This window comes from Dryocola boscaweniae (genome assembly GCF_025215095.1).
GTDB lineage: Bacteria > Pseudomonadota > Gammaproteobacteria > Enterobacterales > Enterobacteriaceae > Dryocola > Dryocola boscaweniae.
On record NZ_JALHAP010000082.1, the window covers coordinates 624,496 to 787,040 of the forward strand.

Genomic DNA, 162,545 nt, shown 5'->3' on the forward strand with positions numbered 1-162,545 from the left:
CGCTGCCGCCGGAAGTACAGCAGATGATGCAGTTGACTATCGAAAACGGCTACAAACGCTTTATCGATCTGGTTGCCCAATCCCGCAAGAAAACGCCGGAGCAAATCGATCAAATCGCGCAGGGCCATGTGTGGACCGGCCAGGATGCGAAAGCTAACGGCCTGGTGGATAGCCTCGGTGATTTCGACGATGCGGTGGCAAAAGCCGCCGAACTTGCGAAGCTTTCCAGCTGGCATCTTGACTTCTGGCAGGACGATCCGAGCTTCGTCGACATGGTGTTTAACAGCATGAGCGGTTCTGTACGTGCCATTCTGCCGCAGGCGCTTCAGGCTTATCTGCCTGCCCCGCTTGCTGACGCGGCGCTTGCCGTAAAGGCGCAGAACGATAAGTTTGGCACCATGAACGATCCGCAAAACCGTTACGCCTTCTGCCTGACGTGCGGCGACGTGCGATAACTCAGCCTTCAGCCCGGTGTCGCCGCCGGGCTGATTTTTTTCCCTCACGCCTCTATACTGCGCCCCATAACGTAAAACGTCCCGAGCTCTCTCATGCAAAAAAAATCCATCTACGTTGCCTATACCGGCGGCACCATCGGTATGCAACGTTCTGAACATGGCTATATTCCCGTTTCCGGCCACCTGCAACGCCAGTTGGCGCTGATGCCTGAGTTCCATCGCCAGGAGATGCCGGACTTCACTATTCACGAATACCAGCCGCTGATGGACTCGTCGGACATGACGCCAGAAGACTGGCAGCACATCGCCGATGACATCAAAGCGCATTACGATGAATACGACGGTTTTGTCATTCTGCACGGCACGGATACCATGGCGTTCACCGCCTCGGCGCTGTCGTTTATGCTGGAAAATCTCAGCAAACCGGTGATTGTGACAGGTTCGCAAATCCCACTTGCCGAACTGCGCTCTGATGGACAAATCAATCTGCTGAACTCGCTGTACGTGGCAGCGAATTTCCCCGTCAACGAAGTCACCTTGTTCTTCAACAATCGCCTGTATCGCGGCAACCGTACCACCAAAGCGCATGCCGATGGTTTTGACGCTTTCGCTTCTCCTAATCTGCCGCCGCTGCTCGAGGCGGGAATTCACATTCGTCGCCTGAATACGCCAGCCGCGCCGCACGGCGAAGGTGAACTGATCGTTCACCCAATTACGCCGCAGCCGATTGGCGTGGTGACTATTTATCCGGGCATCTCTGCGGATGTGGTTGGAAACTTTCTGCGTCAGCCGGTCAAAGCGCTGATTCTGCGCTCCTATGGCGTGGGTAACGCACCGCAGCACGGCGCGTTCCTGCGGGAGCTTCAGGAAGCCTGCTCACGCGGTATTGTGGTGGTGAATCTCACCCAATGCATGTCCGGAAAAGTAAATATGGGCGGCTACGCTACAGGTAATGCGCTTGCGCAGGCGGGCGTGATCGGCGGCTATGATATGACTGTTGAAGCGACGCTGACCAAACTGCATTATCTGCTAAGCCAGGGTCTGGATGCGCAGGCTATTCGCGATGCGATGTCGCGAAATCTGCGTGGTGAATTAACGCCTGATGAGTAAGGAGAGCCGATGACTAAGCGTGCATTACTACTGGTCGATTTGCAGAACGATTTCTGCGCTGGCGGCGCACTGGCGGTGCCAGAAGGCGACAGCACAATTGACGTGGCCAATGAGTTGATAAGCCGCTGTAAGGCGCGCGGCGACGCGATTGTTGCCTCGCAGGACTGGCATCCTGCTCATCACGGCAGCTTTGCCAGCGTACAGGTTACCGAGCCTTATACGCTGGGTGAACTAGACGGCCTGCCGCAGATCTGGTGGCCTTCTCACTGCGTGCAAAATACCGAGGGCGCGGCCTTTCACCCTTTGCTCAATACAAAGGATATTGATGCCGTATTTCCTAAAGGTGAAAACCCGGCTATCGACAGTTACAGCGCCTTTTTCGACAACGGACATCGTCAGAAAACGGAGCTGGACGCCTGGCTGCGTGAACGCGGGATAACCGAACTGATCGTGCTGGGTCTTGCCACCGATTACTGCGTGAAGTTTAGCGTGCTGGATGCGCTGAAGCTGGGTTATGAGGTTACGGTTATTACCGACGGCTGCCGCGGCGTTAACATCAATCCGCAAGACAGCCTGCTGGCTTTTCAGGATATGTCTGCGGCGGGCGCTCTGCTGATGACGCTTGCCGATTTTTCCTGCCAGTAATGCTTTGGGGTGCATCCGCGCCCCGCTCTCTTGTCCCGGTTCCGCTCACGTTCTGCACTTTTTTGCTCACCTTTTGTTGAGAGCGCTCTCATAGTAACCATATTTATTCGCTATCCGGGCCCTGTGGGGAACGGTAAACCCCTTCAGCCGCTACCTAAGTTAGCCATTTAATTAACTATTTCATTAAATGGCCTTTGTTCCCCCTTTGCTGACGCTGACTGAACCGATAGTGCTTACTGTATCAGTTGTCATTTGCCGCTGGTTGCCAGCAACCCGATACGCAAGCAAAAGGCAACACAGGAGAAAATGACAACCAATACGCCAGAACATAGCGCCCATACGCTGATTAATTTAGGACAAATACTTGTTCATTTTTCCTAAAAATTATATTCGCAGAGTTCCGTTTTAATTACCTCCTAGTGGGCGGTATATCATGATGTGCTTTATCAAGAGAATGGACATACGTTATGGATAATGCAAAAAAACTGGCAAAAAAAATGTTGAAAACCATGAATATGGAAGATGACTATTTTTTAGCATCGTATATAAAAGGTCTGCTATCATTTCCCGTTGGGGTTACATATATAGCATATGATTTCATTGATAGTTCAAATCGAACGGCAAACTTCAACGACAGGGTAAGAATAGCAGAAATGCTTAAAGGCGGCATATCGTTGAGAAATTCAATAGAAAAAATAGTTGATATTGTAGTTAATGATTTCGCTTCTTATGTAAATATTGAAAGGATCAGAAATACAGCGGTTATTCTTGCAGGAAGTACGGCAGGAAAAGTAACATTTTCTAACCTTACAGGAATTAGTTTAGGCCGAGCCATATCCTCCAGATTTACGACATCGCTGATAGTCGGTGGAACGATTGGCTCTATTCTCACGCTGGGATCTGAGACAACCAGAGCAATCTACACGGCAAGGAGGCTCGAAGAGAGATACCCGACGCTATATTATAAATTAAGGAGAACAAACTTAGATCTGTTTTACTTTTTGGTAGAAGACAGAATTAAAACTTTCGAGGAGGCTTGTTTATTGCACGACAGAAACCCAACTGAGTTTAATGCCGTTTGTGATTACTTCTTTAACGGAGAAGAAATGTAATATTTATTTTTTTGATTGTTTAAAAGAGAAAAAAGCCAAAATAAACATGACAACTGAGAACGTGATTTTTCCAGAAACATAAGCAATATCGCTTTTAAAAGGAACGTTTTCTGATATATAAAAATAGGCAACAAAAATATTTTCTACGGCAGAACTAATAGCCAAAATCCCGAACAGAACAGCTAATACTTTCCATATTGATATTTTCATTTGCTTCATCCGTGCTTTAATGTTTCCAAAATATTAAAGAAGTAAATAAAAAAAACAACCATCGCTGCATCTTATGTAATTGTTGGCCTGGAAGCTTGTTAGCAATAAAAGCCCGTAGGGCGGCATAACCCGCCGCCTCTTCATTTCACTGAATTTTCATCGTCACAATCGGCGCGGGTTCGATGCCGAATTCCGCTTTCAACTGCTGCTTACTCTTCATTACGATGTTGCCGTCGGTGCCGATGGTCATATGCTGCGCATCCACGTTATGACGCGTCTGCCACATCATCACCAGTTGCAGGCTGTTTTCTTTTTGCTCAGGCGTCAGCGCCACGCCGTCCGGCCATTTTCCTAATTCAACCGCGGTCACCAGACGCTGATAAATTTCAGGCGTCATCACGGCCAACATTTCATCCAGATTCATCATGCGGCTTGCTTCCTGTGGAATAATTTGCTGAATCGATTTTTCACCCTTTCGTTTGCTCGCCGTTTTCCTCATCGGTGAAGCTTAACGACGCGGAATTCACGCAGTAACGTTCGCCTGTAGGCTGCGGGCCGTCCGGAAAAACGTGTCCCAGATGCGCTTCGCAGTTGCCACAGCGGATCTCTACCCGTTCCATGCCGTGTGAGAAATCTTTTATGTAGCGGATGGCCGTGTCGCTTACCGGCTCGTAAAAGCTCGGCCAGCCGCAGCCGGAGTCATATTTGGTTTCAGACATAAACAGGGGGGCATCGCAGACCAGGCAGTGATAGACGCCGTCACGCTTGTGATGCAGCAGACGTCCCGAAAACGGCGGCTCGGTGCCGTGTTGCTGGGTAACGTAAAACTGCATCTCATTAAGATTTTTTTTTGCTGAATCAGGGGGTAATTGGTTAGCCATATGCGTACGTCTCGGGCAATAACTGCAGTGACTGATAACAGCATGATTCTAACAAAAAATTAACAACGTCGCGCAGCTTTTTGTTCTAAACTTAGCCCTGAATTTCTGGCGCGGCATTAATTGTGACTCATGTCACATTCTTGTTGAGTTTGCCCTTTAAAATTCCACGAACCATCCCCATATGGTCAAAAGCCAAAAGGGAAACGTGAAGCGGTTTTATCGTACGATTGATGTCCACAGGATTGATTTGTCGCAATGATTGACACGATTCCGCTTGACGCTGCGTAAGGTTTTTGTAATTTTACAGCCAACCTTTTATTCACTAACAAATAGCTGGTGGAATATATGACTATCAAAGTAGGTATCAACGGTTTTGGCCGTATCGGTCGCATTGTTTTCCGTGCTGCTCAGGAACGTTCTGACATTGAAATCGTTGGTATCAACGATCTGTTAGACGCAGAATACATGGCATACATGCTGAAGTATGACTCCACTCACGGTCGTTTCAACGGTACCGTTGAAGTGAAAGATGGCCACCTGGTTGTTAACGGCAAAACCATCCGTGTTACTGCTGAAAAAGATCCGGCTAACCTGAAATGGAACGAAATCGGCGTTGACGTTGTTGCTGAAGCTACCGGTATCTTCCTGACCGACGAAACCGCTCGTAAGCACATCACCGCTGGCGCGAAAAAAGTCGTTCTGACTGGTCCTTCCAAAGACAACACCCCAATGTTCGTTCGCGGTGCTAACTTTGAAAAATACGCAGGCCAGGACATCGTTTCTAACGCATCCTGCACCACCAACTGCCTGGCTCCGCTGGCTAAAGTTATCAACGACAACTTCGGTATCGTTGAAGGCCTGATGACCACCGTTCACGCTACCACCGCTACTCAGAAAACCGTTGATGGCCCGTCTCACAAAGACTGGCGCGGCGGCCGTGGCGCTGCTCAGAACATCATCCCTTCTTCTACCGGTGCTGCTAAAGCTGTAGGCATTGTACTGCCAGAGCTGAACGGCAAACTGACTGGTATGGCGTTCCGCGTTCCAACGCCAAACGTATCCGTTGTTGACCTGACTGTTCGTCTGGAAAAAGCAGCGTCTTACGAAGAAATCAAGAAAGCAATCAAAGCGGCTTCTGAAGGCGCAATGAAAGGCGTTCTGGGTTACACCGAAGACGACGTTGTATCTACCGATTTCAACGGCGAAGTTTGTACTTCCGTGTTCGATGCTAAAGCTGGTATCGCACTGAACGACAACTTCGTGAAACTGGTTTCCTGGTACGACAACGAAACTGGCTACTCAAATAAAGTACTGGACCTGATTGCACACATCTCCAAATAAGTTGAGATGAGCAGTTAATCCATAAGGGCGACCATGCGGTCGCCTTTTTTTTTCGCATTCATGCATTCGATAGAAAGGTTGAGTCAATGATTACTAAAATTTTTGCCCTTCCGGTTATTGAACAAATCACCCCCGTCATCTCCCGTCGTCAGCTTGATGAACTGGAAGTGATTGTCGTCGACCACCCGCAGGTTCGCGCGTCCCTGACCTTACAGGGCGCACATTTGCTTTCCTGGAAACCGGCTGGAGAAGATGAAGTCCTGTGGCTGAGCAACAACACGCCGTTTAAAGACGGCAAAGCGTTGCGTGGCGGCGTGCCAGTCTGCTGGCCATGGTTTGGCCCGGCTGAGGATAAAGATCTGCCCGCGCACGGCTTCGCACGTAATCTGCCGTGGACGCTAAGCGCTCATGACGAAGACGCTAACGGCGTTTCGCTGACGTTCGAACTGAAAAGCAGCGATGAAAGCCGTAAATTCTGGCCCCACGATTTCACTCTGTACGCGCGCTACAAGCTGGGTGAAACCTGTGAAATGGAGCTGGAAGCACACGGCGAATTTGAATGCACCAGCGCTCTGCATACCTATTTCAACGTGGGCGACATTGCCGATGTGAAAGTGAGCGGCCTTGGCAAAGCGTATATCGACAAAGTTCTCGGCGGCGAAAAAGGTGAATTAGCCGATGGCGTGCAAACCTTCCCGGACCGCACCGACCGTGTTTACCTGGCGGCGGAAGAGCGCAGCGTCATCCATGATGCCAACCTGAAGCGCACTATCGACGTGCTGCATCAGCATCACAGCAACGTGGTGGGCTGGAACCCGGGCCCGGCGCTGTCTGTATCAATGGCTGATATGCCGGATGACGGCTACAAAACCTTTGTTTGCGTGGAAACGGCTTGCGTGAGCGCGCCACAGAAAGCCAGCACTGACAAACCAGCGCGCCTGGCAGCAACCCTGCGCGTGGCTAAGAAAAACTAAACCATAGCTAAAGGCGTTTTGCGGCCAGGTGCCGGGAACGCCTTTTAATAAAGCTTAAATGACCACATTGACGTGAAAAGTCTTCAATTGAGTTGAAGCAGGCTCTTCAGTAAACTCCGCTCTTTCGGAGATAGAAAATGTCTGTCGCGGATTCACTTCTCGCTTATTCCCTCGCCGCAATACTTTAACCCTTACCCCAGGTCTTGATACCGCGCTTATTTTGCGTACAGCAACAGTTGAAGGTGGGAAAAAAGCTTTCCACGCCGCTCTCGGTATTGATGCCGGCTGCTTTATTTGGGGAGGGCTGGTTGCATTGGGTCTGGGCGCATTGCTGGCTGCTTCTGAAATGGCTTATAGCATCCTTAAGTGGTGCGGTGCGGGTTATTTGTGTTGGTTGGGAATTCAGTTAATTATCAGGCCACGTCAGGCATTTGATGTCACACAGACGAAGGGTCCATCAACAGGCAACTGGTTTTTAAGGGGAATGCTCGGCAATGTTTTAAATCCTAAAATGGGCGTATTTTACGTCTCTTTTCTGCCTCAGTTTATACCCGCCGGGCACTCACCGATATGCTGGACGTTCCTGCTTGTGTCTATCCATGTGTTTATCGGCACAGCCTGGTCTTTAACATTAATAACAGCCACCCGCTACACTGCCGGATTATTTAAAATCCCCACGTTTATAAAATGGATGGACCGTCTTACAGGCGGTTTTTTCATGATATTTGCTGCGAAGCTGGCATTAAGCCATCGATAAATAAAGGGGCGCAAGCGCCCCTTCTATGGATGCACAAATTGCGCCATTAGAAACTGTAGGTTACGCCAGTCAGCAAAACGCCAGTCCACTGTTTGTCGATCATCGGGCTGTCCGTTACTTCGTCCGCAAGGCGGACATAACGTCCCATGCCGAATACGCTCCAGTCATCGGTCAGTTTGTAGCTCACCGACAGTTCAACATACGGCGACCAGCTATCTTCCGGATCGTAAGAACTCAGGCCGCTGCGTGCAGACTCCTTCTTACTGATGCCGTAGTAGTACTCGTTTTGATTTTCGCTGTTCCAGACCACCCCGATACCCGGCGTCAGGGTCAGGCGGTCGGCGTTATAGCGATACAGCCATGCGGTGTCCCAGGTGATGCCGTCGCTGTTGCCCAGCATGTCGCCGGCAAGCACAGTACGCAGGAAACCGTAATCCGTGTTATGTACATAAGACAGACCGCCCATCAGCGTGGATTTACGGCTATCCAGCGAGCGCATGCTGCTGTAGTCGCTGTCCTTCGGTTTGAAGTGCAGGGGCGAATAGTAAATTACCGCAGAAAGCTTATCGGTTTTATCATTCCACAAGTAATAGCCCGCGTTGAAGCCACGCAGATAGAAATCGTCGCCCTCATAGCCAATCATCGGAATCGGGTAAACGCGGTCCTGATTACCCTTATACGGGTTGGGGGTGACCAGCGCTGCCGCTCCCAGCGACCAGGGGCCTTCGGCATGTGCTACCGGAAAAGATGAGGCAATTAACGCCCCTAATGCCAGAATTTTGAATTTGCTCACAATCCATTATGTCCTTTAACCAAATAATCAGCGGAGCAAGTGTAACCGCGCCACCCTTTTCTCCCAAATTTTTTACAAATCAAAAACACTTACCAATCAATCAGCCTGTCAGAAACGGATTTCACTCTCTTTTCACTTTCATGACGGCTTGATGATCCCGACGGCGGCGCTTTACGCCAAAAGAAGAAATATTTGGATGAGTTATTGATATGTCATTGAAATTGGCCTGCGGCCGTATGCAAGTTTTGCAAATGCCATCTACGCTTTATTTTAAGAAGGTGAATTACTCTGACGGCAGTACCGAAAGCACCACGACAGATAAGTTGGCATAAGGGTTGCTGTACTCAGAATACGTCTTCCGGGAGCCCCCCATTACTATTACCTTCGGCTCTCTAACCTGTGCTAAAAAAACGAAAGGACGGCATGCCATGAATATATTCGATCACTATCGCCAGCGCTATGAAGCTGCCAAGGACGAAGAGTTCACACTGCAGGAATTTCTTGCCATCTGTAAGCAAGATCGCAGTGCCTATGCCAATGCGGCAGAACGGCTATTGATGGCCATTGGTGAGCCAGTGATGGTGGATACTGCTACAGAGCCACGGCTGTCCCGTCTCTTTTCGAACCGGGTGATTTCCCGTTATCCGGCGTTTGAAGAGTTTTATGGTATGGAAGAAGCCATTGAGCAAATTGTTTCCTACCTGAAACATGCGGCTCAAGGCCTTGAAGAGAAGAAGCAAATTCTGTATTTGCTGGGGCCAGTCGGCGGCGGTAAATCCTCGCTGGCAGAGCGTCTGAAAGCGCTGATGCAACGCGTGCCGATTTATACCCTGAGCGCCAACGGCGAACGCAGCCCGGTAAACGATCATCCGCTGTGCCTGTTCAATCCTCAGGAAGACGCCTCAATTCTTGAAAAAGAGTACGGCGTTCCTAACCGTTATCTCGGTACGATTATGTCGCCGTGGGCGGCAAAACGTCTGCATGAGTTTGGCGGCGATATCACTAAATTCCGCGTGGTAAAAGTCTGGCCATCGATTCTGGCGCAGATTGCCATCGCCAAAACCGAACCGGGCGATGAGAACAACCAGGATATATCAGCGCTGGTCGGTAAAGTGGATATCCGCAAACTGGAAAACCACGCGCAAAACGATCCTGATGCCTATGGCTATTCCGGCGCGCTGTGCCGCGCAAACCAGGGCATCATGGAATTCGTTGAGATGTTTAAGGCGCCGATTAAAGTCCTCCACCCGTTGCTGACCGCAACCCAGGAAGGGAACTATAACGGCACAGAAGGCATCTCCGCCCTGCCGTTTAACGGCATAATTCTTGCGCACTCCAACGAATCTGAATGGGTGACCTTCCGTAATAACAAAAACAACGAGGCGTTCCTTGACCGTGTTTACATCGTCAAAGTGCCTTATTGCCTGCGGATTTCCGAAGAGATCAAAATCTACGAGAAGCTGCTTAATCACAGCGAGCTTTCTCACGCGCCTTGCGCACCGGGCACGCTGGAAACGCTTTCGCGCTTCTCGATCCTTTCGCGCCTGAAAGAGCCTGAAAACTCCAGCATTTATTCCAAAATGCGGGTGTACGATGGCGAGAGCCTGAAAGATACCGATCCGAAAGCGAAGTCGTATCAGGAATATCGCGACTACGCCGGGGTAGATGAAGGCATGAACGGCCTGTCGACGCGTTTTGCGTTCAAAATCCTCTCGCGGGTGTTCAACTTCGACCATGTCGAAGTGGCGGCAAACCCGGTACATCTGTTCTATGTGCTTGAGCAACAGATAGAACGCGAGCAGTTCCCGCAGGATCTGGCGGAGAAATATCTGGAACACCTGAAAGGCTACCTGATCCCGAAATACGCTGAATTTATCGGTAAAGAAATTCAGACGGCGTATCTCGAATCCTACTCAGAATACGGACAGAACATTTTCGACCGTTATGTCACCTATGCTGACTTCTGGATTCAGGATCAGGAATACCGCGACCCGGATACCGGCCAACTGTTTGACCGCGAATCCCTGAATGCGGAACTGGAAAAAATTGAAAAACCGGCAGGCATCAGCAACCCGAAAGATTTCCGTAATGAAATCGTCAACTTCGTACTGCGTGCCCGCGCTAACAATAACGGACGTAATCCTAACTGGACCAGCTACGAGAAGCTGCGCACGGTAATTGAGAAGAAAATGTTCTCGAATACCGAAGAGCTGCTGCCCGTTATCTCATTCAACGCCAAAACCTCGACCGACGAGCAGAAAAAACACGATGACTTTGTCGATCGCATGATGGAGAAAGGCTACACCCGCAAACAGGTTCGCCTGCTGTGCGAATGGTATCTGCGGGTGCGCAAATCTTCATAACGTCTGTACCCTGAAAAATTCGCGTTGTGGCCAGGCGGCAAGGAAGCTCATCGGTAGTTTAATCAGTAAGCGACTGGGATGAGTAAGCGCCGCCGACACCGCCACAGCCTGAAGTATGAGGGCATAAGTCACAAATGGGCGCCACAACCGTGCCGCCCTGCGCAGTTGGCAAAGAAGTTTGGGGGAACTATGGCCTATTTTATTGACAGGCGACTGAACGGCAAAAACAAGAGCGCGGTTAACCGCCAGCGCTTCTTGCGCCGTTATAAGGCTCAAATCAAACAGTCGATTTCCGAGGCCATCAACAAGCGTTCGGTAACCGATGTAGATAGCGGTGAGTCCGTCTCCATCCCAAGTGAAGATATCAGCGAACCGATGTTTCATCAGGGCCGCGGCGGCCTGCGCCATCGCGTGCATCCCGGAAACGATCATTTTGTGCAGAACGACCGCATCGAGCGCCCGCAGGGCGGCGGCGGTGGTTCTGGTGGCGGGCAAGGTCAGGCAAGCCCGGACGGTGAAGGTCAGGACGAATTCGTCTTCCAGATCTCCAAAGATGAATATCTCGATCTGCTGTTTGAAGACCTTGCGCTGCCGAATCTGAAGAAAAATCAGCAGCGGCAGCTCAACGAGTTTAAAACTCACCGCGCGGGTTATACCTCTAACGGCGTGCCTGCGAACATTGCCGTGGTGCGCTCGCTGCAAAACTCTCTGGCGCGACGTACGGCGATGACTGCCGGGAAACGCCGTCAGTTGCATGAGCTGGAAGACAGCCTTGAAACCGTCAGCAAAAGCGAACCTGCGCAACTGCTGGAGGAGGAACGTCTGCGCAAAGAGATAGCGGAGCTGCGCGAGAAAATCGCCCGCGTGCCGTTTATCGATACGTTCGATTTGCGCTACAAAAACTATGAAAAACGTGCCGAGCCTTCAAGCCAGGCCGTAATGTTCTGTCTGATGGATGTGTCCGGCTCTATGGACCAGGCCACCAAAGACATGGCGAAGCGTTTTTACATTCTGCTTTACCTCTTCCTGAGCAGAACCTATAAAAACGTGGAGGTCGTTTACATCCGCCATCACACCCAGGCGAAAGAAGTCGACGAGCATGAATTCTTCTATTCGCAGGAAACCGGCGGCACTATTGTGTCGAGCGCGTTGAAGCTGATGGACGAAGTCGTGAAAGAAAGGTACGACCCAACACAGTGGAACATCTACGCCGCACAGGCCTCGGACGGCGATAACTGGGCCGATGACTCGCCGCTGTGCCATGAGCTGCTGGCGAAAAAACTGCTGCCGGTGGTGCGTTATTACAGCTACATCGAAATTACCCGCCGCGCGCATCAAACGCTTTGGCGTGAATACGAAAACCTGCAGGCAACATTTGATAACTTCGCCATGCAACACATCCGCGATCAGGACGATATTTATCCTGTCTTCCGGGAGCTTTTCCATAAGCAAACCAGTGACTCTTACAATTAAATATTGAAAAACCCACCGAACGGTGGGTTTTTTATTTATTATTTCGGCACCCTCAGCACCTGTCCGGGATAGATTTTATCCGGGCTTTTGAGCATCGGCTTGTTGGCCTCGAAGATCTTGTTGTACTGGTTTGCATCGCCGTAAACCTGCTTAGAGATAGCGCTCAGGGTGTCGCCTGACTTCACGGTGTAATACTGGCTTTCTTCCGCCGCCTCTTTCACCTTCACGTTATCTTCAACGTCGGCAATACCCTCAACGTTACCCACGGCGATCAGGATTTTCTCTTTTGCTTCCTGACTTAGTCCTTCCCCGGTCACGACTGCTTTACCGTCTGCAACTTTCACATCGACTTTATCCGCATCCGGTATGCCGGTTTTCTTCAGGTGCTCTTTAAGGAGCTCATTTTGATCGGCTGCGTGCGCCGTGCCGGTAACCGCATGCAGTATTTTCTCGCCTGCTTCTTTAACAAAGCTGATCAAACCCATAGGTCCTCCTGCTGATAATTAATTACAGAGTAAAGAAAGCTAACAACAATCAAGTTTAGCAGAGGAATTGCCTGCCTGAATGCGTTCCGCCTCACCGGCGTTTTTGCAGGGGGCAAACTTTAGTGATAAACACAGGCAGGCGAATTTTCTAAAAAAGGTGTGATATGAGCGCGGAAGTAAACAAAGTTGAAAATGTTCATCATTAGCTTGTCGAGCTGTTATATCGTGGACAGGCTGTTGTCACCAGCGTCCGTCGAGGAATAACACCAGCACAACGAGCGCTGAGACAATCACCAGAAAGGTTCCGGTGATAGCTATCACTTCGTAAAACGTTGGATCGTCCATCTCACTCTCAGGTTATCGAGCGCAAATTTGCGGGCCTCAGCGCGTGATATTTATAAATACCAGCTTTATATTGCAGCATGATGATATCGGCTGTTTATCCAACAACTTTAAATTTGTATGCCACCCAACGCGGCGCTTTGGGCCGCCCGCATATAAAAAATCGGAAACGCTATGATCTTTGACTCAACGTTGCTTGTTCTGCTGGCGCTCGCCGGCCTGGGTTTTGTCAGCCATAACACCACCGTCGCGGTGTCGATACTGGTGCTTATCATTGTGCGGGTGACTCCGCTCAGCCAGTTCTTCCCGTGGATTGAAAAGCAAGGGCTGACGGTAGGCATCATTATCCTGACCATTGGCGTGATGGCCCCGATTGCCAGCGGCACCCTGCCCGCCAGCTCTCTGCTGCACTCCTTTACCAACTGGAAATCGCTGGTAGCGATTGCCGTGGGCGTTTTCGTCTCCTGGCTCGGCGGCCGTGGCGTAACGCTAATGAGCAGCCAGCCAGGCCTTGTGGCCGGTTTGCTGGTCGGCACCGTGCTCGGCGTGGCCCTGTTCCGCGGGGTGCCGGTAGGCCCGCTGATTGCCGCCGGGCTGGTGTCGCTGGTTATTGGTAAGCAGTAGCGCTACGTCCACGTCCGCGTGGCCTGCGCGTCACCAGCCAGCCCAGGCTGCTGCACAGCAGGTAATAAACCAGCCCGGTAAAGATAAAGATTGCCGTCGGATAAACCTGTACCCGGCTGTTCACCTGTCCTGCCACCGTGGTCAGTTCCGGTACGTTGACGATAAACGCCAGCGATGTGTCCTTAAGCAGCGCGATAAACAGCCCCACGTAGGAAGGCAACACGTTGCGCATCGCCTGCGGCAGCAGCACCAGGCGCAGCATTTGCCATGTGCTAAAACCCCCTGCCATGGCCGCCTCTCGTTGCCCGCCCGGCAACGCCTGTAAACCAGCATAGGTCGTGTGCAACACCGCAGCCGAAGTAAACCAGGCTAAAGCAAAGGTTACGGTCACAGCGCCTGGTAAATCGCGGCCGGTAATAATGGGCAGCAAAAAATAGAGCCAGAAAATAACGAAAATCAGCGGAATGCCGCGAATAAGCTCGGCCCAGATAAACAGCAGCCTGCGGACCGTTCCGCCATATCGCCAGGCGATGCCCGCCAGCAATACACCGCCCGCCAGCGCAAGCACCGCAGCCCCGGCCGCCATCAGCAGCGTAAGCAAAACGCCGCCCGGCTCGCCCTGCGCCATACGTCCCCAGAGCAGATAATCGAGGTTATCGGTGATCACCGTAACGTTATTTATCATGCTGCATCTCCGTTAGTGCGGCTTTTGCCGCCTTTCGCGTACGCTTTGACGGGCGTGGTCCAAACCAGGTAAACAGTGCGCCCATAATCAATCCCAGCAGTAAATAAAGCGCCGTGCCCACGGCAAAAGCTTCCAGCGCATGCGCATTGTAGCTTTCGATTTGTCTGACCTGACAGGTAAGCTCCGCAAGACCGATGCCGGTCGCAAGCGAGGAAAGCTTCATCAGATTGAGATACTGCCCCACCACCGGCTGCCAGGCGTTCACCAGCCCCTGCGGCAACATGATCCAGCGAAATATCGCCCATGCCGAAAAGCCCTGAGAAAGCGCCGCTTCCACCTGGCCTTCTGGCACCGCCTGCAACCCGCTGCGAATCTCTTCGAGCAAAAACGCCGAGGTAAACAGCCCCAGCCCCCAGGCCGCAGATAAAAACTCCGGCGTCAGCCACCAGACGTTACCGGGCAAAATCGACCAACTGTGTTCATCGTTGATAAACCAGCGCAGCGCCTGCGGCAGGAAATTCCAGGCGGCGAAATACCAGAACAGCAGTTGCACCAGCAGCGGAGTATTACGGAAAAGCGAGACCCAGACGGCGACCACTCCGCGCCCGACGCGCCCTCCAGCCAGTCTTAACCCAAGCAGCAAAAGCGTTAGCGCCGTCGCCAGCATCATGCCGGCAATTGTCACCCAAACGGTGGTCAGAAACCCGGAAATAAGCCACTGCAGCGGCTGGCCGTACAAAACCCCGGCCCAGTCGGTATGCCAGTTCATTGTTCGTCCTTAAGCCCGGCGTGCAGCGGGTCGAGCACTTTTTGCAGAAAGCGCCGCGCCCGGGGATGCTGCGGCGAACGGAAGAACTGCGCCGGGGCCGCCTGCTCCAGAATGTCCCCGCCGTCGATGAACACCACCCGGTCGGCAATTTCCCGGGCGAACTGCATCTCGTGCGTCACGACTATCATCGTAATGCCGCTGTGGGCAAGAGATTTCATGACCGTCAGCACTTCGCCAATCATTTCGGGGTCGAGCGCGGATGTTGGCTCGTCGAATAAAATTATCTGCGGCGAAGAGGCCAGCGCTCTGGCGATAGCCACGCGCTGCTGCTGCCCGCCGGAAAGCTGCGCCGGAAAATGCTGTGCTTTTTCGCCAAGCCCCACACGCGCAAGCAAAGCTGCCGCCTGCTGTTTAGCCTCATCAGGTTTCCAGCCGTGAACATGCGTCAGCGAAAGCGTGATGTTCTGTTCGGCGGTCAGGTGCGCATACAGGTTGAACTGCTGGAACACAAAGCCGATGCGGCTGCGCAAGGCGCGTAACGCTTTCCCCTGCAAATTCCGTGTAGGTTTGCCGTCAATAAGAATGTCGCCCGCGCTTAAGGGTTCAAGCTGGTTAATCAGGCGGATTAAGGTGGATTTGCCGGAGCCTGACGGCCCGCAGATAGCCACCACTTCCCCCGCGTTGACCTTCAGATCGACCGATTTCAGCACCTGGTTATCGCCGTAATTTTTACCGGCCTGACGAAACTCAACGCTGGCATCCCGTAAATGTGCAAAATCCGCAGCCTGGGCTGCGGATCGTTTTAATAAGCCGCTGACCATATTACTGAGCTTCTATCTTAAAGCCGCGCGGCTGTGGCGTTTTGCTGCCCGGACCAAACCAGCTAGCGTAGATTTTGGCCGCTTCGCCGCTTTGCTCAAGCTTCACCAGTTCGCCGTTTACCGCTTGCAGCAGCGTCGTTTCACCCTTTTTCACGCCGACGCCGATTTCTTCTTTGCTCAGCAAATCCGGCAGGATTTTGAATTTCGCTTTATCAGGCGCTTCGGCCAGCAACCCAGCCAGAATGGTGCTGTCCTGGGTGATGGCCTGAACGTTGCCGTTACGCAGCGCGGTTAACGCCAGCGGAATATCATCATAGGAAAGCACGCGCACGGACGGGAAGCGTTGATGCAGCGCCTGTTCACCCGTGGTGCCTTTCACCGCGCCTATGCGCCCATGCCCGTAATCCTCAAGTTTGTCCGGCGAGGCGGCGGACACAAGAAACTGCTGGCCGGTTACAAAGTAAGGCGTGGAGAAATCCACTACCTGCGCACGCTCCGGCGTAATAGTGATATCCGCCACGATCAAATCCACTTTTCCGGACTGTAAAAGCGGGATGCGGTTGGCAGGATTGGTAGCAACCAGCACAAGCTTAACGCCAAGCGATATTGCCAGCGCTTTCGCAAAATCAACGTCATAACCGACGATATCGTGTGTTTTAGCGTCTACAGAGCCAAAAGGCGGATTAGCGTCAAAAGTTGCCACTCTTACGACGCCCGCTTTCTGAATATCCGCAAGCTGGTCGGCCTGAGCCGCCGCTGCGCCCAAACCGGCAAGCGCCAGAAGAAGTAACGAAGCGATCTTATTTTTATGGGATGTCATTGCCTGTGCCATAGATTTTCCTTGTTATCCCCGCTTGTTAGCAGGCTCGGGCTTTACGCTCCCACAACCCGGGTTTCGCTTCCAATGCTTAAAAATCCTTTTCTTATGCGCAAAAAATCTTAGTTAGCGCGCTGTTAAAAGTTTTACTTATGGATATTGAAATAATTTCCATAACAAACTGTTTTTAAAAACAAAAAATGGAGAATTTTGGCAATAAAGTGTGATGCGTCCTTTGTTTTTAACATTGCGGCAAAAAGTTTCTTTTCGCCGGGGCCGATAACTTTGCCAGTTAACAGGAGAATAAAAATGAAATCACTGACCCACAATTTATTGTTGTTGATCTGCTGTTCGGTTCTGATGTCAGCGCTGGTTACCGCGATTTCGCTTTATGGCAGCCACCAAAGCGCGCAAAAAACGGCGAGCGGCATGCTGGCGAAGGATTTGGTGGCGGATATTCATCCTGCGCCGGTCTATCTTATCGAGATGCGCCTGGTGCTTTCCCGCGTGGTTGAAGGCACCCTGACCGTCGATCAGGCCGACGGCGAAATTAAGCGACTGAGCAAAATCTGGCATCAGCGAATCGATTACTGGAAAAGCGTTTTGCCTGTTGAGCTGCAGGAGAAATTGCTCGGCGCGCAGTACACGGCAGGCCTGGCGATGATCAAAGATGCGAACGAGCTGATTGAACTCATTCGCAGCGGGGCGCCAACGCCGCTGTTCGAGCGGCTCAAAGCGGCGGATAAAGATTTCTTCGCCCATGAGAAAGGGATTACTGCTTTTGTGCAGGATTCGTCGAACTACGCTCAAAACGCCGTCGAAGACGCACAGAACAGTTCCAGCAACACGGCAAAATGGCAGTTGATTGGTTCAGGCGCCGCGGTGTTATTGCTGCTGCTTATCGGGTACTGGGTGCATCGCAATATTTTCAGATCGCTTGGCGCCGAGCCTGCGCAGGTGGCGGACATCGCCAATGCCGTCGCTAACGGCGATCTGACCCGCCACGTTCCCGTTCGGGATGGCGATACGCAAAGCGTAATGGCCGCCATGAAAACCATGTGCGAAGAGCTGGTGATGATCATTAACATCGTCCATGAAAGCAGCAACCATATCACCAACAGCTCCGGTGAAATTGCCAGCGGCAATATGGACCTCGCCTCCCGTACCGAGGAGCAGGCAAGCGCCCTGGAGCAAACCGCGTCTTCAATGGAGCAGATGACGGCCACGGTGAAACAGAACGCCGAGAATGCGCAAACCGCCAGCCAGCTTGCGGCAACCGCTTCGCGTAGCGCCGAACAAGGCGGCGCAGTCGTGGCTCGCGTGGTGCAGACCATGGACGAGATCTCCGCTTCCGCCAGTAAAATCACCGATATCATCAGCGTAATTGACGGTATCGCTTTCCAGACGAATATTCTGGCGCTTAACGCCGCCGTGGAAGCGGCCCGTGCGGGCGATCAGGGGCGTGGCTTTGCGGTAGTCGCCGGAGAAGTTCGCAGCCTGGCAAGCCGGAGCGCAGGGGCGGCAAAAGAGATAAAAGTGCTGATTGAAAACTCCGTTTCGCAGGTCACGCACGGCAGCGAACTGGTGAACGAAGCGGGCAAAACTATCAATACCGCCGTGGCGGATGTAAAACGCGTGGCGTCGCTGATGGCTGAAATCACCCATGCCAGCGAAGAGCAAAGCAGCGGCATTGCGCAGGTGAGCACCGCCATCAGTCAAATGGACGCCACCACGCAGCAGAACGCGGCGATGGTAAATCAGGCTGCAGCGGCGGCGGAATCATTGCTCGACCAGACCCGCGGGCTGCGCGAAGTCGTTTCGCAGTTCCGTTTGAGCAACGCGGTTTAAGGAGTAAGCGACGCCAGGTAACGCCCAGGCGTCGTCCCCAGAGATTTCCTGAACATGGTAATAAACGCGTTGGTGGACTCATACCCCAGCGCGTCCGCCACCTTCTGCACCGCTTCGCCGTCTATTAATAATTGCAGGGCAATAATTAGCTGTAGCTGCTGCCGCCAGCGGCGGAAGTTAAGCCCCGTCTCCTTCACCACCAACCGCGCCAGGTTACGTTCGCTCATCGCCAACAGGGAAGCCCACTGAGCCAGCGTTCGCCGCTCTCGCGGATCTTGCGCCAGTTGCTCGGCAATCAAACGGATTTTAGGATGGCGGGACATCGGCAAACGCAGTTGCTCAACCGGCTGATGCGGCAGTTCGTCGAACAGAACCTGAACCAGCCTCTTGCGCGCGGGCGTGCCATCTTCGTCGTGGGGATGTTCGGCCAGGCGCAGAATCAATTCCCGCACCAGCGGAGAAATTTTTAGCGTGCAGCACTGCTCCGGCATCGCCACCGCACCGGGTTCGATAAATAAAAAGCAGATCCGCGCGTTGGTCGTGGCGCGGTTGCTATGCGGCATTGAGCCGGGGATCCAGACCGCATATTGCGTCGGCACCATCCACATCGCCTGCTCTACTTCGCAGGTTATCCCGCCGTGCAGGGCAACGATTAGCTGGCCTTTACGGTGCTGATGAAACGGAATTTCCTTTACGCTTTCCGCCACGCGTATGCGAAAAGCCAGAGCCTGCTGCAGGCTGCTGTCCGGGTCAAATCCTTCTAAGGCTAAACCGCGTTCCATTACTCTGTCCGAATTTAGGGATAAACTGTCATTTTACGTTGATTTGCTCACCGGCAGAAGCGTGTATCTTTAGGCCTCAATTTTAAGGGACACGAAACATGACGATTTCCTCTTCAGCGAGCGTAAAAAAGCACGGCCTGTTACTGCTCGGTATTCTGATGATTGCCACGACGCTGCGCGTCACTTTTACCGGCGCGGCCCCGCTGCTGGATATGGTGCGCGATACCTTCGGCTTAACCACGGCTCAGACCGGCGTGCTGACCACCTTGCCCCTTCTCGCCTTTGCAATTGTTTCGCCCATGGCGGCGGGTATCGCCCGGCGCTTCGGCACCGAGCGCAGTTTATTTGGCGCAATGCTTGTCATCTGCGCGGGGATCGCGCTTCGCTCGGCGGGCAGCGCTTCGCTGTTGTATATCGGCACCGCAATTATTGGCTGCGGTATCGCGATGGGCAACGTGCTGCTGCCGGGCCTTATCAAACGTGATTTCCCCGGCCAGGTTGCGCGCCTGACCGGTGCCTATTCGCTGACTATGGGCATTGCCGCCGCTATCGGTTCGGTTATGGTCGTACCTATCGCGCTGCACGGCTACGGCTGGCAGGGCGCGCTAATGGCGCTGATGATATTCCCTGTCGTCGCGCTGATGCTGTGGCTACCGCAGTTAGCGAACCATACCCCTGCGAATCTGAGCAACAGCGGCGCGCTGCACAGCCGGGGGATCTGGTCCTCGCCGCTCGCCTGGCAGGTTACGATGTATCTGGGCATTAATTCGCTGATTTATTATGTCGTCATCGGCTGGCTGCCCTCGATTTTGATAAGCCATGGCTACAGCGAAGCGCAGGCAGGTTCCCTGCACGGCTTGCTACAGTTGGCGACCGCCATTCCCGGCCTGGTTATTGGCCTGATGTTAAGCCGCCTGAAAGATCAGCGCGGCATCGCCGTATTAATGGCGATGTTATGGTGCCTGAGCACGATCGGCCTGTGGCTGCTGCCTGATTTCGCAAGCGTCTGGGTTTGTATTGGCGGATTCGGTTCAGGCGCGGCGATGATTCTGGGCCTGTCGTTTATCGGCCTGCGCACCGGTTCTGCGCATCAGGCGGCCGCCCTTTCCGGTATGGCCCAGTGCGTGGGCTATTTACTGGCGGCATTCGGCCCGCCGGTAATGGGAAAAATTCATGATGTTTCAGGCGACTGGAGCTTGCCTCTGCTGGGATGCGCGTTACTCTCTATAACCATGGCGGTATTTGGCGCCTGGGCTGGCCGCAACGCTGAAATTGGCTCCGCGGCTGACGCAAAGGCCTGATTGCCCTAAGCGGAACCTCATCATGGAGAGCGACAATGCAAAAAGAAGCTAAACCATCAGCACCGCAGAATATTTTTGACGACCCGATTTTTTTTGAGAATTATCGGCAGCTACGTGAGAACGATTCTGGCCTGAATGGCTTACTGGAACTGCCTGCGCTCTATTCTCTGCTGCCTGAACTGGGCGGCCTGTCGATTCTGGATCTCGGCTGCGGTTTCGGGGATTTTGCCCGCTACGCCCGCCGCCACGGCGCTGCTCATATTTATGGCGTGGATGTTTCGGAGAAAATGCTGGCTCAGGCCAGGGCCGATACCAATGATGAAAACATTGTTTATCAGCACCTCGCCATCGAACATTTTCAGGTTCAGGAGCAGCGGTTCGATCTGGCTGTCTCTTCGCTGGCGCTGCATTACATCGAAGATTTCAGCGCGCTGTGTAAAAAAGTTTTCGCATCATTAAAGCCCGGCGGCCAGTTTATATTTTCCGTCGAGCATCCGATGTGTACGGCATTTCAGGTTGGCTGGGTGCCGTATGACAAGGGCGATGTTTGGCCCGTGGACCATTATCAGGAACAAACGCTGCGGCATACCACCTGGTTTGTGGATGACGTGCAAAAATATCATCGTACGGTTGAGACTTATGTGAATACGCTGCTGGATAGCGGATTTGCAGTGACTCGTTTGCTGGAGCCAAAACCGCGTGACGAGGCCGTTGCTCTGCGACCGGACCTCGCGAATCAATGTCGCCGCCCGCCTTTCCTGCTGCTGCGAGCGGCTAAGCTCTGATTTACCGGCGGGTAACGTCACGCTTACCCGCCTTCTCACACTCCCTTAGCGTTGTGCCGCACGAAGCAGAGCCTCAACCAACGGCGCCGGTCGGCCTTTTAACGCGTTGCGTTCATGCTGGAACAGCGTGCCCACAAAGAAAGGATGATCGGTCAGCTCTACCGCGCGGATTTCTCCCTGGTTATCCCATCCCGTCGCTTTCAGCGGCTGGCGCTCAAGCTCTGCGGTAAACAGATCGGCAATGCCATAATTGCAGTGATAACCTTCCTCAATGTTTGTCGCGCCGTAAGCGCGGGCAATTTTTGAATCTTCCGCAAGTTTAATGGTGTCGGATTTTTCCACCAGCGAGCAGCTTAACGGCGCAATCACCAGCCGCCCTTCGCTGTCCGTTTCTGCATGTCCCGCGTCGTTCCAGCCCATAACATTGCGGGCATATTCAACGACTGAATACTGAAATCCTCCGCAGGTGCCGAGGAAGGGAACGCCGTTTTCACGCGCATAGCGTATCGCCAGAAACGCGCCGTCGTCGTTTTGATAGGGGCTTGCGGGAACGCACCAGATTGCGTCGTAACCGACTAAATCTTCCGGGCTGACAACTTCCGGAGTCGGCAGCCAGTCATAATCCGCGGTCACGCCGACTACAGCCGCCGCGTTATCTAAAGCCCGTGGAATGGCCTGATGCGCAATGACCGCCGGGTTAAAATCACCGACTAGCGCAATTCGAAGAGTGGATTTGAGGATGGAGGCTGGCATTTCTTTGATTATCCTTATGTTTACTTGCAGGGAACAACATAAGGAATCATAGAATAGTCACTTTAGGTTTGTCTGACAACGCCGAATATTGGCAGGGTAGAAACCGACAGCCGCCTTGTAGTACCGTAGTTTCCCAACTCGCAAAACCCTTACGCTATGAAAGCAAAAATTCTGGTCAGCGCCTGTTTGATGGGATTTAAAGTCCGCTATAACGGCAGCGATAAGCCACTGATTGCCGCAGCGCTTGACCGCTGGCAGCAAGAGCAACGGCTGGTCATCCACTGTCCGGAGCTTGCCGCAGGCCTGACTACCCCACGCTTACCTGCGGAGCTCGTCGGCGGCGACGGCGCCGACGCACTAACCGGCGCAGCACGCATTCAGGAAAGCGACGGCCGCGATGTTACCCAGCCTTATCTGCTGGCCGCCTGGCTTGCGCTTAAAACCGCTCAGGAAAACGGCTGTCAGTTTGCCCTGATGACCGACGGCAGCCCGACCTGCGGCAGCCAAAAGGTTTACGATGGACATTTCCGGGGCGTAACCCTGCCAGGCGCCGGGGTGGCCGCAGCACTGCTGCGTCAGCATGGCATCGAGGTTTATGCCGGGCACCAGCTTCCGGCGCTGATAAGTCGTATAGAAGAGTTCGAAAAGGAGCCGCAATGATTCGCTGCAAACGCGTTTATGATGAGGCCGCGCAGGATGATGGCTACCGGGTACTGGTGGATCGCCTGTGGCCGCGCGGCGTGAAGAAAACGGATTTACGCTACGATGAGTGGGCGAAAACTCTGGCGCCGTCAACTGAACTGCGCAAAGCCTTTCACGGTGAGGCCATTGATTTTGTCGAATTCAGCAAATGCTATCGTGAGGAATTAAAAGAAGCAGGCGGCGCGGCGCAAGCGCTGGCAAAACGTGCACAGAAAGAAACCGTTACTTTGCTTTATGGCGCAAAAAATACTGAACAAAACCATGCGCTGGTGCTGGCTGATTTTTTACGCCGTCTTGAAAACTAACGAACGGCCTGCTTTTCGTCTACCTGCGAGACGGAAGGTTTATCAAGCGGCATAAGATGTTCGGCACGAACAAAGGCATACCCTTCCCGCCCGTCAAATGCCACCACATCCCCGGTAACCAGCCAAAGGGGATAACTGGCCTCCAGCGGTAATTGCGTGATGACGCCCGTTACCGGATTCACAAAACGCTCCCCCGGCAGACACAAACCAAACAGCTCAACGGCTTTACCAACATTGACCCGGCCTCTGGCAGTTCGCGAGCCGATAATCATCGCCAGGGTGCCCGGCTTTAACTGAAACATATCACTTCTCTTGTTGTTCACATGCGCGAAATATCAGAACATTCTTAGCTGTGTTTGTAAACAGTAGCGAATCAGAAAAACAAAAAACCCGCCGTTGGGCGGGTTCTGGCGTACGAGCGATAAATTAGTCCCGGGTTTGTACCCAAAACGCGTGAATCAAACCTGGGATGTAGCCTAACAGCGTCAGAATAATGTTCAGAATAAACGCCCAGCCAAACCCTTTACCGATAAGTACGCCAAGGGGTGGGAGCAAAATCGTAATAACTACGCGCCAAAAACCCATAAACTCTCCTGTTTAAAAATATCCAACTGCTTGTAATGCAAATCAATTTTCACATTAAGCGTAGCCTGGAGGTTGGGTTTTCGCAAAAATCCCTGACGAATTATCGCCGCCCGGGAATGCAAAAACCCGCCATAAGCGGGTTTTTTAGTTCGCTGAAAACAGCGAGCGTCTTAAGACTTACAGAGCAACTACGTTAGCTGCCGCTGGGCCTTTAGCGCCGTTCTCGATTGAGAACTCAACTTTCTGACCTTCGTCCAGAGTTTTGAAATCGTTGCTCTGGATTGCAGAGAAATGTACGAATACATCTTTGCTGCCGTTGTCAGGAGTGATGAAGCCGAAGCCTTTCTCAGCGTTGAACCATTTTACTAAACCAGTCATTTTATTAGACATAGATACTTCCTCAATTATTTGGCCACATAACGTGGCGAACGTGGTCTGTATTGCAGATCGTTTCTTATTTAGGCGCTTAGGAGGAGACTCACGAAGAAGGGTATCTATTGTGAACTGCTTTACTAAAACTGCTTTCATAAGGTCTGTGTTCCAAACCGATGGCGCATTTACGCATGGTAACCCCGCCTAAGCAAGAATTATTTTCATTCTCGAGGGTTCTATGTCCTTGTAGCCGCTTCGTTTATCCCCCCCGGAGGCCTTGTCCCAGTAGGGCCGGGCATCACTTCTTTCATCAGATCAATAAATTTTCTCAGGCGAGCCGGGTAATAGCTGGCGTAAGGGTAAAGCAGATAAATTGGCAGCGGCGCGGCTTGCCGCCACGGGCGGCCTGGTTATCCGTTTATTGACGCGTTCTGGTAAATAACGCTGCTCCGGGAGCCGCCGGTTCCCGCTTTTTCTCAGGCGATACTTCTTGCTCTTGTACCTGAGATTTATTACTGTATATAAATACAGCCTTATGAAAGGTCTATGAATGTACATTGAACTGGTTTACGACAAACGAAACGTGGCGGGTCTGCCGGGTGCAAATGAGAAGATCCTTGCTGAGCTCACGCGCCGGATGCAAAATCTTTTCCCCGAGGCCGAAGTGCGGGTTAAGCCAATGCAGGCTAACGCCGTTAACAGCGACTGCACGAAAAGCGAAAAAGAAAGAATCAACCGTCTGGTTGAAGAGATGTTCGACGAAGCCGATTTCTGGCTGGTTACCGAGGAATAGCAATGAGAAAAACAACAATAGTTTTAATTGTGGTTGCAATCGTCGTCTGGTTAGCAAGTCAACAGGGCTGGATTTGAAGCGAAGAGAGAGGAAATGGTGCCGACTACCGGAATCGAACTGGTGACCTACTGATTACAAGTCAGTTGCTCTACCTACTGAGCTAAGTCGGCACTGGCGGGCATATTACACATCCCTTTTGTGCGTTGCAATTCCCCTTGATACCGTTCGGTTAAAAATTCAACCGCTTGATATAAATCACTTCTTATTGGTCATCTCTTCAACAGTCAGCCTTTCATTTCTCACATCCGCGGTGTCATGCTTTTTACCCCGCCCGAATTCCTTTTGAAAAACTAACCGAATACCCTATGGCTTATACCGATGGGCCGGGTCCGCACGGAGCAGAGAAAATCCTCCAGCGAATGGCGCTTCCATCGGTCGATTAGCGCACGGACGCCAGTGCGGTAGCACATAACCACGCCGTTCCGGTGCTTAGTGATGAAGAGAAAGCCGTTGGCCTGAGAAGGTTAAAACTTACGGGCTGCAAATTGAGGAACAATGAGGCCGGAAGTAAAGCGGGAGCGGAAGGCTCCCGTGCTGCAGCAATTTAGTCTCTGATCTACAAATAAGACTCGCCAATACGGGTTAACTCACTCGTCACCGAAACGCCATCGCAACGCTTAGCGTAAAGCTCTAAGTCATGAATAAGGCTGCGTGCCTTTTCTGGCGTTAAAGCAAAAAATTGTGAATCAAAAGTTGAAGCGTTAGTGCCATAGGGGGAAGTGCTGTAACCGAACTTGATAACCAGTGAGGAATTTTCCTCAGCAGGGCCAATTTGCCAGTCGGTCACCGGGAAAGCAGGAAAGACTTGATCACTGTTCATTTAATTTCCCTTATTTTCAATAAATAACAAAGCATTAACATCTACACCCTGCAGAAGAAGGTATGGATAAAAAGATTCATTAAATATAGGCAAAGAAATTTTAGTTAGGGTGTAATTAATTGCAGTTTTAATGGAAGTCAGACCAGTCGAACGATTCATAAGCAGAAAAAAACGGCAGCCTGAGGCTCCGTTATCCCACAATCAACATACTGATTATATATTTTCGATAATAACCTCCTGAAAGTCGCTAGATCTCAGCCAGTTCCCCCCTTCAAAGCTCTGCTCTCCTTTGCCCCCGCCCGCAGTATTCCTGAAAAGCAGCAAACGCTGGCGAATACCGTTATCAATGCCGGAACCAGCGCAGGCATAATATTGTCCGTCCTTGTCTTGCTTATTGTTCCCGGAGGATGGCGCGTAGCTTGCATAATTTTTGGCGTCATGGCGCTCATCTGCCTGGCCCCTGTTATTCGTTATCTGCCCGGCAGCGGCATGAATGGTCGCGCTGAGAAAAGTAGCTGGCGTGAAATTTTTCTGAGCAAACCGATGCAGCGCCTTGCCGTCATTTCATTCATCAGCGGAACGGCCAGCGCGGCATGGTGGAGCTTTGGCCCAGAAATATTGCATAACCATTCTGACGTGGATAGCTCAACCACCAGTATGTTGTGGATGGTAAGCGGGGGCGCCGGGATCCTTGCCGTGCTAACGGGCGCGGTGACGGCGTTCATCGGCATGAGCCAGCTCGCCGCCTGGCGCAATTTTTATGGCCGCACCGCTTGTTCTGTTCGCATTCAGTCACGGTTTCTCATGGTGGCTATTTCCGGCTGCGGAGCGGGCTACGTCATACTGTCCGGCATCCTGCTGGCCTGTGCGACCTCATCAGCGAAAAAATCCCCCTCCTCCGGAGTGGGTGTTGCTTTCTTCATGCTGGCCGCAGGCAGATTACGGGATCGATAGCCTTTGGTCAGCTTTATGCAACGGTGGGGGCAACCCTCGCTCTTACGGGATTTGCCTCGTTAACCCTGAAAGAATTATCGGTTTTGGGGGACTGAACATTCTCAGCTATGCCGACATCTCTATTATTAATCTGGGTTATTGTTTCGCCACAGAAGCATGGGGAAAAGGTTTGGCGACAGAATTTTCTGGATGCGCAGTTAAATATGGATTCGATGAGATTAAACTGCCTGAAATTTCTACCGTTGTTAGAGGAAACCATTTAGCGTCGCAAAAGGTTCTCCAAAAAGCCGGGCTGAAATACATCAGAGATATCCATGATGTTAAAGATGCGCCCCCTAGTCTGCTCTATTCTCTTACTTTGAATGAATGGGTAAGAAAATTGAAATAAACGCATTGCTCACCCGTTCATAAGGTCACTTCACCGCTTCACTTAAACCGTTGTGGCCAATTAAACCAATCGCCAACCTGGCGTTATTCCAGAATCAATATAACGCCCACTTCTGGCACCGAACTGACCGTCAAATCTGATTGGGTCCGGATTACAAAAGACCCCGGTTACGTATGAACTAAATAGCTTAGGATTCTTTGGAAAAGAGGTTTTGATAACTTATTTGATAAAATTTCGCTAACCATCCGAATACGAATAATAAAAAACGGGAACCCGCAGGCTCCCGTTATCACACAATCAGCAGGGCTGATTACATGTTTTCAATGATAGCGTCGCCAAACTCTGAACATTTCAGCAACTTAGCGCCGTCCATCAGACGTTCGAAATCGTAAGTGACGGTTTTGGCGTTAATCGCGCCTTCCATACCTTTGACGATCAGGTCTGCCGCTTCGAACCATTCCATATGACGCAGCATCATTTCTGCGGACAGGATGATAGAACCTGGGTTCACTTTATCCTGGCCTGCATATTTTGGTGCGGTGCCGTGGGTCGCTTCGAACAATGCGCATTCGTCACCGATGTTCGCACCTGGAGCAATACCGATACCGCCAACCTGCGCTGCCAGGGCGTCGGAGATATAGTCGCCGTTCAGGTTCATACAGGCGATAACGTCGTATTCCGCAGGGCGCAGCAGGATCTGCTGCAGGAACGCATCGGCGATAACGTCTTTAACAACGATTTCTTTGCCGGTATTTGGGTTTTTGATTTTCACCCACGGACCGCCGTCGATCAGCTCACCACCAAATTCTTCACGCGCTAACTGGTAACCCCAGTCTTTGAAAGCGCCTTCGGTGAACTTCATGATGTTGCCTTTGTGAACCAGGGTTACGGAATCACGGTCGTTGGTGATTGCGTATTCGATGGCTGCGCGAACCAGGCGTTTGGTGCCTTCTTCGGAGCAAGGCTTGATGCCGATACCGCAATGTTCAGGGAAACGAATCTTCGTGACATTCATCTCATCGCGCAGGAACTTGATGACTTTTTCAGCTTCGGCGCTGTCTGCTTTCCACTCGATGCCCGCGTAGATATCTTCTGAGTTCTCGCGGAAGATAACCATGTTGGTCAGTTCAGGGTGTTTTACCGGGCTTGGCGTGCCCGCGTAGTAACGCACCGGGCGCAGACACACGTACAGGTCGAGCTGCTGACGCAGCGCAACGTTCAGAGAACGAATACCGCCACCGACCGGGGTAGTCAGCGGGCCTTTGATGGCAACGCGGTAGTCACGAATCAGGTCCAGAGTTTCTTCTGGCAGCCAGACATCCTGGCCGTACAGTTGGGTAGATTTTTCGCCGGTATAGATTTCCATCCAGGAAATTTTCCGCTCGCCCTTGTAGGCTTTTTGCACGGCGGCATCTACCACTTTAATCATGGCTGGCGTCACATCCACACCGATACCATCACCTTCAATGAAAGGAATGATTGGGTTGTGAGGAACGTTCAGTTTGCCATCTTGCAGGGTGATCTTTTTACCTTCCGCCGGAACAACTACTTTGCTTTCCATTAACCTCTCCTTCGAGCGCTTCTGTTTGTTAATGATTTGTAATATGCGTGTCAATACTACTTGAATATCAGGCCCGCGCCAATCACTGGTGATTTCCGTTATAATGCGTGAATACCTGACGCCTGAAAACACTATGAATAAAACTTCTTTTAGAAATCACTCAGTTAAACGATTCAGCACCAGACAGCCAGCCAAAAAGCCGGTATCCAACGGCCCGAAGCGGCTGGTTATCTTCAATAAACCCTACGATGTCCTGCCGCAGTTTACCGACGAAGCGGGACGCAGCACGCTGAAAGATTACATCCCGTTACAAGGAATCTACGCCGCAGGCCGCCTTGACCGGGACAGCGAAGGCCTGCTGGTGCTTACCAACGATGGCGCTCTGCAGGCAAAACTAACACAGCCAGGCAAGCGAACCGGCAAGATTTATTATGTGCAGGTTGAAGGCGTGCCCGGTGAAGAAGCGCTGGACGCGCTGCGCAATGGCGTTACGCTCAACGACGGCCCCACTCTGCCTGCTGGCATTGAGCGGGTTAACGAACCGGATTGGCTGTGGCCGCGCAATCCCCCTATTCGTGAGCGCAAAAATATCCCTGTAAGCTGGCTGAAAATCACGCTTTATGAAGGCCGTAACCGCCAGGTTCGTCGTATGACGGCGCACGTGGGTTATCCTACGCTGCGTCTGATTCGTTATGCGATGGGAGCGTATACGCTCGACGGTCTCGATAACGGGCAATGGCGGGAGATCCCGCAGGAGAGCAGTAAATGAAAAGCCTCATTTTAACGCTCGCGTTACTGACCCCGCTTACCGCCGGCGCGGCAAGCTTTGACTGCCAGAAGGCCAACGCGGCGGATGAGAAAGCCATCTGCGCCCATCTTTCCCTGAATGATAAAGATGTGGAAATGAACACCAAATATCAGTTCCTGAAAGGGCTGTTTGCGATGGGAGGCCGCGGCGCTATTCAGGATGCCCAGCAGAGCTGGCTCAAAAATCGCCGCCAGTGCGGCGGCAACGTGACCTGCCTGACAAAAGCCTACGATCGGCGCCTGCAAGAGCTGGATGCGATGTACGACAACATTAACAAGCCGCTTTAACAAACCGCTTTAATAAGGATCCCTATGTTCAAACCGCACGTGACCGTGGCCTGCGTGGTGCAGGCGCAGGGAAAGTTTCTGGTTGTAGAAGAGACCATTAACGGCAAAGCCCTGTGGAATCAGCCTGCCGGGCATCTTGAAGCTGACGAAACGCTGCCTGAGGCCGCAAGCCGCGAGCTTTACGAAGAAACCGGCATACGCGCCCGGCCCCAGTCGTTTATCCGCATGCATCAATGGATAGCGCCGGATAAAACGCCTTTCTTGCGCTTTCTGTTTGCTATCGACCTGCCAGAGCAGCTTCCCACGCAGCCGCATGACAGCGATATCGACCGCTGCCTGTGGCTGGATGCGCAACAAATCATTAACGCCACGAATTTACGCTCGCCGCTGGTCGCCGAGAGTATCCGCTGCTATCAGCAAGCTGAACGTTATCCGCTCGGTATGCTCGGCGCATTTAACTGGCCCTTTACTTAAGGGTGCCAGGCCCGGGGATGCGTGATAGAATATGCCGCCTTTAAGTTCAATGTCGTGAGTAACTCCATGTCTGATAACAGCCAGAAAAAAGTGATCGTCGGGATGTCCGGCGGTGTTGATTCCTCCGTTTCTGCTTACCTGCTGCAACAGCAGGGTTACAAGGTAGAAGGCCTGTTCATGAAGAACTGGGAAGAGGATGATGGCGAGGAGTACTGTACCGCAGCCGCTGATTTAGCGGATGCGCAGGCCGTATGCGACAAGCTCGGCATTGAACTGCACACCGTTAACTTTGCTGCTGAATACTGGGATAACGTGTTTGAACACTTCCTGGAAGAGTATAAAGCCGGGCGCACGCCAAACCCCGATATTCTGTGCAACAAAGAAATCAAATTTAAAGCCTTCCTCGAATTCGCCGCAGAAGATTTGGGCGCGGATTACATCGCAACCGGCCATTACGTCAGGCGCGCGGATGTAAACGGCAAAAGCCAACTGCTGCGGGGGCTTGACGGCAACAAAGACCAGAGCTATTTCCTCTATACGCTCGGCCATGAGCAAATCGCTCAGAGCCTGTTCCCGGTCGGCGAATTAGAAAAACCCGAAGTGCGCCGCATTGCCGAAGAGCTTGATCTCATCACCGCGAAGAAAAAAGACTCCACCGGCATCTGTTTTATCGGCGAGCGCAAATTCCGTGAGTTCCTGGGCCGCTATCTCCCTGCTCAGCCGGGTAAAATCGTTACGGTTGACGGCGAAACCATTGGCGAACATCAGGGCCTGATGTATCACACCCTTGGTCAGCGTAAAGGTCTGGGCATCGGCGGCACCAAAGAAGGCAGCGAAGATCCGTGGTATGTCGTCGATAAAGATGTTGAGAACAACATTCTGGTTGTCGCGCAGGGACACGATCATCCGCGCCTGATGTCCGTTGGCCTGATTGCACAACAACTGCACTGGGTCGACCGCGAAACGCTCAGCAAGCCGCTTGCCTGCACGGTGAAAACGCGTTACCGCCAGACAGATATTCCCTGCACCATCACCCCAATCGATGCCGATCGCATTGAAGTGCGTTTCGAAGAGCCGGTTGCGGCAGTCACACCAGGCCAGTCCGCGGTATTTTACAGCGGCGAAGTCTGCCTGGGCGGCGGTATTATTGAGCAGCGTTTGCCGCTCATCGATTAATTTGCGGACAAGGACGAAACACTGTGGCTAAAAATTACTACGACATTACTCTCGCGCTGGCGGGGATTTGCCAGTCCGCTCGTCTGGTTCAGCAGCTTGCGCATCAGGGACATTGCGATACGGACGCGCTGCATGTCGCGCTTAATAGTGTTATCGATCTTAATCCTGGCTCTACGCTCGGCGTCTTTGGCGGCAGCGAAGCGAATCTGAAGTTAGGGCTGGAAACCTTGCTTGGCGTGTTAAACGCCAGTAACCGTCAGGGGCTGAACGCGGAGTTGACGCGTTATACCCTGAGCCTGATGGTGCTGGAGCGTAAACTGCATGCCAGCAAAGGCGCGATGGATACCCTCGGCTCACGCATCACCGGTCTGCAACGCCAGCTCGAACATTTCGATTTAGAATCCGACACGCTGCTTAGCGCGATGGCCGGTATTTATGTCGACGTCATTAGCCCGCTTGGGCCACGCATTCAGGTCACCGGTTCCCCTGCCGTGCTGCAAAGCCCGCAGGTGCAGAGCAAAGTTCGCGCCTCGCTGCTCGCCGGTATTCGTGCCGCCGTGCTGTGGCATCAGGTTGGCGGCGGCCGTCTGCAGTTAATGTTTTCCCGTAATCGCCTGTGTACGCAGGCAAAACAAATTCTTGCTCATTGTTAACCTCTTTCGGAGTTGTAACTTATGGAATTATCCTCACTGACCGCCGTTTCCCCCGTAGATGGACGCTACGGCGATAAAGTCAGCGCTCTGCGCGCTATTTTCAGCGAGTTTGGCCTGCTGAAATTTCGCGTACAGGTAGAAGTACGCTGGCTGCAAAAATTAGCCGCGCACACAGCGATCAAGGAAGTTCCTGCTTTTGACGCAGACGCAAACGGTTACCTTGATAAGATTGTCGCTGAGTTCAGCGAAGCAGATGCCGCGCGCATCAAAACCATTGAACGCACCACCAACCACGATGTAAAAGCCGTTGAGTATTTCCTGAAAGAGAAAGTAGCCTCCGTCCCTGCCCTGCACGCGGTATCTGAGTTCATTCACTTCGCCTGCACCTCAGAAGATATCAATAACCTTTCTCACGCGCTGATGCTGGAAACGGCACGCAAAGAAGTGGTGCTGCCGTACTGGCGTAAAATCATCGATGCGGTGAAAGACCTGTCGGTGCAATATCGCGATATCCCGCTGCTTTCCCGCACCCACGGTCAGCCCGCTACGCCGTCTACCATGGGTAAAGAGATGGCCAACGTGGCTTACCGCATGGAGCGCCAGTTCCGCCAGTTTGAAAAAGTAGAAATTCTCGGCAAAATCAACGGCGCGGTCGGCAACTATAACGCCCACATCGCCGCTTATCCTGAAGTGGACTGGCACCAGTTCAGCGAAGAGTTTGTCACTTCGCTGGGCATTCAGTGGAACCCTTACACCACGCAGATTGAGCCGCACGATTATATCGCCGAGCTGTTTGACTGCGTGGCGCGCTTCAACACGATTCTTATCGACTTCGATCGCGACGTGTGGGGCTACATTGCGCTGAACCACTTCAAGCAAAAAACTATCGCGGGCGAAATCGGCTCGTCCACCATGCCGCACAAAGTGAACCCAATCGACTTCGAAAACTCCGAAGGCAACCTGGGCCTGTCCAACGCCATGCTGCAACATCTGGCGAGCAAACTGCCTGTTTCCCGCTGGCAGCGCGACCTGACGGATTCTACCGTGCTGCGTAACCTGGGCGTCGGTATCGGCTATGCGCTGATTGCTTACCAGTCCACCCTGAAGGGCGTGAGCAAGCTGGAAGTGAACCGCGATCGCCTGCTGGACGAGCTGGATCATAACTGGGAAGTGCTCGCGGAGCCGATTCAGACCGTGATGCGCCGCTATGGCATCGAAAAACCATACGAGAAGCTTAAAGAGCTGACCCGCGGCAAGCGCGTGGATGCCGAAGGCATGAAGCAGTTTATCGACAGCCTTGAGCTGCCGGAAGACGAGAAAACCCGTCTGAAGCAAATGACGCCTGCCAACTACATCGGCCGCGCCATCACTATGGTTGACGAACTGAAGTAAGTTTTAACTGTCCGGCGGGTGGCGCTACGCTTACCCGCCCTACAAAGATTAACCCCTCCCGCCCCGAATAGCTGTTTATTCGTTGTTTACCCCTTCTCACCGATAATTAGCGTTAAACTACCGATGACATTTATAGATTGAGGAAATGCGATGCGCGTTCTGGTTGTGGAAGATAATGCCCTTTTACGTCACCACTTAACGGTGCAGTTGCGTGAAACAGGCCACCAGGTCGATGCCGCTGAGGATGCAAAAGAAGCGGATTACTTCTTAAATGAGCACACGCCAGATATCGCCATTGTCGATCTTGGTCTGCCCGATGAGGACGGCATGAGCCTGATCCGCCGCTGGCGAAGCCATGATGTCACCATCCCTGTTCTGGTCTTAACCGCCCGTGAAGGCTGGCAGGATAAAGTCGAGGTGCTTGGCGCGGGCGCCGATGACTACGTGACTAAACCCTTCCATCTCGAAGAGGTAATTGCGCGCATGCAGGCGTTGATGCGCCGCAACAGCGGGCTTGCCTCGCAGTTGATTTCCCTGCCGCCCTTCCAGGTGGATTTGTCTCGCCGTGAGCTGTCCATTAACGACACGCTTATTAAGCTCACCGCTTTTGAGTACACGATTATGGAAACCCTAATCCGCAACGCCGGGAAAGTGGTCAGCAAAGATTCGCTGATGCTGCAGCTCTACCCCGATGCGGAACTGCGTGAAAGCCACACGATTGACGTGCTGATGGGCCGCCTGCGTAAGAAAATCCAGGCTGAGCACGCTCAGGAGGTCATCACCACCGTGCGGGGCCAGGGTTACCGTTTCGACCTGCGCTAAAGATGACATTCTTACGCCACTTCTTCCCGCTCTCTCTGCGGGTACGCTTTTTACTCGCCACCGCCGCCGTGGTGATGGTGCTGTCGCTCGCCTATGGCCTGGTGGCGCTGGTGGGCTACAGCGTCAGCTTTGATAAAACCACCTTCCGTTTACTGCGCGGCGAAAGCAATCTGTTCTATACCCTCGCAACCCGGGTGGACGGAAAGATCAAAGTTGAAATTCCGGAAGACCTGAACCTGCAAAGCCCGACGATGGCGTTAATCTACGACGAGCACGGCAATTTACTGTGGGCGCAGCGGGACGTGCCGCAAATCAGGCAGCAGATAAAAAAGGAGTGGCTTAGCGCGAACGGTTTCCATGAGCTGGAAGCGAATTTCGACACCAGCCGCGCCCTGCTGGGCAATGACCACTCTTTGCAGGAACAGCTCAAAGATATTCACGAGGATGACGAAGATAACGAGATGACGCACTCGGTGGCGGTGAATCAGTACCCGGCCACCGCGCGAATGCCTGCGTTAACCATCGTGGTGGTCGATACCATTCCCATCGAACTGAAACGTTCTTATATGGTGTGGAGCTGGTTTATTTACGTGCTGCTCGCCAACCTGCTGCTGGTTATTCCGCTCCTGTGGGTCGCCGCCTGGTGGAGCCTGCGCCCTATCGAAGCGCTGGCAAAAGAAGTACGCGAGCTGGAAAAACACGATCGCGACAGCCTCAATCCGGAAACGGCTCGCGAGCTGTTAAGCCTGGTGCGCAACCTGAATCGCCTGCTGCGCACGGAACGCGATCGCTACGATAAGTACCGCACCACGCTGACTGACTTAACCCACAGCCTGAAAACGCCGCTGGCGGTGCTGCAAACCACTTTGCGCTCCCTGCGTACGCAAAAGCTGAACGTTGAAGAAGCAGAGCCGGTGATGCTTGAACAAATCAGCCGCATCTCGCAGCAAATCGGCTATTACCTGCATCGCGCCAGCATGCGCGGCAACAGCGCTTTGCTCAGCCGCGAGCTGCATTCGGTTGCCCCTTTGCTTGATAATCTTTGCTCGGCGCTCAACAAGGTTTACCAGCGTAAAGGCGTGAACATTACCCTCGATATTTCGCCTGAAATTACTTTTATCGGCGAGAAAAATGACTTTATGGAAGTAATGGGCAACGTGCTGGATAACGCCTGTAAATACTGCCTGGAGTTCGTGGAAATTTCCGCCAGTCAGTCGGATGACACGCTGCATTTATTCGTGGAAGACGACGGACCGGGTATTCCCGAAAGCAAACGAGCGATTGTTTTTGACCGTGGACAGCGCGTCGATACGCTGCGTCCGGGCCAGGGCGTCGGCCTGTCGGTGGCGCGTGAAATCGTCGGGCAGTATGACGGTGAAATCCTTCCCGGCACCAGCGAACTGGGCGGCGTTCGCATGGAAGTGATTTTTGCGCGCCAGCGTCCGGACAGCGAAGAAGATTGAAAATACTCCCGTAAACGGCTTCCCCATCCGTTATAATCCGGACAGGTTCCTCCACCTGCCGGATAACAAAAATGGAATATACCCTGGATTTAAACTGGCCCGATTTTATCGAACGCTACTGGCAAAAACGCCCGGTGGTGTTAAAACGCGGCTTTAAAAACTTTATCGACCCCATCTCCCCGGATGAACTGGCAGGCCTTGCCATGGAAAACGAGGTAGACAGCCGCCTGGTGAGCCATCAGGACGGCAAATGGCAAGTCAGCCACGGTCCATTCCAGAGCTACGATCACTTAAGCGAAAACAACTGGTCCCTGCTGGTGCAGGCGGTTAACCACTGGCACGAGCAAAGCGCCGGGTTGATGCGCCCGTTCCGCGCCCTGCCGGACTGGCGTATTGACGATCTGATGATCTCCTTCTCCGTTCCCGGCGGCGGCGTTGGCCCGCACCTGGATCAGTACGACGTCTTTATCATTCAGGGCGTTGGCCGCCGCCGCTGGCGCGTGGGCGAAAAAGTGCCGATGAAGCAGCACTGCCCGCATCCGGACCTGCTCCAGGTTGAGCCGTTCGAAGGCATCATTGATGAAGAGTTAGAGCCGGGCGACATCCTCTATATTCCGCCGGGCTTCCCGCATGAAGGCTACTCGCTGGAAAATTCGATGAACTATTCCGTCGGGTTCCGCGCGCCAAGCGGCCGCGAGCTGATCAGCGGTTTCGCCGATTATGTATTGCAGCGCGAACTGGGCAGCCACCGTTATACCGACCCGGACGTGCCGTCCCGTCAGCAGCCGGCGGATATCCTGCCGGAAGAGCTGGATAAGCTGCGCGGCATAATGCTGGAGCTGGTGAATCAGCCGGAGCATTTCAACGCCTGGTTTGGCGAGTTTATTACCCAGTCGCGCCACGAGCTGGACGTCGCCCCGCCTGAACCGCCGTATCAGCCGGATGAAATCTACGATGCCATCAAGCAGGGCGATTCACTGACGCGCCTTGGCGGCCTGCGCGTGCTGCGCGTGGCCGACGAGGTTTATGTCAACGGCGAGAAGATTGACAGCCCGCACCGCCCGGCCGTTGAGGCGCTGGCAAGCCATATCACGGTGAATGCCGGGATCTTAGGGGATGCGCTGGAAGATCCTTCCTTCCTTGCGATGCTCGCAGCTCTGGTGAACAGCGGATACTGGTATTTCGAGGATTAATGCCTCTCGCCCGCCTTCTCAGCAACATCATTCCCTGGCTGAGAAGGCGGGAAAACCAGAGGATTAATGAATACCTGGTACGACCTCGCCGTCTATCATTGCCAACCCGTTTGTGGTGCGGATAAAGCGCGGCGCTTTCAAATCCTCAGCCAGCATGGTCAGCATTTCATACAATACTTCGGTAATGTGTTCCTGCTGATCCAGCGAAACCTGCTGATTCAGTAATACGATGGTTAATGCGGAACAATATTCACAGGTTGTCTCTGAATCTGTTGAAAGTGGACTGCGGAATTCATTGGCATCACTCTCCTTTACGGTTAATTGCTCAATAAGGTGTTCTGGCAACGGCGCTTTTAAAACCGCCTTCAACACATTTAACCCGGCCAGTAACCGCCCGCACAGCGTTACTCCTTGTAAGTTACGTTGTGGTCAGCCCTCGTCTGGTGTTCCACCACCATTCGAGGACGCTTATTTTTACTACTTTGCTTAATTATTGGAAACTGAAAGTATTCGGCACATCTCACAATGCGATGAAAATTGACACCAGAATTGCAGGGGAATATTAATGTCTGTTTTAAATATTCTCGTTTTGTCAGGCACATTTCTACAAGCTAAACAAATAAATCAATGTAATAGCTATAGCGCAGAGAGCGCAGATAACGGCGCTACCCTCAGAATGAAAAAAGTGGATAGCATCGGCAGAACACCTTTCAGCGTGAATAACCATCTCATCGGCAGCAGCGGGTTAAACGCAGACAGATTAATTTTTCCCCGGCGGGCTTTACGTGTCTCAGGAAGAACAAACAGCGCCAGCAAAAAATTACAGCCATTGAGAATGGATGCGGCCATAAAAGGCAGGCGAACCCAATAATCACCCAATGTTCCCCCCAGTGCGGGCCCGACAATAAAACCGATACCGAACATAGCGCTGAAGACGCCAAATCGCCGCGCGCGCTTTTCAACGGGTGATATATCGGTGAGGTAAGCCATAGCCACCGAGAGGCTGGCGCCGGTCATGCCGGCAAAGGCTCGTCCCAGCAGTAACAGGGACAGCGTGGGGGAAAAAGATAGAAACAGGTAGTTAATGGCTGCACCACCTAAGGACAATAGCAGTACAGGCCTGCGCCCGATACGGTCACTTAGCGCGCCGAGTACCGGTGCAAAAACAAACTGCATGGCAGCATAGAGCGCAGTCATAATACCCAGATAGAGGGCGGCGTTGTCAGCGTGCGTAATGTCGTTGAGCAAAGCGGGAAGGATAGGGAAAACTATCCCGATGCCCATAGCATCAAGAATAACGGTGGCAAAAATTATAATGAGAGGTTTGTTCATACAGCGTTCCTGTCAAATCATGGAAACGCTGGCCGGAAGAGGTGTACTGGACACAACCGACGTCTGTGTTGACCATTCAGGCGGTCAATTTTTCGCGAGGTTAGTAGCTGCCTGCACGAGGCAGCGATGGGCAATTCTAAACATCCAGCGAGTTAAATACCAGAGGTTAAAAGCTACAGATTTTGCCTCCGGCAACCGAGCGTTTGACAAAGAAGCCGCCAGGTCCTTTCGCGAAGCTGACAGCAAATATTCCCGGCACAAAGCTGACCATTTTACCCGGAGTGAGTTATTTCGCACCCTTACAGCTAGCCGGCCTTTTCAATCAGGCCATGCTCATCCTTTACAGGCTCAGGCCGTAGTGGCCAGTAACGTTCTTACCAGCCATCACGTGTGCGTTTAACGGAAACTCCCTCTGGGCTATTCGCCGATGATTAAGTTAGCATTCATAGCGGCGCCCGCTTTTCAGGCGTTCGCTTTCTTCTGCCTGCTGCTCCATTCCTGCCGGATTTCTTCCAGACCCTCACAGTAAGTCGTGACGGAGAAATCCGGGAAACGATGCTTAAATTTTGCCGATTCGAACAGGTTGTCATGTTCATACCGCGGCAGCAGCTCACGCATCTCACGGGCTCCTTGCGAAAAAAGACCGGCGAAGGTCAAAGCCAGCTTGCTGACGACGCTGTACTCCACGTCTTTTCCGAACTCGTCACAGGCGAGAGAAACAAACTGCCTGTAGGTAAGGCGATCGTCGCAGCAGGGCAGATGCCAGCTCTGGCCGCAAGCATCCGCAGTATTACCGAGCACAGCAAGGGCACGGCTGGCGTCAGGCGTCCAGATGAGCGTACGAAGTTTATCGTCACGCACCGGGACACGCGGCCGTTTGTCAGCCTTCAGCCTGTCGATGATAAACGCGTTGGTGAAACTCTGCGTCTTCCCCGGCCCATAGAACTCCGGCGCGCGCCCGATAATGACCGGAATGGCCTCCCGCCTCATCTCTTCAAGCACCATGTTGGTCATCAGTTCGCGTACTTTTCCTTTCCGTCCCCGGGGAGCGAAGCGCGTTTCTTCCGTCTGTGGATTATCGTTCTGTGGATACATGTAAGTATTGTCAAAATAGACAAAGCGGGCTTGCGCCGTGCGGGCTGCATCGAGCGCATTTTTCAGCATCGTCGGAAACTGTTGCTCCCACAGCGCCGAATCCGCGGGCAACCCTGCGACAAAATAGACAATGCAGCTCCCTTTTACCGCATCTAGCGTTTGTTCCGCATCAAGCAGATTTGCCGCTACGGTAACATCGCTGTCGTTTACCTTTCGCGGGCGGCGGCTTACCAGTCTCAGGTCATCGGTGTATGAGTGTTTCAGCTCTCGGGCAAGCTCTTGGGCAATCTGACCGTTGGCCCCCAGAATCGTTTGCATTTTATTTCCTCGCTTTTATTCGATAATGCAAGAGGTACGCTGCGGCGTGCGTCGCAAACAGCGAGCGTCTGAAAAGTATAAGATTAAAGTTAACTTTAAGGTCAAGAGAGCGGGTAGAGGCTATGAGAATTGGAGAACTGGCAAAAGCCACGGGGATTACGCCCTCACGTATTCGCTTTTACGAAGCGGAGGACCTGATCCCCCCGGCTGCGCGTCAAACAAACGGTTACCGAAATTATTCTGCGGAAGCGGCAGGCCTGCTGAAAATCATCGATAACGCGCAGCGGGCGGGCTTTTCACTTGAGCAAATTCGCCGCTTTCTGCCGCAGCGACAGAAACACTGGGATCACGAAGGGCTAATTGAGTCGCTGAAAACGCGCGTCTCAGAGATCGAACTGATGCAAAAGCAGCTTGAGGAGAGCAAGACCGAGCTGCTGAATCTGATCGCCAGCATTGCAAACCGACCCGATGGGATTTCCTGCGCGGAAAATATACAGCGGCTGACAGAACAGCTGGCTGTACATAACCAGCCGTCAGAATGAATCGCAATGACCGTTATTCAGATATTACCGAGCGGCTTCGGCATGCAATGCAACCTGCACGGCAGGTCGCGCGTGAATACAGGTCATATAGGCCGACAACGCGGGCCAGTCATCAAGGTCAATGGAGAAAAATTTGCACCAGCCCAGCACGGTGAACAAGTAGGCATCAGCAACGCTGAAAGAAGCGCCCCCATCAGATACTCCCGTCCAGCAAGCGTAGCCTGAAGGAGGTCAAACCGCCTGAACAGCTTCTCACGAAAAATCGCTTTGACCTCCTCGGGCAGGGCGGCGTTGAACAACGGCGCCGAGCCTGCGTGTATTTCGCTGGCGATGAAGTTCAGCCATTCCTGCAGACGCACCCGCGCCCAGGTGTCCGCCTGCGGCGCCAGCCCGCTTTCCGGTTTGAGATCGGCCAGGTACTGCACAATGGCCGGCCCTTCGGTCAGGATTTGCCCGTCGTCCAGTTCCAGCGCAGCGACATAGCCCTTGGGGTTAATGGCGCGGAAGTCGCGTCCGTCGGCGGTCAGCCTGGACTTGTTGTCCACTTTGACCAGATCGAACTTCAGGTCGAGTTCGCGCAGCACGATGTGTGGCGACAGCGAGCAGGTATGAGGGGCGTAATACAGCTTCAAAAGTTCTCCGGGAAGTTGAAATTCAGTTGGGCGGCACCTTGTTGGGTGCCGTCATACACTGTGCTTACGTCGGAGTTATCTGTAAAATTAATGTTCTAAATAACAGGTATTAGCTGAGCTACTGATAATCATGATGAACCTTCTGCACTGGCGCTTGCTGGTAGCCGTAGCCGATGCCGGCAATATCTCGCGGGCCGCCGACGCCGTGGGCATTACTCAGTCTGGCGCGAGCCAAGCTATCGCCCAGATGGAAGCCTCACTTGGGTTTCAGGTATTAACCCATGAGCGGCGCCAAAGGCAAAGGCTTTCGCGCCGTTTAACATACCGCAGATGCTTCCCGTTCAAGCCATTCCAGAAACAGTTTGAATGCTGATGACTTGTCAACGTCAGGCGCGATTAAAGCCACGTATTTGCTTCCTTTAACCTCGACCGGCAAGGGGGCGAGAAGCCTTTTCTCTTTTAAATCATGCGCAAGGGTTGGCAGCCCGCCCATACCTACCCCGACACCGTCAATGACCGCCTGAAGACCTATATAATTGTGTTCAAAGCGCTGAAAGCGCAGCGGCCGCAAAGCTTCGATGCCAGCTTTTTTCATCCATCTTTCCCACTCTCCCACCCGCGTATGCGATGCAATAAACACCTGTGAGGCAAGATCTTCAGGCTTAACTAAAACCTGCCTATTACCCGGCGTGCCGGCGCCTGAAAAACAACCGATGGGCGCTTTCGATAAAGCAGTTGGGATTCTGTGGGGGATGCGTCGGTTTCCTGACCGGCCTGGTGCTGTCGACAGGCCCGGTGAGCGTGCCGATTTTTACGGCTTATGGGTTAAGCGGCGGAGCTTTTATTGGAACGGAAGCAGCGAGCGCTCTTCTTCTGTACGTGAGTAAAGCCGGTACATTTGCGATTCAGGATGCTCTTTCGGTGCCGGTCGCACTCACGGGAGTATTCGTCGGCGGCGGCATTTTGCTTGGAACCCTGAGCAGTAAGACTTTAGTAAGAAGATTATCCGCGACACATTTTTCAGTGCTGATTGACGTCATTCTGTTAATTTCCGGGGCAGGATTATTATATAGCGCCTGGGGTGAAAAATAATTCCGCCGCGGCCGGATAACGCTGCCCCTCTACGGGGCAAGCAATATAAATAAAGCGTGAAGCAATAACCGGACGCGGAGTTACGCTGAGAAAGATTTGCCTGCAATTATAATTATTAGCGTTTCGCCAGTTTTTGTACTTCAGCCCAAACTCCGTCATCAGCCGGAATACCCCTGGCGCTGAAATTAGCGCGATTACGCAGCGCCATTTCGCCGGGATAAAATACGTCTCGCTGGTCTTCCGCTGGGGTTGAGCCTTTAACATACTCAGCCACGCTTGCCGCCATCGCTTTGCTGAACTCTATTCCACCAAAATGCTTCGGATCGAACACCATAAATACCTGGCTTGCGCCGGTACAGCTGCCCTGCTGGATTTTATCGATTTCATTGGTTGGAGAGCCTGCCGTCAGGAACGCGGCCATTACGTCAAGCAGTATGGCCATCCCGGAACCTTTCCAGTAACCGGTCGGCAGAATGCGCATGGATTCTTCAATCGGCCCCGGCTCGTCCGTCAAATTGCCATCCTTGTCAAACCCGCCGGGGAAAGGCAGTTTTTCGCCTTTCAGGCGTGTTACCTGAAGCTTGCCGTAAGCGTACTGGGACATAGCCATATCCAGCACCAGCGCCCCTTCTGTCATGGGTACCGCCATCACGTAAGGATTATTGCCCAGGCGAGGATTTTTGGCGCCCCATGCCGGCATGCAGGATTCGGTATTGGTCCAGCAGATAGCGGCGTACCCTTTTTCAGCGGCTTTCCAGCCGTAAGTGCCGCCGCGCATCCAGTGGGTGGTATTACGCAGACCGACAATACCGACACCCTGTTCGCTTGCCAGCGTCATCGCCCTTTCAACAGCAAATAAAGCGTTAGTAATGCCAATACCGCGCTGGCCGTCGTAAATTTCGATACTGCCGATAGATTTCACTTTTTCAGGTTCAGCGTAAATATCTACCCAGCCTTTTTTCACGTAATCAACAAAACGCGCCACACGGTTAAGGCCATGCGAGAAAATACCGTCGCAGCTGGCTTCCGTGTGGATCTGAGCGCAAATATCAGCCTGTGATTCAGATAAGCCGGCGTTTAAAAATGCCTGTTTAACGGTTTGCTTCATTTCGTCAAATTTTACCACTGCCATCATATCTCCTTAGTATTAACCAGTTAAATATTTGATATTTGGGAAAGGCGACACGTTACAACAACTTCAGCCCTGGCGATTTTCACCTTCGTTCCTTTCAGTACGCTTTTTTTGTTGGAAATAAAGTTATGCCTCGCACAATTACCATACAAGTATGCTCGACGTGAAATATGCTCAGCTTCACAAAAAAGGCACAGAGGGCTGAAATAAAAGAGAGAGGATAAGTACGGCAAAAAGAGCCAACTGCATGCTATGCGCAGAGTTTTCCAAAGGGATATTAAGACTCGATATTGTTCAGAGAAGGTTATAAATCCTTGACCCGGCGTGACAAACTCATTTTCTCCTGATGAAAATCATTCGCATTCGCCAGCCTTTATGATAAGTTGCATTAAAAATGCAACTTATCATCGGAGACGCAGACATGAGCGCAAGTGAGAAAGCCGGACACACCTTCTTAGCAAGCCTTGGGAAAACCCGTTTGCGGCCCGGCGGCGTTGATGCGACCAAGTGGCTGTTCAACCAGTCGAATCTCACGCCGGAGAGCATAGTGCTGGAAGTCGCCTGCAATATGGGCACCACGTCCGTCGAACTGGCGCAGCGCTTCGGCTGCAGGATATACGCCATCGATATGGATAAAAACGCGTTGATGAAGGCGCGGCAAAACGTCGCTGCCGCCGGTCTGCAGGATAAAATCCAGGTGCTGGAAGCCAACGCCACCAAGCTGCCCTTCGCCAACGATGCCTTCGACGTAGTGATTAACGAAGCGATGCTGACCATGTATGTGGACAAGGCCAAAACCCGGCTGATCGATGAGTACTATCGGGTGCTCAAACCCGGCGGTCGCCTGCTGACGCACGACATCATGTTTACCAGCGAACGCCTGGAGGCGGGCGGGCAGACGCAGCTGGAAGAGATTGTGAAATCCAACGTCAGCCCGATGACCCACGCTTCGTGGAAAGAGCTGTTTATCGCCAGCGGTTTCCGGTCGGTCAATACCCACCACGGCGCGATGTCCCTGATGTCACCAATAGGGCTGATTCGCGACGAAGGCCTGGCGCGTACGGCGAAAATCCTGTTTAACGGCCTGCGTACCCGTGAGAACCGGACGCGCTTTTTGGGGATGTTCCGCTTCTTCCGCCGTAACCGCCATCAGCTGAACTATATCGCCTGCTGCTCGCGGAAATAGAGTACAGGTGCAAAGCTGCATCAGTGCTTACCGCGCCCACGCAAACCGTGACGAAGATGCCCTGCCAGGCTGTACTCCATATAAACAAAAAGGGGCTCCGGCCCTGAGGGATCCCCACAAACTGGAGCTAATAAACCAGCACCATATTGCGGTAGACCCGTGTTAAATGGATAAGAACATCACTCAGTGATATTCGTCTTAAAATTAGCGGGGAGTGTCGCAGGACATTCTCCGCTAACGTCAGGAATGAGATGACCCGTCTCGATTTAATGCTGTTGGCCTGATACCTCAGGTGCAATCCTTTACTTTCTGCGTAGTAGCCCAACAACCACAGAACTATCGTGCTCAGTGTCGCAAGCAGACTCAGGACCAGAATCCTCCCTTCAGTACGACTGTAGCTGGCCCGAAGACCAAATCCAAAGCGTTCACTTTTCTCATCTCGAAAGTTTTGCTCTATCTGCATACGGCGACTGTATAACTTCATAATTTCATAATTTCATAATTTCACGAGGCTTAAACCCGGCAGTACTGCTGAACAGCAACCAGGGCTCTTTCGCTGCTGAGCGACCACAGCGAACCTGCTTGCTCCTGCGTATACGGCAGCGGGCTCGTTTATGCTTCCGTCCTTTGTTTTGTCTTCTGAAGATAAAAATGACCGTCACATCGAGCATAAGCGGCCTGTGAAAGTGTTCCGGGCCCCAAATGTTCTGGCCTGCTGCTGGCTAAAATATCTCCGGGTCTTAACCAGGCATCGCCTTTACGTTCCAGTCTGAGCTGGGTATTACCGCGAATGCGATCAAGGAAATCCCATACCAGTGATTTTATATGCCTGAACCAGGCATTTTTGAATCCGACGTCAGTAATGATAATGACTTTTTTATCCGGGCTTATTGTTCTGGCGAGTGCGTTCAGGAACGCCTTCTGAACGTCACCGTTATTCTGTTTGCTCGACGGAGCAATATGGCTCAGCAAAGGAATAGAACGACCATCACAAATCAGACTTGCGCGGAGCACATGGTATTCCCGGGAAGGATAGCCGCTCCAGTCAACGGCAATAACGCACAATGACAACCTGTTGGTCAGCATTGAAATAATTTTGTTGAAAATCATGGGAACATCTTGCTGAAGAGATTCGTTGCCTGGCAGACGGTCAACGTGTTTAATCTTGTTTTTCACCTGAGTCCCGCCAGGCAGAAAGCGCCCAATGCTGGTCAGAGTAAGAGATGCGCCGGTAACCAGGGCTGTGGTTGCATCTATCAGGGCATTCTGGCGGTATTTGTGAAATGACCCCAGAGCATCTCTGAAAAAGTCCTGGCATAAGCGGCGGACAGGCACAGCAATGATCCTGTTGAATTTGTTGAATTTGTTGAATTTGTTGAAAAATCAGTAGATCACATTGGGCTAGGCCTGTCGCGTTTATCCTTCTTTTTTCTGGGGATCCCTCAGGGCTTCTCGCCCCCTTTCTTTTAACCTGATAAATAAAGCGCGAGCCAAAGCCGGCGCTAACCCCGCTGCGCAGTCAGTTCAGCAATACGCACAATCACCGCCACCGCTTTTTCCATGCCTTCCAGCGTCACAAACTCGTGTTTGCCGTGGTAGTTATAGCCGCCGGTAAACAGGTTCGGGCACGGTAAGCCTTTAAACGAAAGCTGCGCGCCGTCGGTGCCGCCGCGAATGGGTTTCATGATGGGTTCAATGTTGCAATCAAGCATGGCCTGGCGGGCCACGTCGACAATATAAGGATGCTCCGCCACTTTCTCGCGCATGTTGTAGTAGCTGTCTTCGATAATCAGCTCGATATAGCAGTCAGGATGCAGACCTTTGCCCACTTTTTTCGCGATTTCCATCATTTTGCGTTTGCGCGCTTCAAACTGCTGGCGGTCAAAGTCGCGAATAATGTAGTGCATTTCCGCTTTATCAACCGAGCCTTTAATGCCGTGCAGGTGATAAAAACCTTCGTAGCCTTCGGTGCATTCCGGGCTTTCATCGGCCGGAACCTCGGCGTGAATTCGTGCCGCAAGCGACAGTGCATTAACCATTACGCCTTTGGCCGTGCCTGGGTGGACGTTGTTACCGACGATTTTGATGGTTACCGACGCGGCATTGAAGTTTTCACATTCCAGTTCGCCCACGCCGCCGCCGTCCACCGTATAGGCCCAGCGGGCATCAAAGGCTTCCACGTCAAAAAACTTCGCGCCCTTCCCGACTTCTTCATCCGGCGTAAAGGCCACGCGAATATCCCCGTGTGGGATATTTTTTTCTTTCAGCACCGCCAGCGCCGTCATGATTTCCGCCACGCCCGCTTTATCGTCAGCGCCTAACAACGTCTTGCCGTCGGTAGTAATAAGCGTCTGCCCCAGCAACTGGTGCAGCACCGGAAACATTACCGGCGATAACACCTCATCACCGATGCCCAGCGCGATATCGCCGCCGCGATAATTCTCAACGATCTGCGGATTAACGTTTTTACCGGTGAAATCCGGTGCGGTATCGACATGAGAGATAAAGCCAATGGCCGGCGCCGGTTTATCGATGTTAGACGCAAGCGTGCCCATTACCGTGCCATGATCGCCTATAGTGACATTCACAAGGCCCATCTCTTCGAGCTGATCTTTTAGCAACCGTAAGAGGTTCCATTGTCCTTCGGTACTTGGCACCTGTTTGACACCGGGCTTAGACTGAGTATCCACGCAGACGTAATGCAAAAAACGCTCAAGTAATTTATCCATTTAGCCACCCTCATTTTTTGTGATGTCATTATCATTAAGCCGCTGAAGTTAAATATTGCGTCAGGTCACTTTTAACCCGGTACGCACGAAAATAGTCATATCCCGGGGCAATGGGTTAAACGTAGTTGAAATACAGGCACATCGGGACATCAAGGATTGGCGATTTTCGGTCTTTGCCGTAGAATGCCAGCCCTTATTGAATGTGCCAAACCTCAAGGTGGTTACTCACAAACCCCGCATCGATGAGCTATTTGATGCGTTATTTATGGGACAGCGTAAAAAATTGAATACACAGCCTCGTTCGCTCTCACCGCTGGTATGTCTTGCGGGAGTTGATAAGAGCTTTGATGGTAAAACCGTTATTTCTGATTTCTCGCTCACCATTAATCATGGTGAATTTCTGACGCTGCTCGGCCCTTCCGGCTGCGGCAAAACGACCGTTCTGCGCCTGATTGCCGGGCTGGAAAATGTCGATACTGGCACGATTTCGCTCGAAGACCAGGACATCACCCAGGTTCCGGCGGAACATCGCCACGTCAACACCGTCTTCCAGAGCTACGCCCTGTTTCCTCACATGACCGTTTTTGAGAACGTCGCTTTTGGCCTGAGAATGCAAAAAACGCCTGCCGCTGATATTACGCCGCGCGTCACCGAAGCATTGAAGATGGTGCAGCTTGAAGCGTTCGCGCAGCGTTTGCCGCACCAGCTTTCCGGCGGCCAGCAGCAACGCGTTGCAATCGCCCGCGCGGTGGTCAATAAACCGCGCCTGCTGCTGCTTGATGAATCCCTCTCCGCGCTGGATTACAAGCTGCGCAAGCAGATGCAGAATGAGTTAAAAGCGTTGCAGCGCAAGCTCGGCATTACCTTTGTGTTTGTCACGCACGATCAGGAAGAAGCGCTGACGATGTCAGACCGTATCGTAGTGATGCGCGACGGCCGTATCGAGCAGGACGGCACCCCACGTGAAATCTACGAAGAGCCAAAGAACCTGTTCGTGGCGAGCTTTATTGGCGAGATCAATATCTTCGATGCCACCGTTATCGAACGCATTGATGTGCATCGCGTACGCGCAAGCGTTGAAGGCCGCGAGTGCCATATTTTTGCCGACCTGCCGGTGAAGCCAGGGCAAAAACTGAACGTCCTGCTGCGCCCGGAAGATCTGCGCGTCGAAGAAATTAACGATACAAGCGTAGCCGACGGCCTGATTGGCTACGTGCGCGAGCGCAACTATAAAGGGATGACGCTTGAGTCAAGCGTTGAACTGGAAAACGGCAAGATGGTGATGGTGAGCGAATTCTTTAACGAAGACGATCCGGACTTCGATCACTCCCTCGATCAGAAAATGGCCGTGACCTGGGTTGAAAGCTGGGAGGTTGTACTGGCTGATGAAGAGCTCGCGTAAATTCCAGAATGTGGTGATCGCCACCATTGTAGGCTGGCTGGTGCTGTTTGTTTTCCTGCCCAACCTGATGATTATCGGCACCAGTTTCCTGACGCGTGACGATGCGAATTTTGTCAGCATGGTTTTCACGCTGGATAACTATGCGCGTCTGGCCGATCCGCTCTACGCTCAGGTGCTGCTGCACTCGCTAAATATGGCGCTGATAGCGACGTTCGCCTGCCTGGCGCTGGGCTATCCGTTTGCCTGGTTTCTGGCGCGACTGCCGGAACGCGTGCGTCCGCTGCTGCTGTTTGCGCTGATTGTGCCGTTCTGGACCAACTCGCTTATCCGCATCTACGGGCTGAAAATATTTCTCAGCACCAAAGGCTACCTCAACGCTTTCCTGCTGTGGCTTGGCGTTATCGATACGCCCATCCGCATTATGTATACCGAAAGCGCGGTTATCCTCGGGCTGGTCTATATCCTGCTGCCGTTTATGGTGATGCCGCTGTACTCCAGCATTGAGAAGCTCGACAAGCCGCTGCTGGAAGCGGCGCGCGACCTCGGGGCCAGCAAGCTGCAAACCTTCGTGCGCATCATTATTCCGCTGACCATGCCGGGGATTATCGCCGGCTGCCTGCTGGTGATGCTGCCCGCGATGGGGCTGTTTTACGTTTCCGATTTAATGGGCGGCGCGAAAAACCTGCTGATTGGCAACGTGATTAAGAGCCAGTTCCTGAATATTCGCGACTGGCCGTTTGGCGCGGCGACCAGCATCACGCTTACGCTGGTGATGGGCTTTATGCTGCTGATTTACTGGCGCGCGGCCAGATTGCTGAACAAAAAGGTGGAATTAGAATGACGGGTCGCCTGTTCCGTGGCGGCTTTATGACCGCCATTTATGCCTGGCTCTATATCCCGATAATCATTCTTATCGTGAACTCGTTTAACAGTTCGCGCTTCGGGATCAACTGGCAAGGCTTTACCACCAACTGGTACAGCCTGCTGATGAATAACGACAGCCTGCTGCAGGCCGCGCAGCACTCCCTGACGATGGCCGTGTTTTCCGCCACCTTCGCCACGCTGATTGGCTCGCTGACGGCGGTTGCGCTGTATCGCTATCGCTTTCGCGGCAAGCCTTTCGTTAGCGGTATGCTGTTCGTGGTGATGATGTCGCCGGATATCGTGATGGCCATTTCCCTGCTGGTACTGTTTATGCTGCTGGGGATTTCGCTCGGCTTCTGGTCGCTGCTGTTCTCGCATATCACCTTCTGCCTGCCGTTTGTGGTGGTCACCGTGTACTCGCGCCTGAAAGGTTTTGATGTGCGAATGCTGGAAGCGGCGAAAGATCTGGGCGCCAGCGAAATCACTATTCTGCGCAAGATCATCATGCCGCTGGCGATGCCAGCCGTCGCCGCCGGCTGGCTGCTTAGCTTTACCCTGTCGATGGATGACGTGGTCGTCTCCTCGTTTGTGACCGGGCCGAGCTATGAAATTTTACCGTTGAAGATTTATTCGATGGTGAAAGTCGGCGTGTCGCCCGAGGTGAACGCGCTGGCAACCATTTTATTAGTACTGTCGCTGGTTCTGGTTCTGGCCTCCCAGCTCATCCTTCGTGATAAAACTAAAATTCAGGGGACGTTTAAATGAAAAAATGGTCACGCCACCTGCTTGCTGCGGGTGCTCTGGCGCTTGGCGTCAGCTCCGCCACGGCCTCCGACAGCAAGACGCTGTATTTCTACAACTGGACCGAGTACGTGCCGCCAGGCCTGCTCGAACAGTTCACCAAAGAAACGGGCATCAAAGTTATCTATTCGACCTACGAGTCGAATGAAACCATGTACGCCAAGCTCAAAACATACAAAGACGGCGCCTACGATCTGGTCGTGCCCTCCACCTACTTTGTGGCGAAAATGCGCAAAGAAGGCATGATTCAGAAGATCGACAAAAGCAAGCTGACCAATTTTAAAAATCTCGACCCGGAGATGCTCAACAAGCCGTTCGATCCGAATAATGACTATTCCATTCCGTACATCTGGGGCGCAACCGCCATCGGCGTTAACAGCGAGGCTATCGATCCAAAGACGGTGACAAGCTGGGCGGACCTTTGGAAGCCGGAATACAAGCAAAGCCTGCTGCTGACCGACGATGCGCGTGAAGTCTTCCAGGTGGCGCTGCGCAAGCTCGGGCTTTCCGGTAACACCACCGATCCGAAAGAGATTGAGGCGGCCTATCACGAGCTGCAAAAACTGATGCCGAACGTTGCGGCGTTTAACTCCGATAACCCGGCAAACCCGTATATGGAAGGCGAAGTGAATCTGGGGATGGTGTGGAACGGCTCCGCCTACGTTGCGCGCCAGGCCGGCACGCCGCTGGAGATCGTCTGGCCGAAAGAAGGCGGCATTTTCTGGATGGATAACCTGTCTATTCCGGCGAATGCGAAAAACGTCGACGGCGCGCTGAAGCTGATTAACTTCCTGCTGCGCCCGGACGTGGCAAAACAGGTTGCCGAAACCATTGGCTACCCGACGCCAAACCTTGAAGCGCGCAAGCTATTGCCAAAAGAAGTAGCGGATGACAAGACGCTGTACCCGGATGAAGCGGTGCTGAAGAACGGGGAATGGCAGAACGACGTGGGCGACGCCAGCACGATTTATGAGTCTTACTATCAAAAACTGAAGGCTGGCAGATAGGGCTTTTCGGCGGATGACGCTGTGCTTATCCGCCCTACGTTCATTTTTGTGTAGGGCAGATAAGCGTCGGCGTCATCCGCTAGTATTTAAAGCCGTTTCACACGCCAGCGCCACGCTCAGCAATAAAGCTTCATCCCTCCTCCCTGACAAAATCTCCATCCCCACCGGTAATCCTCTGCTGCTTATGCCGCAGGGAAGCGTCAGCGCCGGTAATCCGCTGATGGCGGCCAGTTCTGGCGCACAGCCCGGCGGCATCTTTTCAAGGCTTATCGGGAGCTGGTTTACCGTTGGATAGAGTAAACCTTGCAGACCATTTTCCACCAGCACGTCGCCAAGTCTCTGCCGCAACCGACGGCGGAATCGGCGTCCCGCCAGCCATTCTGGGCTTTTCAGGGAATTTTCTTCCAGCAGTCGGGTGATAAACGGGGAAAACTCAGGCAGGAACTGCTCTGAAGCAAAAATAGCGGCCAGCCCTGCCGGGGCGTTAGCGTAGCCTTTTAACCAGGCATCAAAGGCAACCCGGAACTCATAGACGCTGAGACAGGTGGTTTGCCGAACGGTTTCCAGTTCGGGCAGCGTGACGGAAACGATCGCCGCCCCGGCCCGCTGCAAGGTGTCCAGCGCAGCATGCCATACTTTTCCCTGGGCCTCGTCGTTCCCTTCAAGACCAGATATCACGCCAAGACGAAGGCCTGACAGCGGTATTTGCTGTAAAGGCGCTGGCTTATGTCCATGGATAATGGCGTGCAGTAACGCGGCGTCGCGCACGGTATGCGCCATCGGCCCTACCGTGTCCTTGCTTAACGACAGGGGCGCCACGCCTTCGAGCATTTCCCGCCGGTATGCGGGCCTTAAACCAACCAGCCCGTTGTAGCTTGCTGGAATACGAATGGAACCGCCGGTATCCGTTCCTAGCGCACCGTCGGCCATACCGGCAGCTACCGCCGCCGCGCAGCCGCCGCTTGACCCACCGGCTGTTATCTCAGGTTGCAAGGGATTACGCACATCCCCGCCCAGCGAGCTGCGCGAGCGGACGTCGAAGGCAAATTCGGACATATTGGCGCGGGCAAAAATTATCGCCCCGGCATCACGCAGCCGCTGAACGGCCAGCGAATCACATGCGGCACGCAAAGAGGCCAGCCCCCGGCAGCCGAGCGTAATGGGCATACCAGCGCAGGCGATATTATCTTTGATGATGATGGGAAGGCCGTGCAGCGGGCCGAAAGTAATACCACGCCTGGCCGCCCGATAACAATGTTCAGCCAGGGCTATCGCATCCGGATTAACGCCAAGAATGGCATTGAGTGGGCTATTGGTTTCAATGGCATCTAACCGGCTGGCGATATCGTCGCGGCAGTCGGCGACCGGCTTCAGACACATAGCTTTCATTTGCTTTCCCGCAATGAATACGTATGCAAACAAGGTAGGCATAAAAGCAGAGATTGTAAATATTTTGTGATAGCACAGGAAGACAGGGCCTCCCGGTGGATGACGCTGGCACTTATCCGCCCTATGATCGATCCGATCCGGACGGATAAGCCTCGTCATCCATCCCGCAATCTTCTGTAGGGCGGATAAGCCTGCGCCATCCGCCTTATTTGCAAAGCCCTTTCAACAACCGCTCCACATACTCCGGCACCACTTCGCTCGCCAGCCCGTAATGCTTCTCTTCGAACTCGCTGCCGACCTGGCTTGGCTCAAGATTCAGCTCAACGGTATGCGCGCCCTGTAAGCGAGCCTCGTGCACAAATCCTGCTGCCGGGTAAACGTGGCCTGAGGTGCCGATAGCGATAAAGTAATCCGCCGTCGCCAGCGCCTGATAAATGTCGTCCATACCCAGCGGCATTTCGCCAAACCAGACCACGTGCGGGCGCAGCGGCGCGGAAAGCTGGCAGCAGTGGCAGCGGTCTTCCAGCGTCACGTCGCCCTTCCACTCCAGTATCTGACCGCTTTGCGCGCAGCGCACTTTCAGCAGCTCGCCGTGCATATGAATGATGTTTTTGTTTCCTGCGCGTTCGTGCAGGTTGTCGATATTTTGCGTCACCAGCGTGAAATGGTCGCCAAGCTCTTCTTCGAGCCTCGCCAGCGCCAGATGGGCGGCGTTTGGCTTGATTTCTGCCCGCTGGAGCTGCCGGCGGCGAGCGTTATAAAACGCCTGCACCAGTTCAGGGTCGCGGGCAAATCCTTCCGGCGTGGCCACATCTTCCACGCGGTGTTCTTCCCACAAACCATCCGTTGCCCGAAAGGTTCGGATCCCTGATTCTGCGGAGATCCCGGCGCCGGTCAGGACGACTACTCTTGGTTTTTCCATCGCTTCGGGTCCTGGTATATCTCTGAAAAAAGCACGCTGGCGCAAACGCTGGCGCAGCAGACGTTTATTTTTGCGAAACCGGCTCAGCCGGTGTTGACGACGCGATAGCATATTTTACTCCGTGAGATGGAGGAACGCGGCACCGCGCATGCCTCCGGCATCACCATGACGCGCGGGTTCAATACGCGGCACTTTGGCAACCGGCAATAAGTATTTTGGCAAACGTACAGGTAGCTGCTGATAGATCTCAGAAAAATTCGACAGTCCTCCGCCAATCACCACCAGATGCGCATCCACCGCGGTAAGCAAACTGCCCAGACACACGGCCAGCAGCTCCAGGAAGCGATCGGCGTGCGCGACCGCTTTTTCATCGCCTGCATAATATCGAGTGACGATCTCTTTTGATTCGAGAGATTCAGCGTAGAAGTGTTGGTACAACCATGCAAATCCGCGCCCGGAAAGATAGTTTTCGATGCAGCCGTGCTGGCCGCAACCGCAGCGCGTCAGAGGAATGTCGCGCCCCAGAACATCCAGCGCATCCACCGGCAGGCGGGTATGGCCGAATTCACCGGTTATGTAGTTGCGCCCGGTAATGGATTTGCCGTTCACAATAATTCCGCCGCCGACGCCGGTGCCGAGAATTAATCCCATCACTACCGGATAGCTGCGGAATTCGTCGTCCCAGGCTTCGGAGAGCGCAAAGCAGTTGGCATCGTTATCCAGGCGCACTTCGCGTTCCAGCAGCGCGGTAAGATCGGCTTTTAACGGTTTGCCGTTGGCGGCCGGGACGTTTGCCGCATAAAGCGTGCCGTCGTCCGTTACCGGCATGCCCGGAATACCAATGCCTACCGAGCCCTTGATAGCAAAACGGCTATCGGCTTCCTTTACCAGAGAGCCGATAGCCGCTAAAAAGTTTTCGTAACTGTCGTGCGGGGTGGGAATACGCGTTTCCCATTGCAGCCGACGTTCCTTGTCATAGACTCCAAGAGCTATTTTCGTGCCGCCAATGTCGAATCCGTAATACATTGCTGCTCCCCTCGGTTTTTTAGATTTTATTGCCCACTCAGTACGCGTGCCGGATCGATATTACTGGCGCGTCTTGCCGGATACCAACTGGCAAGGAGGCTCAGCAGCAGCGCGGTGACCAGCACGTAGAAGACGTCCAGCCAGTGCAGCTCCGACGGCAGGAAATCGATAAAGTAAATATCCCCTGACAGGAACTGGTGGCCGATCAGCTTTTCAATCACGTTGATGATGCTGGTCAACTGCCAGGAAGCCAGCACGCCGACAATCACTCCGCTCACGCTGCCAAACAGGCCCGCCAGCAGGCCGTACCAGACGAAAATAGCGCGAATCAGGCCGTCTTTTGCCCCAAGCGTACGCAGCACGGCGATGTCGCTGCTTTTATCTTTTACGGCCATCACAAGCGTTGAGACGATGTTGAAACAGGCTACGCCGATAACCAGCACCATCGCCAGATACATGATGGCGCGGATCATCTGGATATCGCGATACATGTAGCCGTAGGTGCCAATCCAGCTTTTGATGTAAACATACGCGTTGGTGACTTCACCCGCGTCGCGCACCAGCTTGTTGGCGTTGAACACGTCATTCACTTTAATAGCGATGCCAGTGACACTGTCACCCATATCCAGATAATCCTGCGCATCGCTCATCGGCACCATAGCAAAGCTGTGATCGAGCTGGCCGCTCAGCGCCAAAATACCGGCGACGTGCAGACGAACGCGCTTCGGCTGTGAAAGCTTCGTGCCGCCGTCGTTGTTCGGGATCATGATGGAAAGCCAGTCGCCCTGCTTGACCTTCAGCGCATCCGCCACGCCTTTACCGATGATGATTTGCTGCTGGCCCGCTTTGAAATCCTGCCAGGCGTTGTTCTGCACATATTTCGGCAGCGCGCTCAGGTGCGTTTCCTGCTCCGGATCAACCCCTTTGACCTGAATGGCGCGAAGATTGGCTCCGCTTTCCACCAGGCCTGTGAAGTTGATGTACGGCGCGGCGGCGGCGATGCCCTGCACCTTCTCAACGCGTTGCAGTACGCCGTTCCAGTCGTGGAAAGGCTGGTTAACCGGTTCGATTTCGCCATGCGGAACAACCGCCAGAATACGGTTATTCAGTTCGCGCTCGAAGCCGTTCATGGCGCTCAGGCCGACGATCAAAACCGCCACGCCTAGTGCGATGCCAATCGTCGAGATAACGGAAATCAGCGAAACCATGCCGCTGCGGCGGCGGCCGCGGCTAAAACGCAGGCCGATTAAAAGTGAAAGCGGCGAGGCCATCAATCAGCCCCCATCAGGGTTAATTCGTGAGTCAGGCGGCCATCGCGCATTTCAAGCTGGCGCGACATGCGCTTAGCCAGTTGCAGGTCGTGGGTTACTACCAGGAACGCGGTGCCCTGGCGCACGTTCAGCTCGCCCAGCAACTCAAAGATGCTGTCCGCGTTGCGGGCATCCAGGTTGCCGGTTGGCTCATCCGCCAGCACCAGGCGCGGATTGTTCACCAGCGCGCGGGCAATGGCCACGCGCTGACGTTCGCCGCCGGACAGCTCGGAAGGACGGTGGTTGCTGCGATGATCCAGACCGACGGCTTTAAGCATATCCAGCGCACGCTGTTTTGTTTCATCGGCATTCTTTTTGCCGATCAGCAGCGGCATGGCGACGTTTTCCATCGCAGTAAAGTCCGGCAGCAGATGGTGGAACTGGTAGATAAAGCCCAGCTCGCGGTTGCGCAGCTCCGCTTTTGCCGACGACGAGAGCGAGCTCATCGGCTGACCGTTGAAAATCACATCGCCTGACGTTGGGCTATCCAGGCCGCCAAGCAGGTGCAGCAGAGTACTTTTGCCGGAGCCGGAGCTGCCGACGATCGCCATTAATTCACCCGCGTTGATGCTGAAGCTGACATCGTGCAACACATCCGTTTGCACCTTGCCTTCCTGGTAGCGTTTGCACAGCTTGTCACACTGTAACAGGACAGAATTACTCATAACGTAAAGCCTCAGCGGGAAGAGTCGCGGCAGCGCGCCACGAAGGATAAAGCGTGGATAACAGCGCAACGGCCATAGCGACAATTGCGATGGCGATAACCTGCAAAGGTTCAATGGCGACAGGCAGCGTCGCGCCATCAAGCAAGGCGCCGATAATCGGCATCAGGTTATTAAGCTGGCTTGCGAGCAGCGCGCCAAGCAGCGCGCCGAGCAAGGCGCCGATCACCCCGGCGCTGGCGCCCTGCACCATAAATACCGCCATGATCTGGCGGCGGGTCAGGCCCTGGGTCTGCAAAATGGCGACTTCGCCCTGCTTTTCCATCACCAGCAGGCCAAGAGAAGTAATGATGTTAAACGCGGCGACCGCGACAATCAGGCTTAGCAGCAGGCCCATCATGTTTTTTTCCATGCGCACGGCCTGGAACAGTTCGCCTTTGCGTTCGCGCCAGTCTTTCCATTCGGTGCCCTGCGGCAGCGTTTGTTGGCTCAGCACGTCGACCTGGAGCGGTTCGGCAAGCCACAGACGCCAGCCGGTAATATTGCCCAGCGGGTAGCGCATCAGGCGTGAAGCGTCCTGCTGGTTAACCAGCATCTGGTAGCCGTCCACTTCGCTGTTAGCGGCAAAGGTGCCGATAACGGTAAACAGGCGCTGGCTGGGTACGCGCCCCATCGGCGTAAACTGGCTGGCGGAGGGCACCATAATGCGAATGCTGTCCCCACGTTTGATGCCAAGCTGCCCGGCAAGCTGCTCGCCGAGAATCACATTGTATTTTCCTGCTTCCAGATCGGTTTGTTTAACGTTCACCAGATAAGGCGACAGCGGATCTTTTTCCTGCGGTTGAATACCGAGCATTACGCCCACGGCCACGCTGCGCGCGCTTTGCAGCACCACATCACCGGTGGTTATCGGCGCAATACGCGTGACGCCCTGTAACTTGAGGCCGGATGCGGGAAGTTTTTCAGGATTGATTGAGCCGGTGGTCGAGGTGACCATCGCCTGCGGCATCAGGCCGAGAATGTTGTTGGTGAGCTCGCGCTCGAAGCCATTCATTACGGAAAGCACTGTCACCAGAGCCATCACGCCAAGCGTAATGCCGATGGTGGACAGCCAGGAGACAAAGCGACCGAAGCGGTCCGATGCTCGCCCGCGCATGTAGCGCAGGCCTATAAATAACGCGACAGGTTGATACATGAAGTCCGTCTTGTTGCAGTTGGCTTAAGCGAAGTAGGCGAGAAGTATAAACGAAGCGTGTCTAACGAACATAACAGATTGCTGACAAAGAAGAAAAAAGCGTGGTTTTTCCTTCTTTGTGGCCAGCAGCCGAAAATCAATAAGTTGATTTTCCAGTGAATTTTTGGATAACACCTTTTCCGAAACCCGCACGTCTTAAAAGTCATCATCAATCTTATAACTCCTTATAAACCTGCGGAATATCCGAAAACATTCCTGCTTGTGCCAGAAACAGATTAATCGAATTAAAAAGCCGCGGACCATCCTTCACCCTTTCAGGCCTCAGATTTCTTAATAAGGGACATTCCCCCTGGCATGAAAAACAAACAACTCTGGATCAACCACATCAAAGGGCTGTGCATCTGCCTTGTCGTCATTTACCACTCGGTGATCACTTTTTATCCGCACTTAACGACATTGCCGCCGGGCCTTACGCAATACGTCGCCAAAAGCTGGATATACCTGAATTTATATCTTGCGCCGTTCCGCATGCCGGTGTTCTTTTTTATTTCCGGCTATCTGATTCACCGCTATATCGAGCAGGTGAAATGGCAGGCGTGCATTGATAAGCGCATCTGGAATATTTTCTACGTGCTGGTGCTGTGGGGCGTTCTACAGTGGTTGGGGATTACGCTTATCAATCAATGGCTGGCCCCGGATATGGTGCGCAATCCCGCTTCGAATGCGGCCTATTCCGAAACGCTGATGCAGTTCGCCGCCAGCATGGCGAAAGCGAGCACCAGCCTGTGGTATCTGTACGCCCTCGTGGTCTACTTCCTCGTCTTTAAAGCGCTGCGCGCTTTTAAAGTGCCGGTGCTGATTGCCCTGCTTGGCATCAACGTGGCGATTAGTTTTATGCCGCTGCCGTGGTGGGGAATGAACAGCGTTGTGCGCAACATGTTCTATTACGGATTAGGCGCCTGGTTTGGGCCGCAATTGATGGCCTGGATGAAAGATTTCAGCTTCCGCCAGCATCCGTTGATTTGCGCGCTGGTGGTTATCGGCTCGCTCGCGCTGTATCTGGTTAACGTGCCGGTGGTCATCTCCGTTGTTTCGATTTTCGTCATTATGAAAATTTTCTATACGCTGGATAACTGGCGCGAAAGCCGCCCGGAGGCGTTTCTTAATATCGTGGGTTCTAACACCATCGCTATTTACACCACGCACCGCATTGTCATTGAAGCGCTGAGCCTGTTTACGATAGCCCGCATTAGCCAGGGGCAACTCTCAAGCCAGGTAGTTCTGGGGATTTTGCTGGTTTACCCGTTCGTCAGTCTCGCTATCTGTACGCTAATCGGCCTTGGCTTCAGAAAGCTTTCCACGACGCTGTTTGGCGATATGTTCTTCTCCCCGCCGGCGAAACTGGTTCCTGCGGCCCCAGCACGTTAATTTAACGCGCGTGACGCTTCGCTTAGTCGCCTGGCGCGCTCCCGGTAACTAAGCGAGGCAATTTATTGATTGGGTTGCTTATACAAAGTGATCGCGGATAATAATAACTATCTGAAGTTCATGGACCGATGCACACGGTGCAACCTGAGAGATTCCGATTCCGCTATGCCTGAACATTATCGCTATTCCTTACCTGTTAAAGCCGGCGATCAACGCCACCTCGGTGAGCTCACCGGTTCCGCCTGCGCGACAGAAGTGGCCGAGATTGTTGAACGCCACAGCGGCCCGGTGGTGTTAATCGCGCCCGATATGCAAAACGCCCTGCGTCTGCACGATGAGATAGCTCAGTTCACCGATAACCTGGTGATGAATCTCGCCGACTGGGAAACGCTGCCGTACGACAGTTTCTCGCCGCATCAGGAAATCATCTCTTCACGCCTGTCCACGCTTTATCAGTTGCCAACCATGCAGCGCGGCGTGCTGATCATGCCGGTCAATACGTTGATGCAGCGCGTTTGCCCGCACAGCTATCTGCACGGCCACGCGCTGGTGATGAAAAAGGGCCAGCAGCTCTCACGCGATAATTTGCGTAGCCAGCTTGAACAGGCCGGTTACCGCAGCGTGGATCAGGTGATGGAGCACGGCGAATTTGCCACGCGCGGCGCGCTGCTGGATTTGTACCCGATGGGCAGCAGCCAGCCGTACCGCATCGACTTTTTCGACGACGAAATTGACAGCCTGCGCGTTTTTGACGTGGACACCCAGCGCACGCTTGAAGAGGTGGAAGCGATTAATTTACTGCCCGCCCACGAATTCCCGACGGATAAAGCCGCCATCGAACTCTTCCGCAGCCAGTGGCGAGACCGATTCGATGTGAAACGCGAGGCGGAGCATATTTATCAGCAGGTGAGCAAAGGCACCCTGCCCGCCGGGATCGAATACTGGCAGCCGCTGTTCTTTAACGAACCGTTGCCGCCGCTGTTTAGCTATTTCCCGAAAAACACGCTTGTGGTGAATACCGGCGATCTGGAAACCAGCGCGGAACGCTTCTGGCTTGATGCGACTTCACGCTTTGAGAACCGCGGCGTGGATCCTATGCGTCCGCTCCTGCCGCCGGAAAGCCTGTGGCTGCGCGTTGACGAACTGTTCAGCGAGCTGAAAACCTGGCCGCGCATCCAGCTAAGAACAGACAAACTCGCCGATAAAGCAGCAAATACCAACCTGGGCTATCACTCCCTGCCCGATCTGGCGGTACAGGCGCAAAACAAAGCCCCGCTTGATAATTTACGCAAGTTCCTCGAATCCTTCGAAGGCCCGGTGGTTTTCTCGGTAGAAAGCGAAGGCCGCCGCGAAGCGCTGGGCGAATTACTTTCGCGTATTAAAGTTGCGCCGAAGCGCATTTACCGTCTGGATGAAGCATCGGACCGCGGCCGCTATCTGATGCTCGGCTCCAGCGAGCATGGCTTTATTGATACGTTGCGTAACCGCGCGCTGATTTGCGAAAGCGATCTGCTCGGCGAACGGGTCAGCCGACGTCGCCAGGATAAACGCCGCGCCATCAACCCGGATACGCTGATTCGCAACCTGGCAGAGCTTCATACCGGCCAGCCGGTTGTGCATCTTGAACACGGCGTTGGGCGCTACGCAGGATTGACCACTCTGGAAGCAGGCGGCATCACCGCTGAATACCTGATGCTGACCTACGCGGGCGATGCAAAACTGTATGTGCCGGTCTCGTCGCTGCATCTGATTAGCCGCTATGCGGGCGGCGCGGAAGAAAGCGCGCCGTTGCATAAACTAGGCAGCGACGCCTGGTCGCGCGCGCGCCAAAAAGCCGCTGAGAAAGTGCGTGATGTCGCAGCGGAACTGCTGGATATCTATGCCCAGCGAGCCGCGAAAGAAGGCTTCGCCTTTAAACACAATAAAGAACAATACCAGCTCTTCTGCGACAGCTTCCCGTTCGAAACCACGCCGGATCAGGCGCAGGCGATTAACGCCGTATTGAGCGATATGTGCCAGCCGCTGGCAATGGACAGGCTGGTTTGCGGCGACGTTGGCTTCGGCAAAACCGAAGTGGCGATGCGGGCCGCTTTCCTGGCCGTCGAAAACAACAAGCAGGTCGCAGTGCTTGTCCCGACCACGTTGCTTGCGCAGCAGCATCTGGATAACTTCCAGGACCGTTTTGCCAATTGGCCCGTGCGTGTGGAAATGCTGTCGCGTTTTCGCAGCGCCAAAGAGCAAACGCAGATCCTTGAAGAGGCCCGGGAAGGCAAAATTGATATTCTCATCGGCACGCACAAGCTGCTGCAAAATGATGTGAAGATGAAGGATCTCGGCCTGCTGATCGTTGATGAAGAGCACCGCTTTGGCGTTCGTCATAAGGAACGCATTAAGGCGATGCGTGCGGACGTGGATATCCTCACGCTTACCGCAACGCCTATTCCCCGCACGCTGAATATGGCGATGAGCGGAATGCGCGATCTGTCGATTATCGCCACGCCTCCGGCTCGCCGTCTGGCGGTAAAAACCTTTGTGCGCCAGTATGATGAGCTGGTCGTTCGCGAAGCGATTCTGCGTGAGGTGCTGCGCGGCGGACAGGTTTACTATCTCTATAACGACGTGGAAAACATTCAGAAAGCGGCGGAACGTCTGGCAACGTTGGTGCCAGAGGCACGCATTGCCATCGGCCACGGCCAGATGCGCGAGCGCGAGCTGGAACGCGTAATGAACGATTTCCACCACCAGCGTTTTAACGTGCTGGTCTGTACCACCATTATTGAAACCGGTATCGATATCCCGACGGCGAATACCATTATCATCGAGCGCGCGGATCACTTCGGGCTTGCGCAGCTACACCAGCTACGCGGCCGCGTCGGACGTTCGCACCATCAGGCCTATGCCTGGCTGCTGACGCCGCATCCGAAAGCGATGACCACGGATGCGCAAAAGCGTCTTGAAGCTATCGCCTCGCTGGAAGATTTAGGCGCAGGCTTTGCGTTAGCCACTCACGATCTGGAGATTCGCGGCGCGGGCGAACTGTTGGGCGAAGGCCAGAGCGGCTCAATGGAAACCATCGGCTTCTCGCTGTATATGGAGATGCTGGAAAATGCCGTCGACGCGCTCAAAGAGGGCCGCGAACCGTCGCTGGAAGATTTAACCAGCAGCCAGACGGAGGTGGAGCTGCGCATGCCAGCTCTGCTGCCGGAGGATTTCATTCCGGACGTGAATACGCGGCTGTCATTTTACAAGCGCATCGCCAGCGCGAAGACCGGGCACGAACTGGATGAGCTAAAAGTCGAGCTGATCGATCGCTTTGGCCTGCTGCCGGACGCCGCCCGCAACCTGCTGGATATCGCAGCGCTGCGCCAGCAGGCCCAAAAGCTCGGCGTGCGCAAGATAGAAGGCAATGAGAAAGGCGGCGTGATTGAGTTTGCCGAGAAGAATCATGTCGATCCTGTGTGGCTGATTGGCCTTCTGCAGAAGCAGCCGCAGCACTATCGTCTTGATGGCCCAACGCGCCTGAAATTTATGCAGGATCTGGCCGACCGCAAAGCAAGGATGGACTGGGTGCGCAGCTTTATGAGCCAGCTTGCGGAGAACGCTGCGGCGTAGTTTTGAGCAGTTTCGTTTTAAGCGCCTTACCAGCCGGTAGGGCGCCCGCTTCTGAAACATTTACACATTCTTTTCAGTACGCCAGGGTTTCCCGACACTGGCTCCCCGCATAATTCCTGATTAACTCTTTAATAACATTACTCTTAATAAGAACGGAGTTTAGCGTTATGCGCTCTTTGCGACTTTTTTCACTATCCGCACGCTGGCTGACGTCGTTAATGCTCGTCATGGCCGCCCTGGCATCCCTTCCGGCGAACGCCAATTCTTATCCGCTACCCGTTGCCGGCAGCCGGCTGATTGGTCAGAACATCTTTCACACGGTGGCTGATGACGGAGGTTCCCTTGAGGCCATCGCTAAAAAGTACAACGTCGGTTTTTTAGCGCTGTTGCAGGCCAATCCGGGGGTTGATCCTTACGTACCGCGTGCCGGAAGCATATTGACCGTTCCACGCCAGATGTTATTGCCCGATGCGCCGCGTGAGGGCCTGGTTGTTAACCTCGCCGAACTGCGCGTCTACTACTATCCAGCGGGTAAAAATAGCGTCACGGTTTATCCTATCGGCATTGGTCAGTTGGGCGGCGATACGATGACGCCAACCATGCAAACTACCGTCTCCGACAAACGTGCAAATCCTACCTGGACGCCTACCGCGAACATCCGTGCGCGCTATCTGGCTAACGGCATTAAATTGCCGGCGGTCGTTCCAGCAGGCCCGGATAATCCGATGGGCCATCATGCCATTCGCCTCGCCGCTTACGGCGGGGTTTATCTGCTGCACGGAACCAATGCGGATTTTGGCATCGGCATGCGCGTAAGCTCCGGCTGTATCCGCCTGCGCGATAACGATATCAAGGCGCTTTACAAAGAGATGCCGGTCGGCACGCCGGTGCGTATCATCAATACACCGATTAAATCGTCCGTTGAGCCGGACGGCCAACGTCTGGTTGAAGTGCACCAGCCGCTGTCGAAGTCTATTAACGACGATCCGAAAGTATTGCCGATAGTGCTCAACGAGCAGATGAAACAGTTCCGGGCCGCGCCGGAAACGGACGCGCAGATTATGGAACAGGCGATGCAGCATCGTTCAGGCATGCCGGTTGAGGTAAACGCTCACGCGGAAAACGCAAACACCATTTAAGGCTCTTCTTTTGCAAAAAAGCACCGGCGAGGCGCTCGTTCGGTGCTTTTTTATTGTCCTTATTTTTCGTTTATCGCGAGCGTTTTTTCACGACAAACGCTCAGTACGAGTTTTCTCAACCAGCGGTGAGCGGGATCGACTTCTGAGCGCGGGTGCCACATCTGCGAAACGGTGATTTCCCGCGTTTTTACCGGTAGCTCAAACGACCAGAGCGTCGCCGGAGAGCCGTTTTTTTCGTCAACGGGCTGGTTAATCAGAAAAGAGGCGGGCAGCAAAGCCACCAGATCCGAAGCCTGAGCCACCGCCAGCGCGGCAGGAAAACTCGGCACCCGGGCGACAATATTGCGTTGCAGCCCCAGGTCAGCCAACGCTTCGTCAACGGGGCCGGTTTTGTCTCCGCGACGGGAAGCGACGACATGTCCCTGAGCTGCGTAAAACTCTGCCGTTATTTCAGGGGCTTTCTCAAGCGTATGCCCCTTTCTGACCACGCCAACAAACCGATCCCTGAACAGCGCCTGGAGACGAATTTCCGGCCCCATGTTCCCCAGCACGCCAATTTCAAGGTCGACCAGTCCTTCACGCAAAGCGCCCGGCGCTTTTTCAGGCTTTGGCACAAAACACAGGCGCACCAGCGGGGCGGCTTTAGCGGCCGCGGCGATCAGGGAAGCGCCGAGCGCCACGACAAAACCATCGTTAGCGCGCAGAGTAAAAGTGCGTTCAAGGGTGGATAAATTAAGCGCTGACGATGGAGGACGCAGCACCGAACGCGCTACAAACACAGCTTTTTGCGTGCGCTCGCGAATTTCTTCGGCGTAGGGCGTCAGCACCATATTCCTCCCGGCCCGCACCAGCAGAGGATCGCCCGTAACGGCGCGAAGCCTGCCGAGCGTTCTGCTCATGGCCGAGGCGCTTAGCCCCAGCCGACGAGCGGCTCCGGCCACGCTTTGCTGCGCAAGCAGCGCATTGAGCGCGATCAGCAAATTTAAATCGGGTTCTGTCATCGGTCGTCTCTCCCGCTATATGCGGCGTTTGATGCACTTTATAAATGCAGATGCTGCGCCTTCCGCCTTATCGGTCGCATAAGTATATTCCCCGGACTGACTATATTCACTCACTGCAGGCTATCTTCTCCCGCCGGAGCGATGGCCGAGGACATCCTTTATGGAACTTTTCTCCAGCAAACCGGGCGATGACGGGCTTCCCGGCCGTGAACGAGGCTTTGCTATGGCAGCCGTAATGACCGTCACCACGATGGGCGTTTTCGACGGGTCCGTGGTTAATATCGCCTTGCCGCAGATCGCTCGTTCACTGAACGTTTCCCCTGCGGCGGCGGTCTGGGTTTCTAACGGCTATCTTTTATCCGCGGCGATGACGCTTGCGATATTTGCCGCGCTCGCCGCCCGGCTGGGCTTTCGAACGCTTTTTGCCCTCGGACTTGGCCTCTTCACGCTGTCTTCTCTCGGCTGCGCCCTGTCCTCTTCGCTAGCGGCCCTGACCGGCATGCGCCTGTTGCAGGGCATCGGCGGAGCGGCAACGCTGAGCATCGCTCCGGCGATTCTGCGCACGGTTTTCCCCAGCCGCCTGCTGGGCCGCATTCTGGGTCTGAACGCTCTGCTGATTGCCGCAAGCACCGCCATAGCGCCTGTCCTGGGCGGTGCTATGCTGTCCGCTTTAAGCTGGCAATGGTTATTTGTCATTAACGTTCCACTGGGCGCTATCGCTATGGCGCTCGCCCTGCGGGCCATTCCCGGCAGGTCTGAGGCGGTAAATAAACCTTTTGATTTTGTCGGCGCCATCTTATCGGCCGTTATGCTGGGTGGGCTGATTCTTGCCGCCAGTGCGTTTTCTCAGTCAGACGGCCAGGAAGTTACCTCTTCTACGCTGACAGCAGCCGTTGCTTATGGGCTCGTCGCGCTTATCGCCGGCGGAATGTTTATCCGCTGTCAGCGTCGCGCCGCAAATCCTCTTCTGCCGCTGGAAATATTCCGCTCTGCCCGTTTTTCTCTGGCGGCGTTAACTTCGCTGGCCTCTTTTATCAGCCAGGGAATGACCTTCGTGGCGCTGCCCTTCCTGTTCCAGAGCGTTTACGGGTACAGCGCCTTTGCCTCAGCGCTGCTGTTTCTGCCCTGGCCGGCAGGAATAGTGCTTGTCGCGCCGCACGCAGGTCGGCTGGCCGATCGCTATTCGCCGGCGATTATTTCATCCGTCGGGCTGTGCATATTCGCCTGCGGGCTGGTTTTGCTCGCGCTGCTTCCTGAACACGCGCAGCCATGGGACGTTGTCGCGCGGAGTCTGCTGTGCGGCATTGGATTTGGCTGTTTTCAAAGCCCAAACAACCGCGAAATGCTGTCAAACGTGGCCCGTGAACATAGCGGGTATGCTTCAGGCGTGCTGGCGATTGTGCGAACCTTCGGGCAATGCCTGGGCACGGCTTTCGTGGGGGTGATTTTATCGGCGACGGCGCAGCCCGCGTTGAAAAACGTCATTCAGCAGGATCTGGCGGTGCGATTAAGCCTCTGGGCAGCAGCGTTCGCAACCGTAATGGCTATAGTCTTCAGCATAAGCCGCTTGCGGGATAGAGCTAAACAACACAAACCCGTCTGATAAAAGAGGCTATAAAAAGCAAAAGCACCGAACGAGGATGTCGTTGGTGCTTTTGCTTTTTTAAGGTCTTGCCTTTCGATAAGACCTTTTTTGTGGCATGGCAATAAGGGTCAGGCGCGTTGAGGGTGACGCCCGGTCTGTTATTTGTAGATAACAGCGGTGCCGTGCAGCGTGTTAGGACCGGTTACCGAAGTGATACGGAACGATTTAGCGCCCAACGCATCAGCTTTTGCAGCCAGTTGATCTTCCAGTGAACCCAGGTTAGTCCCGGCGTTTGCACTGATGGTGCCGACTTTTTGTTGGTCAGCCGGAGTCGCCTGCACTTCTACAGCCGCAAGGCTTGCGAAAGAAACAGAACTAAGGAGAGCAGCCGCGATAAGAGTTTTTACGTTTTTCATGGTAGATGCCTTCAGCAGATGATTAGATGCCGTTAACTTAATTAGTTAACGATCGATACATAAATATTAAACGTGATCTGCGTCACGCGTCAACATTATTTATTAATGACCATTAATTAATTTATAAAAACACTATTTTTCAAAAATATAGGAAAAATTTATTTTCAGGCAGATGCTGCTGGCTACCGGGAGCGATAGTTTTTATAATGATCGCTCACTAAACAGACAAAGGTTAAACGGCAGACATGTCTACTGACGCAAGCATCATCAAAAAAAGCCGTGGCCGACCGAAGGTGTTCGACAGGGAAGCAGCACTCGACAAGGCCATGGCTTTGTTCTGGCAGCATGGCTATGAAGCGACTTCGATGGCGCATCTGGTGGAAGCAACCGGCGCGAAAGCCCCCACGCTCTATGCAGAATTCACCAATAAAGAGGGCTTATTCCGGGCCGTGCTCGACCACTACATCGCCCGCTTTGCGGAAAAACATGAAGCATGTTTGTTCTGCGAAGACCGCACGCTTGAAGAAGCGCTTGAGGATTATCTTTTTACGGTGGCGAAGCGCTTTACCGATAAAGATACCCCGTCAGGCTGCTTTATCATCTGTACTTCGTCGGTGCTGGCGGCCGCTTCTGATGATATTGCCGCTACCATCAAAGCGCGCCACGCCATGCAGGAAGAGACGCTGGTGCGCTTCCTGGAGCTAAGACAGCAAAAAGGCGAGCTCCCGGCTGACAGCGACGCGCGAGCGCTGGCAAAATACCTGTGCTGCATTATTCAGGGGATGTCGGTCAGTTCCCGGGAAAACGCCAGCTATGAGGATTTGCTGAGCATTGTGAAGACCACGCTCCGGCTATGGCCTGAACTTAAGAAAGGTTAAGTTTCGCAGATGGCGGATGGCGCAAGCTTATCCGCCCTGATTTTAACCGCTTATCTCGGGCGTCCTTTGCTCCAGTAAGCCATAAAGTTTATTGCGTCGTGGTTTACGCCGCGTTCACCAATCAGATGGCATCGCAGCGTTTTTACTACCGATGATTCCGCCGCTATCCAGCCATAAAATTCCCGCTCGTCGCCCTGTCCCACAATAATTCACCTTCCGCTTCTTCCTGAATATCTTCAGGGCTGCCGTCTGGCTGCGGGGTACGCGCCTGTTGCCAAACGGCAGGAATCAGACATTCTCCGTGCGTTGCATCGTGGGTTTTCGCGGCAACCAGTTGATTTCGGCAAAGCCGTAGGCGCTTAAATCTATACAATCGCCTTCTTCGGGGACTTCAAAAAACGCCTGTACCTGCGGTGGGTTTTGCTGCGTTGCAAGCCGCTCAAGGATGCCGCGGGCGGCCGGTAATGTTTGCTGGCCCGCACGTTTACCGCTGCATACATATTCATACTCGACCCATCTTCAATACTGCTTTAAAAGATAGGGCTACTCTTTTGTATTATTTATCGCAGGGTATTTATATGTTGGTTGGATTAATTGGCACCGGCGCCGTGGTGGAAACCGCTTATCTTCCCGCAATTTCCCGGCTGTCTCTTGCCGAAATTCAGTGCTACGGCTTCGATCCCGATCCCGCTCGCGAGCCGCAAGGCGTTACGCGCTGCGATTCACTTGCCGACCTGCTGGCGCTACCGCTGGATATCGTCTTTATTACCACCCCCTCGCTTCTCCATCTGCCCGTGCTTGAAACGGTGCTGAAAAGCAAGGCTACGCAAATTGTGGTAGAGAAACCCGTTGCAGCAACGCTTGAGCAGCTAACGACTTTAGGTCAATGGCTGGAAGATCCCGCTATCGCCTCACGCGTTCTGGCGCTGGATCACTGGATGGTTCGGACCGACGCCGCTCAGTTTATAAAAAGCATCGGTGAGATCGAGCGCATTGAAGGTTTTTTATTCGAACCAAGCGGGTTTAACGATGCAGGCGAACCTGCGGCGCTGAATTTTGCGACGGGCCAGGCGGATACCCGGCAGCTTCGTCACCCCGACGGCGTTATTGTCGATATTGGTACGCATGTGCTGGCGATGATGCGCGAAACCGTTCATAAGCTTGGCGGCAACGATAATTTAGCCATAGAACTGGTCTACGCCCGCGATCGTCTGGGAAACAGCATCCGGGCTGGAGATTTGACGACCGCAGAAGGTGATGCAATGCTGCGCGGCACCTTGAGCGATATTCCATTCACCCTCGCTCTTAATAAATATGCTGGCCCTGCGGGCGGGCAAAAAGGAATGAAAATCTATCTGCACGATGGCCGTATCGTGAACGTTGACCGTCGCGGCGCGGATGAAGTGACAGAAGTCCTCGGCGCTACCAGTTGCCGTCAGCAAAAAATCACCGGGCCGCTTTACGATCGGTGTTTAGGGGACGTGGTTTTCGGCGATGAGCGAATATTTATGCGTAACCCGCAAGCTGTTCCGGCTTTGACCCGCCGTCGAATGGCAGAAGTTAAAGCGCTGCTCGAAATACAGCAGGCGTTACGCGGGAAACATTGATATGCAGGCGGGTCGCTGGACCCGCCGTACATCAGGTAATTAGATTTTATTCAACACAAGCTGGCCGTTGCCATCCAGTGGGATCTGCGTGCCGGGATCTTTATCCATACGGATTTTCCCCTGCTGATCGCCAATGCGATAGGTCACATCGTAGCCCAACATTTTTTCTGATTTGTCGTAAACGGTTTTACAACGCTGCTGAGTCGTGGTGTAGGTATCACGATCCTGCATTGCGCCCTGCACCTGGTTACCGGCATAACCGCCGCCCAGCGCGCCAACTACTGTCGCGACATCTTTACCACGACCGCCGCCAAACTGATGACCGATAACGCCGCCCGCAACCGCGCCCAGCGCAGAGCCCACGATGCGGTTTTCATCCTGTACCGGAGCCCGGTGGGTTACGGCCACGTTGCGGCACTCTTTGCGCGGCGTTTTTACTGTTTCCTTGATAGGCGTCGCAGACACCACCTGTGCGTACTGAGGGCCTCGATCAAACACGTTCATGCTGGCGACCGCGGCAACTCCAAGTGCTGCGGCCACGCCAATACCTATACCCGCTAACATTGATTTATTCACAGGACATCCTCCTGACTGTGTAATTGCTAACAATTTTGCAACCAATTACGACCAGTGACAAATCAGACAACGGATGAAAAATGCTAATTCATTCTTTAAATCAATAAGTTTAAGAGAACTCTTAAGCACCGGAAGCTTATCGGCAATGTTTTATTCAAATCGCAGGCATAAAAAAACCCGGCACGGGCCGGGTTGTAGAGATTTAAGTCACTCAGTGCAGTTTCAGACGCGGACGAATCACGCGGTTGATGCTGCCAACCAGCATCATCAGGCCGGTTTTGAAATAGCCGTGCAGCGCGACCTGGTGCATACGGTACAGCGAGATATAAACAAAGCGAGCCATGCGCCCTTCTACCATCATTGAGCCGCGCATCAGGTTACCCATCAAGCTGCCGACGGTTGAGAATTTGGACAGGGAAACCAGCGAGCCGTGATCCTTATAAACATAGGCCTTCAGCGGGTTATCTTTCATCTGCGCAATGATGTTGGTCAGCGCAAGAGAAGCCATCTGGTGCGCAGCCTGCGCGCGAGGGGGCACGAAGCCGCCTTCCGGGCGAGCGCAGGAAGCGCAGTCGCCAATCGCATAAATGTCCGGATCGCGAGTGGTTTGCAGGGTTGGCTCCGTGACTAACTGGTTGATCCGGTTGGTTTCAAGCCCGCCGATATCTTTCATAAAGTCCGGCGCTTTGATGCCCGCAGCCCAGACCATCAGATCTGCGGCGATATATTCGCCATCTTTGGTGTTCAGACCACCCGCGTCAGCGGAAGTCACCATTGTCTGGGTTAATACGCGCACGCCAAGTTTGGTCAGTTCGCTATGGGCCGCAGCAGAAATACGCGGCGGCAGCGCAGGCAGAATACGTTCACCCGCTTCCACCAGCGTAACGTTCAGCGCTTCGTTGGTCAGCCCTTTGTAGCCGTAGCTATGGAGCTGTTTCACCGCGTTATGCAGCTCCGCGGACAGCTCAACGCCGGTTGCGCCGCCGCCGACGATTGCGATATTAACCTTGCCGCTGGCGCCCAGATTTGAGGAATATTTCAGAAACAGGTTCAGCATTTCTGAATGGAAACGACGCGCCTGATGCGGGTTGTCGAGGAAGATGCAGTTCTCTTTTACGCCCGGCGTGTTGAAGTCGTTAGAGGTGCTGCCCAGCGCCATCACCAGAGTGTCGTAGGGAATTTTACGCTCCGGGACCAGTAGTTCGCCTTTCTCGTCGCGCAGTTCCGCAAGCGTCAGAGTTTTGCCTTCACGATTGATATCAACTACCGAACCAAGCTGGAACTGGAAATGGTGATTGCGCGCGTGCGCCAGGTAGCTCAGCGCGTCCACGCCTTCATCCAGGGAGCCGGTCGCTACTTCGTGCAGCAGCGGTTTCCAGAGATGGCTATGGTTTCTGTCGACCAGGGTGATTTTAGCTTTCTTGCCACGGCCCAGTTTTTTACCTAACTGCGTAGCCAGTTCAAGTCCGCCCGCACCGCCGCCGACAATGACAATCTTTCTTAATGGCGTAGTCAAAGTGACCCCCTCAAAATATTAACCAATTGTTAATTAAAAGTTATTCAAATAACGTTTAATTAACAACAGTTTGCGAGCATCACTGCATTAATGTGACCAAAGAATAACATGAACGGTGCATTGGTCATACCAAATTTGATATGCATCAAATTTTTATGCCGAAAAGATAAGCAAAACGGGCCAGCAAACGCTGACCCGTGAATTTTTAAGCCCGTTACCGAAATGTTATCCCAGCGTTTTAAAGGCCTTAATACGCTGAAGATGCGGGGAAATATTTTTAAATTTGTGGGTCTGCTCATCGTCCCAGACGATTTCATAATAATGATGCAGCGCCTCGGCCGATCGCTTGTTATCCAGCGCCTCGTCGTTACGCGATAAAATAGCCAGACAGCGATCGCGGTTTTTTTCGCGGAAGTTCTGTACGCACTTGGTAGCAATATCCGTGTACTCTTCCGGGCGGTCGATTTTCCCTTCCATGTTCTCCTGCGGGTACAAGTTCGGATTAAAGACCACCTGGCGAATATCACACAGAAAACCGATGCGTTCAGCCCAGAACCCACCCAGCCCCACGCCGCAAATTAGCGGACGTTCGTCATCGCTAAGCTGCAGCATTTTGTCGACTTCTTTAAGCAGGTGTTGCATATCATGCTTCGGATGACGCGTGCTGTAACTGATAAGCCGCACATCGGGGTCGATAAACTGAAGTTGCAGCACCTTTTCATGGTTACCGGGACTGTTAGAGTCAAAACCGTGTAAATAGATAATCATTGCATCCTCACCGCGAAAACAGGCCTTGCGGCCTGAGGGGTTAAAGACCCGCCTTGTGGGCCTGCCACTGCTCGTGCAGCGCTTCAAGCTGCTGGTTAATCTGCTGCCAGCGCTTAGAAGATCTCAATTCCTGACGGGTAAATGAACCTTTATGATACAAACCCGTAACACGGTCTGCTTTGACCGGTGACAGGTTATCTAACACGCTTACGGCACCCTTACGATTATTGCAGACGAGGATCATATCGCAACCCGCGTCCAGCGACGCCTGGCCACGTTCGGCATAACTGCCCATAACCGCCGCGCCTTCCATAGACAGATCGTCCGAGAAAATTACGCCTTCAAAACCCAATTCGCCCCGTAATACGGTTTTCAACCAGTGCGGAGAACCGCTGGCCGGACGAGGGTCAACATCGGTGTAAATCACATGGGCGGGCATAATGGCATCAAGCTTGTTATCGGAAATCAGCGTGCGGAAAATTTGCATGTCATGCTGACGGATAACGGCCTCTTCACGATCGTCACGCGGGGTTTCTTTATGAGAATCCGCCGTGACAGCGCCGTGTCCCGGGAAATGTTTACCGGTCGTTTTCATCCCTGCGACATGCATACCGTCGATAAAGCGTGTCGCCATTGCCAGCGCTTTGTTCGGATCTTCATGGTAAGAGCGCTCGCCGATTGCCGCGCTGATATGACCGATATCCAGTACCGGAGCAAAGCTGATGTCGATATCCATGGCAATCATTTCGCTGGCCATCAGCCAGCCGGCGTCCTGCGCCAGCTCTCCGCCCTTTTCGAGACCATGAATAGCCGCAAAAGATTGCGCAGCAGGAAGACGAGTGAAACCGTCACGAAAACGCTGCACGCGTCCACCCTCCTGATCTACCGCCACTACGAGGCGATTGCGCGATGCTTCGCGGATCTGGCGAACCAGCTCGCGTAGCTGCTCGGGGTCATGATAGTTGCGGGTAAACAGTATCAGCCCGCCCACCAGCGGGTGCTGTAGAATTTCGCGCTCTTCGGCATCCAACTCAAAGCCTGCCACATCCAACATTACCGGGCCCACATCTACCTCTCTTTATTGGTTCGTCGCTCGCAGCAGGCTCCAGGCCTCATCTGCCAGCGTTAAAAATGTTCTGTCCTGCGTTTGCCGCCAGCGGCATTCGTACCACGAAGCCATCAGCATCATAACCCATGCCCGCCAGCGAGTGACCTGGCGCTGCAGCGTTTTGAGGTCGATTTTGCTAAAGCCTGCATAGGCGTGCAGCAGTTCATCGCCGTTAATATTATTGGCAGCAAGGGTTGCCGCCAGCTCCAGCGCGATATCTGCATCGCCTGCGTATTCCCAGTCGATAAGTTTGATTTCATTGTGCTGGTGAACAAGATTACCGGCATGAACATCCATATGCACAGGCGCAAGCCGCAACGGCTTTGGTTCGCCGCTGTGCTTCATGGATTTTAACCGGCGTAGCCAGTATGGGGTTCGTCGCGCCGGCGAGGCGTTTTGCCAGTAATACTCCAGCAGCGGTAACAAACAGATCCGCCAGCCAAAGCAATGCTGACGGTGCAAATGATACAACAAGGAGCCGAGCGCACGAGCGCAGGCCGGTTCCGATTTCACCTCTCCTGCAAGCCACTCTACGATTAGCCAGCCATCCGCAAGGCATACCGGCGTTGGGCCAATACCTGCAGACAGACGCGTCAGGGCTCGATAGTGGCGCTTTAACGAAACGCCAGGCAGGGGTGATGACAACTGGCGACGGGCAGTATATTCCCGTTCACCGATTTTGAAATGCAGACTGCCGCCGCTCAATCCTTCCAGCGCAGAAAAGCAACCGGCGGCCTGAGCCGCCGGAAGATAATGCGCAATCACTTTGTGCAGTGAATCGTTATTGGGTTTGCTGTACTGCACTGCTACCCGACCAGATAATCTCGCCGGTTTGCACCAGCATTAACTGCATTTTAATGGTTGGCGTACGTACATTGCCGCTGGCGTTGCTGTAAAGCACATACTGCGCGCTGACGTTACGCGCAATGCCGATAGCCTTACTGCGAGAGCCAAGGCTGTCCTGCGGGGATAATCCCAGTTGCTGCTTAGCCATTGAAAGCTGCTGAGCGGACACCAGCGTAAATTTGCCGTTGTTCGCAAGGGCGCCGCGCAGGGCTTCCGTTGCTTTGCTGGTATCAAGCGTTCCGTTTGTACGGTTGTTGACGCTATCTACCAGCAGCACGCCGCCCGGCGTTACGCCATCGGCCTGCAGCATTTGGCCGACCATTGGCTGCATCGCGCTGCCCCAGTCGTAGCTACGCACTTTCGGCGTGGCAGGAATGGTTGGCTCCGGCTGAGTAATTGGGCCTGGCTGTGTCGGTACGGTGGGCACTGACGGAACCGTTGGTTCAGGCTGCGCTGGTTGTGTGGTGCCCGGCTTAACTTCTTCGACCGGAGCCGGCTGCTCGCCGCCACGGTTAATACAGCCGGACAAAATCATCGCCGCTGCGACGACCACCAGGTATCGATGGATTCCCCTAATCAAAATTCACCCCTTATAAAGAGAGATAAAGACGCACTTTACGCGCATCCGGATAACCGGCCGTTGACGATACCGTTAGTGTAGATTTTGCCGGTATCGAGACTGAACGTGGTTTTTCGAGCGGGTGGATTTCCAGCCCCTTTGCGTCGTACCAGTAGAAACGATAGTTCACTGTGACCGGCACGCTTCGCTCATTATACAGCTCCGATTGAGAAACGGTGGCGCCATCAATGGATGAAATATCTGGTTTTTCAGCGCTGATCCCGGCGGCCAGCACCGACGATTCCATGACCAGCGTCTGCTGTTCATTAACGGGAATGGCGGGACGAGAACCACATCCCGTTATCAGCATAACCGGCAGCAGTAATAAGAGAAGGCTCCGTTTCATCGTATTATCCCCTGTGGGACAGCATCGGCCCGAGTACGCGGCCACCCAGCAGGTGCATGTGGATATGATAAACTTCCTGCCCGCCGTGGCGGTTACAGTTCATGATTAAACGATAACCGTCCTCTGCAATCCCTTCCTGCTCGGCAATCTTCGCAGCCACGGTCAACATGCGTCCTAACGCCTGCTCGTGTTCAGCGGTGACATGGTTTACCGTGGGAATCAATACGTTTGGGATAATAAGGATATGGGTAGGCGCCTGGGGAGAGATATCACGGAAGGCGGTGACCAGCTCGTCCTGATAAACGATGTCTGCCGGAATTTCGCGACGAATAATTTTACTGAAAATAGTTTCTTCGGCCATGACGTTTACCTTTTTTCATTAGTTTGTGGCGTAAATTGCTGGCATTGGGCGCAGCCCAACAATGCCCTGCTGCGCGTATAACCTAAGAGTATGAGCGAGTTACTCGTGCTCTTTCAACCTCAACTCTTTATTTCTTTACCGCACGCCCCGCCGGCTGCTGCTCTACTAATCAGCAAGGCGCCTCCTGCCCGTAACGCGGCACCTGAAATCATATTTCATTCACTGATGTAACATATATTTACACGACCAATTCGAATGCGTATATTTCTCATTTGCATTTTCATGCGCAATTTCCACGTAGAAAATAACAAAAACGCACCCGGCAAGCGGATTTTTTTTGGCGTCGGGGCGCAACCTCCAACACTTGATTAAGGGTTTATGATGTCTTCATCCGTTTCTGCCAGGGATGCTCTGCGGTCGGTCGCTACCGCCCCCTCTTTACTGGCTGTTTGTATCGCTTTTGCTCTGACACCAGCCGCAAGCTTAGCCGCAACCAATAACACCGAAGATACGCTTGTCGTCGAAGGAACCACTGGCGCTGACGCAAATTCCTCTGAAGAGCAGGACTACAGCGTAAAAACCACCGCCGCTGGCACCAAAATGAACATGGCCCAACGGGACATTCCGCAGTCCGTCAGTATCGTTAGCCAGCAGCGAATGGAAGATCAGCAGCTTCAGACGCTGGGCGATGTAATGGATAACACGCTTGGCATCAGCAAAAGCACTTCTGATTCCGATCGCAGCCTTTATTATTCACGTGGTTTTCAGATTGATAACTACATGATTGACGGCATTCCCACCTATTTTGAGTCTCGCTGGAACCTCGGTGACGCCCTGTCTGATACAGCGCTTTTCGAGCGTGTAGAAGTGGTGCGCGGCGCAAACGGATTAATGACCGGCGCGGGCAACCCTTCGGCGGCTATCAATATGGTTCGCAAGCACGCCACCAGCCGTGAATTTAAAGGTGACCTTTCCGCGGAATACGGTAGCTGGAATAAAGAGCGTTACGTCGCTGATTTACAAAGCCCGCTGACTGAAGATGGCAACGTGCGCGCCCGTATCGTGGCGGGTTATCAGAACAACGATTCATGGCTTGATCGTTATAACAGCGAGAAAACGTTCTTCTCGGGTATTCTCGATACCGATCTGGGCGAGACCACCAGCCTCTCCGCAGGCTATGAATATCAGCGTATCGACGTGAACAACCCTACATGGGGCGGCCTGCCGCGCTGGAACACCGACGGCAGCAAAAAGCATTACGACCGCGCCCACAGTACCGCGCCGGACTGGGCTTATAACGATAAAGAGTTCAATAAAGTCTTTATGACGCTTAAACAGCGCTTTGCCGAAACCTGGCAGGCAACCCTGAACGCGACCCATACCGAAGCTAAATTCGACAGTAAAACGATGTACCTGGACGCGCTGGTCAATAAAGATACCGGCATGCTGGTTGGCCCCTATAGCAACTATGGTCCAGGTTATGACTATATCGGCGGCACGGGCTGGAACACCGGCAAGCGTAAAGTGGACGCGCTGGATCTCTTCGCTGACGGCGGCTATGACCTTTTCGGCCGCCAGCATAATTTAATGGTCGGCACGAGCTACAGTAAGCAAACAAACCGTTATTTCAATACCTGGGCGAACGTCTTCCCTGACGAACTGGGAAGCTTCTATGACTACGACGGTAACTTCCCGGAAACTAACTGGGGCGAACAGACAGTCGCCCAGGATGATACAAAGCATATGAAGTCGCTTTACGCGGCGACCCGCATATCTCTGGCCGATCCTCTGCATTTGATTCTCGGCGCTCGTTATACCAACTGGCGTGTCGATACCCTGACCTACAGCATGGAGAAAAACCACACCACTCCTTATGCGGGTCTGGTCTATGACATCGACGACAACTGGTCTGCCTACGCCAGCTACACCTCTATTTTCCAGCCGCAGGAATACCGTGACAGCACGGGTAAATACCTCGCGCCGATTACCGGTAATAACTATGAGGTGGGGCTGAAATCCGACTGGATGAATAGCCGCCTGACCACCACATTATCCGTGTTCCGCATTGAGCAGGACAACGTGGCCCAAAGCACCGGTCAAATCATTTCCGGCTCGACCGATATTGCCTATAAAGGCGTGAATGGCACCGTAAGTAAAGGCGTTGAGTTTGAGATCAATGGCGCGCTGACCGACAACTGGCAGATGACTTTTGGCGCAACTCGCTACGTTGCGGAAGATGATGCCGGCAATGCGGTTAACCCGAATCTGCCTCGCACTACCGTTAAACTGTTCACCAGCTATCGTTTACCGGCCGTGCCTGAGTTGACCGTAGGCGGCGGTGTAAACTGGCAGAACCGTGTTTATAGCGATATTGCGACGCCGTACGGTACATGGCGCTCAGAGCAAGGCAGCTACGCGTTGGTTGATTTGTTCACTCGCTACCAGGTCACGAAGAACTTCTCTTTGCAGGGTAATATTAATAACCTGCTCGACAAGACCTATGACACAAACGTTGAGGGTTCGATTGTTTACGGCGAGCCACGCAATGTCAGCGTTACCGCCAGCTATAAGTTCTGATAGCCGCTAAAGCGTCAGGGGAGCCATCAGGCTCCCCTTTTTTATACGTAAGCGGCCGTTTTTCGGCATTAAAAAAGGGAGGCCGTTGGCCTCCCTTAGTCTCCCCAAATCACTGCTTAGCTGTTACGGATCCATTCATCCATTTCAGTTTTCAGGTTATCGGATTTAGTGCCGAAGATTGCCTGAACGCCTGAACCAGCTACCACAACACCTGCCGCGCCCAATTTCTTCAGGCCAGCCTGGTCAACTTTCGCAACGTCGGCCACGCTAACACGCAGACGGGTAATACATGCGTCCAGGTTAGTGATGTTTTCTTTACCGCCGAAGGCGTTAACCAGAGCCGGTGCCATTTCGCTTGTAGAAGTAGCGGTGGTCTCAGCGGTGGCGTCTTCACGACCCGGCGTTTTCAGGTCCAGCGCTTTGATAAGCACACGGAACACGGTGTAGTACACGGCCGCGTAGCACAGACCAACGATTGGGAACAGCCACAGTTTGCTGCTGTTACCGCTCAGCACGATGAAGTCGATCAGACCGTGTGAGAAGGAAGTCCCGTCACGCATACCCAGCAGGATACAAATCGGGAACGCCAGGCCTGCCAGCACCGCATGGATGATGTACAGGATTGGGGCCACGAACATGAAGGAGAATTCAATTGGCTCGGTGATACCGGTCAGGAACGAAGTCAGCGCAGCAGAGATCATGATGCCGCCAACTTTTGCACGGTTCTCAGGTTTCGCCGAGTGCCAGATTGCGATAGCAGCCGCAGGCAGACCGTACATTTTGAACAGGAAGCCGCCGGACAGTTTGCCCGCGGTTGGGTCGCCTGCCATGTAACGAGGGATATCGCCGTGGAATACCTGACCTGCAGCGTTGGTGTATTCACCAATCTGCATCTGGAATGGAACGTTCCAGATGTGGTGCAGACCAAACGGCACCAGGCAACGTTCTACGAAGCCGTAGATACCGAATGCCACAACCGGGTTCTGGTAAGCAGCCCACTGAGAGAAGGTCTGAATAGCCGTACCGATTGGCGGCCAGATAAAGGACAGCACAACGCCCATGAAGATCGCAGCCAGACCAGAGATAATCGGCACGAAACGTTTACCGGCGAAGAAGCCCAGATACTCAGGCAGCTTAATACGGTAGAAACGGTTAAACATGTAGGCTGCAATAGCACCGGAGATGATACCGCCCAGAACACCCGTATCAGCAAGGTGTTTGGCAGCGATTTCTTCAGCAGGCAAATGCAGGACCAGCGGTGCAACCACGGCCATGGTTTTCACCATAATGCCGTAAGCAACCACGGAGGCCAGCGCGGAAACGCCGTCGTTGTTGGTGAAGCCCAGCGCAACACCGATTGCGAAGATAAGCGGCATGTTGGCGAAAACTGAACCGCCCGCTTCCGCCATCACATGAGAAACCACTGCTGGCAGCCAGCCGAAGTTTGCAGAACCGACGCCCAGCAGGATACCTGCGATAGGCAGTACGGATACTGGCAACATCAGCGATTTACCCACCTTTTGCAGGTTAGCAAATGCATTCTTAAACATAATAGAGAGTGCTCCTGAGTATTTGTGCTTTTTTTACGCATTATGCGCATCGGATCGGGGGGAGAACCGGTCCATAAACAGGGCATCTAAGTGCCCTTTATTTATTACGCAGAGTAAAATAAATAAAGAAATCTTTGTTTGACGGCTATCACGTTTCCAGGAGAGCCAGTCTTAAAACTTTCGTTAATTTACATAACTCATGTCTGATTGTTTCAAAAACGGCATACTCCGCCCTTTTTGTGGCGGAGCACTGTACTCGCTTCCATGATTAATTACGAGCTTTAAAATAACTGATGCTTATCAGGATGATTGCAGGCGTGAAGGCGAAACGTGGAATAAATCAGCAAAGTTTTTTGTGGTCGCTACGGCCAGTTCTTCCACCGAAACACCTTTCAACACCGCCATGTATTCTGCTACATCGCGCGTCATCGCCGGTTGATTCTCCTTGCCACGATGCGGTACGGGCGCCAGATAAGGCGAATCCGTCTCAACTAACATGCGGTCCAGAGGAACGTAGCGCGCGGCTTCGCGCAACCGATCCGCATTGCGGAAAGTCACAATGCCGGAAAATGAGATATAAAAGCCCATGTCCAGCAGCTTTCCGGCTGTTTCCCTGTCTTCTGTAAAACAGTGTAGTACTCCGCCACATTCTGTCACTTTCTCATCATGCAGAATCGCCAGGGTATCGGCACGGGCATCGCGGGTATGCACAATCACCGGCTTATTAAGTTCACGGCCAATGCGGATGTGGTTACGGAAGGACTCCTGCTGGCGCGGTTTCGTTTCAGGCGTGTAGAAATAATCCAGCCCGGTTTCACCCATCGCCACAACCCCCGGCTCTGCGGCCAGGCGACGAAGCTCTTCGACGTCGTACTCTTTATCCTGATTAAGCGGATGAACGCCGCAGGAGAAAGCGACGTTTTCACGCTCGCCAACCAGTTCGCGCATTCCGCGATAGCCGTCAAGCGTGGTGGCGACGGCGAGGCAGAATTTCACGTCCCGCGCGGCGGCTTTTTCCAGAACGTCATCGACGTTTTTATGCAGGGATTGATAATCCAGGCCATCAAGATGGCAATGTGAGTCGACCAGAAACATACAGACACTCTTAAAGATGTGGAGAAGGAAGGATAGCACCCGGTTGCATGAGTCGCTCCCAGGTCAACAGTTGTTCAGTAATCAGTAATTCGCGATTGACGCCAACCACCGTCAGCAAAGACTCGCGGCAGGCGAACCAGTTTTGCAGCATCGCCTGTAAAACGGCTGGTTTCGCACTGTCGGCAAGATTGACGACCAGCGGCTGCATATCATCGTTTGCAAGCCACTGCCCGGCCCCCTGCTGCCACTTCAACGCATCGAGCAGCAATGAGCTAAGCCAGTGAATACGCCGGGCGGCATCTTCGTGGTTCAGCGCCGGTAGCAAGGCAAGCATGTCTTTTGATGCACAGGCCTGAGCCAGTTTTTCGCATAATAACTGGCGATGTTTCCAGTTTTCAGGCTGAAGAAGTTCCGCCGCCGCCGCCGGCGCGCCAGAACTCAGACGCAGGGCTGCACGCAACGGCTTGCTGTCCTGCGAGCTTTCGCGGGCAAGCCAGGCCAGAGCGAAGGTTTCATCAGGCACGGACAGATACCGGTAAAGGCAGCGGCTGCGTAGCGTAGCAGGCAGACGAGCAGGTTCGCGGCAGCCGAGGAAAAACCAGGTATTGGCGGGCGGTTCTTCGAGCGTTTTTAGCAGCGCGTTGGCTGCCGCTTCCGTCAGCAAGCCTGCTTCCGTAAGCCAGACAACTTTCGCCCCGCCCTGCTGGGCATGGCCATAGAGCTTTTCGGTAATTTCACGGATGCTGTCGATGCCTAAGCTGGTTTTGCCTTTTTCCGGAGCGATAACGTAGCTGTCCGGATGAGTGCCCGCCTGCATCAACTGACAGCTTCGGCAATGGCCGCAGCTTTTATTGCCCTGCGGCTGCTGGCACATCAGCCAGCGGCTCAGGGCATAAATTAGCGCGTCATCCCCCATTCCCGGCAGCGCATGAAGTAATAACGCATGGTGCCCGCGCCCAGCCTGGTGCTGGCTGAGGATTTGTTCAAACGGCCCGCGCAGCCATGGATACCATTTCATCAGATAATTCCTTTCGCCCATTCTATGACCGCGTTGCGCACGGCTGCCGAGACATCATCCAGCGATTGCGTCGCATCAATGGTTTTGATGCGCTCATCGGCCGCCGCAAGTTCCAGATAACGCGCGCGGGTGCGGTTGAAGAAATCGATGGACTCCTGTTCGATGCGATCCAGCTCGCCGCGCGCGCGCGCGCGGTTAAGGCCCACTTCCGGCGTGACATCCAGATAAATCGTCAGGTCGGGGTAGAAATCCCCAAGCACGGTGTTTCGCAACGCCATCAACAGTTGCCGATCGATACGACGGCCGCCGCCCTGATAAGCCTGCGTTGAAAGATCATGGCGATCGCCAATCACCCAGGCACCACGCGCCAGCGCTGGTTTGATAACCGTTTCAACGAGCTGAACTCGCGCGGCATAAAACATTAGCACTTCGGCCTTGTCGGTCACAATTTCATCGCCGATGCCTTTGTTATTGAGCGTAAGTTCACGCAGCCTTTCCGCCAGCGGCGTACCGCCCGGCTCACGCGTAAAGACCAGTTCGGTGACGCCCAGCTCTTTCAAGGTGGCGACCACGACGTTATGCGCGTTGGTTTTCCCTGCTCCTTCGAGCCCCTCAATAACGATAAATTTACTGACCATTCTTGTCCTTCAGTGCTTTGATATACACCTGCACCGCCTGATTGTGGCTGGCGAGGTTGGTATTAAAGGTATGACCGCCTTTACCGTCGGCAACAAAATAGAGATAAGGCGTTTTCGCCGGATGCGCCGCCGCCTGTAAAGACGCCGCGCTCGGTATGGCAATTGGCCCAGGCGGCATGCCGCTTATCACATAGGTATTGTAAGGCGTTGGCGTCTCAAGATCTTTGCGCGATAGCTTACCATTATAGTTCTCACCCATGCCGTAAATCACCGTCGGGTCCGTTTGTAAACGCATGCCGATTCGCAGACGGTTAATGAATACGGAAGAAACACGATCGCGCTCGCTTGCCACGGCAGTTTCTTTCTCAACGATGGACGCCATGGTGACTAAATCATTTAGCGTGTTGTAAGGCAGGCCTTCGGCTTTGCCATCCCACGCTGCCTGCACGGCTTTTTTCATCCGCTCATGAGCACGCTTAAGCAGCGCGACATCCGTGGTGTTGGCGGTATAAAGCCAGGTATCCGGGAAGAACCAGCCTTCCACCCAGTCCGGATGCTCAAGCTTAAGCGCTTCGGCCACGGTAGCGTAGCCGTCATCTTTAAGGGTGTGTTTGATGTACGGCGCTTCACGTAACTGTTTTAACCAGTCGCTAAGGCGCATGCCTTCCACAAAGCGGATGGGGAACTGGGCTTCTTTGCCGCTGGCGAGCAGTCTGAGCATATCGCGCACGGTCATCTGCGGGGTAAAGCGATAGGTGCCCGCTTTGAAATTAGCCAGCTCAGGCTTAATCTTCAGCAACCACTGAAATACGCGAGGACGATTAATCAGCTTCTCTTCATAAAGCTGCTTGCCCAGAGCAAGGCGGCCGGTTCCCGCTTTAAGGGTAAAAATTGTTTCCTGCTTGATGGTCAAATGGCTGTTAGCCAACTGGCGGACCTTCCATACGCCAACGCCTGCAGCAATCCCCAGAATCACCAGCAACAGCACAAAGAAAAGTAGCATTTTTTTCATCGGTAATCGTTTACTCACAAAGTGGCGCTAAAAAATGATAAAGCTCGCGCGAATTGTAATGCCAGGACTCTGCCTGCTTCACCGGAACGACCGGCATCAGCGCGTTACAGATAATTAATTCATCGGCATCCGCCAGGGTTTCAACCCGCTCGCGCACTTCCTGAAGTCGCCAGCCAGCCTCTTTCAGGCAGGCGATAACGTGTTGGCGCATGGTGCCGTTGACGCCCGCCCGGTCGACAAAAGGAGTGAACACCGCGTTCCCCTTGCGCCAGAATAAATTAGCCGCACAGCATTCCGTAAGCCACCCGTCACTGTCAAGGACCAGGGCTTCCTGAGCGGGCGTCTGTTCAAGATGCGTACGGATTAATACCTGTTCGAGTCGATTCAGATGTTTTATCCCGGCAAGATGCGGATTAACGCCCATGCAAACCGGGCTAAGCGCAAGGCTAATGCCGGACTTACGCCAGTCGTCATAAAATGTGGGGAATGGAGAAATGCTGAGAATACGGGTGGGTTGATTGCAGTTCGCTGCGCTGTACCCTCGCCCGCCGGCGCCTCGACTGATAATGACCTTCAGTACGGCCCGCTGTTCATTCATGGCAAGCTGTTGCATCTCACTGGCAAGCATTGACCACTCGGTGAAAGGAAGCTGGAGCTTTTCACAGGCAAGTCGTAAACGATGAAGATGCTGCTCGCTAAAACTTACCTTTCCCTTTCTGAGGGCCGCTGTTGTAAAGCAGCCATCGCCGAACTGCACTGCGCGATCGTTTGCCGGGAGCGTCGTTTGCCATTGTCCATTGATTAAGTACATAACGATTCCTCGAGGTTTAATGGCATTAGCGTGCCAGCGCGAAGAGAAAGCAGCAAGGGAGGAAATCTGAAGTGCGGAGTTGAAAAACATAAAGGGCCCGCAAGCGAGCCCTTTATGCGAACGGTTTAGATCTTCTTAAAAATCAGAGAACCGTTGGTGCCACCAAAACCGAAGGAATTACACAGCGTGTATTCCATTCCTGATACCTGGCGTGCAACGTGCGGAACAAAGTCCAAATCGCAGCCTTCATCAGGATTGTCGAGGTTGATGGTCGGCGGAACGGCCTGATCGCGCAGCGCCAGAATGGAGTAGATAGATTCTACCGCACCCGCAGCGCCTAACAGATGGCCGGTCATCGATTTGGTGGAGCTAACAAGCACCCGGCTTGCGTCGGCACCAAAGATAGATTTCACCGCCTGCGTTTCGGCTTTGTCACCCGCAGGCGTTGAAGTGCCGTGCGCGTTGACATAACCAATCTGGCCTGGAGTAACGCCCGCATCACGCAGCGCATTTTCCATCGCAAGTGCCGCTCCTGCACCGCTTTCCGGCGGAGAAGTCATGTGGTAAGCATCGCTGCTCATACCAAAACCGACGATTTCGGCATAAATTTTAGCGCCACGTTTTTTCGCATGTTCGTACTCTTCGAGCATGATCATGCCAGCCCCGTCGCCCAGCACAAAGCCGTCACGGTCTTTATCCCACGGGCGGCTTGCCGCTTGCGGGTTGTCATTGCGGGTGGAGAGCGCTCGCGCTGCACCAAAACCACCGACACCCAGCGGAGTACTGGCTTTTTCTGCACCACCTGCCAGCATTGCGTCAGCATCGCCATAAGCGATGATTCGCGCTGCATGACCGATGTTATGCACGCCAGAAGTACACGCCGTGGCGATGGAAATGCTAGGGCCGCGCAGACCGAACATAATGGTCAGATGACCTGCCACCATATTCACAATCGTAGACGGAACGAAGAACGGGCTGATCTTACGCGGACCACCGTTAACCAGCGAAGCGTGGTTTTCTTCGATAAGACCCAAACCACCGATACCAGAGCCGATAGCGGCGCCAATACGGGATGCGTTCTCTTCCGTTACTTCAAGCCCAGAATCCAGCATGGCTTGATGGCCAGCGACAATTCCATATTGAATGAAGGCATCCATCTTGCGCTGTTCTTTGCGCGAGATAATGTCATCACAGTTAAAATCCTTTACTAAGCCAGCAAATTTCGTTGCATAGGCGGTAGTATCGAAATGGTCGATCAGGCTGATGCCACTCTGACCGGCAAGGAGAGCTTTCCAGGTAGACTCTACGGTATTGCCGACAGGAGACAACATGCCCAGTCCGGTCACAACTACACGACGCTTAGACACGTTTGTCCTCCAGGGAGGGAAAAAATAACACTTGTGGGACAATTAGATAAAACTCAGGCGGTCGAGTGACCGCCTGGAGATGTTCACTTACGCCTGGTTACCGTTGATGTAATCAATGGCAGCCTGAACGGTGGTGATTTTCTCTGCTTCTTCGTCCGGAATCTCAGTATCAAACTCTTCTTCCAGAGCCATTACCAGCTCAACGGTGTCAAGAGAATCAGCGCCCAGGTCCTCAACGAAGGAAGCGGTGTTTACGACTTCTTCCTGCTTAACGCCCAGTTGTTCGCCAATGATTTTCTTAACGCGTTCTTCGATAGTGCTCATACTCTTAAATTTCCTATCAAAACTCGCTTTCGCGATGGTTTTCGTAGTGTATAAAATGTTGAAAAAGATGCAACTAAATCCCGGCAGGTCGTACCACGATTTTACGCTATTTTGCGGGCATTCGCCCAAATAACGCAAATAATTTTAATCGTGGTTAAACCATATACATTCCGCCGTTGACGTGCAGGGTCTCACCAGAGATGTACCCGGCCTCGTCAGAGGCTAAAAATGCTACTGCGCTGGCGATTTCTTTTGCGTCACCTAAGCGACCCGCTGGAACCTGCGCCAGAATACCCGCACGCTGATCGTCAGAGAGCGCACGCGTCATGTCCGTTTCAATAAAACCCGGAGCAACAACGTTTACAGTAATACCGCGAGACGCGACTTCACGCGCCAGCGATTTACTGAAACCAATCAGGCCTGCTTTCGCCGCAGCGTAGTTAGCCTGACCAGCATTTCCCATGGTGCCAACCACAGAACCGATAGTGATAATACGACCATGACGCTTTTTCATCATAGCTCGCATTACCGCTTTTGACAGACGGAATACTGATGACAGGTTGGTTTCGATAATATCGTTCCACTCGTCATCTTTCATGCGCATTAACAGATTATCACGAGTGATACCGGCATTATTTACCAGAATGTCCACTTCGCCAAATTCTGCGCGAATATTTCCTAATACCGACTCAATAGATGCCGGATCGGTCACATTCAGCATAAAACCTTTACCGTTCGCGCCTAAATAGTCGCTGATGGCCTGCGCACCGCTTTCGCTGGTTGCAGTACCGATAACTTTCGCACCGCGAGCCACTAAGGTCTCCGCGATGGCACGGCCGATACCACGGCTTGCGCCGGTTACCAGCGCAACTTTTCCTTCAAAACTCATGGTCTTCCTCGTTTTATTGCTCAAGCGCCGCTGACAGAGAAGCTGGCTCATTAATGGCCGCAGCGGTCAGGGTGTCAACAATACGTTTAGTCAGGCCAGTCAGGACTTTACCTGGGCCAACTTCCAGCAACTGGGTCACGCCCTGTGCTGCCATAAATTCTACTGACTTCGTCCACTGCACAGGACTGTAAAGCTGACGCACCAGCGCGCTACGAATCGCTTCAGGCGAGGTTTCGCACTTTACATCCACGTTATTCACAACCGGTACGGTTGGCGCATTGAAAGCGATGCCTTCCAGCGCCACGGCCAGCTTGTCGGCCGCAGGCTTCATCAGCGCGCAGTGAGACGGCACGCTTACCGGCAACGGCATAGCTCGTTTAGCACCTGCTGCTTTACATGCCGCGCCAGCACGTTCTACGGCGTCTTTGTTGCCAGCAATAACCACCTGGCCTGGCGAGTTGAAGTTCACAGGAGAGACGACTTGTCCCTGAGCTGCTTCTTCACAGGCTTTCGCGATAGAGGCATCATCCAGGCCGATAATAGCAGACATTGCGCCCGTGCCTTCCGGCACCGCTTCCTGCATCAATTTACCGCGTAACTCCACCAGACGAACAGCATCAGCGAAGTTGATTACGCCCGCGCAAACCAGCGCGGAGTACTCACCCAGACTGTGACCGGCCATCATCGCAGGGGTTTTACCGCCCTGCTGCTGCCAGACGCGATAAATGGCTACTGAAGCGGCCAACAACGCAGGCTGAGTCTGCCAGGTTTTATTCAGCTCTTCCGCCGGGCCCTGTTGAGTCAATGCCCAGAGATCATAGCCCAGTGCGTCTGAAGCTTCACGGAAGGTTTCTGCAACAATCGGCCAGGTCGCGGCTAAATCAGCCAGCATACCGACAGCTTGCGAACCCTGTCCCGGGAAAACAAAAGCGAATTGAGTCATTTCCTTATTCCTGTAATCAAAAACGAACCAGTGCTGAGCCCCAGGTAAAGCCGCCGCCGAACGCTTCGAGCAGTACCAGTTGGCCGCGTTCAATACGCCCGTCGCGAACGGCTTCATCCAGCGCCGCAGGCACAGAGGCCGCAGAGGTATTACCGTGCCTGTCCAGCGTGACGACGACATTGTCCATCGACATACCCAGCTTTTTCGCTGTCGCGCTGATAATGCGCAGGTTGGCCTGATGCGGCACCAACCAGTCGAGGTCAGAACGGTCCAGATTGTTTGCTGTCAGCGTTTCATCAACAATGTGCGCAAGTTCCGTGACCGCCACTTTGAAGACTTCGTTACCGGCCATCGTCAAATATGATGATTTAGAAGGATCGAGGCGATCCTGGTTCGGCAGCGTCAGCAGTTCGCCGTAGCTCCCGTCCGCATGCAGATGCGTGGAGATAATGCCCGGTTCTTCGCTCTTACCAAGAACGACTGCGCCTGCACCATCCCCAAACAGAATAATTGTTCCACGATCTTCAGGATCGAGGGTTCGAGCCAGCGCGTCTGAACCGATAACCAGCGCGTAATCTACCGCGCCGTTTTTCACGTATTGATCGGCGATGCTCAGCGCGTAGGTAAAGCCCGCGCAAGCGGCTGCAACGTCGAATGCAGGGCAACCTTTAATGCCCAACATACCCTGCACCTGGCAGGCGGCGCTAGGAAATGCGTGAGTCGATGACGTGGTTGCAACGATGATTAAGCCAATTTGCGACTTATCAACGCCGGCCATTTCCAGGGCGCGAGTTGCTGCAGCATAACCCATGGTTGCCACGGTTTCTTCGGGCGCTGCGATTCGGCGTTCACGAATACCTGTACGGGTGACAATCCACTCGTCAGAAGTATCCACCATTTTTTCCAGGTCGGCGTTAGTCCGCACGTGTTCGGGCAGATAGCTGCCCGTACCAATAATCTTCGTATACATGTACGCTTAATCACTCTTGGGTAATACAGATTCCAGGCGGGCAGAAATCCGGGTGGGGACTTGCCGCGCCACCGCCTGCACTGCCTGTTCAATCGCGACGGCAAATGCTCGCTGATTGGCCGCACCATGGCTCTTTATCACGGTACCGCGCAATCCTAACAGACAGGCGCCATTATACTGGTCGGGGTTGAGGTGACTGAATCGCCTGGTCAGATGCTTTTGCAACCAACGCTTCAATAAAATCAGCCACCACGACCTTTTTTTCCCTTCGCCCTGTGATTTGAGGAGCGAAAGGAACATTCTGACAACCCCTTCCATCGTCTTAAGTGTGACGTTACCAACAAAGCCATCACACACCAGTACATCCGTTTTTCCGGTCAACAATTCGTTGGCTTCAAGATAACCAATATAGTTGATAGAAGGCATTGTTTTTAATAATGCAGAGGCATCGCGAATACTGTCGAGGCCTTTAGTCTCTTCTTCACCGATATTCAGCAGCGCTACGCGAGGGTTAACCAGGCCCAGCACTTCTTCCGCCATCACGGAACCCATGATGGCGAACTGCACCAGCATATTACTGTCGCAGTCTACATTGGCGCCGAGATCCAGCACCACGGTTTTGCCTTTTTGCTGATGGGGTAAAACCGTCATCAACGCCGGGCGTTCAATCCCTTCAATGGGCTTAAGCAATAATTTTGCAAGCCCCATCAACGCACCTGTGTTTCCGGCGCTCACGCAAGCTTCAGCTCGCCCTTCTTTTACCAATTCAAGCGCCAAACGCATGGATGAACCGCGGCTATTGCGGATCGCATGCGACGGTCTGGCATCACTGGCAATAACCGATTCCGCAGGGATAATCTGCAGACGCGAACGTTTTTCGAAATCAGCTTTGGCAAGTAATGGCGTGATGGCGTCGGGGCAACCGACTAAAAGAAGGCTTAACTGGGAATTAGAGTCCAGTGCCTGCAATGCTGCAGGCACTGTCACGGAAGGACCGAAGTCCCCACCCATGGCATCTAACGCAAGGGTTAGACGTCTCAAGGTATCGCCAGATTACTTAGCGATAACCTTGCGGCCGCGGTAGTAACCGTCGGCGGTGATGTGGTGACGCAGATGAGTTTCGCCAGAAACTTTGTCCACGGACAGGGTGGTGGTGGTCAGCGCGTCATGGGAACGACGCATGCCACGTTTGGAACGGGTTGGTTTATTCTGTTGTACGGCCATGGACCTTACTCCTCAATTACTTACGCTTTAAACTGGCTAATACGGCAAATGGATTTGGTTTCTCCGCCTCTGCAGGCAGTTTGCCAAACACCATGTCCGCCTCGGACACTTCACAGTGTTCAGAATCGTGCACCGGAACCACTGGCAAGGAGAGGATAATTTCATCTTCAACCAACGCCAGAAGATCGATTTCGCCAAATTCGTTAACCTGAACCGGCTCATACGCTTCCGGGAGTGCTTCAGCCTGCTCGTCTTTGACGATCGGACTAAAACAATACTGTGTGTAGACCTGATGAGCAAACGGCTTCCCGCAACGCTGACATGCAAGTGTTACCGCAACCTTTGCATCACCGGTAAGAACCGCGAGGCGCTGGTCATCGATAGCAAAACGCATATCGCATTCCACATCACTGTCCACACTGACTACAGATTCGGCGACGCGCTCAACCTGTTCAGGTGTATAGACACCGGAGTAATCAAGGCGTTTTTGAGCCGTACGAACCGGATCAAGAGTCAGGGGTAATTTTACTTTTTGCATAGGGCGCGCATATTAACTTTGTAACGTCATAGAGTCAAAGAAAAAGGCCTGCAAACAGCGCCTTTCGCCATTTATTCGCACACATTGCGGTGGCACAGTTTAAAATGCCTTTATCCAATTCGCTATCTTTAATGAAAAAAATATGAAACCGATTGTACTGGCATCAACCTCTCCTTTCCGCCGCGCCCTGCTAGAAAAGCTTGACTTACCCTTTATAACCGCCTCGCCTCTTACAAATGAAACGCCCAAAACCGGCGAGAGCGCACGAGCGCTGGTTACTCGTCTGGCCCAGGCCAAAGCGCAGGCTTTAAGAAATGAATTCCCTTCGCATTTAATTATCGGCTCGGATCAGGTTTGTGTCATAAATAATCAGATTGCGGGTAAACCGCACACTGAAGAGAATGCGGTGCAGCAGCTTCTTCTCGCTCGCGGCAGCATAGTGACTTTTTACACCGGACTTGCGCTCTATAATTCGCAAAACGGTCACCTGCAGACGATGTGCGAGCTTTTTGATGTGCATTTCCGTCACCTGAGCGAAGACGAAATCCGCAATTATGTTCGCAAGGAACAACCGCTGCAGTGCGCAGGCAGTTTTAAAAGCGAAGGATTGGGCATTACGCTATTTGAAAGGCTGGACGGGCGCGATCCTAATACGCTGGTTGGGCTGCCGCTAATAGGTTTGTGCGAGATGTTAATAAAAGAGGGATGCAATCCGCTGCTTGCATAAAAAACGCTCCCGTCAGGGAGCGACATTTATCAGGTGGCGTTGCGCAGTATGGTAAGACAACGCTTTAGCTGCTCGTCTAGCGGTGCTTCGACACGCATAATCTCTCCCGTATTGGGATGCGTGAATCGCAGCGCGGCGGCATGCAAGAAAAGGCGGTTTAAGCCTGTGCCAGCCAGTTGCTTATCAAATTCTCGATCGCCATAGCGGTCGTCAAAAGCAATGGGATGACCAGCATGCAGAGTATGAACACGAATTTGATGAGTACGCCCTGTAACCGGGCTACAGCGCACCAGCGTCGCGAATGTGTAACGCTCCTCGACCTTAAAGCGAGTCTCTGAAGCTTTACCCTCGCTGTTCACACGCACAATGCGCTCACCGCTTTGCAGAATGTTTTTCAGCAGCGGAGCCTGCACAACCTTCACATGCGACTGCCATTGGCCGCGAACCAGCGCAAGGTAGTCCTTCTGCATACCCTTTTCACGAAGTTGTTCATGCAAAGAACGCAGCGCGGAACGCTTTTTGGCGACCAGCAGGATCCCCGAAGTATCGCGGTCCAGACGGTGAACCAGCTCAAGGAAACGCGCTTCAGGACGCAGCGCGCGCAGCCCTTCGATAACGCCAAAGCTCAACCCGCTCCCGCCGTGCACAGCCGTACCTGAAGGTTTATTAAGCACCAGTATATGGTCGTCTTCATAGAGAATGGCGTCAGCCAGCGCGGCCACTTTCTGCAGATGCGGCGATACAGGCGCATCTTCACGCTCGGCCACTCTGACCGGCGGAATTCTGATCTCATCACCGTCTTCTATTTTGTACTCGGGCTTGACGCGTTTTTTATTTACGCGCACTTCACCCTTACGCAAAATGCGATAAATCATGCTTTTCGGCACGCCCTTTAAACGGGAGAGCAGAAAATTGTCGATACGTTGCCCGGCCTCATCGGCGGAAATAGCAACGATTTGTACTGAAGGAGTCTGCGTTTTCATGGTCGGCGATTCTAAATAGCGTGCGCGCATAGCGCCACTCATTTTTATGTGCTTAACTGACTTCAGCCTGGTTTAAAGCCAGTTAACCCGCTTTTATTCATTTTCTGTACTGAAAGAAAAAAGCGAGTTAAAAAACTGTAAGAAACGAGGCACCAAAGGCAAAAGTCATCTTGCTATAATAAGGTTAGCAATGGAATAATGTTGCGGTTTTCCGTGTTGATACTTGTTAGTGCAAGGAATTTTGCGGAATTACCTTTTTTGTCTGAATGAACATCCACGCAGCAATGGCGTAAGACGTATTGTACTTTCAGGCAGTTAGCGGGCTGCGGGTTGCAGCCTGGCCGGTAAAATGGAATCAACTCTTAAGAAATATTCTAAGGTTATTCCCACGATAATTGCGCTGTATTTCCGTATGAAATACAGGCTACCGACACTTTGCGCCTCTCAGCAAGCGACAACCGTGAGGTTGGCGACTATGCGTTTAGTCACGAGGCCATCGGTTCATTCCCGGTCAGCGTCACCATGCCCGTAGCTAATCACCAATGTAAGAATAATGAGTAAGTTACGATGAAAAGAATGCTAATAAACGCGACTCAGCAAGAAGAGTTGCGTGTCGCCCTTGTAGATGGGCAGCGTCTGTACGATCTGGATATTGAAAGCCCAGGACACGAACAGAAAAAAGCCAACATCTATAAAGGAAAAATCACCCGCATTGAACCCAGTCTGGAAGCGGCATTTGTAGATTACGGCGCGGAACGTCATGGTTTCCTCCCTCTTAAAGAAATTGCCCGCGAGTACTTCCCGTCTAATTATTCATCACATGGCCGTCCGAACATTAAAGATGTTCTGCGCGAAGGCCAGGAAGTGATTGTCCAGATTGATAAAGAAGAGCGCGGTAATAAAGGTGCCGCCCTGACGACCTTTATCAGCCTGGCCGGCAGTTACCTGGTGCTGATGCCGAACAACCCACGTGCCGGCGGTATCTCTCGCCGCATTGAAGGTGACGACCGTACCGAACTGAAAGAAGCCCTTTCCTCCCTGGAACTGCCAGACGGCATGGGTCTGATTGTACGTACCGCAGGCGTGGGTAAGTCCGCTGAAGCGCTGCAATGGGATTTAAGCTTCCGTCTGAAGCACTGGGAAGCCATTCTGAAAGCCGCTGAGAGCCGCCCTGCGCCGTTCCTGATTCACCAGGAAAGCAACGTTATCGTGCGCGCGTTCCGCGATTACCTGCGCCAGGACATCGGCGAAATCCTTATCGATAACCCAAAAGTGCTTGAGCTGGCTCGCCAGCATATCGGCGCGCTGGGCCGTCCGGATTTCAGCAGCAAAATTAAGCTCTACACCGGTGAAATCCCGCTGTTCAGCCACTACCAGATTGAGTCGCAAATTGAATCCGCTTTCCAGCGTGAAGTCCGTCTGCCGTCCGGCGGTTCGATTGTTATCGACACCACAGAAGCGCTGACCGCTATCGACATCAACTCCGCTCGCGCAACCCGCGGTGGCGATATCGAAGAAACGGCGTTTAACACCAACCTTGAAGCCGCGGATGAAATCGCCCGCCAGCTTCGCCTGCGTGACCTTGGCGGCCTGATCGTTATCGACTTTATCGATATGACCCCGGTTCGCCACCAGCGCGCGGTTGAAAACCGCCTGCGTGAAGCGGTTCGTCAGGATCGCGCCCGTATCCAGATCAGCCATATTTCACGCTTCGGCCTGCTGGAAATGTCACGTCAGCGCCTCTCCCCTTCACTGGGCGAGTCAAGCCATCACGTCTGCCCGCGCTGTAGCGGTACCGGCACCATCCGCGATAACGAATCCCTGTCGCTCTCTATTCTGCGCCTGATTGAAGAAGAAGCGCTGAAAGAGAACACCCAGGAAGTTCACGCCATCGTTCCGGTACAGGTAGCTTCTTATCTGCTGAACGAAAAACGTGACGCGGTAAGCGCCATCGAAACCCGTCAGGGCGGTGTGAAAGCCATTATCGTGCCAAACGATCAGATGGAAACGCCACACTACTCCGTACTGCGCGTGCGCAAAGGCGAAGAAACCAAAACGCTGAGCTACATGCTGCCTAAGCTGCATGAAGAAGAAATGGCGATGCCTTCTGATGAAGAGTATGCCGAGCGTAAACGCCCTGAGCAGCCAGCGTTGGCAACCTTCGTGATGCCGGACGTGCCGCCTGCTCCGCAGGAAGCCGCTCCAGCAGCGAAACCTGTAGCCGCAGCGAAACCTGCCGCGCCTGTACAGCCTAAAGCGCCTGCGCAGCCAGGGCTCGTTAGCCGTATCTTAAGCGCGCTGAAAAACTTGTTTGCCGGTGAAGCTACCGTTGAGAGCAAAGAAGTAAAAGAAGAGAAGCCGGCTGAAGCTGAAACTCAACGTCAGGGCCAGGAGCGTCGCAACAACCGCCGCCAGAATAACCGTCGTGACCGGGGCGATCGCAACAACCGCGACCGTGATAATCGTAACGAAAACCGTGAAGGTCGTGAAAGTCGCGAACCGCGCGAGAACCGTGATGAAAACCGTCGCAACCGTCGCCAGGGCCAGCAGCAAAACGCGGAAGTTCGTGAAACGAGTCAGAACGTAGCGGAAGAAGTTGAAAAACCGAAAGTACGTGATGAGCAACAGCAGCCACGCCGCGAGCGCAACCGCCGTCGCAGCGATGACAAACGTCAGGCGCCGCAGGAAGTTAAAGTTCTGCAACGCGAAGAAACCGTCGAGGTCGAAGCCGAACAGGAAGAACGTGTTCAGGTTATGCCGCGCCGTAAACAGCGTCAGTTGACTCAGAAAGTTCGTTTCGAATCAGTTGAAGACATTGCTGCAGCTCAGGCAGCAGCAACAGCGGCGGCGCAAGAAGAAACACCGGCGCAAGCAGCCGAAACGTCGCACACCGAGCTGGCTACCATTCCGTTGCCAGCCGTGGTTGAAGCGCCGGTTAACGAGCAGGATGACAACGGCGATTCACGCAATGATTCTAACGGCATGCCACGTCGTTCACGTCGCTCTCCGCGTCATCTGCGCGTAAGCGGCCAGCGCCGTCGTCGCTATCGTGATGAACGCTACCCTGCCCAGTCGCCAATGCCGTTAACGGTGGCCTGCGCATCGCCTGAGCTGGCATCCGGTAAAGCCTGGATAAGCTACCCTATCGTCCGTCAGGACGAAGTAGCGCAAGAGGAAGCGCAGGACAATGCTGTTATTGCACAAGCACCGGTTGTAGAAGCGCCAGTCGCAGCAGCCGTTCAGCAGCCTGCAGAAGTGGCGGTGTCTGAACCTGTCGTTCAGGAAACGCCTGTGGCTGAGCCTGCAGTTGAAACCACGCATCCGGAAGTCATTGCCACACCGGTTACCGAGCAGCCGCATATCATTGCCGAGCAGGACGAAGTCGTCGCTGAACAGGTAATTGAAGAAGTGGCTCCTGCTGCGGATGAAACGTCTCAGGAAGAGGTTCAGGCTGCAGAAATTGCGCAAATAGCGCCTGTTATGGTGGAGCAAACTGCACCAGAAGCGCCGGTTGCAACGGCTGAAGAGAGCAAGCCTGTTCAACCGAAACCTGAAGCGGTAGCGGTTGTTGAAGCGACGCCTGCGCCTGCCGTAGAGCCTGAACCAACAGCGCCAGTGACAGCAGTACCAGTGGCTGCGCCTGTACCGGTTCCGCACGCGGTTAAGCATGCGACTGCGCCGATGACTCGCGCGCCTGCACCTGACTACTCGCCAGAGCCAGAGCGTCCAAGCAACTGGGTTCGACCAGCATTTGAGTTTACCGGTCGCGGTTCCGCTGGCGGTCATAGCGCAACGCACCAGGCAACAGCGCCAGCGACTCGTCCACAAAGCGCCGAGTAATAGCAGGCTCTAATGAAAAGCCGGTCAGGCAACTGACCGGCTTTTTTTATGTCGGTATCCATCCGGAATAACGGGCAAAAAAAAGCCCACTCCGGGGTGCGGAAGTGGGCACATGATGCGTGTCCAGTTTCAAGACACGCCCAAAATCAAAACTATTACTTATTCAACTGGAACAAAGACATGCCCTGCATGTCAGTAAACGCTTTATATGCCGCCTGAAGCGCGGCCTGCTGCATTGTGTAAGAGGAAATCGTTGAGTTCCAGTCAACGTCAACCAGGCTGCTCATCTGCGTCTTCTGATCCACCGCGCGGTCGTCGCCCAATGAGTCAAGAGCACTTAACTCATTTAGCTGAGTACCCAGCTCTGAACGTACGGTCAAAACGTTGTTGAGCGAGTTCTTAAGGCCACGGTTAGTTTTATCAATCACCGCGGTTAACTCGGCTTTCTTATCATCATCAAGATCTTCAGCCGGCGTGTTTAAGGCTGCAATGGCGGTATCCAGCATTTTGAATAGATCGGTTTCAGGATCTGTCTTATCCGGTTCAGCTAACGCATTACTGGTGATGGTGTTAAAAACTTGGGTCCCCGTATGGCCGATTGTCATCGTGCGGGAGGCGTCCACAGATTGTGTAATAGCCGTGTTACCGCCATCGTAGCTAACCCCGTCGGCGCCATCGGTAAAAGGAGCCGTTTCGGTTTTGTAACCGGCAAAAATATAGCGGCCGTTACCGTCAGTACTGTTTGCCAGATTCAGAAGCTGGTCGCGGATCCCGCTAAGCTCTGTTGCCAGAGAAGCACGGTCATCATCGCTCAACGTTCCGTTACCCGCATAAACAATCTTTTCCTGCGCGGTCTGAATCGCTGTCGTCACCTGCGACAGCACGTTTTCTTCCAGCGAAACTTTTTGTGTTGCAAAAGTTCGGGCCAGCGCGTACTGGCTGGTTTGCGACTGGGCCTGGGACAACACTACCGCCTGGGAAGCCGCAACCGGATCGTCAGAAGGCCTGTTGACTCGTAGACCGGTCGACATTTGTTCACCATAGCCCAGCCATGCGCTCTGGGCGTTAGTCACGCCGCGCATTGTCTGGTCGTACATCATCTGAGTGCTGATACGCATTCGCTATGACTCCTCAGTTATCGAATTGATGAGAGCAGCGCATCAAATATGCTTGATGCGGTTTGTAGAACCTGCGCGTTAGCCAGGTAATACTGCTGATAACGTTGCAGGTTGCCATACTCTTCATCCAGGTTAACCCCGGAGATGGATTGCTGCTGGTTGCTAAGCTGGGTTACCACATTGCTTTGGGTGGTGCTGGTCACTTTCAGGCTGGCCGTTTTATTGCCGATATCGCTGATAAGACCCGCGTAGGCATCGTTAAACGATTTAGTCCCGCCGACTTGTTTAGCATTCTGCAGATCGACTAAAGCCTGCGCGTTGCGGTTATCGCTGTCGCCCGAATCAGAGTCAGAAGCGAGCGCAAGTTTGCTTTCATCAGTGATCTTCACGCTCATGTTCACAATGGCGTTAGAGACCGGTTTCACGGTAAAGCTGTCGTTTGCTTTAGCCGCGCCACTGACGCTAATTGTCAGCCCATCAAATTCCAGGCCGGTAACATTCCCATCAGTATCTTTTGCAAGCGTAGGGTCAATTTTTGCATTATCAGATAAACGAGTGACTTCCCAACCTGAATCACCAAACACAACTTTATAATCGCTTGCCTGAACTTTTGAGCTATCGTCAACGGTCGCCGTCAGTTCGCCTGTACCTTTATTTTTAGTGTTACTGAGCACCGATGGACTGCCAATGCTGAACAGGTCGTCGCCCTCGTCGCCATTGGCGTCATAACCCTGGGTATGCTGTTTATTAATCGAATCAGCAAACGACAAAGCTAATTGCCCAAGGCTATTACGTGCTTTGTCGAGATCCTGACTCCGGAACGTTAACAGCCCACCCAACGAACCGGTGGTTAACTGGCTTTCAGGAATTTCAACCGTGCCTGCAACTTTATCTACATAGGCCACGGTGATTCGTGAAGGGTCGGCGCTGGACGGCACAGCCGCAAGCTGCTTCGCGGTGCTTCCCTGTACAAGAGAAATTCCGTTAGCGACGGAAACGTTGTAACTGCCGCCATCCTGCACGCTGACTTCTACGCCAACAATCTGATTCAGTTCGCTGACCAGTTGGTCACGCTGATCGAGCAGGTCGTTTGGCGCAGCGCCCCCGCTGATACCTTTCAGGCGGGAAATCTGATCGTTGAGGTTTGCAATCTGCGAAGCGTAGTTATTGATTTGTTCAACGCTGCTCTGGATGGAGCCGTTAATCTGCTTATCCTGGTCCCGCAGATACTGATCCATCACTTTAAACTGGTTTACCAGCCCTTCAGACTGGCCAAGCAGAGCCTGACGAGCCGCCGAATCTTCGGCGTTGCTGGTCAGCGTTTGCAGCCCGGTAAAGAAGCTTTGCATGGTCGTCGCCAGCGTATTAGTGGTGCCGGAGAACAGATCGTCAATTTTTGACATCTGCTGATACTGCGTACTCAGGCCGCTATTTTGGGTTTGCGCTGCGCGAAGCTGATTGGTGATAAACGCATCGTATTCACGTTGCACACCGCTTACATACACACCGTTTCCTGTATAGCCGCCGGCGCCCAGGGTGCTGTTGGTCTGAGACAGTAATGTCGTCTGGCGGGTATAGCCCGCTACGTTGTAGTTTGAAATATTATTACTGACGGTATTTAGCGCCGCCTGAGCAGCACTCAGGCCACTCATGGCACTGTTAATCAGGCTACTGGACATGGAGTTTCCTTAAGCACGTATTGTCACGGGTCCTGTCGAATAGTATCGGCAGCTTGCCGCGGGACTTGAGTTTAATCAGAACAAATTTGACAGATCGTTGTTGTAGGCTTTGGCAACTTTGTCACTCATGCCCTTAAGCTGCTGAATCATGCCCGTAAGCTTGCGCGCGTAGTTCGGATCGGTGGCGTATCCGGCGTTCTGCAACGCCTGAGCGCCCTGCTCTGGCGTGCTGGCATTGGTGACTGCGGCGTAGCGCGGATTGCGGGTCAACATCCCCACATAGTCGGAGAGCGCCTCAAGATACGAGCCGTACACGCGGAATTTGGCTTTAACTTTCTTCGCCTCACCGTTTTCAAATTCGGTGGTGGTAATTTCCGTTACCGGGCCCTTCCAACTGGAAGTCGCCTTCACGCCAAACAGGTTGAAGCTCGGCTCGCCGTTAGCGGTGAGAATTTGTCGCTGTCCCCAGCCGGACTCCAGCGCAGCCTGCGCCAGAATCAGGTGATGAGGAATACCGCTCTGCTCGCTCGCCAGCCGTGCCGGAAGCGAAAGCTGGGCGAGAAAGTCTTTACTGTCGCCGCTAAGCGGCTCTTCATTAGAAGGCGCTTTGGGAATGGCCTGACGCACCATTTGCGTCAGGGTTTGATTCTGGAAGCTGGTTACCGTCTGCAAATCAAACTTCATCGGCACCTTGCCCGCCTCTTCCGACGGGTCGGCGTTTTCACCCATTTGCTTAACCATCATGTCCGCAAGCCCCAGCCCTTTGGCGCTGAGCTGCTGTGCGATTTGCTGGTCATACATGCTGGTGTACATACGTGACTGTTCGCTGCTGAAAATGCCGTCTTTCGGCAGCGCCTCTCGCATGCTTTTCAACATCATCTGTACGAACATCCCTTCCACCTGGCGGGCAACCGACTTCATGTTGCCCTTTGGATCCTGCCCGGCCTTCGCTTTTAGCTCATTAAGGGAGCCTGCATCCCACGCGGCATTTGCCAGTGACTGGGTATCGTTGAGCATCAGATGATTTCCACTTTCGCACGCAGGCATCCTGCGCTTTGCATTGATTGCAGAATCGACATTAGCTCCATTGGCGTCGCGCCAAGGGTATTGAGCGCACGCACCACGTTGTTGAGGTTGGCGCTGGAGTTGACGCGCTGAAGCGCCCCGCCGCTCTGGCGTAAATCGATTTGCGTTTGCGGAGTGACAACGGTCTGTCCACCGCCAAATGGCGTATCCGGCTGGCTAACCTGTGCCTGACGGTTAACGGTGACAGAGAGATTGCCCTGAGCGATAGCGCAGCTATCCAGCGTCACTTCACGGTTCATAACCACCGAGCCGGTGCGCGAGTTAATGATGACTTTCGCATCCTGAGTCGTCACGTTAACTTCCAGATTCTGAATATCCGCCAGTAAACGCACCTGCGAGCTGTTGCCGCTTGGGACACGAACCTGAATCGTGCGAGCATCCAGCGCAGAAGCGCTGCCGTAACCACGAGAACGGTTAATGGTGTCGGTAATTTGCTGGGCGAGAGTGAAATCGTCGTCGTTTAACTGCAGGTTAATTACGTTGCCCTGGCCGAAGGTGCCCGGCAGTTCACGTTCGATAACCGCGCCGTTGGTGATGCGTCCGCCGTTAAGCTGGTTCACCTGCACGCTGCTTCCGCCCGCGGCCGCACCCGCGCCGCCGACCAGAATGTTACCCTGCGCCAGCGCGTAAACCTGGTTATCCACCCCTTTCATCGGGGTCATCAGCAGCGTACCGCCGCGCAGGCTTTTGGCGTTCCCCATAGAAGAAACGACAACGTCGATATTCTGTCCGGAGCGCGCAAACGCGGGATATTTCGCCGTCACCATAACTGCCGCTACGTTCTTAAGCTGCATGTTGGTGCCCGCCGGCACGGTGATTCCCATCTGCGAAAGCATGTTGTTCAGGCTTTGCGTGGTAAAAGGCGTTTGCGTTGTCTGATCGCCCGTCCCGTCAAGGCCCACCACCAAACCATAACCAATCAGGGAGTTTTCACGCACGCCCTGAACGCTTGTCAGGTCGCGAATACGCTCGGCCTGCGCGAGTGAAGACATCAGCATCAGCACCGCGAATAAATATTTGACCATGATACCCCTCGCTTACATCGGCGATAAATTAAGGAAGAAGCGCTGCAGCCAACCCATGTTCTGCGCTTCATTGATATAGCCGTTACCGACATATTCGATACGGGCATCGGCCACCTGAGTGGATGCCACGGTATTGCTGCCGCTGATCGTGCGCGGATTCACCACGCCTGAGAAGCGAATGAATTCGGTGCCCTGATTGATGGCGATTTGTTTTTCGCCCACCACGTGCAGGTTGCCGTTAGCCAGCACCTGATCAACCGTGACGGTTAATGTGCCGCTGAAGGTATTGCTGGCGTTCGCGCCGCCTTTACCGGTAAAGCTGTTGCCGCCTGAGCCATCAATGGATGCGCGATCGTTGCCAAACAGGCCTTCGAGATAGCGCGGCGTGACGTCCAGGCCGAAATTCGTTTTGCCATCGCGGCTGGCATTCGCCGAAGAACTTTTGCTGGCACTGACATTTTCCTGAAGCTGAATGGTCAACGTATCACCGACGTTACGCGGACGACGATCTTCAAACAGCGGTTGATAACCGTAATTCACAGGTTGCGCAGTCTGGAAAATAGAGCCGTTAATCACGGGCGCCGGGCCGGGTACCGGCTGGGCAGTCGTGGCCCCTTCAACCAGAGGTTTAGTAGGTATCAGAGCGCAGCCGCTTGTCGCCAGCACCAGGCACATCACGACAGGACGAAGAACCATAGGTTTTTGCATTGCTTTCATCTTCAGGTCTCAACAGCCGGCGCGCGCAAACGCACCGGCAAACATCTTACAGTTGCGTCAGTTTTTGCAGCATCTGGTCTGTGGTAGAGACCGCTTTACTGTTGATTTCATAAGCGCGCTGAACCTGGATCATATTCACCAGTTCCTCAGCGACGTTCACGTTAGAGGTTTCGACATACCCCTGATACAACAGCCCTGCTCCGTTTAACCCCGGCGTACTTTCATTCGGCGTACCGGAAGACTGGGTTTCGGCATAAAGGTTTTCGCCCAGGCTTTCCAGTCCGGTGTCGTTCATAAAAGTAGTCAGGTTAAGCTGACCTACCTGAACAGGCTGTGCCTGGCCTTGCTGGGTCACGCTTACGATGCCGTCACGCCCGATGGTTATCGTCAGGGCGTTAGCCGGAATAGTAATCGCAGGCTGAACCTGGAAACCGCCGGACGTCACCAGTTGGCCATTCTGATCGACCTGGAATGAACCATCACGGGTGTAGGCGCTTGAGCCATCCGGCAACTGGACCTGGAAGAAGCCCTGGCCTTTGATGGCCACATCTTTACTGTTGTTGGTCTCAGAAAGATTGCCCTGGCTGTGTAAACGCTCCGTTGCTACCGGACGCACGCCGGTACCAATTTGCAGACCAGACGGCAGCGTGGTTTGCTCAGAAGATTGCGCCCCCGGCTGACGAATAGTCTGATAGAGCAGATCTTCAAATACCGCGCGCTGACGCTTAAAACCATTGGTGGAGACGTTTGCCAGGTTGTTGGCAATCACATCCATATTGGTTTGCTGGGCGTCGAGGCCCGTTTTGGCGATCCATAACGAACTGATCATGTTGAATTCCTGTTATTTACGCGACGGCCGTTTAGCTCATCGACAGCAGTTGGTTAGCACGCTGCTCGTTTTCATCAACGCTTGAGATCATCTTCATTTGCATCTCAAAGCGACGGGCGTTGGCAATCATGTCAGCCATGGCTTCCACGGGCTTTACGTTGCTGCCTTCCAGCACGCCGGGCATTACCGTGATGCTCGGATCAGCCTGCAAGGTCGCGCCACGTGCGGCCTGCGCAGACGGGTTCAGGCGAAAGAAGCCATCATCGCCACGCATCACTTCCTGACCGGTCGCTTTGACTAATTTCAAACGGCCAATAGGCGCCACGGTATTCGGCGCGTCGCCCGCATTCAGAGACGAGATTGTCCCGTCAGCGGCAATGGTAATCTCAGCACCTTCGGGAACAGCAATCGGCCCGCCGTCGCCCATAACCGGCTGCCCGTTGATGGTCAACTGCCCGGCAGGACTGACCTGCATATTACCGTTGCGGGTATAAGCTTCTGTGCCGTCCGCGCTTTGTAACGCCAGCCAGCCATCCTGTTGCAGGGCGACGTCCAGCGGGCGCTGGGTGTAATCAAGCTGCCCCTGGCTCATATCCGCCCCGGGAGTCGAGGCGGTAACGAGCGTACGGGTTGGCATTGACAGCCCTTCTACCGGCACCGCACGCAGGGCATTGAGCTGCGCACGAAAACCCGGTGTGGAGGCGTTTGCCAGGTTGCTGGCCGTCACCGCCTGTTGGTTCAGCGTCTGACTTGCCGCGCCCATGGCGGTATAAATTGCGTGATCCATTAAGCCATCCCGTCAGATGATTAGCGCAGGTTAACCAGGGTGTTGAGGATCTGATCCTGGGTTTTGATGGTCTGCGCGTTGGACTGATAGTTACGCTGCGCGACAATCATGTTCACCAGTTCTTTACTCAGATCGACGTTTGAGGCCTCCAGCGCGCCGTTGGTCAGCGTACCGAAGTTGCCGGTGCCCGCTGTGCCCAGCAGCGCAACGCCAGATGCGTTGGTCGCAGCCCAGACGTTATCGCCCTGAGAGGCCAGGCCTTCCGGGTTTGCAAAGTTCGACAGTACGATCTGGCCCAGCACTTGGGTCTGTTCGTTGGAGTAGTTGCCGACAATGGTGCCGTCGTCGTTGATCTGATAGCTCACCAGGTCGCCTGGCTTGTAACCATTCTGGCTGGTTGCCACAATGTTGTTAGAGCCGGTGTTCTGCTGCATGGAGTTCAGGAAGCTCAGGGAGAAAGTTGCGGCTGTGGCGCCGTTTACCGCCTCGGTCGTGACAGAGATTTCTGTCGGCCAGGTAGAAGGGGAAGCAGGAACTTCTGTCGCCGTCGCACTGATACCTAAGTAAGAGCCGTTTGTATCAAAACGCATAAAGCCTTTTGACTCTACCGCAGCATCAGCAACGGAGGAGTCCTGGGTATAGATTTGCCATGTGTTATCCGAATTTTTGACATAAAAAATGTTCATGTCATGGGCGTTGCCCTGGCTGTCAAAAACGGTGACGGTGCCTTTCTTGTTGTACGTATCGGAATCTGTGGCATCAAAGGCTTTTGTCGGCACGGCATCCGTAGAGTTCAGGTTAATCTGCATCGCAGCGGTGGTGGTCGTTTTAGCGGCCATCAGCGTATTCGGTACAGACAACCCAACCGGGTTTGCACCCTGCTGGATGGTTGGCGGGGTGCCGGTTGCCGGATAGCCGGTCAACTGCATGCCCTGCATGTTCACCAGGTTGCGATTTTCATCCAGCTTGAACTGGCCGTTACGGCTGTAGTACACGGAACCGTTATCATCCACCAGACGGAAGAAACCGCTCTGGCTAATGGCAACGTCCAGGCCGCGCCCGGTGCTGGTGGTGGTGCCGTCGTTAAAGTCCTGGGTAATGCCCGCGACTTTCACGCCAAGACCTACTTTGGAACCGGCAAACATATCCGCAAAAGAAGCGGTACCGGCTTTAAAGCCGTAGGTGGCGGAGTTGGCAATGTTGTTGCCAATCACGTCCAGGTTAGTGGCCGCAGCATTCAGGCCGCTGACCGCTTGAGAAAAGGCCATGTCTTACTCCTGCAAAGGTTAAAGGCTTAAATAATCTGCCTGATTTCGTCGAGGGTGGTGGTCCCGTAGGTCCCGAGATCCAGCAAAGTTGAACCATCGGTATTGTTGGTCACGCCGTTGACCAGGGCGAAGTTGAGCGGCTGAGCCACCAGTTGGGTACTGCCGTTACTGGCAGCGATTGATACGTTATAGGCGCCGTCCGGCGCGGCGGTGCCATCGGTCGTGCTGCCGTCCCAGGTGAAGGTATGAACGCCTGCGGACAGGCTACCGATATCAATGGTACGTACAACCTGACCGCTGCTGTCTGTAATAGTGGCGGTGACTTTATCGGCGGCCTGCTGCAGCTCAACGCCAAACGGCGTGGTTGCCTCGCTGCCTGCCAGAATTTTTGTACCCGGGATCATAACGCCATGCCCAATCAGGGTCGTTGCCTGCACCTGCTGATTGCTGGTTAACTGGCCTGAGACCGCGCCAAGCGTGGTGTTGAGTTTTTCGATACCGCTAAGCGTACTGATCTGCGCAAGCTGCGAAGTCAGTTCGTTGTTTTCCAGCGGGTTCGTTGGATCCTGATTTTTTAGCTGCGCCACAAGCAGCGTCAGAAAGCTGCTTTGCAGATCCGAAGAGCTGCTTGTCGAGCTGGTTGAGATACTCGACGTGCTGCTGGCGCTGGTTGTGTCGTTCACATTAACGGCGATAGACATGTGTTACTCCTTTATTGACCGAGAGTCAGGGTTTTCAACATCATGCTTTTCACGGTGTTGAGCACTTCCACGTTGGCCTGATAGCTGCGCGAAGCGGACATGCTGTTCACCATCTCACCCACCACGTCCACATTCGGCATCCGTACATAACCCTTCGCATCCGCCAGCGGGTTACCTGGCTGATAAACCAATTTGTCAGGATCCTGGCTTTCCACCACCTCACTGACCTTTACGCCGCCCGTTTGCGCACCGGGCGCTGCGTCGACCTGAAAAACAACCTGTTTTGCGCGATACGGCTGGCCGTCTGGCCCGGTCACGCTGTCGGCGTTCGCCAGGTTACTGGCCGCGACGTTCAAACGTTTGGACTGCGCGGTCATTGCCGAACCGGCGATATCAAAAATGTTCAGTAATGCCATGATTAGTTACCCTGTTGCAGCACGGACATCATGCCTTTGATTTGCCCGCCCAGAACCTGCAAGTCGGACTGGTATTTCAAGCTGTTATCCGCAAATTGCGTACGTTCCCTGTCCATATCGACGGTGTTGCCGTCCATCGATGGCTGGTCAGGAATGCGGTAGAGAAGATCCATCTGCGGGACGGATTGGGTTTGTGCCGGAATATGACGGGAAGAGGTCAGCGCCAGAGCCACACCGCTGCCTTCTGCGCGCCCGCGATCCATCACTTTTTTCATTTCGCTGGCAAAATCGATATCGCGCGCCTGAAAGCCAGGCGTGTCCGCATTGGCGATATTCGCCGCCAGAATCTCCTGACGCTGGGCGCGCAAATTAAGCGCTTCTTGCTGAAATCGCAGCGCGGCGTCCAGTTTGTCGAGCATGTTCCCTCCGCATAATTAGGATTTGTCCGACAGCTTACGGCCCCTTACGCGTGCGTTATCGACGGAATAAACGCAAAATGCATCGCTATTTGTCGCCTTGATCAATTCCGCCTGCGGTTAAAATCACTGCAACCTGAACAAGGAGTAGCGTCATGAAGAGTCTGAAAATCTGGGGTGGCATCGCGGTATTGCTGGTTTCACAACTGGCAAGCGCAAGTCCGCTTGATGCGCCGCTAACCCAGTTTTTCCAACAGCGTCTGGCAGGCATAAGCGACGACGTATCAGTGACGGTGAAAACGCCTGAAGCCCAGTTGCCTGCCTGCCCGCAGCCCGACTTCGTGATGCCAAACAATGGCCGAATGTGGGGCAACGTCAGCATTCAGGCGCGCTGCGGGAACGACAAGCGCTACATTCAGGCCGTTGTCGCAGCCAGCGGAGATTACGTTGTCGCAGCCCAGGCTTTAGCCCGGGGAACGGCGCTTAACGAAAGTAACGTACAAATGAAACGCGGGCGTCTGGACCAGTTGCCGCCGCGTACGATGCTCAGTCTTGACCAGGCAAACAATGCGATAACGTTAAGAGACATCGCGCCAGGCCAGCCGATTATGCTGTCGATGGTGCGCCAGTCCTGGCGAGTGAAAGCCGGGCAGCGTGTTCAGGTGGTGGCGGCAGGTGACGGCTTTAGCGTGAATAGCGAAGGACAGGCATTAAATAACGCGGCTGTGGCGCAAAATGCCCGGGTGCGTATGTCCTCAGGGCAGATAGTGAGCGGCACGGTGGACCCGGATGGGAATATTCTTATTAATCTATAATCTTTTTAAAGATTCTGCGGCGGCTGCCGATAAATAATTAACAATGATTTTGACAGGCTCTCCGCCGTGAGCCCCCTCAATGAGGATAAAACAATGAGCATTGATCGCACGTCGCCTTTAAAACCGGTAAGCACCGTTCAGCCGCGCGAAACTACCGATACTCAGGCACAAAAAAATCGCCTGGTAAAAAGCACCACGGCTGAAAGCACTAACGTCACGTTAAGCGATGCACAAGCGAAGCTGATGCAGCCGGGCACTAGCGACATTAATATGGAACGCGTGGAAGCGCTTAAAACAGCCATCCGTAACGGTGAGCTGAAAATGGATACCGGCAAAATCGCCGATGCGCTGATCCAGGAAGCCCAAAGCTACTTACAGAGTAAATAATTGCATGAGTCGTCTGTTAGAAGTGCTGGATCAAATGACTGCGGTGCTCAATTCACTTAAAGAAGTGATGGACGCCGAGCAGCAACAACTGTCTGCAGGCCATGTAAATGGCAGCGCATTACAGCGCATTACTGAAGATAAAAGCTCGCTGCTTGCGACGCTTGATTATCTTGAACAGCAACGGCGCGAACTGCAAAACCAGGAGGCTGCTTCCAGCACGGATGTCAGCCTTCGCTGGCAGACGATTACGCAAAAAACGCAGCACTTGCGCGATATTAACCAACATAACGGCTGGCTGTTAGAAGATCAGCTAGCGCGTAATGAGCAGGCACTGGCCGTACTTAAGCCGCACCAGGAACCCGATCTTTATGGGGCCGATGGACAAGCCACGACGGTGAATCGTGGCAGTAATAAAAAAATAACGATATAACAAAAAACCGGCTCATTGGCCGGTTTTTTGTTTCTTAATCAGCGCATTCCAAAATTCTCTTAGCGAGGCAGCGCCTTGAGGATCTTCATGGTCGCCTCAACGTCAATTTCATCCTCAGAAAAAATGTGCGTGGTGCCCTGGAAGGTGGTGACCGCAAGCTTCTTAAGCTTGCGCATCTCATCGGCCTTCTTCTCCTGCTTCGGACGAATGCTGTTCATCAGCAACCCGACCGACAGCACCGCATTCTCTTTATCAATCTTCGCGTCCGCCGGCACTTCTTCGCTGTAAACCAGGAAGGATTTAATGGAGGTGATTTTAATACGCTCGCCGGCAATAAAGATGTATTTGCTTTCCGGCTCCACTTTCACCGCATAAGCCGACAGGCCTTTATTATTGGTGGTGGGTTCAAAGGTCACCGCAGCATCTTTTTTGATTAGCTCAGGATTGGCGACTTTAATCACATGGAAATAACGGTTATCGCCGTTTTCATCTTTGATAAAACCAAAACCTTTTTCTTCAAACCAGGTTGTGATTGTCCCGTTCATCGCTTTACCGCCTAATTAATCGTTCAACATGTCAAATTTTGCAGCGCGTAGTTTAAAGCACAACCCCTGCCTTCTCTACAATATTAGTAGCGTGGATGCGGATAAGCCGCATCCACCGCCTGAAAAACTTATATTGTCCTTCTGGCGAAGTCCTTAACCTTAAAGCCCAGCACCATAAGCGTTGCGAAATACGCCAGGATGCCGGCTACGACCACGGCCATCAAACGCGCTAAGCGGTATGCCATATTCCCCATGTCCCAGGCGGGCATGATGTACATCATGCCCAGCAGCACTGCGGACATCACAATCACCGCGGCGAACAAACGCCACAAGAAAGCGGCCCAGCCCGGCTGCGGCTGAAAGATATCCTGCTTGCGAAGCTGCCAGTACAGCAGGCTTGCGTTAATGCAGGCGGCCAGACCAATAGACAGCGCCAGGCCCGCATGTTTGAGCGGTCCGATAAACGCAAGGTTCATCAGTTGCGTGAGGATTAACGTGACAATCGCGATTTTGACCGGCGTTTTAATATCCTGGCGCGAGTAAAAACCCGGCGCCAGAACCTTCACCACTATTAGCCCCATCAGACCGACGGAATAGGCTACCAGCGCGCGTTGCGTCATGACGGCGTCAAAGGCGGTAAATTTGCCGTACTGGAATAAAGAGACGGTGAGCGGTTTTGCCAGGATGCCTAATGCCACCGCGCTCGGCAGCGCCAGCAGGAAGCACAGGCGTAAACCCCAGTCCATCAAACGCGAATATTCATCATGGTTGCCGCTGGCGAAACTTTTAGCGAGCGACGGCAGTAAAATCGTGCCCAGGGCCACGCCCAGCACGCCGGACGGAAACTCCATCAGACGATCGGCGTAATACATCCAGGACACCGAGCCGGAAGCAAGGAAGGAAGCAAAAATGGTATTGATGATAAGTGAAATCTGGCTGACGGATACGCCCAGGATCGCAGGCCCCATCTGCTTGATGACGCGCATTGCGCCTGCGTCTTTCAGATTGACGCGGGGCAGCACCAGCATGCCGATTTTCTTCAGATGCGGAAGCTGCCAGCCCAGTTGCAGCACGCCGCCCACGGTAACCGCCCAGGCAAGCGCAAGAATCGGCGGATTAAAGTGCGGCGCGGCAAACAGCGCAAAACCAATCATGCTGAGGTTAAGGAAAGTGGGTGCAAATGCCGGAACGGAAAAACGGTTCCAGGTGTTGAGAATCGCCCCCACCAGCGACGCCAGCGAGATAAGCAAAATATATGGGAAGGTGATGCGCAGCAGATCGGACGTCAGCGCAAATTTCTCCGCGGTGTCGGCAAATCCGGGAGCCGTAACCAGGATGACCCAGGGCGCGGCGATCATCCCGATAACGGTGACCACCGCCAGAGCAAGGGTCAGCAGTCCGGAAACGTAAGAGACAAACACGCGCGTGGCGTCTTCGCCCTGCTTACTTTTGTACTCGGCCAGAATAGGTACGAACGCCTGTGAAAATGCGCCTTCGGCAAAAATTCGACGCAGTAAGTTCGGTAGTTTGAATGCCACAAAAAAGGCATCCGTCGCCATCCCTGCCCCAAAAACCCTTGCCACAATGGCGTCGCGTGCAAATCCCAGCACGCGTGAAAACATGGTCATCGAGCTGACGGCAGCCAGCGATCTTAAAAGATTCATTTATTATGCTGTTCCACAAACATCGACGCCTGCGTTGCAGGCGTTTTCAGGGGCATCAAGATTCTGCAGCGTAGTCTACCGATACGCCGCCGAATTACTACCTTCAGTTGTTACAGGTTTATTCGCTCATCGCTTCGCGCCAGAGCTTTTCCACCACCCTTTGCGCCAGCAGCGCCTGCTCTCCGGAGGTTTCAGGAACTGTCTGATTTGCCACACTTTCAAGGAAGTGACGCGCGCAGCCTGCAAACCCGCGCTGTTCAAGCGTGCTTTGCCAGCCGGGCACCGGGCGATTAACAATCCCTGCTCCGCACTCTTCACGCCAGTCGCGCATGTCCGTTACCTCAAACAGCCCGCCGTCGGTGACGGCCTGCACCCACTCACGCTGGCTTCCCCCGCGGCGATGCATACTGGTGGTGATTTGCAGGTGTTCTTTGGCGAAATGATGTTCGGCAAACAGCATTTGCCCTTGCTCATTAGTCTGAAGGGTTCCGCTTTGCAGTTGCGCCTCGCCGCCGGCGAGCCACAGCGCGGTGTCCACTACGTGCAGATAATCATCAAGCAAGGTAAAGCGCAGATCGTTCGGCCCGACGCTATCGGCACGGTGTTTATCCATGCGCAGTGATGCGCCCGCCGTCAGTTTTGTTTTTAGCTCCTGATAGAGCGGTGAAAAGCGGCGATTGAAGCCCACCATTAAGGTGCGTTTTTTGCGTTCGGCAAGCTCTACCAGCCTTTCGGCATCCGCCAGATTTTCCGCCAGCGGTTTATCCACGCAGACGTTAACGCCCGCCTGCAACAGCTCGCTGACTACCGCGAAATGGCTACTGGTTGCGCTATGGACAAACACGGCATCACATTGAGCGGCAAGATCGGCAATAGATGAAACGTAGGGAATGCGATATGTATCGCAGATCTTCTGCGCTTTTTCCCTGGTCGGGGAAAAGGCTCCCAGCAGCGTCCAGTCACTTGCGGCGCTTAACACCGGCAGCCAGGCTTTTTGCGCAATCCCACCGAGACCGACTACGCCCACGCGAAGTTTAGCCATCGTTTAATCTCCCAGATGTGCGAGCAGTGAATCAAGGCGCTGTTTTAATTCCGCCACTTCGGTTTCAAGCTGTTCGACGCGCGCGGTCAGATCCCCGGCGGGTTCCGCCACAGCGCTTGCAGCCACGGCCTGTGCCTCCGCTTCTCCACTGAATAAATGCATATAGCGGCTTTCGCGTTTTCCCGGTTCGCGAGGAAGACGAACAACAAACGGGCCGTCTTCGCGGTTTGCCAGCGTTTCCAGGGTAGTTTCTACCTGCGCCATATCGCTAAATTCATACATTCTTCCGGCGCGGCTGCGCAGCTCGCCCGGCGTTTGCGCGCCACGCAGCAGCAGCGTGGTTACAACGGCGACTTCCGCTGGCGTGAGTTTGAGATCGCCAAATTCAGAGTTGCAAAAGCGTTGTTCGTATTTCGTCACGCGATTACCAAAGCCGCTCACCGTACGCAGAAAGTGGCGCTTGACCAGATTATCCAGCGTGTCCTGCACTTCGTGTTCTTTAAGATCCATAACCGGCTCGCGGTTGGTCTTCTGGTTGCAGGCCGCCGCCACGCCGTTAACGGACATTGGGTACTGTTCCGGTGTGGTGACCTGCTTTTCCAGCAGGCTGCCCACCACGCGCGCTTCTTGCGCAGTTAACTGATATTTCATCTCACATCCTCAACGGCCGGGGGTCCAAATTTTTGTCGTCAGCGCCGTCAGGACGTGGTCCCGCCAGACGCCATCAATGAGCAAATAATCTTTGGCATAGCCTTCTTTTTCAAAACCCAGGCGCGCCAGCAGGTCGCCGCTGCGCTTGTTATGCGGCATATAGTTCGCCATGATGCGGTGAATATGCTGGCTGCGCTGCATATAGCGAATCGCGGAGGTCAGGGCTTCAAACATCAGTCCCTGCCCCTGCCATTTTTCTCCCAGCGAATAGCCGAGATAGCAGGCGTGGAACGAGCCGCGCACGACGTTTGAGAAATTCGCCACGCCGCGGATCTCTTTTTCATCTTCATCAAGCAGGGCGAAGTACCAGGCGCTGCCGGTTTTATGCATTTCATTGATCATGCCGAGGCGGGCCTGCCAGCCTGAGGGATAGCAGTGACTGTCATCGCGGACGGGTTCCCAGGGTTTTAAAAACTGGCGGTTTTCAGAGTAATAATCTGCCAGTCGCCAGGCATCTCTGTCATAGACCAGACGCACCACCAGCCTGTCGGTTGTTAAACGCACTTTCGGCACGTTACTGCGGTAACCAAACATGTTCCCCTGCTCCTCACATCCCACAATTTTACAAGCCCAGGTTAATTACTATACCTGCGCCTGTGGGAGGAAGGAAAACAACAACATGCAGATTTCTTAACTCGTCATAATTTTTTTCGATGAAAGGGTTCAATCGAACCTGCAGAACGATAAGAAAATAATGATCGTCACCGGCATGCTGCCCATCGGCCTGACCAACAATTTGCAACGGTTGTTCACCTTAATCTGCGTGTTCTATATCGGCTCAATTATTGCTGAACCGGCACGCGAAACGCCTGGCGCGTCCCTTGCGGATTCCAGAGCGCGCGGAAGTTATAGGGAGTTCAGCCGTCTGGGACTGGCCATCGGCGGCGCGTTTGGTTACGCCTGCGGCGGCTGGCTTTTTGACGCCGGAAAAAGCCTGGATCAGCCCGAGTTGCCATGGGTGATGCTGGGCATTATCGGATTCATCACGCTACTCGCTTTGTGGTAGCAATTCAGCCCGAAACCCGCTGCGCCTTCAATACTGGAACCGGGCGCTTAGTTTGCGGGCTTAAGCGTTCTCTTCCATACTTGATTGTTAACGGATTTTGTCCGCCACCAGCAAATGGAGGAGAATGTGAAATTATATATTTACGATCACTGCCCGTTTTGCGTGAAAGCACGCATGATTTTTGGGCTGAAGAATATCCCCGTTGAACTCAACGTCCTGTTAAACGACGACGAAGCCACCCCAACGAAGATGGTTGGCCAGAAAATGGCGCCGATTCTGCAAAAAGACGATAGCCGCTATCTGCCCGAAAGCATGGATATCGTGCATTACGTCGATAAGCTTGACGGCAAACCGCTGCTGACTGGCTCAACCAATGCGGCTATCGGGGAATGGTTGCGGCAGGTCAATACTTACGTGCAGAACCTGCTGCTGCCGCGCATCGCAAAAGCGCCTTTTGATGAGTTCGCCACGCCTGAGGCACGTGCGTATTTCACCAAAAAGAAAGAAGGCATGATTGGCTCGTTTGAAGAACATCTTGCACATTCGCCGGGGCTTATTAAGAAAATCAGCGATGATTTGCGTAAGCTTGATAAGCTCATTGTTCAACCAAATGCCGTGAACGGCGAGCTGTCCGAAGACGATATTCAACTCTTCCCACTGCTGCGTAATCTGACGCTGGTTGCCGGGATTGAGTATCCAAGCCGCGTCAGGGACTACCGCGACAATATGGCGAAACAAACGCAGGTTAACTTGCTCTCCTCCATCGCCATTTAGTTTATTGCGGTATTTATAAAAACTAACGGTCAGCCCGAACAGGCTGACCGTTTTATTACTTACGGCTCACTACAGGCCTTTCTGGTCCATCAGAACCGCCAGATCGACCAGACGATTTGAGAAGGCCCATTCGTTGTCATACCAGGCGAGGATCTTCACCAGGTTGCCTCCGATGACCAGCGTGGAAAGCCCGTCGATAATGGATGAGCGCGCATCGCCCTGATAATCGCTCGACACCAGCGGCTCTTCGCTGTAGCCCAGAATGCCCTTCAGCGGCCCGGATTCCGACGCTTTACGGAAAGCAGCATTCACCTCATCCGCAGTGACCTCGCGCTTTAAGGTGACGGTCAAATCGACTATCGACACCACCGGCACCGGGACACGCAGAGAATACCCCGTCAGACGTCCCTCCAGTTCGGGAATAACTTTCCCCAGCGCTTTAGCGGCACCGCTTGAATAAGGCACGATAGACAGCGCAGCAGCGCGTGCGCCGCGCAGATCTTTTTCCGGCTGGTCATGCAACGCCTGGCTGTTGGTATAAGCGTGAGTGGTGTTCATCAAGCCATGCTCAATGCCAAAACTCTGATGTAATACCTGCGCAGCCGGCGCCAGACCGTTAGTGGTACAGCTACCGTTGCTGACAACTTTATGTAAAGCCGGATCGTACTTCTCATGATTGACGCCCATCACCACCGTGATGTCATCATTTTTACCAGGAGCCGAAAGAATCACGCGTTTCGCGCCGCCCTTAGTAATATGTACTTCTGCTTTAGCTTTATCCGTGAAGAACCCGGTGGCCTCGATGACCAGCTCAACGCCAACGCTGCTCCAGGGAATCGCGCCTGGATCTCTTTCGCTGAAGACCCGAATGGCTTTGCCATCAAGCAGCAACTGTCCTTCTGACGCTTCAACGCTTGCGGCAAGCGTCCCCTGCAGGGAGTCGTATTTCAGCAGATGTGCGAGCGTCTTGCTGTCGGTGAGGTCGTTAATAGCCACAACCTGGAAATCGTTGCGGCCCAATGCGGCGCGCAGCACGTTTCTGCCAATTCTGCCAAACCCGTTAATGCCTACTTTGACCATGACTTACTCCTTGGTTAGTTGTCTAACTTCAGAGTACGAGAAATATAATATGGCTAAAATGACAATAAAAGATCAATTTACGCCATATTGCGCGCGGCAAAACGTTCCCGATAATCGGATGGGGTGAGCTGGAGGTTACGTTCAAAGACGCGACGCAGATTAAGGCCGTTGCCAAAGCCGGTAACCACCGCTATTTGCTCAAGCTTGTCGGCACTTTGCTCAAGGTGCTGGCGGGCGGCGTTAAGGCGAACCTCTTCGACATATCTGGCCGGGCTGATGCCGGTTTCGCGAGTGAAAACGCGTGTGAAATTACGCGGGCTCATTGCCACACGCTCGGCCAACGCCTCGACCGACAGATCGCAGGACAGATTTTCAAGGATCCAGCATTGCAGATCGCGAATCGGGCCGGGCGTACTGGCCTGAGTAAGCAAAAAACGACTGAACTGCGACTGTCCGCCGGGCCTGCGCAGAAACATCACCAAATCCTGCGCCACTTCGCGGGCCACGGTAAATCCGAGGTCGTCTTCCACCAGCGCCAGCGTGAGATCAAAACCTGAACTGACGCCCGCCGAGGTCCAGATGTCGCCATCCTGAATGTAGATAGGTCCTTTCTCAACGTTGACCAGAGGAAACGCTTCCTGCAGTTCTTCAAGCAACCGCCAATGGCTGGTGGCGCGACGCCCGTCAAGCAAGCCCGCTTTAGCCAGCAACCAAGCGCCGCCGCAGACAGAGACAATACGACGAATATTTGGAGCCGCCCGGCGCATCCACTCCACCACAGCCTCTCTTTCTTCCTCGTTGTTTCCCCTGCCGGTGATCATAACCGTATCGCGCGGCAGGCTGGGATCCAACTCTTCCAGCCGGTAGTCTGCCAGCAGGTTCAAACCCGACCGACCGTGTACAACGCGATGCCGTTGAGTCGTAGCAATTGTCACCTGATAGAGTGGAATAAGGGAGTCCTTCTTACGCAGGCGGTTTGCCTGCGTAAGAATATCGGCGATGCCCGTAGGCTCGAATAGCATGCCCCCGTCAGGGACAATAATCAGAAATGTGTGCATGTCCTCAAAATACAAAAAAGACAAAATAAGTCAAGAAAAGCAGATCTGCGGCTTCCGACCTTTCATCTTTTTCCTGTAGCACGGCTTGCGCTGGTGCGTCATGCTGCTTTGTGTCAGGATTTGCCCCCAAAGCAGGATGTTGAGGAACGTCATGAAGAAAATTATTTTTGCAGCCGTGCTGGTACTTAGCGGCTTAGTCGTAGGCTGCAATCAACTCACGCAGTACACCGTCAGCGAGCAGGAAATTAACCAGGCGCTGGCTAAACGTAACAATTTTTCCAAAAATATTGGCCTGCCGGGCGTTGCCGACGCGCATATTGTGCTGACCAATCTCGCCTCGGAAATTGGCCGGGAAGAGCCGAATAAAGTGACGCTCACAGGCGATGCGAAGCTCGACATGACCTCCCTCTTCGGCAACCAGAAAGCAAATATCAAACTTAAGCTAAAAGCCCAGCCCGCCTTTAACAAAGAAGAAGGCGCAATCTATCTGCAAGAGATGGAAGTGGTGGATGCGACCATAGAGCCGGAAAAAATGCAGACTATTTTGCAGACCATTATTCCTTATCTGAACCAGTCGCTGCGCAGCTACTTCAACCAGCAGCCTGCTTATGTATTAAGCGAGGATAAAAGTTCCGGCGAATCGATGGCGAAGAAATACGCCAAGGGTATCGAAGTGAAGCCTGGCGAAATTATTATCCCTTTCATCAATTAATTTGTGCCTCTCAGGGCAGATTTCCTCTGCCCTGAGCATTCTTCTGGCAAAAGCCGCAACAAAGTCGTGCAAACGAAAACGTTTACGCCTATCCTTAGTGCCCGGCATAAAACCAGCCCAAAGTTGACTGATTTTCCCTTCTAGCCGGAGCACGTTCATGACCGTATTACCTCAGGTATTAAAAATTCGCCGCCCAGACGACTGGCACGTTCATCTTCGTGATGGAGAGATGCTGAAAACTGTGGTGCCTTTGACGTCTGAAACCTACGGTCGCGCGATTGTCATGCCTAATCTGGTGCCACCGATTACTACCGTGGATGCCGCTGTCGCTTACCGTCAGCGTATTCTGGATGCCGTGCCGCAGGGCCATAAATTTGAACCGCTGATGACCTGCTACTTAACGGATTCACTGGACCCGAACGAAGTCGAGCGTGGCTTCAACGAAGGCGTGTTTACCGCCGCCAAACTTTACCCGGCTAACGCCACCACCAACTCCAGCCATGGCGTAACCAGCACTGCGGCGATTATGCCCGTTCTGGAAAGAATGCAGAAAATCGGCATGCCTTTGCTGATTCACGGTGAAGTGACGCAGGCTGAGATTGATATTTTCGACCGTGAAGCGCTTTTCATCGAAACCGTTATGGAGCCGCTGCGCCAACAGTTGCCTGGGCTGAAGGTGGTATTCGAACACATCACCACTAAAGATGCGGCGCAGTACGTGCAGGAAGGTAATTCTTTGTTGGGCGCGACCATTACCCCCCAGCATCTGATGTTCAACCGCAACCATATGCTGGTTGGCGGCGTGCGTCCTCATCTGTACTGTCTGCCAATCCTGAAACGTAGCATTCACCAGGAAGCCTTACGTGCGCTTGTCGCGAGCGGCTGTGACCGGGTATTCCTGGGTACGGATTCCGCGCCTCACGCCCGGCATCGTAAAGAAGCAAGCTGCGGATGCGCAGGCTGCTTCAACGCCCCTTCTGCGCTTGGCGCGTATGCTACCGTGTTTGAAGAGCTCAATGCCTTTGAGCATTTCGAAGCCTTCGCTTCGCTTAACGGCCCGCGTTTCTACGGCCTGCCGGTGAACGAAGAAACTATCGAACTGGTGCGCGAGCCGGTACTGATCCCTGAAACTATCGCCGCCAGCGATGACTGCATTGTGCCGTTCCTTGCGGGCGAACAGGTCGCCTGGTCTGTAAAAGCATAATTTTTTTACACCCCCTGTTGCAGGATGCAAGTTAAGACTGTATAAATAAACAGTATATTGTACAGGGGGTTGTTATGCGTATCGAAGTGACTATTGCTAAAACCACGCAGTTACCGCCGGGAGCCGTCGACGCTCTGGCTCAGGAATTAACTCGCCGCATTACCCAGCATTTCCCGGAAACCAACAATCATGTCCAGGTGCGTTATGCCGCGGGCAACAATCTTACGGTGTTGGGGGGTGCTAAAGAAGATAAAGACCGCATCAGCGAAATCCTGCAGGAAACGTGGGAGAGCGCTGACGACTGGTTTTCCGCAGATTAAATAAAAATTATCCCTCGTAGTTCTTTTTTGCCGGGTGTCGCCATCCGGTTTTTTTCATTTCCCGCCCGTTTTGTCGATTAATTTTCAGGCAATGTTCTGATTGCTATTGCGATTCATCAAAAATATTCGATTCACCTGCGGCTTTATTGTTCAGTTGGCCTCATTAATATAAAAAAATTGTTGCAGGGTATTTATTTCTTCCGCGAAATCCCTTATTCATTGATATACTTAACTGGCTTCACATTTAACAAGCATTAAACCTCGCCAGCCGTTGTCTTAAACACACGCATATAAGGGGTTATGATGGAAAAAAATAGTGATGTAATCCAGACCCATCCCCTTGTCGGATGGGACATCAGTACCGTAGACAGCTACGATGCGCTGATGCTGCGCCTGCACTACCTGACATCTAATAAGCACAAGCAAGATGAAACTGAGATAGGTCAGACGCTATGGCTGACTACGGACGTTGCCCGGCAATTTATTTCTATTTTAGAGGCCGGGATCGCAAAAATTGAATCCAGTGAATACCAGGTAAACGATCACCGTAAGCATTGATTGTCAATGCAACAGTTAAGAATCCAAGGCACCCTCGAGGTGCCTTTTTTTATTTTTTACGTCACGTTTAATTGCCTGCCATTTGAGAATTAATTACCCTGCTAGTGGTATTTCCAGAAATTGAGAAAAGCGACATGCATTACGATCTTATCATTGTGGGCAGTGGATCCGTCGGGGCTGCGGCAGGCTGTTATGCCACCCACTCCGGCCTGAAGGTTTTAATGATCGATAGCGCCCATCCTCCGCACCAACAGGGCAGCCACCATGGCGACACCCGACTGATGCGTCACGCCTATGGAGAAGGCGAGAAATATGTTCCTCTGGTGCTGCGCGCGCAGAAACTGTGGGACGCGCTTGAGCAGATAAGCGGCGAAAAACTCTTTCACCGCACAGGGGTGATTAATCTTGGCCCTGAAAATTCGACGTTTATCTCTACCGTACAAAGCAGCGCGGAAAAATTCTCCTTAACGCTTGAGACGTTAGATGCCGGCGCGGTGATGGAACGCTGGCCGAATATTACCGTACCCGACGGTTACGTAGGTTTATTCGAGCCGAACTCCGGCGTGTTGCGCAGCGAGCTCGCCGTGGCCACCTACATTCGCCTGGCTAATCAGGGCGGCTGCGCCCAGCTTTTTAACTGCGCGGTGACAGACATTCGCCATACGGATGAAGGCGTCATCGTTGAAACTGCTGAAGGTGAATATACCGCCAGCAAGCTTCTGGTGAGCGCGGGGACCTGGGTGACGAAACTGCTGCCGACATTACCGGTTACGCCGGTACGCAAGATCTTCGCATGGCATCAGGCGGACGGTCGTTACAGCGAGGAAAACCATTTCCCTGCGTTTACCGGAGAAATGCCGGACGGCAGCCAGTATTACGGTTTCCCGGCCCAGGACAACGAGCTGAAAATCGGCAAGCACAACGGCGGCCAGGTTATTAGCGAGCCGGAACAGCGTAAACCTTTCGGTTCTGTAGCAAGCGACGGCAGCGAAGCCTTTGGCTTCCTGCGCAAATTCCTGCCGGGCGTGGGCGTCTGCCTGCACGGAGCAGCCTGCACTTACGATAACTCTCCGGATGAAGATTTTATCATCGACACTTTGCCCGGCCATGATAATACGCTGGTCATCACCGGCCTTAGCGGGCACGGCTTTAAATTTGCCTCCGTACTGGGTGAAATCGCCTGTCAGTTCGCCCTGGACAAAAGGCCTGATTTCGATCTTTCTCCTTTTTCCCTTTCTCGTTTTGGCTAACGTTTACAGGACTCCCTTTACCCGGTGAGTCCTGTTTTTGACTGGACTATTTATGCGCCGTCTTATTCACTTCTTAATCAATAACGTTCGTGAACATTTAATGCTGTACCTTATTTTGTGGTCGTTACTGGCGCTTATCGATATTGCATATCTTTATTTTTACTGAGCTTATTCATCGTCGGAATATTGACAATAATTGACAGTTAACTGAACTAAATATAGTTTTCATGCAAATAATTAGACTGACATAATGTATCACGCAGCAAAGAAAAGCCCCTTCGCATAACAACAAAACCAGGTCTTACGCTTTTTCATTCTCTCACCATGAATATACATCCTGCTTTTTAAGCAGTTTTTTTGATGAAGATTTTTATTATCTCCGCCATCCTTTATTTCTGTTGCAATAACGTTAACCAACGGTTTATGTTCTGATTTATCGATCTTTATATCAGGCGCATAATTATGCAATGGCGTAATTCCCCCGAACGTTATGGACATCTGTCAGTGCTTATTCACTGGCTTGTCGCACTCACCGTTTACGGTATGTTTGGCCTCGGCCTGTGGATGGTTACCCTCGGGTATTACGACGGCTGGTATCACAAGGCGCCGGAGTTACACAAAAGCATCGGCATGCTCGTTCTGCTGGTGATGGTTATTCGCGTGCTTTGGCGTTTTATCTCCCCGCCGCCGCCTCCGCTCGCAAGCTATACCCGCCTGACGCGCATCAGCGCGGTAGCCGCGCACATGCTGCTTTACGTGCTGCTTTTCGCCATTTTGTTTAGCGGCTATCTGATCTCTACGGCGGACGGAAAGCCCATCAGCGTGTTTGGCCTGTTCGACGTGCCTGCAACCATCAGCGATTTTGGCGCCCAGGCGGACCTCGCAGGAACGCTGCATCTTTGGCTGGCCTGGGGCGTGGTCATCCTCTCAGTTCTTCACGGTCTGGCCGCGCTAAAACACCACTTTATTGATAAAGACGTCACCCTCAAGCGGATGCTGGGGAAACCTTCTCGTTAACTATGGAGCGAATGATGATGAAAAAAAGCCTGCTGGGACTGGCCTTAGGCGCCCTGGTATTCACCACCGGGTCAGCGGTTGCCGCCGACTATAAAATTGACAAGCAAGGCCAGCACGCCTTCGTCAATTTCCGTATCCAGCACCTTGGCTATAGCTGGTTGTACGGGACTTTCCGCGATTTCGACGGTACTTTTACCTTCGATGAGAAAAACCCTGCCGCGGACAAAGTCAACGTCACCATCAATACCACAAGCGTTGACACCAACCACGCCGAGCGTGATAAGCACTTGCGCAGCGCTGAATTCCTCAACGTCACCAAATTCCCGCAGGCAACCTTTGTTTCGACCGCCGTGAAGAAGGACGGAGAAGAGCTTGATATCACAGGTAATCTGACGCTTAACGGCGTGACGAAGCCAGTTACCCTCGAAGCGAAACTGATTGGTCAGGGGGACGATCCGTGGGGCGGCGTGCGCGCAGGGTTTGAAGCGGAAGGCAAAATTCGTCTGAAAGACTTCAATATCACCACCGACCTGGGCCCTGCATCTCAGGAAGTGGATCTGATTATTTCTGTGGAAGGCGTTCGTCAGTAAGCGCAATAACTATCTCCCCTTGCGGGGAGATAGTTTTATCATTCCGGGTCAGGAATACCCAGCGTGGTATTGAGTGCGCCACGGGATTTATTGAAGATTTTATTGCCGTTTTCACGCCCGGCACGACGCCGGCGCTGCTCTTCAGGCGAAAGCGCCAGCTCCTCCTTGCATACTTCGCTGCAACAGCCGTGGAATATCTCAGCACAGCTCGGGCACTGAATAAACAGCAGATGACAGCCGTCGTTTTTGCAATTGGTGTGGCTGTCGCATACGGCGCCGCACTGATGACAATGCGCAATCACGTCATCCGAAATTCGCTCGCCCATTCGCTCGTCAAAGACAAAGTTTTTGCCCACGAAGCGCACAGGAATGCCCTGCTCACGAGCACGACGCGCATATTCGATGATCCCGCCTTCAATGTGATAAACATTTTTGAAGCCGTTATGACGCATCCAGGCGCTGGCTTTTTCACAGCGAATGCCGCCGGTGCAATACATAACGATTTTTTTGTCTTTATCGTCCCGCAGCATATCAACGGCTTTCGGAAGCTGTTCGCGGAAGGTATCCGCCGGGATTTCCATCGCGTTCTGGAAATGCCCCACTTCGTATTCGTAGTGGTTACGCATGTCGATAAACACGGCGTCAGGGTCGTCCAGCATACTGTTAACTTCGGCAGCCTTAAGGTAATCGCCCACATCGCTGGCATCAAAAGTTGGATCGTCAATACCATCCGCCACAATGCGATCGCGCACCTTCATACGCAACACCCAAAACGACTTGCCGTCATCATCCAGCGCCACGTTAAGACGCAGGTTATTCAGCGCGGGGTGGAAGGCATACAGCATTTCGCGGAACGCCTCCACGCGGCTTTGCGGCACGCTGATTTGGGCATTGATCCCTTCGCGGGCCAGATAAACACGGCCAAACACATCCAGCGAGACAAACGCTTTGTAAAGCTCATCGCGGGTGGTCTGTGGCTCATCAATGGTGAAATATTTATAGAATGAGAGGGTGGTACGCGGCTCGGTTTCGGCCAGCATGCGTTCACGCAGTTCCTCATTCGATATGCGGTTATGTAACACTGGCATGGTGTTCGCTCGTCTATCGCAGAGATGAAAAAAGTGGCCAGCATCATAAAGCAAATAACGTTAATTTACATCCCTGCGTTTTGCGCTACATTTTCCTCACCCATTGGCTTAAAGAACAACATTTGGTGAATTATCAGGCATTCTGCCGCCGTTAATTTTGGCTGGACATTAAAAAATGTCACAATAGCCCAATCAAGAAGATCCGGCATTTGCCGTCACAATAGGTTTTACATGACGAACTTACCGCAATTCTCGCGCGCATTACTTCATCCCCGCTATTGGGGAACCTGGTTTGGAATTGGATTGCTCTATTTAATTACCCTGCTTCCTTACCCTGTTATTTATCGGCTTGGGCGCGGTCTTGGTCATTTAGCCATGCGGTTTATGAAACGCCGCGCCAGAATTACTCGTCGCAATCTTGAGCTGGCTTTTCCGCAAAAGAGCCCTGAAGAACGCGAACAGATTCTGGCTAAAAACTTTGAATCCGTGGGCCTCGGTCTGATGGAAACCGGCATTGCCTGGTTCTGGCCAACCTGGCGTATTCAACGCTGGTGCGACGTCAGCGGTGTGGATCAGATTCATGCGGTGCAGGAAGCAAAGCGCGGCGTGTTGCTCATCGGCATCCATTTCCTGACGCTTGAACTGGGCGCCCGCATGTTCGGCATGAACACGCCCGGCATAGGCGTTTACCGTCCCAATGACAACGCCCTGCTCGACTGGCTGCAAACCTGGGGCCGCATGCGCTCGAATAAGAGCATGATCGATCGTAAAGACCTTAAAGGGATGATCCGTGCTCTGAAGCAGGGTGAAATTATCTGGTATGCCCCGGATCATGACTACGGCCCACGCGGCAGCGTTTTTGTTCCCTTCTTTGGCGTAGATGAAGCCGCTACGACTTCCGGAACTTACACGCTTGCGCGCATGTCCGGTGCGGCCATTGTTCCAATGGTGCCCCGCCGTAAGCCTGATGGTCAGGGGTATGAATTGATTATTCTGCCCGCCGAATTCTCCCCCCCGCTCCAAACGCCTGAAGGTACGGCGCTGTGGATGAACAAGATCATTGAACGGTGCATTTTAATGGCGCCAGAACAGTACATGTGGCTGCATCGTCGTTTTAAAACACGGCCTGAAGGCGTCCCTTCCCGCTATAAATAAAGCGCTCGGGTTTTCTCCTTCGTAGCGGGGAGAAAGCCCTGTCATTTGATTAAAAAAGCTTTCCGGTTTGCCTCTTTCCCTTTATCAGGCGCATACTTAGCAGGGTAATATTTTCTCTTTCTGGCCTTTACCTGCGCCAGTTTTCCCTGATTATCTGGAGCGTTATGACTCCCCCTGAGAGCACTATTAACTGGAAACGCAATCTCACCGTCGCCTGGCTGGGATGTTTTCTGACAGGCGCAGCCTTTAGTCTTGTGATGCCATTTCTGCCGCTGTATGTCGAAGCCCTCGGCGTAACCGGCCATAGCGCTTTGAATATGTGGTCCGGCCTGGTGTTTAGCATCACCTTCCTGTTTTCCGCTATCGCTTCGCCTTTCTGGGGCGGGCTTGCCGACCGCAAAGGGCGTAAAATTATGCTGCTGCGTTCAGCCCTGGGAATGGCTATCGTGATGGTGCTGATGGGATTTGCGCAAAATATCTGGCAGTTTCTCGCGTTGCGCGCGCTGCTGGGACTATTAGGCGGTTTTGTTCCCAACGCTAACGCGCTGATTGCAACCCAGGTGCCGCGTAATAAAAGCGGATGGGCGTTGGGTACGCTTTCAACCGGCGGCGTAAGCGGCGCATTGCTGGGCCCGCTTATCGGCGGCCTGCTGGCGGACACCTACGGCCTGCGCCCGGTATTTTTCATTACCGCAGCGGTGCTCTTTACCTGCTTCATTCTGACATTTTTCTATATCCGCGAAGCCTTCACGCCGGTCACTAAAAAAGACATGCTTCATGCGCGCCAGGTGCTCACCTCGTTGAAAAACCCTCGCCTGGTGCTGAGTCTTTTTGTGACCACGATGATTATCCAGGTCGCCACCGGCTCCATCGCCCCTATTCTGACGCTCTACGTACGAGACCTTGCCGGAAACGTCAGTAACCTGGCGTTTATCAGCGGGATGATTGCCTCGGTGCCGGGCGTGGCGGCGCTTATCAGCGCGCCGCGGCTGGGTAAACTTGGCGACCGTATCGGGCCGGAAAAAATCCTTATCTGCGCGCTGGCGGTTTCCGTCATGCTCCTCATCCCCATGTCTATGGTGCAAAATCCCTGGCAGCTTGGCATCCTGCGCTTTTTACTGGGTGCGGCAGACGGGGCGCTGTTGCCTGCGGTGCAAACGCTGCTGGTCTATAACTCCAGCAATCAGATAGCCGGACGAATCTTTAGCTATAACCAGTCCTTCCGGGATATCGGCAACGTCACAGGCCCGTTAATCGGCGCGGCGATTTCGGCCAGCTACGGCTTCAGAACCGTATTTATCGTTACGGCAAGCGTCGTTTTATTTAACGCCTTCTACTCCTGGATTAGCCTGCGCAGCCCGCCTGAAAGGATCCGTATTCCGGGCGAATAAGCGATAAATTTTTTCGTCTGGTAAATTCTCATACTTGCAACTTTGCGAACAGCGTCAACAATTAACATGAAATTGCTACGGAGCACCGCTCCCTGACCTCTGCCATAAGGAGATTTTCATGAGCATGTACGCAACGCTTGAAGAAGCCATTGATGCCGCACGAGAATTATTCCTCGCCGACCATCCCGAAGTGGATGAAGAGTCTGCCAACGTGCAGCAACTCAATATCCAGAAATATATCCTGCAGGACGGCGATATCATGTGGCAGGCGGAATTCTTTGCTGACGACAGCGAAGAAGGTGAATGTTTACCTATGCTGAGCGGGGAGGCTGCGCAAAGCGTTTTTGACGGCGAGTATGAAGATATCGAGCTTCGTCAGGAGTGGCTTGAGGAAAACACGCTGCACGAATGGGATGAAGGAGAATTTCAGCTTGAGCCGCCGCTGGATACCGAAGAAGGACAAGCCGCAGCCGATGAATGGGATGAACGGTAATCGTTATTCGTATGGTCCGTGGCTGGCATCAATAGGCAGCAACAGAGTGTCGAAGACCAGCGAAAACGGCAAATCCAGCACCGTGATATAACGCCACGCGCTATCACGCACGTCCCACTGCACGCCGGGGTAATACTGATTTCCATGTCCCTGCCCCGGCACCGCACGGCTAATGATACTTCCACAGCCGCTTAGCGCGCAGGCCACCAAAATAACCACCAATGCTTTTAACACTGCCTTCTCCTGTCTTAGAGGCAAAAAAATGCCGACCATCCGGTCGGCAGATTTCGTACGCTCCTGTCGGGTGGCGGTTCGCGCCTTAACCGACCTACAAATCCGGATGGTTTTTGTAGGGTGGATAAGCGTTACGTGCCATCCACCAAAGCCGTTTTTATATCAATCGCCTTTTACTTAACCGGCAACGCGGCCGGATTTAGCGTCAGCGTTTTGTAATTATCCACCCACGAAGAATAACGCTGCGGGTTAGACCAGACGCGGTAATGCAGACGAGACAGGGTCACCGGGTCGCTAAGCAGAACCAGGCGGCGGTCGCGATTGAGTTTATCCGGCGTTTCGTTAAGCGCCTGCTCAACGTGACGATCGCGGGCAATCTCAAGCACCTGACTTGCACGGTGACGCGCCGTTGCCATCGCGGTAGCCAGCGCGTTAAACGACGGATTAAACACCGCGTGCATAAACCCATCTTCCAGCGTACGGCTGCGATTGAGCTTCAGGTAATTGTCGGTATCCACCAGCACCTGCGGAGGAGAATACTCTTCCGGGATCAGGAACAGTTTCCAGCGCTTAGTGCGCAGGCCCACCGTGGCGCGGCTGGAAATCACCGAGACAAACGGAGACAGGATCAGCGAGAACACGATTGGCGCAAGCCAGAACAGGAAGCGCAGATCCAGCCACGCCATTCCCACGGCCCAAACCAGCCCCAGCAATAGCTGAGAACCGTGACGCATAAACGCCTCCCCCCACGGAGTGGAGTCGTCATCGCGCTGCGGCGAGTTCCAGACCACTTCCCAGCCCAGGAACGCGCTGACCACAAACACCGTGTGGAACAGCATACGCACCGGCGCCAACAGTACTGAGAACAGCACTTCGAGCAGCAGAGAAAGCGTAACGCGCAGGAAACCGCCGTACTCTTTCGAGCCTTTGCACCAGATGAGAATGATGCTCAGCAGCTTAGGCAGGAACAGCAGCACCATGGTTGATGCAAACAGCGCAATCGCCAGCTCAGGACGCCACTGCGGCCACACCGGAAATAGCTGGCGCGGTTGCAGGAAGTACTGCGGTTCAGTCAACGCATGCACGACCTGCAAGGCAGTCGACAACGCAAGGAACATAAACCACAGCGGCGCAGACAGATAAGACATTACGCCAGTCAGGAACACCGCGCGGTGAACCGGGTGCATGCCTTTAACCAGGAACAGACGGAAGTTCATCAGGTTACCGTGACACCAGCGGCGGTCGCGCTTGAGTTCATCGAGCAGGTTTGGCGGCAGCTCTTCATAAGAGCCCGGCAGATCGTAGGCAATCCACACGCCCCAGCCCGCACGGCGCATCAGCGCGGCTTCCACAAAGTCGTGAGACAGAATGGAACCCGCGAATGACCCTTCGCCCGGCAGCGGCGCTAACGCGCAATGCTCGATAAAGGGTTTCACGCGGATAATGGCGTTATGTCCCCAGTAATGGGATTCGCCCAACTGCCAGAAGTGCAGACCTGCCGTAAACAGCGGCCCGTAAACGCGAGTCGCAAACTGCTGGCAACGCGCATACAGCGTGTCCATACCGGACGCTTTCGGGGAAGACTGAATGATCCCGGCGTTCGGGTTCGCTTCCATCAGGCGCACCAGGTTGGTCAGACAGTCGCCGCTCATCACCGAGTCCGCATCCAGCACCACCATGTAGCTGTACTGATTGCCCCAGCGACGGCAGAAGTCATCGATGTTGCCGCTCTTGCGTTTAACGCGACGACGACGACGGCGATAGAAGATCTGCCCTTCGCCCTGCACTTCGTTAATCAGCTCCATCCACGCTTTCTGCTCGGCAACGCAGATATCCGGGTTGTAGCTGTCGCTCAGGATGTAAACGTCGAAATGCTGTTGCTGGCCGGTGGCTTTCACCGACTCCCAGGTTGCGCGCAGGCCGGCGAATACGCGATCCACGTCCTCGTTACAGATAGGCATAATCAATGCGGTGCGATGCTCCGGATTGATGGGCTCATCCCCAACCGTCGAGGCGGAAATGCTGTACTTATCTTTGCCCATCAGAAGCTGCAGGAAGCCCATCAGCGCGGTCCAGAAACCGGCGGAAACCCAGCAGAACAGAATGGCGAACAGGATCAGAATGCCGCTTTGCAGCACGTACGGCAGCAGTTGCATAAAGGACACCCACAAATCCTGGCCGACCATGTCAGCAGGATTGATAAGCGCCCAGCCCTGGTAAGGCAGAATGGTTTTCATATACCAGGTCGCCACCACCGTCTGAGCAAGCGTGAGAATCAGCAGGATGTAACGGCGGATGGTCCCGACGGTACGCCACTTCTGCTCGGCTTCAGCTTCTTCTTTCGACAGATAGCGCGGATTGACTTCACGCCCGCGCAGCCGGTCCCAGAAGCGGCCAATTGGGTTGGTGCGCCACGGGTCCGGGAACATGGAAGAACGAGTCGCCTTCGGCATCGCCTGAAGCTGAGTACGTCCTTCTTCATCTTCGATTAGCTGACTGCCGCCCAGCGAACCCGGCCAGCTCGCTTTAAGGCGAGCTTTTACGGACGCTAAAGGCGAGTCGTCGGCGCGCTCGTAGTGCTGCCCCGGCTCATCAAGCGCTTCGTGCACCCTTTGCAGACTGTTGGTCGGAAGAGCCGCCTTCTCGGCGGCTGTAAGGGGAAGCGCCTCAATATAGTCAGGCGCGGTATCGGTAGAGTTATTCATTGGCAGGTAACTGGTAGCTCCAGGTTTCACTCAGTGTCTGATCGCCATTGACCAGGGCCGCACGCATTTCAGTCGGCTTCTTGTCGTCTTTGACTTTCACACGCATTGTCAAACGCCAACCTTTGGTGACCGGGTTATAACGCACCTGGTTGTCAACGATTTCGCCGTTATCGCCAATGCTGGTCTGCGCGGTTACCGGCGTATCCCCCGGCAGTTTTTTCATAGCCGCGCCGGTGTAATCCACTACAAAGGCGATGGTGCCGTCTGGCTGACGAATAAGGTTCGACTGTTTCACATCACCCGTTGAACGACGAGTCTGGGCAACATACGCGCTATCCGGCGCATGCATTTTGTCTTCGTCGCGGCTGAAGGTAATGGTGTATTTAAAGTTCATCTCTTTGCCAGGCTCCGGAAGCTGATCCGGGGTCCAGTAGGCAACGATGTTGTCGTTAGTTTCGTCGTTGGTTGGGATTTCTACCAGCTCAACGCGGCCTTTGCCCCAGTCACCCTGCGGTGCAATCCACGCGCTCGGACGCTGGTCGTAACGATCGTCGAGATCTTCAAAGCGAGAGAATTCGCGCCCGCGTTGCAGCAAACCAAAACCTAAAGGTTTTTCAGTTGCAAAAGAGCTAACCGCCAGATGTTTCGGGTTATTCAACGGGCGCCAAATCCATTCACCGTTGCCGGCATGGATAGAAAGGCCGTTGGAATCATGCAGTTCAGGACGGAAATTGGTAGACGGAGACGGCTGGTTCGGCCCAAAGAGGAACATGCTGGTTAACGGTGCCACACCCAGTTTGCCCACTTTATCGCGCAGATAAACTTTAGACTGCACGTTTACCACGGTGTCGCGGCCAGGAGTAATCACAAAGCGATAGGCGCCCGTTGCACGAGGGGAATCCAGCAAAGCGTACAGCGTCAGCGTTTTCTCATTAGGCTTTGGCCGTTCAATCCAGTACTCGCGAAAACGCGGGAATTCTTCGCCGGAAGGCAAAGCGGTATCGATAGCCAGGCCACGCGCGGACAGGCCATAAACCTGACCTGAACCAATCACACGGAAATAACTCGCCCCGAGCATGCTGACAATTTCGTCGTTCTTATCTTTGCTATTGATCGGATAGAGCACTTTGAACCCGGCAAAACCGAGGTCTTTGACGGTGTCTTTATCGTGTTTAACGTCACCGAAATTAAAGTAGTCCGGGCTGTACTTGATTTTGTGGACAGCGTTTGCGGTCACTTCGTTAATGGCGACCGGCGTGTCGAAGTACATGCCCTGGTGATAGAATTCGAGCTTAAATGGGGTCTTTAACTTGCTCCAGTAGGCTTTATCGTGGTTGAACTGGATCTGCTGATAGTCCGCATATTTCATGTCGCGAAATTGCGAAGGCAGATTGCTTTTCGGTGCTTCGTAGCTTTTGCCCGCTAATGTTTTCGCCTGTTTTGCGACATCATCGATAGTGAAGGCCCAAACCGTAGTGGTATAAAGGGACAACATCACTGCAACGCCCAGCCCACACATTTTCATCATTTTTGGTTTATGTTTCATATTAACCAGCACATCCCCCTTTGTGTGCTTAAATCAATCCAATCCATTTTAATGGAAACTCCTGCTTTCCGACAACCAAATACCCGCATTGTTCAGCACGCTGGCTCAGGCTTTAAGCAAAAAAAGACAACTGCTTACGCTTTAAGACGTTACCCTGAAGACAGAATGTCACGGTTAGTGTAGGGTTGCCACGGAAAGTCATCCAAATTAGCCGTAGAGCCTGAAGGATAGCTATCTTAAGGATAAGACGATTAGTCCGATAATGTCTGGAGTATTATGAGTAACGCACCGCAGCAACGCGAATTTTTCCTGGATTCTATCCGGGCCTGGTTAATGTTATTGGGCATCCCATTCCATATCTCATTAATCTATTCCAGCCACACCTGGCATGTGAACAGCGCCCTGCCCTCCTGGTGGCTTACCCTGTTTAATGACTTTATTCACGCCTTCCGTATGCAGGTATTTTTTGTCATTTCTGGTTATTTTTCCTACATGCTTTTTTTGCGTTATCCGCTTAAACGCTGGTGGAAAGTCCGTGTGGAACGCGTTGGCATCCCGATGCTTACGGCAATACCCCTGCTTACCCTGCCGCAGTTCCTGATGTTGCAGTACGTTAACGGTAAAGCCGCCAACTGGCATACCTTAACGACTTATGAAAAATACAACACGCTGGTCTGGGAACTGATTTCGCATTTATGGTTTTTACTGGTGATGGTGGTATTAACGACAGTTTGTCTTTTTTTGTTTAAAAAGATGAACAGGTACGTTACGCGGCATAAAGAAAATAGTCATGCGTCGCTTTCGTTAGGAAGACTCTCAATTTTATTTCTGGCCTGCGGAATTTTATACGGCGCAATTCGGCGCACAATTTTTATTATTCACGCACCGTTATTAAGCGACGGATTGTTTAATTTCGTGGTTATGCAGACTCTCTTTTACCTGCCGTTTTTCCTGCTCGGCGCGCTGGCATTTACCCGTCCGAAGCTGAAAGCATTATTCACCACCCCTTCTCCATGGTGCGCCGCTGGCGCCGCGCTTGCGTTTGCCGCTTATCTGTTAAACCAGCGCTATGGCAACGGCGATGCGTGGATGTATGAAACCGAAAGCGTGATAACGATGCTGATGGGGCTGTGGATGGTCAACGTGGTGTTTTCGCTGGGCCATAAATTGCTCAACTTCCATTCTCCCCGGGTGACCTATTTCGTTAATGCATCGCTGTTTATCTATCTGGTGCATCACCCGCTGGTGCTGTTTTTCGGCGCGTTTATCACTCCGCATATCGCTTCAAATACGCTTGGGTTTATTGCGGGATTAATCTTTGTGGTGGGCATTGCCGTGGTGCTTTACGAAATTCATCTGCGTATACCGTTGCTGCGTTTCCTGTTCTCAGGCAAGCCGCAAAACGCCGCCAAAGCGACAAAATCCGCCGGATAATCCCCCTGCTCTCCTGATGGTTTAATGGCGCTTAAGTCCAGACCATCAGGAGAGCGAAAGCGTTATAAAAGCCACTCCACCGGCAGTCGGTACACCAGGCGCACCAGCACGCGCTGCCAGAACCGAGTGTGCGGCTCTTTCTTCCAGACGATTTCTTTGCCGTCGTTACTTTCCACCCAGTTCACCCGGCCCCAACGGTCGAGGCGCAGTTCCCAGGCGGCTTTTCGCTGGCTTTGGCTGAAACGTTCGTGAATATCTTCAGCGAGCGTGGCGCTTTCGATAACAAATCCCATCTCGGTGTTCAGCATGGCGGAACGCGGATCGAAGTTAAACGAGCCAATAAAGACCTGCTGCTTGTCCACGCTAAAGGTTTTTGCGTGCAGACTTGAGCCGGAATTGCCTGTCAGCCCGCGGTCATGGGGGATATCCCCACCTCCATGCTGCGGTTTTAATTCAAAAAGCTGTACGCCGTGGCGCAACAGTTTCTTTCGCCAGCGGGCATAGCCTGCGTGCACGGGCGCAACGTCATTGGCGGCAAGGGAATTGGTCAGAATAGCGATTTTCACCCCTTTGCGCACCAGCCCCAGAATCTGCGCAACGCCCGCGCGAGTGGGGACAAAATAGGCTGAAATAATATCTATTTGCTGCTGCGGCTGCCCAATCACCTTCAGCAAACGTTGAGGCAGCAGCGTATGGTTGCGCGCTCTGCCCTGCCCTTTACGCGGGTCGTCGCTAAGCAGCCTTGTTTTAGCCCAGTACATTTTGAGCGTGCGGGAAACCAGATGGGTCGCGAACTGGCTGGTAGTCAGCCTGTCGAGATAGCGTCGGGCTATGGGATCATCCCGCCAGTTCTCAGGTAGCTGCACGCGCTGTTGCAGGGTTTCTTCGTCCACGTCGAGCACTTTGTCCAGCGTCGAAACCGACTGGCAGCTCCAGTAACGTTCAAAATCCTGACACACATCGGCGACAACCGGTCCAACCGCCAGCACGTCGAGATCGGAAAACAGCGGCTGTTCGCCAGCCCCAAAATAGGCATCGCCAATATTGCGCCCGCCAACGATGGTTGTTTCCCCATCCACGGTAAAAGTTTTATTGTGCATCCGCCGGTTCAGGCGTGCAAAATCAGTAAGATAGCCTATCGCGCGAAACAGGCGAAACGAAAAGGGATTGAACAGGCGGACTTCAATATGCGGATGCGAATTTAACAGCCGTAGCGTGTCGTCCAGACCGCTGGTGTTGTTATCATCCAGCAGCAAGCGCACACGCACGCCGCGTTCGGCGGCTTTAAGCAACGCGCTGAACAGCAGCCTGCCGGACATGTCGTCTTCCCAGATGTAGTACTGCACATCAAGCGTTTTTTCCGCCATGCCGCACAGGAGATAGCGCGCCGCGAAGGCATCCAGGCTATCGGCCAGCGTGTGAATACCGCTGAGTCCAGGGTGCTCCGTCGTTGTCGGCGTTATCGCCCGCCCGAGGCGGGTAGCGTGCTCGCCTTCCACGTTATAGCTGGGTAAGGTATTGCTGGTAAATGCGGGTATTTTCTTCGTCAAAGCAGACAAAAACCACCTCTTCGGGTAACGGCCTGATGCCAATGTATTTATAAACGACATCAACCGCAATGCGCGCCGCCTGCTCCTTCGGATAGCCGTAAACACCAGTGCTGATCGCAGGGAAAGCTATTGTGCGATAGCCGTTTGCCGCCGCTAAATCCAGGCAGTTTCGATAAGCCTGCTCAAGCAGTTCAGCTTCGTGACGCTCGCCGCCGTGCCATACCGGCCCCACGGTATGAATAATCGCTTTTACCGGAATATTCCCGGCTTCGGTTATCACCGCATGTCCGGTGGCGCATTCCCCCTGCTGCTGAACAATCTGTTTACAGGCCGCCAGTAACGCGGGGCCCGCAGCCCGATGAATGGCGCCGTCCACGCCGCCTCCGCCCATCAGAGATGAGTTGGCCGCATTCACAATAACGTCCACGTCAACGCGCGTAATATCGCCCTGCATTACCGATATTCGTTCACTCATAGGGAAACCTCCAGTTAGTCTTTGATAATAGTCTAAACTTACCTGGCAACTGTCGTATATCACTTACTGTCTGTGTTTAACGCTGCCGGTAGTCTAAAAAAGCCCCACCAGACCGACTCATCTTACCTTTACAGGCATCCCTCCGCGGGGATTTGTCCCCTGGCTCCGACATGAAATTGACCGGATAACAAGCGATTAAGCTTTGTCCGCAGGTTAACTTTCGAAAATACAGCTCATCGCAGGAGTAGGTTTATGGCTAATGAAGCTCAGAAAGTCGGGCTGGTCCCGGTGATGTTAATGGTGGCGGGCAATATCATGGGTTCCGGGGTTTTTCTTTTGCCGGCAAGCCTTGCCGCAACGAGGGGCATCGCTATTTTTGGCTGGGCGGTGACGATTATCGGCGCCCTGTCTTTATCCATGGTGTACGCCAAAATGTCCTCCCTCGACGACAGTCCCGGCGGCTCTTACGCCTACGCCAGACGCGCGTTCGGCCCCTTCCTCGGCTATCAGACCAACGTGCTTTACTGGCTTGCCTGCTGGATAGGTAACGTGGCGATGGTGGTTATCGGCGTCGGCTATCTGAGCTACTTTTTCCCGATGCTCAACCAGCCCTGGCCGTTAACCGTTACCTGCATCGCCATTCTGTGGCTGTTTGTCGGGCTGAACATTCTCGGTCCTAAAATGATTACCCGCGTACAGGCGGTGGCGACGATTCTGGCGCTCATTCCGATTGTTGCCGTGGCGGTGCTCGGCTGGTTCTGGTTCAAAAGCGATACCTATATGGCCGCCTGGAACGTCAGCGGTAAAGGCACCTTCGGCGCGATACAGAGCACGCTTAGCGTCACGCTCTGGTCGTTTATCGGCGTGGAAAGCGCTTCGGTTGCCGCCGCGGTGGTTAAAAATCCTAAACGTAACGTGCCCATCGCCACCATTGGCGGCGTGCTGATTGCAGCGGTATGTTACGTCCTTTCAACCACCGCCATCATGGGCATGATCCCAAATGCCGATCTGAAACTATCAGCCTCGCCGTTTGGCGATGCGGCACGCATGGCGCTCGGACCGACCGCCGGGGCGATAGTGTCGTTCTGCGCCGCGATCGGCTGTCTGGGCAGCCTTGGGGGCTGGACGCTGCTCGCCGGGCAAACGGCAAAAGCCGCGGCGGACGACGGGCTTTTCCCGCCGATATTCGCCAGGGTGAATAAAGACCAGACGCCGGTCGCCGGGCTGTTAATCGTCGGTGTATTAATGTCACTCTTTCAACTGGCGAGTATCTCCCCGGACGCCACCTCGCAGTTCGCCGTCGTCTCCTCCGTATCCGTTATCTTCACTCTTGTACCTTATATTTATACCTGCGCCGCGCTGATGCTTGTCGGCCAGGGGCATCTGGGCAACCAGCGCCTGCCGTACCTGTTCCTGACGCTGATTGCCTTTATTTACTGCATCTGGGCGGTGGTTGGTTCGGGCGCGACAGAAGTGATGTGGTCGTTTGTGGCCATCATGTTCATTACCGCGATGTACACGGTGAACTACAACCGTCGCCATAAAAACCCCTACCCGCTGGATAAACCCGTGGTTAACGATTAACAGGAGCCCGACATGCTAGATTTAGGCACGCACCAAAAACGTAAAATTCTGGTCGTCGATAGCAGCGTTCAGGACGTGAATACCGCGAACGGACGGGCCATCGCCGAACTGATTGAGGCGCTTGAGGAGAATAACTTCGCGGTTATTTCCGCCGTCACCTTTGAAGACGGCATAGCCACCGTCACCTCAGACGCCTCGCTGTGCTGCATCTTCGTCGACTGGACCTCCGGCGGCAATGACGATGCCTCCCACAGTCAGGCCTTTGCCTTGCTGCAAACCATTCGCCGACGCAATAAAAACGTACCGGTGCTGCTGATGGCGGAACACTCCTGCATCGACACCCTGACGCTGGACTCCATGCGGCTGGTAAATGAATTTGTCTGGATGCATGAAGATACCGCCGAATTTATCGCCGCCCGCGCCCGCTCACTGATCCAGCGCTACTACGAACAACTGCTGCCGCCGTTCACCCGCGCGCTGTTCAGCTACACCATGGAAAACCCCGAGTATTCCTGGGCGGCGCCGGGGCACCAGGGCGGCGTGGCGTTTACTAAATCTGCGGTGGGACGTGAATTTCTCGATTTCTTCGGCGAGAACCTGTTCCGCACCGATACGGGCATAGAACGCGCGGCGATGGGCTCGCTGCTCGATCACAGCGGGCCCATCAAAGCTTCGGAAATTTACGCCGCGGAAGTGTTTGGCTCGCACCGCAGCTATTCGGTGCTCAATGGTACATCGGGCTCCAACAGGGCCGTGATGCAGGCCGTGGTTGGAGAACTGGAGGTGGCGCTGTGCGACCGCAACTGCCACAAATCCATCGAGCAAGGGCTGGTGATGACCGGCGCCCTGCCGGTTTATTTCATCCCTACCCGCAACCGTTTCGGCATTATCGGACCGATCCCGAAGCGGCAGTTTGAACCGGAAAGCATCCGCCAGGCGATAGCCGCTAACCCGTTAAAACACGAAGTGGTCAGCGATAAACCCGTTTATGCTGTGGTCACCAACTGTACCTACGACGGCATGTGCTATCACGCCGAAGCCGCGCAGGCGCTGCTGGCGCAGAGCGTCGATCAGATTCATTTCGACGAAGCCTGGTACGCCTATGCCCGCTTCAACCCGATGTATAAAGGCCGCTTCGCCATGCGCGGCGACCCGAAGGATTTTGACAGCAGCGGTCCAACGATCTTTGCCACGCATTCCACGCACAAGCTGCTCGCCTCGCTTTCCCAGGCTTCATATATTCATATCCGCAACGGCAAAAAACCGGTCGAGCACTCGCGCTTTAACGAATCATATATGCTGCAGGCCACTACTTCGCCGCTGTATGCGATTATCGCCGCCAATGAAATAGGCGCGGCGATGATGGACGGCGGCCAGGGCGAAGCGCTCACCCAGGAAGTGATCAACGAAGCGGTGGATTTCCGCCTGGCGCTGGCCAAGGTCCACGCTGCGTTCGCCAAAAAAGGAGAGTGGTTCTTCTCGCCGTGGAACGCGCCCACCGTCACGGATGGCTTTGGCAACGAAGTCCCCTTTGCCAAAGCCTCCCGCGAGCAGCTCACCACCGATCCGAAATGCTGGACGCTGAAGCCCGGCGACGCCTGGCACGGCTTCGAACAGCTCGAAGATGAGTGGTGTCTGCTCGACCCTATCAAGGCAGGCATTCTGGCGCCGGGCATGGGCGATGACGGCAATCTGCTCGACCGCGGCATTCCGGCGGCGATGGTTACCGCCTACCTGGGCGAACGCGGCATCGTGCCGTCCCGCACCACGGACTTTATGGTGCTGTGCCTGTTTTCAATCGGCGTGACAAAAGGTAAATGGGGCACGCTGATTAACGTCCTGCTGGAGTTTAAATCCGACTACGACAACAACACGCTGCTCAAACGCTGTCTGCCAGACCTGATCGGCGCGGACGCCGCGCGTTATTCCGGCATGGGGCTCAAAGATCTCTGCGATGAAATGTTCAACTACATGAAGACCAGCCAGATGGACAAGCTGCAAGCCGCCGCCTTTGGCAATATTCCCGTCCCGTTCAAACGCCCGCGCATCGCCTTCCAGCAGCATATGGCCGGCATTGCGGACCACCTGCCGATAGACCAGCTTGCCCACCGCGTTTCCGCCGTCGGGGTTATCCCTTATCCACCGGGAATTCCGATTGTCATGCCAGGCGAGAGCTTCGGTGCCGCCGAAGAGCCGTGGCTGAAATACATTCGCAGCATTGCGGAATGGGGCGAAAAATTCCCCGGTTTTGAGAAGGAACTGGAAGGCGCTGAGCTGGTAAACGGGGTTTATCACATCTGGGCGCTGAAGGAGTAGCGCATAATTTAATCAGCGGATAAAGAGCGAGTGGCGCGCAGCCGCCCGCTCTTTATTTGCGTGCAATAAAAATAAATCAGAAATCTACCGACATAGACAGCTTAAGCGTGCGCGGATCGCCCTGCGTAATGTAGGTGCCGCTATCGTCTACCGCTGCCCAGTACTTCTCGTTGGTGACGTTTTCTACGTTGGCGCGCCAGGTGAGCGTTTGATCGTTCACCTTAGTGCTGTAACGCACGCCGAGGTCAAGGCGCGTCCAGCTATCCAGCTTCATGGTGTTCGTCGCGTTGACGTACTGAGAACCGGTGCGGATTACGGTTCCTCTCGCGGTCAGATTTTGCACCCACGGCAGATCCCATTCACCGCCCATCGTCACGGCATAACGCGGTACGCCGACCGCATCGTTACCGTCGTTGGCGCCGCCTGCGGTTTTACTTAATTCAGGTTTCATCCAAAGCGCGCTACCCAGCAGGCGCACGCCGTAGACCGGCTCACCGAAGACATTCAGTTCCATACCGCGGCTGCGTTGCTCGCCGTACAGCCCGTAAACATTGTTATCGTCAATCATGCCGACAGGCTTTTTAATTTCAAACAGCGCCAGCGTGCCGCCCACGCGACCAAAGTCCATTTTCACACCGACTTCGTTTTGTTTGGATTGCACAATACCGACAACCTGCCCCGAGTTGCTCGCAAGGCTGCTGGCTGTAGGCCCTGGCTGCAAAGCTTCAATGTGGTTTGCGTAGAAAGAAACATGCTCCCACGGCTTCACCACCAGGCCATAAACCGGCGTCACTTTGAAGGCGTCAAAACGCGTCTCGGGCGTTTCCGCCCCCTGATAATCGTAGTTGCGCACCGTCACATCCTGTCGACGAGCGCCAACGGTCAGCAACACGCGCTCGTCCAGCGCGGAAAGCGTATCGGAGACAGAAATACCGGATGTACGCGTACGGCTACGATCGTTTGGATCGTCCATATTCCCGCCGCTATAAAGCGTCGCCGGGTAACCAATCGTTGTGGGATCGTAGATATTTATGGTGTTTGCTGAGCCAGACATGGTGTAAGCCGCGCGGGTTTTGCGGTACACGCCTGAATAACCGAGGTTAACGCTGTGGCCGATAGCGCCGGTAGCGAACTTACCGCGAATGCCCGTCATGCCGGAAAAACTGTCTGCGACATAGCGCGTACCCAGGCGAGTCAGGCTGGCATTGCCTTCGTCATCCAGCAGCTTCGGCGTGCTGTATTCGCCGCGCTCGTCGGTATTGTTCCCGCCGATGCCGCCGTAAAACGTCCAGTTATCCAGCACGTCATATTCACCGCGCAGCGCGGCGAAGCGAGTGGACATATCCGAATAGACCCATTTCTGGCTGTAGTTATCGGTATTATCCGGCACTTCCGGTATTTCGGTGGCCGCCCCTACGCCTACGCTAATCCGACCGTTATGCATACTGGATTTCTGCCAGCCGGCGTCCAGAGAGCTGCGCAGCCGTTCGCCTTTATAATCCAGGCCGACCGTGGCAAGCGTGGTGCGGGCTTTTTCTTTATCAACAGCGGTTTCGCCTTCGCGGTGCAGCACGTTCACGCGTACGCCAAATTGATCGCTGTCACCAAAGCGACGGCCAGCATCCAGGGAAGTACCAATCTGCGAATCCGAGCCGTAATCCACGCCGACACGGGTTAACGGCTCGCTGTCTGCACGCTTTGGTTCTACGTTAATTGACCCGCCTACGCCGGAACCGCCCGGCGGCACGCCGTTGAGGAAAGCATTCGAGCCCTTAATGACCTCGACGCGTTCCGCAACGTTTGTGGCAACTATCTGACGAGGTAATACGCCGTATAAACCGCCAAAAGAAATATCATCGCTATCAAGCTGGAAGCCGCGGATACGATAAGATTCGGCGAAGTTACCGTAGCCGCGCACCGCCTGTACCGTGGCATCGTTACGAATAACATCGCTCAGCGTTGTCGCCTGCTGGTCTTCAATCATCTTTGCGGTATAGCCGATGATATTAAAAGGTACGTTGCTTGCCTCCTGCTCGCCAAGCAGTCCCAGGCGCGCGCCGTTGGCGACCTGGCCATCCAGATAAGCGGGCACTAATTCATCGCCGCCCGAACGGAAGGCGCTTTCCGGCGTGGCGCTGACCGTGATGGTGTCTTCTTTAGCTGGTTTAGCAGCGTCGCCTGTGGCGGCAAATGCCGGAGACAGGGCTGTGCTAATGAGTACCGCGAGCAGGCGTGGATGCCATCCCGCTGGTGAAGTGATGCCGTATTGCATGAGTTATTCCCTGTCAAAGATAATTAATAATGAGAACGCTTCTTATTTTGCGCATGATTATCGTTTGACGTACGGGAATTGCAAGAAAAATGAAAATACGTTTCTCAGCAAAATTCAAGCTCAGGGGAAAATTGCGCGGGAAAAGGCTTAGTGCCGCAGCAGGCGATCAGCGTGTTACGAACGGCCAGGTGGGTAAGATAGCGGCCCGGCGGACAAAGCGTTGCCAGCGGAAGCCCTAGCGTAGCGATTTGCCAGACCGTTCCGCCCTGCTGTTTAAGCACCGCTTCATGGGCGGTCCATAATTTCCAGAAAGCCGGAAGCTGCTTATCAGAAGGCAATGCAGCAAGCCAGGCATAAATGTCTGGGGCAAAGCTATGCTGCGCCACCGCGAGGATACGCGTTCTTGGGCGCAGCCGCTCAATATCGCACCCAACCTCATCTTTCCCCACCAGCACCGCGACGCTGCTGCCGCTATTGCTGATATTAAAGTGCGGTAGTTCAGGGTGCCAGGGTTTACCGTTCGGCCCCGCTGCGAGCAGCGGCAACGCTTCCTTTTCTAAAAGCATCGCCAGCAGGATCCTCCCTGCGAGCCAGACGGGACGACGTTTCCCGCCCGGCGCCGTCGCCGCTAATTCCGGCGAGAGCCAGCGCGCAACCTGTTCGTTATCGCTCAGGCATTCAACGGAGCCAAAGGCCAGCCGGTAATCCATTACGGCCAGCGACGCAGAACGAGCGAAGTGTTGATGCCGCCGAAAGCAAAGTTGTTGCTCTGCACAAACTCTGTCTCCAGACGACGTGCGCCGCCCATAATATAATCAAGCTCGCCGCAGGCGGCGTCAGGATGACGAAGATTGAGCGTTTCGGCAAACCAGCCTTCGCGCATCATCTCAATGCTCATCCAGGCTTCTAATGCGCCGCATGCCCCAAGCGTATGGCCCAGGTAGCTTTTTAGCGAAGAAACCGGCGTGCCTGCGCCAAACACGGCGGCGGTTGCCTGCGTTTCCGCTATATCGCCGCGATCCGTCGCCGTACCGTGGGCGCAGATATAGCCAATATCGCCCGCAACAAGCCCGGCAGAACGGAGACCGCGCTCGATACATATCTGCATTGTTTCTTTTTGCGGCTGCGTGATGTGCGCGGCGTCGCAGTTGGTGTGAAAACCGACTATCTCCGCATAAATATTCGCCCCGCGCGCCTGCGCGTGTTCCAGATCTTCCAGAATCAGCGTCCCGGCGCCCTCGCCGATTACCAGCCCATCGCGCTGCTGGTCGAACGGCGAAGGCGTGCTCTGAGGACGATCGTTGCGCTGGCTGGTGGCAAACAGCGTATCGAATACGGCCGCTTCCGACGGACAAAGTTCTTCGGCGCCTCCTGCAACCATCACGGTTTGGTAGCCGTGACGAATGGCTTCCCAGGCATAGCCAATCGCCTGGCTGCCGGACGTGCAGGCGCTGGAAGTCGGGATAACACGCCCACGCAGGCCGAAAAACAGCCCGGTATTTACGGCGGCCGTGTGCGGCATCATCTGCACGTAGGTCGTGCCGGTGATATTGCGGGTGTGCTTTTCGGTGAGCATGGTGGCAAATTCGCTAACCGGGCCGGTGCTGCCCGTTGATGAACCATAGGCAATGCCCGTATCGCCGCTGGTCAGAACCGGATCGTCGAGCAATCCAGCCTGAATAAGCGCAAGCTCCGTTGCCCGCGTTGCCATCAGTGAGACGCGTCCCATAGCGCGAATACGCTTGCGGGTGTAGTGAGCCGGCAGCGCAAAATGATCCACTGGCGCGCCGAGCATGGTGTTCAGCCCGTCGTAAATCTGCCATTCCGGCATATTACGCACGGCGTTTTTGCCCGATTTCAGACCGCTGGAAACGTCCCGCCAGCTTTCGCCGAATGCGGTGACGCCCCCCATTCCTGTTACGACCACGCGGCGAATCACAGCATACCTCCGTTAATGGAGATAACCTGGCGGGTCACGTAGCCTGCAGCCGGGGACATCAGATAACGAGCAAGCCCGGCAACCTCTTCCGGCTGCCCCATGCGTTGCAGCGGAATGATGCGCATCGCTTCTTTGAGCGCCGCTTCTTCCATCTCAATCATGCCGGTATCGATAAGCCCGGGCGCGATGCAGTTCACGGTGATTTTGCGCTTTGCCAGTTCAACGGCAAGCGCTTTTGTCGCGCCAATAATGCCCGCTTTCGCCGCGCTGTAGTTAACCTGGCCGCGGTTGCCCATCAGACCGGAAACGGACGACAGCGTGATGATGCGCCCGCCGTCCCGCAGGCCAATCATCGGCATCACGCACGGCTGAATGACGTTATAAAAACTGTCGAGGTTGGTATGGATAACGCCGTCCCAGTCCTCTTCGCTAAGCGCCGGAAACGCGCCATCACGCGCCACGCCCGCATTATTGACCAGGCCCCAGTACGCGCCGTGAGCGTCGATATCCGCCTCAAGGGTTGCGCGACACCCGGCGCGGTCGCCGCTGTCAAACTGCATCAGACGGCCCAGGCCGCCCTGCTCTTCGATTTGTGTAAGCGTTTGCTGCGCGCCTTCCTGGTCGCGGTGATAATGCACCACCACGGTAAAGCCGTCAGTTGCCAGCCCAAGGGCGATAGCCCTGCCGATGCCTTTGCTGGCGCCAGTCACCAGTACTGTTCGAGTCATACCTGCTATCCCATTAAAATTGCTGACAAAGAAGGAAAAAGCGTGGTTTTTCCTTCTTTGTGACGATCAGCCGAAAATCAATTAATTGATTTTCCTTATTATTAGATGACGACACCCTTTAGTTTTGTGATGCCGGGAGGTTTGTCATTAGTCTCAATTAAAATAATTGTTCTAATTCATTTTTATCTGGCTGATAGGTGTTTACCCGCCCGCTTGCCATAAGCCGGTTATTTGCGAGAATTTCACCTTCAAAACTGCCGATTTTTTCATCACGCATTAACAGCGTGACCTTACAATCGAGAACCGTACTGGCCGGGAACCCTCCTTCCGGGCAACGCAATCCTCGCCCGCCAAGCAACATACCAACCCCGACCGATTCCTCGCCCGCGTTCATAGTGTGCCAGCCGGACCATACGCCAACCGTCTGCGCGATAATTTCAATGGCGAACCAGCCGGGCAATGTGCCGTCGCGGTCAAGAAAAGGCGCCAGCACGCCGTCCGCACTGACTTTTACCTGGCAATGGGCCGTCTCTTGCGTAACCTCAATCACCTTGTCCAGCAGGCACATCGGCGCTTCATGGGGCAAATAGCGTTGCGGGGCAAGATAATCAATCACAAGTGGCTCCCAAAATCAGGGCGGCGTTATTACCGCCAAAAGCAAAAGAGTTGGACAGCATTACCGGTTTGTAATCCACACGCGGTTTAGTCAATAAACCGCAGGGCGCGAGTTGAGGATCCTGCGTTGAATCGCTAAAGTCCTGGGCGGGCAAAGGCAGCCCGCGGGTCAACATTAAATAGCAAAGCGCCGCTTCACAAGCGCCCGCCGCGCCAAGCGTGTGCCCGGTGAGATGCTTAGTTGAACTGCCCGGCACGCTTTCACCAAATAGCTGATGAATGACTTTGGCCTCAATTTCATCATTTAAACGCGTGGCGGTGCCGTGCATATTGATATAACCAATATCCGCCGCGGTTAACCCCGCCTGCTGCATGGCCATTTCAATGGCGCGAATCGCGCCCAGACCTTCCGGATGCGGAGCCGACATATGCCAGGCATCGGACGACTCCCCGACGCCAAGCAACTGCACTGGGCCTTTTTCACGGCTTAGCACTATCAGCGCTGCCGCTTCGCCGATGGTGATGCCGTTACGCTCGGCGCTAAAAGGCTGGCAGCGGCGATCGCTCAGGGATTCCAGGCTGTTAAAACCATTGATGGGCATGCGGCTTAAGGTGTCCGCTCCGCCAACAATCGCGGCATCGACCATACCAGATTCAATTAACCGCTGGCCGGTGATTACCGCTCGTGCGCTGGATGAACAGGCCGTGGAAATCGTCAGCGCCGGGCCAAAAAGCTGCAGATATTCACTCAAAAAGCGCGAAGGATCGCCCAGCTCCTGCTGGCCGTAATGATAAGTAGCGTGACTTCCGCTCACCTGGCGATCGGCTTCATCCAGCCCGGATGTGCTGGTGCCAAGCACCACGGCCACGCGATCCCGACCATAGCGCGCGCAAGCTTCATCGACCTGCGGCTGAATTTGCGCAAGCGCCGCCAGCAGCAGCCGATTGTTGCGGCTGTTATGCTGAGGAAGATGTTCGGGAACGGCGGGCAACTCGGCCGTAACACGCCCAATCCAGCACTCCCCCTGCTGTAGCCAGTTGTCTTTATCCGGGACCATGCCCGGCGCCTTACCCGCAACCAGGCTTGCGGCAATCTCATCAAGCGTATTTCCCATCGCGTTGAGCATGCCGACGGCGGTTAATGAAATCATGATAGGTTGTCCAGATGTTGAATCGCGATGACGTAGCCAAAGCGATAATGCTGAATACTGACGGGCTGGCGGCTGCCGTCACGGGTCAGGTACTGAATCGTCTCGATAAGCTCGTTATTTTCATCCCGCAGCTCACGGCGCGAGTCGATGTCTTTTAGCGTCCAGCCTTTCGGCAACTGCGGCGCCCAGGCGGCAAGCGGCCAGTAGCTCAGCATGATATCGGCCAGCACCTGGCTTGCAGGCGGCAGTTCGGGCAGGGTAATGGATTGCTCGGTTTTTACCCCCGATTGATCATAGGTCAGACGGAATAAGCGGATCCCCAGCGGCGACAGTCCAGCCAGCATCACTTGCTGATTATCGGCATTCAGCAATACCATCAGCGACTGGGTTTTCCCTTTCACCTGCGCGCTCAGCAGTTGCTGCTGGCTGATTGTCGGCGTAATGCCAGGCGCGGGCAAAGTCACGAGCGTGCCCGGTTTGAGCCATGCCTGCGGACGGGTTGAGTCTTGTTCTGGCGTCGTGCTACAGGCACTCAATAATATGGCGCTTAACAGCAGCATCAGCGCGCGTAGTTTGGTCATGGAGTTCCCTTTTCCTGGATGGGCAAAGCCAGCGGAGCGGTCAGAAATGCGCAGAATATTCCGCAGCTCAGCACAACCCCAAAGCCTGAAATAGCCTGAGTTGCGCTAAAGACCAGCATCCCCAGCGTAAATAACGTGGTCAGCAAGGCGACGCTCACCGCCAGCATCGAGGTCAGCGGCGTGCCGCGCGGATTGCTGAAAAATATCGTGTAGTTAATGCCGATGCCCAGCACCAGCACTAACGCCAGCAGCGAGAATAAATTCAGCTCGTGTCCGCTGAAGGCTAACGCGGCAAGCCCCCCGCCGAGTGATAATAACGAAGGCACAACGTTGATAAGCCCCCGTTTTACCCCCAGCCGAAGCATATAACTGATAGCAATCGCGGCAACGGCTGCGGCCAGCAATCCTGCCAGCAAGGCGCGATAGAAGCCGAAAAGCGCATTAAAAGAACTTTTGCGATCCACCCAACTGACGCCGGGCAGCTTCGCCGCAAGGGCGCTTAACGCCGCGCTGTCATGAACACCGTTTACCGGCACCAGCGCGCCGCTTTGCCCGTTGGCAAGCGTAAGCCACAGCAAACGCCAGCCGCTGCTGATAACGCTCTGCTGCCAGATATCCGGCGTAACCGGCATCTGCTGTAAATTCGGCGCCGTCACGGTTATGCCCGTTTCTGCCAGACGCTTTTGCAACACCGGCGCCGCCTCACGCAGCAAACGTAAATCCGCCTGCTGTCGCTCAAGCGAGGCAAGCGGCAGCAGACGATAACCATCGATAACCTTATCTTTGCGTAAAGCGGCCAGCTCCGGCGCCAGCTTTTCAAGCCGCGTGAGCGTCTGTTCAGCGCTGCTGCCGTAAACCACGAACCATTTCTGACTCATCCCCTGCCCGGTCAGCGCGGTAATGCTCTGTTCTTCACGCAGCAAATCCTGCGGCAAAGCCTGTAAGGTGGAGATATCGTCGTTCACGCGCAGCATCGTCAGGCCCGCGACGCTGATAGCCAGCAGGGCCAGGGGAATACCAAAACGCACGGATTTATTGAATTGCCATGCCGCAAGCCAGGCGGAAAGGATTTTCTGCCCGGGCGCAGAACGCACCGGTAGACCGCGCACCGCATAGGGATACCAGCAAACAACCGTCAGACAGGAAGCCGTTAAGCCGCAGGCGGCGAAAACCGCAAGCTGACGAATGCCGGGAAACGGCGCGAGGATCATAATCAGCCAGGCCAGCGCCGTGGTGCCCAGCGCGAGCAACAGCGCAGGCAGCACTTTGCGCAAGCTGTTCATGGGTGAATTTTCCGCCCCGTGCACCATGCGTTCGGTAAGGTAATAAAGCGTGTAATCCGCAGAGACGCCGACAATCCCCAGGCTCATCACCAGCGTCATAAGGTGCAGTTCACCGAAGCACAGCAGCGTGACTGCTGTTCCGGCAAGCGCGCCAATACCGACGGAGGCGATACAAAGCACAAGAGGACGGACGGATCGGAAGACAATAAGGATCAGCAGCAGTACGCCAATAACCGTCGCAAGGCCCAGCGTTGAGACATCATGCTTTGCCTGCTGGCTCGCGTAATCGCTGTAGAACAGCGTACCGCGCGACATCACTTTTGCCTGCGGAAACTGTTGCTCCAGCTTATGCTGCAATGCGCGCAGCCGGCTCACCGTTTCGCGCCCGCGCTGCATATCAAAGGATGAGCCTTGCAGTTCGCCGTGCAGCATGTACCAGTAGCGGCCCTGGTTATCTTTCGCCACCAGCCAGCCGTCGATCATACGTAGCTGGCTTGCGCTTTGTTGCAGCGCAAGCTGAGAACCCCGCACCAGCATCAGGGGATCGTTGCTCAGCTCTTTGCCGCTGACGCCGGAAAACGCCGAATAGAGCTGAGACAGCACCCATTGCGCCTGCGCTTCGCCGCCGTTTTGCAGGCGAGCGCGGGTTTGTTCATCTATCAAGCCGTTACGGTGTTCGAAGTAAAACCTGCCCCAGGCCTGCTGGGCCGCGGCATCCATCGGCCCCTGAATCTGTGCCAGGAAAGGCTGCTGTTGTAGCTGCGCCTGCCACCACTGAGCGACGCGTTCGTCAGGCTTTGCGCCAGGGCTGACCAGCCAGAGCAGTTGCCTGTCGAGCCGCTGCAGAAACCCTGCTTCAATTTCTGGCGGTATCTGCCCCAGGCTTTGCGCTGGCAAAAGCGACAGCACGCTGCTGTCGAGCCTGGATTTAGGCAATAACAGGCAAAGAGCCATCGCCAGCAGCGCTACGGCGACGAGCCAGCCCCAGGCCAGTCGACGGTGCCAGTCAGAAAACGAAACGCTGCTGTTCTTCACGCGTCAGTTTCCCTGGTTCCGGGCGGTGTTTGCTAAAGGTGATTTCCGTGAAATCGCCCTGCTTATCATTAAGCTCAATGCGGTTGAGAAACTTTTCGCCCTGTAAGGTGATGGTGCTGAACAGTTTGTCCAGCGGCGTGGTGGTCGGCGTTAAGACGAGCTGCCACTGCCCTTTCCCCAGATCGGTAAACTCGCTGGTAAAGTTCTCGTCCAGCACTTTGCGGTCGGCCTGGAACAGCGCGCGCAACAGATGGTTGAACTGGAACATCTGCGGGTTGCTGTCGGCGGTGATTATCTGCGGCGCCTGGCTGCCCATCACCTGAACCATATGGCTGTCATCAAGGATGAGCGTCATCGGAAAAGGATGCTGCTGTTGCCACCATAAGCCTTTGCTTTTGGCGATCAACACTTCGCCGCTGGAATGCAGCGGTTGGGCCATGCCGCTAATCTGGCGCTCCTGCTGGAAGGCGGCGCGAACAACCTGCTGCGCGGCGAAACGCTGCTGAACATCATCCAGCGTGACTGCGCTCGCGGCGCTGCTTATCAGCAAGGCCGCGGTAAGTAAGAGTTTTTTCATGGCTTAATCCCCATGCGTTCAAATAAGACGGTCGGCGAGACATAGCACATCTCTCCCGTCGCGGCGTCAACGGCGACCTGAATGGTGTAGCCGGTTGTGGTGCGCTTGCCGCTTGCGGCATCAATGATTTGATAGCCAATCTTCAGGCGGTTTTCATATTCCTGCACGCTTGCCCGCACGAGAATTTGCTGTTCAAACGTCACCACGTCGCGGTATTTCACCCGCGTGTCCACCACCGGCCAGACGTAGCCGGATTCCTTCATGGCTCGATAGCCGTAGTTAAACCGATCGAGCAGCGCTTCACGCGCCACCTCAAAATAGCGGAAGTAGTTGCCGTGCCAGACCACGTTCATCGCATCGACATCATGGAAAGGCACTTTGATACTTACCTCAGCGGTAAAGCGTGGGTCGCTTAGCATCCGGACTCCAGATCTTTCGGCAGTTGCCAGAAATCATAAAAATTAAACCAGTCGAGCGGCGAGCGTAAAGCATAGGCTTCAAGCCGTTCGGCGTAACGATCGATGGTCTGCTGTAGGGCTTGCTGGCGTGTCGCTCGCGGCAGGATCAGAGGGTCGGCGAAAGACTCTGCGTGGATAAGCAGTTTGCCCTGCTCGCGCAGCACCATCATTAAAACAATCGGGCAGCGTAAGGCGGCCGCCAGAATAAACGGCCCCTGCGGGAACGGCGCTGGCGCGCCCATAAACTGGCTCCAGCATACGCGACGATCGCCACCGCGCTGCGTGTTAACCGCAATTCTGTCGCCGACGATAGCCACCCATTCGCCTGCGTCAATTTTATCCTGCAGCATCATGGCGGTTTCAGGCCCAATGTGCGTGACGGGCAACAAATTCACCGCCGCCTGCGGAGCAATCTCTTCGACTATCTGGCGGAACCGCCGGGCATGATCGGTAAAAACCAGCGCATTAATGACTAGCCCTACATCAACCTGCGCCAGCGCCCGGCTGGCTTCGATATCGCCAAGGTGCGCGGCGAGAATGAGTTTTCCGCAGCCTGCCTGCGGCTGCAAAACTTCGCGGCTGCCGGGCGCAAAATTAATATCGCGCCCCCATTTGATGTCCCCTCGCCAGGCGGCGATTTTGTTGAGCATCGCATCGCCAAACCGCAAAAAGTGCCGATAGCTGTTTAAGCCTTCGGGCAGTTCGATTTGCCTGATTTTCGCCTGTTGCCGCACGCGCGCCAGCCAAAGCTGCGAGGCGCGACGCTGCGGCCCTCCGGTCAGCCACATCCAGGCCACCACAGGGTACAGCAGGAGCGTGAAGGCTCCGCGTCCCAGAATTTGATAGATGCGCAGCATCATGCGCATCCCCATCAGCCCTTTTCTCTCCGGTACTTTCGCCCAGTGAGCGGCTTTACGCCGACGGGAAAGCAAGGCGGGAATGCGTGGCAACATGCCGAAAAATAGCCGCGCATGCATCCAGGAGATGCGCAGGTTGTCATGGAGAGCGTCAAAATGCGACAGGCCGTCGGGCGGATAGGTCACCCGTGTGCGCAAAAAGCGGCTTTCCACGCCCGACCAGTACAGACGCACCATAATTTCCGTATCGAAATCCATGCGTTTGCCCGGCGGGTGCCGTTCAATAACCGCAAGGGTTGAAGCCAAAGGATAAACCCGAAATCCGCACATGCTGTCTTTGAGCGACAGCGAAAGCGTTTCAATCCATACCCAGAAATGGGTCACATAGCGCCCGTACAGGCGAGATTTGGGAACGGAATCGTCGTAGTCCGGCTGGCCGGAAATCAGGTTTTCAGGATAAAGCCGCGCTTCCTTCACAAAGCGGGGAATGTCTTCAATGCGGTGCTGGCCGTCCGCATCAAGCTGAATGGCATGGCTGAAACCGGCCTTTGCGGCTGCCTGGAAACCAGCAATAACGGCTTGTCCTTTTCCGCTGTTTTTTGCAAGGCGCACCAGCGTCACGCCGCTGTGATTTGCCGCAAGCCGATCCAACCGTTGCGCTGTCGCCGGTTCGCTGCCGTCATCAACAATAATGCAGGGCAACGAAAACGGGGCCAGACGCGCGAGCACGCCGGGCATGGCTGCGCCGTGGTTGTAACAGGGAATGACCACGCACGGACGAAAATCCGCATTAGCCACGGCTACGGTGTGTATTACGGACATAGCTTGATTTTTCCGCTGCTGACAGGCTGTCGGGATTCTTCTTTCACAAGCACATATTCAAAGTTCAGCACGCCGCGAACGGCGTCCCAGCGCAGATTCAGTTCAAGCAGGCTTTCAGGCAGTACCGGGCGCTGGAACTTTACGCTATCAATCGCGCAAAAGCGCATGCCGGGCGCAAGTTCCGCGCCGTAAGCCATGACCCAGTCGAGCTGCGCCACGCCGGGAAGCAGCGGCTGAGTCGGAAAGTGACCACGAAACCAGTTCAGGTCCGCCGGAATACGCAATTGCAGGCACAGCGCATTTTCAGCCGGCTGCGTACGCCTTTCTTCAATGGGTTTCATCAAATAATTCCTGTAGTTGCGCCCAGGCTCGTTTGCTCTGGCTGTTGAGAGGAATGCTCTCGACGATACGCCAGTAACGCGGGATGGCCACAGGCTCAAGCCACTGGCGAAGCGTGTCTCGCCATAGCTTTTTATATTCTGCAGGCAGATTAACGGAGCCATCAAGCACCACGACGGCTCCAGGCGTCATGCGCCCGGCGCGAACAATCGGCACCACCGCCGCGTCCTGCACGCCGGGCAACGTCATCAGACGGCGTTCAATTTCGCTAAGCGAGACGCGTTTTTCTTCAATCTTCACTATGCGATCGCGACGCCCCAGAAGCCGGAAACCGCCCTGCCTGGTAAACGCCAGATTATCGTCGAGCGAGCATCCACCCTCGGCTATTAGAGGCGATCGTACCGACCATTTCTCTTCACGGGCGACAAATTCCACGTCCGGGAAAGGCTGCCACAGCGGCGCGGCGCTTTGATGCTGCCGCCAGGCGAGCACGCCCGTTTCCGTGGTGCCGTAAATTTCGCAAACCGCCTCACCGAACCACCGCTTTGCCTGCTGCGCCGTTTTATCGTCAAGCAATCCTGCCGCTGAGATAGTTTTACGGCACGGCGGCGCCATAAGGTTGGTATCAAGGCGCTTCAGAAAAGCCGGGCTGCTGATAAATAACAAAGGATGCGAGGTCAGCGCGGCAAGCTGTTCGGGAAAATGAATCATCGACACATCGCAGGCCAGACCCAGCGCCATGGGCAGCATAATGCGGAACGTCAGGCCATACATATGTTGATGGCTCACCGACGCCACAACCCGGCAATTTTGCAGTTCGTGGCCCCAGAGTTTTGCCAGCCAGGCGCTCTCTTCATTCAGAGCGCTGAGCGGTTTAAAGACCTGCGAAGGTTCGCCAGTCGACCCGGAGGTGAACAAAATCACGCCCGCGTCATGCGCTATGGGCGACAGGGCTTGCGGCGGTTGAGAAGACAAAGTCTGCGGATTAATAACCGGGCAATCCAGATCCAGCCCTGACGGCAGATCGGTTAACACACCGCTAAATAGCGATTGCTGTTCGCGCAGTTGCGTTTCCCGGCAATGGCCCGGCAGCAGCGGCGTTTTACCTGCGTGCAGCGTGGCAAGCAGCGCGACAATAAACCCGTAGCTGTTGTCAAAACAGAGCGCCCATCGCTCGCCGGTATAAGCGTTCAGCTCACCATAAAGCCGGTGAACATCCCGCACGAGCATGGCCTGCGTCCAGCACTTATCGTCTGAAAACGCCACAATATGCTCGGGATGGCGAGCAGCGCTAATCCACTCGTTAAGCGGCAGAAGATTATCCATGATGTTGTTTTACGCGCAGGCGTACCAGCCATTCTCCCGCGAAAAGCATGCCCATCAGCATATAGCTGAGCAGGCCGTTCCACAGCGTCCAGAGGTGGATGTCGCCATGCAGACAGGTCCATAACGAAATGCTGCCGTTAACAATAAAAAATCCGCACCAGACCTGAGTGACACGCCGCGTGTAGCGTATCCCCGCTGGCGAAAGTTCGCCTTCGCGTAAGCGCGCAAGACGTTCAATAAGCGGCATGCGGCTAAACAGCGAAGCGCCAAACAGAACAAACATCACAATATTGACGACCAGCGGATACCACAGCAGTAATTGTGCCTCACGCAGCAAAAAGCTCGCCAGCGTCAGGACGACGCCTACCCCGGCGAGAGCCTGCGCCGCACGGCTCAGCGCCCCGGCTTTACCGCGAAGCGCCGCAAGGCGCAGAACGAAACAGAGCGCCAGCAAAGGCAGCAGGAAAGATAAATGCGGGTAACTCAGCGCCAGCCACACGGCAAAAGGCCAGCCAATAATGGCCAGCCCTCCTGCGATATTCAGCACATTCCCTGCCCGCACCTGCATCAGGCCCCCTGTTGCAGCCGTTCTACCGCTTCGACTACATCCTGGACGGTGCGAACGGCTTTAAAATCTTCTGGTTTGATTTTTTTGCCGGTGCGTTTTTGCAGGTGAACGACCATATCCACGGCATCGATGCTGTCGAGATCTAAATCTTCGTAGAGGCGCGACTCAGGGGTGATAAGTTCGGCGTCAAGGTCGAACAATTTAACCAGTAACCCGGTCACTTCCTGATAAATATCTTCTTTATTCATAACTTGCTCGTTCTTTCAATCATTCAGGCGTTGTGCGCCGGATTAAGGCTGACAATAAAAGCAGCCAGCGTTGCCACAGAGTAAAAATGCTGTCGTAGAGTTTCGTTTTCAGCGGATAACACCACGCCATAACGTTTTTTCACGCTTAAGCCCAGTTCAAGTGCGTCAATGGAGTCCAGCCCCAGGCCATCATCGCCAAACAGGGGTGCTTCGCTGTCAATGTCGTCCACGCTTATCTCTTCAAGATTTAGCGTGTCGATAATTAATTGTTTTATATCGTTCTTTAGGGAGTCCATATCTGTATCCGGGTCTTAACGAGGGTCAGGGACTAATTCCTGACGTAAATAATGGCTCAGACGACGCGCCGCAAGTGTCGGGGCTTCGTCCTGGGCTGTCATGAAATCCAGGCTTTCTATTCGCTGTTGTACAGAAACCGTAATCATCGGTTTGCGCGCCGGGACTTGATACCAGCGGCTTTGTTTATCGAGATAGCGCCGATCGCAATAAATATGTACCAGCCGCAAAGGGCAGCCGCTGCGTACGGCGATTTGCGCGGCTCCGCGCTGGATAGCCAACGGTTCTCCGGGACGCGTACGGGTGCCTTCAGGGAAAATAAGTATCGTCTCCCCAACCGACAGACGCCGCTGGCTTTCCGGCAATAACGTTTCGCCCTGGCTGTTAATTAAATAATCCGCCGCGCGAATAACGCCCTTAAAACAGGGATTGTTCACCAGACTTGCTTTGACCAGACAGCCAATTTCGGGCGTCTGCGAAGCAATAAAAACATAATCCAGCAGCGTGGGATGATTCGCAACGACGAGGCAGCCTTTATCGCTACGCAAATTTTCCGCGCCGCTGAATTGATAATCAAAAACGCCCAGAAAACGCCCGATGCGCAAAAATAACCGAAAACTGGCGGCAATACTGCGACGGGCAATATTACGACGCTTATTTTTATCGGGCACGGCAAGCAGCAGTAAATTAAACCACAATAGCGAGAGCGCAAGCCCACCGGCGCCAAAGAGGACAAACAGCCCGCCGGTCATGACGACTCGCCAGCACCAGTTGAGGCGCTCCAGGCATTTGCGCCACATTATTTGCGGCTCCATTGCCACAGCAGTCTTTCTCCACCGATAGCAAAAGTCGGCGCTTCGCTGAGCAAGGCATGTAAAAAAGAGAGGCTTTGCGGGAGCGCTGTCGCAGCATTATGAGCCGCAGGAACGCTTTCTGCCTGTAATTGCGAACCGGCTTCCAGAAGTAGCGCCACCGCAAAGGGGAAAGTAATTTGCTCACGGGCAAGCCAGGGCTGATAAAACTCGGGAATGGCGCCGTCAAAATCCACCATCAGCACCCGCTTATAGCCGGCATAATGGAAAGCGGCCACCTCGACCAGCGCCTGCCCGAAAGTATCCAGGCCCGCAGAGACGGAAGAAGAAACTAAAGGTGTTTTCGCCGCAATTGTGGCGTTGCCAACCGCCGAATTGTGGACCGACATGGCAAAATCCGTTGGCGAGACGGCTTGTTGATAGGCCAGGGCGCGCAGAATCTTAAAGTTGCGTTCCAGCTCACCGTGGCGGCTGGCAAAAACCAGCGCGTCAACCTGCTGGCGTTCCAGCATAGCCAGCGCACTGTCCACCGCAAGACGACTGCCCGACGCCAGGCGGCGCGCGGTCATCATCGGTAAATGTGTGCTTCTGGCGATTTCGGCTGTCGCATCGATTACCGGGGGCTTTTTGCCCCATGCCAGCCACTGCGCGGCATTAAATAAGCCGGGGGCGCTGGCCTGCCAGTCGACAAGGTTAAACGCTAACTTCATTCTCGCTACCATCATTCATATGCTGCAGCCCGCAGATATATCTTTTTATGTTGTTACGGGCTATGGAATAACTCTCAATCCGGTTGGATTTTTCTTAGAGAAAATATTTTTTCGCCGCGGAAATTTGCAACGGCGCAGAATAGTAACAAAACCTGCGATGAAATAAATCACTATGCGGAAAAACTCATGGCCTGGCAGAGGCGTCACCAGGCCATGAGACAACTTACTGATAGGTCACGCTAACGAGAGCAAGGCGTCGTTGAGGGTCGAGGTAACGGATATTAGTTTGCATCGTGCTGTCGCTGTGCACTGTGTAATCAGCAAGCTTCGAGTAGGGAACGGTACGAGTGACTGCTTTACCCTGTTGATTACAGGTTATTTTGACCGCCCGCTCCTGCGAGGCAATATCGCATCCGCCTTCAACAATCGCACCGCGAAAATGTATCACTCCCCCCGTCGGGCTGGCGTGTGACAACGGCGAAAGTGCCGCAAAGGCAGCAATACAGAGAAACGTCTTAAAAGTAACTTTTATCACGATCTGTACTCCTCAAATGCGGTCTGTAAGGAGGGTTATCGGCAGATAACGAAAGCTCTACAGATAAACATTGGTCTACAGATGAAATAATCTCAACAAACCCGCTACAAAAATAAAAAATTAAGGATCATATATTGCCCGGCGGAGCCCATTGTTTTTCCAGGTTAATGTCCTTCCCGTTCGTCAGGGTGACGGTAATGGTTACGTTATCTCCAGGATCGATATTCAGGCGCAGGCTGGCTAATTTTATCGGTTCGTTTGCCTTTATAGAGACACTGGCGCGCTGGTTGCTGGAGCTTTGTCCGGATGTTCCGGAACGAATGGCCGCAAGCTTCATTGAACACTGGCAATCGGTAGTCAGCGTGGCGACGGGTTCAATGGTGTAAATATTTCCCTCCTGCCGGGTATCAAAAGTAAGCTGATTTGAGAGCGCCGCCAGTAAAATTAAGGTATGCATATCATCTCCCAATAAAAAAACAGGGCCTGAGCCCTGTTTCTATATAGTGCACATTCTCAATTAATGCTGGTAAGCATTAGCATAGTTACCCCAGCCAACCTGGGTAACAGAAATTGTCGAATTATCAGCAGTCTGGTTAGTAATCGCGGTGTTTTTACCACCCTGAGACTGAACGACGAAAGTATCTGAGTCTGAAGCGCCAGATTGGTTTGATTTCACATAGTTATTGTAACCATATGATTTAATGTCAATTACAGCATCTGGAGACGATCCTTGATCGGCAAGTGCAACGTTGTTCACACCTTCCTGATAAATACTCAAGGTTTCATTTCCCTGGCTATTGTGCACAGGGAAATGGCCAGCCAGAGCACCACCGGAAACAACTAACGCTGCTAATGCTGCCACTTTGAATAAATTCATGGTAAAACCCCCATCGGATTGAGAATGTAAGCCCAAATAGTTTGTGTATTATCGTTGGATAATACGAACCGCCATTTGTGACTGTTTCTGCACTACAACTGCTGTTTTTTGCGTACCATTCTGAATAATGCTTGCTTTATTTCCGGAACCTTTCTGGATAATTAAAGCGGCATTACCCGAATTGCTCTGCTGTATATCCGCATCATTCGAACTTCCCGTCTGCGAAATATAAGCCAGATTATAACTCCCTGATTGATCGACATTTGCACGGTTGTTGCCTCCATACTGCGAGACTTCCGCAAGTTGCCGGGTCCCTCTTTGATCAACATCAGCACTATTACTAGCGCCGTGTTGGCCAATAATAGCTGCCTGGTTAAAAGTTGCTTTGCTTAATTCATTTACTGCAAAGTTATACTCTGAAGCGGCAAGATCAAAACCTGCTGCTATTACATAACCAGGCGCACCCAGCAATGCTAACACCATAAATAACGATCTGTTTTTCATGTTGTCATCCTGGACCTGGATGCCGCCAGGTAAATATGCCAAAATCATTTCATTGTTAACGCAATCGATAAAAAGTTATTGCTGCGTTACGGAAATGAGTATGTCCTTCGAAACATTTAAAATATCTCACCCGCACGTTGTATTTTTATATTTATATTCATACCAAAGCATGAGTAATATAAAAAACTCCAGCACCAACAAGACGTTCTCACTGGCAAATTTTAATTACCCCCCGACCTGGGCCGTAGACCCATTGGTTAAACCGTCCTTACCGGCTGGCGAGGCATCTTTTGCGGAGTGAGCAACAAATTAGAGAACAAGCTTGTCACCATGATACATTTTCTTAAACGAGTCAGAAAAGTTGATATCAAGAGCCGTTGCTTACATATGTTAAAATTAGATAAGTGTTAATATTTTTACACAAACACAAATAAAATCAATTAGTTAAATTAAATTGCATGATTTACAAAAACTATGCAACTTAATTAAAATGTACAACTTTAGCATCAAGACTAAATAGTAAAAATTTCACTGAGAAACATTTTAATATCTTCAGTTACATTATGTAACATCTTTAACACTTGCTTTAAGATTACTTCCCGCTAGATTGAATTCAGCAGTAACCATTTTATTTAACACAATGTCAGTCATATCGAAGTGCGTGTCTGATGGTGTTTTATTATTTCACACACAGCAGTGCCGCGCTAATCAGTACCTCTGGTGAATTAACTTTCTGTTAATTCAGCTGATAGTGCATAAAAACAGGTTGGAGTTTCATCATGTTTAATGAAGTCCATACTTTAAATGGTCATACATTGTTGTTGATCACCAAACCGTCGCTGCAGGCTTCGGCTTTATTACAACATTTAAAATCATCTCTGTCCGTCAATGGAAAACTCCATAATATTCAACGTTCTCTCGAAGAGATCGCGGGGAATGTTCTGGTGTTATTTGATATGGTCGAGGCGGATAAGAAACTTATTAATTACTGGCAGGACAACTTAAGCCGTAAGCACAACAGCATCAAATTACTTCTCCTTAATACGCCTGAGGAGTATCAATTCCGCGACATTGAGAACTGGCCTCACATTAACGGCGTGTTCTATACGTCAGAGGAAGAACCACGGGTTGTCGAAGGTATTCGTGGCGTCATGGAGGGCGAATGTTATTTCTCGCAAAAACTAGCCAGCTATCTTATTAATCACTCCGGAAACTATCGCTTCAACAACGTTGAGTCTTCGTTGTTGACGCACCGTGAAAAGGAAATCCTTAATAAATTACGTATTGGCGCTTCCAATATTGAAATCGCTCAGTCGCTATTTATTAGTGAGAACACGGTAAAAACCCATCTTTACAACTTATTCAAGAAGATAGCCGTTAAAAACCGCACTCAGGCGGTTTCCTGGGCAAACGATAATCTCAGGCGATAAGGCAATGAAATTACAACCTGCTTTACTGCTGGCGACAGTATTATTGTGCGCTTCCGGGGGCGCTCGCGCCGTAGAAGTGGAAATTCCCGGATTGTTGACGGATCACACCGTTTCTGCCGTGGGCCACGACTTTTACCGAGCCTTCAGTGACAAGTGGGAAAGCAGTTTTACCGGAAACCTGACCATAAATGAGCGACCCAGTGCCCGTTGGGGAAGCTGGATAACCATTACTGTCGATCAGGAAGTTATTTTTCAGGCTTTTCTATTCCCTATAAAACGCGACTTCGACCGCAACGTCGATATTGCACTGGCTCAAACCGATGAGGCAATTAAACGCCGGCAGATAGACAAAGCATTGTTGAGCACCGGCGATTTAACCCACGATGAATTCTAGGAGGCTGTCATGCGTATAGCTCATGCAGTTATTTCCCTGCTGGTCTTTACCCCGCTGGCATGGGGTGGAAATATGACGTTTCAGTTTACAAACCCGAATTTTGGCGGTAACCCCAATAACGGGCCGTTTTTACTTAATGAAGCTCAGGCTCAGAACTCCTATAAAGATCCCAGTTATAACGATGATTTTAGTTATGAAGCGCCCTCGGCTCTGGATAACTTTACGCAAACAATTCAGTCACAGTTGCTGGGCGGCTTGCTGACCAATATTAATACCGGCAAACCAGGGCGCCTGGTAACCAATGATTTTATCGTTGATATCGCCAATGCTGACGGTCAGTTAACGATGAATATTACAGACCGAAAAACAGGAAAAACATCAACCATTCAGGTTGCGGGATTACAAAACAACTCTACTGATTTTTAGTGGGCTTAAACAATCAAAAAGTATTTAAGGATAAACAACATGCAGCGCTTTCTTCTCATCGTAGCAGTGTGTTTATTAAGTGGTTGTTTAACCGCACCACCTAAAGAAGCTGCTAAGCCTACACTCATGCCTCGGGCCCAAAGCTACCGTGATTTAACGCATCTACCGGAAGCCGCGGGGAAACTGTTTGTCTCGGTATATAACATCCAGGATGAAACGGGTCAGTTTAAACCGTATCCTGCGAGTAACTTTTCAACAGCCGTACCGCAAAGCGCCACCGCTATGCTGGTTACAGCTTTAAAAGATTCACGCTGGTTTATTCCGCTGGAACGCCAGGGATTACAAAACCTGCTGAATGAACGCAAAATTATCCGCGCAGCCCAGGAAAACGGCACCGTTGCAGCGAATAACCGTCAGGCTCTGCAATCGTTAATGGCGGCGAACGTCATGATTGAAGGATCTATTATCGGCTATGAAAGCAATGTGAAGTCGGGCGGTGTTGGAGCGCGTTACTTCGGTATTGGTGGCGAAACGCAATACCAGCTCGACCAGATTGCCGTGAACCTGCGCGTGGTTAACGTCAGCACCGGTGAGGTATTGTCTTCGGTTAATACCAGTAAAACGATTCTGTCTTATGAAGTGCAGGCCGGGGTATTCCGCTTTATTGATTACCAGCGTCTGTTAGAGGGTGAAATTGGCTACACCACCAATGAACCTGTCATGATGTGTCTGATGTCAGCTATCGAGACGGGGGTTATTTATCTGGTTAACGATGGCATCGATCGTGGACTGTGGGATCTTAAAAACCCAGCCGATCGAAATAATCCGGTACTGGTTAAATACAAAGAAATGTCGGTGCCGCCGGAAGCCTGACGGCAACCGGGAAATAAAAAAACCAGCCTCGGCTGGTTTTTTTATTCGGGGATAATCGTTACCTGCCTGGATTTTCGCGCCGCAAGCCATAATCCGCTGCTCTTCATCGCAAAACCAAATACCAGCCCCAGTAATAAAGAAGGCACGACAATCCGCCATTCTCCCTGACCGGCAAAGGTCGCGCAGGCGCCGATAAAAGTGCCGGGTACAAACGACAACAGTACATGGCGGGCCTGCACGCACATCAGGAAAGCCACTACGCCCGTAACGGTATAGCCAAGAATTTCCAGATGCGGTGCCATCGCGCTGCCATGGATGATGACCTGCGCCCAAAGCACGCCGCTGCATAATGTGCAAAGCGAGATAATCAGCCCTTTCAGGCCGCTCTGCGGGCAGGCGAAATATGCGGTACAGCCGAGAAAACCTGCCCAGCTAAGCAAACCAAGGCTCACCGCCACCCAGCCCCAAAGGCCTGAGAGAATACCGGTCGTCAATGCAAGAGAAATGAGTATGTTCATGGCGGCGTATCATAGCAGAGCCTTTGGCTTCGACCACGATCTGCCGCACATTTTATGAAAGAAACGAAAATTTATTGCACCATAAATGTGATGCAAGTCACTATTTATTCCTCTTCAGATTCCTGAAGCTCATCGCGCATCGCCTGGATAGCTTCACGACTGATTGCCGCCAGCGTGCGATAGAAAGGGGTTGTTGCGTGGGCTTCCACCTTGCCAAGGAAAGTGCCGCACCACGGCAGCAAATACTCATCAAACAGCACGATCTGCGCTTCAAATTCATCTTCCTGCGACTGGTCTTCCAGCCAGGAGGCAGCGAGTAATAAAGTGCCAAAGTGATCGGCTGGGGTTTGTGCAAGCGGCATACCGCGCTCTTTTAGAAACTCGCGCACTTCGCCTTCATGGCTGCCCTCTTCCCACGCTGAGCGGTATGGCGGAACGCTGCACTCGTCGCCCACAAAAAGCGCGTTGTAATCTGCCGCCAGCAACTGCGGATCGCAGCTTTGCTGCAGTCGAGCCAGCAATTCGTCCTGCTCAAGTGGCCAACTTGCCGCCAGCTTCCCTTCGCGGATCATCGTCAGCAACGGCACCAGCAGCGGGTCCTGTGGCTGGCGGTAAAACAGCGATCCTAAAATACGGCAAATAATTGAGAACTCATTCATGCTAACAGTCCATTTAAAGATAGAGATTATAGTGTGGCAAATTCGGCGATAGGCGCCATGCCACGGGCTTCAAGGAAATCTAACAGGCGGCGCGGCGTAACGTTTAAAATGCGATCTTCCGGGAATTCCACTTCCGCAAGAACCTTACGGCATTCGTCAAAGTCGCCCAAGCTAAATGCCGTATGGGAATCAGACCCCAGCGACAGCCAGCCGCCCGCATCACGCACCGCCGCGGCAATGGCGCGGCAGTTTGGCCCGCTTCCTTTACGGGAATGGGTAAACGAAGAGTTATTCAGCTCAAGCGCAACATTATATTTAGCGGCAGCCTGCGCGATGGCCTGGATATCGACGGGAAATTTGGGGTTGCCTGGATGGCTAATGATATGCGCCTTGCCTGCAGCCATCGTCGCGATCATGGCTTCGGTGTGGGTGGCTTCATCCTGCGGCGGGAAAACCGGCTCATGAAAGCCAGCGATAATCAGATCGAGCGCATCCAGCATCGGGCCGCTGCAATCAATTTCCCCACTGGTGTTTTTAATATTCGCCTCAATGCCGCGCAGAATGCCCACGCCATCAACAATGCGCGGCCAGATGCGCATATTCACAAAGTGCCAGTAATGAGGCGCATCGGCCATATCCGGGCCGTGATCGGTAATAGCAAATAATTTGATGCCCTTGCTCTTTGCGATAGCGATGTAATCGTGAAGGGTGCTGTAGGCGTGGGTGCTGGCAACGGTATGCATATGCAGGTCAACGGGATACATAACTCTCTCCTTTATCTTTCAGGCAAGGATAGCAGTTATCGCCGTTGAATTTTAGCCCGGCGGGGAGCCGGGCATAAGTTTAATAACCGTGCTGCAAGGAAACTTCGCCCGCAGGCTTTTCACCTTTCTCAATCTGGCGAATCGTTCTGGCGATATAAGCCATTGCTTCATCAGGACGTGTCACCGCCGCGATGTGAGGCGTTATCGCTACACGAGGATGCTTCCAAAGAGGGCTATCCACCGGCAGCGGCTCCTGAGAGAAAACGTCCAGCATCGCCCCTTTCAGCTTACCGTTATCGAGCGCGGCCAGAAGATCGGCTTCCACCAGATGAACGCCACGCGCAAGATTAAGTACGTAAGCTTCATCCGCCAGTTGCTCCAGCAGCCCTGCATTAATGATCCCGACGGTTTGCGGCGTATTTGGCAGGAGGTTGATAAGAACACGAGTGCCGTTCAGGAAATCGCCGAGCTGCTCGGCGCCCGCGAAGCTTGTGACGCCAGGATAATCTTTTTTGCTGCGGCTCCAGCAGCGCACCGGGAAGCCCCAGGCAATTAAGCTTTCTGCCACTTGACCGCCGAGTACGCCCGCGCCGAGAAGACCAATAGTAAAGTCTTCGCGCCGGTACTCATCCAGAGGTTGCCAGTTGGCCTGCTGTTTTTGCGCCTGGTAGTCGTCAAAACGTCTGAACCAGTGCAGAACCTGGCTTACAGCATACTCCTGCATTTGCAGGCCCATGCCCGTATCCTCAAGACGGAATAACGGCACGCCTGCGGGGAGCATATCGGGATGAGCCTTCAGCTTGCTGAGAATTGAATCCACACCTGCGCCAAGTGCGAACACGCCCTTAAGCTGCTTGCGGCCAGCCAGCATTTCCACAGGCGGATGCCAGACTAATGCATAATCAGCAGGTTGATTATCGCCTTCGCGCCATTCGCGCACGCGAGCCTCAGGGAGTTGTTGTTGCAGACCTGCCAGCCAGGATTGTGTATCGAATGTTGGGTGATAGAAAATTATGTCCACGCTTCCTCCTTTTTTCTTAGGCTTACGCGAAACGCGAATCAATTCAAGGGCAAAATGTAATAAAAAAACAGCATCCCCTGTTGTTTTAAAACGCAAATTGTTTGAAGTTTGTCTGATCGCACTGAATTTAATAAAAAGTGCATTGACGCGATCGGCACTTTTCCCTACATTAGCGCCCGTTCCAGCAGCGCTGGAGCAACAATATGGTGAGGTGTCCGAGTGGCTGAAGGAGCACGCCTGGAAAGTGTGTATACGGCAACGTATCGAGGGTTCGAATCCCTCCCTCACCGCCATATTTCATAGGAAAGCCTGAACTTACGTTCGGGCTTTTTTATTGCATGTTGCACATTAAGGGACGGGTGAGAAACCTCGACAGGGTTCGACAACAGGCTTCAGCCTGTTGGACAGCGATGGCATTTATGATATCGCTGCCCGAAGGGCGAGTCCTCCGGACGAGTCAATCCCTCCCTCACCGCCATATTTCATAGGAAAGCCTGAACTTACGTTCGGGCTTTTTTATTGCATGTTGCACATTAAGGGACGGGTGAGAAACCTCGACAGGGTTCGACAACAGGCTTCAGCCTGTTGGACAGCGATGGCATTTATGATAGCGCTGCCCGAAGGGCGAGTCCTCCGGACGAGTCAATCCCTCCCTCACCGCCATATTTCATAGGAAAGCCTGAACTTACGTTCGGGCTTTTTTATTGCATGTTGCACATTAAGGGACGGGTGAGAAACCTCGACAGGGTTCGACAACAGGCTTCAGCCTGTTGGACAGCGATGGCATTTATGATATCGCTGCCCGAAGGGCGAGTCCTCCGGACGAGTCAATCCCTCCCTCACCGCCATATTTCATAGGAAAGCCTGAACT

General features: G+C 53.5%; 169 protein-coding genes, 2 tRNA genes, 3 other RNA genes and 5 pseudogenes (1 of these 179 running past the window's edge). 71 read left to right on the plus strand and 108 right to left on the minus strand.

Going from position 1 to position 162,545, the window contains the following annotated elements; genetic code table 11:
* The 4 genes from sppA to MUA00_RS20345 all read left to right on the plus strand — a co-directional run.
* Positions 1 to 455: the end of a signal peptide peptidase SppA gene (sppA, locus tag MUA00_RS20330; protein WP_271124800.1), read on the plus strand. It extends 1,396 nt beyond the left edge of the window; the window shows 455 of its 1,851 coding nt (coding positions 1,397-1,851); its start codon lies off the left edge, out of view; the stop codon is at positions 453 to 455.
* Positions 456 to 548: 93 nt separating this feature from the next.
* Positions 549 to 1,565 (plus strand): asparaginase, encoded by a 1,017-nt coding sequence (gene ansA / locus MUA00_RS20335; protein ID WP_271124801.1) that lies wholly within the window; start codon positions 549 to 551, stop codon positions 1,563 to 1,565.
* 9 nt (positions 1,566 to 1,574) lie between these two features.
* A complete protein-coding gene (gene pncA / locus MUA00_RS20340; RefSeq protein WP_271124802.1) occupies positions 1,575 to 2,210 on the plus strand; it encodes a bifunctional nicotinamidase/pyrazinamidase in 636 nt (211 codons plus the stop codon).
* Positions 2,211 to 2,677: 467 nt separating this feature from the next.
* A complete protein-coding gene (locus tag MUA00_RS20345) occupies positions 2,678 to 3,322 on the plus strand; it encodes a hypothetical protein (protein ID WP_271124803.1) in 645 nt (214 codons plus the stop codon).
* 3 nt (positions 3,323 to 3,325) lie between these two features.
* On the opposite strand, the gene MUA00_RS20350 is transcribed toward MUA00_RS20345, so the two are convergent.
* The 3 genes from MUA00_RS20350 to msrB all read right to left on the minus strand — a co-directional run bounded on the left by MUA00_RS20350 (position 3,326) and on the right by msrB (position 4,413).
* A complete protein-coding gene (locus MUA00_RS20350) occupies positions 3,326 to 3,532 on the minus strand; it encodes a hypothetical protein (RefSeq protein ID WP_271124804.1) in 207 nt (68 codons plus the stop codon).
* A gap of 145 nt (positions 3,533 to 3,677) precedes the next feature.
* Positions 3,678 to 3,956 carry a YeaC family protein gene (locus tag MUA00_RS20355; RefSeq protein WP_271125022.1) on the minus strand — a complete coding sequence of 93 codons (279 nt, stop codon included), beginning with the start codon at positions 3,954 to 3,956 and terminating at the stop codon, positions 3,678 to 3,680.
* 43 nt (positions 3,957 to 3,999) lie between these two features.
* On the minus strand, positions 4,000 to 4,413 hold the full coding sequence (gene msrB, locus MUA00_RS20360; protein ID WP_271124805.1) for a peptide-methionine (R)-S-oxide reductase MsrB: 414 nt from the start codon (positions 4,411 to 4,413) through the stop codon (positions 4,000 to 4,002).
* A gap of 345 nt (positions 4,414 to 4,758) precedes the next feature.
* Between msrB and gapA the strand changes: the two genes are divergently transcribed.
* From gapA to MUA00_RS20375, 3 genes and pseudogenes are all read left to right on the plus strand, one after another.
* The gene (gapA, locus tag MUA00_RS20365) at positions 4,759 to 5,754 is read left to right on the plus strand and encodes a glyceraldehyde-3-phosphate dehydrogenase (RefSeq protein ID WP_271124806.1); all 996 of its coding nucleotides are present in this window, start codon (positions 4,759 to 4,761) and stop codon (positions 5,752 to 5,754) included.
* Positions 5,755 to 5,840: 86 nt separating this feature from the next.
* The gene (locus MUA00_RS20370; protein WP_271124807.1) at positions 5,841 to 6,728 is read left to right on the plus strand and encodes a D-hexose-6-phosphate mutarotase; all 888 of its coding nucleotides are present in this window, start codon (positions 5,841 to 5,843) and stop codon (positions 6,726 to 6,728) included.
* A gap of 137 nt (positions 6,729 to 6,865) precedes the next feature.
* Positions 6,866 to 7,485 (plus strand): annotated as a pseudogene (locus tag MUA00_RS20375) (LysE family translocator).
* Between the two features lie 46 nt (positions 7,486 to 7,531).
* On the opposite strand, the gene MUA00_RS20380 reads toward MUA00_RS20375, so the two are convergent.
* Entirely contained in the window at positions 7,532 to 8,278 is a 747-nt protein-coding gene (locus tag MUA00_RS20380; RefSeq protein ID WP_271124808.1) for a MipA/OmpV family protein, read from the minus strand.
* 428 nt (positions 8,279 to 8,706) lie between these two features.
* On the opposite strand from MUA00_RS20380, the gene yeaG reads away from it, so the two are divergent.
* Complete coding sequence (gene yeaG, locus MUA00_RS20385; protein ID WP_271124809.1) at positions 8,707 to 10,641, plus strand: protein kinase YeaG; 1,935 nt, start codon at positions 8,707 to 8,709, stop codon at positions 10,639 to 10,641.
* A 189-nt stretch (positions 10,642 to 10,830) separates the two neighbouring features.
* Complete coding sequence (locus tag MUA00_RS20390) at positions 10,831 to 12,114, plus strand: YeaH/YhbH family protein (RefSeq protein ID WP_271124810.1); 1,284 nt, start codon at positions 10,831 to 10,833, stop codon at positions 12,112 to 12,114.
* Between the two features lie 38 nt (positions 12,115 to 12,152).
* On the opposite strand, the gene lysM is transcribed toward MUA00_RS20390, so the two are convergent.
* Positions 12,153 to 12,599 carry a peptidoglycan-binding protein LysM gene (gene lysM, locus MUA00_RS20395; protein ID WP_271124811.1) on the minus strand — a complete coding sequence of 149 codons (447 nt, stop codon included), beginning with the start codon at positions 12,597 to 12,599 and terminating at the stop codon, positions 12,153 to 12,155.
* Between the two features lie 519 nt (positions 12,600 to 13,118).
* On the opposite strand from lysM, the gene MUA00_RS20400 reads away from it, so the two are divergent.
* Positions 13,119 to 13,565, plus strand: coding sequence for a DUF441 domain-containing protein (locus MUA00_RS20400; RefSeq protein WP_271125023.1), 447 nt, complete (start codon positions 13,119 to 13,121; stop codon positions 13,563 to 13,565).
* Here the strand turns inward: MUA00_RS20400 and MUA00_RS20405 are convergent.
* The 4 genes from MUA00_RS20405 to MUA00_RS20420 are packed head-to-tail and all read right to left on the minus strand — an operon-like array spanning position 13,549 to position 16,660.
* Positions 13,549 to 14,250: an amino acid ABC transporter permease gene (locus MUA00_RS20405; RefSeq protein ID WP_271124812.1), complete on the minus strand. Its 702-nt coding sequence runs from the start codon at positions 14,248 to 14,250 to the stop codon at positions 13,549 to 13,551. The two genes, MUA00_RS20400 and MUA00_RS20405, sit on opposite strands and share 17 nt — an antisense overlap.
* On the minus strand, positions 14,240 to 15,019 hold the full coding sequence (locus MUA00_RS20410; RefSeq protein ID WP_271124813.1) for an amino acid ABC transporter permease: 780 nt from the start codon (positions 15,017 to 15,019) through the stop codon (positions 14,240 to 14,242). The genes MUA00_RS20405 and MUA00_RS20410 overlap by 11 nt, the downstream gene beginning before the upstream one ends.
* The gene (locus tag MUA00_RS20415) at positions 15,016 to 15,840 is read right to left on the minus strand and encodes an amino acid ABC transporter ATP-binding protein (RefSeq protein WP_271124814.1); all 825 of its coding nucleotides are present in this window, start codon (positions 15,838 to 15,840) and stop codon (positions 15,016 to 15,018) included. Before MUA00_RS20415 ends, MUA00_RS20410 begins: the two co-directional genes overlap by 4 nt.
* 1 nt (position 15,841) lies before the next feature.
* Positions 15,842 to 16,660 carry an ABC transporter substrate-binding protein gene (locus tag MUA00_RS20420; RefSeq protein ID WP_271125024.1) on the minus strand — a complete coding sequence of 273 codons (819 nt, stop codon included), beginning with the start codon at positions 16,658 to 16,660 and terminating at the stop codon, positions 15,842 to 15,844.
* A gap of 306 nt (positions 16,661 to 16,966) precedes the next feature.
* On the opposite strand from MUA00_RS20420, the gene MUA00_RS20425 reads away from it, so the two are divergent.
* The gene (locus MUA00_RS20425; protein WP_271124815.1) at positions 16,967 to 18,505 is read left to right on the plus strand and encodes a methyl-accepting chemotaxis protein; all 1,539 of its coding nucleotides are present in this window, start codon (positions 16,967 to 16,969) and stop codon (positions 18,503 to 18,505) included.
* Here the strand turns inward: MUA00_RS20425 and MUA00_RS20430 are convergent.
* Positions 18,502 to 19,287 carry an AraC family transcriptional regulator gene (locus MUA00_RS20430; RefSeq protein ID WP_271124816.1) on the minus strand — a complete coding sequence of 262 codons (786 nt, stop codon included), beginning with the start codon at positions 19,285 to 19,287 and terminating at the stop codon, positions 18,502 to 18,504. The two genes, MUA00_RS20425 and MUA00_RS20430, sit on opposite strands and share 4 nt — an antisense overlap.
* 98 nt (positions 19,288 to 19,385) lie before the next feature.
* Here MUA00_RS20430 and MUA00_RS20435 point away from each other — a divergent pair, with 98 nt between their 5' ends.
* Both MUA00_RS20435 and MUA00_RS20440 read left to right on the plus strand, forming a co-directional pair.
* Positions 19,386 to 20,588: a CynX/NimT family MFS transporter gene (locus tag MUA00_RS20435; RefSeq protein ID WP_271124817.1), complete on the plus strand. Its 1,203-nt coding sequence runs from the start codon at positions 19,386 to 19,388 to the stop codon at positions 20,586 to 20,588.
* A gap of 35 nt (positions 20,589 to 20,623) precedes the next feature.
* Positions 20,624 to 21,373: a class I SAM-dependent methyltransferase gene (locus MUA00_RS20440; protein WP_271124818.1), complete on the plus strand. Its 750-nt coding sequence runs from the start codon at positions 20,624 to 20,626 to the stop codon at positions 21,371 to 21,373.
* Between the two features lie 45 nt (positions 21,374 to 21,418).
* On the opposite strand, the gene MUA00_RS20445 is transcribed toward MUA00_RS20440, so the two are convergent.
* Positions 21,419 to 22,126: a CTP synthase C-terminal region-related (seleno)protein gene (locus tag MUA00_RS20445; RefSeq protein ID WP_271124819.1), complete on the minus strand. Its 708-nt coding sequence runs from the start codon at positions 22,124 to 22,126 to the stop codon at positions 21,419 to 21,421.
* 156 nt (positions 22,127 to 22,282) lie between these two features.
* Between MUA00_RS20445 and MUA00_RS20450 the strand changes: the two genes are divergently transcribed.
* On the plus strand, positions 22,283 to 22,786 hold the full coding sequence (locus tag MUA00_RS20450; RefSeq protein WP_271124820.1) for a DUF523 domain-containing protein: 504 nt from the start codon (positions 22,283 to 22,285) through the stop codon (positions 22,784 to 22,786).
* The gene (locus MUA00_RS20455) at positions 22,783 to 23,133 is read left to right on the plus strand and encodes a DUF488 domain-containing protein (RefSeq protein ID WP_271124821.1); all 351 of its coding nucleotides are present in this window, start codon (positions 22,783 to 22,785) and stop codon (positions 23,131 to 23,133) included. The genes MUA00_RS20450 and MUA00_RS20455 overlap by 4 nt, the downstream gene beginning before the upstream one ends.
* On the opposite strand, the gene MUA00_RS20460 is transcribed toward MUA00_RS20455, so the two are convergent.
* From MUA00_RS20460 to cspG, 3 genes are all read right to left on the minus strand, one after another.
* A complete protein-coding gene (locus tag MUA00_RS20460) occupies positions 23,130 to 23,435 on the minus strand; it encodes a hypothetical protein (protein WP_271124822.1) in 306 nt (101 codons plus the stop codon). The genes MUA00_RS20455 and MUA00_RS20460 overlap by 4 nt on opposite strands.
* 124 nt (positions 23,436 to 23,559) lie before the next feature.
* A complete protein-coding gene (locus tag MUA00_RS20465) occupies positions 23,560 to 23,718 on the minus strand; it encodes a YqaE/Pmp3 family membrane protein (protein WP_121267868.1) in 159 nt (52 codons plus the stop codon).
* 177 nt (positions 23,719 to 23,895) lie between these two features.
* On the minus strand, positions 23,896 to 24,108 hold the full coding sequence (cspG, locus tag MUA00_RS20470; protein WP_121267867.1) for a cold shock protein CspG: 213 nt from the start codon (positions 24,106 to 24,108) through the stop codon (positions 23,896 to 23,898).
* A gap of 532 nt (positions 24,109 to 24,640) precedes the next feature.
* Here cspG and MUA00_RS20475 point away from each other — a divergent pair.
* Positions 24,641 to 24,883, plus strand: coding sequence for a DinI family protein (locus MUA00_RS20475; protein WP_271124823.1), 243 nt, complete (start codon positions 24,641 to 24,643; stop codon positions 24,881 to 24,883).
* A 94-nt stretch (positions 24,884 to 24,977) separates the two neighbouring features.
* Here the strand turns inward: MUA00_RS20475 and MUA00_RS20480 are convergent.
* A tRNA-Thr gene (locus MUA00_RS20480) sits at positions 24,978 to 25,053 on the minus strand.
* A 446-nt stretch (positions 25,054 to 25,499) separates the two neighbouring features.
* Complete coding sequence (locus MUA00_RS20485) at positions 25,500 to 25,763, minus strand: hypothetical protein (RefSeq protein ID WP_271124824.1); 264 nt, start codon at positions 25,761 to 25,763, stop codon at positions 25,500 to 25,502.
* A 438-nt stretch (positions 25,764 to 26,201) separates the two neighbouring features.
* Here MUA00_RS20485 and MUA00_RS20490 point away from each other — a divergent pair, with 438 nt between their 5' ends.
* Positions 26,202 to 26,717, plus strand: a complete 516-nt coding sequence (locus MUA00_RS20490) for a hypothetical protein (RefSeq protein WP_271124825.1) — start codon at positions 26,202 to 26,204, stop codon at positions 26,715 to 26,717.
* Positions 26,674 to 27,105 carry a GNAT family N-acetyltransferase gene (locus tag MUA00_RS20495; protein ID WP_408639730.1) on the plus strand — a complete coding sequence of 144 codons (432 nt, stop codon included), beginning with the start codon at positions 26,674 to 26,676 and terminating at the stop codon, positions 27,103 to 27,105. The genes MUA00_RS20490 and MUA00_RS20495 overlap by 44 nt, the downstream gene beginning before the upstream one ends.
* A gap of 310 nt (positions 27,106 to 27,415) precedes the next feature.
* On the opposite strand, the gene icd is transcribed toward MUA00_RS20495, so the two are convergent.
* The gene (gene icd / locus MUA00_RS20500; protein WP_271124826.1) at positions 27,416 to 28,666 is read right to left on the minus strand and encodes an NADP-dependent isocitrate dehydrogenase; all 1,251 of its coding nucleotides are present in this window, start codon (positions 28,664 to 28,666) and stop codon (positions 27,416 to 27,418) included.
* A 103-nt stretch (positions 28,667 to 28,769) separates the two neighbouring features.
* On the opposite strand from icd, the gene rluE reads away from it, so the two are divergent.
* From rluE to MUA00_RS20545, 9 genes are all read left to right on the plus strand, one after another.
* The gene (gene rluE / locus MUA00_RS20505) at positions 28,770 to 29,435 is read left to right on the plus strand and encodes a 23S rRNA pseudouridine(2457) synthase RluE (RefSeq protein WP_271124827.1); all 666 of its coding nucleotides are present in this window, start codon (positions 28,770 to 28,772) and stop codon (positions 29,433 to 29,435) included.
* A complete protein-coding gene (locus MUA00_RS20510; protein WP_271124828.1) occupies positions 29,432 to 29,761 on the plus strand; it encodes a lysozyme inhibitor LprI family protein in 330 nt (109 codons plus the stop codon). Before rluE ends, MUA00_RS20510 begins: the two co-directional genes overlap by 4 nt.
* Before the next feature lie 24 nt (positions 29,762 to 29,785).
* Positions 29,786 to 30,235, plus strand: coding sequence for an NUDIX hydrolase (locus tag MUA00_RS20515; protein ID WP_271124829.1), 450 nt, complete (start codon positions 29,786 to 29,788; stop codon positions 30,233 to 30,235).
* A gap of 54 nt (positions 30,236 to 30,289) precedes the next feature.
* Entirely contained in the window at positions 30,290 to 31,411 is a 1,122-nt protein-coding gene (mnmA, locus tag MUA00_RS20520) for a tRNA 2-thiouridine(34) synthase MnmA (RefSeq protein WP_271125026.1), read from the plus strand.
* Positions 31,412 to 31,434: 23 nt separating this feature from the next.
* Positions 31,435 to 32,064, plus strand: a complete 630-nt coding sequence (hflD, locus tag MUA00_RS20525) for a high frequency lysogenization protein HflD (protein WP_271124830.1) — start codon at positions 31,435 to 31,437, stop codon at positions 32,062 to 32,064.
* Positions 32,065 to 32,085: 21 nt separating this feature from the next.
* Positions 32,086 to 33,456 carry an adenylosuccinate lyase gene (purB, locus tag MUA00_RS20530; protein ID WP_271124831.1) on the plus strand — a complete coding sequence of 457 codons (1,371 nt, stop codon included), beginning with the start codon at positions 32,086 to 32,088 and terminating at the stop codon, positions 33,454 to 33,456.
* A gap of 150 nt (positions 33,457 to 33,606) precedes the next feature.
* Positions 33,607 to 34,278 (plus strand): two-component system response regulator PhoP, encoded by a 672-nt coding sequence (gene phoP, locus MUA00_RS20535; RefSeq protein ID WP_271124832.1) that lies wholly within the window; start codon positions 33,607 to 33,609, stop codon positions 34,276 to 34,278.
* 2 nt (positions 34,279 to 34,280) lie between these two features.
* Complete coding sequence (gene phoQ / locus MUA00_RS20540) at positions 34,281 to 35,741, plus strand: two-component system sensor histidine kinase PhoQ (protein ID WP_271124833.1); 1,461 nt, start codon at positions 34,281 to 34,283, stop codon at positions 35,739 to 35,741.
* A gap of 71 nt (positions 35,742 to 35,812) precedes the next feature.
* Complete coding sequence (locus tag MUA00_RS20545; protein WP_271124834.1) at positions 35,813 to 36,934, plus strand: ribosomal protein uL16 3-hydroxylase; 1,122 nt, start codon at positions 35,813 to 35,815, stop codon at positions 36,932 to 36,934.
* Between the two features lie 63 nt (positions 36,935 to 36,997).
* On the opposite strand, the gene MUA00_RS20550 is transcribed toward MUA00_RS20545, so the two are convergent.
* The 3 genes from MUA00_RS20550 to MUA00_RS20560 all read right to left on the minus strand — a co-directional run bounded on the left by MUA00_RS20550 (position 36,998) and on the right by MUA00_RS20560 (position 39,679).
* Positions 36,998 to 37,306 carry a hypothetical protein gene (locus tag MUA00_RS20550; protein WP_271124835.1) on the minus strand — a complete coding sequence of 103 codons (309 nt, stop codon included), beginning with the start codon at positions 37,304 to 37,306 and terminating at the stop codon, positions 36,998 to 37,000.
* A 264-nt stretch (positions 37,307 to 37,570) separates the two neighbouring features.
* On the minus strand, positions 37,571 to 38,266 hold the full coding sequence (locus MUA00_RS20555) for an MFS transporter (protein WP_271124836.1): 696 nt from the start codon (positions 38,264 to 38,266) through the stop codon (positions 37,571 to 37,573).
* A 462-nt stretch (positions 38,267 to 38,728) separates the two neighbouring features.
* The gene (locus MUA00_RS20560) at positions 38,729 to 39,679 is read right to left on the minus strand and encodes an NAD-dependent epimerase/dehydratase family protein (RefSeq protein ID WP_271124837.1); all 951 of its coding nucleotides are present in this window, start codon (positions 39,677 to 39,679) and stop codon (positions 38,729 to 38,731) included.
* Between the two features lie 122 nt (positions 39,680 to 39,801).
* Between MUA00_RS20560 and MUA00_RS20565 the strand changes: the two genes are divergently transcribed.
* On the plus strand, positions 39,802 to 40,221 hold the full coding sequence (locus MUA00_RS20565) for a MerR family transcriptional regulator (RefSeq protein ID WP_271124838.1): 420 nt from the start codon (positions 39,802 to 39,804) through the stop codon (positions 40,219 to 40,221).
* Positions 40,222 to 40,245: 24 nt separating this feature from the next.
* On the opposite strand, the pseudogene gstA reads toward MUA00_RS20565, so the two are convergent.
* Positions 40,246 to 40,853: pseudogene (gene gstA / locus MUA00_RS20570) on the minus strand (glutathione transferase GstA).
* A 184-nt stretch (positions 40,854 to 41,037) separates the two neighbouring features.
* Between gstA and MUA00_RS20575 the strand changes: the two are divergent.
* Positions 41,038 to 41,145: pseudogene (locus MUA00_RS20575) on the plus strand (helix-turn-helix domain-containing protein); the annotation flags it as partial.
* A 24-nt stretch (positions 41,146 to 41,169) separates the two neighbouring features.
* Here the strand turns inward: MUA00_RS20575 and MUA00_RS20580 are convergent.
* On the minus strand, positions 41,170 to 41,643 hold the full coding sequence (locus tag MUA00_RS20580) for a LysR substrate-binding domain-containing protein (RefSeq protein WP_333780886.1): 474 nt from the start codon (positions 41,641 to 41,643) through the stop codon (positions 41,170 to 41,172).
* Between MUA00_RS20580 and MUA00_RS20585 the strand changes: the two genes are divergently transcribed.
* Complete coding sequence (locus MUA00_RS20585) at positions 41,553 to 41,945, plus strand: TSUP family transporter (protein ID WP_271125028.1); 393 nt, start codon at positions 41,553 to 41,555, stop codon at positions 41,943 to 41,945. The genes MUA00_RS20580 and MUA00_RS20585 overlap by 91 nt on opposite strands.
* Positions 41,946 to 42,060: 115 nt before the next feature.
* Here MUA00_RS20585 and yiaK read toward each other — a convergent pair whose 3' ends face one another.
* Positions 42,061 to 43,077: a 3-dehydro-L-gulonate 2-dehydrogenase gene (yiaK, locus tag MUA00_RS20590; protein ID WP_271125029.1), complete on the minus strand. Its 1,017-nt coding sequence runs from the start codon at positions 43,075 to 43,077 to the stop codon at positions 42,061 to 42,063.
* A 421-nt stretch (positions 43,078 to 43,498) separates the two neighbouring features.
* Between yiaK and MUA00_RS20595 the strand changes: the two genes are divergently transcribed.
* The gene (locus tag MUA00_RS20595; RefSeq protein WP_271124839.1) at positions 43,499 to 44,263 is read left to right on the plus strand and encodes a class I SAM-dependent methyltransferase; all 765 of its coding nucleotides are present in this window, start codon (positions 43,499 to 43,501) and stop codon (positions 44,261 to 44,263) included.
* Between the two features lie 127 nt (positions 44,264 to 44,390).
* On the opposite strand, the pseudogene MUA00_RS20600 reads toward MUA00_RS20595, so the two are convergent.
* A pseudogene (locus tag MUA00_RS20600) lies at positions 44,391 to 45,598 on the minus strand (IS4 family transposase).
* Between the two features lie 167 nt (positions 45,599 to 45,765).
* Entirely contained in the window at positions 45,766 to 46,992 is a 1,227-nt protein-coding gene (pepT, locus tag MUA00_RS20605) for a peptidase T (protein ID WP_271124840.1), read from the minus strand.
* A gap of 265 nt (positions 46,993 to 47,257) precedes the next feature.
* Here pepT and potA point away from each other — a divergent pair, with 265 nt between their 5' ends.
* From potA to potD, 4 genes are read left to right on the plus strand one after another with little or no spacing between them, the layout of a single operon-like run.
* Entirely contained in the window at positions 47,258 to 48,394 is a 1,137-nt protein-coding gene (gene potA, locus MUA00_RS20610) for a spermidine/putrescine ABC transporter ATP-binding protein PotA (RefSeq protein WP_271124841.1), read from the plus strand.
* Positions 48,378 to 49,235, plus strand: a complete 858-nt coding sequence (gene potB / locus MUA00_RS20615) for a spermidine/putrescine ABC transporter permease PotB (RefSeq protein WP_271124842.1) — start codon at positions 48,378 to 48,380, stop codon at positions 49,233 to 49,235. Before potA ends, potB begins: the two co-directional genes overlap by 17 nt.
* A complete protein-coding gene (gene potC, locus MUA00_RS20620) occupies positions 49,232 to 50,023 on the plus strand; it encodes a spermidine/putrescine ABC transporter permease PotC (protein WP_271124843.1) in 792 nt (263 codons plus the stop codon). Before potB ends, potC begins: the two co-directional genes overlap by 4 nt.
* Complete coding sequence (gene potD / locus MUA00_RS20625) at positions 50,020 to 51,066, plus strand: spermidine/putrescine ABC transporter substrate-binding protein PotD (RefSeq protein ID WP_271124844.1); 1,047 nt, start codon at positions 50,020 to 50,022, stop codon at positions 51,064 to 51,066. The genes potC and potD overlap by 4 nt, the downstream gene beginning before the upstream one ends.
* A gap of 72 nt (positions 51,067 to 51,138) precedes the next feature.
* Here potD and MUA00_RS20630 read toward each other — a convergent pair whose 3' ends face one another.
* From MUA00_RS20630 to lolC, 6 genes are all read right to left on the minus strand, one after another.
* A complete protein-coding gene (locus MUA00_RS20630; RefSeq protein ID WP_271124845.1) occupies positions 51,139 to 52,455 on the minus strand; it encodes an amidase in 1,317 nt (438 codons plus the stop codon).
* 205 nt (positions 52,456 to 52,660) lie between these two features.
* Positions 52,661 to 53,488 (minus strand): Sir2 family NAD+-dependent deacetylase, encoded by an 828-nt coding sequence (gene cobB / locus MUA00_RS20635; protein WP_271124846.1) that lies wholly within the window; start codon positions 53,486 to 53,488, stop codon positions 52,661 to 52,663.
* Positions 53,489 to 53,491: 3 nt separating this feature from the next.
* Positions 53,492 to 54,403, minus strand: a complete 912-nt coding sequence (nagK, locus tag MUA00_RS20640) for an N-acetylglucosamine kinase (RefSeq protein WP_271124847.1) — start codon at positions 54,401 to 54,403, stop codon at positions 53,492 to 53,494.
* A gap of 26 nt (positions 54,404 to 54,429) precedes the next feature.
* A complete protein-coding gene (gene lolE, locus MUA00_RS20645; RefSeq protein ID WP_271124848.1) occupies positions 54,430 to 55,674 on the minus strand; it encodes a lipoprotein-releasing ABC transporter permease subunit LolE in 1,245 nt (414 codons plus the stop codon).
* A complete protein-coding gene (gene lolD / locus MUA00_RS20650) occupies positions 55,674 to 56,378 on the minus strand; it encodes a lipoprotein-releasing ABC transporter ATP-binding protein LolD (RefSeq protein WP_271124849.1) in 705 nt (234 codons plus the stop codon). The genes lolE and lolD overlap by 1 nt, the downstream gene beginning before the upstream one ends.
* On the minus strand, positions 56,371 to 57,570 hold the full coding sequence (lolC, locus tag MUA00_RS20655; RefSeq protein WP_271124850.1) for a lipoprotein-releasing ABC transporter permease subunit LolC: 1,200 nt from the start codon (positions 57,568 to 57,570) through the stop codon (positions 56,371 to 56,373). The genes lolD and lolC overlap by 8 nt, the downstream gene beginning before the upstream one ends.
* 354 nt (positions 57,571 to 57,924) lie before the next feature.
* On the opposite strand from lolC, the gene MUA00_RS20660 reads away from it, so the two are divergent.
* The 3 genes from MUA00_RS20660 (at position 57,925) to ldtC (ending at position 63,749) form a co-directional block, all read left to right on the plus strand.
* The gene (locus MUA00_RS20660; RefSeq protein ID WP_271124851.1) at positions 57,925 to 58,998 is read left to right on the plus strand and encodes an acyltransferase family protein; all 1,074 of its coding nucleotides are present in this window, start codon (positions 57,925 to 57,927) and stop codon (positions 58,996 to 58,998) included.
* Between the two features lie 165 nt (positions 58,999 to 59,163).
* On the plus strand, positions 59,164 to 62,610 hold the full coding sequence (gene mfd / locus MUA00_RS20665) for a transcription-repair coupling factor (RefSeq protein WP_271124852.1): 3,447 nt from the start codon (positions 59,164 to 59,166) through the stop codon (positions 62,608 to 62,610).
* Between the two features lie 167 nt (positions 62,611 to 62,777).
* Positions 62,778 to 63,749 (plus strand): L,D-transpeptidase LdtC, encoded by a 972-nt coding sequence (gene ldtC, locus MUA00_RS20670; protein WP_408639731.1) that lies wholly within the window; start codon positions 62,778 to 62,780, stop codon positions 63,747 to 63,749.
* Between the two features lie 59 nt (positions 63,750 to 63,808).
* Here the strand turns inward: ldtC and MUA00_RS20675 are convergent, their stop codons facing one another.
* A complete protein-coding gene (locus tag MUA00_RS20675; protein WP_271124853.1) occupies positions 63,809 to 64,750 on the minus strand; it encodes a LysR family transcriptional regulator in 942 nt (313 codons plus the stop codon).
* A 160-nt stretch (positions 64,751 to 64,910) separates the two neighbouring features.
* On the opposite strand from MUA00_RS20675, the gene MUA00_RS20680 reads away from it, so the two are divergent.
* Positions 64,911 to 66,353 carry an MFS transporter gene (locus tag MUA00_RS20680; RefSeq protein ID WP_271124854.1) on the plus strand — a complete coding sequence of 481 codons (1,443 nt, stop codon included), beginning with the start codon at positions 64,911 to 64,913 and terminating at the stop codon, positions 66,351 to 66,353.
* A gap of 140 nt (positions 66,354 to 66,493) precedes the next feature.
* Here the strand turns inward: MUA00_RS20680 and bhsA are convergent, their stop codons facing one another.
* Positions 66,494 to 66,751, minus strand: a complete 258-nt coding sequence (gene bhsA, locus MUA00_RS20685) for a multiple stress resistance protein BhsA (protein ID WP_271124855.1) — start codon at positions 66,749 to 66,751, stop codon at positions 66,494 to 66,496.
* A gap of 245 nt (positions 66,752 to 66,996) precedes the next feature.
* Between bhsA and MUA00_RS20690 the strand changes: the two genes are divergently transcribed.
* Positions 66,997 to 67,629: a TetR/AcrR family transcriptional regulator gene (locus tag MUA00_RS20690; RefSeq protein WP_271124856.1), complete on the plus strand. Its 633-nt coding sequence runs from the start codon at positions 66,997 to 66,999 to the stop codon at positions 67,627 to 67,629.
* A 50-nt stretch (positions 67,630 to 67,679) separates the two neighbouring features.
* On the opposite strand, the gene MUA00_RS21360 is transcribed toward MUA00_RS20690, so the two are convergent.
* Complete coding sequence (locus MUA00_RS21360; RefSeq protein WP_408639732.1) at positions 67,680 to 67,832, minus strand: SIP domain-containing protein; 153 nt, start codon at positions 67,830 to 67,832, stop codon at positions 67,680 to 67,682.
* Between the two features lie 85 nt (positions 67,833 to 67,917).
* On the minus strand, positions 67,918 to 68,076 hold the full coding sequence (locus tag MUA00_RS21365) for a hypothetical protein (RefSeq protein WP_408639737.1): 159 nt from the start codon (positions 68,074 to 68,076) through the stop codon (positions 67,918 to 67,920).
* 131 nt (positions 68,077 to 68,207) lie between these two features.
* Between MUA00_RS21365 and MUA00_RS20700 the strand changes: the two genes are divergently transcribed.
* The gene (locus tag MUA00_RS20700; protein WP_271124857.1) at positions 68,208 to 69,236 is read left to right on the plus strand and encodes a Gfo/Idh/MocA family oxidoreductase; all 1,029 of its coding nucleotides are present in this window, start codon (positions 68,208 to 68,210) and stop codon (positions 69,234 to 69,236) included.
* Positions 69,237 to 69,275: 39 nt separating this feature from the next.
* Here the strand turns inward: MUA00_RS20700 and MUA00_RS20705 are convergent, their stop codons facing one another.
* From MUA00_RS20705 to hinT, 8 genes are all read right to left on the minus strand, one after another.
* Positions 69,276 to 69,812, minus strand: a complete 537-nt coding sequence (locus tag MUA00_RS20705; RefSeq protein ID WP_271124858.1) for a glycine zipper 2TM domain-containing protein — start codon at positions 69,810 to 69,812, stop codon at positions 69,276 to 69,278.
* Between the two features lie 211 nt (positions 69,813 to 70,023).
* Positions 70,024 to 71,328, minus strand: coding sequence for an NAD(P)/FAD-dependent oxidoreductase (locus tag MUA00_RS20710; RefSeq protein WP_271124859.1), 1,305 nt, complete (start codon positions 71,326 to 71,328; stop codon positions 70,024 to 70,026).
* 225 nt (positions 71,329 to 71,553) lie between these two features.
* Positions 71,554 to 72,096: an alpha/beta hydrolase YcfP gene (gene ycfP, locus MUA00_RS20715; RefSeq protein WP_271124860.1), complete on the minus strand. Its 543-nt coding sequence runs from the start codon at positions 72,094 to 72,096 to the stop codon at positions 71,554 to 71,556.
* Positions 72,097 to 72,136: 40 nt separating this feature from the next.
* Complete coding sequence (gene nagZ, locus MUA00_RS20720; RefSeq protein WP_271124861.1) at positions 72,137 to 73,162, minus strand: beta-N-acetylhexosaminidase; 1,026 nt, start codon at positions 73,160 to 73,162, stop codon at positions 72,137 to 72,139.
* 12 nt (positions 73,163 to 73,174) lie between these two features.
* Positions 73,175 to 74,008 (minus strand): thiamine kinase, encoded by an 834-nt coding sequence (gene thiK, locus MUA00_RS20725; RefSeq protein ID WP_271124862.1) that lies wholly within the window; start codon positions 74,006 to 74,008, stop codon positions 73,175 to 73,177.
* Positions 73,986 to 74,585 (minus strand): penicillin-binding protein activator LpoB, encoded by a 600-nt coding sequence (gene lpoB, locus MUA00_RS20730; protein ID WP_408639738.1) that lies wholly within the window; start codon positions 74,583 to 74,585, stop codon positions 73,986 to 73,988. The genes thiK and lpoB overlap by 23 nt, the downstream gene beginning before the upstream one ends.
* 55 nt (positions 74,586 to 74,640) lie before the next feature.
* Positions 74,641 to 75,015: a YcfL family protein gene (locus tag MUA00_RS20735; RefSeq protein WP_271124864.1), complete on the minus strand. Its 375-nt coding sequence runs from the start codon at positions 75,013 to 75,015 to the stop codon at positions 74,641 to 74,643.
* A gap of 4 nt (positions 75,016 to 75,019) precedes the next feature.
* On the minus strand, positions 75,020 to 75,376 hold the full coding sequence (gene hinT / locus MUA00_RS20740; RefSeq protein WP_271124865.1) for a purine nucleoside phosphoramidase: 357 nt from the start codon (positions 75,374 to 75,376) through the stop codon (positions 75,020 to 75,022).
* Positions 75,377 to 75,757: 381 nt separating this feature from the next.
* Between hinT and fhuE the strand changes: the two genes are divergently transcribed.
* A complete protein-coding gene (gene fhuE / locus MUA00_RS20745; protein WP_271125031.1) occupies positions 75,758 to 77,953 on the plus strand; it encodes a ferric-rhodotorulic acid/ferric-coprogen receptor FhuE in 2,196 nt (731 codons plus the stop codon).
* Positions 77,954 to 78,069: 116 nt separating this feature from the next.
* On the opposite strand, the gene ptsG is transcribed toward fhuE, so the two are convergent.
* From ptsG to yceD, 14 genes are all read right to left on the minus strand, one after another.
* A complete protein-coding gene (ptsG, locus tag MUA00_RS20750; RefSeq protein ID WP_271124866.1) occupies positions 78,070 to 79,503 on the minus strand; it encodes a PTS glucose transporter subunit IIBC in 1,434 nt (477 codons plus the stop codon).
* Between the two features lie 300 nt (positions 79,504 to 79,803).
* Positions 79,804 to 80,598: a metal-dependent hydrolase gene (locus MUA00_RS20755; RefSeq protein WP_271124867.1), complete on the minus strand. Its 795-nt coding sequence runs from the start codon at positions 80,596 to 80,598 to the stop codon at positions 79,804 to 79,806.
* Positions 80,599 to 80,608: 10 nt separating this feature from the next.
* Entirely contained in the window at positions 80,609 to 81,616 is a 1,008-nt protein-coding gene (gene holB, locus MUA00_RS20760; RefSeq protein WP_271124868.1) for a DNA polymerase III subunit delta', read from the minus strand.
* Positions 81,616 to 82,254: a dTMP kinase gene (tmk, locus tag MUA00_RS20765; protein ID WP_271124869.1), complete on the minus strand. Its 639-nt coding sequence runs from the start codon at positions 82,252 to 82,254 to the stop codon at positions 81,616 to 81,618. The genes holB and tmk overlap by 1 nt, the downstream gene beginning before the upstream one ends.
* Positions 82,244 to 83,266, minus strand: coding sequence for a cell division protein YceG (gene yceG, locus MUA00_RS20770; protein ID WP_271124870.1), 1,023 nt, complete (start codon positions 83,264 to 83,266; stop codon positions 82,244 to 82,246). Before yceG ends, tmk begins: the two co-directional genes overlap by 11 nt.
* Positions 83,267 to 83,276: 10 nt before the next feature.
* Positions 83,277 to 84,077, minus strand: a complete 801-nt coding sequence (pabC, locus tag MUA00_RS20775; RefSeq protein WP_271124871.1) for an aminodeoxychorismate lyase — start codon at positions 84,075 to 84,077, stop codon at positions 83,277 to 83,279.
* 125 nt (positions 84,078 to 84,202) lie between these two features.
* On the minus strand, positions 84,203 to 85,444 hold the full coding sequence (gene fabF, locus MUA00_RS20780) for a beta-ketoacyl-ACP synthase II (RefSeq protein ID WP_271124872.1): 1,242 nt from the start codon (positions 85,442 to 85,444) through the stop codon (positions 84,203 to 84,205).
* A gap of 87 nt (positions 85,445 to 85,531) precedes the next feature.
* Positions 85,532 to 85,768, minus strand: a complete 237-nt coding sequence (acpP, locus tag MUA00_RS20785; RefSeq protein ID WP_167608032.1) for an acyl carrier protein — start codon at positions 85,766 to 85,768, stop codon at positions 85,532 to 85,534.
* Positions 85,769 to 85,922: 154 nt separating this feature from the next.
* Entirely contained in the window at positions 85,923 to 86,657 is a 735-nt protein-coding gene (gene fabG, locus MUA00_RS20790) for a 3-oxoacyl-ACP reductase FabG (protein WP_121267806.1), read from the minus strand.
* Positions 86,658 to 86,670: 13 nt separating this feature from the next.
* The gene (gene fabD / locus MUA00_RS20795) at positions 86,671 to 87,600 is read right to left on the minus strand and encodes an ACP S-malonyltransferase (protein WP_271124873.1); all 930 of its coding nucleotides are present in this window, start codon (positions 87,598 to 87,600) and stop codon (positions 86,671 to 86,673) included.
* 16 nt (positions 87,601 to 87,616) lie between these two features.
* The gene (locus tag MUA00_RS20800) at positions 87,617 to 88,570 is read right to left on the minus strand and encodes a beta-ketoacyl-ACP synthase III (protein ID WP_271124874.1); all 954 of its coding nucleotides are present in this window, start codon (positions 88,568 to 88,570) and stop codon (positions 87,617 to 87,619) included.
* Positions 88,571 to 88,576: 6 nt separating this feature from the next.
* Positions 88,577 to 89,611, minus strand: coding sequence for a phosphate acyltransferase PlsX (gene plsX / locus MUA00_RS20805; RefSeq protein WP_271124875.1), 1,035 nt, complete (start codon positions 89,609 to 89,611; stop codon positions 88,577 to 88,579).
* A gap of 12 nt (positions 89,612 to 89,623) precedes the next feature.
* The gene (rpmF, locus tag MUA00_RS20810) at positions 89,624 to 89,794 is read right to left on the minus strand and encodes a 50S ribosomal protein L32 (RefSeq protein ID WP_013508656.1); all 171 of its coding nucleotides are present in this window, start codon (positions 89,792 to 89,794) and stop codon (positions 89,624 to 89,626) included.
* Positions 89,795 to 89,810: 16 nt separating this feature from the next.
* Positions 89,811 to 90,332, minus strand: a complete 522-nt coding sequence (yceD, locus tag MUA00_RS20815; protein ID WP_271124876.1) for a 23S rRNA accumulation protein YceD — start codon at positions 90,330 to 90,332, stop codon at positions 89,811 to 89,813.
* Positions 90,333 to 90,474: 142 nt separating this feature from the next.
* Here yceD and MUA00_RS20820 point away from each other — a divergent pair, with 142 nt between their 5' ends.
* Positions 90,475 to 91,059 (plus strand): Maf family protein, encoded by a 585-nt coding sequence (locus MUA00_RS20820; RefSeq protein ID WP_271124877.1) that lies wholly within the window; start codon positions 90,475 to 90,477, stop codon positions 91,057 to 91,059.
* A gap of 29 nt (positions 91,060 to 91,088) precedes the next feature.
* Here the strand turns inward: MUA00_RS20820 and rluC are convergent, their stop codons facing one another.
* Positions 91,089 to 92,042 (minus strand): 23S rRNA pseudouridine(955/2504/2580) synthase RluC, encoded by a 954-nt coding sequence (gene rluC, locus MUA00_RS20825; RefSeq protein WP_271125032.1) that lies wholly within the window; start codon positions 92,040 to 92,042, stop codon positions 91,089 to 91,091.
* Between the two features lie 567 nt (positions 92,043 to 92,609).
* On the opposite strand from rluC, the gene rne reads away from it, so the two are divergent.
* Entirely contained in the window at positions 92,610 to 95,882 is a 3,273-nt protein-coding gene (rne, locus tag MUA00_RS20830) for a ribonuclease E (protein WP_271124878.1), read from the plus strand.
* A 155-nt stretch (positions 95,883 to 96,037) separates the two neighbouring features.
* On the opposite strand, the gene flgL is transcribed toward rne, so the two are convergent.
* The 11 genes from flgL to flgB form a co-directional block, all read right to left on the minus strand.
* Positions 96,038 to 97,000, minus strand: a complete 963-nt coding sequence (gene flgL / locus MUA00_RS20835; RefSeq protein ID WP_271124879.1) for a flagellar hook-associated protein FlgL — start codon at positions 96,998 to 97,000, stop codon at positions 96,038 to 96,040.
* Between the two features lie 17 nt (positions 97,001 to 97,017).
* The gene (gene flgK, locus MUA00_RS20840; protein ID WP_271124880.1) at positions 97,018 to 98,679 is read right to left on the minus strand and encodes a flagellar hook-associated protein FlgK; all 1,662 of its coding nucleotides are present in this window, start codon (positions 98,677 to 98,679) and stop codon (positions 97,018 to 97,020) included.
* A 75-nt stretch (positions 98,680 to 98,754) separates the two neighbouring features.
* The gene (flgJ, locus tag MUA00_RS20845) at positions 98,755 to 99,696 is read right to left on the minus strand and encodes a flagellar assembly peptidoglycan hydrolase FlgJ (protein WP_271124881.1); all 942 of its coding nucleotides are present in this window, start codon (positions 99,694 to 99,696) and stop codon (positions 98,755 to 98,757) included.
* Positions 99,696 to 100,790 (minus strand): flagellar basal body P-ring protein FlgI, encoded by a 1,095-nt coding sequence (locus MUA00_RS20850; protein WP_271124882.1) that lies wholly within the window; start codon positions 100,788 to 100,790, stop codon positions 99,696 to 99,698. Before MUA00_RS20850 ends, flgJ begins: the two co-directional genes overlap by 1 nt.
* A 12-nt stretch (positions 100,791 to 100,802) precedes the next feature.
* Positions 100,803 to 101,498, minus strand: coding sequence for a flagellar basal body L-ring protein FlgH (locus MUA00_RS20855; RefSeq protein ID WP_271124883.1), 696 nt, complete (start codon positions 101,496 to 101,498; stop codon positions 100,803 to 100,805).
* A 55-nt stretch (positions 101,499 to 101,553) separates the two neighbouring features.
* A complete protein-coding gene (flgG, locus tag MUA00_RS20860) occupies positions 101,554 to 102,336 on the minus strand; it encodes a flagellar basal-body rod protein FlgG (protein WP_271124884.1) in 783 nt (260 codons plus the stop codon).
* 31 nt (positions 102,337 to 102,367) lie between these two features.
* Positions 102,368 to 103,123, minus strand: a complete 756-nt coding sequence (locus MUA00_RS20865) for a flagellar basal body rod protein FlgF (protein ID WP_271124885.1) — start codon at positions 103,121 to 103,123, stop codon at positions 102,368 to 102,370.
* A gap of 20 nt (positions 103,124 to 103,143) precedes the next feature.
* Positions 103,144 to 104,391, minus strand: a complete 1,248-nt coding sequence (gene flgE, locus MUA00_RS20870; protein ID WP_271124886.1) for a flagellar hook protein FlgE — start codon at positions 104,389 to 104,391, stop codon at positions 103,144 to 103,146.
* Positions 104,392 to 104,417: 26 nt separating this feature from the next.
* Complete coding sequence (flgD, locus tag MUA00_RS20875; protein ID WP_271124887.1) at positions 104,418 to 105,092, minus strand: flagellar hook assembly protein FlgD; 675 nt, start codon at positions 105,090 to 105,092, stop codon at positions 104,418 to 104,420.
* An 11-nt stretch (positions 105,093 to 105,103) separates the two neighbouring features.
* Entirely contained in the window at positions 105,104 to 105,508 is a 405-nt protein-coding gene (gene flgC / locus MUA00_RS20880; RefSeq protein ID WP_271124888.1) for a flagellar basal body rod protein FlgC, read from the minus strand.
* A 2-nt stretch (positions 105,509 to 105,510) separates the two neighbouring features.
* Positions 105,511 to 105,927, minus strand: coding sequence for a flagellar basal body rod protein FlgB (gene flgB, locus MUA00_RS20885; RefSeq protein WP_271124889.1), 417 nt, complete (start codon positions 105,925 to 105,927; stop codon positions 105,511 to 105,513).
* Between the two features lie 152 nt (positions 105,928 to 106,079).
* Here flgB and flgA point away from each other — a divergent pair, with 152 nt between their 5' ends.
* The 3 genes from flgA (at position 106,080) to flgN (ending at position 107,556) form a co-directional block, all read left to right on the plus strand.
* Positions 106,080 to 106,739, plus strand: a complete 660-nt coding sequence (flgA, locus tag MUA00_RS20890; RefSeq protein ID WP_271124890.1) for a flagellar basal body P-ring formation chaperone FlgA — start codon at positions 106,080 to 106,082, stop codon at positions 106,737 to 106,739.
* 93 nt (positions 106,740 to 106,832) lie between these two features.
* Positions 106,833 to 107,126, plus strand: a complete 294-nt coding sequence (flgM, locus tag MUA00_RS20895; protein ID WP_271124891.1) for a flagellar biosynthesis anti-sigma factor FlgM — start codon at positions 106,833 to 106,835, stop codon at positions 107,124 to 107,126.
* Positions 107,127 to 107,130: 4 nt separating this feature from the next.
* Entirely contained in the window at positions 107,131 to 107,556 is a 426-nt protein-coding gene (gene flgN / locus MUA00_RS20900; RefSeq protein ID WP_271124892.1) for a flagella biosynthesis chaperone FlgN, read from the plus strand.
* A gap of 59 nt (positions 107,557 to 107,615) precedes the next feature.
* On the opposite strand, the gene MUA00_RS20905 is transcribed toward flgN, so the two are convergent.
* From MUA00_RS20905 to rimJ, 5 genes are all read right to left on the minus strand, one after another.
* A complete protein-coding gene (locus MUA00_RS20905) occupies positions 107,616 to 108,101 on the minus strand; it encodes a cold-shock protein (RefSeq protein ID WP_271124893.1) in 486 nt (161 codons plus the stop codon).
* 128 nt (positions 108,102 to 108,229) lie between these two features.
* Positions 108,230 to 109,765, minus strand: a complete 1,536-nt coding sequence (gene murJ, locus MUA00_RS20910; RefSeq protein WP_271124894.1) for a murein biosynthesis integral membrane protein MurJ — start codon at positions 109,763 to 109,765, stop codon at positions 108,230 to 108,232.
* Between the two features lie 118 nt (positions 109,766 to 109,883).
* A complete protein-coding gene (locus tag MUA00_RS20915) occupies positions 109,884 to 110,807 on the minus strand; it encodes a Gfo/Idh/MocA family protein (protein WP_271124895.1) in 924 nt (307 codons plus the stop codon).
* A gap of 3 nt (positions 110,808 to 110,810) precedes the next feature.
* Positions 110,811 to 111,458 (minus strand): YceH family protein, encoded by a 648-nt coding sequence (locus MUA00_RS20920; RefSeq protein ID WP_271124896.1) that lies wholly within the window; start codon positions 111,456 to 111,458, stop codon positions 110,811 to 110,813.
* Between the two features lie 9 nt (positions 111,459 to 111,467).
* A complete protein-coding gene (gene rimJ / locus MUA00_RS20925) occupies positions 111,468 to 112,052 on the minus strand; it encodes a ribosomal protein S5-alanine N-acetyltransferase (protein ID WP_271124897.1) in 585 nt (194 codons plus the stop codon).
* 157 nt (positions 112,053 to 112,209) lie between these two features.
* Here rimJ and MUA00_RS20930 point away from each other — a divergent pair.
* Together MUA00_RS20930 and grxB are read left to right on the plus strand one after the other, a co-directional pair.
* Positions 112,210 to 112,524: pseudogene (locus MUA00_RS20930) on the plus strand (multidrug efflux MFS transporter MdtH); the annotation flags it as partial.
* A 126-nt stretch (positions 112,525 to 112,650) separates the two neighbouring features.
* Positions 112,651 to 113,298: a glutaredoxin 2 gene (gene grxB, locus MUA00_RS20935; RefSeq protein WP_271124898.1), complete on the plus strand. Its 648-nt coding sequence runs from the start codon at positions 112,651 to 112,653 to the stop codon at positions 113,296 to 113,298.
* Between the two features lie 69 nt (positions 113,299 to 113,367).
* On the opposite strand, the gene gap is transcribed toward grxB, so the two are convergent.
* Together gap and MUA00_RS20945 are read right to left on the minus strand one after the other, a co-directional pair.
* Positions 113,368 to 114,378, minus strand: a complete 1,011-nt coding sequence (gene gap, locus MUA00_RS20940; protein ID WP_271124899.1) for a type I glyceraldehyde-3-phosphate dehydrogenase — start codon at positions 114,376 to 114,378, stop codon at positions 113,368 to 113,370.
* Positions 114,379 to 114,455: 77 nt separating this feature from the next.
* Positions 114,456 to 115,436, minus strand: a complete 981-nt coding sequence (locus tag MUA00_RS20945) for a GlxA family transcriptional regulator (RefSeq protein ID WP_271124900.1) — start codon at positions 115,434 to 115,436, stop codon at positions 114,456 to 114,458.
* Between the two features lie 151 nt (positions 115,437 to 115,587).
* On the opposite strand from MUA00_RS20945, the gene MUA00_RS20950 reads away from it, so the two are divergent.
* The 8 genes from MUA00_RS20950 to MUA00_RS20985 all read left to right on the plus strand — a co-directional run bounded on the left by MUA00_RS20950 (position 115,588) and on the right by MUA00_RS20985 (position 121,087).
* Entirely contained in the window at positions 115,588 to 116,148 is a 561-nt protein-coding gene (locus tag MUA00_RS20950) for a lipoprotein (RefSeq protein ID WP_271124901.1), read from the plus strand.
* A gap of 157 nt (positions 116,149 to 116,305) precedes the next feature.
* Positions 116,306 to 117,352 (plus strand): dihydroorotase, encoded by a 1,047-nt coding sequence (gene pyrC / locus MUA00_RS20955; RefSeq protein WP_271124902.1) that lies wholly within the window; start codon positions 116,306 to 116,308, stop codon positions 117,350 to 117,352.
* A gap of 74 nt (positions 117,353 to 117,426) precedes the next feature.
* A complete protein-coding gene (gene dinI / locus MUA00_RS20960) occupies positions 117,427 to 117,672 on the plus strand; it encodes a DNA damage-inducible protein I (RefSeq protein WP_271124903.1) in 246 nt (81 codons plus the stop codon).
* 303 nt (positions 117,673 to 117,975) lie between these two features.
* Complete coding sequence (gene bssS / locus MUA00_RS20965; RefSeq protein ID WP_167608116.1) at positions 117,976 to 118,230, plus strand: biofilm formation regulator BssS; 255 nt, start codon at positions 117,976 to 117,978, stop codon at positions 118,228 to 118,230.
* 134 nt (positions 118,231 to 118,364) lie between these two features.
* Positions 118,365 to 119,480 carry an N-methyl-L-tryptophan oxidase gene (gene solA, locus MUA00_RS20970; RefSeq protein WP_271124904.1) on the plus strand — a complete coding sequence of 372 codons (1,116 nt, stop codon included), beginning with the start codon at positions 118,365 to 118,367 and terminating at the stop codon, positions 119,478 to 119,480.
* 52 nt (positions 119,481 to 119,532) lie between these two features.
* Positions 119,533 to 119,646 carry a YceO family protein gene (locus tag MUA00_RS20975; RefSeq protein WP_271124905.1) on the plus strand — a complete coding sequence of 38 codons (114 nt, stop codon included), beginning with the start codon at positions 119,533 to 119,535 and terminating at the stop codon, positions 119,644 to 119,646.
* A gap of 296 nt (positions 119,647 to 119,942) precedes the next feature.
* The gene (locus MUA00_RS20980; protein ID WP_271124906.1) at positions 119,943 to 120,497 is read left to right on the plus strand and encodes a cytochrome b; all 555 of its coding nucleotides are present in this window, start codon (positions 119,943 to 119,945) and stop codon (positions 120,495 to 120,497) included.
* Between the two features lie 17 nt (positions 120,498 to 120,514).
* Entirely contained in the window at positions 120,515 to 121,087 is a 573-nt protein-coding gene (locus tag MUA00_RS20985) for a YceI family protein (protein WP_271125033.1), read from the plus strand.
* A gap of 38 nt (positions 121,088 to 121,125) precedes the next feature.
* Here the strand turns inward: MUA00_RS20985 and trhO are convergent, their stop codons facing one another.
* Entirely contained in the window at positions 121,126 to 122,175 is a 1,050-nt protein-coding gene (gene trhO / locus MUA00_RS20990) for an oxygen-dependent tRNA uridine(34) hydroxylase TrhO (RefSeq protein ID WP_271124907.1), read from the minus strand.
* Between the two features lie 231 nt (positions 122,176 to 122,406).
* On the opposite strand from trhO, the gene MUA00_RS20995 reads away from it, so the two are divergent.
* The 3 genes from MUA00_RS20995 (at position 122,407) to MUA00_RS21005 (ending at position 125,214) form a co-directional block, all read left to right on the plus strand.
* Positions 122,407 to 123,330, plus strand: a complete 924-nt coding sequence (locus MUA00_RS20995; protein ID WP_271124908.1) for a Kdo(2)-lipid IV(A) acyltransferase — start codon at positions 122,407 to 122,409, stop codon at positions 123,328 to 123,330.
* A gap of 164 nt (positions 123,331 to 123,494) precedes the next feature.
* Complete coding sequence (gene mdtG, locus MUA00_RS21000) at positions 123,495 to 124,721, plus strand: multidrug efflux MFS transporter MdtG (RefSeq protein ID WP_271124909.1); 1,227 nt, start codon at positions 123,495 to 123,497, stop codon at positions 124,719 to 124,721.
* Between the two features lie 118 nt (positions 124,722 to 124,839).
* Complete coding sequence (locus MUA00_RS21005; protein WP_271124910.1) at positions 124,840 to 125,214, plus strand: MysB family protein; 375 nt, start codon at positions 124,840 to 124,842, stop codon at positions 125,212 to 125,214.
* Between the two features lie 3 nt (positions 125,215 to 125,217).
* On the opposite strand, the gene MUA00_RS21010 is transcribed toward MUA00_RS21005, so the two are convergent.
* The 3 genes from MUA00_RS21010 to mdoG form a co-directional block, all read right to left on the minus strand.
* Entirely contained in the window at positions 125,218 to 125,436 is a 219-nt protein-coding gene (locus tag MUA00_RS21010) for a YceK/YidQ family lipoprotein (RefSeq protein ID WP_408639739.1), read from the minus strand.
* A 185-nt stretch (positions 125,437 to 125,621) separates the two neighbouring features.
* Positions 125,622 to 128,153 carry a glucans biosynthesis glucosyltransferase MdoH gene (gene mdoH / locus MUA00_RS21015; RefSeq protein WP_271124912.1) on the minus strand — a complete coding sequence of 844 codons (2,532 nt, stop codon included), beginning with the start codon at positions 128,151 to 128,153 and terminating at the stop codon, positions 125,622 to 125,624.
* Positions 128,146 to 129,681 carry a glucans biosynthesis protein MdoG gene (gene mdoG / locus MUA00_RS21020; RefSeq protein WP_271125034.1) on the minus strand — a complete coding sequence of 512 codons (1,536 nt, stop codon included), beginning with the start codon at positions 129,679 to 129,681 and terminating at the stop codon, positions 128,146 to 128,148. The genes mdoH and mdoG overlap by 8 nt, the downstream gene beginning before the upstream one ends.
* Positions 129,682 to 129,975: 294 nt before the next feature.
* Here mdoG and mdoC point away from each other — a divergent pair, with 294 nt between their 5' ends.
* Positions 129,976 to 131,133 (plus strand): glucans biosynthesis protein MdoC, encoded by a 1,158-nt coding sequence (gene mdoC, locus MUA00_RS21025; RefSeq protein WP_271124913.1) that lies wholly within the window; start codon positions 129,976 to 129,978, stop codon positions 131,131 to 131,133.
* A 62-nt stretch (positions 131,134 to 131,195) separates the two neighbouring features.
* On the opposite strand, the gene MUA00_RS21030 is transcribed toward mdoC, so the two are convergent.
* The gene (locus tag MUA00_RS21030; protein ID WP_271124914.1) at positions 131,196 to 132,683 is read right to left on the minus strand and encodes a phospholipase D family protein; all 1,488 of its coding nucleotides are present in this window, start codon (positions 132,681 to 132,683) and stop codon (positions 131,196 to 131,198) included.
* Entirely contained in the window at positions 132,634 to 133,158 is a 525-nt protein-coding gene (gene ymdB, locus MUA00_RS21035; protein WP_271124915.1) for an O-acetyl-ADP-ribose deacetylase, read from the minus strand. The genes MUA00_RS21030 and ymdB overlap by 50 nt, the downstream gene beginning before the upstream one ends.
* A gap of 252 nt (positions 133,159 to 133,410) precedes the next feature.
* On the opposite strand from ymdB, the gene adiC reads away from it, so the two are divergent.
* Together adiC and MUA00_RS21045 are read left to right on the plus strand one after the other, a co-directional pair.
* The gene (gene adiC, locus MUA00_RS21040) at positions 133,411 to 134,742 is read left to right on the plus strand and encodes an arginine/agmatine antiporter (RefSeq protein WP_271124916.1); all 1,332 of its coding nucleotides are present in this window, start codon (positions 133,411 to 133,413) and stop codon (positions 134,740 to 134,742) included.
* Between the two features lie 12 nt (positions 134,743 to 134,754).
* Positions 134,755 to 137,058 (plus strand): Orn/Lys/Arg family decarboxylase, encoded by a 2,304-nt coding sequence (locus MUA00_RS21045; protein WP_271124917.1) that lies wholly within the window; start codon positions 134,755 to 134,757, stop codon positions 137,056 to 137,058.
* Between the two features lie 76 nt (positions 137,059 to 137,134).
* Here the strand turns inward: MUA00_RS21045 and MUA00_RS21050 are convergent, their stop codons facing one another.
* From MUA00_RS21050 to csgB, 22 genes are all read right to left on the minus strand, one after another.
* The gene (locus MUA00_RS21050; protein WP_271124918.1) at positions 137,135 to 139,330 is read right to left on the minus strand and encodes a TonB-dependent receptor; all 2,196 of its coding nucleotides are present in this window, start codon (positions 139,328 to 139,330) and stop codon (positions 137,135 to 137,137) included.
* 104 nt (positions 139,331 to 139,434) lie between these two features.
* Entirely contained in the window at positions 139,435 to 140,040 is a 606-nt protein-coding gene (locus tag MUA00_RS21055) for a 4'-phosphopantetheinyl transferase superfamily protein (RefSeq protein ID WP_271124919.1), read from the minus strand.
* Positions 140,040 to 141,269 carry a beta-ketoacyl-ACP synthase gene (locus MUA00_RS21060; protein WP_271124920.1) on the minus strand — a complete coding sequence of 410 codons (1,230 nt, stop codon included), beginning with the start codon at positions 141,267 to 141,269 and terminating at the stop codon, positions 140,040 to 140,042. The genes MUA00_RS21055 and MUA00_RS21060 overlap by 1 nt, the downstream gene beginning before the upstream one ends.
* Positions 141,266 to 141,997 carry a 3-ketoacyl-ACP reductase FabG2 gene (locus tag MUA00_RS21065; protein ID WP_271124921.1) on the minus strand — a complete coding sequence of 244 codons (732 nt, stop codon included), beginning with the start codon at positions 141,995 to 141,997 and terminating at the stop codon, positions 141,266 to 141,268. The genes MUA00_RS21060 and MUA00_RS21065 overlap by 4 nt, the downstream gene beginning before the upstream one ends.
* A 157-nt stretch (positions 141,998 to 142,154) precedes the next feature.
* Positions 142,155 to 142,613 carry an ApeP family dehydratase gene (locus MUA00_RS21070; protein ID WP_271124922.1) on the minus strand — a complete coding sequence of 153 codons (459 nt, stop codon included), beginning with the start codon at positions 142,611 to 142,613 and terminating at the stop codon, positions 142,155 to 142,157.
* Positions 142,606 to 143,763, minus strand: a complete 1,158-nt coding sequence (locus MUA00_RS21075; protein ID WP_271124923.1) for a beta-ketoacyl-[acyl-carrier-protein] synthase family protein — start codon at positions 143,761 to 143,763, stop codon at positions 142,606 to 142,608. The genes MUA00_RS21070 and MUA00_RS21075 overlap by 8 nt, the downstream gene beginning before the upstream one ends.
* Positions 143,760 to 144,344: a DUF3261 domain-containing protein gene (locus tag MUA00_RS21080; RefSeq protein WP_271124924.1), complete on the minus strand. Its 585-nt coding sequence runs from the start codon at positions 144,342 to 144,344 to the stop codon at positions 143,760 to 143,762. The genes MUA00_RS21075 and MUA00_RS21080 overlap by 4 nt, the downstream gene beginning before the upstream one ends.
* A complete protein-coding gene (locus MUA00_RS21085) occupies positions 144,341 to 146,662 on the minus strand; it encodes an MMPL family transporter (protein WP_271124925.1) in 2,322 nt (773 codons plus the stop codon). The genes MUA00_RS21080 and MUA00_RS21085 overlap by 4 nt, the downstream gene beginning before the upstream one ends.
* The gene (locus tag MUA00_RS21090) at positions 146,634 to 147,239 is read right to left on the minus strand and encodes an outer membrane lipoprotein carrier protein LolA (RefSeq protein WP_271124926.1); all 606 of its coding nucleotides are present in this window, start codon (positions 147,237 to 147,239) and stop codon (positions 146,634 to 146,636) included. Before MUA00_RS21090 ends, MUA00_RS21085 begins: the two co-directional genes overlap by 29 nt.
* Positions 147,236 to 147,658 (minus strand): acyl-CoA thioesterase, encoded by a 423-nt coding sequence (locus MUA00_RS21095; RefSeq protein WP_271124927.1) that lies wholly within the window; start codon positions 147,656 to 147,658, stop codon positions 147,236 to 147,238. The genes MUA00_RS21090 and MUA00_RS21095 overlap by 4 nt, the downstream gene beginning before the upstream one ends.
* On the minus strand, positions 147,652 to 149,376 hold the full coding sequence (locus tag MUA00_RS21100) for a glycosyltransferase family 2 protein (RefSeq protein ID WP_271124928.1): 1,725 nt from the start codon (positions 149,374 to 149,376) through the stop codon (positions 147,652 to 147,654). The genes MUA00_RS21095 and MUA00_RS21100 overlap by 7 nt, the downstream gene beginning before the upstream one ends.
* Entirely contained in the window at positions 149,367 to 149,717 is a 351-nt protein-coding gene (locus MUA00_RS21105; RefSeq protein ID WP_271124929.1) for a 3-hydroxyacyl-ACP dehydratase FabZ family protein, read from the minus strand. The genes MUA00_RS21100 and MUA00_RS21105 overlap by 10 nt, the downstream gene beginning before the upstream one ends.
* Positions 149,704 to 151,041 carry an AMP-binding protein gene (locus MUA00_RS21110; protein WP_271124930.1) on the minus strand — a complete coding sequence of 446 codons (1,338 nt, stop codon included), beginning with the start codon at positions 151,039 to 151,041 and terminating at the stop codon, positions 149,704 to 149,706. The genes MUA00_RS21105 and MUA00_RS21110 overlap by 14 nt, the downstream gene beginning before the upstream one ends.
* Positions 151,034 to 151,612, minus strand: coding sequence for a COG4648 family protein (locus MUA00_RS21115; protein WP_271125035.1), 579 nt, complete (start codon positions 151,610 to 151,612; stop codon positions 151,034 to 151,036). Before MUA00_RS21115 ends, MUA00_RS21110 begins: the two co-directional genes overlap by 8 nt.
* Positions 151,609 to 151,857, minus strand: a complete 249-nt coding sequence (locus MUA00_RS21120) for an acyl carrier protein (protein ID WP_271124931.1) — start codon at positions 151,855 to 151,857, stop codon at positions 151,609 to 151,611. Before MUA00_RS21120 ends, MUA00_RS21115 begins: the two co-directional genes overlap by 4 nt.
* A 23-nt stretch (positions 151,858 to 151,880) precedes the next feature.
* Positions 151,881 to 152,153: a phosphopantetheine-binding protein gene (locus tag MUA00_RS21125; protein ID WP_271124932.1), complete on the minus strand. Its 273-nt coding sequence runs from the start codon at positions 152,151 to 152,153 to the stop codon at positions 151,881 to 151,883.
* A gap of 15 nt (positions 152,154 to 152,168) precedes the next feature.
* Complete coding sequence (locus MUA00_RS21130) at positions 152,169 to 152,951, minus strand: lysophospholipid acyltransferase family protein (RefSeq protein ID WP_271124933.1); 783 nt, start codon at positions 152,949 to 152,951, stop codon at positions 152,169 to 152,171.
* A complete protein-coding gene (locus MUA00_RS21135) occupies positions 152,951 to 153,673 on the minus strand; it encodes a beta-ketoacyl synthase chain length factor (RefSeq protein WP_271124934.1) in 723 nt (240 codons plus the stop codon). The genes MUA00_RS21130 and MUA00_RS21135 overlap by 1 nt, the downstream gene beginning before the upstream one ends.
* A 223-nt stretch (positions 153,674 to 153,896) precedes the next feature.
* Positions 153,897 to 154,208: a fimbrial protein gene (locus MUA00_RS21140; RefSeq protein ID WP_271124935.1), complete on the minus strand. Its 312-nt coding sequence runs from the start codon at positions 154,206 to 154,208 to the stop codon at positions 153,897 to 153,899.
* 127 nt (positions 154,209 to 154,335) lie between these two features.
* Positions 154,336 to 154,665: a curli assembly chaperone CsgC gene (gene csgC / locus MUA00_RS21145; RefSeq protein ID WP_271124936.1), complete on the minus strand. Its 330-nt coding sequence runs from the start codon at positions 154,663 to 154,665 to the stop codon at positions 154,336 to 154,338.
* Positions 154,666 to 154,725: 60 nt separating this feature from the next.
* The gene (locus MUA00_RS21150; protein ID WP_271124937.1) at positions 154,726 to 155,085 is read right to left on the minus strand and encodes a curlin; all 360 of its coding nucleotides are present in this window, start codon (positions 155,083 to 155,085) and stop codon (positions 154,726 to 154,728) included.
* 48 nt (positions 155,086 to 155,133) lie between these two features.
* The gene (csgB, locus tag MUA00_RS21155; protein ID WP_271124938.1) at positions 155,134 to 155,589 is read right to left on the minus strand and encodes a curli minor subunit CsgB; all 456 of its coding nucleotides are present in this window, start codon (positions 155,587 to 155,589) and stop codon (positions 155,134 to 155,136) included.
* Between the two features lie 779 nt (positions 155,590 to 156,368).
* On the opposite strand from csgB, the gene csgD reads away from it, so the two are divergent.
* From csgD to csgG, 4 genes are read left to right on the plus strand one after another with little or no spacing between them, the layout of a single operon-like run.
* Positions 156,369 to 157,019: a biofilm master transcriptional regulator CsgD gene (csgD, locus tag MUA00_RS21160; RefSeq protein ID WP_271124939.1), complete on the plus strand. Its 651-nt coding sequence runs from the start codon at positions 156,369 to 156,371 to the stop codon at positions 157,017 to 157,019.
* Positions 157,020 to 157,023: 4 nt separating this feature from the next.
* A complete protein-coding gene (gene csgE / locus MUA00_RS21165) occupies positions 157,024 to 157,413 on the plus strand; it encodes a curli production assembly/transport protein CsgE (protein WP_271124940.1) in 390 nt (129 codons plus the stop codon).
* A 9-nt stretch (positions 157,414 to 157,422) separates the two neighbouring features.
* Positions 157,423 to 157,839 carry a curli production assembly/transport protein CsgF gene (gene csgF, locus MUA00_RS21170; protein ID WP_271124941.1) on the plus strand — a complete coding sequence of 139 codons (417 nt, stop codon included), beginning with the start codon at positions 157,423 to 157,425 and terminating at the stop codon, positions 157,837 to 157,839.
* Positions 157,840 to 157,878: 39 nt separating this feature from the next.
* Positions 157,879 to 158,712: a curli production assembly/transport protein CsgG gene (gene csgG / locus MUA00_RS21175; protein WP_271124942.1), complete on the plus strand. Its 834-nt coding sequence runs from the start codon at positions 157,879 to 157,881 to the stop codon at positions 158,710 to 158,712.
* A gap of 41 nt (positions 158,713 to 158,753) precedes the next feature.
* Here the strand turns inward: csgG and MUA00_RS21180 are convergent, their stop codons facing one another.
* The 4 genes from MUA00_RS21180 to ghrA form a co-directional block, all read right to left on the minus strand.
* A complete protein-coding gene (locus MUA00_RS21180; protein ID WP_271124943.1) occupies positions 158,754 to 159,230 on the minus strand; it encodes a DUF1097 domain-containing protein in 477 nt (158 codons plus the stop codon).
* Between the two features lie 104 nt (positions 159,231 to 159,334).
* The gene (locus tag MUA00_RS21185) at positions 159,335 to 159,889 is read right to left on the minus strand and encodes a TorD/DmsD family molecular chaperone (protein ID WP_271124944.1); all 555 of its coding nucleotides are present in this window, start codon (positions 159,887 to 159,889) and stop codon (positions 159,335 to 159,337) included.
* 26 nt (positions 159,890 to 159,915) lie between these two features.
* On the minus strand, positions 159,916 to 160,653 hold the full coding sequence (locus MUA00_RS21190; protein WP_271124945.1) for a phosphatase: 738 nt from the start codon (positions 160,651 to 160,653) through the stop codon (positions 159,916 to 159,918).
* Positions 160,654 to 160,732: 79 nt separating this feature from the next.
* On the minus strand, positions 160,733 to 161,674 hold the full coding sequence (gene ghrA, locus MUA00_RS21195; RefSeq protein ID WP_271124946.1) for a glyoxylate/hydroxypyruvate reductase GhrA: 942 nt from the start codon (positions 161,672 to 161,674) through the stop codon (positions 160,733 to 160,735).
* A gap of 205 nt (positions 161,675 to 161,879) precedes the next feature.
* Between ghrA and MUA00_RS21200 the strand changes: the two genes are divergently transcribed.
* The 4 genes from MUA00_RS21200 to MUA00_RS21215 all read left to right on the plus strand — a co-directional run bounded on the left by MUA00_RS21200 (position 161,880) and on the right by MUA00_RS21215 (position 162,522).
* Positions 161,880 to 161,967 (plus strand) — tRNA-Ser (locus MUA00_RS21200).
* A 45-nt stretch (positions 161,968 to 162,012) separates the two neighbouring features.
* Positions 162,013 to 162,152: non-coding RNA, RtT sRNA (locus tag MUA00_RS21205), on the plus strand.
* Between the two features lie 45 nt (positions 162,153 to 162,197).
* A non-coding RNA gene (locus MUA00_RS21210) (RtT sRNA) lies at positions 162,198 to 162,337 on the plus strand.
* 45 nt (positions 162,338 to 162,382) lie between these two features.
* Positions 162,383 to 162,522: non-coding RNA, RtT sRNA (locus MUA00_RS21215), on the plus strand.
* Positions 162,523 to 162,545 lie beyond the last annotated feature (23 nt).

What these genes read in the sequence shown, in the direction of transcription:
- ansA (WP_271124801.1), top strand. Translation starts at nt 549, where the DNA reads ATGCAAAAAAAATCCATCTACGTTGCCTATACCGGCGGCACCATCGGT.
- pncA (WP_271124802.1), top strand. Translation starts at nt 1,575, where the DNA reads ATGACTAAGCGTGCATTACTACTGGTCGATTTGCAGAACGATTTCTGC.
- MUA00_RS20345 (WP_271124803.1), top strand. Translation starts at nt 2,678, where the DNA reads ATGGATAATGCAAAAAAACTGGCAAAAAAAATGTTGAAAACCATGAAT.
- MUA00_RS20350 (WP_271124804.1), bottom strand. Translation starts at nt 3,532, where the DNA reads ATGAAAATATCAATATGGAAAGTATTAGCTGTTCTGTTCGGGATTTTG.
- MUA00_RS20355 (WP_271125022.1), bottom strand. Translation starts at nt 3,956, where the DNA reads ATGAATCTGGATGAAATGTTGGCCGTGATGACGCCTGAAATTTATCAG.
- msrB (WP_271124805.1), bottom strand. Translation starts at nt 4,413, where the DNA reads ATGGCTAACCAATTACCCCCTGATTCAGCAAAAAAAAATCTTAATGAG.
- gapA (WP_271124806.1), top strand. Translation starts at nt 4,759, where the DNA reads ATGACTATCAAAGTAGGTATCAACGGTTTTGGCCGTATCGGTCGCATT.
- MUA00_RS20370 (WP_271124807.1), top strand. Translation starts at nt 5,841, where the DNA reads ATGATTACTAAAATTTTTGCCCTTCCGGTTATTGAACAAATCACCCCC.
- yeaG (WP_271124809.1), top strand. Translation starts at nt 8,707, where the DNA reads ATGAATATATTCGATCACTATCGCCAGCGCTATGAAGCTGCCAAGGAC.
- MUA00_RS20390 (WP_271124810.1), top strand. Translation starts at nt 10,831, where the DNA reads ATGGCCTATTTTATTGACAGGCGACTGAACGGCAAAAACAAGAGCGCG.
- lysM (WP_271124811.1), bottom strand. Translation starts at nt 12,599, where the DNA reads ATGGGTTTGATCAGCTTTGTTAAAGAAGCAGGCGAGAAAATACTGCAT.
- MUA00_RS20405 (WP_271124812.1), bottom strand. Translation starts at nt 14,250, where the DNA reads ATGATAAATAACGTTACGGTGATCACCGATAACCTCGATTATCTGCTC.
- MUA00_RS20410 (WP_271124813.1), bottom strand. Translation starts at nt 15,019, where the DNA reads ATGAACTGGCATACCGACTGGGCCGGGGTTTTGTACGGCCAGCCGCTG.
- MUA00_RS20415 (WP_271124814.1), bottom strand. Translation starts at nt 15,840, where the DNA reads ATGGTCAGCGGCTTATTAAAACGATCCGCAGCCCAGGCTGCGGATTTT.
- MUA00_RS20420 (WP_271125024.1), bottom strand. Translation starts at nt 16,660, where the DNA reads ATGACATCCCATAAAAATAAGATCGCTTCGTTACTTCTTCTGGCGCTT.
- MUA00_RS20425 (WP_271124815.1), top strand. Translation starts at nt 16,967, where the DNA reads ATGAAATCACTGACCCACAATTTATTGTTGTTGATCTGCTGTTCGGTT.
- MUA00_RS20430 (WP_271124816.1), bottom strand. Translation starts at nt 19,287, where the DNA reads ATGGAACGCGGTTTAGCCTTAGAAGGATTTGACCCGGACAGCAGCCTG.
- MUA00_RS20435 (WP_271124817.1), top strand. Translation starts at nt 19,386, where the DNA reads ATGACGATTTCCTCTTCAGCGAGCGTAAAAAAGCACGGCCTGTTACTG.
- MUA00_RS20440 (WP_271124818.1), top strand. Translation starts at nt 20,624, where the DNA reads ATGCAAAAAGAAGCTAAACCATCAGCACCGCAGAATATTTTTGACGAC.
- MUA00_RS20445 (WP_271124819.1), bottom strand. Translation starts at nt 22,126, where the DNA reads ATGCCAGCCTCCATCCTCAAATCCACTCTTCGAATTGCGCTAGTCGGT.
- MUA00_RS20450 (WP_271124820.1), top strand. Translation starts at nt 22,283, where the DNA reads ATGAAAGCAAAAATTCTGGTCAGCGCCTGTTTGATGGGATTTAAAGTC.
- MUA00_RS20455 (WP_271124821.1), top strand. Translation starts at nt 22,783, where the DNA reads ATGATTCGCTGCAAACGCGTTTATGATGAGGCCGCGCAGGATGATGGC.
- MUA00_RS20460 (WP_271124822.1), bottom strand. Translation starts at nt 23,435, where the DNA reads ATGTTTCAGTTAAAGCCGGGCACCCTGGCGATGATTATCGGCTCGCGA.
- MUA00_RS20465 (WP_121267868.1), bottom strand. Translation starts at nt 23,718, where the DNA reads ATGGGTTTTTGGCGCGTAGTTATTACGATTTTGCTCCCACCCCTTGGC.
- cspG (WP_121267867.1), bottom strand. Translation starts at nt 24,108, where the DNA reads ATGTCTAATAAAATGACTGGTTTAGTAAAATGGTTCAACGCTGAGAAA.
- MUA00_RS20475 (WP_271124823.1), top strand. Translation starts at nt 24,641, where the DNA reads ATGTACATTGAACTGGTTTACGACAAACGAAACGTGGCGGGTCTGCCG.
- MUA00_RS20485 (WP_271124824.1), bottom strand. Translation starts at nt 25,763, where the DNA reads ATGAACAGTGATCAAGTCTTTCCTGCTTTCCCGGTGACCGACTGGCAA.
- MUA00_RS20490 (WP_271124825.1), top strand. Translation starts at nt 26,202, where the DNA reads ATGGCGCTCATCTGCCTGGCCCCTGTTATTCGTTATCTGCCCGGCAGC.
- icd (WP_271124826.1), bottom strand. Translation starts at nt 28,666, where the DNA reads ATGGAAAGCAAAGTAGTTGTTCCGGCGGAAGGTAAAAAGATCACCCTG.
- rluE (WP_271124827.1), top strand. Translation starts at nt 28,770, where the DNA reads ATGCGTGAATACCTGACGCCTGAAAACACTATGAATAAAACTTCTTTT.
- MUA00_RS20510 (WP_271124828.1), top strand. Translation starts at nt 29,432, where the DNA reads ATGAAAAGCCTCATTTTAACGCTCGCGTTACTGACCCCGCTTACCGCC.
- MUA00_RS20515 (WP_271124829.1), top strand. Translation starts at nt 29,786, where the DNA reads ATGTTCAAACCGCACGTGACCGTGGCCTGCGTGGTGCAGGCGCAGGGA.
- purB (WP_271124831.1), top strand. Translation starts at nt 32,086, where the DNA reads ATGGAATTATCCTCACTGACCGCCGTTTCCCCCGTAGATGGACGCTAC.
- phoP (WP_271124832.1), top strand. Translation starts at nt 33,607, where the DNA reads ATGCGCGTTCTGGTTGTGGAAGATAATGCCCTTTTACGTCACCACTTA.
- phoQ (WP_271124833.1), top strand. Translation starts at nt 34,281, where the DNA reads ATGACATTCTTACGCCACTTCTTCCCGCTCTCTCTGCGGGTACGCTTT.
- MUA00_RS20545 (WP_271124834.1), top strand. Translation starts at nt 35,813, where the DNA reads ATGGAATATACCCTGGATTTAAACTGGCCCGATTTTATCGAACGCTAC.
- MUA00_RS20555 (WP_271124836.1), bottom strand. Translation starts at nt 38,266, where the DNA reads ATGAACAAACCTCTCATTATAATTTTTGCCACCGTTATTCTTGATGCT.
- MUA00_RS20560 (WP_271124837.1), bottom strand. Translation starts at nt 39,679, where the DNA reads ATGCAAACGATTCTGGGGGCCAACGGTCAGATTGCCCAAGAGCTTGCC.
- MUA00_RS20565 (WP_271124838.1), top strand. Translation starts at nt 39,802, where the DNA reads ATGAGAATTGGAGAACTGGCAAAAGCCACGGGGATTACGCCCTCACGT.
- yiaK (WP_271125029.1), bottom strand. Translation starts at nt 43,077, where the DNA reads ATGGCAGTGGTAAAATTTGACGAAATGAAGCAAACCGTTAAACAGGCA.
- MUA00_RS20595 (WP_271124839.1), top strand. Translation starts at nt 43,499, where the DNA reads ATGAGCGCAAGTGAGAAAGCCGGACACACCTTCTTAGCAAGCCTTGGG.
- pepT (WP_271124840.1), bottom strand. Translation starts at nt 46,992, where the DNA reads ATGGATAAATTACTTGAGCGTTTTTTGCATTACGTCTGCGTGGATACT.
- potA (WP_271124841.1), top strand. Translation starts at nt 47,258, where the DNA reads ATGGGACAGCGTAAAAAATTGAATACACAGCCTCGTTCGCTCTCACCG.
- potB (WP_271124842.1), top strand. Translation starts at nt 48,378, where the DNA reads ATGAAGAGCTCGCGTAAATTCCAGAATGTGGTGATCGCCACCATTGTA.
- potC (WP_271124843.1), top strand. Translation starts at nt 49,232, where the DNA reads ATGACGGGTCGCCTGTTCCGTGGCGGCTTTATGACCGCCATTTATGCC.
- potD (WP_271124844.1), top strand. Translation starts at nt 50,020, where the DNA reads ATGAAAAAATGGTCACGCCACCTGCTTGCTGCGGGTGCTCTGGCGCTT.
- MUA00_RS20630 (WP_271124845.1), bottom strand. Translation starts at nt 52,455, where the DNA reads ATGAAAGCTATGTGTCTGAAGCCGGTCGCCGACTGCCGCGACGATATC.
- cobB (WP_271124846.1), bottom strand. Translation starts at nt 53,488, where the DNA reads ATGCTATCGCGTCGTCAACACCGGCTGAGCCGGTTTCGCAAAAATAAA.
- nagK (WP_271124847.1), bottom strand. Translation starts at nt 54,403, where the DNA reads ATGTATTACGGATTCGACATTGGCGGCACGAAAATAGCTCTTGGAGTC.
- lolE (WP_271124848.1), bottom strand. Translation starts at nt 55,674, where the DNA reads ATGGCCTCGCCGCTTTCACTTTTAATCGGCCTGCGTTTTAGCCGCGGC.
- lolD (WP_271124849.1), bottom strand. Translation starts at nt 56,378, where the DNA reads ATGAGTAATTCTGTCCTGTTACAGTGTGACAAGCTGTGCAAACGCTAC.
- lolC (WP_271124850.1), bottom strand. Translation starts at nt 57,570, where the DNA reads ATGTATCAACCTGTCGCGTTATTTATAGGCCTGCGCTACATGCGCGGG.
- MUA00_RS20660 (WP_271124851.1), top strand. Translation starts at nt 57,925, where the DNA reads ATGAAAAACAAACAACTCTGGATCAACCACATCAAAGGGCTGTGCATC.
- mfd (WP_271124852.1), top strand. Translation starts at nt 59,164, where the DNA reads ATGCCTGAACATTATCGCTATTCCTTACCTGTTAAAGCCGGCGATCAA.
- ldtC (WP_408639731.1), top strand. Translation starts at nt 62,778, where the DNA reads ATGCGCTCTTTGCGACTTTTTTCACTATCCGCACGCTGGCTGACGTCG.
- MUA00_RS20675 (WP_271124853.1), bottom strand. Translation starts at nt 64,750, where the DNA reads ATGACAGAACCCGATTTAAATTTGCTGATCGCGCTCAATGCGCTGCTT.
- MUA00_RS20680 (WP_271124854.1), top strand. Translation starts at nt 64,911, where the DNA reads ATGGAACTTTTCTCCAGCAAACCGGGCGATGACGGGCTTCCCGGCCGT.
- bhsA (WP_271124855.1), bottom strand. Translation starts at nt 66,751, where the DNA reads ATGAAAAACGTAAAAACTCTTATCGCGGCTGCTCTCCTTAGTTCTGTT.
- MUA00_RS20690 (WP_271124856.1), top strand. Translation starts at nt 66,997, where the DNA reads ATGTCTACTGACGCAAGCATCATCAAAAAAAGCCGTGGCCGACCGAAG.
- MUA00_RS20700 (WP_271124857.1), top strand. Translation starts at nt 68,208, where the DNA reads ATGTTGGTTGGATTAATTGGCACCGGCGCCGTGGTGGAAACCGCTTAT.
- ycfP (WP_271124860.1), bottom strand. Translation starts at nt 72,096, where the DNA reads ATGATTATCTATTTACACGGTTTTGACTCTAACAGTCCCGGTAACCAT.
- lpoB (WP_408639738.1), bottom strand. Translation starts at nt 74,585, where the DNA reads ATGATTTTGTCCGGCTGTATTAACCGTGGCGGCGAGCAGCCGGCTCCG.
- MUA00_RS20735 (WP_271124864.1), bottom strand. Translation starts at nt 75,015, where the DNA reads ATGAAACGGAGCCTTCTCTTATTACTGCTGCCGGTTATGCTGATAACG.
- hinT (WP_271124865.1), bottom strand. Translation starts at nt 75,376, where the DNA reads ATGGCCGAAGAAACTATTTTCAGTAAAATTATTCGTCGCGAAATTCCG.
- fhuE (WP_271125031.1), top strand. Translation starts at nt 75,758, where the DNA reads ATGTCTTCATCCGTTTCTGCCAGGGATGCTCTGCGGTCGGTCGCTACC.
- ptsG (WP_271124866.1), bottom strand. Translation starts at nt 79,503, where the DNA reads ATGTTTAAGAATGCATTTGCTAACCTGCAAAAGGTGGGTAAATCGCTG.
- MUA00_RS20755 (WP_271124867.1), bottom strand. Translation starts at nt 80,598, where the DNA reads ATGTTTCTGGTCGACTCACATTGCCATCTTGATGGCCTGGATTATCAA.
- holB (WP_271124868.1), bottom strand. Translation starts at nt 81,616, where the DNA reads ATGAAATGGTATCCATGGCTGCGCGGGCCGTTTGAACAAATCCTCAGC.
- tmk (WP_271124869.1), bottom strand. Translation starts at nt 82,254, where the DNA reads ATGGTCAGTAAATTTATCGTTATTGAGGGGCTCGAAGGAGCAGGGAAA.
- yceG (WP_271124870.1), bottom strand. Translation starts at nt 83,266, where the DNA reads ATGAAAAAAATGCTACTTTTCTTTGTGCTGTTGCTGGTGATTCTGGGG.
- pabC (WP_271124871.1), bottom strand. Translation starts at nt 84,077, where the DNA reads ATGTACTTAATCAATGGACAATGGCAAACGACGCTCCCGGCAAACGAT.
- acpP (WP_167608032.1), bottom strand. Translation starts at nt 85,768, where the DNA reads ATGAGCACTATCGAAGAACGCGTTAAGAAAATCATTGGCGAACAACTG.
- fabG (WP_121267806.1), bottom strand. Translation starts at nt 86,657, where the DNA reads ATGAGTTTTGAAGGAAAAGTTGCGCTGGTAACCGGCGCAAGCCGTGGT.
- fabD (WP_271124873.1), bottom strand. Translation starts at nt 87,600, where the DNA reads ATGACTCAATTCGCTTTTGTTTTCCCGGGACAGGGTTCGCAAGCTGTC.
- MUA00_RS20800 (WP_271124874.1), bottom strand. Translation starts at nt 88,570, where the DNA reads ATGTATACGAAGATTATTGGTACGGGCAGCTATCTGCCCGAACACGTG.
- rpmF (WP_013508656.1), bottom strand. Translation starts at nt 89,794, where the DNA reads ATGGCCGTACAACAGAATAAACCAACCCGTTCCAAACGTGGCATGCGT.
- yceD (WP_271124876.1), bottom strand. Translation starts at nt 90,332, where the DNA reads ATGCAAAAAGTAAAATTACCCCTGACTCTTGATCCGGTTCGTACGGCT.
- MUA00_RS20820 (WP_271124877.1), top strand. Translation starts at nt 90,475, where the DNA reads ATGAAACCGATTGTACTGGCATCAACCTCTCCTTTCCGCCGCGCCCTG.
- rluC (WP_271125032.1), bottom strand. Translation starts at nt 92,042, where the DNA reads ATGAAAACGCAGACTCCTTCAGTACAAATCGTTGCTATTTCCGCCGAT.
- rne (WP_271124878.1), top strand. Translation starts at nt 92,610, where the DNA reads ATGAAAAGAATGCTAATAAACGCGACTCAGCAAGAAGAGTTGCGTGTC.
- flgL (WP_271124879.1), bottom strand. Translation starts at nt 97,000, where the DNA reads ATGCGTATCAGCACTCAGATGATGTACGACCAGACAATGCGCGGCGTG.
- flgK (WP_271124880.1), bottom strand. Translation starts at nt 98,679, where the DNA reads ATGTCCAGTAGCCTGATTAACAGTGCCATGAGTGGCCTGAGTGCTGCT.
- flgJ (WP_271124881.1), bottom strand. Translation starts at nt 99,696, where the DNA reads ATGCTCAACGATACCCAGTCACTGGCAAATGCCGCGTGGGATGCAGGC.
- MUA00_RS20850 (WP_271124882.1), bottom strand. Translation starts at nt 100,790, where the DNA reads ATGGTCAAATATTTATTCGCGGTGCTGATGCTGATGTCTTCACTCGCG.
- MUA00_RS20855 (WP_271124883.1), bottom strand. Translation starts at nt 101,498, where the DNA reads ATGCAAAAACCTATGGTTCTTCGTCCTGTCGTGATGTGCCTGGTGCTG.
- flgG (WP_271124884.1), bottom strand. Translation starts at nt 102,336, where the DNA reads ATGATCAGTTCGTTATGGATCGCCAAAACGGGCCTCGACGCCCAGCAA.
- MUA00_RS20865 (WP_271124885.1), bottom strand. Translation starts at nt 103,123, where the DNA reads ATGGATCACGCAATTTATACCGCCATGGGCGCGGCAAGTCAGACGCTG.
- flgE (WP_271124886.1), bottom strand. Translation starts at nt 104,391, where the DNA reads ATGGCCTTTTCTCAAGCGGTCAGCGGCCTGAATGCTGCGGCCACTAAC.
- flgD (WP_271124887.1), bottom strand. Translation starts at nt 105,092, where the DNA reads ATGTCTATCGCCGTTAATGTGAACGACACAACCAGCGCCAGCAGCACG.
- flgC (WP_271124888.1), bottom strand. Translation starts at nt 105,508, where the DNA reads ATGGCATTACTGAACATTTTTGATATCGCCGGTTCGGCAATGACCGCG.
- flgB (WP_271124889.1), bottom strand. Translation starts at nt 105,927, where the DNA reads ATGCTCGACAAACTGGACGCCGCGCTGCGATTTCAGCAAGAAGCGCTT.
- flgA (WP_271124890.1), top strand. Translation starts at nt 106,080, where the DNA reads ATGAAGAGTCTGAAAATCTGGGGTGGCATCGCGGTATTGCTGGTTTCA.
- flgM (WP_271124891.1), top strand. Translation starts at nt 106,833, where the DNA reads ATGAGCATTGATCGCACGTCGCCTTTAAAACCGGTAAGCACCGTTCAG.
- flgN (WP_271124892.1), top strand. Translation starts at nt 107,131, where the DNA reads ATGAGTCGTCTGTTAGAAGTGCTGGATCAAATGACTGCGGTGCTCAAT.
- MUA00_RS20905 (WP_271124893.1), bottom strand. Translation starts at nt 108,101, where the DNA reads ATGAACGGGACAATCACAACCTGGTTTGAAGAAAAAGGTTTTGGTTTT.
- murJ (WP_271124894.1), bottom strand. Translation starts at nt 109,765, where the DNA reads ATGAATCTTTTAAGATCGCTGGCTGCCGTCAGCTCGATGACCATGTTT.
- MUA00_RS20915 (WP_271124895.1), bottom strand. Translation starts at nt 110,807, where the DNA reads ATGGCTAAACTTCGCGTGGGCGTAGTCGGTCTCGGTGGGATTGCGCAA.
- MUA00_RS20920 (WP_271124896.1), bottom strand. Translation starts at nt 111,458, where the DNA reads ATGAAATATCAGTTAACTGCGCAAGAAGCGCGCGTGGTGGGCAGCCTG.
- rimJ (WP_271124897.1), bottom strand. Translation starts at nt 112,052, where the DNA reads ATGTTTGGTTACCGCAGTAACGTGCCGAAAGTGCGTTTAACAACCGAC.
- gap (WP_271124899.1), bottom strand. Translation starts at nt 114,378, where the DNA reads ATGGTCAAAGTAGGCATTAACGGGTTTGGCAGAATTGGCAGAAACGTG.
- MUA00_RS20945 (WP_271124900.1), bottom strand. Translation starts at nt 115,436, where the DNA reads ATGCACACATTTCTGATTATTGTCCCTGACGGGGGCATGCTATTCGAG.
- MUA00_RS20950 (WP_271124901.1), top strand. Translation starts at nt 115,588, where the DNA reads ATGAAGAAAATTATTTTTGCAGCCGTGCTGGTACTTAGCGGCTTAGTC.
- pyrC (WP_271124902.1), top strand. Translation starts at nt 116,306, where the DNA reads ATGACCGTATTACCTCAGGTATTAAAAATTCGCCGCCCAGACGACTGG.
- dinI (WP_271124903.1), top strand. Translation starts at nt 117,427, where the DNA reads ATGCGTATCGAAGTGACTATTGCTAAAACCACGCAGTTACCGCCGGGA.
- bssS (WP_167608116.1), top strand. Translation starts at nt 117,976, where the DNA reads ATGGAAAAAAATAGTGATGTAATCCAGACCCATCCCCTTGTCGGATGG.
- solA (WP_271124904.1), top strand. Translation starts at nt 118,365, where the DNA reads ATGCATTACGATCTTATCATTGTGGGCAGTGGATCCGTCGGGGCTGCG.
- MUA00_RS20975 (WP_271124905.1), top strand. Translation starts at nt 119,533, where the DNA reads ATGCGCCGTCTTATTCACTTCTTAATCAATAACGTTCGTGAACATTTA.
- MUA00_RS20980 (WP_271124906.1), top strand. Translation starts at nt 119,943, where the DNA reads ATGCAATGGCGTAATTCCCCCGAACGTTATGGACATCTGTCAGTGCTT.
- MUA00_RS20985 (WP_271125033.1), top strand. Translation starts at nt 120,515, where the DNA reads ATGAAAAAAAGCCTGCTGGGACTGGCCTTAGGCGCCCTGGTATTCACC.
- trhO (WP_271124907.1), bottom strand. Translation starts at nt 122,175, where the DNA reads ATGCCAGTGTTACATAACCGCATATCGAATGAGGAACTGCGTGAACGC.
- MUA00_RS20995 (WP_271124908.1), top strand. Translation starts at nt 122,407, where the DNA reads ATGACGAACTTACCGCAATTCTCGCGCGCATTACTTCATCCCCGCTAT.
- mdtG (WP_271124909.1), top strand. Translation starts at nt 123,495, where the DNA reads ATGACTCCCCCTGAGAGCACTATTAACTGGAAACGCAATCTCACCGTC.
- MUA00_RS21005 (WP_271124910.1), top strand. Translation starts at nt 124,840, where the DNA reads ATGAGCATGTACGCAACGCTTGAAGAAGCCATTGATGCCGCACGAGAA.
- mdoH (WP_271124912.1), bottom strand. Translation starts at nt 128,153, where the DNA reads ATGAATAACTCTACCGATACCGCGCCTGACTATATTGAGGCGCTTCCC.
- mdoG (WP_271125034.1), bottom strand. Translation starts at nt 129,681, where the DNA reads ATGATGAAAATGTGTGGGCTGGGCGTTGCAGTGATGTTGTCCCTTTAT.
- mdoC (WP_271124913.1), top strand. Translation starts at nt 129,976, where the DNA reads ATGAGTAACGCACCGCAGCAACGCGAATTTTTCCTGGATTCTATCCGG.
- ymdB (WP_271124915.1), bottom strand. Translation starts at nt 133,158, where the DNA reads ATGAGTGAACGAATATCGGTAATGCAGGGCGATATTACGCGCGTTGAC.
- adiC (WP_271124916.1), top strand. Translation starts at nt 133,411, where the DNA reads ATGGCTAATGAAGCTCAGAAAGTCGGGCTGGTCCCGGTGATGTTAATG.
- MUA00_RS21045 (WP_271124917.1), top strand. Translation starts at nt 134,755, where the DNA reads ATGCTAGATTTAGGCACGCACCAAAAACGTAAAATTCTGGTCGTCGAT.
- MUA00_RS21050 (WP_271124918.1), bottom strand. Translation starts at nt 139,330, where the DNA reads ATGCAATACGGCATCACTTCACCAGCGGGATGGCATCCACGCCTGCTC.
- MUA00_RS21055 (WP_271124919.1), bottom strand. Translation starts at nt 140,040, where the DNA reads ATGGATTACCGGCTGGCCTTTGGCTCCGTTGAATGCCTGAGCGATAAC.
- MUA00_RS21065 (WP_271124921.1), bottom strand. Translation starts at nt 141,997, where the DNA reads ATGACTCGAACAGTACTGGTGACTGGCGCCAGCAAAGGCATCGGCAGG.
- MUA00_RS21075 (WP_271124923.1), bottom strand. Translation starts at nt 143,763, where the DNA reads ATGATTTCATTAACCGCCGTCGGCATGCTCAACGCGATGGGAAATACG.
- MUA00_RS21080 (WP_271124924.1), bottom strand. Translation starts at nt 144,344, where the DNA reads ATGACCAAACTACGCGCGCTGATGCTGCTGTTAAGCGCCATATTATTG.
- MUA00_RS21090 (WP_271124926.1), bottom strand. Translation starts at nt 147,239, where the DNA reads ATGAAAAAACTCTTACTTACCGCGGCCTTGCTGATAAGCAGCGCCGCG.
- MUA00_RS21095 (WP_271124927.1), bottom strand. Translation starts at nt 147,658, where the DNA reads ATGCTAAGCGACCCACGCTTTACCGCTGAGGTAAGTATCAAAGTGCCT.
- MUA00_RS21100 (WP_271124928.1), bottom strand. Translation starts at nt 149,376, where the DNA reads ATGTCCGTAATACACACCGTAGCCGTGGCTAATGCGGATTTTCGTCCG.
- MUA00_RS21105 (WP_271124929.1), bottom strand. Translation starts at nt 149,717, where the DNA reads ATGAAACCCATTGAAGAAAGGCGTACGCAGCCGGCTGAAAATGCGCTG.
- MUA00_RS21110 (WP_271124930.1), bottom strand. Translation starts at nt 151,041, where the DNA reads ATGGATAATCTTCTGCCGCTTAACGAGTGGATTAGCGCTGCTCGCCAT.
- MUA00_RS21120 (WP_271124931.1), bottom strand. Translation starts at nt 151,857, where the DNA reads ATGAATAAAGAAGATATTTATCAGGAAGTGACCGGGTTACTGGTTAAA.
- MUA00_RS21125 (WP_271124932.1), bottom strand. Translation starts at nt 152,153, where the DNA reads ATGGACTCCCTAAAGAACGATATAAAACAATTAATTATCGACACGCTA.
- MUA00_RS21130 (WP_271124933.1), bottom strand. Translation starts at nt 152,951, where the DNA reads ATGTGGCGCAAATGCCTGGAGCGCCTCAACTGGTGCTGGCGAGTCGTC.
- MUA00_RS21135 (WP_271124934.1), bottom strand. Translation starts at nt 153,673, where the DNA reads ATGAAGTTAGCGTTTAACCTTGTCGACTGGCAGGCCAGCGCCCCCGGC.
- csgC (WP_271124936.1), bottom strand. Translation starts at nt 154,665, where the DNA reads ATGCATACCTTAATTTTACTGGCGGCGCTCTCAAATCAGCTTACTTTT.
- MUA00_RS21150 (WP_271124937.1), bottom strand. Translation starts at nt 155,085, where the DNA reads ATGAATTTATTCAAAGTGGCAGCATTAGCAGCGTTAGTTGTTTCCGGT.
- csgB (WP_271124938.1), bottom strand. Translation starts at nt 155,589, where the DNA reads ATGAAAAACAGATCGTTATTTATGGTGTTAGCATTGCTGGGTGCGCCT.
- csgD (WP_271124939.1), top strand. Translation starts at nt 156,369, where the DNA reads ATGTTTAATGAAGTCCATACTTTAAATGGTCATACATTGTTGTTGATC.
- csgE (WP_271124940.1), top strand. Translation starts at nt 157,024, where the DNA reads ATGAAATTACAACCTGCTTTACTGCTGGCGACAGTATTATTGTGCGCT.
- csgF (WP_271124941.1), top strand. Translation starts at nt 157,423, where the DNA reads ATGCGTATAGCTCATGCAGTTATTTCCCTGCTGGTCTTTACCCCGCTG.
- csgG (WP_271124942.1), top strand. Translation starts at nt 157,879, where the DNA reads ATGCAGCGCTTTCTTCTCATCGTAGCAGTGTGTTTATTAAGTGGTTGT.
- MUA00_RS21180 (WP_271124943.1), bottom strand. Translation starts at nt 159,230, where the DNA reads ATGAACATACTCATTTCTCTTGCATTGACGACCGGTATTCTCTCAGGC.
- MUA00_RS21185 (WP_271124944.1), bottom strand. Translation starts at nt 159,889, where the DNA reads ATGAATGAGTTCTCAATTATTTGCCGTATTTTAGGATCGCTGTTTTAC.
- MUA00_RS21190 (WP_271124945.1), bottom strand. Translation starts at nt 160,653, where the DNA reads ATGTATCCCGTTGACCTGCATATGCATACCGTTGCCAGCACCCACGCC.